The organism is Jannaschia pohangensis, from assembly GCF_900113875.1.
GTDB lineage: Bacteria > Pseudomonadota > Alphaproteobacteria > Rhodobacterales > Rhodobacteraceae > Jannaschia > Jannaschia pohangensis.
The window spans coordinates 550,680-775,690 of sequence record NZ_FORA01000002.1; the positions used below are offsets into that span (position 1 = coordinate 550,680).

At 65.0% G+C, this 225,011-nt stretch carries 232 protein-coding genes and 4 pseudogenes (2 of these 236 cut by a window edge); 126 read left to right on the forward strand and 110 right to left on the reverse strand.

The annotated features are described in order from the left end of the window. Positions 1-941: the 3' portion of an NAD(P)/FAD-dependent oxidoreductase gene (locus BM002_RS09760; protein ID WP_092779922.1), read on the forward strand. It extends 334 nt beyond the left edge of the window; only the last 941 of its 1,275 coding nucleotides appear in the window; its start codon lies off the left edge, out of view; it ends in the stop codon at positions 939-941. Positions 942-1,005: 64 nt separating this feature from the next. Here BM002_RS09760 and BM002_RS09765 read toward each other — a convergent pair whose 3' ends face one another. From BM002_RS09765 to thyX, 3 genes are all read right to left on the reverse strand, one after another. Continuing rightward, on the reverse strand, positions 1,006-1,170 hold the full coding sequence (locus BM002_RS09765) for a DUF1328 domain-containing protein (RefSeq protein WP_092779924.1): 165 nt from the start codon (positions 1,168-1,170) through the stop codon (positions 1,006-1,008). 310 nt (positions 1,171-1,480) lie between these two features. Further along, on the reverse strand, positions 1,481-2,647 hold the full coding sequence (locus tag BM002_RS09775; protein WP_245749226.1) for a DUF4062 domain-containing protein: 1,167 nt from the start codon (positions 2,645-2,647) through the stop codon (positions 1,481-1,483). A gap of 22 nt (positions 2,648-2,669) precedes the next feature. After that, positions 2,670-3,584, reverse strand: a complete 915-nt coding sequence (gene thyX / locus BM002_RS09780; RefSeq protein ID WP_092779930.1) for an FAD-dependent thymidylate synthase — start codon at positions 3,582-3,584, stop codon at positions 2,670-2,672. A 162-nt stretch (positions 3,585-3,746) separates the two neighbouring features. On the opposite strand from thyX, the gene BM002_RS09785 reads away from it, so the two are divergent. From BM002_RS09785 to BM002_RS19700, 3 genes are all read left to right on the forward strand, one after another. Further along, on the forward strand, positions 3,747-4,082 hold the full coding sequence (locus tag BM002_RS09785) for a hypothetical protein (protein ID WP_092779932.1): 336 nt from the start codon (positions 3,747-3,749) through the stop codon (positions 4,080-4,082). A 72-nt stretch (positions 4,083-4,154) separates the two neighbouring features. Then, complete coding sequence (locus BM002_RS09790; protein ID WP_092779934.1) at positions 4,155-4,589, forward strand: VOC family protein; 435 nt, start codon at positions 4,155-4,157, stop codon at positions 4,587-4,589. 89 nt (positions 4,590-4,678) lie between these two features. Further along, positions 4,679-5,206, forward strand: coding sequence for a Flp family type IVb pilin (locus BM002_RS19700; RefSeq protein ID WP_342707312.1), 528 nt, complete (start codon positions 4,679-4,681; stop codon positions 5,204-5,206). Positions 5,207-5,219: 13 nt separating this feature from the next. On the opposite strand, the gene BM002_RS09800 is transcribed toward BM002_RS19700, so the two are convergent. Next, complete coding sequence (locus BM002_RS09800; protein WP_092779935.1) at positions 5,220-5,573, reverse strand: Mth938-like domain-containing protein; 354 nt, start codon at positions 5,571-5,573, stop codon at positions 5,220-5,222. Between the two features lie 146 nt (positions 5,574-5,719). Between BM002_RS09800 and BM002_RS09805 the strand changes: the two genes are divergently transcribed. Further along, positions 5,720-5,902 carry a hypothetical protein gene (locus tag BM002_RS09805; RefSeq protein WP_092779937.1) on the forward strand — a complete coding sequence of 61 codons (183 nt, stop codon included), beginning with the start codon at positions 5,720-5,722 and terminating at the stop codon, positions 5,900-5,902. 1 nt (position 5,903) lies between these two features. Here BM002_RS09805 and BM002_RS09810 read toward each other — a convergent pair whose 3' ends face one another. From BM002_RS09810 to yajC, 4 genes are read right to left on the reverse strand one after another with little or no spacing between them, the layout of a single operon-like run. After that, positions 5,904-6,638: a sulfite exporter TauE/SafE family protein gene (locus BM002_RS09810; protein ID WP_092779939.1), complete on the reverse strand. Its 735-nt coding sequence runs from the start codon at positions 6,636-6,638 to the stop codon at positions 5,904-5,906. Next, positions 6,631-7,596: a protein translocase subunit SecF gene (gene secF / locus BM002_RS09815; RefSeq protein WP_092779941.1), complete on the reverse strand. Its 966-nt coding sequence runs from the start codon at positions 7,594-7,596 to the stop codon at positions 6,631-6,633. Before secF ends, BM002_RS09810 begins: the two co-directional genes overlap by 8 nt. A 1-nt stretch (position 7,597) precedes the next feature. After that, a complete protein-coding gene (secD, locus tag BM002_RS09820) occupies positions 7,598-9,250 on the reverse strand; it encodes a protein translocase subunit SecD (RefSeq protein ID WP_092779943.1) in 1,653 nt (550 codons plus the stop codon). 1 nt (position 9,251) lies between these two features. Further along, positions 9,252-9,572 carry a preprotein translocase subunit YajC gene (yajC, locus tag BM002_RS09825; protein WP_092779945.1) on the reverse strand — a complete coding sequence of 107 codons (321 nt, stop codon included), beginning with the start codon at positions 9,570-9,572 and terminating at the stop codon, positions 9,252-9,254. 160 nt (positions 9,573-9,732) lie between these two features. On the opposite strand from yajC, the gene serS reads away from it, so the two are divergent. Then, positions 9,733-11,025, forward strand: coding sequence for a serine--tRNA ligase (gene serS / locus BM002_RS09830; protein ID WP_092779947.1), 1,293 nt, complete (start codon positions 9,733-9,735; stop codon positions 11,023-11,025). Positions 11,026-11,032: 7 nt separating this feature from the next. On the opposite strand, the gene BM002_RS09835 is transcribed toward serS, so the two are convergent. Next, positions 11,033-11,728: an HAD family hydrolase gene (locus BM002_RS09835; RefSeq protein WP_092779949.1), complete on the reverse strand. Its 696-nt coding sequence runs from the start codon at positions 11,726-11,728 to the stop codon at positions 11,033-11,035. Between the two features lie 114 nt (positions 11,729-11,842). Between BM002_RS09835 and clpS the strand changes: the two genes are divergently transcribed. The 7 genes from clpS to BM002_RS09870 all read left to right on the forward strand — a co-directional run bounded on the left by clpS (position 11,843) and on the right by BM002_RS09870 (position 17,665). Further along, positions 11,843-12,166 carry an ATP-dependent Clp protease adapter ClpS gene (gene clpS, locus BM002_RS09840; RefSeq protein WP_092780581.1) on the forward strand — a complete coding sequence of 108 codons (324 nt, stop codon included), beginning with the start codon at positions 11,843-11,845 and terminating at the stop codon, positions 12,164-12,166. Between the two features lie 19 nt (positions 12,167-12,185). Beyond that, complete coding sequence (locus tag BM002_RS09845) at positions 12,186-13,193, forward strand: class I SAM-dependent methyltransferase (protein ID WP_092779951.1); 1,008 nt, start codon at positions 12,186-12,188, stop codon at positions 13,191-13,193. Beyond that, the gene (locus BM002_RS09850; RefSeq protein WP_092779953.1) at positions 13,190-14,005 is read left to right on the forward strand and encodes an SDR family NAD(P)-dependent oxidoreductase; all 816 of its coding nucleotides are present in this window, start codon (positions 13,190-13,192) and stop codon (positions 14,003-14,005) included. The genes BM002_RS09845 and BM002_RS09850 overlap by 4 nt, the downstream gene beginning before the upstream one ends. Positions 14,006-14,375: 370 nt before the next feature. Beyond that, complete coding sequence (locus BM002_RS09855; protein ID WP_092779955.1) at positions 14,376-15,986, forward strand: peptide chain release factor 3; 1,611 nt, start codon at positions 14,376-14,378, stop codon at positions 15,984-15,986. A 135-nt stretch (positions 15,987-16,121) separates the two neighbouring features. Beyond that, positions 16,122-16,499: a hypothetical protein gene (locus tag BM002_RS09860; protein ID WP_092779957.1), complete on the forward strand. Its 378-nt coding sequence runs from the start codon at positions 16,122-16,124 to the stop codon at positions 16,497-16,499. Further along, on the forward strand, positions 16,496-17,122 hold the full coding sequence (locus tag BM002_RS09865) for a hypothetical protein (protein WP_092779959.1): 627 nt from the start codon (positions 16,496-16,498) through the stop codon (positions 17,120-17,122). Before BM002_RS09860 ends, BM002_RS09865 begins: the two co-directional genes overlap by 4 nt. A 105-nt stretch (positions 17,123-17,227) precedes the next feature. Beyond that, positions 17,228-17,665: a hypothetical protein gene (locus tag BM002_RS09870; RefSeq protein WP_092779961.1), complete on the forward strand. Its 438-nt coding sequence runs from the start codon at positions 17,228-17,230 to the stop codon at positions 17,663-17,665. Positions 17,666-17,707: 42 nt separating this feature from the next. Here BM002_RS09870 and BM002_RS09875 read toward each other — a convergent pair whose 3' ends face one another. Next, positions 17,708-18,133, reverse strand: a complete 426-nt coding sequence (locus tag BM002_RS09875; protein WP_092779963.1) for an OsmC family protein — start codon at positions 18,131-18,133, stop codon at positions 17,708-17,710. Positions 18,134-18,370: 237 nt separating this feature from the next. Here BM002_RS09875 and BM002_RS09880 point away from each other — a divergent pair, with 237 nt between their 5' ends. The 3 genes from BM002_RS09880 to BM002_RS09890 are packed head-to-tail and all read left to right on the forward strand — an operon-like array spanning position 18,371 to position 21,898. Continuing rightward, a complete protein-coding gene (locus tag BM002_RS09880; RefSeq protein ID WP_092779965.1) occupies positions 18,371-19,861 on the forward strand; it encodes a DEAD/DEAH box helicase in 1,491 nt (496 codons plus the stop codon). Between the two features lie 36 nt (positions 19,862-19,897). Continuing rightward, the gene (pcaD, locus tag BM002_RS09885; RefSeq protein WP_245749195.1) at positions 19,898-20,662 is read left to right on the forward strand and encodes a 3-oxoadipate enol-lactonase; all 765 of its coding nucleotides are present in this window, start codon (positions 19,898-19,900) and stop codon (positions 20,660-20,662) included. A gap of 48 nt (positions 20,663-20,710) precedes the next feature. Then, positions 20,711-21,898, forward strand: coding sequence for a TCR/Tet family MFS transporter (locus tag BM002_RS09890; protein WP_092779969.1), 1,188 nt, complete (start codon positions 20,711-20,713; stop codon positions 21,896-21,898). Here the strand turns inward: BM002_RS09890 and BM002_RS09895 are convergent. From BM002_RS09895 to fabA, 7 genes are all read right to left on the reverse strand, one after another. Further along, complete coding sequence (locus BM002_RS09895) at positions 21,895-22,836, reverse strand: threonine ammonia-lyase (RefSeq protein ID WP_092779971.1); 942 nt, start codon at positions 22,834-22,836, stop codon at positions 21,895-21,897. The genes BM002_RS09890 and BM002_RS09895 overlap by 4 nt on opposite strands. Then, complete coding sequence (locus BM002_RS09900; protein ID WP_092779973.1) at positions 22,818-23,645, reverse strand: alpha/beta fold hydrolase; 828 nt, start codon at positions 23,643-23,645, stop codon at positions 22,818-22,820. The genes BM002_RS09895 and BM002_RS09900 overlap by 19 nt, the downstream gene beginning before the upstream one ends. Then, a complete protein-coding gene (locus BM002_RS09905; protein WP_092779975.1) occupies positions 23,645-24,334 on the reverse strand; it encodes a haloacid dehalogenase type II in 690 nt (229 codons plus the stop codon). Before BM002_RS09905 ends, BM002_RS09900 begins: the two co-directional genes overlap by 1 nt. Positions 24,335-24,381: 47 nt before the next feature. After that, positions 24,382-24,816 carry a hypothetical protein gene (locus BM002_RS19705; protein ID WP_342707313.1) on the reverse strand — a complete coding sequence of 145 codons (435 nt, stop codon included), beginning with the start codon at positions 24,814-24,816 and terminating at the stop codon, positions 24,382-24,384. A 158-nt stretch (positions 24,817-24,974) separates the two neighbouring features. Then, positions 24,975-25,757, reverse strand: a complete 783-nt coding sequence (locus tag BM002_RS09915; RefSeq protein ID WP_092779977.1) for an enoyl-ACP reductase FabI — start codon at positions 25,755-25,757, stop codon at positions 24,975-24,977. A 4-nt stretch (positions 25,758-25,761) separates the two neighbouring features. Next, the gene (fabB, locus tag BM002_RS09920; protein ID WP_092780584.1) at positions 25,762-26,991 is read right to left on the reverse strand and encodes a beta-ketoacyl-ACP synthase I; all 1,230 of its coding nucleotides are present in this window, start codon (positions 26,989-26,991) and stop codon (positions 25,762-25,764) included. A gap of 15 nt (positions 26,992-27,006) precedes the next feature. Next, positions 27,007-27,516 (reverse strand): bifunctional 3-hydroxydecanoyl-ACP dehydratase/trans-2-decenoyl-ACP isomerase, encoded by a 510-nt coding sequence (fabA, locus tag BM002_RS09925; protein ID WP_092779979.1) that lies wholly within the window; start codon positions 27,514-27,516, stop codon positions 27,007-27,009. A gap of 138 nt (positions 27,517-27,654) precedes the next feature. Between fabA and irrA the strand changes: the two genes are divergently transcribed. The 3 genes from irrA to BM002_RS09940 all read left to right on the forward strand — a co-directional run bounded on the left by irrA (position 27,655) and on the right by BM002_RS09940 (position 29,805). Continuing rightward, the gene (gene irrA, locus BM002_RS09930) at positions 27,655-28,080 is read left to right on the forward strand and encodes an iron response transcriptional regulator IrrA (RefSeq protein ID WP_092779981.1); all 426 of its coding nucleotides are present in this window, start codon (positions 27,655-27,657) and stop codon (positions 28,078-28,080) included. A 62-nt stretch (positions 28,081-28,142) separates the two neighbouring features. Continuing rightward, positions 28,143-28,895 carry an SDR family NAD(P)-dependent oxidoreductase gene (locus BM002_RS09935; protein WP_092779983.1) on the forward strand — a complete coding sequence of 251 codons (753 nt, stop codon included), beginning with the start codon at positions 28,143-28,145 and terminating at the stop codon, positions 28,893-28,895. A gap of 25 nt (positions 28,896-28,920) precedes the next feature. Then, positions 28,921-29,805, forward strand: a complete 885-nt coding sequence (locus BM002_RS09940; RefSeq protein WP_245749196.1) for an NAD(P)-dependent oxidoreductase — start codon at positions 28,921-28,923, stop codon at positions 29,803-29,805. 72 nt (positions 29,806-29,877) lie between these two features. Here the strand turns inward: BM002_RS09940 and BM002_RS09945 are convergent, their stop codons facing one another. The 5 genes from BM002_RS09945 to BM002_RS09965 all read right to left on the reverse strand — a co-directional run bounded on the left by BM002_RS09945 (position 29,878) and on the right by BM002_RS09965 (position 34,456). Continuing rightward, positions 29,878-31,908, reverse strand: coding sequence for a molybdopterin-binding protein (locus BM002_RS09945; protein ID WP_092779987.1), 2,031 nt, complete (start codon positions 31,906-31,908; stop codon positions 29,878-29,880). Further along, entirely contained in the window at positions 31,896-32,372 is a 477-nt protein-coding gene (gene mobB, locus BM002_RS09950; protein WP_092779989.1) for a molybdopterin-guanine dinucleotide biosynthesis protein B, read from the reverse strand. The genes BM002_RS09945 and mobB overlap by 13 nt, the downstream gene beginning before the upstream one ends. Continuing rightward, positions 32,369-32,968: a molybdenum cofactor guanylyltransferase MobA gene (gene mobA / locus BM002_RS09955; RefSeq protein ID WP_092779991.1), complete on the reverse strand. Its 600-nt coding sequence runs from the start codon at positions 32,966-32,968 to the stop codon at positions 32,369-32,371. Before mobA ends, mobB begins: the two co-directional genes overlap by 4 nt. After that, positions 32,965-33,567 (reverse strand): hypothetical protein, encoded by a 603-nt coding sequence (locus tag BM002_RS09960; RefSeq protein WP_092779993.1) that lies wholly within the window; start codon positions 33,565-33,567, stop codon positions 32,965-32,967. The genes mobA and BM002_RS09960 overlap by 4 nt, the downstream gene beginning before the upstream one ends. A 61-nt stretch (positions 33,568-33,628) precedes the next feature. Further along, positions 33,629-34,456: a formate dehydrogenase accessory sulfurtransferase FdhD gene (locus tag BM002_RS09965; RefSeq protein WP_245749197.1), complete on the reverse strand. Its 828-nt coding sequence runs from the start codon at positions 34,454-34,456 to the stop codon at positions 33,629-33,631. A gap of 61 nt (positions 34,457-34,517) precedes the next feature. Between BM002_RS09965 and BM002_RS09970 the strand changes: the two genes are divergently transcribed. Both BM002_RS09970 and BM002_RS09975 read left to right on the forward strand, forming a co-directional pair. Beyond that, the gene (locus BM002_RS09970) at positions 34,518-35,210 is read left to right on the forward strand and encodes an AzlC family ABC transporter permease (RefSeq protein ID WP_425431842.1); all 693 of its coding nucleotides are present in this window, start codon (positions 34,518-34,520) and stop codon (positions 35,208-35,210) included. After that, entirely contained in the window at positions 35,207-35,524 is a 318-nt protein-coding gene (locus BM002_RS09975; protein WP_092779995.1) for an AzlD domain-containing protein, read from the forward strand. Before BM002_RS09970 ends, BM002_RS09975 begins: the two co-directional genes overlap by 4 nt. Before the next feature lie 8 nt (positions 35,525-35,532). Here the strand turns inward: BM002_RS09975 and BM002_RS09980 are convergent, their stop codons facing one another. After that, complete coding sequence (locus tag BM002_RS09980; RefSeq protein WP_092779998.1) at positions 35,533-35,997, reverse strand: Lrp/AsnC family transcriptional regulator; 465 nt, start codon at positions 35,995-35,997, stop codon at positions 35,533-35,535. A gap of 133 nt (positions 35,998-36,130) precedes the next feature. Between BM002_RS09980 and ald the strand changes: the two genes are divergently transcribed. Continuing rightward, positions 36,131-37,246, forward strand: coding sequence for an alanine dehydrogenase (gene ald, locus BM002_RS09985; protein ID WP_092780000.1), 1,116 nt, complete (start codon positions 36,131-36,133; stop codon positions 37,244-37,246). A gap of 81 nt (positions 37,247-37,327) precedes the next feature. On the opposite strand, the gene mscL is transcribed toward ald, so the two are convergent. After that, entirely contained in the window at positions 37,328-37,765 is a 438-nt protein-coding gene (mscL, locus tag BM002_RS09990; RefSeq protein ID WP_092780002.1) for a large conductance mechanosensitive channel protein MscL, read from the reverse strand. A gap of 139 nt (positions 37,766-37,904) precedes the next feature. Here mscL and BM002_RS09995 point away from each other — a divergent pair, with 139 nt between their 5' ends. The 3 genes from BM002_RS09995 (at position 37,905) to BM002_RS10005 (ending at position 40,830) form a co-directional block, all read left to right on the forward strand. Further along, complete coding sequence (locus BM002_RS09995; protein ID WP_092780004.1) at positions 37,905-38,606, forward strand: glutathione S-transferase family protein; 702 nt, start codon at positions 37,905-37,907, stop codon at positions 38,604-38,606. A 222-nt stretch (positions 38,607-38,828) separates the two neighbouring features. Beyond that, on the forward strand, positions 38,829-39,110 hold the full coding sequence (locus BM002_RS10000; protein ID WP_139212328.1) for a hypothetical protein: 282 nt from the start codon (positions 38,829-38,831) through the stop codon (positions 39,108-39,110). Next, the gene (locus tag BM002_RS10005; RefSeq protein WP_175484861.1) at positions 39,103-40,830 is read left to right on the forward strand and encodes a methyl-accepting chemotaxis protein; all 1,728 of its coding nucleotides are present in this window, start codon (positions 39,103-39,105) and stop codon (positions 40,828-40,830) included. The genes BM002_RS10000 and BM002_RS10005 overlap by 8 nt, the downstream gene beginning before the upstream one ends. Before the next feature lie 95 nt (positions 40,831-40,925). On the opposite strand, the gene pnp is transcribed toward BM002_RS10005, so the two are convergent. After that, positions 40,926-43,064 (reverse strand): polyribonucleotide nucleotidyltransferase, encoded by a 2,139-nt coding sequence (gene pnp, locus BM002_RS10010; protein WP_092780010.1) that lies wholly within the window; start codon positions 43,062-43,064, stop codon positions 40,926-40,928. A 278-nt stretch (positions 43,065-43,342) separates the two neighbouring features. Between pnp and BM002_RS10015 the strand changes: the two genes are divergently transcribed. After that, positions 43,343-43,915, forward strand: a complete 573-nt coding sequence (locus tag BM002_RS10015; protein WP_139212329.1) for a hypothetical protein — start codon at positions 43,343-43,345, stop codon at positions 43,913-43,915. Between the two features lie 72 nt (positions 43,916-43,987). On the opposite strand, the gene rpsO is transcribed toward BM002_RS10015, so the two are convergent. Then, on the reverse strand, positions 43,988-44,257 hold the full coding sequence (rpsO, locus tag BM002_RS10020; protein WP_092780014.1) for a 30S ribosomal protein S15: 270 nt from the start codon (positions 44,255-44,257) through the stop codon (positions 43,988-43,990). Between the two features lie 248 nt (positions 44,258-44,505). Here rpsO and BM002_RS10025 point away from each other — a divergent pair, with 248 nt between their 5' ends. Next, positions 44,506-45,579, forward strand: a complete 1,074-nt coding sequence (locus BM002_RS10025) for a calcium-binding protein (protein WP_092780016.1) — start codon at positions 44,506-44,508, stop codon at positions 45,577-45,579. A gap of 289 nt (positions 45,580-45,868) precedes the next feature. Then, complete coding sequence (locus BM002_RS10030) at positions 45,869-47,188, forward strand: calcium-binding protein (RefSeq protein ID WP_175484862.1); 1,320 nt, start codon at positions 45,869-45,871, stop codon at positions 47,186-47,188. 66 nt (positions 47,189-47,254) lie between these two features. Here the strand turns inward: BM002_RS10030 and BM002_RS10035 are convergent, their stop codons facing one another. The 5 genes from BM002_RS10035 to rbfA form a co-directional block, all read right to left on the reverse strand. Then, positions 47,255-47,770, reverse strand: coding sequence for a DUF1643 domain-containing protein (locus BM002_RS10035; RefSeq protein WP_092780020.1), 516 nt, complete (start codon positions 47,768-47,770; stop codon positions 47,255-47,257). A 47-nt stretch (positions 47,771-47,817) separates the two neighbouring features. Beyond that, entirely contained in the window at positions 47,818-48,318 is a 501-nt protein-coding gene (locus BM002_RS10040; RefSeq protein ID WP_092780022.1) for a hypothetical protein, read from the reverse strand. Between the two features lie 184 nt (positions 48,319-48,502). Further along, entirely contained in the window at positions 48,503-49,402 is a 900-nt protein-coding gene (truB, locus tag BM002_RS10045) for a tRNA pseudouridine(55) synthase TruB (RefSeq protein ID WP_092780024.1), read from the reverse strand. Continuing rightward, positions 49,402-50,133, reverse strand: coding sequence for a phosphodiester glycosidase family protein (locus tag BM002_RS10050; RefSeq protein ID WP_092780026.1), 732 nt, complete (start codon positions 50,131-50,133; stop codon positions 49,402-49,404). The genes truB and BM002_RS10050 overlap by 1 nt, the downstream gene beginning before the upstream one ends. Continuing rightward, a complete protein-coding gene (rbfA, locus tag BM002_RS10055; protein WP_092780028.1) occupies positions 50,130-50,570 on the reverse strand; it encodes a 30S ribosome-binding factor RbfA in 441 nt (146 codons plus the stop codon). The genes BM002_RS10050 and rbfA overlap by 4 nt, the downstream gene beginning before the upstream one ends. A gap of 110 nt (positions 50,571-50,680) precedes the next feature. On the opposite strand from rbfA, the gene dapB reads away from it, so the two are divergent. From dapB to BM002_RS10070, 3 genes are read left to right on the forward strand one after another with little or no spacing between them, the layout of a single operon-like run. After that, entirely contained in the window at positions 50,681-51,490 is an 810-nt protein-coding gene (gene dapB, locus BM002_RS10060) for a 4-hydroxy-tetrahydrodipicolinate reductase (RefSeq protein ID WP_092780030.1), read from the forward strand. Between the two features lie 7 nt (positions 51,491-51,497). Continuing rightward, positions 51,498-51,890 (forward strand): dihydrodipicolinate reductase, encoded by a 393-nt coding sequence (locus BM002_RS10065; protein ID WP_245749198.1) that lies wholly within the window; start codon positions 51,498-51,500, stop codon positions 51,888-51,890. A 12-nt stretch (positions 51,891-51,902) separates the two neighbouring features. Then, positions 51,903-52,241 carry a dihydrodipicolinate reductase gene (locus BM002_RS10070; protein ID WP_245749199.1) on the forward strand — a complete coding sequence of 113 codons (339 nt, stop codon included), beginning with the start codon at positions 51,903-51,905 and terminating at the stop codon, positions 52,239-52,241. 7 nt (positions 52,242-52,248) lie between these two features. Here the strand turns inward: BM002_RS10070 and BM002_RS10075 are convergent, their stop codons facing one another. Continuing rightward, positions 52,249-52,551, reverse strand: a complete 303-nt coding sequence (locus tag BM002_RS10075) for a DUF1674 domain-containing protein (protein ID WP_245749200.1) — start codon at positions 52,549-52,551, stop codon at positions 52,249-52,251. A gap of 67 nt (positions 52,552-52,618) precedes the next feature. Here BM002_RS10075 and BM002_RS10080 point away from each other — a divergent pair, with 67 nt between their 5' ends. The 11 genes from BM002_RS10080 (at position 52,619) to BM002_RS10130 (ending at position 67,623) form a co-directional block, all read left to right on the forward strand. Beyond that, positions 52,619-53,911, forward strand: coding sequence for an RsmB/NOP family class I SAM-dependent RNA methyltransferase (locus BM002_RS10080; RefSeq protein WP_245749201.1), 1,293 nt, complete (start codon positions 52,619-52,621; stop codon positions 53,909-53,911). Positions 53,912-53,978: 67 nt separating this feature from the next. Then, positions 53,979-55,700, forward strand: coding sequence for a heparinase II/III family protein (locus BM002_RS10085; protein WP_092780038.1), 1,722 nt, complete (start codon positions 53,979-53,981; stop codon positions 55,698-55,700). Between the two features lie 19 nt (positions 55,701-55,719). Continuing rightward, positions 55,720-57,294, forward strand: a complete 1,575-nt coding sequence (purH, locus tag BM002_RS10090; protein WP_092780040.1) for a bifunctional phosphoribosylaminoimidazolecarboxamide formyltransferase/IMP cyclohydrolase — start codon at positions 55,720-55,722, stop codon at positions 57,292-57,294. Next, positions 57,294-57,779, forward strand: coding sequence for a signal peptidase II (gene lspA, locus BM002_RS10095; protein WP_092780042.1), 486 nt, complete (start codon positions 57,294-57,296; stop codon positions 57,777-57,779). Before purH ends, lspA begins: the two co-directional genes overlap by 1 nt. 58 nt (positions 57,780-57,837) lie before the next feature. Then, on the forward strand, positions 57,838-58,350 hold the full coding sequence (locus BM002_RS10100) for a DUF3035 domain-containing protein (RefSeq protein WP_092780044.1): 513 nt from the start codon (positions 57,838-57,840) through the stop codon (positions 58,348-58,350). Between the two features lie 244 nt (positions 58,351-58,594). Then, positions 58,595-59,902 carry a M16 family metallopeptidase gene (locus BM002_RS10105; protein ID WP_092780046.1) on the forward strand — a complete coding sequence of 436 codons (1,308 nt, stop codon included), beginning with the start codon at positions 58,595-58,597 and terminating at the stop codon, positions 59,900-59,902. Beyond that, the gene (locus BM002_RS10110; RefSeq protein ID WP_175484863.1) at positions 59,899-61,212 is read left to right on the forward strand and encodes a M16 family metallopeptidase; all 1,314 of its coding nucleotides are present in this window, start codon (positions 59,899-59,901) and stop codon (positions 61,210-61,212) included. Before BM002_RS10105 ends, BM002_RS10110 begins: the two co-directional genes overlap by 4 nt. A 72-nt stretch (positions 61,213-61,284) precedes the next feature. After that, a complete protein-coding gene (gene mutL, locus BM002_RS10115) occupies positions 61,285-63,063 on the forward strand; it encodes a DNA mismatch repair endonuclease MutL (protein ID WP_245749202.1) in 1,779 nt (592 codons plus the stop codon). After that, positions 63,060-64,088, forward strand: coding sequence for a DNA recombination protein RmuC (locus tag BM002_RS10120; protein WP_092780050.1), 1,029 nt, complete (start codon positions 63,060-63,062; stop codon positions 64,086-64,088). The genes mutL and BM002_RS10120 overlap by 4 nt, the downstream gene beginning before the upstream one ends. A 29-nt stretch (positions 64,089-64,117) precedes the next feature. Then, entirely contained in the window at positions 64,118-66,349 is a 2,232-nt protein-coding gene (gene rnr / locus BM002_RS10125) for a ribonuclease R (RefSeq protein WP_092780052.1), read from the forward strand. A gap of 41 nt (positions 66,350-66,390) precedes the next feature. Continuing rightward, positions 66,391-67,623, forward strand: coding sequence for a lytic murein transglycosylase (locus BM002_RS10130; RefSeq protein ID WP_092780054.1), 1,233 nt, complete (start codon positions 66,391-66,393; stop codon positions 67,621-67,623). Here the strand turns inward: BM002_RS10130 and BM002_RS10135 are convergent. From BM002_RS10135 to BM002_RS10150, 4 genes are all read right to left on the reverse strand, one after another. Then, on the reverse strand, positions 67,620-68,351 hold the full coding sequence (locus tag BM002_RS10135) for a methyl-accepting chemotaxis protein (RefSeq protein ID WP_092780056.1): 732 nt from the start codon (positions 68,349-68,351) through the stop codon (positions 67,620-67,622). The genes BM002_RS10130 and BM002_RS10135 overlap by 4 nt on opposite strands. 55 nt (positions 68,352-68,406) lie before the next feature. After that, positions 68,407-69,471, reverse strand: coding sequence for a phenylalanine--tRNA ligase subunit alpha (gene pheS / locus BM002_RS10140; RefSeq protein WP_092780058.1), 1,065 nt, complete (start codon positions 69,469-69,471; stop codon positions 68,407-68,409). 63 nt (positions 69,472-69,534) lie between these two features. Then, a complete protein-coding gene (locus BM002_RS10145) occupies positions 69,535-70,692 on the reverse strand; it encodes a sterol desaturase family protein (RefSeq protein ID WP_175484864.1) in 1,158 nt (385 codons plus the stop codon). 77 nt (positions 70,693-70,769) lie between these two features. Continuing rightward, complete coding sequence (locus tag BM002_RS10150; RefSeq protein WP_092780060.1) at positions 70,770-71,435, reverse strand: SGNH/GDSL hydrolase family protein; 666 nt, start codon at positions 71,433-71,435, stop codon at positions 70,770-70,772. A 63-nt stretch (positions 71,436-71,498) separates the two neighbouring features. Between BM002_RS10150 and BM002_RS10155 the strand changes: the two genes are divergently transcribed. Then, the gene (locus BM002_RS10155) at positions 71,499-72,167 is read left to right on the forward strand and encodes a class I SAM-dependent DNA methyltransferase (protein WP_245749203.1); all 669 of its coding nucleotides are present in this window, start codon (positions 71,499-71,501) and stop codon (positions 72,165-72,167) included. Positions 72,168-72,221: 54 nt separating this feature from the next. Here BM002_RS10155 and rplT read toward each other — a convergent pair whose 3' ends face one another. From rplT to pyk, 4 genes are all read right to left on the reverse strand, one after another. Next, entirely contained in the window at positions 72,222-72,581 is a 360-nt protein-coding gene (rplT, locus tag BM002_RS10160) for a 50S ribosomal protein L20 (protein WP_092780062.1), read from the reverse strand. 12 nt (positions 72,582-72,593) lie between these two features. Continuing rightward, positions 72,594-72,794, reverse strand: a complete 201-nt coding sequence (rpmI, locus tag BM002_RS10165) for a 50S ribosomal protein L35 (protein ID WP_092780064.1) — start codon at positions 72,792-72,794, stop codon at positions 72,594-72,596. A gap of 137 nt (positions 72,795-72,931) precedes the next feature. Continuing rightward, the gene (locus BM002_RS10170) at positions 72,932-73,243 is read right to left on the reverse strand and encodes a hypothetical protein (RefSeq protein WP_092780066.1); all 312 of its coding nucleotides are present in this window, start codon (positions 73,241-73,243) and stop codon (positions 72,932-72,934) included. Position 73,244: 1 nt separating this feature from the next. Further along, entirely contained in the window at positions 73,245-74,690 is a 1,446-nt protein-coding gene (gene pyk, locus BM002_RS10175) for a pyruvate kinase (protein ID WP_092780068.1), read from the reverse strand. A gap of 255 nt (positions 74,691-74,945) precedes the next feature. Between pyk and BM002_RS10180 the strand changes: the two genes are divergently transcribed. The 5 genes from BM002_RS10180 (at position 74,946) to ptsP (ending at position 79,836) form a co-directional block, all read left to right on the forward strand. Further along, a complete protein-coding gene (locus BM002_RS10180) occupies positions 74,946-75,263 on the forward strand; it encodes a DUF1244 domain-containing protein (RefSeq protein ID WP_092780605.1) in 318 nt (105 codons plus the stop codon). 82 nt (positions 75,264-75,345) lie between these two features. Further along, positions 75,346-75,678 carry a hypothetical protein gene (locus BM002_RS10185; protein ID WP_092780070.1) on the forward strand — a complete coding sequence of 111 codons (333 nt, stop codon included), beginning with the start codon at positions 75,346-75,348 and terminating at the stop codon, positions 75,676-75,678. Beyond that, positions 75,675-75,935 carry a hypothetical protein gene (locus tag BM002_RS10190; protein ID WP_092780072.1) on the forward strand — a complete coding sequence of 87 codons (261 nt, stop codon included), beginning with the start codon at positions 75,675-75,677 and terminating at the stop codon, positions 75,933-75,935. Before BM002_RS10185 ends, BM002_RS10190 begins: the two co-directional genes overlap by 4 nt. A gap of 81 nt (positions 75,936-76,016) precedes the next feature. Further along, entirely contained in the window at positions 76,017-77,255 is a 1,239-nt protein-coding gene (locus BM002_RS10195; protein ID WP_092780074.1) for an aspartate kinase, read from the forward strand. 349 nt (positions 77,256-77,604) lie between these two features. After that, entirely contained in the window at positions 77,605-79,836 is a 2,232-nt protein-coding gene (gene ptsP / locus BM002_RS10200) for a phosphoenolpyruvate--protein phosphotransferase (RefSeq protein ID WP_092780076.1), read from the forward strand. 1 nt (position 79,837) lies between these two features. On the opposite strand, the gene rsgA is transcribed toward ptsP, so the two are convergent. The 5 genes from rsgA to BM002_RS10225 all read right to left on the reverse strand — a co-directional run bounded on the left by rsgA (position 79,838) and on the right by BM002_RS10225 (position 84,653). After that, positions 79,838-80,866 carry a ribosome small subunit-dependent GTPase A gene (gene rsgA / locus BM002_RS10205; RefSeq protein WP_245749204.1) on the reverse strand — a complete coding sequence of 343 codons (1,029 nt, stop codon included), beginning with the start codon at positions 80,864-80,866 and terminating at the stop codon, positions 79,838-79,840. A gap of 144 nt (positions 80,867-81,010) precedes the next feature. Beyond that, entirely contained in the window at positions 81,011-81,778 is a 768-nt protein-coding gene (locus tag BM002_RS10210; protein WP_092780608.1) for a FadR/GntR family transcriptional regulator, read from the reverse strand. A gap of 97 nt (positions 81,779-81,875) precedes the next feature. Next, entirely contained in the window at positions 81,876-82,526 is a 651-nt protein-coding gene (locus BM002_RS10215; protein ID WP_092780080.1) for a YiaD family glycine zipper/OmpA-like lipoprotein, read from the reverse strand. Positions 82,527-82,697: 171 nt separating this feature from the next. Then, positions 82,698-83,561 carry a methylated-DNA--[protein]-cysteine S-methyltransferase gene (locus BM002_RS10220; RefSeq protein ID WP_092780082.1) on the reverse strand — a complete coding sequence of 288 codons (864 nt, stop codon included), beginning with the start codon at positions 83,559-83,561 and terminating at the stop codon, positions 82,698-82,700. Positions 83,562-83,585: 24 nt separating this feature from the next. Next, positions 83,586-84,653: a Hint domain-containing protein gene (locus BM002_RS10225; RefSeq protein WP_175484865.1), complete on the reverse strand. Its 1,068-nt coding sequence runs from the start codon at positions 84,651-84,653 to the stop codon at positions 83,586-83,588. A 99-nt stretch (positions 84,654-84,752) separates the two neighbouring features. On the opposite strand from BM002_RS10225, the gene nth reads away from it, so the two are divergent. The 3 genes from nth (at position 84,753) to denD (ending at position 87,539) form a co-directional block, all read left to right on the forward strand. After that, a complete protein-coding gene (nth, locus tag BM002_RS10230; protein WP_092780086.1) occupies positions 84,753-85,400 on the forward strand; it encodes an endonuclease III in 648 nt (215 codons plus the stop codon). 85 nt (positions 85,401-85,485) lie between these two features. Then, positions 85,486-86,472 (forward strand): adenosine kinase, encoded by a 987-nt coding sequence (locus tag BM002_RS10235; RefSeq protein WP_092780088.1) that lies wholly within the window; start codon positions 85,486-85,488, stop codon positions 86,470-86,472. Between the two features lie 83 nt (positions 86,473-86,555). Then, positions 86,556-87,539 carry a D-erythronate dehydrogenase gene (gene denD / locus BM002_RS10240; protein ID WP_092780089.1) on the forward strand — a complete coding sequence of 328 codons (984 nt, stop codon included), beginning with the start codon at positions 86,556-86,558 and terminating at the stop codon, positions 87,537-87,539. A gap of 76 nt (positions 87,540-87,615) precedes the next feature. On the opposite strand, the gene BM002_RS10245 is transcribed toward denD, so the two are convergent. Next, the gene (locus tag BM002_RS10245; RefSeq protein WP_092780090.1) at positions 87,616-87,810 is read right to left on the reverse strand and encodes a SlyX family protein; all 195 of its coding nucleotides are present in this window, start codon (positions 87,808-87,810) and stop codon (positions 87,616-87,618) included. An 80-nt stretch (positions 87,811-87,890) separates the two neighbouring features. On the opposite strand from BM002_RS10245, the gene hisS reads away from it, so the two are divergent. Genes hisS through hisG form a run of 3 tightly spaced genes read left to right on the forward strand, consistent with a single transcriptional unit; the run spans position 87,891 to position 91,278 of the window. Continuing rightward, positions 87,891-89,504: a histidine--tRNA ligase gene (hisS, locus tag BM002_RS10250; RefSeq protein WP_092780611.1), complete on the forward strand. Its 1,614-nt coding sequence runs from the start codon at positions 87,891-87,893 to the stop codon at positions 89,502-89,504. Continuing rightward, positions 89,501-90,592 (forward strand): ATP phosphoribosyltransferase regulatory subunit, encoded by a 1,092-nt coding sequence (locus tag BM002_RS10255; RefSeq protein WP_092780091.1) that lies wholly within the window; start codon positions 89,501-89,503, stop codon positions 90,590-90,592. Before hisS ends, BM002_RS10255 begins: the two co-directional genes overlap by 4 nt. Further along, a complete protein-coding gene (gene hisG / locus BM002_RS10260) occupies positions 90,589-91,278 on the forward strand; it encodes an ATP phosphoribosyltransferase (RefSeq protein ID WP_092780092.1) in 690 nt (229 codons plus the stop codon). The genes BM002_RS10255 and hisG overlap by 4 nt, the downstream gene beginning before the upstream one ends. A 16-nt stretch (positions 91,279-91,294) precedes the next feature. On the opposite strand, the gene BM002_RS10265 is transcribed toward hisG, so the two are convergent. From BM002_RS10265 to xdhA, 15 genes are all read right to left on the reverse strand, one after another. After that, complete coding sequence (locus tag BM002_RS10265) at positions 91,295-91,891, reverse strand: DUF938 domain-containing protein (RefSeq protein ID WP_092780094.1); 597 nt, start codon at positions 91,889-91,891, stop codon at positions 91,295-91,297. Between the two features lie 53 nt (positions 91,892-91,944). Beyond that, positions 91,945-93,012 (reverse strand): NAD(P)/FAD-dependent oxidoreductase, encoded by a 1,068-nt coding sequence (locus BM002_RS10270; protein WP_092780096.1) that lies wholly within the window; start codon positions 93,010-93,012, stop codon positions 91,945-91,947. A gap of 88 nt (positions 93,013-93,100) precedes the next feature. Further along, complete coding sequence (locus tag BM002_RS10275) at positions 93,101-94,033, reverse strand: aldo/keto reductase (RefSeq protein WP_092780098.1); 933 nt, start codon at positions 94,031-94,033, stop codon at positions 93,101-93,103. Between the two features lie 476 nt (positions 94,034-94,509). Further along, positions 94,510-95,136 carry a hypothetical protein gene (locus BM002_RS19060; RefSeq protein ID WP_139212330.1) on the reverse strand — a complete coding sequence of 209 codons (627 nt, stop codon included), beginning with the start codon at positions 95,134-95,136 and terminating at the stop codon, positions 94,510-94,512. A gap of 8 nt (positions 95,137-95,144) precedes the next feature. Further along, positions 95,145-95,459, reverse strand: coding sequence for a hypothetical protein (locus tag BM002_RS19065; protein ID WP_139212331.1), 315 nt, complete (start codon positions 95,457-95,459; stop codon positions 95,145-95,147). Then, positions 95,452-96,195 (reverse strand): TIGR04255 family protein, encoded by a 744-nt coding sequence (locus tag BM002_RS10280; protein WP_092780100.1) that lies wholly within the window; start codon positions 96,193-96,195, stop codon positions 95,452-95,454. Before BM002_RS10280 ends, BM002_RS19065 begins: the two co-directional genes overlap by 8 nt. A gap of 441 nt (positions 96,196-96,636) precedes the next feature. Further along, complete coding sequence (locus tag BM002_RS10285) at positions 96,637-97,746, reverse strand: BMP family ABC transporter substrate-binding protein (RefSeq protein WP_092780102.1); 1,110 nt, start codon at positions 97,744-97,746, stop codon at positions 96,637-96,639. A 31-nt stretch (positions 97,747-97,777) separates the two neighbouring features. Next, entirely contained in the window at positions 97,778-98,707 is a 930-nt protein-coding gene (locus tag BM002_RS10290) for an ABC transporter permease (protein WP_092780104.1), read from the reverse strand. A gap of 27 nt (positions 98,708-98,734) precedes the next feature. Continuing rightward, complete coding sequence (locus tag BM002_RS10295) at positions 98,735-99,097, reverse strand: hypothetical protein (protein WP_092780106.1); 363 nt, start codon at positions 99,095-99,097, stop codon at positions 98,735-98,737. Next, positions 99,094-99,450 carry a hypothetical protein gene (locus BM002_RS10300; RefSeq protein ID WP_092780108.1) on the reverse strand — a complete coding sequence of 119 codons (357 nt, stop codon included), beginning with the start codon at positions 99,448-99,450 and terminating at the stop codon, positions 99,094-99,096. Before BM002_RS10300 ends, BM002_RS10295 begins: the two co-directional genes overlap by 4 nt. After that, the gene (locus BM002_RS10305; protein ID WP_092780110.1) at positions 99,447-100,529 is read right to left on the reverse strand and encodes an ABC transporter permease; all 1,083 of its coding nucleotides are present in this window, start codon (positions 100,527-100,529) and stop codon (positions 99,447-99,449) included. Before BM002_RS10305 ends, BM002_RS10300 begins: the two co-directional genes overlap by 4 nt. Further along, positions 100,526-102,037 carry an ABC transporter ATP-binding protein gene (locus tag BM002_RS10310; protein WP_092780112.1) on the reverse strand — a complete coding sequence of 504 codons (1,512 nt, stop codon included), beginning with the start codon at positions 102,035-102,037 and terminating at the stop codon, positions 100,526-100,528. The genes BM002_RS10305 and BM002_RS10310 overlap by 4 nt, the downstream gene beginning before the upstream one ends. After that, on the reverse strand, positions 102,034-102,918 hold the full coding sequence (gene xdhC / locus BM002_RS10315; RefSeq protein ID WP_092780114.1) for a xanthine dehydrogenase accessory protein XdhC: 885 nt from the start codon (positions 102,916-102,918) through the stop codon (positions 102,034-102,036). The genes BM002_RS10310 and xdhC overlap by 4 nt, the downstream gene beginning before the upstream one ends. Continuing rightward, entirely contained in the window at positions 102,915-105,245 is a 2,331-nt protein-coding gene (xdhB, locus tag BM002_RS10320; RefSeq protein ID WP_092780116.1) for a xanthine dehydrogenase molybdopterin binding subunit, read from the reverse strand. Before xdhB ends, xdhC begins: the two co-directional genes overlap by 4 nt. Continuing rightward, complete coding sequence (gene xdhA / locus BM002_RS10325; RefSeq protein ID WP_092780117.1) at positions 105,242-106,603, reverse strand: xanthine dehydrogenase small subunit; 1,362 nt, start codon at positions 106,601-106,603, stop codon at positions 105,242-105,244. Before xdhA ends, xdhB begins: the two co-directional genes overlap by 4 nt. A 142-nt stretch (positions 106,604-106,745) precedes the next feature. On the opposite strand from xdhA, the gene BM002_RS19305 reads away from it, so the two are divergent. The 3 genes from BM002_RS19305 (at position 106,746) to BM002_RS10340 (ending at position 112,054) form a co-directional block, all read left to right on the forward strand. Then, positions 106,746-107,159 (forward strand): hypothetical protein, encoded by a 414-nt coding sequence (locus BM002_RS19305; RefSeq protein WP_092780119.1) that lies wholly within the window; start codon positions 106,746-106,748, stop codon positions 107,157-107,159. 41 nt (positions 107,160-107,200) lie between these two features. Continuing rightward, on the forward strand, positions 107,201-110,719 hold the full coding sequence (gene dnaE / locus BM002_RS10335) for a DNA polymerase III subunit alpha (RefSeq protein ID WP_092780121.1): 3,519 nt from the start codon (positions 107,201-107,203) through the stop codon (positions 110,717-110,719). A gap of 171 nt (positions 110,720-110,890) precedes the next feature. Then, entirely contained in the window at positions 110,891-112,054 is a 1,164-nt protein-coding gene (locus tag BM002_RS10340) for a hydantoinase/carbamoylase family amidase (protein ID WP_092780123.1), read from the forward strand. Here BM002_RS10340 and BM002_RS10345 read toward each other — a convergent pair. Then, on the reverse strand, positions 112,051-112,512 hold the full coding sequence (locus BM002_RS10345; RefSeq protein WP_092780125.1) for an Lrp/AsnC family transcriptional regulator: 462 nt from the start codon (positions 112,510-112,512) through the stop codon (positions 112,051-112,053). The genes BM002_RS10340 and BM002_RS10345 overlap by 4 nt on opposite strands. Before the next feature lie 104 nt (positions 112,513-112,616). On the opposite strand from BM002_RS10345, the gene BM002_RS10350 reads away from it, so the two are divergent. Both BM002_RS10350 and BM002_RS10355 read left to right on the forward strand, forming a co-directional pair. Beyond that, positions 112,617-112,835, forward strand: a complete 219-nt coding sequence (locus tag BM002_RS10350) for a DUF6356 family protein (RefSeq protein ID WP_092780127.1) — start codon at positions 112,617-112,619, stop codon at positions 112,833-112,835. 4 nt (positions 112,836-112,839) lie between these two features. Beyond that, positions 112,840-113,631: a class II glutamine amidotransferase gene (locus BM002_RS10355; RefSeq protein ID WP_092780128.1), complete on the forward strand. Its 792-nt coding sequence runs from the start codon at positions 112,840-112,842 to the stop codon at positions 113,629-113,631. Between the two features lie 4 nt (positions 113,632-113,635). Here BM002_RS10355 and BM002_RS10360 read toward each other — a convergent pair whose 3' ends face one another. Both BM002_RS10360 and BM002_RS10365 read right to left on the reverse strand, forming a co-directional pair. Beyond that, the gene (locus tag BM002_RS10360) at positions 113,636-114,355 is read right to left on the reverse strand and encodes a response regulator transcription factor (RefSeq protein WP_245749205.1); all 720 of its coding nucleotides are present in this window, start codon (positions 114,353-114,355) and stop codon (positions 113,636-113,638) included. Beyond that, positions 114,352-116,256, reverse strand: a complete 1,905-nt coding sequence (locus BM002_RS10365; protein ID WP_342707315.1) for a hybrid sensor histidine kinase/response regulator — start codon at positions 116,254-116,256, stop codon at positions 114,352-114,354. The genes BM002_RS10360 and BM002_RS10365 overlap by 4 nt, the downstream gene beginning before the upstream one ends. 146 nt (positions 116,257-116,402) lie before the next feature. Here BM002_RS10365 and BM002_RS10370 point away from each other — a divergent pair, with 146 nt between their 5' ends. The 23 genes from BM002_RS10370 (at position 116,403) to BM002_RS10475 (ending at position 135,131) form a co-directional block, all read left to right on the forward strand. Further along, positions 116,403-118,349 carry an AMP-binding protein gene (locus BM002_RS10370; protein WP_245749206.1) on the forward strand — a complete coding sequence of 649 codons (1,947 nt, stop codon included), beginning with the start codon at positions 116,403-116,405 and terminating at the stop codon, positions 118,347-118,349. Then, positions 118,346-118,651 (forward strand): hypothetical protein, encoded by a 306-nt coding sequence (locus BM002_RS19075; RefSeq protein WP_139212332.1) that lies wholly within the window; start codon positions 118,346-118,348, stop codon positions 118,649-118,651. Before BM002_RS10370 ends, BM002_RS19075 begins: the two co-directional genes overlap by 4 nt. Position 118,652: 1 nt before the next feature. Then, positions 118,653-119,294 (forward strand): hypothetical protein, encoded by a 642-nt coding sequence (locus BM002_RS19710; RefSeq protein ID WP_092780132.1) that lies wholly within the window; start codon positions 118,653-118,655, stop codon positions 119,292-119,294. A gap of 49 nt (positions 119,295-119,343) precedes the next feature. After that, on the forward strand, positions 119,344-119,598 hold the full coding sequence (locus BM002_RS10380) for a hypothetical protein (protein ID WP_092780134.1): 255 nt from the start codon (positions 119,344-119,346) through the stop codon (positions 119,596-119,598). Next, on the forward strand, positions 119,595-120,197 hold the full coding sequence (locus BM002_RS10385; protein WP_092780136.1) for a hypothetical protein: 603 nt from the start codon (positions 119,595-119,597) through the stop codon (positions 120,195-120,197). Before BM002_RS10380 ends, BM002_RS10385 begins: the two co-directional genes overlap by 4 nt. Next, positions 120,194-121,009, forward strand: a complete 816-nt coding sequence (locus BM002_RS10390; protein WP_092780138.1) for an ABC transporter ATP-binding protein — start codon at positions 120,194-120,196, stop codon at positions 121,007-121,009. The genes BM002_RS10385 and BM002_RS10390 overlap by 4 nt, the downstream gene beginning before the upstream one ends. A 211-nt stretch (positions 121,010-121,220) precedes the next feature. Next, positions 121,221-121,601: a hypothetical protein gene (locus tag BM002_RS10395; RefSeq protein ID WP_092780140.1), complete on the forward strand. Its 381-nt coding sequence runs from the start codon at positions 121,221-121,223 to the stop codon at positions 121,599-121,601. After that, positions 121,591-122,649 (forward strand): hypothetical protein, encoded by a 1,059-nt coding sequence (locus BM002_RS10400; protein ID WP_139212333.1) that lies wholly within the window; start codon positions 121,591-121,593, stop codon positions 122,647-122,649. Before BM002_RS10395 ends, BM002_RS10400 begins: the two co-directional genes overlap by 11 nt. Positions 122,650-122,654: 5 nt before the next feature. Beyond that, the gene (locus BM002_RS10405) at positions 122,655-123,233 is read left to right on the forward strand and encodes a hypothetical protein (protein WP_139212334.1); all 579 of its coding nucleotides are present in this window, start codon (positions 122,655-122,657) and stop codon (positions 123,231-123,233) included. A 3-nt stretch (positions 123,234-123,236) separates the two neighbouring features. Next, positions 123,237-124,226: a branched-chain amino acid ABC transporter permease gene (locus BM002_RS10410; protein ID WP_092780146.1), complete on the forward strand. Its 990-nt coding sequence runs from the start codon at positions 123,237-123,239 to the stop codon at positions 124,224-124,226. Between the two features lie 92 nt (positions 124,227-124,318). Next, a complete protein-coding gene (locus BM002_RS10415) occupies positions 124,319-124,627 on the forward strand; it encodes a hypothetical protein (protein ID WP_092780148.1) in 309 nt (102 codons plus the stop codon). Positions 124,628-124,724: 97 nt separating this feature from the next. Further along, positions 124,725-124,985: a hypothetical protein gene (locus BM002_RS10420; protein WP_092780150.1), complete on the forward strand. Its 261-nt coding sequence runs from the start codon at positions 124,725-124,727 to the stop codon at positions 124,983-124,985. A gap of 105 nt (positions 124,986-125,090) precedes the next feature. Further along, a complete protein-coding gene (locus tag BM002_RS10425) occupies positions 125,091-126,167 on the forward strand; it encodes a branched-chain amino acid ABC transporter permease (protein ID WP_092780152.1) in 1,077 nt (358 codons plus the stop codon). A 74-nt stretch (positions 126,168-126,241) separates the two neighbouring features. Then, on the forward strand, positions 126,242-127,519 hold the full coding sequence (locus BM002_RS10430; RefSeq protein ID WP_092780154.1) for an ABC transporter substrate-binding protein: 1,278 nt from the start codon (positions 126,242-126,244) through the stop codon (positions 127,517-127,519). Positions 127,520-127,582: 63 nt separating this feature from the next. Beyond that, on the forward strand, positions 127,583-128,842 hold the full coding sequence (locus BM002_RS10435; protein WP_092780156.1) for a patatin-like phospholipase family protein: 1,260 nt from the start codon (positions 127,583-127,585) through the stop codon (positions 128,840-128,842). Positions 128,843-128,851: 9 nt separating this feature from the next. Continuing rightward, complete coding sequence (locus BM002_RS10440) at positions 128,852-129,691, forward strand: ABC transporter ATP-binding protein (RefSeq protein WP_092780158.1); 840 nt, start codon at positions 128,852-128,854, stop codon at positions 129,689-129,691. Then, positions 129,688-130,149: a VOC family protein gene (locus BM002_RS10445; RefSeq protein WP_092780160.1), complete on the forward strand. Its 462-nt coding sequence runs from the start codon at positions 129,688-129,690 to the stop codon at positions 130,147-130,149. Before BM002_RS10440 ends, BM002_RS10445 begins: the two co-directional genes overlap by 4 nt. Next, positions 130,146-130,691: an RNA 2',3'-cyclic phosphodiesterase gene (gene thpR, locus BM002_RS10450; RefSeq protein ID WP_092780162.1), complete on the forward strand. Its 546-nt coding sequence runs from the start codon at positions 130,146-130,148 to the stop codon at positions 130,689-130,691. Before BM002_RS10445 ends, thpR begins: the two co-directional genes overlap by 4 nt. 12 nt (positions 130,692-130,703) lie before the next feature. After that, positions 130,704-131,891 (forward strand): phenylacetate--CoA ligase family protein, encoded by a 1,188-nt coding sequence (locus BM002_RS10455; protein WP_092780164.1) that lies wholly within the window; start codon positions 130,704-130,706, stop codon positions 131,889-131,891. 101 nt (positions 131,892-131,992) lie between these two features. Further along, positions 131,993-132,616 (forward strand): imm11 family protein, encoded by a 624-nt coding sequence (locus BM002_RS10460; protein ID WP_139212335.1) that lies wholly within the window; start codon positions 131,993-131,995, stop codon positions 132,614-132,616. Between the two features lie 99 nt (positions 132,617-132,715). Beyond that, complete coding sequence (locus BM002_RS10465) at positions 132,716-133,189, forward strand: ATP-dependent zinc protease family protein (RefSeq protein WP_092780168.1); 474 nt, start codon at positions 132,716-132,718, stop codon at positions 133,187-133,189. Next, positions 133,186-134,091 (forward strand): 30S ribosomal protein S6--L-glutamate ligase, encoded by a 906-nt coding sequence (rimK, locus tag BM002_RS10470; protein WP_092780170.1) that lies wholly within the window; start codon positions 133,186-133,188, stop codon positions 134,089-134,091. The genes BM002_RS10465 and rimK overlap by 4 nt, the downstream gene beginning before the upstream one ends. Further along, positions 134,091-135,131 (forward strand): succinylglutamate desuccinylase/aspartoacylase family protein, encoded by a 1,041-nt coding sequence (locus BM002_RS10475; protein WP_175484866.1) that lies wholly within the window; start codon positions 134,091-134,093, stop codon positions 135,129-135,131. The genes rimK and BM002_RS10475 overlap by 1 nt, the downstream gene beginning before the upstream one ends. 27 nt (positions 135,132-135,158) lie before the next feature. On the opposite strand, the gene BM002_RS10480 is transcribed toward BM002_RS10475, so the two are convergent. The 8 genes from BM002_RS10480 to BM002_RS10515 form a co-directional block, all read right to left on the reverse strand. After that, on the reverse strand, positions 135,159-135,770 hold the full coding sequence (locus BM002_RS10480) for a hypothetical protein (protein WP_092780174.1): 612 nt from the start codon (positions 135,768-135,770) through the stop codon (positions 135,159-135,161). A 520-nt stretch (positions 135,771-136,290) separates the two neighbouring features. Beyond that, positions 136,291-137,151: a DUF3800 domain-containing protein gene (locus tag BM002_RS10485; RefSeq protein ID WP_092780176.1), complete on the reverse strand. Its 861-nt coding sequence runs from the start codon at positions 137,149-137,151 to the stop codon at positions 136,291-136,293. A 212-nt stretch (positions 137,152-137,363) separates the two neighbouring features. Further along, on the reverse strand, positions 137,364-139,757 hold the full coding sequence (gene pheT, locus BM002_RS10490) for a phenylalanine--tRNA ligase subunit beta (protein WP_092780178.1): 2,394 nt from the start codon (positions 139,755-139,757) through the stop codon (positions 137,364-137,366). Continuing rightward, positions 139,754-140,215, reverse strand: a complete 462-nt coding sequence (locus tag BM002_RS10495) for a hypothetical protein (RefSeq protein WP_092780180.1) — start codon at positions 140,213-140,215, stop codon at positions 139,754-139,756. The genes pheT and BM002_RS10495 overlap by 4 nt, the downstream gene beginning before the upstream one ends. Before the next feature lie 30 nt (positions 140,216-140,245). Continuing rightward, a complete protein-coding gene (locus tag BM002_RS10500) occupies positions 140,246-140,749 on the reverse strand; it encodes a GNAT family N-acetyltransferase (RefSeq protein WP_175484867.1) in 504 nt (167 codons plus the stop codon). 79 nt (positions 140,750-140,828) lie between these two features. Next, positions 140,829-141,287: an MOSC domain-containing protein gene (locus BM002_RS10505; protein ID WP_092780617.1), complete on the reverse strand. Its 459-nt coding sequence runs from the start codon at positions 141,285-141,287 to the stop codon at positions 140,829-140,831. A 17-nt stretch (positions 141,288-141,304) separates the two neighbouring features. Next, positions 141,305-141,760, reverse strand: a complete 456-nt coding sequence (locus BM002_RS10510; protein ID WP_092780184.1) for a GAF domain-containing protein — start codon at positions 141,758-141,760, stop codon at positions 141,305-141,307. 37 nt (positions 141,761-141,797) lie between these two features. Beyond that, positions 141,798-142,976 carry a thiolase family protein gene (locus tag BM002_RS10515; RefSeq protein WP_092780186.1) on the reverse strand — a complete coding sequence of 393 codons (1,179 nt, stop codon included), beginning with the start codon at positions 142,974-142,976 and terminating at the stop codon, positions 141,798-141,800. Positions 142,977-143,066: 90 nt separating this feature from the next. Here BM002_RS10515 and BM002_RS10520 point away from each other — a divergent pair, with 90 nt between their 5' ends. From BM002_RS10520 to BM002_RS10530, 3 genes are all read left to right on the forward strand, one after another. Then, positions 143,067-143,390, forward strand: coding sequence for an STAS domain-containing protein (locus BM002_RS10520; RefSeq protein ID WP_092780188.1), 324 nt, complete (start codon positions 143,067-143,069; stop codon positions 143,388-143,390). Further along, positions 143,390-143,851 carry an ATP-binding protein gene (locus BM002_RS10525; RefSeq protein WP_092780190.1) on the forward strand — a complete coding sequence of 154 codons (462 nt, stop codon included), beginning with the start codon at positions 143,390-143,392 and terminating at the stop codon, positions 143,849-143,851. Before BM002_RS10520 ends, BM002_RS10525 begins: the two co-directional genes overlap by 1 nt. A gap of 386 nt (positions 143,852-144,237) precedes the next feature. Then, the gene (locus BM002_RS10530; protein WP_092780192.1) at positions 144,238-145,815 is read left to right on the forward strand and encodes a gamma-glutamyltransferase family protein; all 1,578 of its coding nucleotides are present in this window, start codon (positions 144,238-144,240) and stop codon (positions 145,813-145,815) included. Here BM002_RS10530 and bktB read toward each other — a convergent pair. The 4 genes from bktB to BM002_RS10550 all read right to left on the reverse strand — a co-directional run bounded on the left by bktB (position 145,812) and on the right by BM002_RS10550 (position 150,642). Beyond that, complete coding sequence (gene bktB, locus BM002_RS10535; protein WP_092780194.1) at positions 145,812-146,987, reverse strand: beta-ketothiolase BktB; 1,176 nt, start codon at positions 146,985-146,987, stop codon at positions 145,812-145,814. The genes BM002_RS10530 and bktB overlap by 4 nt on opposite strands. 112 nt (positions 146,988-147,099) lie before the next feature. Next, complete coding sequence (locus tag BM002_RS10540; protein ID WP_092780196.1) at positions 147,100-147,846, reverse strand: metallophosphoesterase family protein; 747 nt, start codon at positions 147,844-147,846, stop codon at positions 147,100-147,102. Positions 147,847-147,855: 9 nt separating this feature from the next. Next, positions 147,856-149,448, reverse strand: a complete 1,593-nt coding sequence (serA, locus tag BM002_RS10545) for a phosphoglycerate dehydrogenase (protein WP_092780198.1) — start codon at positions 149,446-149,448, stop codon at positions 147,856-147,858. A 66-nt stretch (positions 149,449-149,514) separates the two neighbouring features. Continuing rightward, the gene (locus tag BM002_RS10550) at positions 149,515-150,642 is read right to left on the reverse strand and encodes a phosphoserine transaminase (protein ID WP_092780200.1); all 1,128 of its coding nucleotides are present in this window, start codon (positions 150,640-150,642) and stop codon (positions 149,515-149,517) included. Between the two features lie 151 nt (positions 150,643-150,793). Between BM002_RS10550 and serB the strand changes: the two genes are divergently transcribed. After that, positions 150,794-151,672, forward strand: coding sequence for a phosphoserine phosphatase SerB (gene serB / locus BM002_RS10555; protein WP_092780620.1), 879 nt, complete (start codon positions 150,794-150,796; stop codon positions 151,670-151,672). Next, positions 151,665-152,423, forward strand: coding sequence for a TSUP family transporter (locus BM002_RS10560; RefSeq protein WP_092780202.1), 759 nt, complete (start codon positions 151,665-151,667; stop codon positions 152,421-152,423). Before serB ends, BM002_RS10560 begins: the two co-directional genes overlap by 8 nt. 128 nt (positions 152,424-152,551) lie before the next feature. Here BM002_RS10560 and rlmN read toward each other — a convergent pair whose 3' ends face one another. Both rlmN and BM002_RS10570 read right to left on the reverse strand, forming a co-directional pair. Continuing rightward, positions 152,552-153,727, reverse strand: a complete 1,176-nt coding sequence (rlmN, locus tag BM002_RS10565) for a dual-specificity RNA methyltransferase RlmN (RefSeq protein WP_092780204.1) — start codon at positions 153,725-153,727, stop codon at positions 152,552-152,554. Positions 153,728-153,802: 75 nt separating this feature from the next. Next, entirely contained in the window at positions 153,803-154,327 is a 525-nt protein-coding gene (locus BM002_RS10570; RefSeq protein WP_092780206.1) for an invasion associated locus B family protein, read from the reverse strand. Between the two features lie 172 nt (positions 154,328-154,499). Between BM002_RS10570 and BM002_RS10575 the strand changes: the two genes are divergently transcribed. Continuing rightward, positions 154,500-155,498, forward strand: a complete 999-nt coding sequence (locus BM002_RS10575; protein ID WP_092780208.1) for an asparaginase — start codon at positions 154,500-154,502, stop codon at positions 155,496-155,498. On the opposite strand, the gene BM002_RS10580 is transcribed toward BM002_RS10575, so the two are convergent. Continuing rightward, positions 155,493-157,583, reverse strand: a complete 2,091-nt coding sequence (locus tag BM002_RS10580; RefSeq protein ID WP_175484868.1) for an ATP-binding protein — start codon at positions 157,581-157,583, stop codon at positions 155,493-155,495. The genes BM002_RS10575 and BM002_RS10580 overlap by 6 nt on opposite strands. Before the next feature lie 97 nt (positions 157,584-157,680). Continuing rightward, a complete protein-coding gene (gene hspQ / locus BM002_RS10585; RefSeq protein WP_092780212.1) occupies positions 157,681-158,007 on the reverse strand; it encodes a heat shock protein HspQ in 327 nt (108 codons plus the stop codon). A gap of 84 nt (positions 158,008-158,091) precedes the next feature. Here hspQ and BM002_RS10590 point away from each other — a divergent pair, with 84 nt between their 5' ends. Further along, positions 158,092-158,973 (forward strand): AEC family transporter, encoded by an 882-nt coding sequence (locus BM002_RS10590; protein WP_092780214.1) that lies wholly within the window; start codon positions 158,092-158,094, stop codon positions 158,971-158,973. A 73-nt stretch (positions 158,974-159,046) separates the two neighbouring features. Further along, positions 159,047-159,634, forward strand: a complete 588-nt coding sequence (locus BM002_RS10595; RefSeq protein ID WP_092780216.1) for a transglycosylase SLT domain-containing protein — start codon at positions 159,047-159,049, stop codon at positions 159,632-159,634. Here the strand turns inward: BM002_RS10595 and BM002_RS10600 are convergent. Then, the gene (locus BM002_RS10600) at positions 159,619-159,921 is read right to left on the reverse strand and encodes a rod-binding protein (protein ID WP_092780218.1); all 303 of its coding nucleotides are present in this window, start codon (positions 159,919-159,921) and stop codon (positions 159,619-159,621) included. The genes BM002_RS10595 and BM002_RS10600 overlap by 16 nt on opposite strands. Positions 159,922-160,035: 114 nt before the next feature. Between BM002_RS10600 and BM002_RS10605 the strand changes: the two genes are divergently transcribed. Both BM002_RS10605 and BM002_RS10610 read left to right on the forward strand, forming a co-directional pair. After that, positions 160,036-161,889, forward strand: a complete 1,854-nt coding sequence (locus tag BM002_RS10605) for a flagellar hook-length control protein FliK (RefSeq protein WP_175484869.1) — start codon at positions 160,036-160,038, stop codon at positions 161,887-161,889. A gap of 9 nt (positions 161,890-161,898) precedes the next feature. Beyond that, positions 161,899-162,564 carry a flagellar hook capping FlgD N-terminal domain-containing protein gene (locus BM002_RS10610; protein ID WP_092780222.1) on the forward strand — a complete coding sequence of 222 codons (666 nt, stop codon included), beginning with the start codon at positions 161,899-161,901 and terminating at the stop codon, positions 162,562-162,564. A 12-nt stretch (positions 162,565-162,576) separates the two neighbouring features. Here the strand turns inward: BM002_RS10610 and ubiB are convergent, their stop codons facing one another. Together ubiB and ubiE are read right to left on the reverse strand one after the other, a co-directional pair. Beyond that, complete coding sequence (gene ubiB / locus BM002_RS10615) at positions 162,577-164,109, reverse strand: 2-polyprenylphenol 6-hydroxylase (RefSeq protein ID WP_092780224.1); 1,533 nt, start codon at positions 164,107-164,109, stop codon at positions 162,577-162,579. Positions 164,110-164,122: 13 nt separating this feature from the next. Next, positions 164,123-164,875: a bifunctional demethylmenaquinone methyltransferase/2-methoxy-6-polyprenyl-1,4-benzoquinol methylase UbiE gene (ubiE, locus tag BM002_RS10620; RefSeq protein WP_092780226.1), complete on the reverse strand. Its 753-nt coding sequence runs from the start codon at positions 164,873-164,875 to the stop codon at positions 164,123-164,125. Between the two features lie 68 nt (positions 164,876-164,943). On the opposite strand from ubiE, the gene mutM reads away from it, so the two are divergent. The 9 genes from mutM (at position 164,944) to gyrB (ending at position 174,728) form a co-directional block, all read left to right on the forward strand. Further along, complete coding sequence (mutM, locus tag BM002_RS10625; RefSeq protein WP_092780228.1) at positions 164,944-165,795, forward strand: bifunctional DNA-formamidopyrimidine glycosylase/DNA-(apurinic or apyrimidinic site) lyase; 852 nt, start codon at positions 164,944-164,946, stop codon at positions 165,793-165,795. 59 nt (positions 165,796-165,854) lie between these two features. After that, positions 165,855-166,631: an enoyl-CoA hydratase gene (locus BM002_RS10630; RefSeq protein ID WP_092780230.1), complete on the forward strand. Its 777-nt coding sequence runs from the start codon at positions 165,855-165,857 to the stop codon at positions 166,629-166,631. 180 nt (positions 166,632-166,811) lie between these two features. Then, positions 166,812-167,078 carry a 30S ribosomal protein S20 gene (gene rpsT / locus BM002_RS10635; RefSeq protein WP_092780232.1) on the forward strand — a complete coding sequence of 89 codons (267 nt, stop codon included), beginning with the start codon at positions 166,812-166,814 and terminating at the stop codon, positions 167,076-167,078. A 342-nt stretch (positions 167,079-167,420) separates the two neighbouring features. Further along, positions 167,421-167,747, forward strand: a complete 327-nt coding sequence (locus tag BM002_RS10640) for a rhodanese-like domain-containing protein (protein WP_245749209.1) — start codon at positions 167,421-167,423, stop codon at positions 167,745-167,747. 33 nt (positions 167,748-167,780) lie between these two features. Further along, on the forward strand, positions 167,781-169,118 hold the full coding sequence (gene dnaA, locus BM002_RS10645; RefSeq protein WP_092780236.1) for a chromosomal replication initiator protein DnaA: 1,338 nt from the start codon (positions 167,781-167,783) through the stop codon (positions 169,116-169,118). Between the two features lie 72 nt (positions 169,119-169,190). After that, on the forward strand, positions 169,191-170,309 hold the full coding sequence (gene dnaN / locus BM002_RS10650) for a DNA polymerase III subunit beta (protein WP_092780238.1): 1,119 nt from the start codon (positions 169,191-169,193) through the stop codon (positions 170,307-170,309). Next, a complete protein-coding gene (recF, locus tag BM002_RS10655) occupies positions 170,302-171,405 on the forward strand; it encodes a DNA replication/repair protein RecF (protein ID WP_092780240.1) in 1,104 nt (367 codons plus the stop codon). Before dnaN ends, recF begins: the two co-directional genes overlap by 8 nt. Before the next feature lie 28 nt (positions 171,406-171,433). Continuing rightward, positions 171,434-172,231 (forward strand): nucleotidyltransferase domain-containing protein, encoded by a 798-nt coding sequence (locus BM002_RS10660; protein ID WP_092780623.1) that lies wholly within the window; start codon positions 171,434-171,436, stop codon positions 172,229-172,231. An 82-nt stretch (positions 172,232-172,313) separates the two neighbouring features. After that, on the forward strand, positions 172,314-174,728 hold the full coding sequence (gene gyrB / locus BM002_RS10665; RefSeq protein WP_092780242.1) for a DNA topoisomerase (ATP-hydrolyzing) subunit B: 2,415 nt from the start codon (positions 172,314-172,316) through the stop codon (positions 174,726-174,728). A 401-nt stretch (positions 174,729-175,129) separates the two neighbouring features. Here gyrB and BM002_RS10670 read toward each other — a convergent pair whose 3' ends face one another. From BM002_RS10670 to BM002_RS10685, 4 genes are all read right to left on the reverse strand, one after another. Further along, positions 175,130-178,432 (reverse strand): error-prone DNA polymerase, encoded by a 3,303-nt coding sequence (locus BM002_RS10670; RefSeq protein WP_092780244.1) that lies wholly within the window; start codon positions 178,430-178,432, stop codon positions 175,130-175,132. Positions 178,433-178,521: 89 nt separating this feature from the next. Beyond that, positions 178,522-180,132 (reverse strand): Y-family DNA polymerase, encoded by a 1,611-nt coding sequence (locus BM002_RS10675; RefSeq protein ID WP_092780246.1) that lies wholly within the window; start codon positions 180,130-180,132, stop codon positions 178,522-178,524. Then, complete coding sequence (locus BM002_RS10680) at positions 180,020-180,694, reverse strand: ImuA family protein (protein WP_092780248.1); 675 nt, start codon at positions 180,692-180,694, stop codon at positions 180,020-180,022. The genes BM002_RS10675 and BM002_RS10680 overlap by 113 nt, the downstream gene beginning before the upstream one ends. A gap of 95 nt (positions 180,695-180,789) precedes the next feature. Next, positions 180,790-181,566 carry a zinc ABC transporter substrate-binding protein gene (locus tag BM002_RS10685; protein WP_281243823.1) on the reverse strand — a complete coding sequence of 259 codons (777 nt, stop codon included), beginning with the start codon at positions 181,564-181,566 and terminating at the stop codon, positions 180,790-180,792. Between BM002_RS10685 and znuC the strand changes: the two are divergent. The 10 genes and pseudogenes from znuC to BM002_RS10730 all read left to right on the forward strand — a co-directional run. Then, positions 181,557-181,801, forward strand: a pseudogene (znuC, locus tag BM002_RS19715) (zinc ABC transporter ATP-binding protein ZnuC); the annotation flags it as partial. The gene BM002_RS10685 and the pseudogene znuC overlap by 10 nt on opposite strands. A 40-nt stretch (positions 181,802-181,841) precedes the next feature. Then, positions 181,842-182,351 (forward strand): annotated as a pseudogene (locus BM002_RS19720) (iron chelate uptake ABC transporter family permease subunit); the annotation flags it as partial. A gap of 15 nt (positions 182,352-182,366) precedes the next feature. Continuing rightward, the gene (locus BM002_RS10695) at positions 182,367-183,284 is read left to right on the forward strand and encodes an aminotransferase class IV (protein WP_092780252.1); all 918 of its coding nucleotides are present in this window, start codon (positions 182,367-182,369) and stop codon (positions 183,282-183,284) included. Between the two features lie 146 nt (positions 183,285-183,430). Continuing rightward, the gene (locus BM002_RS10700) at positions 183,431-183,826 is read left to right on the forward strand and encodes a 6-pyruvoyl trahydropterin synthase family protein (RefSeq protein ID WP_092780254.1); all 396 of its coding nucleotides are present in this window, start codon (positions 183,431-183,433) and stop codon (positions 183,824-183,826) included. Between the two features lies 1 nt (position 183,827). Continuing rightward, entirely contained in the window at positions 183,828-184,601 is a 774-nt protein-coding gene (locus tag BM002_RS10705; RefSeq protein ID WP_092780256.1) for a class I SAM-dependent methyltransferase, read from the forward strand. 91 nt (positions 184,602-184,692) lie between these two features. Further along, positions 184,693-185,508 carry a RibD family protein gene (locus BM002_RS10710; RefSeq protein ID WP_092780258.1) on the forward strand — a complete coding sequence of 272 codons (816 nt, stop codon included), beginning with the start codon at positions 184,693-184,695 and terminating at the stop codon, positions 185,506-185,508. Positions 185,509-185,577: 69 nt separating this feature from the next. Further along, the gene (locus tag BM002_RS10715; protein ID WP_092780260.1) at positions 185,578-186,696 is read left to right on the forward strand and encodes a GTP cyclohydrolase II; all 1,119 of its coding nucleotides are present in this window, start codon (positions 185,578-185,580) and stop codon (positions 186,694-186,696) included. Further along, positions 186,693-187,658 (forward strand): zinc-dependent alcohol dehydrogenase, encoded by a 966-nt coding sequence (locus BM002_RS10720; RefSeq protein WP_092780262.1) that lies wholly within the window; start codon positions 186,693-186,695, stop codon positions 187,656-187,658. Before BM002_RS10715 ends, BM002_RS10720 begins: the two co-directional genes overlap by 4 nt. Positions 187,659-187,716: 58 nt before the next feature. After that, on the forward strand, positions 187,717-188,505 hold the full coding sequence (locus BM002_RS10725; protein WP_425431855.1) for an inositol monophosphatase family protein: 789 nt from the start codon (positions 187,717-187,719) through the stop codon (positions 188,503-188,505). Then, a complete protein-coding gene (locus BM002_RS10730) occupies positions 188,492-189,562 on the forward strand; it encodes a glycosyltransferase family 4 protein (RefSeq protein ID WP_092780266.1) in 1,071 nt (356 codons plus the stop codon). The genes BM002_RS10725 and BM002_RS10730 overlap by 14 nt, the downstream gene beginning before the upstream one ends. On the opposite strand, the gene BM002_RS10735 is transcribed toward BM002_RS10730, so the two are convergent. Genes BM002_RS10735 through BM002_RS10750 form a run of 4 tightly spaced genes read right to left on the reverse strand, consistent with a single transcriptional unit; the run spans position 189,503 to position 193,684 of the window. Beyond that, positions 189,503-190,480 (reverse strand): lysylphosphatidylglycerol synthase transmembrane domain-containing protein, encoded by a 978-nt coding sequence (locus BM002_RS10735; RefSeq protein ID WP_092780268.1) that lies wholly within the window; start codon positions 190,478-190,480, stop codon positions 189,503-189,505. The two genes, BM002_RS10730 and BM002_RS10735, sit on opposite strands and share 60 nt — an antisense overlap. Then, positions 190,477-192,108 carry a sulfatase-like hydrolase/transferase gene (locus tag BM002_RS10740; protein WP_092780270.1) on the reverse strand — a complete coding sequence of 544 codons (1,632 nt, stop codon included), beginning with the start codon at positions 192,106-192,108 and terminating at the stop codon, positions 190,477-190,479. Before BM002_RS10740 ends, BM002_RS10735 begins: the two co-directional genes overlap by 4 nt. Next, positions 192,105-192,863, reverse strand: coding sequence for a CDP-alcohol phosphatidyltransferase family protein (locus BM002_RS10745; RefSeq protein ID WP_245749212.1), 759 nt, complete (start codon positions 192,861-192,863; stop codon positions 192,105-192,107). The genes BM002_RS10740 and BM002_RS10745 overlap by 4 nt, the downstream gene beginning before the upstream one ends. Positions 192,864-192,922: 59 nt before the next feature. Then, the gene (locus tag BM002_RS10750) at positions 192,923-193,684 is read right to left on the reverse strand and encodes an endonuclease/exonuclease/phosphatase family protein (protein ID WP_092780272.1); all 762 of its coding nucleotides are present in this window, start codon (positions 193,682-193,684) and stop codon (positions 192,923-192,925) included. 142 nt (positions 193,685-193,826) lie between these two features. Here BM002_RS10750 and BM002_RS10755 point away from each other — a divergent pair, with 142 nt between their 5' ends. Further along, on the forward strand, positions 193,827-194,411 hold the full coding sequence (locus BM002_RS10755) for a YceI family protein (protein ID WP_245749213.1): 585 nt from the start codon (positions 193,827-193,829) through the stop codon (positions 194,409-194,411). Between the two features lie 317 nt (positions 194,412-194,728). Here BM002_RS10755 and BM002_RS19090 read toward each other — a convergent pair. Continuing rightward, a pseudogene (locus tag BM002_RS19090) lies at positions 194,729-194,851 on the reverse strand (IS5/IS1182 family transposase); the annotation flags it as partial. 785 nt (positions 194,852-195,636) lie between these two features. On the opposite strand from BM002_RS19090, the gene BM002_RS10760 reads away from it, so the two are divergent. From BM002_RS10760 to BM002_RS10790, 7 genes are all read left to right on the forward strand, one after another. Continuing rightward, the gene (locus BM002_RS10760; protein ID WP_092780277.1) at positions 195,637-196,299 is read left to right on the forward strand and encodes a TetR/AcrR family transcriptional regulator; all 663 of its coding nucleotides are present in this window, start codon (positions 195,637-195,639) and stop codon (positions 196,297-196,299) included. A 177-nt stretch (positions 196,300-196,476) separates the two neighbouring features. Further along, positions 196,477-197,328: an ABC transporter ATP-binding protein gene (locus BM002_RS10765; RefSeq protein WP_092780280.1), complete on the forward strand. Its 852-nt coding sequence runs from the start codon at positions 196,477-196,479 to the stop codon at positions 197,326-197,328. Positions 197,329-197,337: 9 nt separating this feature from the next. Next, positions 197,338-198,111 (forward strand): ABC transporter permease, encoded by a 774-nt coding sequence (locus BM002_RS10770; protein ID WP_092780283.1) that lies wholly within the window; start codon positions 197,338-197,340, stop codon positions 198,109-198,111. 37 nt (positions 198,112-198,148) lie between these two features. Continuing rightward, on the forward strand, positions 198,149-199,174 hold the full coding sequence (locus BM002_RS10775; RefSeq protein WP_092780286.1) for an ABC transporter substrate-binding protein: 1,026 nt from the start codon (positions 198,149-198,151) through the stop codon (positions 199,172-199,174). 87 nt (positions 199,175-199,261) lie between these two features. Next, positions 199,262-200,719, forward strand: coding sequence for an amidohydrolase family protein (locus BM002_RS10780; RefSeq protein WP_245749214.1), 1,458 nt, complete (start codon positions 199,262-199,264; stop codon positions 200,717-200,719). A gap of 18 nt (positions 200,720-200,737) precedes the next feature. After that, a complete protein-coding gene (locus tag BM002_RS10785; protein ID WP_092780292.1) occupies positions 200,738-201,163 on the forward strand; it encodes a nuclear transport factor 2-like protein in 426 nt (141 codons plus the stop codon). 2 nt (positions 201,164-201,165) lie between these two features. Next, positions 201,166-202,050: a polysaccharide deacetylase family protein gene (locus BM002_RS10790; RefSeq protein WP_092780295.1), complete on the forward strand. Its 885-nt coding sequence runs from the start codon at positions 201,166-201,168 to the stop codon at positions 202,048-202,050. An 8-nt stretch (positions 202,051-202,058) separates the two neighbouring features. Here BM002_RS10790 and BM002_RS10795 read toward each other — a convergent pair whose 3' ends face one another. From BM002_RS10795 to BM002_RS10815, 5 genes are all read right to left on the reverse strand, one after another. After that, the gene (locus tag BM002_RS10795; RefSeq protein ID WP_092780298.1) at positions 202,059-202,754 is read right to left on the reverse strand and encodes a GAD-like domain-containing protein; all 696 of its coding nucleotides are present in this window, start codon (positions 202,752-202,754) and stop codon (positions 202,059-202,061) included. Positions 202,755-202,980: 226 nt separating this feature from the next. Beyond that, a complete protein-coding gene (locus BM002_RS10800) occupies positions 202,981-203,676 on the reverse strand; it encodes a GAD-like domain-containing protein (RefSeq protein WP_092780301.1) in 696 nt (231 codons plus the stop codon). Then, on the reverse strand, positions 203,673-205,466 hold the full coding sequence (locus BM002_RS10805) for a polymorphic toxin type 15 domain-containing protein (protein ID WP_092780304.1): 1,794 nt from the start codon (positions 205,464-205,466) through the stop codon (positions 203,673-203,675). Before BM002_RS10805 ends, BM002_RS10800 begins: the two co-directional genes overlap by 4 nt. A 3-nt stretch (positions 205,467-205,469) precedes the next feature. Next, positions 205,470-206,459 (reverse strand): DUF4123 domain-containing protein, encoded by a 990-nt coding sequence (locus BM002_RS10810; protein ID WP_175484871.1) that lies wholly within the window; start codon positions 206,457-206,459, stop codon positions 205,470-205,472. A 75-nt stretch (positions 206,460-206,534) separates the two neighbouring features. Beyond that, on the reverse strand, positions 206,535-207,584 hold the full coding sequence (locus tag BM002_RS10815) for an ABC transporter ATP-binding protein (RefSeq protein ID WP_092780310.1): 1,050 nt from the start codon (positions 207,582-207,584) through the stop codon (positions 206,535-206,537). A gap of 271 nt (positions 207,585-207,855) precedes the next feature. On the opposite strand from BM002_RS10815, the gene BM002_RS10820 reads away from it, so the two are divergent. The 3 genes from BM002_RS10820 to BM002_RS10825 all read left to right on the forward strand — a co-directional run bounded on the left by BM002_RS10820 (position 207,856) and on the right by BM002_RS10825 (position 209,533). Beyond that, on the forward strand, positions 207,856-208,410 hold the full coding sequence (locus BM002_RS10820; RefSeq protein ID WP_092780313.1) for a phosphotransferase-like protein: 555 nt from the start codon (positions 207,856-207,858) through the stop codon (positions 208,408-208,410). 305 nt (positions 208,411-208,715) lie between these two features. After that, positions 208,716-208,904: a hypothetical protein gene (locus tag BM002_RS19095; RefSeq protein WP_139212337.1), complete on the forward strand. Its 189-nt coding sequence runs from the start codon at positions 208,716-208,718 to the stop codon at positions 208,902-208,904. Between the two features lie 86 nt (positions 208,905-208,990). Beyond that, positions 208,991-209,533 (forward strand): flavodoxin domain-containing protein, encoded by a 543-nt coding sequence (locus tag BM002_RS10825; protein ID WP_092780316.1) that lies wholly within the window; start codon positions 208,991-208,993, stop codon positions 209,531-209,533. Between the two features lie 142 nt (positions 209,534-209,675). On the opposite strand, the gene BM002_RS10830 is transcribed toward BM002_RS10825, so the two are convergent. The 9 genes and pseudogenes from BM002_RS10830 to BM002_RS10870 all read right to left on the reverse strand — a co-directional run bounded on the left by BM002_RS10830 (position 209,676) and on the right by BM002_RS10870 (position 216,601). Further along, positions 209,676-211,400 (reverse strand): ABC transporter substrate-binding protein, encoded by a 1,725-nt coding sequence (locus tag BM002_RS10830; RefSeq protein ID WP_092780319.1) that lies wholly within the window; start codon positions 211,398-211,400, stop codon positions 209,676-209,678. A gap of 73 nt (positions 211,401-211,473) precedes the next feature. Further along, a complete protein-coding gene (locus BM002_RS10835; protein ID WP_092780322.1) occupies positions 211,474-211,749 on the reverse strand; it encodes a DUF2160 domain-containing protein in 276 nt (91 codons plus the stop codon). 12 nt (positions 211,750-211,761) lie between these two features. Next, positions 211,762-212,121 carry a hypothetical protein gene (locus BM002_RS10840; RefSeq protein WP_092780325.1) on the reverse strand — a complete coding sequence of 120 codons (360 nt, stop codon included), beginning with the start codon at positions 212,119-212,121 and terminating at the stop codon, positions 211,762-211,764. Next, positions 212,121-212,354, reverse strand: a pseudogene (locus tag BM002_RS10845) (carbohydrate ABC transporter permease); the annotation flags it as partial. The gene BM002_RS10840 and the pseudogene BM002_RS10845, both read right to left, overlap by 1 nt. A gap of 40 nt (positions 212,355-212,394) precedes the next feature. Continuing rightward, on the reverse strand, positions 212,395-212,742 hold the full coding sequence (locus BM002_RS10850; protein WP_092780328.1) for a hypothetical protein: 348 nt from the start codon (positions 212,740-212,742) through the stop codon (positions 212,395-212,397). Continuing rightward, positions 212,742-213,563 (reverse strand): carbohydrate ABC transporter permease, encoded by an 822-nt coding sequence (locus BM002_RS10855; protein ID WP_092780331.1) that lies wholly within the window; start codon positions 213,561-213,563, stop codon positions 212,742-212,744. The genes BM002_RS10850 and BM002_RS10855 overlap by 1 nt, the downstream gene beginning before the upstream one ends. A gap of 3 nt (positions 213,564-213,566) precedes the next feature. Further along, the gene (locus tag BM002_RS10860) at positions 213,567-214,436 is read right to left on the reverse strand and encodes a carbohydrate ABC transporter permease (protein WP_092780334.1); all 870 of its coding nucleotides are present in this window, start codon (positions 214,434-214,436) and stop codon (positions 213,567-213,569) included. Next, complete coding sequence (locus tag BM002_RS10865) at positions 214,436-215,512, reverse strand: ABC transporter ATP-binding protein (protein ID WP_092780337.1); 1,077 nt, start codon at positions 215,510-215,512, stop codon at positions 214,436-214,438. The genes BM002_RS10860 and BM002_RS10865 overlap by 1 nt, the downstream gene beginning before the upstream one ends. Positions 215,513-215,524: 12 nt before the next feature. Further along, on the reverse strand, positions 215,525-216,601 hold the full coding sequence (locus BM002_RS10870; protein ID WP_425431856.1) for an ABC transporter ATP-binding protein: 1,077 nt from the start codon (positions 216,599-216,601) through the stop codon (positions 215,525-215,527). Positions 216,602-216,993: 392 nt separating this feature from the next. On the opposite strand from BM002_RS10870, the gene BM002_RS10875 reads away from it, so the two are divergent. Beyond that, entirely contained in the window at positions 216,994-217,788 is a 795-nt protein-coding gene (locus BM002_RS10875; protein ID WP_092780343.1) for a DeoR/GlpR family DNA-binding transcription regulator, read from the forward strand. 116 nt (positions 217,789-217,904) lie between these two features. Then, entirely contained in the window at positions 217,905-218,807 is a 903-nt protein-coding gene (locus BM002_RS10880; protein WP_092780346.1) for a sugar kinase, read from the forward strand. Here the strand turns inward: BM002_RS10880 and BM002_RS10885 are convergent. The 3 genes from BM002_RS10885 to BM002_RS10895 are packed head-to-tail and all read right to left on the reverse strand — an operon-like array spanning position 218,804 to position 221,097. After that, positions 218,804-219,814, reverse strand: coding sequence for a LacI family DNA-binding transcriptional regulator (locus BM002_RS10885; protein WP_245749215.1), 1,011 nt, complete (start codon positions 219,812-219,814; stop codon positions 218,804-218,806). The genes BM002_RS10880 and BM002_RS10885 overlap by 4 nt on opposite strands. 30 nt (positions 219,815-219,844) lie before the next feature. After that, a complete protein-coding gene (locus BM002_RS10890) occupies positions 219,845-220,333 on the reverse strand; it encodes a gluconokinase (RefSeq protein ID WP_245749216.1) in 489 nt (162 codons plus the stop codon). Then, complete coding sequence (locus tag BM002_RS10895) at positions 220,330-221,097, reverse strand: SDR family oxidoreductase (RefSeq protein ID WP_092780349.1); 768 nt, start codon at positions 221,095-221,097, stop codon at positions 220,330-220,332. The genes BM002_RS10890 and BM002_RS10895 overlap by 4 nt, the downstream gene beginning before the upstream one ends. Before the next feature lie 105 nt (positions 221,098-221,202). Between BM002_RS10895 and BM002_RS10900 the strand changes: the two genes are divergently transcribed. Then, complete coding sequence (locus tag BM002_RS10900) at positions 221,203-222,234, forward strand: L-idonate 5-dehydrogenase (protein ID WP_092780351.1); 1,032 nt, start codon at positions 221,203-221,205, stop codon at positions 222,232-222,234. On the opposite strand, the gene BM002_RS10905 is transcribed toward BM002_RS10900, so the two are convergent. After that, on the reverse strand, positions 222,231-222,644 hold the full coding sequence (locus BM002_RS10905) for a GlcG/HbpS family heme-binding protein (protein ID WP_092780354.1): 414 nt from the start codon (positions 222,642-222,644) through the stop codon (positions 222,231-222,233). The genes BM002_RS10900 and BM002_RS10905 overlap by 4 nt on opposite strands. A gap of 97 nt (positions 222,645-222,741) precedes the next feature. Between BM002_RS10905 and BM002_RS10910 the strand changes: the two genes are divergently transcribed. Beyond that, positions 222,742-225,011, forward strand: partial view of a 2Fe-2S iron-sulfur cluster-binding protein gene (locus tag BM002_RS10910; RefSeq protein WP_092780357.1) — the 5' portion only. The gene runs 937 nt beyond the window's last position; the window shows 2,270 of its 3,207 coding nt (coding positions 1-2,270); the start codon lies at positions 222,742-222,744; its stop codon lies off the right edge, out of view.

Below are 225,011 nucleotides of genomic sequence, written 5' to 3' on the forward strand. Positions count from 1 at the left end.
AGGCCAAGGCCGACGCCCGGGGCTTCATGGACGGGGCCGGGTATCGCCCCGGGATCATCTCTGCCTGCCTCACGGCCGAGGAATACGCGGGCGCGCAGGCCGAGGCCGCATGGATGTCCACCCATTATGGCACCGACACCGAACCTCTCGACGCCGACGCGATGCGGGGCGCGACCGGGTCCGCGATCTATGCGGGCGGCGTGCTCGACCGGTCGGCGGGGGCCTGCAATCCGCTGGCCTATACGCTCAACCTGATGCGGGCTTGCGTCGAGGCTGGCGTCACCATCCACGAGATGTCGGAGGTCCACCGCCTGACCGGCACCAAGGTCGCAACAGCGGCGGGCACGGTCAGCGCGCGGCACGTGGTGCAGGCGACGAACGGCTATTCCCCATGGCTCACCACCAAGACGGCGGCGCGCGTCCTGCCCATCAACAACTACATCGCCGTGACCGAGCCGCTGCCCGATTTCCCGCACCGCGCGGCCTTTGCAGTGGCCGACAGCCGCTTTGTCGTGAACTACTACTGGTGGACCGATGATGCCCGGCTGATCTTCGGCGGCGGCGAAAGCTATGGGCGGCGCTTCCCCTCGGACATCCGGGCCAAGGTCCGCGCCAATCTGGCCCGAGTCTATCCGGACCTGGCCGATGTCACCCTGTCCCACGCCTGGGGCGGGACGCTGGCCGTCACCGCAACCCGCCTGCCTTACGTCGCCGAAGTCGCGCCGGGGGTGTTTTCCGCCGGGGGGTATTCCGGCCATGGGCTGGCCCTCGCTGGCCTCTTCGGGAAGGTCTGCGCCGAGGCGACCCTGGGCGAGCGGTCCCGTTTCGACCTGCTCCGCACCCTGCCGGTGCCGTCCCTTCCGGGGGGCCGCTGGCTTGGCGGGCTGGCGACCAATGCGGGCATGGCCTTCGCGGCGCTGAGCGACCGTTTCAAGGGCTGACCCCTGACACGCAAACGGCCCGCACCGAGATCGGGGCGGGCCGTGCGTTGCGATATGTGGTCCGTCAGACCTTGCGCACGAGGCGCATCACAAGGCTGACGACGAACAGCACGATGAAGATGAAGAACAGGATCTGCGCGATCCCCGCCGACGCCCCGGCGATGCCGCCGAAGCCAAAAATACCGGCGATGAGTGCGATGATGAAAAATGCAATGGCCCAACCGAGCATGGTCTCTCTCCTATCATGGGGCGCCGATGTGTGGCGCGATCGGAGGGATAACTTTCGAGGTGGGGGATTGGTTCCGTTGGGGGGTATCGGGCATAGCGGCAGGAACAGGTCCGTTGGGCGGTATCTCATCGGGCGGTATCTATTGGAGATAACCTTTCCCGAGGCCGTCGCGGGGGATCGGTCGCGCTTCGCTCTGCTGCGGGCGCTGCCCGTGCCTGCGTTGCCGGGCGGCCGGTTGTTCGGACCATGGATGGCGCAGGTGGGGATGCTGGCCGGGGCGGTGCGAGATCGGGTTTGAAATTCGGAATACTCAGTCACTCTGAAGGTTTCTGAATTCATCAATTGATGATGAAACCGTTAAAATAGTCCGATCCATGAAAATAACAAAATCCTTCAGAATCGCAGAATATATCTGCCCGCCATACGTTAACCTTGGCAACTCGTCGGAAATTGTGAGAGCTTCAAGCATCTGGCCCTCAGCAAGATTGACAGCTTCTTTGACAGATACAAGAGCTCCAAGGAAACCATCCATAGCTGCCAAAACATCTGCCATTTCATCCGCCTTCAAGTTCTTGCTTGCACTCAAGATAAGCGCCGCTCGTTGAAAAAGAGAAAACGCTTCGGATACACTTTCCTCCATTTCACCTGAAATCTCTGGAAACTCGACGATCTGCCGTTCTAACATTTTAAGAAGAGCTTCAAAAGATTTTGCAACTTGAGTAGTGCTCTTATTTTTTCCAGAACTTACCCTCGAAGCTTCTCTATTGAATTTGATAATAGATTTTGAAAATACCTCGGTTAGTGAACTAAGTTTATTGAAGCCGGCAGTATGTCGATCAAATGATTTCACTGCTTGAATTATCAAATATTGTGCAGCTATTCCGTCGCTCCTTGCCATCAAGGAAGATAGGTTCGGTGAGTCTTGGGAGTCCTTGGTTAGCGCCGTCGGCTCGATTTCGGCGACCCCAATAGATGCGCTGTAGGCAGACGCAATCTGCTGTGAATCAGCCGAAAGAGCCATTCTCACAACTGACGAAAACGCTGTGAGGTCTTCGAACTCTCTGTAGAATATACCCCTCACCCCAATGGATCTCTTAAATTCGAGAACCTTCTCATATTGCTTAATGTCAATCGATCGAAGTTCTACGTTACCAACCGAAAAGTAGAACTGAACCTTCGGACCTTGGCCGTCTTCTCTCAATCGGATGGCATCTTCAAACTCTTCCTCTGTCCCGGAACCGTAAAGGCCGGTATCACTTCCGAAGTACTGCCCCATGACGCCAAGATAGATATCATAATCTCCAACCTGATCCGTAATAACTTGCTGTGAACGCTCGGCCATGCCTGGGTAAGTGTGGCTTTCCCACAAAATTGGCTCCAAACGAAAACCAGCCCTTACACCGATATCTCTACTTACTTCCGAACAGACTTGCTTAACAATGTCTCGTTCCGCACCAAGATTTCCGGGCGAAGACACAAAGACTCGAATGTTCAGAAATTCAGCTAGCAATTTTTACAACCCCCATAAACTCCCGCCATTCCCCCTTGCTCATGCCGGAGGTCTCCTGCGTGACATCCTCACCCGCGAGCATCCGACGCAAACACTCGATGCCCTTCCCGGACAGTTGCGCACCCCCAAGGCGGTAGTCTTCGAAGGCACCATACGACAGCGGCACCCAGTCCTTAACGATTTCGCAAATCTTCTCGGCGTAGACACGAATTTCCATCTGGGCGTGGGCGTCGGCGCGCAGGCGGAGGAAGTGAAACAGGTTGTGGAGGTCCACTTTCCAGTACCACTGGGTATAGATGTTCGCGGGCAGGTTCATGCGGGCGAGTTCGCGGGCAAGGCCCTGTTGCCCGTCCTGGCTGATCATCGCCTCATAGTGGTCATAGGCCGTGTCGCTGTCGGAGCGGAGCCAGTCGAGGACGCGCTGCGCCTCCTCGCCCTGCAACGCCTCGCCGCGGCCCTGGTTGTTGACGACCGATTGCGCGGCCAGATCTTCGGGCGCGGGGATGTAGAATTCCCGGTCCAGGATCGAATAGCGCGCGGAGTATTCGTTCACGTTGGCCGTCCGGTGGCGGATCCATTGACGCGCGACGAAGACGGGCAGTTTGACGTGCAGCTTGATCTCGCACATCTCGAACGGTGTCGAATGCCAATGCCGCATGAGATAGCGGATCAGCCCCTCGTCGTTGGACACCGCCTTGGTGCCCCGCCCATAGGACACGCGCGCCGCCTGGGTGATCGCGGAATCGTCGCCCATGTAGTCGATGACCCGGACAAATCCGTGATCCAGCACCGGATGCGCTGTGTAAAGATGCGCCTCCATTCCCGGAACGGTGGCGCGGCGCGTGGTATGCGTCTCGGCCCGCTGTTCGTCGATTTCGGCCTGCTGGTCTGCGGTTACGGGCATGCTCGGTCCTTCCCCCTGGCGATTCCCGCATAGATAGCTTGGCCGTCGCCTTCGGGGAACCTGTCGCGGCACACCGCGCGCCGCAGGGTAGGGTATTCCCTACTTACCTGACGCGGCGGAAAGGGCGAGTTTGGGACAGTTCCCATGTCCCGAGTGTGTCCCATGATTCAGAGCCTTCCCAACGTCGCCATCGTCGCGCTACTGCTTGTCACCGGGGGCGGATACGCCTTGGCCACCGTGGGCATGAAGATGGCAAGCGGGGCGATGTCGACCCCGGCGGTCGCCGCGATCCTGGCGGGCCTGATCGTCGCCGTCCTTGCAGAGCTGGTCCTGTTGCGGAACGCCGAATTGCCGGTGGTCTATCTGGCCATCGTGGTGTTCGAGACGCTGCTGGTCCTGGGCTATGCCGCGATCGTCGGGGGCGCGTTGACGCCGTTGCAGGTCATGGGCGCGGTCCTGGTGCTTGGCGGCTTTGCCCTGGTGACCGGCCAGAGCTGACGCCGGGCTGGACCCCGGGGCACCGGACGCTAGAATCAGATCACCTGCAATTGCCGCCCCCGGAGGACGCACATGCCCATCACCTATCTGCACACCATGGTCCGCGTGAAGGATCTGGACGCGTCAATCGCCTTCTACAAGCTTCTGGGTCTGGTCGAGCGTCGGCGCAGCGAAAACGAGAAAGGCCGCTTCACGCTGGTCTTTATGTGCCCGCCCGAACAGGCCAATGGCCATGCGGATGTGGAGCTGACGTACAACTGGGACGGCGACGACGGATTGCCATCGGACAGTCGTCATTTCGGCCATCTGGCCTATACTGTTGATGACATTTACGCCACGTGCCAGTCGCTGATGGATGCGGGCGTGACGATCAACCGGCCGCCGCGCGACGGGCACATGGCCTTCGTCCGCTCGCCCGACAACATCTCCATTGAACTTTTGCAGGCCGGCGGTGCCAAACCGGCCCAGGAACCCTGGGCCAGCATGGAGAATACAGGTCACTGGTGACCCGGTCCGCAACTTTTCCCGAAAGGGGCATAATTTTGCTCATTTCTGGCGGCATGAATGGGAAACCTGCCAAGCAATGAGTCTGCGTCATGAAGAAGTTTTCCATGCCCGCCACCGTGAGCCGTTTTGTCGCGTCGGAAGACGGCGCTGTGACAGTCGACTGGGTCGTACTCGCGGCCGCTTTGACAAGTCTCGGCGTCCTTGTCGCGCTTGCGGTATCTGACGGGGTCGAGAACCTTTCGGGTGACCTGAGCGACAGTTTGGCTGACCGCCAGATCGCTGTCGAATTCACGCGTTCGAACGGTGGCATCAGCGACGCGCAAATGGCAGCGCAAGGTTTTGCCGGGGGGGCCCTCGGCTTCAATGGAGACACGGGTTCCTTGAGCGACGCAGAACTGGATGCGCTCTCCGGCTGGGTAAACGATGTCCGCATCGGCGTCAGCGCTGCCTCGCCCAGTGAGCGGGAAGAGTTCGCGTCCCTGGACCGGGCAGTCAACGATGCCTACGTCGACCGCGCCCGTGTGCGTCCCACAGGAAACGACTATAATTCCAGTGATCTCGCGTCTGCAGGGGATAGACTTGATCTCGACGCCGCGAGGACAGCCGCGTCAGGGTGAGCCCGCGACGGCGTTATACCGGCAAGACGGCGGCGGCCACACGCCGACCTTCCCCGACTAGCACGTTATAGGTCCGGCAGGCTGCGGGCGTGTTCATCACCTCCAGCCCCATACCGGCCCCCTCGACTGCGTCCCGCAATGCGCCAGGCACATGCGCGATTTCGGCACCGGTGCCCACGAACACCACATCGACATCCCCAGACAGCGCGACCAGAGACGCGACGTCGTCATAGCCGCGCCAGGACGACAGGCCCTTGGGGTGCAGCAACGTCGCCCCCTCGACGATTTCACCGCCGATTCGAAAGAATCCCGGGCCGTAGCCATCAAATGGCCTTAGATCATCGAACGTCGTCTCTGTGAGTTTCATCTTTGTCCTCCAATGCTGCGGAATTAGCGTCTTTGGCGCTGATTTGTAGCCTGAAATACGACAAAATCGGGAATTTCCGACCAGATTTCGAACACATTCTTGCGGCAAAATCGCCTTAATAAAGCAACAAATGGTGGGCGTTTGTGATGTTGAAGAGTGATTTCCTCCAGTCGGAATCCGGTGCGATCACCGTGGACTGGGTTGTTCTGACGGCGGCGATTGTCGCCCTTGGTTTCGCAGTCAACGATACTGTTGCGGGCGGGGTGGAAAAACTGACGCGCGATGTGTCGACCTTCCTGGCCAATATCGAGATCTCGACCGAGTTCTGATCTACCAAAGCGGCACGGCGGCCACGGCCGCCGCCGCGATCAGGCTGTAAGCCGCGATACGGTACATCCGTTCGCGGTCAGGCCGGAACAGTTTGGCACCGACCATATTCGCCAAGAGATACGGGACGATCAACGCGATCCCGAGCCAGACCGGCTCGGCCGTCAGGCGCCCGCTTGCCCAGAGGGCTGCGCCGAAGATCACGTCCCACAACACCAGAAACAGCATGATGTTCGCACGGACTACGGCGGCAGGCAGCGGCGCGGCCATATAGGCCAGGATGACAGGCGGGCCCGGCAGCCCGGCGACACCGCCGAGGAAGCCCGCCATTCCGCCAATCGCCGCGACCCGTGGCGATGTCATCCGACCCGACCACCGCCAACCCGATGCCATCAGGATCACCGTAACAAGGCACAGTCCCGAAACCATCCAGCGAAACCCGGCATCCCCGAGGTGACCGAGCACGAAAAGCGCCGGGACCAGCGCCAGCGCCGCAGCCCCCGCCAAGAGACCCACTTCGCGCGGCCGCCCGTCACGCAGGGCACGGGGCACATTGGGCAGCGGGCCAACCAGATCCATCAGGGTCAAGGTGACCAGAACCCAGATCGGCGGCAACGACAGCGACGCCAGCGGAACATAGATCAGCGCCGTGCCAAAGCCGGAAAACCCCCGGACCAGACCTGCAACAATGGCCACGCAGGCGACCCAGATCAGGTCGCCCGCAGGCAGGTCAGGCATCTATGTCGGCGAATTGCGTGCCCGCGTCTGACGGTTTCTTCGGATCACGGTCCACACCCAGCATCAGGACGATATTCTTGGCCACATAGACCGACGAATAGGTGCCCACGATCACGCCCCAGAGAATGGCGAAGACGAACCCGCGGATCACGTCGCCCCCCAGAACCAGCAGGGCGATCAGCGCGATCAGCGTCGTGCCCGAAGTCATCAGGGTGCGGCTGAGTGTTTCGTTGACCGAGATGTTCATTACATCGATCAGCGGCGTCTTCTTGAACTTGATCAGGTTCTCGCGAAGCCGGTCGAAAATCACCACCGTATCGTTGATCGAATAGCCGATGATCGTCAGCAGGGCCGCAATCGTCGCCAATTCGAACCGGATCTGCAGCAGACTGAAAATGCCGATCGTCAGGATCACATCGTGGATCAGGGCGGCGATGGCGCCGACCGAGAACTGCCATTCGAAGCGCAGCCAGATGTAGAACAGGATCGCGATCAGCGATGCCGACACGGCCAGAAGGGCCGTGGTGATCAATTCGCCCGATACCTTGGGCCCGACGGATTCGATGGACGGGAAGGTGATCGACGGATCGAGGACCTGAAGCGCCGCCTCGACCGCCGTGATGGTTTCGGGGGTCACCGACTCTGCGCCGTCCTGGGCCTGGATCCGGATCTGTGCGACGTTTTCGTCTGGCCCGAAGGTCGGATCGAACACCTCGGTAATCGACACATCGCCCAGTCCAAGCGGGGTCAGCGCATCCCGGTAAGCGCCTACATCGACGGATTGGGTGCTCTCGGTTCGGATGGTGGTACCGCCGAGGAAGTCGATGCCGAAGTTCAGACCGACCGAAAGCCAAATGATGAGCGAGGCAATCACCGCGACGACAGAGGCACCGAAGGTATAGTGCCGCCACCGCATGAAATCCCAATTGGTCTGATCGGGGACGAGTCTCATGCGCATGTCAAACCTCGATCTTCTTGGGGCGGCGACGTTCGAACCAGAACACGATCAGCAACCGCGTCACGAAGATGGCGGTGAAGACCGATGTCAGGATCCCGATGCCAAGCGTCACGGCAAAGCCGCGCACCGGACCGGAGCCGAGGGTGAACAGGATCACCGCGACGATGAACGTCGTGATGTTGGCGTCGACGATGGCCGACAGGGCGCGTTCATAGCCTAGCGAGATGGCGCGCGCCGGGCCCTTGGCCGTGCGCAGTTCCTCGCGAATCCGCTCGAACACCAGCACGTTTGCGTCGACCGCCATGCCGATGGTCAGCACGATGCCCGCGATCCCCGGAAGCGTCAGCGTCCCGCCAATCAGCGACAGCACCCCGAACAGGAGCGCCACGTTGATGCCCAGGGCGATTGTCGCGAATGTCCCGAAAAGGCCATAGCTCAGGATCATGAAGACGACCACGGCGGCCATGGCGACGAGCGAGGCGATCTTGCCCGCGTCGATGCTGTCCTGCCCCAATTCGGGGCCGACGGTGCGTTCCTCGAGAAAGACCATTTCGGCCGGCAGGGCACCCGCGCGCAGCAGGATCGACAGCTGATTGGCTTCCTCGATGTTGAAGTTGCCGGTGATCTGACCCGATCCGCCGGTGATCGCCGACTGGATCCGCGGGGCGGTCACGACTTCCCCGTCCAAAACGATGGCAAAGAGCGCGCCGATGTTTTCGGAGGTGTAAATGCCGAACAGACGGGCACCAGCCGGGTTGAATCGGAAGGTGACGGCCGGTCGGCCGTTCTGGTCGAAGGCCGGCTGGCTATCGACAAGGTCGTCGCCGGTCACCACGGGCGTCCGCTCCAGGATATAGAAGAGCCCGTCTTCATCCATCGACGGATAAAGCAACTGATCGCTGTCGACCCGCTGCGTGCCGTCGAAGGTCTGGCCGTCGACAGCGTGAAACGTCAGCTTTGCCGTCGTTCCGATCAATTCCTTCAGTTCCTGAGCCGACCCGATGCCCGGCACCTGAATCAGGATGCGGTCCGATCCCTGACGCTGGATCGTCGGTTCGCGCGTACCCGCCTCGTCCACACGGCGGCGGATGATTTCAAGCGATTGGTCCATCGTCCGCTGATCGGTTGCGGCGCGTTCCGCTTCCGACAGGGTCACGGTCAGGATATCGCCTTCCCCCGTCACCTCGATGTCATTCTGACCGACACCCGACAGCGACACGATCGGCTGCGCCAGGGCGCGCACCGCGGCAAGGGCGCCGTCGTCAAGTTGAGGCCGCACCAGGACAACCAGTTGGTCATCACGACCGTCCTGACGCCGGACCTGATATCCGGCATCCCGCAACGCATCGCGCACCTCGGGCCAATATCCATCGATCCGGCTTGCATAGACGTCGCCCAGCTGAACTTCTGCCAGGAGATGCGCGCCGCCCCGAAGGTCCAACCCCAGATTGACGACCGACGATGGCAGGAAATCCGGCCAAGCCGCCAGATCCGCTTCCAGTTCGGGCGTCGAGAGGGCCCCGCGCTCCAGCGCCGTGACGGCGTCGTTATGACGCTCCGCCCTGGAATAAAAGGCATTGGGCAGGGCCAGAGCCAACCCGAGCACGCAAACGAGAAGGATCGTCAGTTGTTTCCAGAGCGGAATCTGCAGCATGTCAGGCGGCCGGATCGGTTTTCGACAGGACCTGAGCGATGGTCGCACGGATGATGCGGACCTTGACGCCATCGGCGATCTCGACCTCGATCTCGCCGTCTTCCTTGACCTTGGAAACCTTGCCGATCATCCCGCCCTGCGTGACGACCTGATCGCCGCGCCGAAGCGCCTCGACCATGGCCTTGTGTTCCTTCACCTTCTTCTGCTGCGGACGGATCAGCAGGAAATACATGATCGCGAAGATCAGGATCAGGGGAATGAAGCTGGTGAAAGTTCCGGCGGCGCCGCCGGCGGCCTGAGCATAGGCGGGGGTTGCAAACATGAGAAGTCCCTTGCGCGTCTTGAGGCGGCTCTTGCGCCCCGTCGGATATCGAGGCGAACCTATAGAGGGTCAGTTGGGGGGTGCAAGCGCGGCTGGCAACCTCTGGCCCCGTCGCCGTGTCTGTGGCATGTCGCCGGAACGCCACACCAAGAGGTTCGCCATGCACGACATCCGCACCATCCGCGACACCCCCGCCGCCTTTGACGCGGCGCTGTCCCGCCGGGGTCTGGCCCCGATGTCGTCCGATCTTCTGGCCCTGGACGAGGCGCGGCGGGCCTGCATCACCGCCGCCGAGGCCGCGCTGGCCGACCGCAATGCGGCCTCCAGGAACGTGGGCGCGGCCAAGGCCAAGGGCGACGATGCGGAATTCGAGCGCCTGCGCAATCTGGTTGCCGCCAAGAAAGACGAAATCGCCGCACTGGAGGAAGAGAGCCGCCAGAAGGACGCGGCCTTGCGCGACGCCTTGATGGCCATCCCGAACCTGCCGATGGATGACGTGCCGGAAGGCCGGGACGAGGCCGACAACGTCGAAATCCACCGGTGGGGCACGCCGCCCGCTCTCGACTTCACGCCGGTCGAACATTTCGACATCGCGGGCGTCAAACCCGGCATGGATTTCGAAACCGCCGCCAAGATTTCCGGTGCGCGATTCGTTCTGCTGCGCGGGGCTGTCGCCCGGATCCACCGCGCCCTGGCGCAGTTCATGCTCGACACCCACACCGAAGAGAACGGCCTGACCGAGGTCAACAGCCCCGTCATGGTCCGCGAGGACGCCATGCTCGGCACCGGGCAACTGCCCAAATTCGGTGAAGACAGCTATCTGACGCGCGAGGGGTATTGGCTGATCCCCACGTCCGAAGTCACCCTGACCAATACCGTGGCGGGCGACATGCTGGACGAGGCCGCGTTGCCGATCCGCCTGACCGCCCATTCCCTCTGCTTCCGGTCCGAGGCGGGATCGGCGGGGCGCGACACATCGGGCATGCTGCGCCAGCACCAGTTCGAGAAGGTCGAAATGGTGTCGATCACTCACCCCGATCACAGCCGCGCCGAGCTGGACCGGATGACCGCCTGCGCGCAGGGTATCCTCGAAAAACTGGGCCTGGCCTATCGCACGGTGGTTCTCTGCACCGGCGACATGGGGTTCGGCGCACGCCGGACGCATGACATCGAGGTCTGGCTGCCCGGTCAGGACAAATACCGGGAGATTTCCAGCTGCTCGGTCTGCGGCGATTTCCAGGCGCGGCGCATGAACGCGCGGTTCAAGCCCGAGGGCGGCGGCAAGCCGGACTTCGTTCACACCCTGAACGGATCGGGTCTGGCCGTTGGTCGTTGCCTGATTGCCGTGCTGGAAAACGGCCAGCAGGCCGATGGCTCTGTCGTCCTGCCTGCGGTCCTGGCACCCTGGCTTGGCGGCAAACTGACCCTCACGCCCGAGGGCAAACTGGTCTGACGCAGACCTAGCCGAGTTGCCGGATCAGCTCCGGCAATTCGGCCAGCGTCGTGATCCGACGGTAGCGTTCCGCCCCAACCGGTTCCGGGGCCGCCTCCAGCGCCCATTCGATCTCGGACGGGCAAAAGACGCCCCAGGCCCCCGCGTCGATTGCAGGCACCACATCCGACTTGAGAGAATTGCCCACCATCAGGGCCCGCGCGGCGCCATCCCCATGGGCGGCGAAGGCCCGGACATAGGTTTCTTGCGTCTTGTCGCTTACGATTTCGACCCCGTGGAACAGATCGCCCAGACCGCTCTCGGCCAGCTTTCGCTCCTGATCCAGAAGGTCGCCCTTGGTGATCAGGACCAGGGCATGACTATCCGCCAGCGCCCGCACGCAATCCTCGGCTCCCTCCATGAGGTCGACGGGATGACGCAGCATCTCCCGCCCTTCCTCGAGCAATTGGCCGATGACCGACGCGGGCACCCGGCCTTCCGTCACTTCGATGGCCGTCTCGACCATCGACAGGACGAACCCCTTGATCCCGAATCCATAGTGCCCGAGGTTGCGATGCTCGGCTGCCAGCAACCGATCCATCAGATGCGAAGGGTCGGCATGGTCGCGCAGCAGGTCGGCGAATTTCTCCTGCGTCAGGCGGAAAAACGTCTCGTTGTGCCAAAGCGTATCATCCGCATCGAAACCGATTGTCGTAACCGTCACTGTGCCATCCCTCTTTCCCTGAGACCGGGCATGCCCTATATGCTGCAACCCTGCCACCCCTGCCCCGTCGGAGGCGATATGCTTCGTGCCGTGACCCAGTTTCCCATCACCGCCATGGCCGACCTGCCCGGGGACGGCGACAGCGACATTTCCGTCGTCACCAAGACGCGACCCAAGACGGCGCGCCCGCCGCTCTACAAGGTGCTGCTGCTCAATGACGATTACACGCCGATGGAATTCGTCGTGATCGTGCTGGAAAAATTTTTCGGGATTACCCACGGCCAGGCGGTCGAGATCATGCTGACCGTCCATAAGAAGGGCCTCGCCGTCGTCGGCGTTTTCAGCCACGAAATCGCCGAGACCAAGGTCGCGCAGGTTATGGATTTCGCCCGTCGCCATCAGCATCCGCTGCAATGCACGATGGAGAAGGAGGAGTAATCCTCCGCCTGTCGGTCCCGTGAACGCCCGTCTGTCCCTCGCGCTTGCGGCGACTGCCGTGACCTTGCCCGAGGGTCATATCCTGCTTTTGCGACCTCCCGCCGATCTGGTTCTGGAAGGCCTGCCCCTTGATCGTTGCGTTGCCGTGCAGGGGTTTCGGCCCGACCATGACGCCCTGGCCGCCCGCGGTGTCGCCATGCCCGACGCCCCCGAAGGCCCGTTTGCAGCTGTCGTGGTTTTCGCGGCGCGGGCCAAGGCCCTGACACTGGACCTGATTGCGCAGGCCTGCGGGGCGGTTGCACCCGGGGCCCCGGTCATCGTTGACGGGTCCAAGGGCGACGGCATCGACTCGGTCCTCAAGCACTGCAAGGCATCCTTCGACGTGGAGGGCGTGTTCGCCAAGGCCCACGGCAAGGTGTTCAGTTTCACGGCCGATACCCCGCCTGCGGCTTGGTTGGCCGCGTCCAAGACCGTCGATGGTTTCGTGACCCGGCCCGGCGTCTTTTCGGCAGATGGGATCGATCCCGGATCGGCCCTGCTGGCGCGGCATCTTGGCGACCTGTCCGGCAAGGTCTGCGATCTGGGCGCCGGGTGGGGGTTTCTGGCGAAGGCGGCGCTGGCGGCGGGCAAGGTAACGGAGTGCACGCTGGTCGAGGCGGAGCGGGACGCGCTCGAGTGCGCGCGTGTCAACATCACCGACTCACGGGCGCGGTTTCACTGGGCGGACGCGACCCGCTTCGAAGGCGGACCGTTCGATGTGGTGATCTCGAACCCGCCGTTTCACGTCGCGCGCAAGGCCGACCCCGATATCGGGCGCGCGTTCCTTGAGGCCGCCGCCCGGTTGCTGTCGCCGCGCGGCAGATTCCTGATGGTCGCCAATCGCCATCTGCCCTATGAGGCGACGCTGGACGAGGTTTTCGGCCAGACGGTGGCCTTGACCGAGCAGGGCGGATACAAAATCATCGAAGCGCAAAAGCCCCGGAAAGTTCCGGTGCGCGCGACGGCCCCAAAGCGGAGACGGCCATGAGCTTCAGCGTCAAAGGCAAGACCGCGATCGTCACCGGAGCGGCCAACGGCGTCGGACTGGCGATTGCCCGTCATTTCGTCGAACAGGGTGCTAACGTCATGTTCGCCGATGTCGACGAAGACCGGCTCGAGGCCGAAGTCGGCGATGCACAGGCCGAAGACGGGGCCACGCTACGATATTTCGCAGGCGACCTGCGCGAACGTCTGACGGTCGCGAACCTTCTGTCGGCCACCATCGATGCCTTTGACCGGGTGGATATCCTGATCAACGCCTCTCGGCAGATCATGGTGACCGACCCGCTGGACCCCGAGGATCAGAGCGTCACGACATTGCTGGAACAGAACCTGATGACGCCCTTGCGCCTCAGCCAGGCGGTGGCGAAGCGCATGATCCATCAGGCGGAAGAGGCCGAGCAATCCACCGGCATCGTCGGCACCATCGTCAACATCGGCTCCATCGCCGGGCGACGGACGCAACCGGAATTGCTGGCCTATTCGGTGAGCGCGGCGGCCCTCGATCAGGCGACCCGAAGTCTGGCCGTCAGCCTTGCGGCAGAACGCATCCGCGTGAACGGCATCGCCGTCGGATCCGTCATGTCCGCCAATCTCAAAAGCCGACTGGTCGAGGCAGAAGATCTGCGCCAGGCAATCGTCGATGCGACCCCCATGCGCCGGATCGCGGCGCCATCAGAATTGGCTGAAACGGTGCAATACTTGGCCTCCGAGGCTTCGGGCTTCATGATTGGGCAGGTCTTGACCGTCGATGGCGGCCGGACGCTGATCGACCCGGTGGTCGAGCCGGCACACCACTAGCGATTGATCCGAAGAATTTCCGAACGGGGCGGCGGTGCGATCGGGCGGCGTGAATGACCCCTGTCCGCACTGGACCTCACAACCGGATGTGGTGTCCAGCGTCGCGACGAACCGGACTGCCTGCGGCCCGCGACACGAGCCGATATCGGGGCAGCCCTTTCAAGGTGATGCGAAACAACGTCCCGCAGACACCAGCCCAAGACCCGGCCAAAAAGCGCAAGACAGAATTCGATGATCCCTGCCGGGGTGCGAAAGGCATTCATGGTTGGCATCTCCGGACGACGTGTCACCAGAGCTAGCCCCAGAATCCGAACAATTGGTAAATGCGCGCGCGATTGCGGGCGGCCCCAGTCCCGCCTATATCGCGGCCATGCTGGACAACGCCCCCATCCTTCCGCCCGAAATCGGCCGCCGCCGGACCTTCGCTATCATCTCGCATCCCGATGCGGGCAAGACGACGCTGACCGAGAAGTTTCTGCTTTATGGCGGCGCCATCCAGATGGCCGGTCAGGTGCGCGCCAAGGGCGAGGCCCGGCGGACCCGGTCGGACTTCATGAAGATGGAGCAGGACCGCGGCATTTCGGTCAGCGCCTCAGCCATGTCGTTCGATTTCGTTCGGGGGACCGGCAACTTTCGTTTCAACCTTGTGGACACGCCCGGTCACTCGGATTTCTCCGAAGATACCTATCGCACGCTGACGGCGGTGGATGCCGCCGTGATGGTGATCGACGGCGCCAAGGGCGTGGAAAGCCAGACCCAGAAGCTGTTCGAGGTCTGCCGCATGCGCGACCTGCCGATCCTGACCTTCTGCAACAAGATGGACCGCGAAAGCCGCGACACATTCGAGATCATCGACGAGATTCAGGAAAACCTGGCCATCGACGTGACCCCTGCCAGCTGGCCCATAGGGGTCGGGCGCGATTTCATCGGCTGCTATGACGTGCTGCACGACCGGTTGGAACTGATGGACCGCGCCGACCGCAACAAGGTCGCCGCGACGGTCAAGATCAGCGGGCTGGACGATCCCAAGCTGGCCGAACACGTGCCCGCCGACCTGCTGGCCAAGCTGCGCGAAGATCTGGAAATGGCGCGCGAACTGCTGCCGCCGATGGACGCCGCGGCCTTTCTCGAAGGGTCGCTGACGCCGATCTGGTTCGGATCCGCGATCAACAGCTTCGGCGTGCAGGAGTTGATGACCGGCATCGCCGAATTCGGCCCGCCCCCGCAACCGCAGCGCGCCGAGCCGCGCCAGGTGTCGGCAGACGAGCAGAAGGTGACGGGATTCGTCTTCAAGGTGCAGGCCAACATGGACCCCAAGCACCGCGACCGGGTCGCCTTCGTGCGGCTGGCGTCGGGCCATTTTCAACGCGGCATGAAGATGACCCATGTCCGCTCCAAGAAACCCATGGCGATCACCAACCCCGTGCTGTTCCTCGCCGCCGACCGCGAGCTGGCCGAAGAGGCCTGGGCCGGCGACATCATCGGCATCCCGAACCATGGCCAGCTTCGCATCGGCGATGCGCTGACCGAAGGGGAAACGCTGCGCTTCACCGGCATCCCGTCCTTCGCGCCGGAATTGCTGCAAGGGGTGCGGGCGGGCGACCCGATGAAGGCCAAGCACCTGGAAAAGGCGTTGATGCAGTTTGCCGAGGAAGGCGCCGCCAAGGTCTTCAAGCCCGCCATAGGCTCGGGTTTCATCGTCGGCGTCGTCGGCGCGCTTCAGTTCGAGGTTCTCGCCAGCCGGATCGAGCTGGAATACGGCCTGCCCGTCCGCTTCGACAACTCGCAGTTCCAGTCCGCCCGCTGGATCAGCGGCCCGAAGGACGCGGTCGAGGACGTCATCAGGAAGAACACGCAGCACATCGCCCATGACAACGACGGCGACCCGGTCTTCCTGACCCGCCTGCAATGGGACATCGACCGCATCGTTCGCGATCATCCCGAGGTGACGCTGAGCGCGACGAAGGAGATGATGGTGTGATCCGGGGATTGGTTTTGGCCTGCTCGGGTATCGGGCTCGTCTGGTTAGGATGGGCAGCCCGTGGCTTCATCCAAACAGACCACTGTCTTGATGCAGGAGGCGCGGTCTCTCCGAGGGGCCTTTGTGAGTTTTCCGATGCCCCCTGATGTCATCCCCCGCGCTCTCGTCGCCGAAGCGCTCGGCCTGCCGGATGACACCGACGCCCTGCCCCCCGGCGACCTGCCTCTGGACCGGTTCGCGGCGCGCCTGATCGGCTATCTCTCGACGCCCGAGGCCGATGCGGAAACGCCCGACGCCTGGACCGGCGCGGTCATGGATCGACTGATTTCCGACGATCCGGAATTGGCGCTGAAGGCGCTTGTGGCCGGGGCGCGGCTGGACGGGGCGGAGGTGCTGTCGGACGCCCTGGCCGATCTGGGCCAGCGGGATGCCGCAACCCTGCGCGCCATTGAAAAACGCGCCGCGTCAGACCCGCGACTGACCGCGCTGATCGCGGCGACCGAGGACGAGTGACCCACCCCAACCGGGTCCAGCCGGATGGCGACTTTCTCGCAATGCAAAGCCGTGGCACCCTGATGGGCAACCGAGGGCTTCTGCATGATGACCAAGGCGTTGCGCTGCCAAAACGATGGGCGCATCAGGCCTGGGTGTGTTGCGTCCTGTCCTTCCGGGGCCGTCGGCGACAGCTTCGCCAGCCCCGTCGCTACACGGAGTTGTTCTTCCTTGACGAGGCGGTCGCCCTCTCTGCCGGGCATCGCCCCTGCGCGGAATGTCGGCGGGCCGACTACCACGCCTTCGCCACAGCCTGGGCACGCGCCTTCGGGACCTGGCCCGGGCCAAAGGCGGCGGACGCCCGGTTGCACGACGCACGGGCCGTTCCGGGTGCGCGGCTGTTGACGCGGCATGTGATGGACGCTGCGTCACTGGCAGAAGGCGCGATGTTCGAACTGGGCGGCGCGACTTATCTGCGATGGAACGAAAATGCGTATCGCTACACGCCGGACGGCTATGGCCCGGCCTGCCCCTTGCCCTTGGCTCAAGTGACGGCCCTCACCAACCCGATCACGCAATCCATCCTGAAGGCGGGATACAGTCCCTTGCTTCACCCGAGAATTTCCGGATCGTCGTCCCGCTGATCGGCCAAGAATTGCCAAACGGCGCAGATCAGGCGTGGCTGATTGTGTTTGCATGCAGGATGGATAGACCTCAGGTCCAAGACCAATCACACGACGGAGTCCGGAATGCAGTCCAAGGCCATCGCCCTTCTTCCTTTTGCTGTCCTCGCTGGCGGAGCAAATGCCGACGAAGCCGCCTGGGACGTGATCCGGAGCATCGACGTGCAGGAAAAGATGACCGAGACGTCCTATCGCGCCATCAAGACGTTCCCTGCGGCCATCGAAAACGGTGTGGAGCAATTCGACATCACCGGCTTCGTCATCCCGATGGACGGGTTCGAGCCGGGCGCAAAGGTGACAACGCTCATGCTGGTGTCCGACATGGTCACGTGTCCGTTCTGCGGCCTGCCCGATCATGCCGCGGCCCTCGAGGTGGCGCTTGCCACGCCGCTTGACTTGACCGAGGGAGAGCGGATCACCCTGCGGGGTGCCCTCGAATTGAACCACGATCCCGAGACGGCGCAGGCCGCGACCTTGACCGCCGCCAAACGCGTTCCGGGCTGATTGCCGGAACCGGGGCCGCCAAGGCCCCGGCCCATGGCTCGGTCACACGATGGTCGCATCCATCGTGATCTCGGCATTCAACAACTTCGAGATCGGACAATTCGCCTTCGCGGTCTCGCAGGCCTCCCTCACCTTGTCATCCTCCGCACCGGGCACCGCGACCCGAACCTTGAGGTGAGAGCCGGTGACAGTGAAACCGCCGTCCTTCTGCTCCAGCGTGACGGCGCACTCCGTGTCAATCGAGTCGGCCGTCATTCCGGCCTCTCCCAGCACCATCGACAACGCCATCGAAAAACACGAAGCGTGGGCGGCGGCGACGATCTCTTCGGGGTTGGTGCCGGGCTTGTCCTCGAACCGGGTGTTGAAACCATAGGGCTGCGCGTCGAAGGCACCGGATTCCATCGAAATGGTCCCCTTGCCCTCTTTCAGGCTGCCTTCCCAATGGGCACTTGCGCTTTTCACCGGCATATCGCTCTCCTTGCTTGTGATGTATCGTCGGACAACGCGGCGCCGACCGCTCCCGTTCCGCAAGACGCCGCCAAGTCGCCGCGTCACCACGGGAAGTTGACCCGAGGCCCCTTGTTTGTTACGCGGCGCTGGTCTGCCAAAGCGGCGACGGATGTTTTTCGAGGGACGCAAAGCCAAACCGCGTCCCATACCCCCGAGCGCAGGGCAATACGGCCCGAGGCTCCAACCAGGACGCACATGACCAGCTTTTCCGACCTGAACCTCGATCCGAAGGTTCTCAAGGCCATCGAGGCCACCGGCTACACGACCCCGACTCCGATCCAGGCGGGCGCAATTCCCCCCGCTCTCGAAGGCCGAGATGTCCTTGGCATCGCGCAGACGGGAACGGGCAAGACGGCCAGTTTCACGCTTCCCATGATCACCCGACTGGGCAAGGGCCGCGCGCGCGCCCGGATGCCCCGGTCGCTGGTGCTGGCGCCGACGCGCGAACTTGCCGCCCAGGTGGCCGAGAATTTCGACAATTACGCCAAGGGCAGCCGCCTCAAGAAGGCCCTGCTGATCGGGGGCGTGTCCTTCAAGGAGCAGGACATGCTGATCGACCGGGGCGTGGACGTGTTGATCGCGACGCCGGGTCGCCTGATCGACCATTTCGAGCGCGGCAAACTGCTGCTGACCGGGGTCGAGATCATGGTCGTCGACGAGGCCGACCGGATGCTCGACATGGGGTTCATCCCCGACATCGAACGCATCTTCGAGATGACGCCCTTCACGCGCCAGACCCTGTTCTTCAGCGCGACCATGGCGCCCGAGATCGAGCGGATCACCAACAAGTTCCTGTCGAACCCGGTCAAGATCGAGGTGGAGCGTCAGAATTCGACCTCCGAGACGATCACCCAGATCCTGGTCGAGCATACTCCCAAGGCCAAAAGCATGGCCGCCAAGGACAAGCGCGAGATCCTGCGCGCGATCATCGAGCGGGACTCGGCCAAGGCCGACGATCCGCTGCGCAACGCCATCATCTTCTGCAACCGCAAGGTCGAGGTCGATGTCGTCGCCAAGTCGCTCAAGAAACATGGCTACAACGCCGAACCGATCCATGGCGATCTGGAGCAGTCGCACCGGACCCGCACCCTTGACGGGTTCCGCGATGGCAGCCTGAAGTTCCTGGTTGCATCGGACGTGGCCGCACGCGGCCTCGACATTCCGAACGTGAGCCACGTGTTCAACTTCGACGTCCCCTCTCACGCCGAGGATTATGTCCACCGCATCGGTCGGACCGGTCGCGCGGGCAAGCTCGGCACGGCCTATACCCTCGCCACCCCGGCGGACGGAAAGTATCTGGATGCCATTCGCAGCCTCGTGAAGGCCGACATTCCCAAGGGCGAAAACCCCTGGACCCCGCCCGGCGGCGGCAATGCAGCGCCCGCCACGCGCGAGGAAGAGGACGACAAGCCACGACGCACGTCGTCCCGCACCCGGTCGCGCAGCAAGCCGAAGTCCGAGGATGCGCCACCCGTCGAAGCGCCCGCACAGGTCGCCGCCGTCGAGGTCCGCCACGAGCCTGCCCCGCAACCGCAGCAGCGCAACGATACGCAACAGAACCGCAATCGGTCGCGTGGTGGTCGGGGTCGCAATGATCGCGACAGCGGACCGCGTGTTGTGGGCCTTGGCGACCATGTCCCGACGTTCATCGAGCTGAGCTTTGACGAACGCCGCGACGAGGCCTGACACCCCTTGCACCTGACCGCCCGAGACGGATGTCGATTGCACGTTCGCGAAGACGGCGATCCTTCGGGGTTGCCGGTCGTCTTTGCCAACAGCCTTGGGTCGGACCTGCGCCTCTGGGATGGCGTCCTGCCGCATCTGCCCGATGGCCTTCGCCTGATCCGGTGGGACAAGCGCGGCCATGGCGCGTCCGACGTGCCGCCCGGACCCTATTCCATGGGCACGCTGGTCTCGGACGCCGAAACCATCCTCGATGATCTGGGGATCAAGGCCTGTATCTTCGTCGGCGTGTCCATCGGCGGGATGATCGCCCAGGGGCTTGCCGTCAAACGCCCCGATCTGATCGATCGACTGGTATTGTCGAATACGGCCGCGCGGATCGGCGCGCGCGCCATGTGGCAGGAGCGGATCGATGCCGTCCGCACCTCCGGCATGGCCAGCATCGCCGACGCCGTGCTCGCCCGCTGGTTCGGGCGCGATTTTCAGGCGACGGGCGACATGGCGCTGTGGCGAGGGCGTTTCTGCGAAGTCCCGCCCGAGGGGTATGCCGGATGCTGCGCTGCCATCGCCGGTGCCGACTTCTATACCCCGACCAGCAGCTTGCGCCTGCCCACGCTGGCGATCGCCGGGTCGGAAGACACGTCCACCCCGCCCGACCTGATGCGCGAGACGGCGGACCTGATCCCCGGCGCGGAATTCGCCCTGATGCGTCGCGCAGGGCACCTGCCTTGTGTGGAGCAGCCCCGGGAATTCGCCGCCCTTCTGACCCGTTTTGTTCAGGGCGGCCCCGATGCGGAAACGTAGTGTTTTCCTGCCTCGTCACGGCGCGCGCAGGGGACTTGGGTTTCGCCGATGACGCCCAGACTCCCCGTTCTCTTCATCCTGCTCACCATCGTAATCGAAGCGATGGGAATCGGCCTGATCCTTCCGGTGATGCCCGCCCTTCTGCAACAGGTTCAGGGCGCTGACCTGAGCCAAGCCGCGATCTGGGGCGGCGTGCTGGCGTCCAGCTATGCGATGATGCAGTTCCTCTTTTCCCCGACCATCGGCAACCTGAGCGACCGCTTCGGGCGCAGGCCGGTCCTGTTGCTGTCGATGGCCGTGATCTTCGTCGACTACATCGTGATGGCAATGGCGCAGACCCTCTGGCTCCTGCTGGTCGGGCGGATCATCGCGGGGATCGCGGCGGCCACCATGTCGACCGCGACCGCCTTCATGGCCGACATATCGCCGCCCGAAAAGAAGGCGGCGAACTTCGGCCTTGTCTCGGCGGCCTTCGGGCTCGGCTTTGTTCTGGGGCCGGCCATGGGCGGGCTGCTGGCGGAATGGGGGCCGCGCGCTCCCTTCTGGGCGGCGGCGATCCTTTCGGGCTTGAACCTCCTTTTCGGGCTGCTTGTCCTGCCAGAAACCCTGCGCAAGAAGCGGGCCTTCGACTTTGCCCGCGCCAACCCGCTTGGCGGGCTCAAGGCCGTGACGGCCCTGCCGGGGCTCGGGGCGATCCTGCTGGTCTGGTTCTTCTATCAGGTCGCGAATTGGGTCTATCCGGCGGTCTGGGCCTATTTCACCCAATCGGCCTTCGGGTGGGGGGAACGCATGGTCGGCGTTTCGCTGGCCGTCTACGGGATATCCATGATCGTGGTGCAGGGTGTCCTGATCCGCTGGATCATCCCCAAACTGGGCGAGCGGCGCACCTTGCAATGGTTCCTGCCCTACAACGTCGTCATCCTCGCCTGCGTGGCCTTCGTGCCCCATGGCTGGATGATGCTGGTGCTGACGCCGTTCTCGGCCGTCGGCGCCTTGGTCCAGCCGGCGATCCAGGGGCTGGCAAGCCGCGTTGCGGCCGACGATGCCCAGGGCGAATTGCAAGGCGTTCTCGCATCGATCACCGCCATTGCGGCCATCGTCTCGCCCTTGCTGATGACACGGCTCTTCAACATCGCCACGGACGGCGACGCGCATTTCCCGGGCGCGCCGTTTCTGGCGGCAAGCGTCCTGATGGTGGTGGCGTTCCTCGCGTTTCGACGACAGGCGCGCGCCTAGGCGACCGTTGCCAGCGCCCGTTCGAACATCGCGCGATCCACGTTGCCGCCCGACGCGACCGCACAGACATCGCCGTCATGATGGAACAGCGCCGCCGCAAGGGCGACAGCCCCGCCCGGCTCCAGAACGATCCGCAGATGCGCCCAGGCCAGCGCCATGGCGCGAAGGGCGTCGTCATCGCTGACCGCAAGGCCCGGGCCGCACAGACGTTGCAGGATCGGAAAGGTCACCTCTCCGGGCATCGGCGTGACCACGGCATCGCATATCGACCGCGCCTCGGGCGCATTGGCCAGCCGCGTTCCCGCCCGCAGGGACCGGGCGACATCGTCAAAGCCCAGGGGTTCGACCGGGTGAACCTGCGCACGCCCGTCAAGCGCCGTGGCGACCCCCGATGTCAGGCCCCCGCCGCCGCAACACACGAAGACCGTATCGATGTCGTCAGGCAGCTGGTCGCGCAGTTCGAGACCGACGGTTCCCTGCCCCGCGATCACCCGGGTGTCGTCATAGGGCCGGACAAGGTCCAGCCCGTGCTCGGCCATCAACTTCTCCCCGATGGCATCGCGGTCTTCGGTGAACCGGTCGTAGAACACGATCTTTGCGCCATAGCCTTGGGTGTTCGAGATCTTCACCGCCGGGGCGTCGAACGGCATGATGATCGTCGCGGGCAGTTCGTGCATCTGCGCGGCAAGGGCGACGCCCTGAGCGTGGTTGCCGGACGAGAACGCCACGACGCCGACGCTGTCGGTCAGTTGCGACAGGGTGTTGAACGCCCCGCGAAACTTGAAGCTGCCGGTCTTTTGCAGGCACTCCGCCTTGACGTAGATCCGCCGCCCGAACACGGCATCGAGCGTGGGCGCGTTCAGGAGCGGGGTCAGGACCGCATGGCCCTCAAGCCGCGCGGCGGCACCCCGGATTGCCGTCAGATCAACAGGGTCCATTCGTTCAATGCCTCCAGCGATTCAGGCTCGTCCAGGAACGGCACGTGACCGCGACGCGGCACCTCGGCCACGATCATGTCGGGCCGCCTGCGCACCATTTCGGCCAGCGTCGCGGCAGAGAGCAGGTCGGAGTTCACCCCCCGGATGCAGGCGATCGGCAGGCCGTCGAGCGCGTCGAACAGCGGCCAGAGATCCGGCATCGGTTGCGCCCCCGCCTCCAGCACGGCATCACGCAGCCTGGCGTCATAGGTGATGGTCAGCCCGCCTTCGGGCGTCTTGCGATACCGACGATGGGCTTCGTCGCGCCAACGGTCGGCGGGGACATCCTCGAATCCGGACATCAGGGTCGCAAGGTGCAGGGCGGCGGTCTCATGGTCCTGCGCCTCGGGCTCCTTGCCGATGTAGTCCTTGATGACCTCAAGCCCCTCGTCCATCAGCTCGGGCCCGATATCCACGAGGCAGAGGCCCGCCAGCCGGGGTTTCGCCATCAGCGCCAGCGACATCCCGATGAGACCGCCTCGCGATGTGCCCAGGATCGCCACGCGGTCCAGCCCCAGATGGTCGAGCAGTTCCAGCACGTCACGGGCTTCGGTCGGGATGGTATAGGTGCCCCAGTCGGGCGCGCGCTGTGACTGGCCGCGGCCGCGATAATCAAGGCGGATCACCCGATGCTCGCCCAACAGATAGGGCAGCACATAGTCAAAATCGGTCGAATTGCGGGTGAGGCCGGACAGACAGAGGATCGGCTCCCCCTCGCCCTGATCCTCGTACCAGAGTCGCAGATTGTCGGAAGTACGGAACTCGGGCATCAGAGCGACCCGACAAGCTCGGGGATCCCGGTCAGGTCGGGCAAGACATGGTGGGGTCGCGCGGGCAGGCGGTCCATCGGCAGGCCCAGGCGATTCACCCAGACGGTCGTGAAGCCGTAGCCCGCCGCCGCCGCCGCGTCCCAGCCGTTGGAACTGACGAACAGCACATCGCCCGCCTCGCAGCCGAAGGCACGCCCGACAAGGTCGTAAACCTTGGACGACGGCTTGAAGATCCCCACGCTTTCGACGCTCAGGACATGGTCGAGAAGGCGGCCCACCCCCGCGGACTGAACCGCGCCCTGAAGCATCTCGGGCGAGCCGTTCGACAGGATGCCGGTCGCGAGACCCACCTCGCGCAGGGTGCCGAGCATGTCGGGAACTTCCGGGTAGGCCGCCAGCTCCCAGTAAAGCTGCATCAGGCGGTCGCGCAGCGCCGCGTCCTCCTGAAGCCCGGAGGCCTCCAACGCCCAATCGAGACCGTCGCCGGTCACTTGCCAGAAATCGGCGTGATCGCCCGTGACGGCCCGCAGCCATGTGTATTGCAACTGCTTGTCACGCCAGTCGGCCGCAACCTTCTTCCAGTGATCCGCAAGGGACGGAAAGGCAGGTTCCTCGGCGGCGATACGCGCGGCTGATGTCACATCGAACAGCGTGCCATAGGCGTCGAAGATGCAGGTATCGATGGCCATGGCCGCCCCCGTTTCAGATCGGGGCGACAGTGACACGCGCGTCGATCTTAGCCAAGCCCACGCCGGGCCGCATCGCATTCGAGCAGGCCCTGGATCGTATGCTGGCGCGACCATCCGCCATTGTCGTCAAGCCCTTCGGCAGCGCGGGCCGTCTCTTCCATCAGGGTCTCATCGCTGAAGGCAGAGGCGACACTGGACAGCCAATGGTCGATATCCACAGCATCGCTGCCGCCTTGTGCCACGCGCTCCGCCTCTCGGGATCGAAGCCCCTCGATGCCATGGTCGCACAGGTCGGATTCAAAGCTCTGCTTGATGACTTGGCCCCGCAGGGCCGTCGCGGTGTCGACGGAGGCGTTTTCAATGCCACCGGACACGGTTTGAAGCACCGAAATACCGGTGCCGACGATCACTGCCGTCAGTACGACCCAATCAAGCGTAATGCCGCCCGTCTCGTCGTGAATGAAGTTCCCGATAAGGGACATGGCAAAATCGCCCTTCAAAAAATTGTCTTGGAGTCAGATATCGCATCGGCTCGTGGCAAGAATGGGGCCAATTTTCTTCAAAATGAGGAGATTAAGGCAAATTCTACCCCGATCTCGGCAACGATCCGCCGTTTCATGCGCGACTGTTTGCCGATTTCCTACAAATTGTCGGGATGGGGCATTCCCATGACGTGATAGCCCCCGTCGACGTGGATCACCTCGCCCGTCGTGCAGGCCCCCATGTCAGACGCCAGATAGACGGCCGTTCCACCCACTGCCTCAAGTGTCGCATTCGCCCGAAGTGGGGCGTTCGCCTCGGAGTGACGGAAGGTCTTGCGCGCCCCCCCGATGGCCGCACCGGCAAGCGTCTTCATCGGCCCCGGCGAAATGGCGTTCACACGGATACCGTCCGGGCCCAGATCGGCGGCCAGATAGCGCACCGACGCCTCGAGCGCGGCCTTGGCGACCCCCATCACATTGTAGAACGGCATGACCCGTTGCGACCCGTCGAACGTCAGCGTCAGGATCGTCCCGCCTTCGGTCATCAAGGGCGCGGCCCGGCGCGCCACCTCGATCAGGGAATAGCAGGAAATATCCAATGAATGCTTGAAGTTGGCCCGGCTCGTGTTGACGAACCGGCCCGTCAATTCCGACTTGTCCGAGAAGGCGATGGCATGGACGACGAAGTCGAGCCGACCCCAGTCGGCCAGCGTCTCGAAGGCAGCATCGAGGGACGAATCGTCGGTCACATCGACGTCGACCATCACCGATGAACCCAAGCTTTCGGCGAGCGGCAGGACGCGTTTCCCGAATGCCTCGCCCTGGTAGGTGAAGGCCATTTCGGCCCCCTGTTCGGCCATGGCCCTTGCGATCCCCCAGGCGATGGAGCGTTCGTTGGCCACACCCATGATCAGGCCGCGCTTCCCCTCCATCAGACCCATGACCTCAGTCCCTGTGCTTGGAGATGATGACGGTGCCGTTCGTCCCGCCGAACCCGAAGGAATTGGACAGGATGGAGTCGATCTCCACCCCCTCTTTCAGCTCCGTATTGATCTCGGCGGGGGCCAGTTCAGGGTCGAGGGTAGTGACGTTGATGGACGGGGCGATAAAGCCCTTGTTCATCATCAGCATCGAATAGATCGCTTCCTGAACGCCCGCCGCCCCAAGGCTGTGCCCGGTCATCGACTTGGTCGATCCCACCGGCGGGGTATTCCCCTCGCCGAAGATGTTGCGCAGGGCCACGATCTCCTTGATGTCGCCGACTGGCGTCGAGGTGCCGTGCGCATTCACATAACCGATCTTGCGGTCCTCGGGCAGCTGGCTGAGTGCCAGGCGCATCGCCCGTTCTCCGCCTTCGCCCGAGGGCGCCACCATGTCGGCCCCGTCGGAGGTCGCGCCGTATCCGGTCACTTCGCCGTAAATCTTGGCGCCGCGCGCGATTGCCCGCTCCCGCTCTTCCAGAACGACGACACCCGCGCCGCCCGCGATGACGAACCCGTCGCGGGTGGCATCATAGGGGCGCGACGCGGTCTCGGGCGCATCGTTGTACTTGGACGACATGGCGCCCATGGCATCGAAAAGGCACGACAGGGTCCAGTCGACCTCCTCGCCGCCGCCGGCAAAGACGATGTCCTGCTTGCCGAACTGGATCTGCTCGACCCCGTTGCCCATGCAGTGCAGCGACGTGGTGCAGGCCGAGGTGATGGAATAATTCACGCCCTTGATGCCGAACGGCGTCGCAAGACAGGCCGAGTTGGTGGACGACATGCACCGCGTCACCATGAAGGGGCCCATCCGCTTGGGGCTGCCCTTGTTGATGACCGTGTCGAAGGCCGTGAAGAAGTTGGAGGTCGATGGCCCGCCTGACCCCATCACCAGACCCGTGCGTTCGTTGGAGACGTCGGTCTGCTCCAGCCCGGAATCGGCAATCGCGCGCTCCATGGCGATATAGTTGTACGCCGCCCCCGGCCCCATGAAACGCAGCTGTCGCTTGTCGATATGATCTTCGAGGACGATGTCCGGCACGCCGTGAACCTGGCTGCGGAAGCCATGTTCGGCATAGCTTTCGGAGAAGGTGATCCCCGACTTGCCCGCCCGAAGCGAAGCCTCGACCTCATCGGGGGTATTTCCGATGGGCGAGACGATTCCGATCCCGGTGACGACGACACGACGCAACATTGGATTCCTCCCTCAGCTCTCGGAGAGAGCGACTTTCATGTCTTTGACGATATAGATGACTTCGCCGTCGGCCTCGACGATCCCGTCGGCCACGCCCATGGTCAGGCGACGGGTTTGCAGGGCCTTGGTGAAGTCCACCTTGTAGGTGAGTTTCTTGCGGTCTGGCCGGACCATCCCGGTCAGCTTCACCTCGCCCACGCCGAGCGCATAGCCCCGTCCGAGCCAGCCGCGCCAGCCCAGATTGAAACCCGTCAATTGCCACAACCCGTCGAGGCCGAGGCACCCGGGCATGATCGGGTTACCGGGGAAATGGCAGTCGAAGAACCAAAGGTCCGGCGTTATGTCGAATTCGGCCACCACATGGCCCTTGCCGTGCAGACCGCCGTCGCCCGAGATATCCGTGATCCGGTCCATCATCAGCATCGGGGGCGCGGGCAACTGGGCATTGCCCGGCCCGAACAGCTCTCCGCGGGCGCATGCAAGCAGCGCGTCACGATCGAATGTCGTCGGATACTGGCCCATCTTACCCCCTGCCAATCTTTCTGCCCCTCTATCACCGCATGTTTCAGCCTCGCAACCCTGCGTGCGCGCAAGGCCGCGTCATTCAAAGACGGTGAATCCGTTTGAAAACCGTCACCATCCGGCCCTATATGGTGACCAATGACCACGACAGACACAGCCCGCAGCCGGGGCGAGACCTGGCTGGCCCGTGCCGACCTGCGCCCAACACGGCAGCGGGTCCTGCTGGCGTCGTTGCTTGTGGGCGATGGCCGCGACCGGCATGTGACGGCGGAATGGCTCCACGACGCGGCCCGGCAATCGGGCGACAAGGTGTCGCTGGCGACCGTCTACAACACCTTGCGCGCCTTTTCCGAGGCGGGCCTGGTGCAGGAGATCACGGTCGACGGAACCGGATCCTATTTCGACACGAGGCTCGACGATCATCCGCACTTCTATTGGGAAGACGACGGGCGGCTGACCGATGCGGGCCACGAGGCGATGAAGATCGTCAACCTGCCCGACGTGCCCGACGGCATGGAAATCGCCAAGGTGGATGTCGTCATCCGGTTGCGTCCCAAAGCCTGACGCGCCTAGGGTGCGATCCCGCTATGCCTGACACATACCCCTGATACCGCACCGGAGTTCCCATGTCCGAATTCGCCTCCTATCCGTCGCTGCGCGGCAAGACCGTCATGATGACCGGCGGCGCATCGGGCATCGGCGCCGAGATCGTGAAGGCCTTCGCCGCTCAGGGGGCGAAGGTCGGCTTCCTCGACATCGACGCGGACGGGGCGGCGCGCATGGCCGAAGGCCTGGACGGCGTGACCTTCGAGGTTTGCGACCTGCGCGATATCGACGCACTGCGCGCCGCATTCGCGGCTCTGCGCGACCGGATCGGCGGGGCGGATGTTCTGGTGAACAATGCCGCCCGCGACGACCGCCACGACTGGCGCGCGGTGACGCCCGGCTATTGGGACGAGCGGCAGCACACCAATTTGCGGCACATGTTCTTTGCCATTCAGGCAGTGGCCCCCGACATGGCGACCAAGGGCGGCGGGTCGATCATCAACATGGGCTCCAATTCCTGGTGGGAGGCGGGCGGCGGCTTTCCGGCCTATGCCACCGCCAAGGCCGCCGTCCACGGCCTGACCCGGACCATGGCCCGCGAATTGGGCCGCGACCGTATCCGGGTCAACACCGTGGTGCCCGGCTGGATCATGACCGAGCGGCAGAAGGACCTCTGGGCCACGCCCGAGGCGCTGGAGGCGCATCGCAAGCGGCAGTGCCTGCCGGACCTGATCGACCCGGTCTATGTTGCGCGGATGGTTTTGTTCCTTGCGTCTGACGATGCCAAGATGTGCAGCGCGAACAACTACATGGTCGAGGCAGGCTCGATCTGAGCGGCATGGCCGAAGGGAGGACGACATGGAAAAGATCGGATTCGTGGGCGTGGGCCTGATGGGTCACGGGATGGCGGCCAGTCTATTGGGGGCGGGCCATCCACTGACCGTCATCGCGCACCGCAACCGCGCACCCATCGAGGACCTGGCGGCCAAAGGCGCGGCCGAAGCCGACGATCTGGCCGCCCTGGCGAAGGCATCGGACATCGTCCACATCTGCGCCCCCGGCTCGCCGCAGGTCGAGGGCATCGTCGAGGTCCTGCTGGCCAAGATGGCCAAGGGCGGGGTGATCGTCGATTGCTCCACCTCGAACCCGGTATCGACCAAGATACTGGCCGCCAAGGCCGAAGCAGCCGGATTGCACTGGCTTGATGCCCCGTTGGGCGGCACCCCGGCGCAGGCCGCGACCGGAGAGCTGGCGGCGATGGTCGGCGCCCATGAGGCGGTGTTCGACCGGGTCAAACCGGTGATCGCCACCTGGGCCAAGACCATCGTGCGGATCGGAGGCCCTGGCGCGGGGCACACGATGAAGCTGCTCAACAACTTCCTCGCCATGGGATACGGCGCGCTCTATGCCGAGGCGCTTACGCTGGCCGAGAAATCGGGCGTGGGCACCGAGATGTTCGACAGCGTGATCCGGGGAAGCCGGATGGACTGCGGCTTCTACCAGACCTTCATGGGCTATGCCGTGGATGGGAACCGCGAGGCGCACAAGTTCACCCTGACCAATGCGCTCAAGGACATGAGTTATCTGGCCGCAATGGCGGACGGGACCGGCGTTGCGAACCCGGTGCAGGGGGCGGTCAAGAATTCCTATGCGATGGCCGTGAACACGGGCGGGGACGGACCCGAGGATTACGTGCCGCACCTTGTGGATTTCGTCGCCAGGGCGAACGGCATCAAACGTTGAGAGGTCCGGGGGCCAGCCCCCGGATCCCCGGAGTATTCTGGAAGCAAAGAAAGACGCGTTCGCAGGGCGCAGTCAGCCGAGGCCGAGTTCCGAGAAGGGGATGTAGCGGACCGGCGAGCCCGGTGTGACTTTGGCGGCGGAGTCGGGCAATTCGACGAAGCCTTCGGCCCAGGACAAGCCCGAGACGCGGCCGGATCCTTCGGAGGGGAACACTTCGGCCCGCCCCTCGCGCAGGCGTGCACGCAGGATTTCGGTGCGGCCGGCTTTCTTTGACTTGGTGAAGGCGGCGGGCACGACCAGCCCCGTGGGACGCCGCCATCCCGCCCCGGCCATGGCGAGCAGGGCCGGGCGTGCAAACAGGGCGGCGCAGGTAAAGGCGGCGACGGGGTTGCCGGGCAATCCGAAGAGCGGCGTGCCGTTCCAGGTGCCCAGGGCCAGAGGACGGCCCGGTTTGATGGCAATGCGCCAATGCGCGAGGGTGCCGCGCGCGCGGATGAGACGGGAGAGGTGGTCTTCGTCGCCCGCACTGGCACCGCCCGATGTCAGGATCGCATCGACTTTCGCCGCGTCGAGCATGGTCGCCAGACGGGTCGCGTCATCGGGGGCAGTTCCCAGATCGACCGGCGTCAGCCCCCATCCCCGCATCATCGACAACAGCATCGGCCGGTTCACATCGGCGGTTCCGGTAGCACCGCCGGGGGCGGTCAATTCGTCGCCGGTGCTGAGCACCCCGACCCTGAGGTGGCGGCGGACGGGCAAGGTTCCGTGGCCTGCAGCGATGGCAAAGGCGATGTCCGTAGACCGCAGGATCGTGCCCGCCGACAGGACAGCTGCGCCGGGGGCCACGTCTTCGCCAGCGGGGCGGGTGTTGGCCCCGGCCTTCGGGATCGCCTTGAGGTGCAGCAGATCATCCTGCACATGCGCGTCCTCTTGGAGTGCGACGGTATCGACGCCGGGCGGCAGCGCAGCTCCGGTCAGGATGCGCAGGGCAGAGCCAGCGGCCACGGTACCATCGAAGGGATGGCCCGCGGCGGCGCGACCAGGTTGGACGGGGATGCCGCCGGGTCGCAGGGTCGACCGGGCGAACCCCCACCCGTCCACGGCGGCATTGGCGGCGGGTGGATTGGCGCGGAGCGCGGTCAGATCGGAGGCGAGGATTCGGCCCGTCGCATCGCCGATGGCGACATCTTCGGGCGTACAGACGCAGGTCGCGCCCTTGCGGAGCGTCTCCAGCGCCACATCGACCGGCGTCCAATCGGTTCCCGGCGGCAGGGCAAAGCAGTTGGACGGGGGCAACACGCCAAGGATCCAGCCTTCCTCGGTCGCCACCCGGTCCGCATCGTCCTGCACACCCGGCGCCGTGAACCAGTCGCGGCTGGCCCCCCGCAGGGCCCGCGCCGTTGCGATGACCTGACCCGCATCCTTTATCGGGTGATCGGCGGGGGGCTGGAGACTGGGGTAGACCTCGACCAGAAGACTGTCGCCTTCGGGCAGGCGAAAGCCGGTTTCCTGCGGCCAGACGCGCAGGGACGGGTGTCGCCTGCGAAGACCCGCAAGGGCGGCCTGGCCCACAAGGCTTTGTCCCCCGACGGATCCGGTGGTGAACAGCTTCAGCACGGACTGGGCGGAGGTGGCAAACCCATCGACCACGCGGTGATCGGGGATTCCGTGACCTTGGCGCAGGCTTCCCTTTTCGGGCAGGTCGGGATGGTCATGCGTCGCGGGCCGCCCCCAAAGGGGACCAACACCGGGGAAGGCGCGGTTGATCGCCTCGGCCACGGCGAAGCGGTTGTTGGCGTTGTCCGGCCCGTCCGTGATGCGCGCGGCGAGCCAGTCCCAGACGGCCAGGGCAGAGACCTCTCCGGTCAGGCGTTCGGCAAAGCCGACGGGGTACCCCATGGCGAAGTCGAAACCGAGGAGGGTGCGGTGGCCCTGCGAAAGCCATTCTTCGATCCAGGCCAAGGCCGTGGCACGGGTCGGAAAGTATTCGACCGCTTGGGTTCCGCGAAGGTCGGCACAGACCCAGATCGCGTCCTTGCGGGGGGTCTTGCCGGTCGGCTTGGCCGCCGATGACCAATCGGCCACGAGGATCAGATCGAACACAGGAAATCCGCAATCGCAGGAACGTCGTCAAGGTCGAGGACAGGCTGCGCCACCCCCGGATCGCCCTGTGCTGCCACCGCCAGGATCGAGGGATCGGCACGTGCCAGGGGCGGCTGACCGATGTCGGGCCGCCAGACCTCGATCCGCGGATGATCTCCGTGTTTCCAGCCTTCGGCCAGCACGACGTCGCAGGGGGCGAGGCGGGTCAGAAGCTGGTCGAGACTGGGCGGCGCCGAAAGCTCTTCGAGCAGGGCAAGGCGATGATCGGTGGCCAGCACGACCTGCGCGGCCCCCGCCATCCGGTGACGGTGGGTGTCGGTGCCCGGGGTGTCGAGGTCGAGCGCGTGATGCGTGCGCTTCAGCGTGCTGACCCGCAGACCGCGTGAGGCGAGTTCGGCGACAAGGGCCACTGTCAACGTCGTCTTGCCCGCGTTCTTGTGCCCGATGATGCCGCGCAGGATCATGTCATCACCTCTGCAGTTGCCAGATCTTCCGGCGTGTTGATGTTGAAGAACGGGTCCCAGGGCTCGGTCGGGAAGATCGCCAAAGCCGCCTCGTGCCGGTCGGTCCAATGCAGGATCTTGCGCGTCCCGCCCGCCAGCGCCTCTCGCAGATCCTTGCGCAGTGCAACGGGCCAGAGGCCGAAGGTCGGCTGCGGCCATGTCCTGTCGCCCTCCCGCGTGGCGGCGAGGGCAAGACCGGACGGCCCGGCGGCCTCCAGCAGACGCGGGACCAGATCGCGCGGCAGGAAGGGCGTGTCGGCCGCCGCCGTCACGATATGGGGAACCCCGAGGGTCGCGGCCCAGTCGAGGCCGACCAGAACTCCGGCCAAAGGCCCCGGATGGTCGGCCACGGTATCGGGCAGAACGGGAAGGCCTAGATCGGACCATCGGTCCGGATCGCCGTTGGCGTTGAGCGCCAGGCGGTCAACCTGCGGGGCGAAGGCATCGATGACATGGGCAATGACGCTGCGCCCGCCAAGCGGCAGACGCCCCTTGTCACCGCCGCCCATCCGCGTCGCCTTGCCGCCCGCAAGGATGAGGCCATGGGGCTGAATCATCGGAAACGAGCCGGGAGCAGCGTGACTTCTTCCACAATGCCCCGCGGGTTCACCAGCGCCCGCATCAGGATCGGACCCCGATGATTGTTGCGCGACTGACTGACCGGGCTGCGACCGATTTCCGGCAGCCCTGTGGCCAGACGAATGCCGGTCAGATCACCGCCGGCAACCACGCCCGCGCCGCCGATATAGGGGACAAGTCGCAAGCTGTCGTCGTCATCGAACCGCATGGCCTTCATCCACGCCGCCACAAGCCGCCAATCGCCGATCAAAAGCGCGATCGTGGACAGGCAGAACTCATGCTCGGCAAGCGAACGCGGACGCCAGAGCGCGTAGCTGCGCGGATCGGCACCCTGTTCATCGACGTTGAGATTGCAGGACACCAGAGGCTCGGTCGCGGGTACCCGCAGGCCTTCGGGAAACGGATCGGTCTGGGCGCGGCATCCAAGCTCGGGTAGGCATCCTTCGGGGAAACCGGGGTCCGACCCGGCACCAGAAACCGAGGATCGGAAACCGACCAGGTCCCGGGCCGTCAGCGAAAAGACCGCTACGTAACCGGCAAACAGGATGCATACGGCGATGATCGCCCGCAGGATCATCGGGGTGCCCCGATTTGCATGAAGGGCCGCGACTCGGGATCTTTCCGGTGACGATCATCAATCATGGCGCGTCCCACACCATCCGCTCCTCCCCGCTCAGACAGACGAAGCGGCTCCCCTTGAGGCGGCCGATGACGGTGAGGCCGACCTCGCGCGCGATTTCCACCCCCCACGCCGTGAAGCCGGAGCGCGAGACGAGGGATGGTATGCCCATCAGAGCGCATTTTATCACCATCTCGGAGGTCAAACGGCCCGTGGTATAAAGCGTCTTGTCGGAGGGATCGGTCTGCGTCACCCGCATCCAGCCCGCCAGCTTGTCGACGGCATTGTGGCGTCCCACGTCTTCGAAATAGGCAAGGGGATCGGGCCCCTGGCACAGGCAGGTGCCGTGGATCGCCCCCGCCTCGAGGTAAAGGCTCGGTGTGCGGTTGATGGCGACCGACATCGCCCGCAGGTCGGACACCCGCAGCGGCGTGGCGGGCAGGGTCAGCCCCGCGAGCCCCTCCATCATGTCGCCGAAAACCGTGCCCACGGCACAGCCGGATGTGCGCGTCGCGCGGGCCAGCTTCGCCTCGTGATCCGTCTCGATTTCCGTGCGGACGACCACGGTGTCGAGTTCCGCGTCATAATCGACGGCCGACACTCTGTCGGACGCGCGCAGCATCCCCTGATTGGTCAGAAACCCAAGGGCCAGCCATTCGGGATGATCGCCGATGGTCATGGCCGTCACGATCTCGCGCGCATTCAGATAGATTGTCAGCGGACGCTCCTCGACCACACGCAGGTCGATCGTCGCGCCGCTTTCGTCGACGCCCTGGACCGCGCGGGTCAGGCGGGGCGCGGTCGGGTCGGGCGCGACACGCAGGGTGGCGGGGATGACAGTGGACACTTGAGACCTTCGGAAACGGCGCTTAGGACAGAGTGTCCGCCACGAACACGGGATGCAAGCAGTGCCAAGCGTATTCCGCAGCCCGTTCCGAAAGGGATTGGCGGCAGGGTTTCCCTTCATCGTCATCATCGTGCCGTTCGGGGCGTTGTTCGGCGTGCTGGCCGCCGAAATCGGCTTGCCGATCGCGCAGATCATGGGGTTTTCCGTGCTGGTCATCGCAGGCGCGTCGCAGTTCACGGCGGTGCAGCTGATGGCCGACGGTGTTCCAGCTGTTGTTGTCGTGCTGTCCGCGCTCGCGGTGAACCTGCGGATGGTGATGTATTCGGCGGCCATGGTGCCGCATCTGGGGTCAGCGCCACTCTGGCAGCGGGCCATCGTGTCCTACCTGTTGGTCGATCAGACCTATGCGATTTCTGCCGAAGTCTTCGAGGAGGAACCCGCCTGGAGCGTTGCCGACAAGGTCGCGTTCTTCGCGGGAGTGGCGGTGCCGGTCTTTCCCGGATGGGTCGGCGCGACCTGGGCGGGGGCCGTACTGGGCGCGCAGGTCCCCGAGGGATGGCAGCTCGATTTCGCCATGCCGCTCGCCTTTCTGGCCCTCGTCGGCCCGATGCTGAAGACCCGCGCCCATGTCGCCGCGGCCTTCGTCTCGGTCGTGGCGGCGCTGCTGTTTGCCTGGGTGCCGTGGAACCTGGGCCTGATCATCGCGGCCTGCCTCGCCTTGTTGACCGGTGCCGAAGTGGAGCGACGGTCATGAGCACGGCAGGGGTCTGGGGCATCATCGCCGCCCTCGGGGTGCTGACCTATCTGACGCGCTTCGTGTTCATCGGAATCGTTGGCGACAGGCCCTTGCCGCCCTGGCTCCTGCGCCATCTGCGCTATACCGGCGTGGCGGTTCTGCCCGGGCTGGTCGCCCCCCTGGTGGTCTGGCCCGAGGCGACGGGCGGCACGCCCGACGCGGCGCGCCTGCTGGCCGCCGCCGTTGCCCTGGGCGTCGGTGCATGGCGGCGCGATGTCATCCTGGCCGTCGTCGCGGGCGGGCTTGTCATGGCGGGCTTTTCCCTGCTCTGACCCCTGCCTTAGACCGGCAACGCCGTGGTGTTGAACACCGTCTTGAGGGCGAAGGACGACTGCAACTTCGCCACCCCGGGCAGCCGCGCGAGGTGGCGGCGATGGATCGTCGCGAAATCTTCTGAATCGCGGGCGACGACCTTCAGGAGGTAGTCGTAAGACCCCGTCATCAAGTGACATTCCAGAACGTCCGGGATGCGCGCCACCGCCGCCTCGAACGCGTCGAGCACGTCGTCGGCCTGGGTCGACAGGCTGATCTCGACGAAGACCGTCGTGGGCCGCCCGACCGCACGCGCATTCAACAGGGCGACGGTGTTGCGGATCACGCCCGAAGCCTCCAGCCGCTGCAACCTGCGATGGCAGGCAGAGGGCGACAGGTTCAGCCGCTCGCTCAACTGTGCCGCCGTGAGTCGGGCATCGCGCTGCACCAGGCGCAGCAGCCGGGCATCCGTTTCGTCGATGAGGGCATCCATGAAAATTTTTCCCGGTATTCTTCGTATCGATGCAAATTTCTTGCGCACCATTTCGATTTCGCGCCCCTGATAGAGACGAAACCCCGCATCGTCACGCCTAAATTCCCCGCAATCACGCACAGGGAGTCTCAAAATGCTGATCGGTTGCCCCAAGGAAATCAAACCACAGGAATTTCGCGTCGGGATGACACCGATGGCCGCGCTCGAAGCCATCGCGCATGGCCATGATGTGGTAATCGAGACGAACGCCGGAACCGGCTCGGGCTTCGACGATGCCCAATACACCGCCGTCGGCGCGAAGATCGTCGATACCGCCGAGGAAGTCTTTGCGACCGCCGACATGATCGTGAAGGTCAAGGAGCCGCAGGCCGTCGAGCGGGCCCGCCTGCGCGAAGGGCAGTTGCTCTTCACCTATCTGCACCTGGCCCCCGATCCCGATCAGACCAAGGACCTGCTGGCCAGCGGCGCGACCTGCATCGCCTATGAAACCGTGACCGACCGGGCCGGCGGCCTGCCGCTTCTGGCGCCCATGTCCGAAGTCGCGGGCCGTCTTGCGCCGCAGGTCGGTGCCTGGACGCTGCAAAAGGCCAACGGCGGACGCGGCGTTCTGTTGGGCGGCGTTCCGGGCGTGGGCCCCGCACAGGTCGTCGTCATCGGCGGCGGTGTCGTCGGCACCCATGCGGCCAAGATCGCGGCGGGCATGGGCGCGGACGTCACGGTCCTTGACCGGTCCCTGCCCCGCCTGCGTTACCTTGACGATGCCTTCGGCGGCACCTTCCGCACCCGCTTCGCCAGCGCCGGCAACACCGCCGAGCTGGTGATGGCGGCCGACATGGTCATCGGCGCCGTGCTGATCCCGGGGGCCGCCGCCCCCAAGCTGGTCAAGCGCGCGGACCTCGGCCACATGAAGCCAGGGGCAGCAATCGTCGACGTCGCCATCGATCAGGGTGGATGTTTCGAGACATCGAAGGCCACGACCCACGAAGACCCGATCTATGAGGTCGACGGGATCATGCATTATTGCGTGGCCAACATGCCGGGCGCCGTGGCCCGCACCTCGACTCTCGCCTTGGGCAACGCGACTTTGCCGTTCCTGCTGTCGCTGGCCGACAAGGGTTGGAAACGGGCCTGCGCCGAGGACGTTCACCTCAAGAACGGTCTGAACGTCCATGCCGGTCAGATCACCTATGCCGCCGTCGGCGAAGCGCTCGGGATGAGTTCGGTCAGCGCGGACAGCGTTCTGGCCTGAGTTCGGATCAAACGCCCGCCAACTGGCCATGAAAAAGGGCCCGCCGACATCGGCGGGCCCTTAGGCATTTCAGGTAGTAGATCAGGCCGCGCCGCGCTTCAGGCTGTCGCGGATCTCCAGAAGCACATCGAGCTCCGACGGACCCGTTTCGACTTCCGGGGCCACATCGTCGGGCTTGACCGCTGCGGACTTCAGTTTGTTGACCATCCTGACCAGCATGAAAACCACGAAGGCGATGATCAGGAAGTTGATGCAGGCCGTAACGAAGGCTCCGTAGGCAAAGATTGCCGCGCCGCTTTCGCGGGCCGCATCGAGACCGACACCGTCAGCCACTTCGCCGGACAGGACGAGATACATGCTGGTGAAGTCGACGCCGCCCAGGATCAGGCCGATGATCGGATTGATCAGGTCGCCGACCAGGCTTGAAACGATCGCGGTAAACGCTGCGCCGATGATGATGCCGACCGCCAGGTCCATAACGTTGCCCTTGGCGATAAAATCCTTGAATTCGTTGATCATGTTGGTCCCTCAGTCATTCTGATCCCCCGTAGGCCCGGTTGGACATACGCGCACACGTTCTGTCAGATTGTGCACGAATGTCACCCGTTTTGTTTCGCAAATGCTCCTGTAGGCTGGAGTTGCAACCAAAGGAGGCCCCATGGCCGATTTCTCCGCCTTTCCGATCACGCAACGCTGGACCCCGCGCGACCCGAGTGTCTTGCAATTGTTCAGCTTTCCGACCCCGAACGGCGTGAAAGTTGCCATCGCGCTCGAGGAATTGGGCCTCCCCTACGAGGCGCACCGCGTCACGCTGTCCGATGCGGACGTCAGGTCGCCCGAATTCCTGTCGCTCAGCCCCAACAACAAGATTCCCGCGATCATCGACCCCGATGGCCCGGACGGCGAACCCATCGGCCTGTTCGAAAGCGGCGCTATCCTTCTGTATCTGGGCGGCAAGACAGGCCGTCTGATGGGTGCCGATTCGGCGTCTTCGGCGAAGGTCACGCAATGGCTGATGTGGCAGATGGGCGGGTTGGGACCGATGCTGGGTCAACTTGGGTATTTCGCCAAGTTCGCGGGGGCACAGATCGAAGACCCCCGCCCGCGCCAGCGCTACACCGACGAAGCGCGGCGTCTGCTGAGCGTCCTGTCTGGCGCGCTCGGAGACCGGGAATGGCTCGTCGATGACTTCTCTATCGCCGACATCGCCATCGCCCCATGGCTTAATGCGTTGAATTTCTACGGGACCAAGGACGCCGTCGGTTGGTCGGACTTCGACAACCTGGACAGCTATCTGAACCGGTTCATGGCGCGCGATGCGGTGAAGGTCGGGATGGTGACGCCCCCGCGCGAAGGCTAGCCCGATGCCACCGCCAGAACCGCGGAAACGAAAAATACCAGTGCTGCGGACATGCAGGCGATTTCGATACGAACCATCATTCGGCCAGTGTCGCCAAGAAGGTTTAACCGTCGGTTAACAAGCGACGCTGAACGCCGGATTTTGGGCGTTCAGTGTTTGGAAAGATTCGGCTGCTAGCCAGCTGCAATGAAATCGAACCATCCCCGCTTTGCCCGTGCCGTCATGCTGGCCATCCCCGTCATCTGGGGTGTGTCCGCCGTCGCGGCGCTGCCCCGGGCGAATGCGGGTAACCCTGTCCTGGTGATCGCCTGGCCGGTCGGCGCTTCCGCCGACAGTCTGATCCTTCGCGCCGGCGGCTATGGCATTGGCCTTGATGCCCCTCCGCTGGGAAAACTTGGTCACTCTCAAGACGCTGATTTCATCGACCGTCTCCGCGCACTGAAGCCGCTTCTCCTGCTCGATGCCAACCGTCTTCCCAGCTTTCTATGTGGTGCAAATGTCTGATTCTGAAACTCACGCTCATTCCGTAGTTGTCGCCGGTCAGCTGCTGGTTGCATCCATTGCGGCATCGCCTGTGATCGCGGGCGCCGCCTGGATCGCGGGTGCCAACATCTTGTGGTGCCTTGGGCTGTCTCTGGGTCTGACGGGCATCGGATGGCTCGTCCGCCATCTGGACAGCAGATTTGCACCCGAGATCGGCGCCCTCACCATCGTGGGTCAGGTCATGGTCTTGACGCTGAGCCTGGCGGGCCATCCTTGGCAGCTTGAAAGCCACATGTTCTATTTTGTGGCGTTCGGCGCCGTGGCGACCATGTCGAATGTGCGGCCGCTTCTGCTCGCCGCAGGCGCGGTCACAGCGCAACATGTCGTCATGGCTCTTGTCGTCCCGGGTCTATTGTTCGGAAACACAACGCTCATTCTGGGCCTCGAGCGCGTGGCGGTCCACGCCGCAGCAGTGGTCATGATGGTCGGCTACCTTGGGCATTCGATCAAATCGCGCAACAGGCTCGCGCGGGCAACGCGGTTGGGTCAACAGGAAGCCTTGGCCGCCGCCGCCCGCGCTCAGGACTCCGAACAGCAGGCCGAGGCAGCGCGCCTGGCAGCCGAAGCCGCGCGTGAAACAGCGGAAGCCGCGCGCATGGAAACGGAAGCGGCCCTCGCAGAAAACGCCGCCGAGCGGGAACGCGCCGACGCAGCCAGGGCCGCAGCCGCGGACGTTCGCAGGCATGAGGAATCGCGCCGTGTCGCCGAGCAGGAAACCCAGGCTGCCGTGATCGCGAACCTCCGCGCCGCGCTGGCGGACCTGGCCGAAGGCAACCTCGAAGCCCGGATCACGGACGATCTGCCGGAGGGCTACGAAGACCTTGCCGCCTCGTTCGACAGGGCAGTCACGTCGCTTCAATCGGCGATCCGCACCATCCGTGATACCTCCGACATCATAAAGGGCGACACGGCGGAAATCGCATCCGCCTCGCAGGATCTTTCGCATAGAACCGAGGCACAGGCGGTCACGCTCGAGGAAATCACGCGCTCCACGGAACAGCTCACCGCCTTGATAGGCGCGACCGCGGACGACGCCATCTCTGCCGAGACGGTCATGGTCACGACCGGGTCCGAAGCGGAAGGCGGCGCACGGATCATGGGCCAGGCCATCTCGGCGATGGCCGAGATCGAAGCCTCGTCCAACGAAGTCCGCAAGATCACGTCGATGATCGAGGATATCGCCTTCCAGACCAACCTGCTGGCCTTGAACGCAGGCGTCGAGGCGGCACGTGCGGGGGATGCAGGCCGTGGATTTGCGGTCGTCGCCTCCGAGGTGCGGGCCCTGGCACTCAGGTCCTCCGAAGCCGCGAACAGGATCAACGCCCTGATTGCCGAGTCGGGGGAACAGATCGAGCGCGGTGTCGCGCTGGTTCACGAAACCGGCGGAGCGCTCCAGAAGATCATCGAATCCGTCGGGCAGGTCACGATCCGCATCAGCAAGATCGCCGTGACCTCTGACGAGCAAGCGAAAGGCGTCGGCGGGATAAACGGGGCGCTTCGCGAACTCGACACCGTTTCGCAAAAGAACACCGCGATGTTCGAAGAGACGACCGCCGCATGCGAGACGCTGCGACAGACGGCTCAGACGCTCGCCGCGTCCGTCGAAACCTTCACTGTCGGACGCGCGGACATGGGGCGTGCCGCGCCGCGGGTCATCGGCCCAAGATCGAACGCCGCCTGAAAAATCTGAGACCTCGCGACGGTCACGCGATCCAGGTCGGAACGAAAAAGGGCCCCGCACAACGGGGCCCTTCAAACCGAAATCAATGCGTCGGATCACTCCTCGGCGGCGTCTTCACCAACCAATTCGGTGCCCGATTCCTGATCGACCATCTTCATGGCCAGGCGCACCTTGCCACGATCATCGAAGCCCAGGAGCTTGACCCAGACTTCCTGACCTTCCTTGAGCACATCGGACGGATGGTTCAGGCGGCGATTTTCGATCTGGGACACGTGGACCAGACCATCGCGCTTGCCGAAGAAGTTCACGAAGGCGCCAAAATCGACGATCTTCACGACCTTGCCCTTGTAGACCTTGCCCTCTTCCGGCTCTGCCACGATCGAATGGATCATGTCATAGGCCTTCTGGATGGCTTCGGCATTGGCCGACGCGATCTTGATGATACCGTCGTCGTTGATGTCGACCTTGGCACCCGACGTCTCCACGATCTCGCGGATCACCTTGCCGCCAGACCCGATGACTTCCCGGATCTTGTCGGTCGGGATCTGCATCGTTTCGATCCGCGGGGCATGGGCCGAGAACTCGGTCCGGCCCGCAGTCAACGCCTTGGCCATCTCGCCCAGGATATGCACGCGTCCGGCCTTGGCTTGCTCCAGTGCCTTTTCCATGATCTCGGGCGTGATGCCCGCTACCTTGATGTCCATCTGGAGCGACGTGATACCCGCCTCGGTCCCGGCCACCTTGAAGTCCATGTCGCCGAGATGATCTTCGTCGCCCAGGATATCCGTCAGGACGGCGTAGTCACCGTTGTCTTCCAGGATCAGGCCCATGGCCACACCCGCGACCGGCGCCTTGAGCGGAACACCCGCGTCCATCATCGACAGCGAACCGCCACAGACCGACGCCATGGACGACGAACCGTTCGACTCAGTGATCTCGGAGACGAGGCGGATGGTGTAGGGGAAGTCCGTCGCCGACGGCAGAACCGCCTGCAACGCCCGCCACGCCAGCTTGCCGTGGCCGATCTCGCGACGACCCGGAGGTCCGAAACGACCGACTTCGCCGACCGAATAGGGCGGGAAGTTGTAGTGCAGCAAGAAGTTGGAACGGAAGTTGCCATGCAATGCATCGATGATCTGCTCATCGTCGCCCGTCCCGAGCGTGGTGACGACCAGGCCCTGGGTTTCGCCACGGGTGAACAGCGCCGACCCGTGGGTCCGGGGCAGCAGGCCCACTTCGGAGACGATCGGCCGCACGGTGTCGAGCGCACGCCCGTCGATCCGCTTGCCGTTCTTGACCACGTCACCGCGCAGAACCGAAGATTCCAGCTTCTTCAGGGCGGTGCCGAGGTTTGCATCCTCCAGCTGCTCTTCGCTCAGCTTGGATTTGATCGCATCCTTGGCGGCGGACACCGCTGAGGTCCGCTCCTGCTTGTCGGTGATCGCATAGGCCGAGCGCATCAGGTCTTCGCCAGCGGCTTTCACGGCGGCGAACAGCTCCGAATAATCGGGGGCCTGGAAATCCATCGGCTCCTTGGCGGCGTCTTCGGCCAGGGCGATGATCAGGTCGAGGACCGGCTGCATCTGCTCGTGGCCGAACTTGACGGCGCCCAGCATCTCGGCTTCCGACAGCTCGTAGGCTTCGGATTCGACCATCATCACGGCGTCCTTCGTGCCGGCGACGACCAGATCGAGGCGCTGCTCGGGGTTGGACTTCAGGCCCTGCATGTCGTCGACTGACGGGTTCAGGATGTAGTCGCCATCCACGAAGCCGACGCGCGCACCGGCGATCGGACCCATGAAGGGTGCGCCCGAAATCGTCAGCGCGGCCGAAGCGGCGATCATGGCGACGATATCCGGATCGTTTTCCAGATCGTGGGACAGCACGGTGCAGATGACGAGGACTTCGTTCTTGAAGCCGTCAACGAACAGCGGGCGGATCGGGCGGTCGATGAGGCGCGAGGTCAGCGTCTCTTTCTCGGTCGGGCGGGCTTCGCGCTTGAAGAAACCGCCCGGGACCTTGCCCGCAGCATAGTATTTTTCATTGTAGTGTACGGTCAGGGGGAAGAAATCCTGACCTGGCTTCGGCGCCTTGGCATAGGTGACGGCGGCCATGACGCTGGTTTCGCCATAGGTGGCGATGACGCAGCCGTCGGCCTGACGGGCAATCTTGCCGGTCTCGAGGGAGAGGGTGTCATGGCCCCACTCCATCTCTTTTTTAACGATGTTGAACATGTCGTATCCTGTCTGACGCCCGCTGGCCCCTGCCAGTGCGTCGTTGAATGGCGGCCCCATTGCCGCCGACCCCTGTTCCTTTGCACGACGCCGGGGTCGGTGCGTCACGTCTCAGATGTGGGGCCTCTAGCGGGTTTTTCGCACGATGAAAAGGTGGCGCGCGCGGCACCGCCCCGCAATCTCCGCGATCCCGGCGCAGGACGGCCATCGAATCGGCACGGACCTGTCGCAGGGTCCTCGGGCCATTAACCAGAATAGCCGCAGGCAGGCCCGAAATGATGCAGTTTTCCCAAGTGAAACGCGATCCGGCCAAAGCTGCCGGAACTCCGGTCACGGCCATGGTCAACGTCAAGGTGCAGGACTTCATGCGCCAGGACTATTTCGACGAACCCTTGAAACGGTTCATGGCCGAAGTTGGCGCAGGCCAAGTGCTCAGATGTCGATCGGTCGAGGGAACGGCCCAGGACGGCGTCGCCTATTGCGAATTCGAGTTTCTCGTGATCGCCACCCTCGAGGGCACGCTCGACTCCCTCGTGAGCGAGCTTCAGAAGATGGGCGCGCCCAAGGGATCGCTGTTGATCGATCCGACAGGTCGGCGTCGCGACCGGACGTTTGGCAAAGCCGAGGGTCTGGCGCTTTACCTTCCCGACAACACGCCGATCCACGACCTGATCGAGCGTCTGGAACTGACCCTCGCCGACAGCGGCACCGATGGCGCGTTGTTCGACCATTGGGACGGCCCGGCCGGTCAGGCGGTCTATTTCTATGGCCGCTCCTATGACCAGATGGCGGCGTCCATGGCGTCCGTCCTGCGCGATGGGCCCCCATACAAGATGAGCCGTATCGCTTGAAACGACGATCTCCTGAACGAACAAGGCCGCGTCCTGGAACGCGGCCTTTTCATCTTCAGTTCCGGACTGTGATCAGCGACGGATGCCCAGGCGCTTGATCAGGTCCTGATAGCGGGCCTCGTCCTTGGCGCGGGCGTAATCCAGAAGCTTGCGGCGCTGTGCGACCATCATCAGAAGGCCACGACGGGAGTGGTTATCCTTCTTGTGGGTCTTGAAGTGCTCTGTCAGCGTGGCAATCCGCGAGGTCAGGATCGCAACCTGAACTTCGGGCGAACCGGTGTCGCCTTCCTTGGTCGCGAATTCCTTGATGAGGCGGTTCTTTTCTTCGACGGTAATCGACATCGGGGTCTCCTGTCTGGTTGAGGGATGGCACAAGCCGGGATGTCGTCCAGCAGGGCCCTTGGAGTAGACGCGCCGCCTACACCGGATTGATCGACGATGGAACCCCTTCTGTCGGATCGGCTGCACCGAGCGGCGCGTTAACCCATTTACGAAGTCTCGCTGTGGGAATCATGCCGTTTCTGATAGGAATCATGGCAATGTTCACTCCTCGTTCCACCCTTCGGCGCACGTTCTGAAAAGGTCCAGCCATGCTCATGATCGCAGGTCTGATTGGTCTTTTCGTGTCCGGCGTCATGGTTGCCTTTCCGCTGACGTCCACCGATGCGGACGCCGACGATTCGGATACATCCCCGGAGGTCGAGGTCGAAGGCAGCCCGGCCGCCGAGGGATCATCGTCGCCACTCGAGGAGGCGCTGGACCTTAGCAACCAGGGGGTCGATTCGGCACCCGATGACGATGGCGCGATGTTCGACGACATCATGCCCGAGGGCGGCCCGGACGACGTGATGGACGGCACAGAGGTGACGGACGCCCCGGCCCGCGATGCAATCGGCGGGGACCATGTCACCGACGCGATCCAGGGATCCTGGACACCGCCCGTCACGGAGACGGGCGATGCGCAGCTCGGGTCCGGAACTGACGACCGGATCCAGGGTGGCGCTTCGGATGACCTCCTGTTCGGCGATGACGGCGCGGACACCTTGTCGGGCCGCGGCGGCCGCGATTTCCTGAGTGGCGGGCCGGGCAACGACAGCCTTCTGGGCGGTGCTGGCGACGATGAATTGCACGGCGATGTCGGCGACGACACTCTGGAAGGCGGCGATGGCGACGACCTTTTGTCCGGCTACGACGGCAACGACCTTCTTGTCGGGGGGGATGGCGATGACCGACTGTTTGGCGGCGAAGGGCAAGACACTCTGGTTGGCGGGGCGGGCAACGACATCCTGGATGGCACCGTCCTGCGTGACGACAACGGGACCGACAGGGATGGGGCGGATCGACTTGTCGGCGGCACCGGCAACGACACTTTGGCAGGCGGCTTCGGGGACACGCTTGTCGGCGGGATCGGCAACGACGTCTACCTTTTCCGCGCGCCTTCGGCAGCAGCCCTCGAGGCGGACAGCGCCCTTCCGATGGTCGAGGATTTCGACCTCTACGAGGATCAGATCGAAATCACCTATTCAGGTGAAACCGTCCCGACCGTAACCTTCGCCGCAGAACCGGGGGCGACAATCGTTCTTGTCGACGGTACGGCAATCGCCCGGGTTGCCGACGTCGCATCGCTTTCGGCGGACCACATCGCATTGGTCCGCGCCGACTGAACCCTGACCCCACGACAGACAGATCCGTCCCCGGCTTGGCATCGGGCAATACTGCCCTGACTCCCCACTTGGGCAAAGCCAGTGGCGCGCGGTCCAGCAACCGTTAACCATGAACGCGAAACAATCGGGTCAAATCTGGATAACTGTCACGCAAGCCATTCCGTTTTCGTTTTTTTCTTGGCATCGCTGCGGCTTTCCCGCGTCATTTTGCTGGCGATTCCGGTCAACACATCGATACTGGACACGACGACAGGGGGGATTCTGTCTGGTTTCTTTTGCGGAGAATGAAATGACTGGTCTGCTGGCAATTGCGGGAGCGCTTCTTCTTGGGAGCCTGGTTTTTCTATTGGACGATGGCGACGACCCGGCGCCGACCGGTGTCGATGAAGACGGCACCGACGGTGACGACATCCTCGAGGGAACGCCCCGGGCCGACATCCTCGATGGACTTGACGGAAACGACGCGATCCGCAGCCTCGGGGGCGACGATAATGTCTCCGGTGGTGCTGGCAACGACCTGATCAACGGCGGCGGCGGCAATGACGTCATCGATGCTGGCGACGGTGATGACACCGTCTTTGGCAATGTCGGCGACGACGACATCTTTGGCGGGCTCGGGAACGACTTCCTTGGGGCCAATGAAGGGGCGGATACGGTCGACGGCGGCGAGGGCGACGACACCGTGATCGGCAATGGCGGCAACGACCTTCTCGACGGCGGCGATGGCAACGATTCCATTCGCGGTGACGACGGCGACGACACGATGATCGGCGGCCTCGGCAACGACAGCCTGTTCGGCGGGTTCGGCGACGACCTGATCGAAGGCGGCGACGGGGATGACGAAGCCGGTGGCGGCGCAGGCGACGATACGGTTGACGGCGGCCTTGGCAACGACGTGGTCGCCGGTGCCGTGGGGGCCGATAGCCTGAGCGGCGGCGACGGGGACGACACGGTCGTCGGTGGCTTCGGTGCCGATACGATGTCGGGTGGCGAAGGCAACGATCGACTGAACGGCGAAGAGCAGGACGACGTCATCGATGGGGGCAACGGCGACGACTTCCTGAACGGCCAGCGCGGCAACGACGATCTGACCGGTGGTGCCGGATCCGATACACTGCTCGGCGGCATCGGCGCGGATACCTTGCACGGCGCCTCGACCGAAGCCGGAGACCAGGATTCGCTCAATGGCGGATCTGGCGACGACCTGATTATGTTCGGCGACGGCGATACCGTCACCGGCGGCACGGGCGCGGACGAGTTCGCCATCGTGGTGAGCGAGACGGGCGACGGACCGGCCACGGTGACCGATTTCGATCCGGCAGAAGACACGCTGTCGGTGACCTTCGACAATGGTGGGGACGACATGGCGGCCGCTCCGGTCGTCACCGTGACCGACCTGCCCGATGGCACCGGGGCCGAGATCGCCGTGGGCGGAACAGTCGTCGCCGTTGTGACAGGGGCCCAGGGGCTCGACCCGGCACTGATCTCGGTCACCGGGACAGACTTCTCGGCGGAGCCGGTGGAACCGGCGGCCGAGGACCCCGTGGAAGAGCCAGTCGCGGAAGTGCCTGTCGTCGAAGCGCCGACGGGCCCTGCTGCGCTGTTCTGACCGACGGACCAACCGACCAAGACGGCGGCTTCCACTTCGGAGCCGCCGTTTTTTATTGCGCGGGTCTCAGCCTGCCTGCCAGGGCATGGGCTGCACGGCGTAGCCGATATAGAGCGGATGCTTCGGGTGACCGTCCTTGGACAGGCCGAGCGTCATCAGCGACAACCCCTTGGCGCGCAGCATCGCTTCGACCCGCACCCCGCGCGACAGATGCGCCCCATGGGTCCCCCAAGCGCAGATGACCCGGTCCGCCCAAAGCGCCGCCTCGACGATGGCCGTGTCGTTGGCCACCCCGCCAACCGGATCCTCGCAGGACCGCATGTCGCGCGGATCGGTGGCGCGAAAGGCGAAGATGTTGGTCACACGGAACGCCCCGTACCCAAGGGCCCGCGCCCGCCGTTCGCATCGCTCGACGGTCGGATCATTGGCCAGTTCCGTCGCCGTAGAAGGGTTGAGCATCACGAAGTTGATCCGCCCCCCGGTAGTGTCCCAGGTGCGGATCAGGTCGTAGCGATAGCGCTCGTCATCGGAATAGATCGCGACCGATGGCGCATCGCCCTTGGTGAAGCTGCGGGTAATCATGCCCCGCGATGTGCCAGTCCCCAGGCGGGGATGGCAAGGGTCAGGCGTCAGGCCAAAGTCGGCTGCGCCGCCAGGGCGACGCGGGGCAGACGCACCTCGATCACCGCGGCGGCCACAAGGGCAAAGACGATATGCCCCCAGAGCGCGACCCAGGTGATCCCGCTGAAGCCGAGGAAGGCGGGATTTCCGGCAACGAGATGCGCCATCACGTAGAGGGCGAAAACCCAGAGCGCCACACCATAGACAGTCGCCACGACCGACCAATGCAACCAGGGCGTGATCCGGGCCGCCACCGGACGCGCGATCAGGAAATAACCCAGGGGATAGGCCAGAAGACCGGTCAGCGTATGGAGCGTATGGGCGGCACCTGCGGGCACGTCCCCGAACACGGTGGCAAGGGTCTGTTGTGCAAGGCCAACGGGGGCGAGCTTGGCGAAGCCTGCAAGGGGGGAGAGGCCCTGACCGAAGAGGTCGAAGGCGATGGTGGCGAAGGCGCCGGCAATCAGGATGGTCCAGGCCGTCTGCGCGCGGGAAGCAAGGTCAGTCATTGTGCGAAATCCTATGGAATTGAGGGAGCAGATAGGCGCTCCGTGTTGCCATCAGACTATCCAATCGGAGGTTGCCGCGGCAGGCCCCTCACGCAGAGGTCAACGGACAAAGGCCCGACCCGGGATTTCGTGATCGACTGAAACAATTGGACTGATAGACGCGGACCGAGCCGTCCCGGATGTTTCAGATCTGGAAGACTTTGGTCGGATGCAGCGCGCCAGCCCGATAGACGCCGACCGCAATCGCCTGCCCGCCGTGCGAGGCCCAACAGACGTCACCATAGCTTGCCCCGGTCAGAACCTCGCCCGGGTTGCCATGCTGCAACCGACTGGCGGCGGCGGCGGTGACCGCGACTTCGGGGATGTCAACGAGGCCCAGTTCCAGAGGCCTCAGATGGGTCAGAAGGTCGGGCGTGCGGGCCAAGGCCTCGATCTGATCCATCGACAACCCGTCTTCGGCGCGAAACGGACCCGACCAGACACGGCGCAGCCAGGCGACATGCCCAAGACAGCCAAGCGCCTGCCCCAGATCGCGGGCAATGGACCGCACGTAGCCGCCCTTGCCACAGACCATCTCGAGCTCCGCGCCATCGGGATCCTGCGTTACGACCTCAAGCCGCTCGACAAAGAGCGGACGCGCGGCCAGGTCCATCTCGATCCCCTCGCGCGCCAGGTCATAGGCGCGCTCCCCCTCGACCTTGACGGCCGAGACCTGTGGCGGAATCTGCTGAATGTCGCCACGGAAGGCGGTCAGGGCCGCCTCGACCTCTGCCGGATCGGGACGTTGCTCGGACGTGGCGATGACCTCGCCCGAAGCGTCGTCTGTCGCCGTGGCCGCCCCCCAGGTGACGCGAAACCGATAGCATTTGAGCGCATCGGTCACGAAGGGCACGGTCTTGGTCGCCTCGCCCAGGGCAATGGCCAGAACGCCCGTCGCATCGGGGTCGAGTGTCCCCGCATGCCCGGCCTTCTGCGCCTCGAGTGCCCACCGAACCTTGCCCACGACCGAGGTGGAGGTGATGCCCGCCGGCTTGTCCACGATCAGCCAGCCGTGGACCGGGTTGCCTTTCTTGCGCCGTCCCATCAGCCCGCCTCGCGCGCGGTCACGGAGAGGATCGGCCCCATGGGAAACCCGCCGTCGGACCGGCCCATGACTGGCGCATGAAGCCGCGACACCGACCCGTCGAGGAACAGCGCATCGGACACGCCCAACACGTCGCGATAGAGCGTCGCCATTTCGTGGAACGTCACCGGCTCGTCGGAAATCACGAAATAGACCGTGTCACTTCCGGGGCTGACGCCGACCCCATTGCGAAATTTGCGCGACGTGCTGTCGGGCAGGAAACGCGGGTGCAATTGTCCGCCGATGACCAGCATCGGACCCGATTGCGTGGCGGAAATGCAGGGGCGGGGATTGTCGGCGAAGGTCCGCGATTCGACGACCTGGGCCCGGTCCGCCTCGACGCAGAACACGCCATTGGGCAGCAGGCCGAAGTTTCCCGGCCCCTCGCGCGTGACGAGGCCGGTCGATTGCACCCCACCTTCGATGTAAAGACCGACGGGGGCGCGATCCGGGTGATACATCCCGGCATTCATCGCAAACAGGATCGGGCGGTCCGTCGATGTCTGAAGTGCGTCAAAGGAACCGAGAGGCGCGCCGGAGGCATCCGCCAGCCGCGTCTCGATGACATGTTGATCCACCTGCGCGGTGCAGACGGTGAAATCGCGGTCCCGGTGTTCGACCGGTCGGCACTCCTGTGCCGACGCCACAGCACCGCACACCGCCAGAAGACAGGCCAACACCACAGCCTTCATGCGTCGCGATCCTCGCCATCCGGGGTCTCGTCGTCGCGGTCGGGTGCGTTGATGTCTCGCTGAACACGCTCGTCCGCGAACATGCGGCGCGTGTCCTCCAGTCGGTCGAACGTCTCGTCCACGCGGAAGCGCAGGTCGGGCGAATGCTTCATCGTCACCTCCCTCGAGATGGCGCGGCGCAATTCGCCCCGGTTGCGCTTGAGTGCCTCGATGGCGGCCTGCGGATCCTTGCCCCCGAGCGGCATGACCCAGACCGTCGCGATCTTCAGGTCGGCGGTCACGGTCACTTCGCCCACGGTGATGAGCATCGACAACAGCTCTTCATCGTGGATTTCGCCGCGCATCAGAACGTCCGACAAGGTTCGGCGCAGCAATTCACCCACCCGCAACTGCCGCTGCGATGGTCCCTTGCCGCTCTCGAAACGGGATTTTGCCATTCTATGCCCTCCTGGAAGGCAGGCAGATATTTGCACCCGGCCCCGGGCGCAAGCGTTGCATGGCGGCGGCCCTTGGACCAAGAGGAAGAGCGACAGATGGGGGAAAGACGATGGACAGACCGGGGATCGTGGTCATGGGCGGCTCCGGCCGCATGGGTCGGATGCTGTGCGAGGTGATCGCGGCATCGGACGCTGCCCGGCTGGTCGGCGTGACCGAAGCACCGGGCCATCCTTGGGCCGGGCACGACCTGGGCGAAATGCTTGGCGGGGCGACCAACGGCGTGCCCGTGACGGATGATCCGATTTCCGTGGTCGCGAATGCCCAGGCGGTCATCGACTTCACCACGCCCGCCGCGACGCTGGCCATGTCGGACATCCTGAAGGGGTCGGCGGCGGCCCATGTCATCGGCACGACCGGCCTGAGCGTCGACGATATCGCCAGGCTGGACAGGGCTGCGAGCCGCACGACCATCGTGCGGGCCGGGAACATGTCCCTTGGCGTCAACCTGCTGACCCAGTTGGTCCGTCAGGTCGCCGCCGCCCTCGACGAGGATTACGACATCGAAGTGATCGAGGGGCACCACCGTCACAAGGTCGACGCGCCTTCGGGCACCGCCCTCATGTTGGGCGAGGCGGCGGCAGCGGGTCGCGGCGTCGCGCTGGACGCGGTCGCAGACCGGGGACGGGACGGCATGACCGGGGCCCGGACGCGCGGCGCCATCGGGTTTCACGCGATCCGGGGGGGCGACATCATCGGTGAACATGATGTTCTGTTCGCCGCCGACGGGGAACGGATCACCCTGCGGCACGTGGCCTCCGACCGGTCCGTCTTTGCGCGCGGGGCCCTCAAGGCCGCGCTTTGGGCCCAGGGCAAGAACCCTGGCGCCTACGATATGCTGGATGTCTTAGGCCTGCGTTAAGGCACCTGTGCCAGATACGGATGATCCGATCCTGTCGGCTCTGCGTATAGGTGTCATGCGTCTGTTCATTCTGTGCCTTCTTCTCGCCCTGCCTCTGCCCGCCGCCGCGTTCGAGGCGGTGACCAGCCGTGACGCGTTCGTGTCGCTGGTCGCGGGCAAACGTCTGACGGGCGACGGTGTCTCGCTTCAGGTTCAACCTGATGGCGCGATCACCGGGCGCGGGTTCGGCCTGCGCGTCACCGGCACCTGGCGTTGGCAGGACGGTTTCTTTTGCCGCACGCTCGATACGGCGCTTCGGGACTTTCCGCTGAACTGTCAGCGGGTTTCGGTTCAGGGCACGACAATCCGGTTCCATGCGGACCGGGGAACGGGCGATATCGCGGACCTTCGAATAAGGTAGCCTTTGATGCGAATGATTGCCGTTTTTCTGACCTTCCTGCTTCCAACGCAGGCCCTTGCGTTCGAACCCATCACGAACCGCGACGCCTTCGTCAATCTGCTCTCGGACCGGGCATTGACGCGAACCGGCATCACTCTGGACGTGACCCCCGATGGCATGATCCGCGGCCGGGCCTTCGGCGTCCGGGTCAGCGGGGAGTGGCAATGGCGGGATGGGTATTTCTGCCGCACGCTTTTTCACGGTCCGCGCGACCTGGGGGCGAATTGCCAGCTGGTTCAGGTGAACGGAAATACGCTTCGCTTCACGCTGGACAAGGGTGCGGGCGACTACGCCGATCTGAGCCTGCGATAGGCGCGCCTCAGAAGTCGATCGCCAGACCCTTCAATTCCCAATCGCCATAGCGCACGGGCTCCGGTCCTTTGCGTCCGCCCAACTCGGGTGGCAGGTTCAGATCGGCCGTCCGACGGGCCTCTGCCTCTTCCAGGGCGCGGCGCGCGGCGGGCGGCAGGGCGGCACGGCGGGCCGCCTCGGCTTCGGCCGACAGGGGGGTCAGATCGACACCACGATCCCGCGGTGTCGTCGGGCAGGCGGGCGCATCGGGCGCGGCCTGCGGCAGGTCCGTCGGGTCGACCGTCATGCGGTTCAGGGTCGGGTCTGTCATGGTCCGCTCCTTGCCTGGGCTCCGGTTTGGATATACGGCGCGAAACCTGTTCTGCAAGGATGCCACGATGACACAGCCTACACCGCACGGCGACATGCCCGAGAGCCTTGCGGCGCGCACCGGCGCGATCCGGCTGCTGGCACATGTGCTGCGCGATGGTCGGATGTTATCGGACGGGGCCAGCGGCCTCGATGGCCCCGCCGCCGCGCGCGCCCTACGTCTGGCGGGCCTGACGCTGCGCCACATGGGGCAGGCCGATGCGATGCTGAAAACGCGGATGCAGCGCCAGCCGGCCGCCAAGATCCGCGACATCCTGCGCCTTGCCCTGACCGAACTCTGCGCCGAAGGGTCGGCCGCCCACGGGGTCGTCAACGATGCGGTCGCCATGGCCCGCATGTCCCCCAAGACCACGAAACAGGCCGGTCTGGTCAACGCCGTCCTGCGCGGCCTGACGGCGGACATGCCAGCGACACTTGCGGAGTGGGAGGCCCTTCCCGCCCCCACCCTGCCGATCTGGCTGCGCAAACCCCTCGCCGCGTCTTGGGGGCGCGACCGGCTGGAGGCGATCGAGGCCGCGCATCTGCGCGGCGCGCCGCTGGACCTGACGCCAAAACCGGGCGTATCGGTGCCGGGGGCGGTGGAACTGCCGACCGGGTCCCTGCGTCTCGAAGGCGGACAGGTGTCGATCCTGCCCGGCTTTGCCGAAGGCGATTGGTGGGTGCAGGATGCCGCCGCCGCGATCCCCGTCCGGCTTCTGGGGGATTTGACCGGCCTGCGCGTTCTGGACCTTTGTGCTGCACCGGGCGGCAAGACGCTGCAACTTGCATCGGGCGGGGCCCATGTCACGGCGCTCGACATTTCCGGCAAGCGATTGCGCCGGGTGAGCCAGAACCTCGACCGCACCGGCTTGACCGCCGAAATCGTCGAAGCCGACGCTCTGGAGTGGACGCCAGAAGAGCCGTTCGACGTCGTCCTCCTCGACGCGCCCTGCACGGCGACGGGCACGATCCGGCGACATCCCGACCTGCCCCACCTGCGCGAGGCCCGCGACATCGAGACGCTGACCAAGCTGCAATACCAGCTGATCGACCGGGCGCTGACGTTTCTCAATCCCGGCGGCCGACTGGTCTTCTGCACCTGTTCCCTGCTTGCGGTCGAGGGCGAGCATCAGGTCTCTGCCGCGCTGAAGCGGCATCCGTCGCTCAGCGCGATACCCCTTGATCCGGCGTCTTTTGGCCTGCCCGAGGCGGCGGCGTCGCCGCATGGTCTGCGGCTTTTGCCCGACCTCTGGGCCGACCGGGGCGGGCTCGACGGGTTCTACATGGCGGTGCTTCGCACGGCCGGGGCCACCCCTGCGTGACATGGACGCCGGGCCCGCGTAACCTGCGCGGCAATGGGCCGGAGCAGGCCCGCAAGGAACTGGGGCGATGACGGGGCAAGGCTTCCGCGACAGATGGCGCACACGCCTGCGCGTGCTGCGGGCAACGCCGGGTGGCGGTGCCCGGACACTTGCCTGGCAACCCGAACCCCGGGGCACCGGATCGGCGCGGCGCGGCCAGCAGATCCTGTCCGGCCTCTGGCATTTTGCGGGTCAGCTGATCGAGGCGCCAAACGAAAGCCCCTGGACCATCGCCGCCCCCTCGGCTCCGTTCGAGATGCAGCTTCATGGCCACGGTTGGCTGGACGACATCATGGCGGCCGGCACCCGCGCCGGTCGGAACGCCGCGCAGGAATGGGTCCTGTCCTGGGCGCGCCGATATGGTAAGGGCACGGGCCCCGGGTGGGACGCCGCCCTGACCGGACGCCGTCTTCTGCGCCAGATCAGCCATGCGCCGACGTTGCTTCAGGGGCTGTCGGCGCGCGATCAGAAACTCTATTTCAACCTTCTCTATACGCAGGCGCGATACCTGCGGCGTCACTGGTCCGACGCGCCTGGTGGTCTGTCCCGGATCGAAGCCTTGGCGGGCCTTCTCTATGCCGGCGTCTCGCTCGAGGGGCTGGAGGCGCTGGCGGGCGATGCGGCCCAGGGTCTGTCCCGGGCCATGCGCAGCGACATCGGCGACGACGGCGGCATCCCGTCGCGCAACCCCGAGGCCCTGCTCGAGGTCGCGATGCTTCTGGGGTGGGCGATGGAGGCGCTAGCGGTGCGGGGCGATGTGCCGGACGCGCTGCGGGCCGCGCAGAATCGCATGATCCCCACCCTGCGCGCGTTGCGCCACGCCGATGGCGGCCTTGCGCGGTTCCACGGCGGCGGCCGGGGTCGCCCCGGACGGTTGGACCGCGTGCTGGTCACGTCGGGCATCCGCGCGCGCAACGACAGCGGCCTCGCCATGGGGTTCGCGCCCATTGCACACGGGCGGACGACGCTGATCATCGATGCCAGCGCGCCGCCGACCGGCAAGGCCAGCGGGTCGGCCCATGCCTCTACCCTGGCCTTCGAGATGACGAGCGGGAACTGCCCTGTCATCGTAAACTGCGGACCCGGCGGCGCCTTCGGGGCCGATTGGCACCGGGCGGGTCGGGCGACAGCCTCGCATTCGACGGTCGAGATCGAGGGCTATTCTTCCTCCCGGATCGGGCCGCTGGTGCCATTGGGAACGCGGCGGGTCGCGCCGCTGATCCAGACCCCGAAGAAGGTGCAATGGCAGCGCAGCGCATCCCGGCGCGCGTCAACGGTCGTGCTCAGCCATGATGGATACATCGAAAGCCACGGCCTGACCCACCTGCGGCGGCTGGTCCTGTCGACGGACGGGCGCCTGCTGGAGGGTGAAGACAGCCTGCGCGCGGTCAGCGCCACCGACAAGGAACGGTTCGAGGATGCCCAGACCGCGGCCAAGCTTCAGGGCATTCCCTTTCACTGTCGGTTTCACCTGCATCCCGACACATTGGCCGAGATCGACATGGGCGGGCGGGCTGTATCCCTGACCCTGCCGTCGGGCGAGGTCTGGGTTTTCCGCCCCGGACGGGATGTCGAGATGGCCATCGCCCCCTCTGTCCATCTGGAGCCGGGTCGCCTTAATCCGCGTCCGGCGCAACAGGTGGTTTTATCCGACCGCGTTGTGTCCTATGCGGCGACCATCGACTGGACCCTGACCCGCGCGCAGGAGGCGACGGAATTGCCGCCCTCGCCCGCCGAAGGGGTTCTTTGAACCGCAAGAGAGATCGCCCATGACCGCCGTGCCGCTCAAACGCGCCCTGATTTCCGTCTCTGACAAGGGGGGGCTGATCGAACTGGGTCAGGCCCTTGCCGCGCGGGGCGTGGAGCTTTTGTCGACCGGCGGGTCGGCCAAGGCGCTGCGCGACGCCGGGCTGACCGTCAAGGACGTGGCCGAGGTGACGGGCTTTCCCGAAATGATGGACGGCCGGGTCAAGACCCTGCACCCCAAGGTGCACGGCGGATTGCTGGCCCTGCGCGACAATCCCGACCATGCCGCCGCGATGGACGTGCACGGGATCGGCGGGATCGACCTGCTGGTTGTGAACCTCTACCCCTTTGAGGCGACGGTGGCCTCGGGCGCGGACGAGGCGACCTGCATCGAGAATATCGATATCGGCGGGCCCGCGATGATCCGGGCCGGGGCCAAGAACCAGGGCTTTACCTGCGTGGTGACCGACCCCGAGGATTACGCCGCCCTGATGGCCGAACTCGACGCCAATGACGGGGCGACCACCCTGCCGTTCCGGCAACGCCAGTCGGCCATCGCCTATGGCCGCACCGCCGCCTATGACGCCGCCGTCGCCACCTGGATGGCCCGCTTCGAGGAAACGCCGCGCCGCGTTGCCGCTGCCGGGCGGCTGGCCCAACCGATGCGCTATGGCGAGAACCCGCATCAGGCCGCCGCCTTGTATGTCGACGGCTCGAACCGGCCTGGCGTTGCCACCGCGACGCAACATCAGGGCAAGGACCTCAGTTACAACAACATCAACGACACCGACGCCGCCGTCGAACTGGTGGCGGAATTCACCGCCGACCCGGCCGTCGCGATCATCAAGCACGCCAATCCCTGCGGCGTGGCGACGGGCGCGACCCTGGCCGAAGCCTATCAGCGCGCCTTCGATTGCGACCGCACCTCGGCCTTTGGCGGGATCGTCGCATTAAACGGCACGCTGGACGCGGACACCGCACGGCTCATCACCGGCATCTTCACCGAAGTCGTCATCGCCCCCGCCGCCACCGACGAGGCGCGCGAGATCTTTGCCGCCAAGAAGAACCTCCGCCTTCTGACCACCGGCACCCTGCCCGACCCGCGTCAGCCGCGCCGGATGATGAAGCAGGTCGCGGGCGGCTGGCTGGCGCAGGATCACGACACCGGCTTCGTCGCCGACGCCGATTTCCGCGTCGTCACCAAGCTGGCCCCGACCGACGCACAGCTGCGCGACCTGCGCCTGGCCTGGACGGTGGCCAAGCACGTGAAGTCCAACGCCATCATCTATGTCAAGGACGGGGCGACTGTCGGCATCGGCGCGGGCCAGATGAGCCGTGTCGACAGCTCCCGGATCGCGGCGCGCAAGGCGCTCGACGTGGCCGAAGTTCTGGGCCTGCCGCAATCGGCGGCGGTCGGGTCGGTCGTGGCCTCCGACGCATTCTTCCCCTTTGCCGACGGCTTGCTGGCCGCCGCCGAAGCGGGTGCTACGGCGGTGATCCAGCCGGGCGGCTCCATGCGCGACGACGAGGTGATCGCCGCCGCCGACGACGCCGGGCTGGCCATGGTGTTTACCGGCATGCGGCACTTCCGTCACTGATGCGCGCGCTCGTCCTCTCTGCGCTGGCGGCGTTCGGCATCGATCAGGCCTCCAAGGTCGCGGTGGTGCACATGCTCGATCTGAAGACGATCGGGACAATCGACGTTCTGCCCCCCTTCCTCGTGTTTCGCATGGGCTGGAACCGGGGCATCAACTTCGGCCTTTTTGCCGAGGCGCATGATGCGGGCCGGTGGATCATGATCGCGCTGGCCGTCGTGATCCCGGCGCTTCTGATCTGGTGGGCGCGCGGATTTTCGCGCCCGCTTGCCCGTGTGGCCGCCGGTCTGGTGGTCGGCGGGGCCTTGGCGAACGGGCTGGACAGGGTTCTTTACGGGGCGGTCGCGGACTTCCTCAACATGTCGTGCTGCGGCTTTCAGAACCCCTATGCGTTCAACCTCGCCGATGTGTTCATTTTCGCCGGAGCCATCGGCCTGGTGTTTCTGGCGGATGACACGCACGGCAAAGACCGGGCAAAGACCCCGTGACGCGGGCGCAACCTTGGGCTAGAACCGGGCAAAAGCCAGCAGGGCGAGGGCAGGTCGCATGATCGGACGGATGACAATTGCAGCGGTTCTGATGCTGTCGCTCGGTGCGTGCGAGCGGGCCAATCCGACCCTGTTCAACATTCGCAAGGCCGACCGGACGCCCGACGAATTCTCGATCCTGCCGACCAAGCCGCTGGAAACACCCCCGGATCTGACCGCCTTGCCACCGCCGACCCCGGGCGGCGCCAACCGCACTGATCGCGCGCCGCAGGCCGATGCGATCGCGGCACTTGGTGGCAATCCGGATCGCGGCGTCGGGGCCGATGGTCCACTTGTCGCGGCCGTGTCGCGCTACGGCGTCCAGCAGGGTATCCGCGGCCAGCTGGCCGCCGAAGACCTGGAGTTCCGCCGCAAGAACGACGGTCGTCTGCTGGAGCGGGTGTTCAACGTGAACGTCTACTTCAAGGCCTATCGCCGCCAGTCGCTGGACCAATACGCCGAACTCTACCGTCTGCGCCGGGCCGGCATCCGCACCGTCGCAGCACCGCCGAACCCGGAATCGACACGCTGATGAACCGGCGGACGATCGCGTGGTGCGACCCGCCCTTTCCGCTTGCGACACGACCGACGAAAACGCCGTCGTGCGCGACCCATCCGTCGCCGGGTGACTGCCGCGCATCCGACTACACGCCCATGTGACGATGGGCACATTTGAAATTTCGGTCCGACTTCGTATCTGAGGGGGACGTCATCCATGGAGGAAGCCCTTGCGTAACGTCCTGAAAGCCGCGTGCCTTGCCCTGACCATCCCGGCGATGTCGCCGGCCGTCGCGGACGACTCCGTGACGACCTTCACGCTCGACAACGGGTTGGAGGCCATCGTGATCGAAGATCGCCGCGCCCCCGTCGTGGTCCACATGCTCTGGTATGATGTCGGCGCCGCGGACGAGCCCTTGGGCAAATCTGGCATCGCCCATTTCCTCGAACACCTGCTGTTCAAGGGCACCGACGACATGGAGGCGGGCGAGTTCAGCCGCACGGTCGAGGCGCAGGGCGGCACCGACAACGCCTTCACCAGCCAGGATTACACCGGTTATTTTCAGCGCGTCGCGTCGGACCGCCTGGGCCTGATGATGAAGATGGAAGCCGACCGGATGCGCGACATCATCCTGACCGAGGACGAGGTCGCCACCGAACGGCAGGTCATCCTGGAAGAACGCGCGCAACGCACCGACAGCAGTCCGAACGCCCTCTTTGGCGAGATGCGGACGGCGGCCCAGTACCTGAACCATCCCTACGGCATCCCGATCATCGGATGGCGTCACGAGATGGAGGGGCTGACGCGGGAAGACGCACTGGCCTTCTATCGCACGTATTATGCGCCCAACAACGCCACGCTGATCGTCGCGGGCGATGTCACCCCGGAAGAGGTGCGCGCCTTGGCGGAAGAGCACTACGGCCCCCTTGAGCCGACAATCGACCTGCCGGAACGGACCCGCCCGAGCGAGCCGCCGCAGATCAGCGCGCGACACCTCGAAATGGCCGACGAACGTGTATCCAACCCTTACGTCCTGCGCACCTATCTGGCCCCGGAACGCGATGCCGGTGATCAGGCCGAGGCCGCGGCCCTGACCATCCTGGCCGAGGTTCTGGGCGGATCCTCCGCGACGTCCCTGATGGGCCGCGTGCTGGAACAGGAAGAGAGCGTCGCGCTCTACACCTCCGCATTCTACGACGGGGTTCAGCTGGATGACACGACCTTTGGGCTTCTGGTCATGCCGACGCCCGGACGTTCGCTCGAGGAGGCGGAGGCGGACATCGACCGCATGATCGACTCAATCCTCGAAAACGGGATCGATGCCGCTCAGCTGGACCGCATCAAGACGCAGGTCAGAGCCGCGGAAATCTATGGCCGCGACAGCCTGCAGGGCCGCGCCCGCACCTATGGCGTGGCGGTCACGTCGGGCCTCACGGTTCAGGACGTCGCCGACTGGCCCCGCGCCCTCGAGGCGGTGACCGAAGACGACATCCTCGCCGCCGCCCGTCGGTTGTTCGATCCGGCGCGCTCCGTGACCGGGTACCTGTCCAAACCTGCCCCAGCCACTTCGGAGGCCGACCAATGATCCGCCTGATCCTTGCCCTTTTCGCGCTCATGATGCCCCTCAAGGCCATGGCCGCGGTCGACATCCAGGTCGTCACCTCGCCCGGTGGCATCACCGCCTGGCTGGTCGAGGAGCGTTCGATTCCCTTCGTCGCGATGGATATCCGGTTCAACGGGGGTGCAAACGAAGATGCACCGGAAAAGCGCGGTGCGACCTATCTGATGATGGGCCTGCTGGAAGAAGGTGCCGGTGAGCGCAACAACCAGGAATACGCCGAGGCCGCCGAAGCGCTGGCCACCGTGATCGAATTCGACGCCAACAGCGACACGGTTTCGGTCAGCCTTCAATTCCTGACGGAAAACAGGGATGCCAGCGTCAACCTGCTGCGCGATGCCCTGCTGGATCCGACGTTCGATCCCGTGGCGGTCGAACGGGTGCGCGAACAGGTTCTGGCCGGTCTTGCCGCCGACGCGCGCGACCCCGAAGAGATCGCGGGCAAGACGCTGGCCGGTCTGGCCTTTCCGGGCCACCCCTATGGCACACCGATCGAAGGTTCGCCCGAGACCGTTGCCGCGCTGTCCATTGACGACCTGCGCCAGGCACATGCTCGCGCCCTGACCCGTGACCGCGTCGTTGTCGGCGTGACCGGCGACATCAGCGCCGAAGAGCTTGGCCCGCTCCTGGACCACCTTCTTGGCGACCTGCCGACCTTTGACGGCGTTCCCGTCGGTCGCGCGGACTACCGTCTTGGTGGCGGCATCACCGTGGTCGATTTCCCGTCGCCGCAGTCGGTCGTCCTGTTCGGACATGAGGGCATCGCCTTCGATGATCCGGACTATTTCCCGGCCGCCCTTCTGAACCAAGTGCTCGGCGGCGGTGGCTTTGCCTCGCGGCTCATGACCGAGGTGCGCGAAAAGCGCGGGCTGACCTATGGCATCGGCACTTACCTGGCGTCCAACGATCTGGCCGAGCAGTTTCTGGGCCAATTCTCCTCGTCCAACGACAAGACCGCCGAAGCCATCGCCCTCGTACGCGAGGAATGGGCCCGGATGGCCGCCGAAGGGATGACCGAGGCGGAGTTGGACACCGCCAAGACCTATATGACCGGTGCCTATCCCTTGCGGTTCGACGGCAACAGCCGGATCGCGTCGATCTTGGCGGGCATGCAGACCCTGGGCCTATCGCCCGACTATATCGCCACCCGCAACGACCGGGTCGATGCAGTGACCCTCGACGACATCAAACGTGTCGCGGCCCGCCTGCTGCGGTCCGACGACCTGCATTTCGTCGTGGTCGGGCAGCCCAACGACCTTGAAAGCGGCAGCTTCTGATCGACGGCTGACTCTGGCAGAATCGGCGGCGCCCATGCTAGGTTTCGTGGCATGGGCGCAAACGACCGCAATATGATCCTTCCCCGCATCCGTCAACTGGACGAGGGGGCCGTCAATCGCATCGCCGCGGGCGAGGTGGTCGAGCGCCCCGCGTCGGCGGTCAAGGAACTGGTCGAGAACGCGCTCGATGCCCGCGCGACCCGCGTCACCGTCGACATCGCCGACGGCGGGCGCACCCTGATCCGGGTCACCGACGACGGCCACGGGATCGATCCCGACGACCTTCCCATGGCGTTGTCCCGCCATGCGACCAGCAAGATCGACGGCAGCGACCTTCTCAACATCCATTCCTTTGGTTTCCGGGGCGAGGCCCTGCCGTCCCTCGGGGCGGTCGGCCGCCTGACCATCACGTCGCGCGCCCAGGGCAGCGACGGGGCCGCCACCATCCACGTCTCCGGCGGGCGAATCGATGCTCCACGGCCCGCCGCCCTGCGCCAGGGCACCGTCGTCGAATTGCGCGACCTGTTCCATGCCACGCCCGCCCGGCTGAAATTCCTGAAATCCGAACGCTCCGAGACGATGGCGGTCACCGACGTGATCCGCCGTCTCGCCATGGCGGAACCGGGCGTCGCCTTCGCCCTGCGCGACATCAGCGACGGCGGTGAACGGATCCTGTTCCGCGCCGATGCCGCCGCCGACATGACCGGACGGATGGCCGCGATCCTGGGACGGGCGTTTACCGACAACGCGATGTCCATCGATGCGGAACGCGACGGCTTCCGTTTGACCGGGCTGGCGGGCCTGCCGACCTATTCCAAGGGCAATTCGGTCAGCCAGTATCTCTTCGTCAATGGCCGCCCGGTCCGGGACAAGATGCTGACCGGCGCCCTGCGCGGGGCCTATGTCGACGTGCTGGCGCGCGACCGACATGCCGTCGCCGCTCTTTTCGTGACCTGTGATCCCGAACTGGTCGACTGCAATGTCCACCCCGCCAAGACCGAGGTGCGGTTTCGCGACGCTGGCATCGTACGGGGCCTGATCGTCTCGGGCCTGCGCCATGCCTTGGCGGGCGCGGGCCACCGCAGTGCGACGACCACCGCCGAAGCCACCTTGGGTGCGATGCGCCCCGGACGCCCCACAGCCCCCGTCTATCAGATGGACAGGCCCAGTCAGCAGGCGCGCGCCGCATCCTATTCGGCCCAGATGCCCGGCTTCTCCGAAGCGCCGTCGGCCCGGATGGAAGACTCGGTCGCGCCCGACGATGCCGCCACGTCGGCCCCGCTCGGGGCCGCGCGCGCGCAGTTGCACGAAAACTGGATCATCGCGCAGACCGAAACCGGGATCGTGATCGTCGATCAGCACGCCGCCCACGAACGCCTGGTCTATGAGCAGCTGAAGGCCCAGATGCGCGACCGGGGTGTTGTCGCCCAGGCCCTCCTGATCCCCGATGTGGTCGAGGTCGGGCCTATGGCCGATCTGCTGCTCTCGCTGGACCTGTCCCGCCTTGGCCTGTCGCTGGAACCCTTCGGCCCCGGCACGGTCGCGGTCCGCGAGACGCCGGCGATCCTGGGCAACGTATCGGCCGAGGTATTGATCCGCGATATCCTCGACGAACTGGAGGAGAGCGATGGTGCGGACCCGCTGTCGCTGCAATCCCGGCTCGACGCGATCCTGAGCCGGATGGCCTGTCACGGGTCGGTCCGGTCGGGTCGCCGCATGTCCGCGCCCGAAATGAACGCCCTGCTGCGCGAGATGGAGACGACGCCGAACTCCGGCCAGTGCAACCACGGGCGACCGACCTATGTCGAACTGAGGCTTTCCGATATCGAACGGTTGTTCGGTCGCACATGACGCTGAACCTGGCCGATCCGACCACCTTGGCCGCCCTGTTCGGCGGGATTGTCCTGCTGATCCTGCTAGCGGTTCTGTGGTCCGTGACGTCCCGCCTGCGCGATCTGACCCATGCGCAGGCGCAGTTGACGGGCGGGCTTGCCGGCCTGACCCAGGCGCACCACCGGGCCGAGACACAGGTCGGCGCGGCCCTGGGCGAAAGTGCCGCCCGCACGGCTCAGACCCTGGGCGCGTTGCAGGAGCGGCTGGCCGTCATCGACGCCGCCCAACAGAAGATCGAGGCGCTTTCGGGCGATGTCCTCGGCCTGCAGGACATCCTGTCGAACAAGCAGACGCGCGGCGCCTTCGGGGAAATCCAGCTCCGCGACCTGGTGACCAAGGCGCTGCCGCCCGATGGGTTCACCTGGCAGGCCCAGTTGTCGAACGGGCGGCGGGCCGATTGCCTGATCCACATGCCCGACCCGCCCGGACCGCTGGTCATCGACGCCAAGTTCCCGCTCGAGGCCTATGAGGCGCTGATCTCCGACCCCAAGGATGCGCGCGCCGTCACCGCCTTCCGCGCGTCCGTGCGCACCCACATCCGCGCCATCGCCGACCGCTACATCCTGCCCGGTGAAACGGCGGAGGGAGCCTGCCTGTTCCTGCCGTCCGAGGCGATCTATGCCGAACTTCACGCCAACCATGCCGAAGTCGTGCGCGAGGGGTTCGCCCTGCGGGTCTGGATCGTCTCGCCCACGACCTGCATGGCGACGCTCAACACGTTGCGCGCGATCCTCAAAGACCACCGGATGCGCGAACAGGCAGGCGAGATCCGCCAGGCCCTCGCCGCGCTGCACCGCGATGTCGAGCTGATCGGCGAGCGGGCGGCTAAGCTGTCGACCCATTTCGATCAGGCCCGCCGCGACGTGGAGGGGCTGACCGTCGCCGCCGAACGGGCGGGCAAGCGTGCCGACAAGCTGGAGGCCTTCGACTTCGCCAAGGAGCCCGAGCGCCCACGCCTCGCCCCGGTGATCCGCCGTGGCTAAGCCCGATCGACCATGCTAGGCGCAGCGCCATGAGCCAGCTTCCCACCAAGGCCGATATCCTTCAGTGGATTTCCGACAATCCGGCCCTCACCTCCAAACGCGACATCGCCAAGGCCTTCGGCATCAAGGGCGCGGCCCGGATCGACCTGAAGCGCATCCTGCGAGAGCTGGAGGCCGAGGGCCATCTGACCAAGCGCAAACGTTCTTACGACGATCCGGAGCGATTGCCGCCGGTCGCCGTCGTGCGCGTCGTCGGCACGGACGCCGATGGCGACCTGTTTCTGGGCCCCCACGACTGGACGGGAGACGGGCCCGAGCCGCGTATCCTCTTCGTGCCCAAAGACGGCGATCCGGCCCTGGCCCCGGGCGACCGCGTGCTGGCCCGCCTGACCGAGATCAAGGACGCCGATCACAGCCATGAAGGCCGCCTGATCCGCAGGCTGTCGACCGGGCCGCAGCAGATCCTCGGCGTGTTCCGCGCAACCTCCGAAGGCGGGCGCATTCAGCCTATCGACAAGGGCAACGACAAGGATTGGATCGTCCCCGCCGGTGCGACGGACGGGGCCCGCGACGGCGAATTGGTCGAAGCCGAGCAAGCGGGGCCGAAGGCGCGCATGGGTCTGCCCCGGGCCAAGATCACGAAACGACTGGGCGATCCGGGGGCGGCCAAAGCGGTCAGCCTGATTGCGATCCACCAGCACGGGTTGCGCGACAGCTTCCCCGCCGACGCCCTGGCCGAGGCCGAAGCGGCCACGCCTGCGCCCCTTGGCGACCGCACCGACCTGCGCGATCTGCCGCTGATCACCATCGACCCGGCCGATGCGCGCGACCGCGACGACGCCTGCTTTGCGCAACCCGACGACGATCCGGCGAACCCCGGCGGCCATATCATCTGGGTCGCCATCGCGGATGTCGCGCATTACGTGACACCCGGCAGCGCGCTGGACGTCGAGGCTCGGGCGCGCGGCAATTCGACCTATTTCCCGGATCGCGTCGTGCCGATGTTGCCCGACGCCCTGTCCGGTGACCTCTGTTCGCTGCACGAACATGTGGAACGCGCCTGTCTTGCCGTTCGCATCGTCATCAACGCGGCGGGAGAGAAGATCAGTCACCGCCATCTGCGCGGGCTGATGACATCGCGCGCCAGCCTGCACTACGACGAGGTACAGGACGCCATCGACGGCACCGCCAACGACAAGACCGCGCCCTTGCTCGACGGCGTTTTGCGCCCGCTTTACGCGGCCTACGAGGCCCTGAAACTGGCGCGGGACCGGCGGCAGCCGCTGGATCTGGACCTGCCGGAACGCAAGATCGTGCTGGATGACGACGGCACCGTCACATCCGTCGCCTTCCGCGACCGACGCGATGCGCACCGGCTTATCGAGGAGTTCATGATCCTCGCCAATGTCGCCGCAGCAGAGGAACTGGAGCGTTTGCGCACCCCGCTCCTCTACCGCGTCCACGAGGAGCCGGAGGCCGACCGGATCGACGCCCTGCGCGAGACGGCGCAGGCCAGCGGTTTCGCTCTGGCCAAGGGGCAGGTCATGCGGACGGCCACCCTGAACAAGCTGCTCCATGATGCCGCCGGGACGGAGCTATCGGAACTGATCTCGATGTCGACGCTCCGGGCCATGACGCAGGCCTATTATGGCGCGCAGAACATGGGGCATTTCGGATTGGCCCTGCGCAGCTATGCGCATTTCACCTCGCCCATCCGGCGCTATGCCGACCTGATCGTGCACCGCGCGCTGATCACCGCGCATGGGTGGGGTGACGACGGGTTGAGCGCCTGGGATATCGAGAACCTGGACGCGACCGCCAAGGCCATCAGCGAGGCGGAACGCCGGTCGATGATCGCAGAGCGCGACACCAACGACCGGTATCTTGCGGCCTTTCTGGCGGACAAGGTCGGCGCCGATTTCGCGGGTCGCATTTCAGGCGTGCAGGCCTTCGGCGTGTTTGTGAAACTGGACGAGACGGGGGCCGATGGCTTGATCCCGGTGCGCTCGCTCGGGGCGGAATACTTTCGCTTTGACCGCGACGATCAGGTTCTGACGGGCACCGACAGCGGGATGGTCATCGGTCTGGGGCAACGGGTCACGGTGCGGCTGGCCGAAGCGATTCCGGTGACCGGCGGCCTGGTGTTGGAGCTTTTGTCGCTCGAGGGAGAGCCGATGCGTCCGCGCGGGCGGCCCAAGTCCGGCAAGCGCGGTGGTCCCCCCAAGCGCAAGTTCAAGAAGGCCCCGAGACGGCGCAAGTGATCGGGTCTGGTCACCGCGCTCGGGTCGGCTAGGATCGGATCATGAACCGTTTCCTGATTTGCGTTGCCCTTCTCTGCTCGACCTGTCCGGCCCAGGCGCAGGACCGCCCCGCCCCGCGACCGGAATTGGTCGAGGTGGGGGTCGACGGATTCCCCGCTTGGCTGGATGCGTTCCGGGCGCGCGCGCGCGGTGCGGGCATCGAGGACGCGGTACTCGACCGTGCCTTCGCCGATATCTCCTACCTTCCCGACGTGATCCGGCTGGACCGGCGGCAGTCGGAGTTCACCAAGACGATCTGGGAATACCTGGCCACGGCGGTCAGCGACGAACGGATTCGCAGCGGGCGCAAATCCATCGAGACGCACCGCGCCGCCCTCACCGCGATCGAGGCGGAATTCGGCGTCGAGATGGAAATCGTGACCGCGATCTGGGGGCTCGAGAGCAGCTACGGCGCGGTCCGGGGCGATGTTTCGACCCTGTCGGCCCTCGCGACGCTCGCATCCGATTCGCGGCGGGGCGACTTTTTCGAGGCGCAACTTCTGGACGCCCTGCGCATTCTGCAAACGGGTGAAGCATCCGTGGCGGCCATGCGTGGCAGTTGGGCGGGCGCCATGGGGCACACGCAATTCATGCCGACGTCTTACCAGGAGCATGCTGTCGATTTCACCGGGGACGGGCGGCGCGACATCTGGGGTCGTGATCCCATAGACGCCCTCGCCTCGACCGCCGCCTATCTGAAAGCGTTTGGCTGGACGAAGGGGCAGCCTTGGGGGGCCGAAGTTGTCCTGCCCGCGGGGTTCGATTTTCGTCTGACCGGAGAGCGTGTGGTCAAGTCGCCGGATGAGTGGACAGCACTTGGTGTCCGGACGGTTTCGGGCGACCCGGTCCCGCAGGGCGGCCCCGCCTCGATCCGCGTTCCGGCGGGGCACAACGGCGCGGCCTTCGTCACCTTCGGCAATTTCATGGTGATCGAACGCTACAACACCGCCGACGCCTATGTGATCGCCGTCGGCCACCTGGCTGACCGCCTGGCCGGAGGCCCCGCGATTGCGGCCGGATGGCCCGACGCGGACCGGGCGCTGAGCTATGACGAACGGATCGACCTTCAGATCCTGCTGCGCGACCTCGGGTTCGATCCGCTCAAGATCGATGCCAAGATCGGGCCGGACACGCTCGACGCGATCCAACGTTGGCAAGCCGCCAACAGCTTGCCCGCCGATGGCTATGTCAATGTTGACCTTCTGCAGATGCTGCGCGAGCAGTCGTCCAACTAGCGGCGGATATTGCCTGCCCTGCGATTGGCCGCCCCTTGATCGTTCCGGTCTTCGGCCATGCGGCGTTTCATGCGGTCCAAAACATCCGAAGACTGTCGGGCAAGGCTGCGAACCTCTTCCGCGATCACCTGAAAGGCGCGCCCGGATTCGCCGCCCGCACGGGCCGCTTCGACCGAAGCATTGATCGAGATCAGACCGATCATCCGGCCGATCCGCACCATTTCGGTGAGCATTCCATCGACCATCGCCGCCTTTTCGCCCATCTGCATCATGCGCGAATTGGCGTCTTCGTCCGCATATTTGGTCAGAACATCGATGATGAAGTAGATGGCGGGCAAGACGGCCGTTCGCGCATGGTGACAAAGGTCCAGCGCCTTGGCGCGCGTCAACTCTTGCGGGGTTGAGGGCAGGGCCTTGAGATCGTCGACGAAGCCGGTCACGACCCGTCTTTGGACCGCAATTTCATCAATTGACCCAAGAAATGGCGCGACCTTGATCTTCTCGGCGATGGCGGCGGCATAGGATTTCTGAAACTCGTGCAGTTCTTTCCAAAGGGCGTCACGTTCGGCCTCGGTCTCTGCCGTTGCGCAGGAAACTGCCAGAATCCCGATGGTGAGGGCATGGCTACGGCACGGTCCCAGAAGGGCGACAAGCGCCGGCACTTTCTCGGCGATCATGGAATGCGTGGGCGCGGCCGCCACCCCGGCGGTTGGGGTCATCATGTTCATCGGGGCGATCCTTTCGTTTCACCGCCCCGATACCATCCGATCTCTTGCGATTCCCTTAACCCGCGTGGCGCGCCGGGGCCTGCAATGCAGAAAAGCCGTAGTGGCGAAGCCAGCGCAAATCGCTGTCGAAAAAGGCCCGTAGATCGGGAATGCCGTATTTCAGCATCGCGATCCGGTCGATGCCCATCCCGAAGGCGAACCCCTGCCACTCTGCGGGGTCGATGCCGCCAGCAGCCAGAACCTTGGGGTGCATCATGCCGGACCCCAGGATCTCCATCCAGTCGTCGCCTTCACCGAGTTTCAGCGTCCCGCCCTCCCAACTGCACCGGATGTCGACCTCGGCCGAGGGTTCGGTGAAAGGAAAATGCGAGGCCCGGAAGCGCAGTTCGATCGCATCGACCTCGAAGAAGGCACGGCAGAATTCCTCGAGGCACCATTTCAGGTTGGCCATGGAAATGTCGCGGTCAATGGCCATCCCCTCGACCTGGTGGAACATCGGCGTATGCGTCTGGTCATAGTCGGCGCGATACACCCGACCCGGCGAGATGGTGCGGATCGGGGCGCCCTGCGCTTCCATCGACCGTATCTGAACGGGGCTGGTGTGGGTCCGCAGCACATGGGGCGGCCGGTTGTCACCATCGGCGCGCGCCATGTAGAAGGTGTCCATCTCGGCCCGTGCCGGGTGATGGCCGGGAATGTTGAGCGCGTCGAAATTGTACCAGTCGGTCTCGATCTGCGGTCCTTCGGCGACGGCAAACCCCATGTCGGCAAAGATCGCCGTAACTTCTTCGGTGACCTGACTGACGGGATGGATGCTGCCTTGGCGACGCGCCCGCACGGGCAGGGTCACGTCCAGCCATTCGGCGCGCAGACGTTCGTCCAGCGCCGCATCCTCGAGCCCGGCCTTGCGGGCGGCAAGGGCGGAATTGATCTCGTCCTTGAGGGCGTTCAGGGCGGGGCCGACCTGCTGACGCTCCTCGGGAGACATCTTGCCAAGCTCGCGCATTTTCAGCGCGATCTCACCCTTCTTGCCGACGGCAGCCAGGCGAACGTCTTCGAGGGCGCTCTCATCGGCGGCGGCGAGGATCTGACCCAGGTATTTCTCGCGCAGATCGTTCATCGTGCACCTCTTTTCTGCTTGGCGCAGGCCATACGACTTGCGCGCGGCGAAGGGAAGGTGCGGTTACTCGCCCGGGACGTTGCCCGGACCTTTCCGCCAGCGTTTGGCCAGCGGATAGAGGAACTGCCGCCAATAGCCGCGCGGGACGGTATCGCCGACAACGCCGTAAGCCTCGGGCCAGGCGTCCTTGGGCAGATGGTGCGTGCCGAAAAGCCAGTCATAAATCGGGAAATGCGAGGCATAGTTGATGTCGATCGCATCCCGGTCGCTGCCATGGTGCCAGTGATGAAAGCGCGGCGTCACGAAGAAGCGTTCCAGACCCCGGAAGTTCCAGCCAATATTGGAATGGATGAAACTGGAGTAGAAATAGACCACCAACAGATAGCCCTGAATCGCTTCGGGCCGGAAGCCAAGCGTCAGCATCGGCAAGGCGCTGAAACTGCGCAGGATCATGATCTCGGCGAAATGCATCCGCGCCCCGGCAAGCCAATCCATCTTCTTGGTCGAATGGTGGATCGCGTGGAAGTTCCACAGGAACGGGAAGGTATGAAAGGCCCGGTGGACCCAATATTGCACGAAATCCGTCGCCAGCATGATGAAGGCGACCTGAACCCAGAACGGCAGGTCGGTGATATAGCTGCGGATATCGTCCAGGGCGAAGCTGGCGTTCACGTAGTTGGCCGGGGTCAGGGTGACGAAATTGAAGATCTGCACCAGCATCGAGCTGACGAGATAATAGAACATGTCTTCCTGCCATTCGGCGCGCAGGACGGTCTGATCGCCCCGCGCCGGGAACATGCGCTCCAGCGGGATGAAAAGGAAACCGATGACCAGAACGTTCACGATGAAATAGTCGAGACCGAAATAGAGGCTGATCGCGGGGCCACCCTGCGGTGTATGCGTCGCCATGAGCGAGGCAAGGACCGAGACCCCGAGGGCGGTCCACCCGAGCGTCTTCTGGCGACTGAGGATCAGCGACACGAGGGCGAGCGCATAGCCCGCCAAGAGGACACCACGCAGGACCACCAGCGTCAGCCCGCCTTCGTGCAGCATGGCGAGTTCCGGATAGGACAGGGTTTCGGGATACCAGCGGACAAGCACCAGCAGCAGGCCGGCAAGGGCGGCGACGAGGGCAAGCGATCCGGACAACCACCCGCTTCCCAGGGGTCTCTGGTCGCGGGGCATTTCCAGCTGTGCTTTCAGGGCCTTAAGGATCGCCATGGCCTGTCTCCGTATCAACGGCGCCAGACAGTCACATCCTTACGGCGAAAAGAAGGAAAACAACGAGATGGACGTGCTTATTCCGCCGCCTGAATCGCCCGTGCCACGGCGCGGCCGATCAGGGCAGAGGCGCGCGGGCTCGGGTGGATCAGGTCGCGCGCATAAAGCGAGCGGTCCGAGGCGTCGATCACATCGCCCGCGTCGAGAAAGACAAGCCCCGGATCGCGCGCCGCCAGCTCTGCGAAGCGTCTGTTCATGATGTCGAACTCGGGTTGGCAGGGCGTGAACCCGGTCGCCGCCGCTTCAGCCCCATCATAGTAGCCGACGAAAAGCACCTTCGCGCCGCTGGCCCGGATCGTCGCGATCAGGTTCGGGATGTCGCCCGTCAACCGCGGCCCGATCAGGCCATCGCGCGTCGCGGCCGCAGCGGGTGTGGCGCAGGTCGGGCGGATATCGTTGCCGCCCCCGGTCAGGATGACCCAGTCCCAATCGCCGCCCCGCCACTGTCGGGTGATGTCAAAGCCGAGGGCCGCCGCCGCCCCGTTCGGGTTCGTCACATGCGCCGCCGATTGCGCGCCATCCACCACGGGGCGGTTCAGCGTCTGGCCGACGACCTCGGGAATGCCCTGGTTGCCGTTCCAGGCCATGATGCTGTCCCCGATGGCCAGGATGGCGCGGTCCGACGGCGGGGTCGCCGCGACGCAGGCGGTCAGGATCAGGGGCAGAAGGGTAAGAAGGCGCATGGGAACTCCGGTGACGTGGGTCTTCCGGTCAACTTGCGCCGAACCGAATGGGTTTCAACCGGGATGCGGGTCGACGCCGCGTCCCTTGAGCTTGGCTGCGTTGCCGGTATCCTCTGCGGCATGGCTACTGCCGATCAGCAGATCATAGGGCTCTATCGCCGCCACGCAGAGGCCTGGGCCAGGCGTCGCACGCGGCTCGGGGCGGAAAAGCTGTGGCTCGACAGGTTTCTGGGACATCTGCCGCAATCGCCCTCGATCCTCGATCTTGGCTGTGGCTCCGGCGATCCGGTCGCGCGCTATTTTCTGGCCTGTGGCGCAACCGTGACGGGGGTCGATACCTCGCCCGAACTGCTCGCCATCGCGGCACAGACCGTGGCGGACGCGGAGTGGCACATCGCGGACATGCGCACCCTGGACCTCGGGACGCGATTTGACGGCATTCTGGCGTGGAACAGCTTCTTCCACCTCACCCCCGAGGATCAGCGCCGGATGTTTCCCATCTTTCGACGACATGCGGCGACCGGCGCGGTCCTGATGTTCACCAGCGGAACGGGTCACGGAGAGGTCATCGGGCAGTTTGAGGGTGAACCGCTCTATCACGGCAGCCTCGATCCCGCCGAATACCGCGCGTTGCTCGACCGGAACGGGTTCGATGTGATGCGCCATGTCGTCGAAGACCCGGTCTGCAATCAGCAGACCATCTGGCTTGCCCGCCTGCGAAACGCGGGCTGAAACGAAAAAGGGCCGCCCCAGCGGACGGCCCCTTCGAAAGTCGTGATGCGTCGCTTACGCGGCAGCCTTGGCCTGATCCACGATGGCCGCAAAGGCCTCGGGCTCATGCACGGCCAGATCGGCCAGAACCTTGCGGTCGACCTCGATCCCGGCCTTCGACAGCGCGTTGATGAAACGCGAATAGGTCATGTCGGCATCGTGGGCGCGGACGGCGGCGTTGATCCGCTGGATCCACAGGGCGCGGAAGTTGCGCTTGCGATTCTTGCGGTCGCGGGTGGCGTATTGGTTCGCCTTGTCGACGGCCTGTGCGGCGACCTTGAAGGTCGTGGAGCGACGGCCATAATAGCCTTTCGCAGCAGTCAGGACCTTCTTGTGACGGGCGTGGGTGACCTTACCGGAGGTTACGCGGCTCATGCTATCTCCTCCTTATCGATCGTAGGGCATGAAGCCCTTGATGATCTTGGCATCAGGGGCGGACAGGGTCGTGGTGCCACGGGCATCACGGATGAACTTGCGGGTACGTTTGATCATGCCATGGCGCTTGCCGGCCTGACCGGCGAGCACTTTGCCCCCGGCCGTGATCTTGAAGCGCTTCTTGGCGCTCGACTTGGTCTTCATCTTGGGCATTTCATGTCTCCTTCTTCATCGCACGACTCGGCATCCCAATCGCCGGACGTGCGGGTATTCGAGCGCGCCGTGTAGCGGGGATGCGCCGGGCTGGCAAGGGGCGGATCGACGGGGCGGCAACGGCATAGGCCGCCGCCTCAGCGCAGGACCCGCGCGACCATCTCGACGAAGGCTTCGGGCACCGACAGCCAGTCAAAGGCCTCGCGGTTCACTTCCCAGATCCAGAAGAACAGAACCAATCCCAGGATCAGCGACCCGAGCGAGATGACCGAAAACCGCCGTTCCGCCCATCCCGAGAACAGCCCCGTGACGCCAAGACCGCTCACCACGGTGGCCACGACCGTCAGGACGGCTGCGTCGCCCGGATCGGGAAGCCCAAGGTCCGGCACGGGCGGCAGGCCCGCCCACCAGTCCGAGAGGTCAGACAGGACGGCGGCGAGCCAGTCCATCTCAGTCGGCGTCGGCGCCGAAGATCAGCCGCTCGTCACATGGGGCGACGCGCAGGATGTTCGTGGACCCGGGCTGATTGAAGGGGATGCCCGCCATGACGACAACCTGATCGTCGGCTTCGGCGAACCCATTCGCCTTGGCCGCCCGAACGGCGGATACAACGGCCAGCTTGAACCGCTCGACCGGTTGGGTCAGCACGCAATGGCACCCCCAGCTCAGAACCATGCGGCGCGCCGTGACCGTGACGGGGGTCAGGGCGATGATCGGGACGCGCGGGCGCTCGCGGCTGACCTTGTAGGCCGTGGACCCCGAATGCGAGAACACGCAGATCGCCTTGATGTCCGTCGTCTCGGCGATTTCGCGGGCGGCGGCGACGATGCCATCGGCGGTCGACGACCGGTTCGCGGTGCGGCTGGCCTCGATGATGTCGCGGTAGGTGCTGTCGGATTCCACTTCCATGGCGACGTTGTTCATCGTCTGGACGGCCTGAATCGGATAGCTGCCCGCTGCCGATTCCGCCGACAGCATGATCGCGTCTGTGCCTTCGTAGATGGCGGTCGCCACGTCCGACACCTCGGCCCGGGTGGGCATCGGGCTGTCAATCATCGACTCGAGCATCTGTGTCGCCACGATCACCGGCTTGGCGGCAGCGCGACACTTGCGCACCAGCCGCTTCTGGATCGGCGGCACCGCGTGGACCGGGCATTCGACGCCCAGGTCGCCCCGCGCGACCATGATGCCGTCCGACACGGCGAGAATTTCCTCGAAGGCTTCGACGGCGGCCGGCTTTTCGATCTTGGAGAGGATGGCGGCACGACCCTTGGCCAGGCCCCGCGCTTCCTCCACGTCGGCGGCGCGCTGCACGAAGGACAGGGCAAGCCAGTCGACGCCCAGTTCGCAGACGAATTCCAGATCCTTGCGGTCCTTGTCCGACAGGGCCGCCAGCGGCAGCACCACATCGGGGACGTTCACGCCCTTGCGGTTCGAAATCGTGCCGCCCGTCACCACCGTGCAATTGGCGAAGTCGGGGCCGCAATCCTCGACCTTCAGCCGCAATTTGCCGTCGTTGACCAGCAGGGTGGAGCCGGGCTTCAGCGCCTCGAAGATCTCGGTGTGGGGCAGTTGCACGCGGGTCGCATCGCCGGGTGTCTCGTCCAGATCGAAGCGGAAGGGCTGCCCCTCCTCGATCTCGGCGGACTCGCCCGCAAAGACACCGCAGCGCAACTTCGGCCCCTGAAGGTCGGCCAGAATGCAGATTGGGCGACCCGTGTCGCGTTCGATGTCGCGGATGATGTTGTGGCGGCCACGGATATCTTCATGGTCGCCATGGCTCATGTTGAGGCGGAACACATCGGCCCCCGCCTCGAACAGCGCGCGGATCGTGTCGTAATCGTTGGACGCGGGTCCGAGGGTTGCGACGATCTTGACGTTGCGATGGCGTCTCATGCGGGTGCGCTCCTTAGCTCGGATATGTTAGCGCTCGCACACTTGCCCGTTCGGGTCGGGTTCTGCAACAGCGCCGTTGCCTTGCGGGGACGCTAGCCGACGCTTTCGCAGGGGCCAAGAGCGGATCAATTCGGAATGCCGCATCCGAAGGCCAGACTTATCGCGGTTTGCCTTGATCCCGGGCGGCAGCGGGGCCATCTCGGGTGGTGTCAGGCGCTGCGGCCCATGCGCACCCGACCCGAAAGGATGATTCCGATGGATGACGACACCCGCACCAAGATCGAAGCCGCGGCCTTCCGGCGGCTACGCCAGCACCTTCTGGAAGATCGCCCGGACGCGCAGAACATCGACCTGATGAACCTGGCGGGCTTCTGTCGCAACTGCCTGTCGCGCTGGTACGGCGAGGCGGCGGCAGAGCAGGGCATCGACATGACCAAGGACGAGGCCCGGACGGTGTTCTACGGCATGCCCTTCGACGACTGGAAGGCCCAGCACCAAACCGAAGCGACGCCGGACCAGCAGGCGGCCTTCACCGAAAGCTTTGCACGGAACGTGGGAAAGGCTGACGGCTGACAGCAGTCACGCAGCTGTCACAGGTTATGATTTGGCCCTCTGCGGTCGCCGCATTATCTATCGGGTAAAGGAGGACCTCGTCATGAATGTCCGAACGATCCAGACCCTGACCGCCGCGGCCCTTGTCGCGCTCGCCATCACCCCGACGACGCTCTCGGCGCAAGGTGTGTTCATCGACGCCCCGACAAGCGCCACCTCGACCGCCGGCCTGAGCGGCCTGCGACGCGAGATCGCCCGCGAATTGCCGCGCTACGGCTATCGAGACGTGGACGTGCGGTCCCTGTCGAGCGGGCAGGTCGCGCATATCTACAACCTGCTTCATGCCGGCCGCTCGGGGAACGATACCCGCAACCTGATCGGCGGTGTCCTGCGACGCGGCCTTCTGCAACGCGGCATCGACCGCTTCACCCGATGAAAGGGGCGCTGACCGCACTCCTGGTGGCCGTCACGCTCGGTGGCGCGCCCGCTGCGGCGGCCCCGAATGCGCAACTGGTCGCATCGGTGCAACATCGGCTGAACGTCTTCGGCTTCGACCACGTCGACGCTGCGACCTTGACCACCCGTCAGATCGCGGCGCTGCACATGCAACTGCAGGGACGGGCCGGGTCGCTTTACGGCGCGAACTACATCCGCACGCGGCAACGCATTCAGGTGATCCTGGGTTGGGACTGACCCCGTCCGACGGGCAGCGGCACCTTGCCCTTGTCCGTCCCCTCCCCTAACAGGCGCGCGACTGACCTCAAGGAGTCGCCCATGTCGCGTCTCGTCATGAAATTCGGCGGAACCTCCGTCGCCAACCTCGACCGTATCCGCCGCGTCGCCAAACGCGTGGGCGTCGAGGTCGCGCGCGGTCACGAGGTGATCGTCATCGTCTCGGCCATGTCGGGCAAGACGAACGAGTTGGTCGGTTGGGTGACCGATGCCGCCGGTCCGTTCTATGACGCCCGCGAATACGATGCCGTCGTCTCCTCGGGCGAGAATGTGACGGCCGGACTTCTTGCGCTCGTGCTTCAGGAAAACGGGATCGACGCGCGCAGCTGGCAGGGCTGGCAGGTGCCGGTCATGACCACCTCGGCCCATTCGAGCGCCCGGATCGAGGATATCCCGACCGACAATTTCGATGCGCGCTTTGCCGAAGGCATGAAAGTCGCCGTCGTCGCGGGTTTTCAGGGCATCAGCCCAGAAGGCCGGATCACCACCCTGGGGCGCGGCGGGTCTGACACAACGGCCGTGGCCTTTGCCGCCGCTTTCGGGGCCGAGCGCTGCGACATCTACACAGACGTCGATGGCGTCTATACGACCGACCCCAGAATCACATCGAAGGCCCGCAAACTGGACCGCATCGCCTTCGAGGAGATGCTGGAACTGGCGTCGCTTGGCGCCAAAGTGCTCCAGACGCGGTCGGTCGAACTGGCCATGCGTTACAAGGTGCGCCTGCGGGTGCTGTCGAGCTTTGAGGAAATGGGCGACAATGCGGGAACGCTCGTCTGCGCCGAGGAGGATATCATGGAATCGAATGTCGTCGCAGGGGTCGCCTTCAGCCGGGACGAAGCCAAGATGACGTTGGTGTCGGTCGCCGACCGGCCCGGCGTCAGCGCCGCGATCTTCGGCCCCCTGTCCGAGGCCGCCGTCAACGTTGACATGATCGTCCAGAACATCGCCGAGGACGGCCGCACCGACATGACCTTCTCGCTTCCGGTGGATCAGGTGGCCCGCGCCCAGAAAGCCATGGAAGAAGCCAAGGCCGCCGGTGTCATCAACTTCCACGATCTGATCGCCGATACCGGGGTCTCCAAGGTTTCGGTGGTCGGCATCGGGATGCGGTCGCACACGGGTGTCGCCGCGCGGATGTTCAAGGCGCTGTCGGATGAGGGCATCAACATCCGCGTCATCACCACCTCCGAGATCAAGATTTCCGTCCTGATCGACCGCAAGTACATGGAACTGGCGGTTCAGGCGCTGCACGACGCCTTCGGTCTGGAAAGCGCCTGACCGGCGAACGTTCCGGCGCATTTTCGGAAAACCGCCATCGGATAACAACCGGCCGTTATGGTGTTGTTAAGACCTGCGGGGACAGTCTCGGGACATGCGATATGTTCCTCCTCTCCCCCTGTTCTGGCTGCTTGCCTGCGTCGGCCTCGCCCTCATGATGCCGGCCCTGATGACAGACCCAACACCGATGGTTGCTGCACACTAGGCGGCCGACCCCGGTATCTGCCCATTCCTTCGGCAGTCGCCTGCCGAGGGACCTGCCCTTGCGCGATTGACGCCACGGCCTCTCCCCTTCTGCTGATCCCTGCCCTATAGGTGTGCCGAGTGAGGGTAGGGGGCCGAGCGACAGATGGCAGCGCCGAAGGACAGTGACAGCCGCAGGCTTTTGCGGCGGCTTCAGGCCGTCATGGCAGAGGCGGCCGAAGGCCAGGAGCGTCTGGACAGGATCGTGAACCTGGTCGCGGAGTCCATGGCGACCGAGGTCTGCTCGATCTATCTGCACCGCGACGCCGAGACCTTGGAGCTTTGCGCGACCCAAGGCCTCAACCCGGCTTCGGTCCATGTGACCCGGCTTCGGGTCGGCGAGGGTCTGGTCGGGCGCGTGGCCCGCAGGGGGGCGCCGCTCAACACCGCCGACGCCCCGTCGACGACCGGGTTCCGCTACATGCCCGAGACCGGGGAAGAAGTGTATTCGTCGTTCCTCGGGGTGCCGGTCCAGCGTCTGGGCGAACGCCTTGGCGTTCTGGTGGTCCAGTCCAAGACCGCCCGCGAATTCTCCGAAGACGAGGTCTATGCCCTCGAAGTCGTCGCCATGGTGCTGGCCGAAATGACCGAGCTTGGTGCCTTCACCGGCGAGGGCGAGGCGCTCAAGCCGCGCCACAAGCAACAGGTGTTGATGCGCGGCGTGACCGGGCAGGAAGGTGCCGCTGAGGGTCTGGTCCATCTGCACGATCCGCGCGTCGTCATCACGAACCCCGTGTCCGACGACCCCGAGGGCGAATTGGTCCGCCTGCGCGAAGCCGTCGATAAGTTGCGCCTTTCGGTGGACCGGATGCTGACTGCCGCCTCGGGCGACCGCGAACAGACCGAGGTGATCGAAGCCTTCCGCATGTTCGCCTATTCGCGCAGTTGGCTGCGGCGGATGGAAGACGATATCGACGCGGGCCTGACCGCCGAGGCCGCCGTCGAAAAGGAACAGACCGCCGCCCGCGCCCGGATGAGCAAGGCTGACCCCTATCTGCGCGACCGGCTGGCGGATCTGGATGATCTGTCCAACCGCCTGCTCCGGATGCTGACCGGTCAGGGCCGCGACAGCGCGAACATGCCGGACGGGGCCGTCCTTGTGGCGCGCAACATCGGGCCGGGCGAGTTGCTGGAGTATGGACGCCGTCTCAAGGGCGTGGTCCTCGAAGAGGGGTCGGTCGGCAGTCACGCCGCGATCGTCGCACGTGCCTGGGCGATCCCGTTGGTCATTCAGGCCCAGGGCATTACGACCGAGGCGCTGTCGGGCGACACGATCCTGGTCGACGGTGATCAGGGCGTCGTCCACCTGCGCCCCGACGAGATGGTGCGCAACGCCTTCCGCGAAAAGCTGGCCATGGCGGCCCAGGCGCAGCAACGCTATGCCTCGATCCGCGAGACACCCTGCGTCACCCTGGATGGCACGCGGGTCGAGCTGATGATGAACGCGGGCCTGATGGCGGATCTGCCGTCGCTGGTTTCCTCCGGGGCCGAGGGCGTCGGCCTGTTCCGCACCGAATTGCAATTCCTGACCCGCAACAAGGTGCCGAAGCGCGGCGAATTGGCCAGTCTTTACGCGCGTGTCCTCGACGCGGCGGGTGACAAGCCGGTGGTGTTCCGGACGCTCGACATCGGGTCCGACAAGGTGCTGCCCTACATGAAAGCCACGGAAGAGCCGAACCCGGCGCTCGGCTGGCGCGCGATCCGCGTCGGCCTGGACAAGACCGGCGTGATGCGGATGCAGTTGCAGGCCCTGCTGCGCGCGACGAACGGTCGGCCCCTCCACGTCATGTTCCCCTTCATCGCCCAGATGGAGGAATTCCTGGAGGCCCGCGCACATGTAACAAAGGAGTTGCATCGCGAGCAAAGCCTGGGCCACAGCCTGCCCAGTTCGCTCCGGATCGGCGCCATGCTGGAAACGCCGTCGATGGCCTTCGCACCCCGGCGGTTCTTCGAAGAGGCGGATTTCATCTCGATCGGGGGTAACGACCTCAAGCAGTTCTTCTTTGCCGCCGACCGCGAGAACGAACGTGTGCGCCGCCGCTATGACACGCTGAACGTCAGTTATCTGTCCCTGATCGAGAAGATCGTGGATCGCTGCGCCGAAACCGGGACCCAATTGTCGTTCTGCGGCGAAGACGCGGGCCGCCCCGTCGAAGCGCTTTGTTTCGCTGCCATGGGGCTGCGGTGCCTGTCCATGCGCCCGGCGTCCATCGGGCCGGTCAAGCACATCCTGCTGCGCGCCAACCTGCCCGAGGTGCGCGAGGTCATCGCCGTCGCGCGGGAGTCCGGCGAGCAATCGGTCCGCCCTGCCGTGATGGACTACCTGCGGTCGCGCTGAGCTATTTGCGGCTCTTCTTCTGTATGCCCTTGATGGTCTTGCCCAGGGCCTTGTCGCGGCTTTTGCGTTCGGCCAGCGTCGCGGAATTGTGGGCATCCTCTGCGACCAGTTTCTGCCAGCGTTCCAGTCGCGCAGGATCAAGGTCGCCCGCTGCAATCCCGGCCTTGAGGGCGCAGCCCGGCTCGACCGTATGGCTGCAATCCGAGAACCGGCATCCCCCGGCCAGATCGGCCAGATCCGAAAAGACATCGGCAATGCCGTCTGCGGCATCCGTCATCTGCAGTTCGCGCATTCCGGGCGTGTCGAGAACGGCAAAGCCGCCCGACACCAGATGCAATTCGCGGCGGGTCGTCGTGTGCCGCCCCTTGTCGTCCCCTGTCCGCACGCCCTGAGTCTCGGCGGTCAGGGTGCCGGAGAGCGCGTTGACGAGCGTGGATTTCCCGACGCCGGACGACCCGAGGAAAGCGATCGTCCGCCCCGGCTTGCACCAGCCTGCCAATTGGGCGGCGACCTCCGCGGATTTTGCGTTGACCGCCAGAACCGGCACCATGTCCGAAATGGCGGCGGCCTCGGCCACGAATGTCGCCACATCCTCTGACAGGTCCGGCTTGGTCAGAAGAATCACGGGGTCGACCTCCGCTTCGAAGGCAAGGGCCAGATATCGCTCCAACCGCGCGACATTGAAATCCTGATTGCAGGAGGTAACGACGAAGGCCGTATCGATGTTTGCCGCGATCAATTGCACCTGCCTGTCGTGGCCGGCGGCACGGCGTTTGATCAGGCTCTTGCGGTCCAGCACCTCGGCCACGGCGGCCCGGTCCTCCTCCAGCAAGACCCAGTCACCAACCGCCAGATCCGAGACCAGCGGCAGGACCATATCGATCCCGTCACCCAGAAGATGGACGGTCGTGCGGTTGACCCGCGTCACCCGTGCGGGCGGCGTCCGGGTCAGGGCATCCGCATCGATCTGTTGCGCAAAGAAAGACTGCCAGCCCAACCGCGTCAGCATCGGAAGGGCGGGCGCGTCCATCGCAGTAGAAGGCGGAAGGAACGTGGAATAGTCCCGCACCATGGCAAAAGGCCCCGTATCGCCGCCGGATCGACGGCCCCTATCTGTTCGCAGATCGGCACGCCCATGGGAATGCCCTTTGCGATGGAGCGGCACACCGGCGGGTCAGACCTCTCCGACGCGCTCCAGCCGCAGCCTGGCGACATCTTCGTGGGCATCGGCATCGCGCTGTTCGCGCAGGCAGACCCGGACGAAGGACAGATGCGCCTCGACCGCTGCCTTGGCCCCGTCGGGATCGCGCGACTGGATGGCGGTATTGATGGCGCGGTGCTGCTCCAGCAGGGTGTCGCGCGTGGTGCGCTGCTTGAACATGATGGAGCGGTTGTAGAACACGCCCTCGCGCAGCAGGTCCATCATCGACCGCATCATGTGCAGCATGACGACATTGTGCGAGGCTTCGACGATGGCCATGTGGAACTCCGCGTCGAAACCGGCCTCTTCGGTGGGGTCGCGCTTGTCATGGGCCGCTTCCATCTTGCGGAAGATGGTGTCGATGATGGCGAGATCCGTGTCGGACCCCTTGGTGGCCGCACGCGACGCCGCAATGCTCTCCATGTCCTGGCGAAAGGCGATATAGTCCAGAAGAGCGTCTTCATGGGTGGCGAAGAGGCGGGTCAAAGCGGGCGAAAAGGCGTTGCCCAGAACATTCGCCACAAAGATGCCCGCACCGGCCCGGGTCGACAGAAGGCCCCTGTCGGTTAGCTCGGCAACCGCTTCGCGCAACGACGGGCGGGAGACGCCCAGACGTTCGGACAACTCCCGCTCGGCCGGAAGCCGGTCACCGGGGCGCAGCACGCCGCGCAGGATCAGATGCTCGATCTGACGGATCACCGCTTGGGCAAGCTTTGCGGATTCGACTTTCTGGAATGGCATGGGATCCCCGGCGCAATTGGTCAAAACATATGACCACATCGTCCGGAAAGGAACCGGAAATCGGCCCCCGCCCCGAAAGGCGAGGGCCGTGAACCGCCTAGCGGTTCGGCGTGATGATGATCTCGACGCGGCGGTTCTGCTGACGGCCTTCGGCGGTCTGGTTGGTCGCGATCGGCTGGCTTTCGCCCCGGCCGATGGGAACCACGCGGCTGCCCGAGACACCGGCCTCCAGCAGGACGCCGGCCACGGCACGGGCGCGCCGCTCGCTCAGATCCTGGTTGTAGGCGGCGGAGCCATCGCTGTCGGTATGGCCAAGCACCTGAACGGTGGTGTTGGGATACTGTTGCAGGTTCCGCGCCAGCGCCCGAATGTCGCCCTGAAGGTCGGGGCGCAGGTTGGCGCTGTCGGTGGCGAACAGGATGTCCTGGGGCATCGTCACAATGAGCTGGTCACCGGTATTGCGGATGGTGATCCGGTCATCGCCCAACTCCCGGCGCAGATCCGCAGCCTGACGGTCCAGCGACTGACCGATGCCGGCCCCCACCAGTCCACCGACGACGGCGCCCGCCGCGATCTCATCGGCACGGCTTCCGTCACCCAGTATCGCGCCTGCGGCGGCACCTACACCGGCACCGATCAAGGCGCCGTTGCGCGTGCGGTTCGGCTCACCGGGAGGGGAGGTGACGCAACCCGCAAGAAGAACGGCAGCGCCGAGGCTCAGGATGATGGGTTTGTTGAAAAGGGTCATGTCGATCTTTCCGAATTCTGCAGTTGTATATGGGCGACAACGCATGTGCGGCCCGCGCGTTCCACTTCTTGTCGCACCGGGGCGTCCGATGCGCGAAGCTCCGCTGCAGATGGTGCGAAGGACCGCCGATAGGCAATAACAATTCCGCGTGACGTGCCTGGACGGCGGATTTTACGCCTCTGCGCGACTGCTTTCCCAGGCCAGCATGGCCCGTTTGACCGGCAAACCCCAGTGATATCCCCCGAGACCGCCCGATTTGCGCAGGGCCCGATGGCAGGGGATCAGCCAGCTGACGGGATTGCGGCCCACGGCGGTGCCGACGGCGCGCACGGCCCTGGGGCTACCGACGGCGCCCGCGATCTGGGAGTAGGTCGTGACATGGCCCGATGGAATCCGCATCAGCGCCTCCCAGACCTTGATCTGGAAGGGCGCGCCGATCAGGTGCAGACGCGCCTCGCCACGCAGGTTCCCCAGGGCCACGGCATGGTCGGCAATCGCCCCGGCATCGGCCACGAAGTTTGCGGCGGGCCACCGGGCCGTCATGTCGGCCAGGGCGGCATCCCGCCCCGTCTCGGCCGCGAAGGCCAGCCCGCAGATTCCGCGATCCGTGGTCATCACCAGCATCTCGCCGAAGGGTCCGTCCAGCCAGCCGTGCCGGATGGTCAGCCCCGCCCCGCCCCGGGCATAGTCACCCGGCGACATCGCCTCCCACCGCAGGAACAGGTCATGCAGACGCCCGGTCCCCGACAGCCCGGTGCTCAGCGCCGTCTCGAGCAGGGTGAAGCGTTCCGACAACAGCACCTTGGCATGTCCAAGCGTCAGGTATTGCTGAAACCGCTTGGGGCTGACCCCGGCCCAAGCGCTGAAGACCCGCTGAAAATGGGCGGGCGACAGGTTCATTTGAGCGGCCAGTTCTTCGAGCGATGGCGGCGCATCGGCCCGCGCATCGATCACGTCGATCGCCCGCCGCATGAGGGCGTAGTGATACGCCTGATCGGCGGCATCGGGGGCGGGGCTCAGGTCGGTGGCGGGCATGGGTCTTCCCTCGTCTGGGTGCCCCTATCCTATGACCCGACCGATGCCGCGACGACCCGCTTCTTGCGGGAAAAGCCGATGACCGGTTTCGGAGCGGATCAAGGCCTGTGCCTCTGCGGCGCGCAGACAGCGCCGCGCGGCCCTGCGGTGGCCGGCAGAAAGGTCGCAGCACAGATCGCCGGGCACCGACAGACCGGCCAGAGCCGCCGAATTGTCCCCCAGGAAAAGGCTTTCGGTCCAGATGCCATTCGCCCGGACCACGCAATGCCGATCAAGAAGCAGATGATGGAAACGGCCGGTTCGGGGCAGATGCAGCAACGTGACACCCGGCAAGCCAAGCAGATGACGGGCGGCGGCAAAGACCTCGGATACGCCGAACATCATTTCGCCCAGACCACTGCGCAGCAGAAGGCGATGATGCGGAGACACGACAAGCGCAGCCCCTTGGGGCTGACCCGGAAGGGCCCCGGCAGCGATGCGAAATGCAGGGGCGTTTGGCGCCCCCACCCCGCCGACCCACCGAACGGGCAACGGCCCGCCGTCCAGGGTCACCACCTGATCCCCGGGGCGTAGCCACTCCACCGGAACTGCGCCCCCCGCCGTCTCGATCCGGGTGCCCGGGGCGAAGCAGGCAACGCTTTGCGCTTCGTATTCGGCATAGGTCATCCGCGTATCGGCGCCATCCCTGCTCAGCAGGGAATTGTCGATATCGTCGCCGCCGATGAAGGTATAGGTCACCCCCGGCTGGAGCGGTTGCGACGGCGAATAGCCGATGTGCTGTCCCCTGATCTCGATTCGGTCGATATAGATGGTCGTCCCGTCCGGGGCGCGCAGGATGGCATATTCCTCGCCATAGATCTTGCCGGACGCCACGAGCGTGCCATCGGGGCGCGTTGCGGTGCCCGTCTGATTGGCATCCTCCCCCACTTCGTTGTTCTTCTCGTCCCCGTCAAGAAAGGCGTCGTCGTCGGTGATCTCCAGCAACACCCGGTCGTCGCGGAAATTGTAGTTCGGATCGAAGGTGAATGTTCCGTTCGATGCGTTATACGGCAGGGCCGCCGCATCATAGATGTAGAACTGGCTGGTCGGCATTGGGCACATCCCTCGGATTCGGACCTGCCTGCCAGAACTTCCTTATGATCGGGTGAACATTGGCTGGACGGCGGGGCGCAGCGCGTCCAGAACCCCCCCATGGCCAAACAGCTCCCCTACCCCGTCATGCGCGAGATCTTCGCCCGCTTTCAGGCCGCCGAGGCCGAACCCAAGGGCGAGCTGGAGCATGTGAACGCCTTCACGCTGGTCGTAGCCGTCGCGCTGTCGGCGCAGGCGACGGATGCCGGGGTCAACAAGGCGACCCGCGGCCTGTTCGCGGTGGCGGACACGCCGGAAAAAATGCTGGCCCTCGGGCTTGAGGGTGTGACCGAACACATCAAGACCATCGGGCTGTTCCGACAGAAGGCCAAGAACGTCATCAAGCTGAGCCAGATGATCGTGGACGACTATGGCGGCGAGGTCCCCTCTTCGCGCGCCGCGCTGCAACGGTTGCCGGGTGTGGGGCGCAAGACCGCCAATGTGGTGCTCAACATGTGGTTCGGTCATCCGGCGCAGGCGGTGGACACGCATATCTTCCGCATCGGGAACCGCACCGGCATCGCGCCGGGCAAGGATGTCGACGCCGTTGAGCGGGCCATCGAAGACAATGTCCCCGCCGAATTTCAGCACCACGCTCACCACTGGCTGATCCTGCATGGACGCTATATCTGCGTGGCCCGCAAACCCAAATGCGGTGCCTGCCTGATCCGCGACCTCTGTCCCTTCGAGGACAAGACCGTGGCGTGATCACGGCCCCGCATCGCAACGGCCCCCGTCGCCGGACAAGACCCTGAACCGCCCGACCGGCGACCGAAACACGAAGGACCCTCCCATGACCAAATCCTATGACGTGATCGGCATCGGCAATGCCGTTGTGGATGTCATCTCCCATGCGGACGACAGCTTTCTCGACCAGATGGGCATCGAGAAGGGCATCATGCAGTTGATCGAGCGGGAGCGGGGCGAGCTGCTCTATGCCGCCATGAAGGACCGCGTGCAGGCCCCGGGCGGATCGGTCGCCAATTCGCTGGCGGGGATCGGGGCGCTCGGCCTTTCCACGGCCTTCATCGGCAAGGTCAAGAACGATGCCCTGGGCCGGTTCTATGCCGATGCGCTGCGCGATTCGGGGACGGATTTTCCGAACGACCCGATGGCGGTGGAATTGCCGACCACGCGTTCGATGATCTTCGTCACCCCCGATGGCGAGCGGTCGATGAACACCTATCTGGGCGCCGGGGCCGATATCTCGTCACGCGATGTGCCCGACATCTTCGGCGGCGGGGGGCTGTTGTTCCTCGAAGGGTATCTTTTCGACAAGGATGACGGGAAGACCGCCTTTGTCGAAGCCGCCGCCAAGATGAAAGCGACGGGCGGGCGCAGTGCCATCACCATCTCCGACCCGTTCTGCGCCGAACGTCACCGGGCCGATTTCCAGCGCCTCATCGCCAAGGACATGGATATCGCCATCGGCAATGCCGTGGAATGGATGACCCTCTACGAGACCGACGATCTGGAGGCGGCACTCGACCGTGCGGCGGCGGTTTGCGACGTGGTGGCCTGCACGCGGTCCGGCCAGGATGTCTGGGTCCGGGCGGGCGGCCGCAAGGTCAGCGCGCCGGTCGTCCCCGCCACCGTCGTCGACGCGACCGGGGCCGGGGACCAGTTCGCCGCCGGGTTCCTCTATGGGCTCGCCTCGGGGCGCGACCTGGAAGTGGCGGCGCGCATGGGCGTCGCCTGCGCCCGCGAAGTCATCGGCCACATCGGGCCGCGTCCGCAGATCGACATGGCGGATGTCTTCCTTGCCGAAGGGCTGATCTGAGCGGGATGATGTCGGGCCTGCGCGAAGGGCTGGCCTGACGGGTGCCCTTGGCCTAGCCTTGGCCCGGAATCGGGGGGCATCGAATGCATATTCTCATCACGGGCGCGGCCGGCATGATCGGCCGCAAGCTGACGACGGCGCTGGTCCAGGCCGGGCAGTTGCGGGGCAAGCCCATCGACAACATGACGCTGGTCGATGTCGTCCCGCCGGTGCTGCCCGACGGGATCGCGGGCGCCGCTCTCGCCGCCGATCTGTCCGATCCGGCCGCCGCCCCCGCGCTGATCCAGACCCGGCCAGATGTCATCTTTCACCTCGCGGCCATCGTGTCGGGCGAGGCCGAGGCGGATTTCGCCAAGGGCTATGCCGTGAACCTGTATGGAACGCTTGGGCTTTGCGATGCGATCGCGGCCGAGACGGACTATTGCCCCCGCTTCGTCTTCACCTCGTCCATCGCGGTCTTCGGCGCGCCCCTGCCCGATGTCATCCCCGACGATCAGCCGACCCTGCCGCTGACCAGCTATGGCACCCAGAAGGCCATGGGCGAGCTTCTGGTCAACGACCTGTCGCGGCGCGGGCTTATGGACGGGGTTTCCCTGCGGCTGCCGACGATCTGCGTGCGCCCGGGCAAGCCGAATGCCGCCGCCTCGGGGTTCTATTCGTCGATCCTGCGCGAACCGCTGGTCGGGCAGGAGGCGGTCCTGCCGGTGCCCGAAACGACGCGCCACTGGTTCGCGAGTCCCCGGGCCGCCGTCGGGTTCCTGCTCCATGCCGCCGAGATCGACCTGAAACCGCTCGGGCAGAACCGCGCGCTTTCCCTGCCGGGGGTGGATGCGACCGTCGCCGACGAGATCGCCGCGCTGGAGGCCATCGCGGGACCCAAGGCCACCGCCCTGATCCGGCGCGCCCCCGATGCCACCATCGCCCGGATCGTCGGCGGCTGGCCCCAGGCCTTCGACCCGGCCCGCGCCCGCGCCCTGGGGTTCGAAGCGGAACCCGACATGGAAGCGATCCTTCGGGCGCATATCGAGGACGAGCTGGACGGTCGGATCCCGGTGGCCGAAGACTAGCGCGGCCTGCCCCGTCCGGATCGCCTCCGGCGGGAGTATTTGCAAAGCAGAGAAGGGGCGCGGATTTTTCGGGGCCCTACCAGTGCGGGGGGCGTTGGTCGGCCAGAGGGACGCTGTTTTCCTGTGCGAGTTCAGCCTCGGCAGAGCGTTCCATCAGCAGGCGCACCCGGCGTTCCAGCGTTGCGATCTCGCCCGATTGTCTTGCGACGACGTCGGACAGATCCTCGACCGCGCGGGTCAGATGGGCGATGCGTTCTTCGATGTCTTGCATGACGGCTCCGCAGGTTGCGCGCGATTGGCGCGGGACGTATGGACGCTGGCGACAAAACACCGCCACAGACGGGGGCCACCATGGCCAAGAAGGAAAAGATCCGCCGCCCGAAAGCCGAGGCGCCCAAGGGGTTCCGCGACTATTTCGGCGCTGAGGTGACCGAGCGCAAGGCAATGCTGGATGCGATTGCCAAAGTGTATCACCTTTACGGGTTCGAGGCGCTGGAATCCTCGGCCGTCGAGACGGTCGAGGCGCTTGGCAAGTTCCTTCCCGATGTGGACCGCCCGAACGAGGGGGTGTTCGCCTGGCAGGAAGACGAAGACGCCGAATGGATGGCGCTGCGCTACGACCTGACCGCACCGCTCGCCCGCGTCTACGCACAGCACCGCAACGACCTGCCCACGCCCTATCGCCGCTATGCCATGGGCCCCGTCTGGCGCAACGAGAAGCCGGGGCCGGGGCGGTTCCGGCAGTTCTACCAATGCGACGCGGATACGGTCGGGACGGCATCGGTGGCGGCGGACGCGGAGATTTGTGCGATGTTGGCCGATACGCTGGAGGCCGTGGGGATCGCGCGCGGGGATTATGTGATCCGGGTGAACAACCGGAAGGTGCTCAACGGGGTGCTGGAGGTGGCGGGCTTGTCGGGTGACGACAAGGAACGCGAGCGCGGGATCGTGCTGCGGGCGATTGATAAGTTGGATCGGTTGGGCGTCGAGGGAGTTCGGGCGCTGCTGGGGGCCGGGCGTAAGGATGAGAGTGGGGATTTTGCGGATGGAGCTGGCCTAAAGGACGAGCAAATATCTGTTATCATGACGTTCGTCCAAGCAAACGAGACAGCCACGAGAATTCTGGAGAAGGCCGCTACCGACGAGATCAGTTTGGGCTTCGGCGGCAGCAATCAGATCCGAGCAATGTATGCTGCCGATCCGCAGACCCAGCGACCAGCAGGCGGTGATAGCGTTTCGTCAGGATACAGGTCGACTGTTACTCTAGGCCACCTAGGAGAAATCGTCGGAACTTCCATCATCGGCCTCGAAGGCGTTTCCGAACTTAAGCAAATTGCAAATTTGCTCGAAGCCCAAGGCTACGGCCCCGACCGCATCGTCATCGACCCTTCGGTCGTGCGCGGTCTCGGCTACTACACCGGCCCGGTCTACGAGGCGGAGCTGACCTTCGACGTCCAGAACGACAAGGGTCAGACCGTTCAGTTCGGTTCGGTCGCGGGGGGCGGTCGCTATGACGACCTCGTCACCCGCTTCACCGGTCAGGCAGTGCCCGCGACGGGTGTTTCCATCGGGGTCGACCGTCTTCTGGCCGCGCTGACCGCAAAGGGGCGCATCGACCGCACGCCGCGCGGCCCCGTCATCGTGACCGTCATGGACCGGGACCGGATGGCCGACTACCAGTCCATCTGTGCCGATCTGCGCAAGGCGGGCATCCGGGCGGAAGTCTACCTGGGCAACCCCAAGAACTTCGGCAACCAGTTGAAATACGCGGACAAGCGCGGCTCTCCGGCAGCGATCATCCAGGGCACGGATGAGGCGGCCCGCGGCGTCGTACAGGTCAAGGACCTGATCCTGGGAGCCAAACTGGCGCAGGAGGCGAGCCTCGAAGAGTGGAAGGAAAACCCCTCCCAATCCGAAGTGGCCTTGTCCGACCTCGTGCCGTTCCTCCAGAAGCTGCTGGCATGATCACCGCCGAGGACCGCGCCCGCGCGGCCGACCTTCTGGCGGCCTTCGTCGCGGCGGGGGCCACGCGGGTCGAGACGGAATTGCTGCAACCGGCAGGCACCCTGCTGGACCTCTACGGCGAGGATATCCGCGCCCGAGCCTTCACCACTCAAGACCCGCTGGCGGGCGAAGCCATGCTGCGGCCCGATTTCACCGTGCCCGTGGTGCAAGCGCATATGTCGGGCGGGGCGGACCCGGCGCGCTATTGCTACATGGGCGAGGTGTTCCGCCGACAGGAAATCGACGAAGGTCGGCCCCGCGAATACCTGCAGGTGGGCTATGAGGTCTTCGACCGCGCCGACCCCGCCGCGACCGATGCGGAGGTTTTCGACCTTTTGCACCGCGCCCTTGCCCCCTGGGACCCGATCCCGGCGCTTGGCGACCTCGGCCTGCTCATCGCGGCGGTCGACGGGCTGACCACATCCGACAAGCGGCGCGCGGCCCTGCGGCGGCACATCTGGCGGCCTGTCCGGTTTCGGCGGCTGATGGAGCGCTTTGCCGGACAAACCACGACCCCGGCGAAACGCGCGGCCCTGCTGGCGCGACTGGCGACCGAGGATGCGGCGGCGTTGATCGACGCGGCGGGACCGGCCGTGGGCCTGCGCGACGGCGAGGAGATCGCAGCGCGGCTGGCGGCGCTGGCCGAGGACGTGACCACCCCGCCCCTGTCGCGGACCGAGGCCGAAGTCATCGACGCGTTACTGGGGATGGAGACGCCGCTGTCGCACGCCCTGTCCCCGATCCGCGATCTGGCGGTCGACCTGCCCGGCCTCGACGTCGCGGCGGACCGCTTGGAGGCGCGGGCCGAAGCGCTGGACCGACGCGGCCATGCGCCCCACACACTGCCATTCGCCCCGGCACGGGGCCGATCGGCGATGGAATACTACGACGGCTTTACCTTCACCCTGTCGGCCCGGGGTCGCCCCGACCTCCCCGCGCTGGCCACGGGCGGGCGCTATGACGCGCTGACGGCGGTTCTGGGCCAGGGTCGGTCGATCCCCGCCGTGGGGGGCGTGATCCGCCCCGGCCTTCTGGGAGGGCTGACATGATCCGCCTCGGGGTGCCGTCCAAGGGGCGGCTGATGGAGAAGACCTTCGAATGGTTCGGCAAGCGCGGCGTCACCCTGTCGCGCACCGGGTCAGACAGGGAATATGCGGGCCATGTAGAGGGGGCGGACATCGCCCTTGTCCTGCTGTCGGCCGGAGAAATCCCCCGCGAACTGGCCTTGGGGCACATCCATCTGGGCGTCACCGGCAGTGACCTCGTGCGTGAAAAGCTGACCCGGTGGGCCACGCGGGTCGAGACGGTGACGCAGATGGGGTTCGGGCACGCGGACCTGATCCTGGCGGTGCCGAAGGTCTGGATCGACGTCGATACGCTGGATGATCTGGACGCGGTCGCGGCGCAGTTTCGGGCCAACCACGGGCACCGCCTGCGGATCGCCACGAAATATCACCGGTTGGTGCGGGAATTCCTGCGCGAACACGGAGTTGCCGATTACCGCATCGTCGACAGCCAGGGGGCGACCGAAGGCACGGTCCTGAACCACACCGCCGAGATGATCGCCGATATCACGTCGACGGGGGAAACCCTGCGCGCCAACCATCTGAAGGTGCTGGATGACGGTCTGATCCACGCAAGTCAGGCGACCTTGTTCCGATCCCGCGCGGCCAGCTGGAGCAAGTCGCAGACCGAAACCTTCGACGCCCTGGCTGACCGGCTGCGTAACGGATGACGTTCCGGATGGACGCCTAGAGACCGGCGACCCGGGGGGCGCGGGCCAGGATCATCAGGTTGTTGGCGGGCATCGCCACCACCTCGACCGTCAGGCCGAGGATGGTGAGGACGGTCGTCACCTGTTCGATGTCCTTGTAGCCGATTGCCGGGTCGCGGGCCCGCAGATCGCGGTCGAACTCCTGGTCCCCCGCGCTGGTCGCCTGGCCATCGCGCAAAAATGGACCATAGATCGCCAGCAAGCCACCGGGTGCGAGCGCCCGCTGCGCCTCGTCCAGCAGCACGGCGAGTTCCGCGTCCGAAATCAGGTGCAGCAGGTTGACCACCAGAACCATGTCCGACGCGGCCTCGATCGCCCAACCGGGCTGGAGCGCGTCGATGTCGCCCGCGGGCGAAACATTGGGCAGGCCCTTGCAATGCACATCGATCGAGATGCGCCGCACGGGGTCGGGTTCGGTCGGATGAAACCTCAGGTCGGGCCGATGTGCGGCCAGGGCCGCGATATGCTGGCCCGTGCCCGACGCCAGCTCCAGCACATCGCCGGCACGCGGCAGGCGTGGCAAAAGTACATCCAGGATCGCCTGCTGATTGCGCAGTGCAGCCGGGGCGTTCATCGCACCTTCCTCACCCGCGGGAACTGCCGACCCCGGGGGGTTCTCCCGCCGCGTCACCGGAAGCGTCCCGGATCAAGGGCTGCGACACTGGCCGCATCGATGTCGGGCGTTCGGCCCGCGACACGGTCTGCCAGCAATTGCGCCGCCGCCGGGGCCGACTGAAAGCCGTAGCCTCCCTGCCCGGCGCACCACCAGAAGCCGTCAGTCTCGGACGGGCCGATGGCCAGGCAGCGGTCGGGGGCAAAAGTGCGCAGCCCAGCCCAGGTGCTGAGCGGTCGGGTCACCTCGGGGGTGACGGCGGCCTGATAGCGGGCCAGACCCTCGGCCAGAACCATATCGTCAGCGAAGGTGTCCATCGGAACTATCGGTACCTCCTCGGCCGGGGATACGATCAGCGCACCGGCATCCGGCTTGGCATACCACGTCTCTCCCGGTCCCATGAGGACGGGCCAGCCGGACACATCGTGGCCATCCGGGGCCGCAATCCGCGCCATGGACCGGCGCAGCGGGATCAGGCCCAAGGTCTGCACACCGGCCAGCGCGGCGACTTCGTCGGCCCATGGGCCGGCGGCCACGATAACCTGCCTCACGACGACGGCGCGGTCCCCCGCGACGGCGCGCCATCCGCCCGGCACGCGGTCCAGCCGGTCGAGCCGTCGGTCGGTCTCGGTCTTGCCCCCCGCCGCGCGAATCCGGCGCAGGCCAGCCTGGAGGAGGGCGTCGGTGTCGATATCCTGTGCCCCGTCATCATGGGCCGCACGTGTCACGTCGGGCGACAGGATCGGAACGCGGTCGCGCGCCGCTTCCATCGCGATTTCCTGCAAGCCGAAGGTGGCCAGGTCCGCCTCGAAGGCGTCGGCCTCGGACGCCCCGCCCACCAGCATGAACCCACGGGGCGACAGCCAGCCCCCGGCATCATGGGTGGCGCGGGACGCCCGGTTCAGGGCGATGACAGGCGCGGGGCCGTAGTTTTCCTCGAACAGGGCCGCGGACCGGCCGGACGCGTGATAGCCAAACGCGCTCTCGGCCTCCCACAGGAGAACCGAGCCCAGGTCAGACAGAGCAGCACCGGCGGTGATGCCGGCGACACCGCCGCCGATGATGAGAAAATCATGTTCCACGAACAGAACCTTGTCACAGGCAGGATGGTCCGAACAAGCGACCCCGCGGAAACGAACGGTTTTCGGGACTCTGCGCTGTCGACGGACGTCAGACCTCTTCCAGACGGTCGGTAGCCGGGGCTGGCGTCGGGCTCAAGGCCGTCAGCGCCGCCCTGAGATCCGGCGACAGCGTTAGGGTCGCCGCCGCAAGCGACGGGGCCAGTTGTTCGGTGTTGCGCGCGCTGATGATGGGGGCGGTGACGGCGGGATTGGACGCAACCCAGGCCACGGCTAGCGTCGCGGGCGGCACGCCTTCGGCATCGGCCAGCGCGACAAGGCCGCGCGCGGTCTCGTGCATCCAGTCGGGGGCGTAGCGCGCGGCATAGCGCTTGTCGGTGGTCAGACGGCCTTCGTCGCCCCGGGCGTATTTGCCGGACAGCAGACCGCCGCCCAGAGGGGAATAGGGCGCGACCGCGATACCCTCGCTTGCCGCCATCGGCAGGATCTCGACCTCGGCCTGTCGCTTGACGAGGTTGTACATCGGCTGGATCATGTCGATCCGGGTGTCGAAACCGGCCGCGACGGCCTGTGCCTTGGTGACCTGCCAAGCGGCGAAATTCGACACGGCGACGTGGCGGATAGCCCCGTCGGCCTGAAGCCTGGCCAAGGTCTCGAAGCTTTCCTCCAGCGGTGTCTTGTCGTCCCAACGGTGCAGGTAGAGGATGTCGATGACATCCATGCCCAGACGGCGACGGCTATCATCCAGACTTGTCAGGATATTCTGCCGCCCGGCTCCGCCCTGATAGGCGGCCTTGGTGGCGATGATCAGGTTGTCGCGCTCGGCCCGGGCGAAGCCGCCCAGAAGGGTCTCGGAGGCGCCGTCGGTATAGACATGGGCAGTGTCGAAGAAGGTGACCCCGGCGGCGCGGCAGGCGTCGTACATGGCCTGACTGGCGGCGGCATCGGCGGTGCCGCCGAACTGCATGCAGCCGAAACAGAGGGCGGAAAGTGGGGTGCCGTCGATGGCTGTGATTTGGGTCATGACGCGATCCTGACCGATTTCGGCGGGCTCGGGAAGGGCGGTGGCGGGGCGGGGCGGAGGCCCGGGACGGCCAAAGGTTAACGCGGCGGGGCATGGGTTCGGGAAATGTAGCGGAATGCGGAACTTACACGATTCGACGCCATACATACGGCCGCCCCGAAAGGGGGCACCCCCCGTACACCCTCTGTACACCCCCCGTACAGACCGGGCCTTTCGGAGGTCGGTCGTTAAGGTGTGTTTCCATGGCTTACGGGAGGGGGAGCAGGGAGGGTGTCAAGGGGGAGGGACTTGGTAGTCGGGTTGGTGGCCGGAGTGTCGGATGTTGGGCGGTTCCCGAATGAGTTCTTGGGAAAAGGAATAGCCGTGGTCGGAGCAAGGACGGCCCAAAGGTGCCGTATCTTTACCATGCCTTCCGCTGCAGCGTCGGTAGCCGATGCTGACATCCGAAGATCGTTCGTTTCACTGCTGCTCAGGCGCTAGCTATGCGGCTTCGTTCCCGGTCTCCGATCAACGTTTTCATGCAAGCGACAGAAGTGAACGGAGAGCTTAAAGGCAAATAGGTAAAATCCTGCCATGCTCAGCGTGAATAGTTTGTCCGACTTGGAAAAAGCTGCGATCGGCATGGAATGCAGGTCGTCCAAAAGGGCAACATAGTCAGAGTCGAGTAGGCCATCTGCAGGCAAATAGAACATGCTCGTTACAGACTGGCTTTTTATTGCAGACACTCGCGCTTTAACCGATTGTTCTGGAAGGCCCCTCGCAATCATGCGTGCCTGAATGGCAGATAGTCGAACTATTGGAGCAAAAACTAGCTTCGGCGCTATCGCCCGTTCATTGTCAGCGGAGATGTCGCAGGAGTTTGATAGCACAATACCTCTTACAGACCGCTTTTCGCCGACATCAAAAGAAAACAGTTGAAAGTCCTGCCAACCATCCCCTTGTAAGACTGAATTTGCATCGGGGTCCCGCGCTGAAGACACATAATATCCTGTTGTCACACCTCTTGAGAGCGCGTCGAGGTTCTCGACCAGCTCTTTTTGCTCTGGCTCAGAAGTCAGGTAAAATGGTATCTGGTTTTTTAGTTGTTCAGCGTCGAAAGTCATTCGGTCTGTCAAGCTTCGTAGAGGCCGTCCAAGTCGTCAAAGATAGCTGCTTCATATTCAGCTCCAAGTCGCTCCTGCCTTTCACTGACCGAAGCATAGATAGCCGCAACATCCCTAGCAAAATCGATGTGCGACGGCTGTTTAGACTTAGTCATAACCTGCTCAGAAAATTGGCTATAGCTTGGTGCAATCTGTACGACTGTGTAGCTGGGAGTTTCGCGTTCCGGCCATGCTGGTTGCCCCGCAGCCATTGCAGCGCCTACCGCGAAAGCTATTGCCCCTGTCGCTGTCTGAGACGTCTGTTCGTTTGGAATGCTATTCATACGTTGGTCCCATCCCAGAAATTGTTTCTTCGGTAAGGCAGGCAAAAAACTTCTCTTTATTTGCTTGCCGGAGGCTTTCAAGCCCCGGTTCAAGCTCGATAGAAAGTGTCTTTAGATCGGGAAAATTTACATTTCTTATGGAATCAATATCGACCAGCACTCCGGACACGGACCGTCCGTCTATTTTTCCGTGAGCACCCGTCGAAACAGACAAAATGTGAACAACATCTTCTTCGCGCCGGTGAACTTGGAGGGTGACATGCTCGCTGCTCACCTCCACATCGCCAAGCTTGATATCCATGGATATTTTTCGGATCTGATCTTGGAATGTTGGAGCTTGTATCAAATTAACATACTTCACTGAGTAACGCTCTATGGCCCCAATTAAGTCCAACTTCCCAAGGCGCGCAATAGTTTCAAGGATAAACCGTCTGAACCTTGGCCACTTCGGATATGGCAGCTTACAACTAACAATTACATTTCGGTCACCAATTAGGATAAAGAAATCGTCGACCTCAACGCGTTGTATCGGTGCGAACTGAAGATTGGGATCTTCTTTTCTCATCGGAAATGGGATTTCCGCCGCCGGAAGTCGGGATACTGTAGTTCCGCCACCAATGTCATGTAGTAGAAAACCGGGAAGAATATCGGCCAGTGGCAGCGAGCCTGACAGCCGAACTTCGAAAACTGCGTCGACCAAAGGCTCGTGCTCTAGTGTTTTTGGAAGGTTGGCCATGGTTTCTCCCTGCGACCAAAGGCATAAACTGCGTTAGATCGCTTAACAAGGCGCTTCTAGCCTCTTACCACTAGTTTTATGCTATCAATCTGAACCAACCACAACCTGTAGCATCTGAGTGTTATGCTTGCGACGCGCAAATAGACAAGCGTTCGGCAGGCTGCCGGAACTAAGCTTCGGAAAGCCTGGCCATGGTCGCTAGTGTGAGCTCTGAAGACGCACCGAGCGTTTTGAGGCACGCGCAGCAGAAAGAAGCTTTCTCAAATTGTGCACTGATCATGGGCGAGGAAGAAATCCGGGGTGAGGGTCCGCTTCCGCTGCATGGCCCAGTTCGCGCTCCAACGCGGCGAATTCACACTTTCCGCCCCTGACCACCCCCGAACACGAGAAGGGGCGCGGCCTTCACAGCCGCGCCCCCGTTTGCTCTCCATGAAAACCCGATCAGTTCGGGATTTCGCCCGTCAGGCCCTCGACGTAGAAATCCATGCCCAGGAGGGTGCCGTCGTCGGCGACTTCGCCGTCGGCCAGCCAGGGCGTGCCGTCCTGTTTGTTGATCGGCCCGGTGAAGGGGTGGTAGTCGCCCGCGGTGATCGCGGCGATCATCTCCTCGGCGGCGGCCTTCGCCTCGGCGGGGACGGCCTCGGTGATCTCGCCGATGACGACCTCACCCTCGGGCATCCCGCCCCAGCTTGCCTGCTGCTCCCACGTGCCGTCCAACACCGCGCCCACGCGTTCGATGTAGTAGGGCGACCAGTCGTCGATGATCGAGGCGATGCGCGGACCGGGCGTGCCGTCGTCGTTGCGCGCGAACTGGATCATGTCCGAGGCCTGACCGAAGGTGAACACGCGGCCCCCGTTGGCGTTGGCTTCCTGGGCCGCGGCCTGGGGCGCGGTGGAGTCGGTGTGTTGCAGGATGACGTCGACGCCCTGGTCGATCATGGCGCGGGCGGCGTCGGCCTCTTTCGCGGGGTCAAACCAGGTGTAGGCCCAGGTCACGACCATCTCCACGTCCGGGTTGACCTTGCGGGCGTGCAGGAAGGAGGAGTTGATACCCTGGATGACCTCGGGGATCGGGAAGGAGGCGATGTAGCCGATCTTGTTGGTCTCGGTCATGTAGCCGGCCAGCGTGCCGGTGACGGCGCGGCCCTCGTAGAAGCGGGCGTCATAGGTCGAGACGTTCGGATGCTCGCGCTTGTAGCCGGTGGCATGTTCGAACTTGATGTCCGGGAACTTGGCGGCGACGGCGTTGGTGGCGTCCATGTAGCCGAAGGACGTGGTGAAGATGATGTCCGCCCCGCCAAGCGCCATCTGGGTGATCGCGCGTTCGGCGTCGGCGCCTTCGGGGACCAGCTCCTGATAGACGGTCTCGACCCGGTCGCCGAATTCGGCCTCGACCGCGAGGCGGCCCTGGTCGTGCTGATAGGTCCAGCCGCCGTCGCCGATCGGCCCGACGTAGATGAAGCCGACCTTCACCGGCTCGTGCCCGTCGGCATACGCCGCCGAAGCCAGGCCGAGCGACAGTGCACCCGCCATCAGTTGCATGAATTTCATGGTAGTCTCCCCAGGTTGATACCCGCCCCCGTCAAGCAGAAGCGTGGAATGGTTTGCCGAGATCGGCGGGGGCGGCCCCCGCCCGTCCGGCGCGGCGTGAAATAAGCACGAGGACGAGGATGGTGACAAGGTAGGGCGCGGCACTCAGCAGCTCCACCGGGACCTTTGCACCCGCTGTCTGAAGGTTCAGCTGCAACACGGTGATACCGCCGAAAAGATAGGCACCGACCAGAACGCGGCCGGCCCGCCAGCTGGCGAAGACGACGATGGCGAGGGCGATCCACCCCGCCCCGGCCGTCATCCCTTCGGTCCATTGCGGCACGCGCACAAGGGACAGATAGGCCCCACCCAGACCGGCACAGGCCCCGCCGAAGGCAATGGCCGCCAGCCGCACCCGGCGCACGTGATAGCCGAGGGCATGGGCCGCCTCGTGGCTTTCGCCCACGGCCCGCAGGATCAGGCCTGCCCGGCTGAACTTGAGGAAGGCCCAGACGGCGACGACCAGCGCCAGCGACAGGTAGACGATGGGATCATGGCCGAAGACGACGCGCCCCACGAAGGGCAGGTCGCTGAGCGGCCCGAGGTCGATGCGCCCGAGCGTCTGCGCCTTGACCCCGACATAGCCCTGCCCGAGCAGCGCCGAGAGGCCGAGGCCGAACAACGTCAGCGCCAGCCCGGTCGCCACCTGATTGGAAAGGAGGACCTGCGTCAGCACCCCGAACAGCAACGCCAGAACCGCACCGCCGAGGGCAGCGGCCAGAAAGCCGAGCCAGGGGGAGCCGGTCTCGACCCCGATGATGAAGCCGCAGATGGCGCCCATAATCATCATCCCCTCGACTCCGAGGTTCAGGACACCGGCCTTCTCGACCACCATCTCGCCGATGGCGGCCAGCAGGATGGGCGTCGCCGCGACCATCAGGGACGCGATGAGGAGGGTTGGGGAAATCGCGCTCAGGTCCATGCAGGGCCCCTGTGGTATCGGCAGACGTCAGACAAAGAACCACCCCCAGGTGATGAACGCCGAAGCGAAGGCCCCGAGGGTCAGACCGAATGCCAGCGCCATGACGAAGCGCGGCACGACCGGGCGACGTCGACCGTGGGCGCGGTTCAGGGTGTAAAGGCCGAGGGCCGTGAGGACGGCAGCGATGGAGGGCATCCAGCCCCACCCCATCAGAAAGGCGGCAATGGTCACCCCGGTGAACCCGGCCATGCCGCCCATCACCATGCCCGCGCAGGTCAGGATCGCCATGGGGAGCGAGGCCGGTCGCTCCTCGCTCGTCAGCAAGGCCGAGGGCTCGCGATACCGGGGCTTGAACCCCGGGAAAGACCCGGTGCCCGACCGATTGTTCATGTCATCAGCCACAAGAGCACCCCCGGGAAGGTCTGGATCAGAACGACGGTCAGGAAGGCACTGACCGCGCCCATCCGGGTCGCCCAGGCGACCACGGGCGCGTCACGGTCGAGGGTCGCCTCGGGGATCGCGCCATAGGTCAGCCACCGGCGCAGGACGCGGAACCCCCGCGCCACCGCCTGCGACATCGGGTCCGGGAAGAGGCCCAGCCAGACCGCCCAGAGCCCGCCCAGCCAGAGGTCGAGCGGGGCCACAAGGAAGGCCATGGTCAGATAGCCGATCAGAAAGCCGAGCGTCGCCCAGGCCGTTAGTTCCAGCCGGGGGAGGTTGATGGGGGGCGACCAATTGCTCATGCCGCGACCCCCCGTCCCATCCGCACACGGAAGTTGGTCAGGACGTCGATGGCCAACAGGAAGAACAGCAGCATCCCCTGAAACGCGCTGATCGCGGCGGCAGGCAGGCCGAGGTTTCCCGCCGCGTTGTCCCCGCCCACGTAGGTGAGCGCCATGAGAAGGCCCGCCGCCACGATGCCCAGGGGGTTCAGGCGGCCCAGAAAGGCGACGATGATCGCGGTGAAACCATAGCCCGAGGCGAAGTCGATGCTGATCTGGCCCGCCGGGCCAGTGACCTCGAAAAGCCCCGCCATGCCGGCCAGAACCCCGGCGAGGCCCAGACAGACCACCACCAGACGCCCGGGCACGACACCGGCAAAGCGGGCGGCACGCGGGGCCGACCCGGCCAGACGGATCTGGAAGCCCATCAGGTGCCGGGTCAGCATGACCTGCGCGAAGATGACCGCGACGACCGCGGCCACAACACCCCAATGGATGCCCGTATCGGCCCAGATTTCGAGGTTGGCGGAGGCCTCCCACCGGCTCAGGTTGCGCGAGCCGGGAAAGCCCGAGCTTTCGGGATTTCGCAGCCAGCCGACGGCGGCAGAGGCCAGAAGGTTCTCGGCCACATAGACCAGCATCAGCGAGACGAGGATTTCATTGGTCCCGAACCGCACCTTCAGAAGGGCCGGGATCATCGCCCAGAGGAACCCGCCAAGCGCGCCCGCGACGATCATCAGCGGAAAGATCAGCCGGGTCTCGGCGGGATAGAAGGCCAGACCCGCCGCCGCACCGCAAAGCGCGCCGACGATATACTGGCCCTCGGCCCCGATGTTCCAAATGCCCGCCCGGAACCCCATGGCCAGACCCACGGCAATCAGGATGAGCGGCCCCGCCTTGATCAGCAGCTGGCCCCGGAAATACCACGCAAACTCGCCAAAGATCGGGTCCCAGAAGATTGTGCGCAGCGCCTCGAACGGGTCCTTGCCCAGGGCCGCGAACATCAGCCCGCCCGCCACCATGGTCAGCACGACCGCCACCAGCGGCGAAATCCCCGACCAGAGGCGCGACGGTGTGGGGCGACGCTCCAACCGGATCACGACGCCGCCTCCAGATCATGCGCTCCGCCCAGCATCAGGCCGATCCGCTCCATCGTGAGGGTCGCCGTGGGCACAGGCTCGCCCAGACGCCCTTCGTTCAGCGCAGCAAAACGGTCGGAGATTTCCAGCAATTCATCGAGGTCCTGGCTGATGACGATGACACCCGCCCCGCCCGCCGCCAGATCGAGCAGCGCCTGGCGGATGGCGGCGGCGGCGGCGGCATCGACGCCCCAGGTGGGTTGGTTCACCACCAGAACGCGCGGGTCCTGAAGCACCTCGCGCCCGATGACGAATTTCTGCAGGTTGCCACCCGACAGGCTCCGCGCGGCCACGTGGGGGCCGGGGGTGCGCACATCGAAGCGGGCGATGATGTCCTCGGCGAACCCACGCGCGGCGGACCAGTCGAGGAAACCGGCCCTCAGCATCCCCTTGCGGTCGGCCCCGGTCATGGCGGCGTTTTCCGTTAGGCTCATATCGGGGGCGGCGGAATGGCCCAGACGTTCCTCGGGCGCGCAGAGCAGACCAGCCCGCCTGCGCTCCGTCGGCCGCAGCCGCGAGACATCCCGCCCCTCCAGCGTGACCGCACCGGGCGTCGACAGCCGCTCGCCCGACAGGGCCGAGAGCAATTCGTCCTGCCCGTTGCCCGCGACACCGCCGATACCCAGAACCTCCCCCGCCCGAAGGGTCAGCGAGACCTGGCGGAGCGGCGTACCGAACTGCGACATCGGCGGCAGCGACAGGTCCGCGACCTGAAGAACGGGCGCACCGGGCGCACCGCCCCTGGACGTGGGCGCCTTGAAGGCCGCGCCGACCATCTGTTCAGCCATATCGGCCGCCGAAGTCGTGCGCGGATCGCAGGCCCCCACCACCTTGCCGCCGCGCAGGATGGTGGCCGCATCGCACAGCGCGCGGATCTCCTCCAGCTTGTGGGAAATATAGAGGATCGACGTGCCCTCGGACGCCAGCTTGCGCAGCGTCGCAAAAAGGATGGCGACCTCCTGCGGCGTCAGGACCGACGTGGGTTCGTCCATGATCAGGAGTTTGGGATCCTGCAACAGGCAGCGCACGATCTCGACCCGCTGACGCTCGCCCGCCGACAGATCGCCCACCAGCCGTTCGGGGTCGAGCGGCAGGCCATAGGCCTGCGACACCTCGCGGATGCGGCGCGACAGATCGCGCTGGCCCGGCGGGTTTTCCATGCCCAGGCCGACATTCTCGGCCACGCTCAGCGCTTCGAACAGGCTGAAATGCTGGAACACCATGGCGACGCCCGCCGTCCGCGCGGCGCGGGGGTCCTCTGGGGCAAAGGGCGCACCGCTCAGGCGCATCGTCCCCGCATCGGGTTTGACCAGACCATAGATCGTCTTGACCAGCGTCGACTTGCCGGCGCCGTTTTCCCCCAACAACGCGTGAATCCCGCCGCGCGCCACCGTGAACGACACATCGTCGTTGGCCACGACGCCGGGATAGGCCTTGGTCAGCCCCGAAAGGTCCAGCAGGTCGGTCAGGTCGTGTCCTTCATCGGCAGATCCCCCGGGGGCGTGCGCGAAAGTAGTCTCGCCGCAACGCCAATCGCAATGGCCTGGGGATGTTTTCCAAGGGACGGATCGCCGATGGGGCAGGTTATGCGGTCGATTTCAGCATCCGAATGGCCCAATGCGCCAAGGCGGGATCGAAAGCGCGCCCATTTGCTGGCCGACCCGATCAACCCGCAGAACGTGAAGCCCCGGACAAGCGCCGCGTGGCAAAGCGCCAGGTCGACTTCATGGGAATAGGTCAGGATCAGGTGCTCTGCGGTGCCGGGCGCATGCGCCATGGCCCGGCCGGGATCGACGGCGACCAGACGCTCTGCGCCCTGCGGGATCGCCGGGAAGCGCGCCGCATCCGTATCGACCCAGATGACGTCGAACTGCGGCAGCGGGGCCAATGTGCCGACCAGGGCCGCGCCCACGTGCCCCGCGCCCCAGACCCACACGGGGCGGGCAGGCGACGTGGCCACCTCCTGCAACCAGCCATCGGCAAAGGCGAACCCCCGCATCTCCGGAGCCCCCGCCTGCCCCTCGACTCGGCGCAGCCACGGCAGAGGGGGGACGACCTCCAGCCGCTCGGTCACCAGCGTCACCGACCCGCCGCAGCATTGGCCAAGCGCGGGGCCAAGCGGTATCCGGTCGACCCGCGGGCCGCCTCCGGCCAGAACCTCCCGCGCCCGCGCCAGCGCCTGCCACTCGAGCGCGCCGCCGCCGATGGTGCCCTGAAATCCATCCGCCCAGACCAGCATCGACGTGCCCGCCCCGCGCGGCACCGACCCCTTGGCCTGCGCCACCAGAACCCGCGCCACCGGACCATGGACGGCCAGAACCGCACCGATCTCGGCCGGGTTCAGGGTCATCGGACGGCCTGAACCGCCTGCAGGATACGCTCGGGCGTGGCCGGGGCGTCGAGCGCGGGATAGCCTGCGCCACAGGCGGCAACCGCATGGGACAGGGCCAGAAAGACGCTGTTGCCATGCATGAACGGCGGCTCTCCCACCGCCTTGGAGCGATAGATCGTCTCCTCCCGGTTGGCACCCTGCCATAGGGCGACATTGAACACGGGCGGCACGTCGGATGCGCAGGGGATCTTGTAGGTCGAGGGGGCGTGGGTGCGCAGGCGGCCCTTGCCATCCCAGACCAACTCCTCGGTCGTCAACCACCCGGCCCCCTGCACGAAGCCCCCCTCGACCTGCCCGATGTCCAGCGCGGGGTTCAGGGACGCCCCCGCGTCGTGCAGAATGTCGGTCCGCAGGATGCGGTTCTCGCCGGTCAGTGTGTCGATGACGACCTCCGAACAGGCAACCCCATAGGCGAAATAGTAGAACGGCCGCCCCTGCCCTGCCTCGCGATCCCAGCTGATCTCGGGCGTGGCATAGAACCCGGTGGACGACAGGGAAACGCGCGCGGCATAGGCCATGGCCGCCGCCTCGGCAAAGCCGTAGGACGCGCCTCCGACCTTCACCCGGTCATCGGCAAAGACCACCGAAGCCGCGTCGGCCTGATGCGTTTCGGCCAGATGGTCGGCGATGCGATCCCGGATCGTGTCGCAGGCCGCCTTGACCGCCATCCCGTTGAGATCGGCCCCGGACGAGGCCGCCGTGGCCGAGGTGTTGGGCACCTTGCCGGTGTCCGTCGCCGTCACCTTCACCCGCGCGATATCGCAGCCGAACCGGTCGGCAGCCACCTGCACCACCTTGGAATGCAGCCCCTGCCCCATCTCGGTGCCGCCGTGGTTCAGATGGATAGACCCGTCCGCATAGACATGGACCAGCGCCCCCGCCTGATTGAGGTGGGTCAGCGTGAACGAAATGCCAAACTTGACCGGCGTCACCGCGATCCCGCGTTTGAGGATCGGGTTCGCGGCATTCCACTCTGCGACCCGCGCCTTGCGCGCCGCATAATCGCAGCTCTCGACCAGGTGCGCGGTCATCGCCTCAAGACAGAAATCCGTGACGGCCTGGCCATAATGTGTGCGACCATTCTTCTCTGCTTTGGAAATACTCCGGGGGGTCCGGGGGGCTGGCCCCCCGGCCTCTCCACCGGCATCGCCATAGTAATTCAGCCGCCGCACCTCGAGCGGATCCCGCCCCACCACATGGGCCAGGTGATCCATCACCCGCTCGACGCCCAACAGGCCCTGGGGCCCGCCGAAGCCGCGAAAGGCCGTCGCCGATTGGGTGTTGGTCCGCAGCCGCCAGGACGTGATCTCCATCGCCGGGATATCATAGGCATTGTCGGCATGGAGCATGGCTCGGTCGGCCACCGGCAGCGACAGGTCCTGCGCCCAGCCACATCGCGTCCAGTGACGAAACCGGATGCCCAGAACGCGGCCCTCGTCGTCGTGACCGACCTCATAGGCGACGCGGAAATCGTGCCGCTTGCCGGTGATCGTGAAATCGTCGTCCCGGTCGTAGCGCATCCGGCAGGGTCGCCCGGTCCGACGCGCCGCCATGGCGCAGGCGATGGCCAGCGCATTGCCCTGACTCTCCTTGCCACCAAAGCCGCCCCCCATGCGCCGCACCTCGGCGCGCACGGCATGCATGGGCACGCCCAGTGCATCGGCCACCTTGTGCTGGATCTCGGTCGGATGCTGGGTCGAGGTCAGGACATGCATCTCGCTCCCCTCTCCCGGCAGGGCCAGCGCGGCCTGACCTTCCAGATAGAAATGCTCCTGCCCGCCAATCTCGATCTGACCCGTCAGGACATGGGGCGCCTTGGCCAAGGCATCCTCCACATCCCCGTCCGACCAGACGCGCGGCCCGCCATCGAACCAGCTTTCGGCGGCAAGGGCGTCCTCGATCGACAGGATGGGCGTGTCCTCCGCGATCCCGATCTTGCCGAGAGCAGCGGCGCGGCGCGCGTTCAGATGTGTGTCGGCGAGGACCAGAAAGACCGGCTGCCCGACATAGTGGATGCGCCCCGTCGCAAGCAACGGCTCATCGTGGTTCGAGGGCGAGCAATCGGGCATGCTCTCGAAATCGTCGGCCGTCAGAACGGCCAGGACACCCGGCGCGCCGCGCACGGCGGAAAGATCCAGTCCGGTGATTTCGCCGCTGGCCACATCCGACAGTCCGAACGCCAGATGCAGGCAGCCTGCGGGGGCCGGAACGTCGTCGGTATAGCGCGCGGTTCCGGTGACATGCAGGTGGGCGGATTCGTGCGGCAGGGGTTTGGCCACGCTCATGGCTGCACCTCCAGGATCGACGGGGTGTCCGAGGCAAGGCGCAGCAGCATCCCCCGGGCTGCGCGCATCCGGTAGTCGGCCGAGGCCCGCATGTCGCTGAGCGGGGAAAAATCCTTGCTCAAGGATTTTGCCGCCGCCTCCAGCGTCGCATTGTCGAAGGCGCGTCCGGTCAGGGCGGCCTCGGTCGCACGCGCCCGTTTCGGCGTGCCCGCCATGCCCCCGAAGGCCACGCGGGCCGAGACGACGGTGCCGTCCTCGACGATCACATTGAACGCGCCACAGACCGCCGAGATATCCTGATCGAACCGTTTGGACAGCTTGTGACACCGCAGTGTGTCGGGCTGGCGCGGGATGCTGATCCGCTCGACGAATTCCCCGGGCGCACGGTCCTGCTTGCCGTAGTCGAGAAAGAAGTTCTCCAGCGGCATCGACCGCCGCGCGTCGCCCCGGCGCAGATGCAGCGTGGCCCCGAGGGCAATCAGCGGCGGCGGGCTGTCCCCGATGGGCGAGCCATTTGCGATATTGCCGCCAATGGTCGCGGCGTTGCGGACCTGCACGCTGCCGTAGCGGCGCAGAAGCTCTGCGAACCCGGCGAAATGGGGCGCGATGGCGTGGCGCAGGGTCTCCATGTCCGTCATCGCGCCGATGTCCAGCGCCGTGTCGGTCACGGTCACCCCGCGCAGGTCATCGCACCCCACGAGGAAGGCCATGGTGCCAAGCGGTCGGAATTGCTTGGTGACCCAGAGGCCGACATCGGTGGCCCCCGCGACCAGCGTCGCGTCGGGGTGGTCCAGATACCAATCCGCCAATTCGTCGGCATTGCACGGATGGAACTGTGCGGACTGGCGGACGGACGGGCCCGCGACCGGCGCCTCCCGCATCAGGTCCGGCACCGGCGCGGCCTCGCAGGCCTTCGCGGCGCGCAGGATGGGGGCATAGCCGGTGCAGCGGCACAGGTTGCCCGCGATCTGGTCGAGGTGGTCGGTGGCACCGTTCGCATGGGCGGCGGCCATGGTCGTGACGAACCCCGGCGTGCAGAACCCGCATTGCGATCCGTGATGGTCGATCATCGCCGTCTGGACCGGATGCAGGGTGCCGTCGGCGGCGGTCAGCCCCTCGACCGTGCGCACCGCCCGCCCTGCCAGTTGCGACAGGAACAGGATGCAGGCGTTGAGCGCGCGGGGCGACCCGTCCGCCCCGGTCACGATGACCGAACAGGCACCACAATCACCTTCGTTGCAGCCCTCCTTGGTTCCGGTCAGGCCCCGATCCTCGCGCAGCCAGTCAAGCAGGGTTGCGGTCGGATCATCGGTCGTGGCGGTCACGTCTTCGCCATTCAGGCGGAAGGAAATCTCCATGTCGTCTTTCGCCGCGATACCAGATGCCGGGACCTGCCCCCTCGATGCGGCGTAGAGGAGACGGCTGAATGAAACCCGGCCACACGCGAATTTGCAAGGCCGGGCGCTTGATCGCGACGTGGGGTCGCGCAACAGTCCGCGAATGTCCCTTTCCGATTTCCTTCATGACGTATCCGAACACCTCCGGATCTATCTGCTTGCCGGGACATTGGTGGCCGTCGGTGTGGACGTGGCGGGGAACGTCTCGGGATCGATGCGCGGCGCGCCCGGGACCGCCATGGCGGACATGGGAATGTCGCTGGCTCCGCAGGACAGCAGCCTCTCGGTTCTTCTGGCGATACAGGCCATCGGCGCGATGATCGCGCTGGTCGGGGGCGTTCTCTATCTTGCGAACATGTGGTCCGGCTTCCTGGCCCTGCGCGCGTTCCGGTTTCGCTTCAAGGAGCGTGGACCCCTTCTCAAGGCCTGCGGCTGGAGCGCCGCTTTCGCCTATATCCTGATCTCTGCCGTGATCGGCCTCGCGGTGAATGCCGTCTATCTTGCCTTGGTGGGCTGAGAGCCCTTCCGGCGGCGGGCGACGCGGGCTAGAACCGGGTCATGCCTGATCCGAAATTCATCCACCTGCGTCTTCACACCGAGTATTCGCTGCTGGAAGGCGCGGTGCGCCTGAAGTCGCTGCCCGACCTGGTGGCCCGCGCCGACATGCCCGCCGTGGCCGTGACCGACACCAACAACATGTTCGCCGCACTCGAGGCGGCCTCCGGTCTGGCGGGGCGCGGCATCCAGCCGATCATGGGCTGTCAGATCGACGTGATGCACGACCCGGTGGATGTCGGCGAAAAGCCCCGCAAACCGGCACCCGTCGTCCTGCTGGCGCAGTCCGAGACGGGATACGAGGCGCTGATGCAGCTCAATTCCTGCCTCTACCTCAAGCGGCCAGACCTTCTGCCGCAGGTGACTTTCGAGGAGTTGGCGGAGCATTCGGAGGGGCTGATCTGTCTGACCGGCGGGCCGGACGGTGCCATCGGTCGTCTGGTGGCCGACGGTCAGGAGGCCAAGGCCGAGGCCAACCTTGGCCGCCTGCACGGCATTTTCGGCGACCGACTCTATATCGAATTGCAACGCCACGGCGCGCCCGAACCGACCGAGCGGTTCCACGTCGAACAGGCCTATGCGCGGGGCATTCCACTGGTCGCGACCAACGACGTCTATTTCCCCGACGCCAAGATGTACGAGGCGCATGACGCCTTTCTGTGCATCGGCGAAGGCGCCTATGTCGACCAGCAGGCCCCGCGTCGCAAGGTCACCCCGCGCCACCATTTCGCCAGTCAGGCCGAGATGGCGACGCTCTTCGCGGACCTGCCCGAAGCGTTGGAGAACACGATCGAGATCGCCCGCCGTTGCGCCTTCAAGGCCTATGGACGCGACCCGATCCTGCCGAAGTTCGCCGACGACGAGGTGACCGAACTGCGCCGCCAGTCCGAAGCCGGGCTCAAGGCGCGGCTGGCCGTCATTCCGCATGCGGCCGCGGTCGAGGAGTACGAGAAACGGCTCGACTTCGAATTGGGCGTGATCGAGGGGATGGGCTTTCCGGGCTACTTCCTGATCGTGGCCGACTTCATCAAATGGGCCAAGGATCAGGGGATTCCCGTGGGCCCGGGCCGGGGGTCGGGCGCGGGATCGCTCGTCGCCTATGCCCTGACGATCACCGACCTCGACCCGCTGCGCTATGGCCTGCTGTTCGAGCGGTTCCTGAACCCCGAACGTGTGTCGATGCCGGACTTCGACATCGACTTCTGCATGGATCGCCGGGAAGAGGTGATCCAATACGTCCAGGAGAAATACGGTCGCGACCGCGTGGGCCAGATCATCACCTTCGGCGCGCTTCTGTCGAAGGCGGCGGTGCGCGACGTGGGCCGGGTTCTGGGCATGTCGTATTTCCAGTGCGACCAGCTGTCGAAGATGATTCCGGTCGAGGGGGTCAAACCCGTCTCGATCACCAAGGCCCTGGCCGACGAGCCGCGCCTGCGCGAAGCCGCGCGCGAATCCGAGCAGGACAGGAGGGAGGGGCGCACGAACCCCGTGAAGCGCCTGCTGGACTACGCCGAAAAGCTGGAGGGGCTCTTGCGCAATGCCTCGACCCACGCGGCAGGTGTCGTGATCGGGGACCGGCCACTGGACCACCTTGTGCCGCTCTACAAGGACCCGCGCTCGGACATGCCCGCCACCCAGTTCAACATGAAGTGGGTCGAGAAGGCCGGTCTGGTCAAATTCGACTTCCTGGGCCTCAAGACCCTGACGCAGGTGCAGAACGCGGTCGAGTTGATCCGGGCACAGGGCAGGGACATCCACGTGGCCGCCGACGGGCGGCAGCTCTATGACCCCGCACCGGGAACCGAGAACGACATCAACGCCATCCCGCTGGAGGATGAGGCGAGCTATGCCCTCTATTCCGCCGCGCGCACCGTTGCCGTGTTCCAGGTCGAATCCACGGGCATGATGGACGCGCTGCGCCGCATGAAACCGACCTGCATCGAGGATATCGTGGCCCTTGTGGCGCTCTATCGGCCCGGCCCGATGGAGAACATCCCGAAGTATTGCGAGGTCAAGAACGGGCTGAGCACGCGCGACACGCTGCACCCCTCGATCGACCACATCCTGGACGAGACCCAGGGCATCATCGTCTATCAGGAACAGGTGATGCAGATCGCGCAGGAGATGGCGGGCTATTCGCTCGGCGGCGCCGATCTTCTGCGCCGCGCCATGGGCAAGAAGATCCAGGCCGAGATGGACGCGCAACGCCCTCTGTTTCTTGACGGCGCGGCAAAGAACGGCGTCGACAAGACCAAGGCGATGGAGGTCTGGAACCTTCTCGACAAGTTCGCCAACTACGGCTTCAACAAGTCCCACGCCGCCGCCTATGCCGTCGTCAGCTATCAGACGGCTTGGCTCAAGGCGAACCATCCGGTCGAATTCATGGCCGGGATCATGAATTCCGACATCCACCTGACCGACAAGCTGGCCGTCTATGCCGAAGAGGTCCGCAAGGCGACCGACCGGGGCGGCCTTGGCCTGACCATCGTGCCGCCTTGCGTGAACCGCTCGGGCGCGCGGTTCAGCGTGGCCGACGGCAAGCTGGTCTACGGCCTGGGCGCGCTCAAGAACGTGGGCGTGGACGCCATGGGCCTGGTGGTCGAGGGTCGCGGCGACCGGCCCTTTGCGACGCTCTATGATTTCGCGCGGCGGGTCGACCTGAAACGGGTGGGCAAGCGCCCGCTGGAAATGCTGGCCCGCGCCGGCGCCTTCGACGAGCTGGACGGCAACCGCGCCCGTGTGCTCGAGGCGCTGGACGGTCTGGTCGGCTATTCCGCCGCCATTCACGATCAGCGCGCGTCCAATCAGGTGTCGCTGTTCGGCGAGGCGGGGGACGACCTGCCCGAACCGCGCCTGCCGTTCCGCGATGACTGGCTTCCGGCGGAACGTCTGGGCGAGGAGTTCAAGGCCATCGGGTTCTATCTGTCGGGCCACCCGCTCGACGACTACATGATCGCGCTGAAACGGCAGGGGGTGAAGACCCTGGCCGAGGTGCAGGCGATGACGGCCAATGGCCCGATGGTCGCCAAGCTGGCCGGGATCGTGTCGGCCCGGCAGGAGCGTAAATCGGCGCGCGGCAACCGCTTTGCCTTCGTGCAGGCCAGCGACCCCTCGGGCGCCTATGAGGCGATGGTCTTTTCGGACACGCTGGATGCCAGTCGGACCCATCTGGAACCCGGCTGCCGCGTCATCCTGCAGATCGAGGCGAGCCAGGAGTCCGATCAGTTGAAGTTGCTCGCCCGCGCCGTGACGCCCATGGACGATGCCGTCGATGCCGCGCCCCAGGTCGGTTTGCGGATCTTCCTCGACGACGCGGGCGCGGTCCCGTCGCTGCAAGGATTGCTGGAGCGGCTGTCCGGCGAGTCCGGGGCGCGTGGACGCGGGCCGATCCACCTCTGTCTTCTGGGCGAGGACCTGCCGGGCGAAGTGGAACTGCGGCTGCCCGATCCCTATCCCGTCAATCCGCAGGTCAAGGGCGCGCTGCGGTCCCTGCCGGGCGTCGCCATGGTCGAGGATGTCTGACAGAGGGTCGGACGACCTGCTGGTGGCGGTCGACGGCTCTGCGTCGCCCCGTGCGTCTGGCCGGATCATGCCTTTGCAGGACCCGGACCATTTCCATTGGGCTGAGGCATTCGCAAGTTGGCAGGACCCGAGGCCGTTCTGGACGGCGTCACTTTCCCCTGGGGTCGGCGAATGATCGACTCGGACCGCTTCCTTGATGACCTTCGGACCCTGCGCGCCATCGGCGGGCGGGGAACCGGCGTGGTGCGTCGCGCCTTCGATGCGCAGGACGTACGCGCGCGCCACTGGCTGGCCACGCAATTCGCCGAAGCCGGGCTGGAGGCGCGGATCGATCCGGCGGGGAACGTCTGGGGTCTGCGCGGCCCGCTCCTGATCGGATCGCACACCGACACCCAGCCCGAGGGCGGGTGGCTCGACGGCGCGCTCGGCGTGATCGCGGGGCTTGCGGTCGCGCGGCACAATCCCGGCGTCTCGGTAGTGAGTTTCCAGGACGAAGAAGGGCGGTTCGGCGCCACGACAGGATCGGAAATCTGGACGGGGGCGCTGACGCTGGAAGATGCGGACCGGCTTGCCGATCTGGAGGGTGTCACCTTCGGCGCGGCGCGGCAGGCCCTGCCCGCCACCGGCGATTTCCCCAGACCCGACCGGTTCACCGCCTACCTCGAGCCGCATATCGAACAGGGCCCCGTCCTTGACGCCGAAGCGCTGGCGGCGGGGGTGGTCACCGCCATCGTCGGCCTGCGCCAGATCACGGTCGAGTTGACGGGCCAGCAGAACCATGCAGGCACTACACCGATGCCCCTGCGCGTCGATGCGCTGCGCGGCCTGTCGGACGTCGATCATCTGTTGCGCGACCGCCTTCGCAATGTCGTGACGCCCCAATCCGTCTGGACCATCGGCCACGTCAGCCTGCACCCCAACGCGCCCTCGGCCATCCCGGGGCGCGTGCGGTTCACGGTGCAATGGCGCGATGCGGAAACGGCGCGGCTGGACCGGATGGAGGGTGTCATCCGCGATGCCCTGGTCCAGGTGGCGGACGCCAGCGGTCTGGGTCTGGCGGTCAGCGACACCTCTGTGCTGCCCCCGGTCGCGATGGACGAAACCCTGCGCGCCGCCTTGCAGGACTCGGCCCGCAAACACGCGCCCGATGCCTGGCGCGACATGCCATCCGGCGCGCTCCACGATGCGACGAACGTCAGCCGCGTCCTGCCGGTCGCCATGCTCTTTGCGCCGTCCATCGGCGGGATCAGCCACGATTTCGCCGAAGACACCGCCGAGGCGGACCTGGTGACCTGTCTGAACATCCTGGCCGGGGCGGCGGACAGCCTGACCTAGATCGGCAGAGCGGTGGTGTCCTTGATGTCTTCCATGACGAAACTGGCCGAAATATCGGTCACCTGCACCCGCGCGATCAGCGCCTTGTAGAACCGGTCGTAATCGGCCACGTCGCGCACCCGGACGCGCAGCACATAGTCCAGCTCTCCGGTCATGCGGTGCGCGCCCTGGATTTCCGGCATGGCCACGACGGCGGCCTGAAACCGGTCCAGCCACCCGGTCTCATGGGCGCCCGCATGGATCAGCACCAGAACCGACAACCCGAGGTTCAGCTTGGCCGCATCCAGATGCGCGACCCGCTCGCGGATGATGCCCGCGTCCTCCATTCGCCGGATCCGCCGCCAGCAGGCATTGCGCGACAGCGAGACCCGGTCGGACAGCGCATCCAGGCTCAGACTGCAGTCTTTCTGAAGGACTCGCAGGATACGGAGGTCTGTTTCGTCTGTTTCACTCGTCATACTTGGGATATTATCCCAACCTTGACCCGCAACACAATCGAAATTGAGATGATTGCCCGCGCCGCCAGCACCATGATGACGGACAAGCAGAACCGGAGGTGACCATGACCCAGATCGCACAATTCATTCGTGGCTTTCACGATCACCCGGCTTCGGTCGACGAGACCTATTTCGGGCACATGCGCTTTGCCTTCGGGTTCGCAGGCCTTCTGTTTGCTGCGGGCCTTGCCGCGCTGATCCACGCGCTGATCCCGCCGCTGTTCGAGACGACGGCCAGCCGCCTGATCCGCAAGATGCACGCCCGGATCGAAGCCCGGCACTGACCCCATGTGTCGACTGCTTGGATATGCCGGGCCCGCCATCGCGTTGGAGCGGATCATCACCCGGCCCAGCCATTCCCTTTTGAAGCAGTCGCAACATGCCCACGAGGCGAAACTGGCCGTCAACGGCGACGGGTTCGGCATGGCCTGGTACACGGGCCAGGACGCTGAGCCGGGCCTTTACCGCGATGTCCTCCCCGCGTGGTCCGATGGCAACCTGCCGTCGCTCTGCAGGGTGATCCGCGCGCCGCTGTTTCTGGCGCATGTGCGGGCGGGGACGACGGGCGGAACCAGCCGGTCGAACTGCCACCCCTTCGTGTCAGGCCGCTGGAGCTTTGCCCACAATGGCCAGATCGCAGGCTTTTCGGAGCTGCGCCGCGCCCTCGAGGCCGACCTGCCCGACCATCTCTATGCCCTGCGGCAAGGCACGACGGACAGCGAGATCCTGTTCCTGACGATGCTGGACGAAGGGTTGGACGACGATCCGATCGGGGCTGTGGCACGCGCCATCGCCCGGATCGAGCGCATGCAGGGCGGCGGCGCGCCCAACCGGATCACCTGTGTCCTGGCCGATGGCAGCCGGATCATCGGGGTGCGGCATTCGGGCGACGGCCATGCCCCGACGCTCTATGTCTCCGCCGGGGTTCTGGATCACGGCGGGCGGGCACTCGCGTCGGAGCCACTGGACGGTTGCGCGGCCAACTGGACGGCCCTTCCCGAAGGCGGTGTCGTGATTCTGTCGGCCGACGCCATGGAAATCTCGTCGCTTCCCGGACTGGCCGACCGGGCCGCCGCCTGAGCCGTCAAAGCCAGGTCACCTCGCCCAGAAAGATATACCCGGCCCCGTAGATCGTCTTGATGAGGGCGGGGGCCTTGGGATCCTCGCCTAGTTTCGCCCGCAGGCGCGAGATGCGGACATCCATTGCACGGTCGAAACTGTCCGATGCGCTGCCGCCCAGGGCCTCCTGCATCTCGGCCCGGGTCAGAAGGCGTCTGGGACGTTCCAGAAACAGCCGCAGGATCTCTGCCTCGGCCTGGCTGAAGGTCGCGTCGCCCCCCGGAACACGGTCAGCGGGACCAGACAACGTGAAGCGGTCGAAATCGGCGGTATAGGGTCCGAAGGTGGCGACGCGACCCTGTGCGGCGACCGGCGCCTTGCGCAGACGGGCGCGGATGCGGGCGACGATCTCGGCGGGCTCGAAGGGTTTGACCACGTAATCGTCGGCCCCGAGTTCCAGCCCGGTCACCCGGTCCTGCACCTGACCCCGCCCCGAGATGATGATGATCGCCGCCCCCCCTTCGAGCGCCAGACGCGAAACGACGGCCAGCCCGTCCCGGTCGGGCAGGCCCAGATCGACAAGGCAGACATCCGGCCCCTGACCGGGTGGGGCGGCGCGCAACGCCGCCTCGAAGGCATCGGCGCGGGCATAGGTCGCCACGTTCATCCCCGCCGCCGTCAAGGCCTCCGACAGCAGGCTGCGGATCGCCGGGTCGTCATCCAGAAGGGCGATGCGCGGCGTCACGACAAAGCCGCCGACAGCTTGCCCACCGAAAACGGCTTGCGCAGGACGGGCCAGCGTCCCGCCGCCTCGCGGTAGAGAGGCGCATCCCCCGGCAGAGACGTCATCAGCGCCACCGGCAGGCCCCGGGCCTCGGCCAGGGCGGCAAGGTCGAGGCCGGTCTCGCTCGACTTCAGCATGATATCCGACAGCAGAAGGCCGATGCCGTCGATGTCCAGAAGGTCGCGCGCCTCGTCGACCGTGGCGGCTTCGAGCACCGAATGACCGGCGGCAACCAGACGGTCGCGCACGGCTTCGCGGATATGGGCGGCGTCTTCCACCAGCAGGACAAGCGTCGGCGGCAGGCCCGGGGGCGGCTGGCGCAGCGGCAGACGCAGGGTGACACGCGCCCCGCCCGTGGGCACATTGGACAGCCGGGTCGTACCTCCGCCCAGTTTCACCACATCATAGACCATCGACAGGCCGAGACCCGTTCCGTCCTCGCCCTTTTCGGTAAAGAACGGCTCCGCCCCCTTGGTCAGCGCTTCGGCGCTGAAGCCCGGGCCGGTGTCGGTGACCGTCAGTTCCACCCAGGTGTCGCGCAGGGCGCGGGCGGCAATGGTAACCGTGCCCGGCCCGGCACCGATGGCGTCACGGGCATTCAACACGAGATTCAGAAGGGCATCGCGCAGCGCGTCGGGATCGAGCAGGACCGGCTGCTCCAACCCCTCGACGCCCCAGTCCAGCGTCAGATCGGCGGACAGGGATGCGCCAGCCAGCACCGCCACTTCGGCCAGGAACCTGCGCAGATCAGTTGCCCGGGGGCGCAGGTCGCGCGGCCCCGACAGGCCCGCGATCTGTTCGATCAGGGTGCCGCCCCGTGTGGCCGCGACGCCGATGGCGGCGATGGCCTCGGCGGCGTCGGGCGGCAGGTCCATACCGGACAGCTTGTCCTTCAGGCCCAGGATCACGGTCAGCAGATTCGCGAAGTCATGGGCCATGCCCGACGTGAGCTGTGCGGCGACCTGACGCCCGGCGGCCTGCGACAGGGCGGCGCGGGCCTGAGCCTCTTCGGTGATGTCAACGGAGAGGGCATAGGCCCCGATCACAACACCATCTTCGAGGTCGGGGGTGAAACTGACCCGAATGCGGCGGCTGGAGGCTTCGTGCGAAATCTCGAAGACCGACGCCTCGCCGTCGAGCGCACGGGTCAGATGCGGCGCGGTCAGGGCATAGGTCTGGGGGCCAAGCGCCTCGGCCATGGTCAGGCCGACGATGTCGGTCGGCGTGCCCGGCATCACCGCCCCAAGCCGTCGGTTCGAAAAGGTGTAACGCCGGTCGCGGTCCAGCCGTGCGATATGGGCGGGCAGCATCTCTGTGGTCAGCTGGATACGCGCCGCCATTTCAGTCGCCTCGCGGCGCGCCTCGGTCAGGGCGGCATTGGCGGCGGCCAGCTGGCGGTTGGCCTGCCCCACTTCCTCGGCCCGGGCGAGCAATTGATCCGACAGGGTTTCGGACCGGGCCCGCAGCAGCCGTTCCTGCGCCTTGATCGCGGTGATGTCGGTATAGACGGTGACCCAGCCCCCCTGCGGCAGGGGCGCGCCCTCGACCGAGATGACCTGACCATTGGGGCGTGTGCGTTCCAGGTAGTGCGGCTCGAACGCGCGGGCCTGGGCCAGACGTTCGGCCAGCATGGCGTCGATATCGTCGACGGGGCCGTATTCGCCGCGTTCCAGAAGGTGTCGGATGGTATCGCCAAAATCGGACCCGGGCTCGGTCAGCGCCTCGGGCAGGTCGAACATGGTGGCGAACATCCGGTTGCAGACCGCAAGGCGCAAATCGGCGTCATAGATCGACAGACCCTGACCGATCAGGTTCAGGCCGGCCTGAGTCAGCCGCGTCGTCATTGCCTTGCGATCGCTCATCATCCCCCCGTGGCGCGAAGGCTATCACGGCGGCGGGTGGCGGCAAGTTGATACAATTCGTTGCAATTCAGCAAAACCGGTGAAGGAATCGCGTCCCAAGGTGACGGGGCCGCGTCGGGGAGGATGCGGCACAGGGGGGATCAGACATGGCCGACCTTCGGACGATTCCGGATTTCATGGATCGCAACGCCACCAGCTTTGCGCAGGCCCCTGCCTACCGCGAAAAGGAATTCGGCATCTGGCAGGAGTGGACCTGGGCCGAGGCCCGGGCCGAGATCGAGGAGATCGCCCGGGGCCTGATCGTGCAGGGCTTGGAGATCGGGGAACATGTGGGCGTCATCGGACGCAACCGCCCGCAACTTTATATGGCCATGGTCGCCGCCCAATGCGCCGGTGGCATTCCCGTCCCGCTCTATCAGGATGCCGTGGGCGAGGAGCTGGCCTATGTCCTGGGCCACTGCGCCGCCCGCTTCGTCATCGCCGCCGATCAGGAGCAGGTCGACAAGGTGATCGAGGTGAAGGACCGGATCGAGGGTCTGCGCCACATCGTCTATCTGGATGGTCGGGGCCTGCGGAAATACGACCATTCCGCCATGTCATCGATGGAGGCCTTGCGCGAAAAGGGCCGCGCCGCCGACCGGGCCGAGATGGACCGCCGCCGTGCCCAGCAGACGGGCGCCACCACTTGCGTCATGCTCTATACCTCCGGCACGACAGGGCGGCCCAAGGGCGTGGTGCTCAGCCATGACAACATCGTGGAGACGTCGAAGAACTCCAGCGGCTTCGACGGGCTGCGGCAGGGGGACGAGGTTCTGGCCTATCTGCCGATGGCCTGGGTCGGGGATTTCATCTTCTCCATCGGGCAGGCCATGGTCACCGGCTTCTGTGTGAATTGCCCTGAAAGCGCCGACACCGTCATGCACGACCTGCGCGAGATCGGGCCGACCTATTACTTCGCCCCGCCCCGCGTATTCGAGACACAGCTGACCAACGTCATGATCCGGATGGAGGACGCGAGCCGCTTCAAGAAGTGGCTTTTTGATCGCGCCATGGCCCACGCCAAGACCATCGGGCCGAAACTGCTCGACGGGGAAGAGGTCGGTTTCATGGACCGGCTGAAATACAAACTGGGCGAAATCTTCGTCTTCGGGCCGCTCAAGAACACACTGGGGCTGAGCCGGGTGCGCGTCGGCTATACCGCCGGAGAGGCCATCGGGCCGGAACTTTTCGATTTCTACCGCTCCATCGGCATCAACCTGAAGCAGCTTTACGGCCAGACCGAAGCCTCGGTCTTCATCACCCAGCAGAAGGACAACGAGGTCCGCTCCGACACCGTGGGCACGCCGACCCCGGGGGTGGAGCTTCGGATCGCGGAGAACGGCGAGGTGTTCTATCGCTCGCCCGGGACCTTCGTCGAATACTACAACAATCCCGAAAGCACCGCCTCGACCAAGGACCCGGAAGGCTGGGTCGCCACCGGCGACGCGGGCTTCATCGAGGAAGGCACCGGCCACCTGCGGATCATCGACCGCGCCAAGGATGTGGGCAAGATGGCGTCGGGCGCTCTGTTCGCGCCCAAGTTCGTGGAGAACAAGCTGAAGTTCTATCCCGACATCTATGAGGCTGTGGTCTTCGGCAATGGGCGCGACCGCTGCGTGGCCTTCGTCAACATCGACCTGACCGCCGTGGGCAACTGGGCGGAGCGCAACAACATCGCCTATGCCTCCTATCAGGAGCTGGCCCAGCATCCCCGCGTGCTGGAAACCATCACCAATCATGTCGAGACGGTCAACAAATCGGTGGCCGAGGACGAAATGCTGTCCGGCTGCCAGATCCACCGCTTCCTTGTCCTGCACAAGCAGCTGGACGCCGACGACGAGGAAATGACCCGCACCCAAAAGGTCAAGCGCCGCACCATCGAAGAGAAATACGCCGACCTGATCGAGGGCCTCTATAGCGGCGTGGACGAGGTCTATACCGAAACCGAAGTCACCTATGAGGACGGCCGCAAGGGCAAGATCAAGGCGACGGTAAAGATGTGCGATGCCAAGGTCGTGCCGGTGACGGCCAAGGTGCTGGAGGCGGCGGAGTGATCACAACAAACCATAAATTTCTGGCAGGCTTTGCTTGTGCGTGCGGCCTCGCTTGCGGCTTGCTTGGCGGCAATATCGACGGCGGAACATTGGCCCTATTTGCGATGGTTGCGGCATGGCCTGCCGCAGCCTTTGGATACTACCTAGGAAAATCCCGAGAAATTGAGAACGATCACAACCGATATGAAGGAGCGTTTGGAGCGATCGGCGGCGGCTTTGCTTCAACTCTGTTTTCTACTTTTCCGTTCGTTCTCGGTCTCGGTGCCGGATGGTTTATCGCACCAGTTCTAGGGAGCGCGTAGAATGAACGCCCAACCCGACACCTTCACCACCGCAGACGGGCGGACGATTGGGGGCACCGTCATGGACCTGCGCAACATTACGCTGCGGTTTGGCGGGGTGAACCCCGCCCTCCGGCGTTTGATCGGCTGCGTTGTCTTCTGCCTGCTTGGCGCCCCGGCTTTGGCCGAGACGCTCAGCGACGACATGACCTTTGCGATGAACCATTGTCTGGGGCCGATCGCCTATGGGATCGACGCCGAAACGGACGCGCTGGAGCCGACCACGGCGGAAGCCCTGGGGCGCACGCCGGAGCCGAGCCCGGCCTTTTCCGACCCCGCGTTTCATCTGGGCCCCGAGGGGCAGGTGCTTGCGCGGATGCAGGCCGGGGAGCAGCGTTTTTGCCAGGTCTCGTTGACCGAAGGGTCGCTGGACGTGGATCGCGCGATGGTTTTCGTCGCCGCGGACATTCTGAACCTTGCGCTGAGCGGAAGTTGTGCGCGCCGCGCCGAGACCGAGCCGACCCTGGTCCATCTTGCCAGCTGGGATCGCAATGCGCGCGGCTTTTACACAAGCGTCACCCTGAGCGAGAGCCGCGAAACGGGGCATCTCAACCTGATCGCGGGGGAATGGCCGACGTCCCGTTTGGACAAGCGGTGCGAATGATGGTCCGGCTGACCCCGAAACCCCCTGTGACTTTGCGGAGGAGACCGGCATGAGCGTGCTGACCTTTGCCCTGATCATGACGGCCATCGGGCTGCCACTGGCCTTTGCGGCACGGCGGGTAGCGTCGGACAAGCTGGCAAATGCGATGATCTATGCCGCCGGGATCGGCATGGGGATGTCTTGGAAGCTGTTGGTCTTCCGCGATGGCGGGATCATCAGAACCTTCGTTTTCATCCTTGTGGGCATGGGCGTGGCCCTCGTGCTGGGCGGGGGACTCGCACCCATGAAAAGAGGTCGGGAATGACAGGTCTCCAGCACATCATGCGCCTCCGGGGCCGATGCGTGACGCTCTGCGCGGCGATCGTCCTGGCCGCAGGTACGGCAGAGGCCGAACATGCGGAAACCGTCGCCAAGATCGCGATGGACCGCTGCATCGCCACAATGAGCGCGGGCTCGCCCCCGGACGTGAGCGGGCTGCGCCCCCTCGACAATGTGGCAGGGTCTGCGTTCAGCGATGCGGCCATGACTCCTGATGATGAGATCGCCGTTGACCCGCGGGTGTTGCGGGGCCTGCGCGATTGTCAGGTTGCGTCGGACACACGGCGCGTGAAACTCGGTCCCGACGCCATCGCCGCCGCCAAAGCGACCTTTTCCGAGCTGGCCGACAGGCTCGTGGCCGACGGCGGTTTTGTCGAACAATCCATCACGGGACCGACCGAAGGTATGGTCGGATCGTTCTTCGTCGAAGAGGGTGACTTCGTGCGCCGTCTCGCCTCGACTGCTCCGGTTCGCGAGGGCCTCTACATTGAAGTGAGCCTGATGACCGGGGCCTATCACGGCGAAGTCGCCATTGTGGTGTCCGAGCATTTCGGCCCCCCGCCCGAGGAGGTATCCCTGCGATGAATGCCCAACCCCAGACAGTGACGGCGGACGGTCGCACGATTGGCGACGTGGTCATGGATATGCGCAACATCACGCTGCGGTTTGGCGGGGTGGAGGCGATCAAGGATATTTCCTTCGACATCCGCGAGGGGGAGATCCGGGCGATCATCGGGCCGAACGGGGCGGGCAAGTCGTCGATGCTCAACGTCATCAGCGGCTTCTACGTCCCGCAGGAGGGGGAGGTCTGGTTTCGCGGCAAACCGCGCCCGCCGATGAAGCCCTACGAGGTCGCCCAGCAGGGGATCGCGCGGACGTTCCAGAACATCGCCCTGTTCGAGGGGATGTCGGTCCTCGACAACGTGATGTGCGGGCGGCTTGGGCACATGAAGACCAACATGCTGACGCAGGCGCTGTGGTGGGGAAAGGCCGCTCGGGAGGAAGAGGAGAACCGCGAAGCCGTCGAACGGGTCATCGATTTCCTTGAAATTCAAGCCATTAGAAAGACACCGGTCGGTCGCCTGCCCTACGGCCTCAAGAAGCGGGTGGAGCTGGCGCGGGCCCTTGCGGCAGAGCCGAAGCTTCTGCTGCTGGACGAGCCGATGGCCGGCATGAACGTCGAGGAAAAGGAGGACATGTCGCGTTTCATCCTCGATGTGAACGACGAATTCGGCACGACGATCGCGTTGATCGAACACGACATGGGCGTGGTCATGGACCTGTCGGACCGGGTCGTGGTGATGGATTACGGCAAGAAGATCGGGGACGGCACGCCCCATGAGGTGCGCAACAATCAGGCAGTGATCGACGCCTATCTGGGGGTTGCCCATGACTGACGGGCGCTTCGGGATATGCGGCCCGGAAGCCACAGGCGGGGGGCGCATTTCGTACACCCCCGGTACACCCCCCGTACACCCCCCGTGCAGACGGGTTGACGGGCGGGGGCGCTCTGGTTTCTGGTGCGCGGTCGCCGCCGGTCTGACCCTTGGCGGCCCGGCGCTGGCTGATCCCGCATGGGACGCTTTCGAGGCGCGGTGCCTGACGCCGATGGCGGATTTCGAACTGGCCGCGCCGACGGACCTGCCGCTGCTTCGGTCGCTCAAGAATGACGGGAACGGCTATTCGGTCTTCGACGGGGGCGGGTTCGAGGTGCGGGTTTCGGACCGGTTGGACGCCGAGGGGCGCGGCCTTTTTGGCGCGGCCATGTGTTCGGTGGTGACCGCAGGCGAGGGCGCCGAGACGGCGAATGCCTTCCTCATGTGGTCGTCCCGCCCCGAAGCCTTCGAGATGTGGGAAGAGGTCGCGGGCGACGGCACGGCGCTGGTCCTGCGGTCGACCACATGGCGGGAGCCGAAGATGGAGGTCTCGCTCACCATGGGACCGGAGTCCGTCCGGCTGAAGGCAGAGGAGACCGACCTTGAGAGTTGAGCAGACATTGCGACGCGCATCTAGCCGCCGCGCGTTCGGCGGTCTGGTCCTTGGCCTGATGGTCGGCGCCGGGACGATGGCGTCGGCACAGGGTGATCCGCGACAGGGCGTCGTTCAGGCCGTCCAGGACTGTGCCGCATTCGTGGCGGCGAAATCGACCGAGATCTTCCCCGAGCCCGGGTTCGAGATGGCAGGCGATATCCTGTTCGAGACGACGCAGGACAGGCCGGCCTCGGGCCTTGCGCTGAAATTCACGCATTTCATTCCGGCCACGCCCGAAGGTTCCGGTTCGGCAGCGCCGCCGCATCTGTGGCAATGCAATGTCACCGGCAGCCGCCTTTCCAGACCGATCTGGTTGGCGGCGGATATACGCGGGCTGTTCTCGGACGCGACTGCAATTCTCCCGACGCTGGAGGTCCGGAAGGCGGAAGACGAAAACTGGCAGTATGAGGATTGCGCCGACCCCGCCGCCCCGGTGGATTACGCGTTCGGGCTGTCCAAGGTGGGCCACCTGTACGTGCAGGTGACCGCGCCGACGCTTGACGCATTTTCCTGCCGCGACCTGATCGAGGTGGACCGGCTGTTCTATGCCTGTGTCTATGCCTTTGCCAAAGAGCCGTGGGAGAAGATCCGCGAGGCAAGCGGCGAGGCGTCGGTCCCCGGGCAGTTCACCCTGCATCACGATGAAACGCTTGACGATCTGGTGGGTTTCGCGCCCGGCACGGACGGTACCCGGCGGGGCACGGTCGAGACGGAAGTCGGCCCCGTGGAGGTCGCGCTGACCGGGGTGGCTCCGACCACCGAATGCCGCGTCGAGGGGACGGCCAGCGAGGAGGTGCTGAACGACTGGCTCGTCTCTGCGTCGATCTTCTATGACGGCGGTTTCTTCCGCTTCGATGGCGGCCGGGGGGTCTATACCTGCGCCCCGAGTTTCCCGAGCGTCGCGATGTTCCTCGAGGAGAGGCCGCTGGACGGCGGGGCCGTGGCCTTCGCGCTGACCATGGACACCGGGGATTATCCCACGCTGCGCGAGATGTGTGCGGGATGAGGATTATGTGCCCCACCCTGCCCCTATGGGCCGCTGCGGTTGCTGTCGGCCTTGTGTCGACTGCGTCGATGGCCACGGGCGAGCCGACGCGAGCGGAGGTGATCGCGGACATGTCCCGTGGCGTGGACATGTGCCTGGACGCCCTGCGGACGGGGGATACGCGGGTGATCGAGGCACTGCAGACCGTTTATGGCACGTCTGTGGCCGTCGGCACACCCACGAAAGCACTTCCGAAGTGGAGCGCGCGGCTCCGACTGGAAACGCTGGAAGAAGGCACGCCTGACGTCCGCGGATGCCATGTCGGCACGACGGACGAATGGCAGGAGAGCCTTGTTCGACCGGACATCATGACCTGGGCCGAAAGCAAGATGACCGACGTCACGGCGGACACTGCTGTCACGCGTTTTCCCGTTCCCGTCCGACTCGGCGGTCCGGCACGTGTCTGGTGCGAGCAAAGTGTCGGCCTTTTCGCGAGCATCGGCCACGGACTGACGGGTCAGGGAGTGGACATTGCCATATCAAGGATCGACCCCGAAACGCCCCCTTCGCCGAACACGCCCCCCAACCCCTGCAACCCGGAGTAGACCATGCCAGATCAAGTGCTGTTCGGATTAGAAGTGGCCCTGAACGGGTTGATGGCGGGAGTGATGTATTCGCTGGTCGCCCTCGGGTTCGTGCTGATCTTCAAGGCGTCGGGCATCTTCAACTATGCCCAGGGGGTCATGGCGCTCTTCGCGGCGATGACATTGGTGGGGATCCAGAACGGCCAGGTGCCGTTCAGCCACCTGATCAACGCGACCTTCGGGACCGATATCCATTATTTCGGATGGCAGGCGCCGGCCCTTCTGGCGATCCTGCTGACGGTGGTGGTGATGGCGGTGTTCGCCTGGCTGGTGAACCGGCTGGTGTTCCGCCACCTCGTCAATCAGGAGCCGATCATCCTGTTCATGGCGACCATCGGTCTGGCGTATTTCCTGGAGGGGGTCGCGGACCTGATGTGGGGGTCCGAGATCAAGAAGCTGGACGTCGGCCTGCCGCAAGGCATCAACGAATGGATCGACGGGGCGACGTTCGAGATCTTCGGCTATGGCTTCTTCATCGACAATCTGGACCTTGTGGCGACGGTGATCGCGGCCCTGCTGGTCGGCGGGCTGGTGGTGTTTTCGCAATACACCAAGCAGGGCCGGGCCTTGCGCGCGGTGGCCGACGACCATCAGGCGGCCTTGTCGGTGGGCATCTCGCTCAACTTCATCTGGGTGCTGGTCTGGTCCATCGCGGGGTTCGTCGCCCTGGTCGCGGGGATCATGTGGGGCGCCAAGTCGGGGGTGCAGTTCTCGCTGTCGCTGATCGCGCTGAAGGCCCTGCCGGTGCTGATGCTGGGCGGGTTCACGTCGATCCCGGGGGCCATTGTCGGCGGGTTGATCATCGGGGTGGGCGAGAAGCTGTTCGAGTTCCTGATCGGCGCGCCCTACCTTGGGGGGGCCACCGAGAACTGGTTCGCCTATGTGCTGGCGCTCGCCTTCCTTGTGGTGCGTCCGCAGGGTTTGTTCGGGGAGAAGATCATTGAGCGGGTTTGAGATGGCGCCCCGGAATTGTCCCCGGTCTGTCCCGCTTTGGGCCGATTGCGCGGACAGTCTTCAGGTTCGAACGGATCTGGAGACGCGTGCGGATGGGCAAGGTATTTGGATACTTCTTCATGGTGTGCGCCGGGCTATGCCTTCTGGCTCTGGTATCCGATCTGATCTGGATGCGGCGGACTGGCTTCATGTTTGTTCCATTCGGGCAAGAACTGACCTTGTGGTTCATTGGGGGGTATGTCGGCGCGTTCGTCTCACTGATGTTCAGCGCGTGGATCGCTTTCGTCCTGCAAGAGATACGCGAGGGTCAGCAGGACATTCTCGACCGGCTGGCGGGACGGGGTACCGGGCCGTTGACGCTCAAATCCGAACCCCGGTTGCAGCGCTCGCGCGCGGCCTGAGGCTAGCCCGACCGCCTGCGGCGTGCCACGGGAGGAATCCCGTGAGCTGCCCGTCAGACCTCTTCGATCAGGGTGCGGGACGCAGGGGGCCGATGACATGACATCCAGATTGCTCCCGATCCTTCGGCCTTTGCCCGCTATTCTCTTTGCCTACGGCATCGTCATGACCTTCATGGGAGTCCTGGAGGCCAAAGCGGTCGCAACACCGACCAGTGTCTATGGCACATCCCTCAGTGTGGAGCGGGTGTTGTACCTGACGGCGCTTTCGCGGTCCCTGGATCCGATCATGCACGTCACGGCGTTGGCGGCCATCGTGATGGCGGTCCTGCGATACCTTGATGCCGGGAAGGACGCATGATGGCCTTTTCCGGTTCTGGACAGCTCAGCGAAAAAAAGCGACTGCAAGATCTGGTGGTGCGGGCATTGCCCTGCCTGCCCGGACGTCGACAGGAGGGATGCGATAATGCTCTATCGTGAAGCCGGAGACTTCAAGACTTCTTATGCCGAGGACAACCAGACCTTTCCGATCAAGTTCGACCGGGTGGGGTATTACGTCGTGCTGGCGGTGGCGGTGCTGGTGGTTCCGTTCTTCATCAACGACTACTGGGCCAGCGCCTTCCTGATCCCCTTCCTGATCTATGCCATCGCGGCCATCGGGTTGAACATCCTGACGGGATATTGCGGGCAGGTGAGCCTGGGGACGGGCGGGTTCATGGCCGTGGGGGCCTATGCCTCCTACAAGCTGATGACGGCGTTTCCCTGGATGGACATGGTGACGGTCACCCTGTTGTCGGGCCTTGTCACGGCGGCGGTGGGTGTCGTGTTCGGCCTGCCCAGTTTGCGGATCAAGGGGTTCTATCTGGCGGTGGCGACACTGGCGGCGCAGTTCTTCCTTGTCTGGCTCTTCAACAAGGTGGGGTGGTTCTACAACTACTCGGCCTCGGGGCAGATCAACGCGCCCGAGCGGGAGTTCTTCGGCCTGATCCTGACCGGCCCGAACGCGGCGGCGGCGACGCAGTACCTGTTCTGCCTGGCCTTCGTACTGGTGCTGGCCTGGGTCGCGCGGAACCTGACCCGGGGCACGGTGGGGCGCAAGTGGATGGCGATCCGCGACATGGACATCGCCGCCGAGATCATCGGGGTGAATCCCTTGCGCGCGAAGCTGTCGGCCTTTGCGGTGTCGTCGTTCTTCGTGGGCATATCGGGCGCGCTGTTCTTCACGATCTACCTGGGCGCGGTCGAAGTGGGCGAGGCCTTCGGCATCCAGAAGTCGTTCCTCGTGCTGTTCATGATCATCATCGGGGGCCTCGGCTCTATCTTCGGGTCCTTCGCGGGGGCGGCGTTCCTGGTGCTGTTGCCGGTGGTGCTCAAGCTGGTGGGCGTGGATCTGCTGGGCTGGCCCACGGACATCGTGGCGCATCTTCAACTGGTCATCGTGGGCGGGCTGATCGTGTTCTTCCTGATCGTGGAGCCGCACGGGCTGGCGCAGCTGTGGCGGGTGACCAAGGAGAAACTGAGATTGTGGCCCTTCCCGCACTGAGGCGGGGCGGACCATGGAAGGCGGCGGGGGCCAATCCCGTCACATGTATCGGACACCTTAGGGAGGAAAGACCGATGAAACTTGGAACTTTGACAATCGCGGCGATCATGGCCGCAAGCCCGGTGATGGCGGACCTCGTGTTTCCGTCGCTGAGCTATCGCACCGGGCCCTATGCCGCGGGCGGCATCCCCTTTGCCGACGGCTATGCCGACTATTTCACCCTGCTCAACCAACGCGACGGCGGCATCGGCGGCGTCATGACCCGCGTTCTGGAGTGCGAAACCGGCTACAACACCGAAAAGGGTGTGGAATGCTATGAAAGCACCAAGGGCGAAGGTTCGCTGGTCTATCAGCCGCTGTCGACCGGCATCACCTATCAGCTGATCCCCAAGACCGCAGCCGATGGCATCCCCATGCACACCATGGGCTATGGTCGCACCTCTGCCGCCAATGGCGCGATCTTCAACAACATCTTCAACTATCCCGCGAACTACTGGGACGGGGCGTCGATCGCCGTGAACTACCTGCTGTCGGAAAATGGCGGCAGCCTCGAAGGCAAGAAGATCGCGCTGATCTATCACAACTCGGCCTATGGCAAGGAGCCGATCCGCACGCTGGAAGAGCTGTCGGCCATCCACGGGTTCGAGCTGACGCAGCTGGCCGTGGATCACCCGGGTCAGGAGCAGAAGTCCCAGTGGTTGCAGATCCGGCGCGAGCGTCCCGACTATGTCGTGATGTGGGGCTGGGGCGTGATGAACCAGGTCGCCGTTCAGGAAGCCGCCAACATCCGTTTCCCGATGGAGAATTTCATCGGCAACTGGTGGGCCGGGTCCGAGAATGACGTGCTGCCCGTGGGCGAGGCCGCCAACGGCTACAAGGCGCTGGCCATGCACAACGTGGGCGACGACTTCCCGGTGTTCGCCGACATCCAGACCCATGTGGTCGATGCCGGGATGGCTGCGGGCAACGGCGACCAGATCGGCACGGTGCTCTATAACCGTGGCCTCTATGCCGCGATGCTGGCCGCCGAAGCCGCCAAGAAGGCGCAGGAAATCCACGGCGTCGCGGATATCACTCCGCAGATGATGCGCGACGGGATGGAAGCGCTGGTCGTGGACGAGGCCCTGATGGAAAGCCTCGGCATGCCCAACTTCGGCCCCGAGTTCACCGTGTCCTGCGAGAACCACGGCGGGTCGGGCCAGGGCAAGGTGCAGCAGTGGAACGCGTCCACCGGCGAATGGGAGATCCTCACCGACTGGATTTCCAGCGACCGCGCGGTCATCGACCCGCTGATCGCGGAGGACTCGGCCGCCTATGCCGCCGAGAACAACGTCGAGCCGTCCTGCGGCTGACGTGCGACAAAAGGCGCGCCCCGACCCCGGGGCGCGCCACCCCGCGCCCCATTCGGAAAGATAATGACGCTCGCATCCCTTCACTCGGCCTTGATGTCGCTGGTGCTTTGCACCGGGGTGTCGGCCTGTGCGGTGGCGCGACCGCCCGACAATTCCTGCCCCGCCCTGCCCATCGGCGGATTGCAGACCACCGCCGCCACGCAGTCGGCCCCGCCCGACGCGGTCGAGGCGATGATCGACGCCATCGCGCCCGCAGCGTCACCCCGCGCGCCCGCAGACCTCGAAGCGCAGACGGTGGAGATGGCCGAGACGGCGATGATGGCGCAGGCACGCGGCCAGTCGCGGGCCCGGCCCATCACGGTGCGCATCATCACCCTGTCCGCAGGCGGGCAATGGGGCGCATTCGGCGCGGGCCTGATGGCGGGCTGGTCGCAGAACCCGGCGACGCCGCGCCCGGTCTTCGATGTGGTCACCGGGGTCAGCGCCGGGGCGATCATCGCCGTGCCCCTGTTCGCCGGGCCGGAGTTCGACGGCGTCCTGCACTTCTATCGCGGGGTCGATGCCGACAGCGTGTCGACCCGCAGATCGTTGCCAGCCCTGCTGCGCGCGCCGTCGATCAACGATCCGGCCCCGCTGGAGGCGTTCTTCCGACGGTCGGTCACGCCCGACATGGTCCGCGCGATTGCGCGCCGCCACAGCGAAGGCGACCAGCTTCTGATTTCGGCCACCAACCTCGACACGACAGCCGGAGAGATTTTCGACCTGGGCGCCGTGGCCGAGATGGCCGATGCCGCGCAGGCCGCCGATTGCATCGTCGAGGCGATGCTTGCCTCGGCGGCGATCCCGGGCCTGTTGCCGCCGCGCGTCATCAACGGGACGCTCTATGCCGACGGGGGCCTGCGCGATCAGGTGTTCTTTCGCGCCATCGACACCGCCCGCACCCGGGTCGCGCGCGACCTGGGCCGACCCGTCCGGGTCGAGGCCTATCTGGTGGTCAACGGCGCGCTGACCCCGCCGACCCGCCCGGTCGAAGACCGTCTGCTGAGCTATTTCGGCCGGTCGGTCGAGGCGCTGGCCGACGAGGTTCAGCGCGACAGCATCACCGACGCGGTGAATTTCGCCCAAGGGCGCGAGGGCTGGACAATCCGCGGGATGGTTCCGGTCGTCGACCTGTCGGGCTGCGGGTTCGACGACGCCCCCACATCGACCTTCGATCCCTGCCTGACGCGGACCGTCTTTGACGCCGGCGTCGCAGCGGGACGCGCCACCCCCATCGACTGGATGACGGCCGCCGAATTGCGCGCCATCGCCGACGAATTGTAAGGACACCCCATGCTCGACACCCAGAAGACGCCAGAGACCGTCACGCAGGATGCGCTGCTGGAGGTCAACAACATCGAAGTGATCTACAACCACGTCATCCTGGTCCTGAAGGGTGTCAGCCTGACCGTGCCCAAGGGCGGGATCACCGCCCTTCTGGGTGGTAACGGGGCGGGCAAGACGACGACGCTGAAGGCGATTTCCAACCTGCTGAAGTCGGAACGGGGCGACGTCACCAAGGGGTCGATCACCTATCGCGGCGACCGCATTCAGGACCTGTCTCCCGCAGACCTCGTGTCGCGCGGCGTCATCCAGGTGATGGAGGGGCGCCATTGCTTCGAGCATCTGACCATCGAGGAGAACCTGCTGACCGGGGCCTATACCCGCCGCGATGGCAGCAAGGCCACGGCGGACGACCTCGAGATGGTCTACGAGTATTTCCCGCGCCTGCGCGAACGGCGGAAGTCGCAGGCCGGTTATACCTCGGGCGGGGAGCAGCAGATGTGCGCCATCGGGCGCGCGATGATGGCGCGGCCCGAGATGATCCTGCTCGATGAGCCGTCGATGGGCCTGGCCCCGCAGCTGGTCGAGCAGATCTTCGGCATCGTCAAACGCCTGAACGAGGAGCAGGGCGTGACCTTCCTTCTGGCCGAGCAGAACACCAATGTGGCGCTGCGGTTCGCCCATTACGGCTACATCCTGGAGAGCGGGCGCGTGGTGATGGACGGCCCGGCGGCGGACCTGCGCGAGAACCCGGACGTCAAGGAATTCTACCTCGGCGTCAGCGACGAGGGCCGCAAATCGTTCCGCGATGTGCGGTCCTATCGGCGGCGCAAGCGGTGGCTGTCGTGAGCGGCGTCGCCACCTGTCTGTGGTTCGCCGACAATAACGGTCACGAGGCGGCGGCCTTCTGGTGCGACCTGCTGCCGGACAGCCGGATCACGATGGTGATGCCGGGCCCCGATAGCGCGCCCATCGCGGTGGCCTTCGAATTGATGGGCACGCGGTATCAGGCGCTGAACGGGGGGCCCCGCAACCGTCTGGGCGAAGAAACCTCCATCGTTATCGAAACCGACACCCAGGCCGAGACCGACCGCCTCTGGTCGGCGCTGTCGGAGGGGGGTGAGCCGCTTCAATGCGGATGGCTGCGCGACCGCTTCGGTGTGCATTGGCAGATCGCGCCGAAAGGTCTGTGGGAGATGAACAGCGATCCCGACAGGGCCGCAGCGAAACGGTCGTTCGACGCGATGCTGACGATGGACAAGATCGACATCGCAGCGATCCGTGCCGCCTTCGAGGGGCGGGCATGAGGGCCTTTCTCGGCCTTGCGGTGCGGCCCGAATGGATCGGGCCGCTGGTGTCCGCCCAGGGTCGTCTGCGCGGCGGCAACCGGGTCGGGGCCGAAGACCTGCATGTGACGCTGGCGTTTCTGGACGACCAGCCCGAGGCGAAGCTGGAAGCCCTGCACGAGGCTTTGGACACGCGGCGGCTTGGGTCGGCAGAGGTGCAGGCGCTGGCCTATGCGGTGCTCGGGTCGAGCCGGGCGCGGGCCGTTGTGCTCGACCTGGTGGCGAATGCCGGGCTGGCGGCGCTGCGCGACACGGTGCGCACCGCCGCGCGAAGCGCCGGGATCGACTTGCCGCGCGAACGGTTCCGGCCCCATGTCACGCTGGTGCGCTTTGCCGCCACCGCCCCTGCCGATGCCGACCGCCTGCAAGGGGCGCTGACCCGCTTGGGTGCCCCGGACCTGCCGACGCGGCGGGCGACGGGCCTGACGCTCTGGTCTTCGGTGCTGACGCCGGACGGACCGATCTATGACACCCTTTCCACCTATCCGCTGCGCGCCGCCTGACGAGGATTTGCCATGACCCACTTCGACGACCTCGAGACCCGCAGCGCCGATGCCCGCGCCGCCGCCCAGTTGACCGCCCTGCGCGCCCAGCTGGACCGCGTGGCCAAGACGCCCGACAACTGCCTGCCACCCGAGGGCATCCGCGACCTGGCGGACCTGGCGCGGCTGCCGGTGCTGCGCAAATCGGAGCTGACGAAATGGCAGGCCGAGACGCCGCCCTTCGGCGGGATGCACGTCGGGACCATCACCCATGTGTTCCAGTCGCCCGGACCGATCTATGAGCCCGGCGGGACGAGCCATGATTGGTGGCGGATGGGGCGCTTTGTCCATGCCTGCGGGATCGGGCGGAATGACATCGTGCAGAACTGCTTCGGCTATCACCTGACGCCTGCCGGCATGATCTTCGAGAACGGCGCGCGGGCCGTGGGCGCGCGCATCCTGCCTGCTGGCACCGGGCAGACCGAATTGCAGGTGCGCGCCGCCCGCGACATCGGCACGACCGCCTATGCGGGGACGCCCGACTACCTGAAGGTCATCCTCGATCAGGCGGATGCCATGGGCGTCGCCCTGAAGATCACCAAGGCGGCCGTCAGCGGCGGCGCGCTCTTCCCCAGTCTGCGGGCGGAATATGCGGACCGGGGGATCACCTGCCTGCAGGCCTATGCGACCGCCGATCTGGGCAACGTGGCCTATGAAAGCCCGGCGATGGAGGGGATGATCGTCGACGAGGGCGTCATCGTCGAGATCGTGCGCCCCGGCACCGGCGACCCGGTGGCAGAGGGCGAGGTCGGTGAAGTCGTGGTGACGACGCTGAACCCCGATTACCCGCTGATCCGCTTTGCGACCGGCGATCTGTCGGCGGTGATGGCGGGGCAATCCCCCTGCGGGCGGACCAACCTGCGCATCAAGGGCTGGATGGGGCGGGCCGACCAGACGGCCAAGATCAAGGGCATGTTCGTGCGCCCCGAACAGGTCGCCGATTTCGTCGCCCGCCACCCCGAAGTGACGGCGGCCCGCGTCATCGTCACCCGCGACGGCGAGATGGACGCCATGGCCGTTCAGGTGCAGGCCCAAGGCGGCGACGAGGCCGCATGGGCCGCAAGCGTGGCGCAGGTGCTCAAGCTGAGAGGCGCAGTGGAGCGTGTGGATGCCCTGCCCAACGACGGCAAGGTGATCGATGATCAGCGGGTTTATGAGTGAGGGAACGGTCTTGGGGCCAAGGTGAGCGATTCTGCGGGCGGGCGCACGGGCCGATCCTGCGGATGGTGATCGAGAGCCTGGCGCGGATGGGGGGCTAACAGATGGCTTGGTTCGTGAGGGGGACGGTGAATCCACCGTACTACGTCCATGTGATTGATGACGAAAAAATGTCGCCGACTTTTGATCGTTTGGGTCTGGATGCAGGTCGACCCATCGACCCGGAGAGCGCAGGTCCCAAAAAGATCAGATTGTGCCGCTCCGGAGCGACTGAAAAGCGACGCAAGCTGATCCCGGCCATCATGGAGCGAGCAAACCTTTTTTACGTCTCCGAAACGTTCCGGCAGCTTGTCGAGGCGTTCGAGCCGGGGCGGCATCAGTTCTTTTCCTATGCGCTGCGCAACGGGAAAAAGGGTCCACCCGCCGAGGAGCCCTATTACATCCTCAACATCACCAACCGGGCGAACTCGATGAATCTGAGCGAATGGCAAAAGGAACAGGTCTATCTTCCACCAGCCAAATATTCGCAGGAACCACAGATTGTTCCTATCCGGATCCCCTATAATCAGGATGATCACTTCAGTCTCCGCCGTGACGAGGTCGCTGGGTTTCATCTATGGCGGGAAGCAACAATTTTTCCGGGTTTCTTCGTCTCGGAAGAATTCCTCGCCCGCTTCGACGCGCTTCGGCTGAAACAACTTGACCGTGTCCACGTTCTCGAGACCTGAGTCCCTCGGTCCAGGACCGGTGTCGGGGCGGTGCCGCTTTCCTTCCCCGGAGTCCACAGGCTAGATGGCGCGCACCCGTTTCAAACGAAAGCTGCCGAATTGCCCAAACCCAAGGAATTGATCGTCATCGGCTGGAAGGAGCGGGTGAGCTTGCCCGACATCGGTCTTTCGGACATCATGGCGAAGGTGGATACGGGGGCGCGGACCTCGGCGCTGCATGCCGACCGGATCGCGACCTTCGAGCGGGACGGCAAGCTCTGGGTCCGATTTCATGTCCAGCATAGGGGAACGCCCGGCCGCGTCATGACGGAATGTCCCGTCCACGAAATCCGGAGCATCAAGAACACCAGCGGTGTTCCCGAGGATCGCATCGTGATCCGCACCGATCTGGTGATCGCGGGGCACCGCTGGCGGATCGACGTATCGCTGGCCGACCGCGCGAACATGCGCAATCCGATGATCGTGGGCCGCAACGCCCTGAGTTCACACAACGTCGCGGTTCATACCCGGCGCACGAAACTGAAACACGTCACGACGACAGTGCCGCATCGGCGCAGGAAGGACGACCCATGAAGATCGCAATGATGGCCCGCAACCCGAGCCTCTATTCCCACCAGCGCCTGAAGGAGGCCGCCGAGGCGCGCGGACACACGCTCGACATCATCAACACCCTGCGCTGCTACATGAACATCGCGAGCCGTCGGCCCGAGATGTATTACAACGGCGAAAAGCTGGAGGGCTATGACGCGGTCATTCCGCGCATCGGGGCGTCGGTGACGTTCTACGGTCTGGCCGTGCTGCGCCAGTTCGAGATGATGGGGGTCTATCCGCTGAACGAAAGCGTCGCCATCGGGCGGTCGCGCGACAAGTTGCGCTCGATGCAGCTGCTGGCACGGGACGGCATCGGCTTGCCGGTCACGACCTTCGCCCATGATCCCAAGCAGACCGAGGAGGTTCTGGCTTTGGCCGGGGGTGCGCCACTGGTCATCAAGCTGCTGGAGGGGACCCAAGGCCTCGGCGTGGTGCTGGCCGATACCGACCGGTCGGCCAAGTCGGTGATCGAGGCGTTCCGCGCCACCAACACCAACATCCTGATCCAGGAGTTCATCAAGGAAGCGGGCGGCACCGACATCCGCGCCCTCGTCGTTGGCGGCAAGGTGGTCGCCGCGATGAAACGCACGGGGGCCGAAGGCGAATTCCGGTCGAACCTGCACCGTGGCGGATCGGCGCAGGTCATCAAGCTGACCCCGGAGGAGCGGTCGACCGCGATCCGCTCGGCCAAGGCCATGGGTCTGGAGGTCTGCGGCGTCGACATGCTGCGCGCCAACCACGGGGCGGTGGTGATGGAGGTCAACTCCTCGCCCGGTCTGGAAGGCGTGGAGAAGGCCACGGGCATCGACATCGCGGGCAAGATCATCGAGCACCTGGAAAAGGTCGCCAAGCCCGGTGCGACCAAGACCAAAGGCAAGGGCTGATGCCACGCGCGCCGTTCCGGATCGGGGGGCAGATCGTCTCGGCCGGGACGCGCGCGACCATCGAACTGCCGGTCAGTCACCTTTCGGATCACACGCCGGTGTCGATGTCGGTGCATGTGATCCATGGGCGCAACGACGGGCCGACCATCTTCGTCAGTGCGGGCATCCATGGCGACGAGGTCATCGGCGTGGAGATCGTGCGCCGCCTTCTGCGCGCGGCCCCGTTGCGAACGGTCCGGGGGACGTTGATCGTGATCCCGATCGTCAATGCCTTCGGCTTCATGAACCATTCGCGCTACCTGCCCGACCGGCGCGACCTGAACCGGTCGTTTCCGGGGTCGAAGGGCGGGTCGCTGGCGTCGCGGCTGGCCAACATGTTCCTGCAGGAAATCGTGATGCGTTGCGATCTGGGGATCGACCTGCATTCGGCGGCCATCCATCGCACGAACCTGCCGCAGATCCGGATTTCGCCCGACAACCCCGAGACGCTGGATCTGGCCAAGGTGTTCGGGGCGCCGGTCATCCTGACGTCGCCGTTGCGGGACGGATCCCTGCGCGGGGCGGCCAAGGCGGCGGGGCGCGATGTCCTGCTTTACGAGGCGGGCGAAGGGTTGCGGTTCGACGAATATTCGGTGCGCACGGGCGTGGCGGGTATCCTGCGGGTGCTGCGCTACAAGGGGATGCTGGCTGGGCGCGGAATCGCGGCGGCAACGGCGCAACCCCAGATCTGTGCCTCATCCAAATGGCTGCGCGCGCCCGTGGGCGGCCTGTTGCGGACCTATCGCAGCAACGGCGACGTGGTGGCGGCGGGCACGGTCCTGGCGGCCGTCTCAGACCCGTTCGGGCGCGAGGAGCGCGAGATCGCTGCCCCCTTCGACGGCATCGTCGTGGGCCGCGCGGTGATGCCCGTGGTGAACGAGGGCGACGCCGTGTTCCACCTGGGGCGTGTCGCCTCGGTCGTGCGGGCCGAGACAACCGTGGATGACCTGAGCGCGCAGATCGCGGACGACCCGCTGTTCGACGAGGACGAGATCATCTGAGCCGGGCGTCCCCGCCCGGGGCGCGGGTTATTCCGACTCGGTCAGCCGACAGGTCAGGCGCAGGCGCGGGACATAGGTGGTCGCCGGGATCGGGCCGTTGGAACACTGCCCGCTGACGCGGATCTGGGCGCTGCCCGGCAGGGGCATCGACGGGCCGAACGCGCGGGTGAAGACGGTGTCGCAGCCGGGTTCGCCGATGGGGATTTCGCCGCAGGTCGCGGTCGCCTGCTGTGCCACGTCCTGGCAGATCGCGTCGAGCGCATCGGGATCGAAGCTGTCGTAGTTGATCGAGCCAGAGATCGTGTTGCGGGTGCCGCCGAGGGTCTGGTTCTGGGTGCCGCTGGGGCCCTCGATCCGGAGCGACTCGATCCCCGAGGCACAGGAGGCCGCCGCGAACCATTCGATCCGGCGCGCTTCGGTATAGGCGGGGCCGTTCGGGCTCCAGCGTTCCCATTCCACGGCTTGCGGCTCCGCGCCGGTGGCCGGGTTGACGGGACGCATGAGCAGTTCGATGGCGTGATCGCGCTGCGGCTGGCGCAGGATGACATAGTCGCGGGATTCGCCCGTGAAGATCGGCCCTTGTGCCAGGGCCGGGCCCGTTCCGGCACAGATGGCAATGAGGCACAGCAGATGTCGCATTGGAAAACTCCCTGTGAAAATGACGCATGTCTAATGGGGTCGTCGGGCCGGAGCCGTCTGAGCCTGCGTCACCCTACCACAGAGGCGCATCGGGCGGAGGTCAGGGAATCCTTACTTCGCTTTGCAAGTCCTTGCGATTGCTTGGTATAATTGCCACGAACGCAAATCCGCAGGCTGTAGGTGACTACCGTGCGTGAGGCTTGCGATGTGACTATTGAAGCGCGGCAGTGGCAGGGCATCCATTGGCGCTGAGGGAGGCAGCACCCATAGGGCTGCGCGGCAGTATTAGCCGTCCGCTACAACACCAGAATCGCAAACAGCGTTGACGACCTGAAGCGCAGCAAAAGCGCCCTTTGGCAGTTGTTTTGCAAGCGTCTCACCCACCAAAGGCCTGAACAAAAAGCACAATAAATAGCTTGTTCAGCGGCCCCTTGCACACTATGTTGTGCTTGGGCCCCTCCTTAGCCGAACGTCCAAGTTCCACTTGGATTTTTGATGTAGGCTCTGGTCGGGCCCATCCTCAATTTTCTTTGTTGCCACGCTTAGCAAGCGTAAGATCGACGTCATGGTCACTTGGTTTAAACAACCAATGACGGTATGGATCAGACCATCGATCTTGGGGGCCATTAGGAGATCCAGTATTCGTGCCGACGTTGAACAGCCGGGGAGTAATTGCTTGGATTTCAGCGTTAATATGGCGATACAGTTTCTCCTTTGCAATCGTCCGTTTTCCTCTGCGCTTAGCACCATCAGGCTTCGCGTACAGCTTTCCGTTCAGCTGGGCACACATCGCGCCAAGAATGATATCAAGTCCTTGAAGGATTGCATGCTGGGATGAATCAATGTCAGTAATATGCCGCCTTGGAATATTTAAGTTAGAGCCCCGCATATCATAGGAGTTTGGAATGTTGCTTACTCTCGTTTTGAAGGCGTCGATTTTAGCTTGGCTCTCCGGAAGCTGATCTGGGAAAATGTGAAAGTAAACCCGATCTAAGCTGTTAGGGTTTGAGTACTTTATTCCAAACGCATGCTTGTAGAATTGATAGTATAACCGAAGATACTGCTCATCCATCTGCTCCCGGCTTAGACCTTTAGGAACATGCATATTTTGTGTAAACATCACTCTGATTCGAAGACGTGACGTGGCAACAAAGGTGAAATAGTAGGTGATGAACTCTTTGTACTTTTCCAAATAGTTCTTTGTCACCTTCTCCCACTTAATCTCACGATTGAGATTCAACTCAATCTTTTTGGCAGCAAGAAGCGCTTCGATATCCTCTCGATCTTCAGCCTTCATCAAGACGCCACCAAAGAAGTTCGAAAAGTACTTCCCCTTCCGATCAGATTCATCACTATATATTATGTAATGACGCTTAGCCATGAGACATCAAATGACTGATGTTTATAAGAGTCAACTGAAATGCCTCAAAGAAGCCGCCCACAAACTCGATGATTGAGCAGCGCTGTCAGGCGGTCGCTCAGAAGCGCGGGCCTTGGGGATGTCAGATGCACAATCGCCCACTCTCGGGCTCACCACACCCCCGGGGCCGGGCCCGGGGGTGTGGAGGGAAGGTCGGCAACCTTGCGGAGGTGTCAGCCGCGCAGGGTGCCGCCGGTGGCCTTGGTGACCTTGTCGACGATACTGGCGGAGACGGCCTCGATCTCCTTGTCGGTCAGGGTGGTGTCGGTGGGTTGCAGGCGGACGGTGACGGCCAGCGATTTCCGGCCTTCGCCCAGTGACCCGCCGATGAATTCGTCGAAGACGCGCACGTCGGCGATAAGGGCCTTGTCGGCCCCCTGCGCCGCGTTCACCAGCGTCTGCGCCTCGACCCCTGCATCGACGACGAAGGCGAAGTCGCGCTCGACCGCTTGCAGGTCCGACAGGGTCAGGGCCCCGCGCGACGCACCGGCGGATTTCGGGAACGGCATCTCGGCGGGCCAGATCGTGAAGCCCACGGCGGGGCCCTTGACGTCGAGCGCGCGGAGAACCCTCGGGTGGATTTCCCCGAAGACGGCCAGCACCTTTTTCGGCCCGAGGCAGATCTTGCCCGATCGGCCCGGATGCCACCAGTCGTCCACCCCGCGCAGGATCTGCGCACGGGCGGGCGCGCCGATGGCGGCCAGCACCGCCTCGGCGTCGGCCTTGGCGTCGAAGACATCGACCGCGCGGCGCGCGCCGTGCACGTCCTTCGGGCCGGTGTGCCCGACGAGCAGGCCGGAGAGCAGGAAGTGCTGCTCCCCCGGTTCACCGCCCGAGAAGGCGTGGCCCGCCTCGAAGAGGGCAAAGTCGGTCTGGCCCCGCGCCTGATTGCGGGCCGCCGCCTGAAGCAGGCCCGGGAGAAGTGCCGGGCGCATGTGGCTCAGGTCGCTGCTGATCGGGTTTTCGAGGCGGGTGGCGTCGGTGCCACCCCCGAACAGCGCCGCAGCCGCCTGGTTAACGAAGGAATAGGTGACGCATTCGTTGTAGCCGAGCGCCGCCGTGGTGCGGCGCGCGATCCTCTCGCGCTGCTGCATCGGGGTCAGGACCGGGCGCAGGACACCGGCGGGCCGCACCATGGGCCGCCCCTCCAGCTTGGTGAGGGAGGCGATGCGGGCAACCTCCTCGACCAGGTCGGCCTCGCCCTGAACGTCGGGCCGCCAACTGGGAACATGGGCCATGTCGCCGTCGAGCGTGAAGCCAAGCGCGGTCAGCGTCGCGCGCTGCGTGTCGGCGGGAATGGACATGCCGACGAGGCTTTCGACGCGGGCGGTATCGAGGCGATAGGCACGGGACACATCGGGCACCTGCCCCGCGACGACCATATGCGACACCTCGCCCCCTGCGTGATCCAGGATCATCCGGCAGGCGTGGTCCAGACCGTCGGGCGTGAAGGCGGGGTCGACGCCCCGTTCGAAACGGTAGCGGGCGTCGGAATTGATCTTGAGCGCGCGGCCCGTCAGGGCGATCTGGACGTTGTCCCAGAAGGCGGATTCCACCAGCACATTGGTCGTCGCCTCGGTCACGCCCGAATGCGCCCCGCCCATGATGCCCGCGATGCTTTCGGGACCGTTGGCGTCGCTGATGACCATCGCCCCGGCGGGCAGTGTATAGTCCTTGTCGTCGAGCGCGGTCATGGTCTCGCCGCCCATGGCGCGGTGAATGCGCAGGTTTCCGGCCACGACATCGGCGTCGAAGACGTGCAGCGGGCGGTTCATATCATAGGTGAACCAGTTGGTCACATCGACGAGGAAGCTGATCGGACGCAGGCCGATGGCGCGCAGCTGATCCTGCAACCAGTCGGGGGACGGGCCGTTCCTGACGCCCCGGATCATGCGCAGGGCAAAGACCGGGCAGCCGTCGGCGGTGTCATCGTCGATGGTGACGGACACCGGGCAATCGAAGGTGCCGTCGATGGCGGGGGTCGGCACGTCGCGCAACACGCCCAGACCGCGCGCCGCAAGATCGCGGGCGATGCCGCGCACGCCCAGCGCATCGGGACGGTTGGGGGTGATCGCGATCTCGATCACCGGGTCGACCTTGGCCGGGTCATGTTCGGCCAGCCAGTCGGTGAAGCGCTGCCCCACCTCGCCCGAGGGAAGCTCGATGATGCCATCATGTTCGTCGCTGAGTTCCAGTTCCCGTTCCGAGGCCATCATGCCGAACGACTCGATCCCCCGGATCTTGCCCACGCCGATGGTCGTGTCGATGCCGGGGACATAGACGCCCGGCTTGGCCACGACGACAGTGATCCCCGCGCGCGCGTTCGGCGCCCCGCAGATGATCTGCTGCACACCCTCGTCCGTCTCGACCTGACAGACGCGCAGGCGGTCGGCGTCGGGGTGCTTTTCGGCGCTGACGACCTTGCCGATGGTGAAGTCATGCAGGCGGGCGGCGCGGTCCTCGATGCTTTCGACCTCAAGCCCCAGATCGGTCAGCGTCTCGGCGATTTCGGCCACGCTCGCAGAGGTGTCGAGGTGATGCTTGAGCCAGGAGAGGGTGAATTTCATTGTTTGTCACTTTCAATTTCTGGCGCATTGACACGGGTCTTGCCATTATATGCGAATACGGACCAAGCGAGTACGTCACGCCTCATTTCGAGGATTATGTCATTATAAGCACGAGCGACCTCTAGGTAGAGAGGATCCAGCGCCGGACTATCAGGACCTAAGGCTTCATCAGCCTTTTGGAACTTCTCCAAGTAAGCCTGAACGGCAAAAGCTACGGAAGGAGCACAATAGATCTGCAATTTCGGCATCGCGCGATCTATCGCGGCCTTTCGCGTCATTTCAACTTCAGGGGTCCAGTGCTCGTAGACGGTTTGAGCAGTCGGAAAGCTGTCCAGAAACGAAGCGTATACCTTTCGTTTTTCCGCTAAGATAGTTTCAGACTGAGCAAAAATTCGTCCGAAGAGGAAGGACAGAATTGAAATCAGTATCGCGCCAACTGACACCAATGCACTTATCATGATCTTTTCACCTCTTATCCGATCGCCCGACTATCCCATCCCGGCGGCGGTTTGAAGGTCGAAGCCGATGCGGCGGGCCTTGACCGGGTGTCCGACCAGGAAATCGTCGACCGGACCCTGATCGAGGCCGCCCTGCGCCAGATAGAAGGCCAGCGCGCGCGGGTTCGATTCGAGCACGGTCAGATAGGCCGCACCGTGCCCGGCTTGGCGCAGGGCAACGCGGATCGCCCGCAGCAGATGTGCGCCCGTCCCCTGCCCGCGCAGCTCCGGGCGGACGTGCAGGTTGTCGATCAACGGCGGCTCCCGGTCGGTCAGGGCACAGACAAAGCCCGTCATCCGACCCCCATCCTCGGCCACCAACGTCAGTTCCGGGGCCGCGAAACGCCGCGCCGCCCATTTCGCCTCCATCGCGCCGGGCAAGATGTCGCGCAGATACTCCGGCGGCAGTTCGGCCCCATAGCTGTCCTGCCACGAGGCCAGATGCAGCGCGCAGATCTCGGCCCGGTCGGCGAGGGTCGCGAGGCGGATGGTCATGCGCAATGTCCTCTCATCCAGACGTCGCGTTGACCGGATGGATCGACACACGCCCGTGTGCCGCTCCATCGGGCGCCACTCATTCCTCGACCTCGGCCATGGGCAAGACCGCATCGCCCAGGCCGATCTGCCCGGCCGTCACGACGCTGGCGCACCAACCGCCGTGGTGGCGCACGGCGGAGTAGCCGCCGCGCCCCAGTGTCTCTTCCATCCGGCTGCACGGGGCGCAGGGCCCGGTGATATGCAATGTGACCGCACCGATCGCCACGTCTCGCCCGCGCAATGCGGCCAGGTTGATGCCGGACACGAGGATGTTTCGGCGCAGCGCCTCGGGCGTCACCACACCATCACAGAGCGCGGCGATCACCGGCAGATGCTCGGTCTGGATCAACGTGACCGCCCGCTTGCCCGGCCGCCCGTGGTCGCCCGCCAATCCCGCGTCGGTCACCGCCACACGGTCCAGCGGCACCAGAGTCGCCCGCCGCGCGCCCCGCACCCCGATCCAGTCGACGCGACCGGGCCGGGCATGGGTCGCCATCAGGTCGCGCAGATAGCTCAACGACGGAAGACCGAGGCCAGCATGGCGGACAAGCCTTCTGCATCCGCCGGGGTGAAGGCGGCCGGTCGGTCGCTGTCGATATCGAATACGGCGATCAGCGCGCCGTCTTGCCCGAACACCGGCAACACGATCTCGGACCGGGTGGATGACGCGCAGGCGATATGCCCCGGGAAGGCGTCGACATCGGGCACAAGCTGCACCTGCCGTGTCGTGGCGCATGCCCCGCAGACGCCCCGCGAAAACGGGATCACCAGGCATCCGTGTCCGCCCTGATACGGCCCGATCTTGAGCATGTTCGGCCCGGTCACGCGATAGAAGCCGGTCCAGTCGAAGCGGTCGTCCGCATGATGGACCTCGCAGGTAACGGTCGCCATCAGGGCCACGACATCGTCTTCGCCCTCGGTCAGGCTGGCGATTGTCTTGGACAGGGCGTCATAGTTGATCTGTTGCATCCGGGGATCTTGCTCCGTCACGAAAAAGGGGCGGTGGTCAGGGCCGCTCGATGGCGATGGCCGTGCCCTCGCCCCCGCCGATGCAGATCGCGGCGATCCCCCGCTTGAGGCCCCGCGCCTCCAGCGCGTGCAGCAGCGTCACCATGATCCGCGCGCCGGACGCCCCGATCGGGTGGCCCAGGGCACAGGCCCCGCCGTTCACGTTCACCACCTCCGGGGACAGGCCCATTTCGTGCATGAAGGCCATGGGCACGACGGCGAAAGCCTCGTTCACCTCCCACAGATCGACATCTGCGGTGGTCCAACCGAGCCGGTCCATCAGCTTTCGGGCCGCCGGAACGGGGGCGGTCGTGAAGAGCCCCGGCTCCTGTGCATGGGACGCATGGCCCCGGATCACGGCGCGTGTCGTCAGATCGTTGGTCGCCGCATATCGACCGGACACCAACACCAGCGCCGCGGCCCCGTCCGAGATGGAGGACGAATTCGCCGCCGTCACCGTGCCGTCCTTGCGGAAGGCAGGCTTGAGTTGCGGGATCTTGTCGGGCCGCGCCGTCCCGGGTTGCTCGTCCCGGGTGACCTCGGTCGTGCCCTTGCGCGTGGTGATCGCATAGGTCGCGACCTCACCGTCGAAGCCGCCGCCGGAAATCGCCGCCTGCGCCCGGCTCAGCGACCGCAGGGCATAGTCATCCTGCGCCTCGCGGGTGAATTGATAGGCCTCGGCGCAATCTTCGGCGAAGGTGCCCATCAGGCGACCCTTGTCATAGGCGTCCTCCAACCCGTCGAGGAACATGTGATCGACCGTCACCCCGTGCCCCAGACGTGCTCCGCCGCGCATCGCGGGCAGCAGATAGGGGGCGTTGGTCATGCTCTCCATGCCGCCCGCCACCATCACGTCCGTCTGGCCCAGGGCGATCTGGTCGTGGGCGATCATGGCCGCTTTCATCCCCGATCCGCACATCTTGTTGAGCGTCGTGGCCGGCACCTCTTTGGGGAGGCCCGCGTGAAAGCCGGCTTGCCGGGCCGGGGCCTGGCCCTGTCCCGCAGGCAGGACGCAGCCCATCAGGACTTCGTTCACGCTTTCGGGCGGCAGACCCGCATCCCGCAGGGCAGCGGCGATGGCGGCACCCCCGAGTTCGGACGCCGTGGCGCCGGACAATGCCCCCTGAAATCCGCCCATCGGCGTCCGCTTCGCACCCGCAATGACCACGTTTTCCATCCGGCCCCCGATAAGGTTTTGGTAACTTCTGGGGTCTACCTTGCCAGTGCGTGGTGCAAGTTGCCAGCCGCCTGTCCAACGGGGGAACCCATGAATATCCAGAGCAATGCGCAGGGCAATATCCTTGTCCTGACGATCAACGAACCCCGGATCGACGCGGCGGGCGCGGTCGCGTTCAAGGACCGGATCCGAAGTCTTGTCCAGGACTTCGACGGGCGAGTCGTCCTCGATATGGACCGCGTCGAATTCCTTGATTCGAGTGGCCTCGGGGCGCTGGTCGCGGTTATGAAACTTCTGGGCGGCGGACGACGACTGGAACTGGCCAATTGCGGGACGATCGTGCGCAAGGTTCTGGCGCTGACGCGGATGGATAGCGTCTTCGTGCTGCACGAATCGCTACAGGACGCGGCGTGATGTATTGTTTCGGAACCGTGGACCATGGCGCCAATGGGGTCAGCCGCGAGTTTCCGGGCACCGAAGCCTCGGTAAGCGAGGCCTTGGCGGATCTGCGGCATCTGCTGATCGAGCGCGGCTACTGCGAGGAGGTCTGCGCCAATGCCCTCATCGTCTTGGGCGAAGTTCTCAACAACATTGTGGAGCACGCTCTGCCGGAAATCCCGGACGCCGTCATTTCGCTGAACGTGATGGAAGCGGGTCGACGGCTCATGCTGGAAACCTGTGACTCGGGGCGTCCCTTGCCGCCAAACCTGATGCAGGCCCCCAATCAACCCGTCATTTCAGACAGGATCGACGATATGGCGGAAGGAGGTTTCGGCTGGTTCATCATCCACAGCTTGGTCGAAGACATGGTTTACGAACGCGAAGACGGACAGAATCGCCTGAGCTTCTCTGTCATGTCGGACGCGACCGTCTGAGAGGCCGGACCTGAATTCCGGCAAAAGTCCGGCGCTGCTGCGGATCACGATCCCCGGATATACAACAATCACACAGGCAAATATCCGCGACCATTTCAGTTTGCGAAACAATCACATCGAAGCACCCAAATTGCCGCGCCCAGCACGACGATTTGCCTTTCGGACGCCGCATTCACGGCCCCAAACCGCCACGCCTTCGCGACAATATCGCCATGTAGCTGCATATGGCTTCCCTCGGCGTCAAGGTGACGGCCCCCAAGCTAGGTCGCCTTGGCGTCGAGGTCAGTTTCCCGAAATCGCAATGTCCTTCACGTCGATCATTGGCTTTCCGTGACGCGCATCCTAGCGTTCATCCAGAAAGACGATGCACCCGCAGAAAGGTCGACATGCGCGATTTCCATCTTCCCGGAAGATCCCCCGTTCTTGCCGCAAACGGCATGTGTGCAACCTCCCACCCGCTGGCCGCCAAGGTCGCCATCGACACGCTGGCGCGCGGCGGAAACGCCGTCGATGCCGCCATCGCGGGCGCGGTCCTGCTGGGCCTGTGCGAACCGCAGATGACCGGTCTGGGCGGGGACTGCTTTGTGCTCCTGAAGCCCGCTGGCTCCGAAGACGTGCTCGCGCTCAATGGATCGGGCCGCGCTCCGGCGGGGGCATCGGCCCAGAAGCTGCGTGCACAGGGACTGTCCGCGATCCCGCTGACCTCGCCCCATGCGGTCACGATCCCGGGGGCGGTCGATGCCTTCTGCACCCTGTCCGAGTCGCACGGCAAACTGGGGCTGGCCGATACGCTTGGCCCCGTGATCCCCTATTTCGACGCGGGCGTTCCGGTGGCGCCGCGCGTGGCCTTCGACTGGGCGCAGGCGGTCGACACGTTGCAGGGATCGGCGCGCGACACCTATCTGATGGCGGGACAGGCCCCGCAGGTCGGCGCCAACTTCGCCCTGCCCGGCCAGGCCGAAGTGCTGCGCCGCCTGGCCAAGGACGGACGCGCGGCCTTCTACGAGGGCGAAATCGCGGAGGACATGGCCACATCGCTGCAGGCGCTCGGCGGTGTCCACGAGGTCGGCGATTTCGCCGACACGGCCTGCGAGTGGACGACGCCCATCAGCGGCACCTACAAGGAAACCGAACTGGTCGAGCATCCGCCCAACGGCCAGGGCGCGACCGCGATCCTGATGGCGAATATCCTGAAGCATTTCGACATCGCCGCCATGGACCCCTTCGGCGCGAAACGCGCCCATATCGAGGCGGAAGCCGCGAAACTGGCCTATGACACCCGCAACCGGTTCCTGGCCGATCCCGATGCGATGTCGCGTCTCGACCACATGCTGTCGGCCGAGACCGCCGCCGCGCTGGCCGCGCTCATCAACCCCAAGCGCGCCATGGCCGCCGCCGCCCCGCTGAGCGAGGCGGTGCATCGCGACACGATCTATATCACGGTGGTCGACCGCGACCGGATGGCCGTGTCCCTGATCTATTCGATCTTCCACAGCTTCGGGTCCGGCATCGCGTCCGACAAGTTCGGTATCCTGATGCAGAACCGTGGTGCGGGCTTCACGCTGGAGCGGTGGCACGCGAACGAGATGGGTCCGGGCAAGCGGCCGATGCACACGATCATCCCCGGCATGTTGCGCGAGAACGGGCGCGTCAACATGGCCTTCGGTGTCATGGGTGGCGCGTATCAGCCCAATGGTCATGCCCGTTTCCTGACCAATCTGAAGGACTTCGGGATGGACATTCAGACCGCCATCGACGGCCCGCGCAGCTTTACCGATCAGGGCGTGATGAACGTCGAGACGGGCTATGCCGACAGTGTCCGGGCCGAACTTTATGCCATGGGGCACGACGTACAGACGCCGAAGACCGCAATCGGCGGGGCGCAGGCTATTCGCATCGACGAGAGCGGCTACCTCGAGGGCGCGTCCGATCCGCGCAAGGACGGTTGCGCCCTCGGCTACTAGACCCGCTCGATGGCCAGGGCGATGCCCTGGCCGCCGCCGATGCACATGGTGATCAGCGCCCGGCGCCCGCCAATGCGCTCCAATTCGTACAAGGCCTTGACGGTGATGATCGCCCCGGTGGCCCCGACCGGATGCCCGAGGGCGATTGCGCCACCATTCGGATTGACCTGCGCCGGATCGAAGCCGAGTTCGCGGCTTACCGCCACGGCCTGAGAGGCGAAGGCTTCGTTCGATTCGATCACGTCGAAGTCGCCGACGGTAAGCCCGGTGCGCGCCAGCAGGTTCTGTACCGCCGGGACCGGGCCGATGCCCATCACCTCGGGACGCACGCCGGCATGGCCATAGCCCAGGATGCGCGCACGGGGTTTCAGCCCCGCAGCCTCCGCAGCTTCGGCCCGGGCCAGCACCAGAGCGGCAGCCCCATCGTTGATACCCGACGCATTGCCCGCCGTGACCGTGCCATCCGACCGGAAGACCGGGCGCAGGCCGGCAAGCGCGGCCTCGTCGGTCATGCGGGGGTGCTCGTCGGTGGCGAACTCCACGTCCTGACGTTTGACCTGGACGGTGACGGGCACGATTTCCGCAGCGAAATGCCCTGCGGCAATGGCGGCGGCGGCGCGGGTCTGGGACGTGAGTGCAAACGCATCCTGATCGGCGCGGCTGACCCCATGTTCGGCCGCGACATTCTCGGCCGTGACGCCCATGTGGCCGGTCCCGAATGGGCAATTGAGAGCGCCGAGCATCATGTCGAGCGCCCGGGCATCGCCCATCTTGGCCCCCCAACGCGCATCCGGCAGGATGAAGGGCGAGCGTGACATGCATTCGGCCCCGCCGACGAGGGCGAAATCGGCGTCGCCCAATTGCAGGGCCTGGCTCCCCGACACGATCGCCTGCACCCCCGATCCGCAGAGACGGTTGACGTTCATCGCAGGCACCGCGTCGGGGACCCCGGCCTGCATCGCCGCGACGCGCGACAGATACATGTCGCGGGGTTCGGTGTTGATGACATGGCCGAAGACGGCGGTTCCGATCTGTCCGGGGTCGACACCGGCGCGGGCCAGGGCGGCCTTCGCCGCGACCGTGGCGAGGTCGATGGGCGCGGTTGCGGCAAGGCTGCCCCCGAAGGTTCCGATGGCGGTGCGCGCACCGGACAGGATGACGATGTCGGTCATGGGATCAGCCCTTTCGCGGGGGCGAGAGGACGGGCCGGGGGCCAGCCCCCGGACCCCCGGAGTATTTGTGAAGCAGAGAAGGGGGGCGTGGAAAGCCCGACGTTGCGGCGGATCAGGAGGAGATCGGAACGCGCCCCGCCCCGGTCACCGCCCAGGCCCGCGTCCCGTCGACAAGGGCGGCGGTGGCGGGATGGCCGTAGCCGGCCCCGGTATCGAGGTTGAGGCGGTTGCCGTAGTGTGTCGGGGTGTCGACGGGTGTGTGGCCGTGAACGACAAGGCGCAGGTGGTCGCGTCGGTCGGTCAGGAACGGCTCCCGAATCCAGATCAGATCGTCCTCAACCTGCATGCCGAGGGGCAGGCCCGGGCGGATGCCCGCGTGGACGAAGACCTGCGCGTCGGTGATGTGGATCCGGGGCAGGTTTTCAAGGAAGGACAGGTGTGTTTCGGGCACGGCTTCGAGGGCGGCGGCCCGCAGCTCCTTGCGGGCGGCATCGCCGCGTTCGTTTGCCATGTCCGCCGTATGGGGTGTGCTCACGCCGTAGGACGCGAGGGTCGTCGGGCCGCCCAAGGCCGGATGCAGCCAGGACTTGCCCGATTTGATCGCGGGATCGTGGATATCGCCGCTGCGCAGGAACCGCAGGAACATCCGGTCGTGGTTGCCCAGAAGGACCGTCCAGTTGCGCCCTTGGTCCACCCCCGCGATGAGCCTGTCGAGAACGCCCCGCGCGTCCGGACCCCGGTCGACGTAGTCGCCCAGAAAGACGATGGGTGCATCCGCCCCGCCATCGGCCTCGACCAGGGCGAGGGTCCGGTCGAATTGATCCGCGTAGCCGTGCAGATCGCCGATGGCATAGGGCATGGCGCGACCTCAGACGTTGAAGCGCAGGGGTGCGATGTTCTGGAACAGTCCCGTGGCACGCAGCTTGTCGAGAACCGCCGCCGGGGGTTGGTCGTCGAGATAGAGGATCGCGATGGCGTCCTTGCCACGGTCCGACCGGCCCAAGGTGAAGTTCGCGATGTTCACCCCGTTTTCGCCCATGGTGTTCCCCAGCGCGCCGATGATGCCGGGCACGTCTTCGTTGGTGGTATAGAGCATGTGCGCGCCCACCTCGGCATCGATGTTGATGCCCTTGATCTGGATGAAACGCGGCTTGCCGTCAGAGAAGGCCGTTCCGGCCACCGAGCGTTCGCGCTTGTCCGTCCGCACGACCAGCTTGATGTAGCCGTCGAAGGCGCCAGTCTTGTCCTGACGGGTGGTCGAGATCTCGACCCCGCGTTCACGGGCGACGACGGGGGCCGACACCATGTTCACGTCGGGATTGGTCGCCTTCATGACGCCCGCGATGGCCGAACAATTCAGCGCCTCGAGGTTCATGGATGCGACCGAGCCGTTGTAGATGATCTCGATCGACTTGAGCGGCTCGTCGGTCATCTGGCCGACGAAGGCACCCAGGTGTTCGGCGACCTTGACCCAGGGGCCCATCACCTTGGCCTCTTCGGCGGTGACCGACGGCATGTTGAGCGCATTGGAGACGGCCCCCGTCAGCAGGTAATCCGACATCTGCTCGGCCACCTGAAGGGCCACGTTTTCCTGCGCCTCGGTCGTGGCGGCGCCCAGGTGCGGGGTCACCACCACGTTGGGCAGGTTGAACAGCGGGCTGTCGGTCGCAGGCTCCACTGCGAAGACGTCGAAGGCGGCCCCGGCGACGTGCCCGGATTTCAGCGCCTCGGCGAGGGCGGCTTCGTCCACGAGGCCGCCGCGCGCGCAGTTCACGATGCGCACGCCCTTTTTCGTCTTGGCGATGTTTTCCGCCGACAGGATGTTCCTCGTCTGATCGGTTAGCGGGACATGCAGCGTGATGACATCGGCCCGCGACAGCAGCGCGTTCAATTCGACCTTTTCCACGCCGATCTTGGTGGCGCGTTCTTCGGAGAGGAAGGGATCATAGGCGATGACCTTCATCCCCAGGCCCACGGCCTTCTGGCAGACGATGCCGCCGATGTTGCCCGCACCGATGACGCCCAGCGTCTTGCCGGTCAGCTCGACCCCCATGAAGCGCGACTTTTCCCATTTGCCGGCGTGGGTGGAGGCGTTCGCCTCGGGGATCTGGCGGGCGACGGCGAACATCATCGCGATGGCGTGTTCGGCAGTCGTGATCATGTTGCCGTAGGGCGTGTTCATCACGATCACGCCGCGGCGGCTGGCGGCGTCCTTGTCGATGTTGTCGGTGCCGATGCCGGCCCGGCCCACGACCTTTAGGTTGGGGCCGGCGTCGAGGATCTTTTCGGTGACCTTGGTGGCGGAGCGGATGGCGAGGCCGTCGTAGTCCTTGATGACGGCAAGCAGGGCATCCTTGTCCTTGCCCAGGGAGGGGTCGAAGGTCACGTCGATACCGCGGTCGCGGAAAATCTGGACAGCCGCGTCGGAGAGGCTGTCGGAAATGAGTACTTTGGGGGCCATTCTATCGGTCCTTTGATCGGGGGCGGAGGTCCGCCGGAATGTGGATGGTGTGGGGTGCGGCAGGGGTCAGCCCGCCGCGAGCTCCGCGTGATAGGCCCAGTCGATCCAGGGCAGCAGCGCCTCGATGTCCGAGGTCTCGACCGTGGAGCCGCACCAGATGCGCAGCCCCTCGGGCGCGTCGCGGTAGGCCCCGACGTCGAGGGCCACGCCCGCGGACTCGAGGCGTTTGGCGACCCGCTTGGCCAGACCGTCGGGCGCGCCGACGAACTTGAGACAGACGGACGTCGTCGACCGGGTCGCCGGATCCGCCGCCAGATTGTCGATCCAGTCGCGGGTTTCGCAGAACGTCCAGATCGCGCTGGCATTCGCCGTGGCCCGCTCCACCAGTCCGGACAGGCCCAGACCCTCGGCCCAGTCGAGCGCGACGAGGTAATCCTCCACGCAGAGCATCGAGGGCGTGTTGATCGTGGCGCCGGTGAAGATGTCCTCGATCAGCTTGCCGCCCTTGGTCAGGCGGAAGATCTTGGGCAGGGGCCAGGCCGGGGTGTAGGATTCGAGCCGTTCGACCGCGCGCGGCGACAGGACCAAAACGCCATGCGCCCCCTCGCCGCCCAGAACCTTCTGCCAGCTGAAGGTCGTCACATCGAGCTTGTCCCAGGGCAGGTCCATCGCAAAGGCCGCCGACGTGGCATCGCAGAGCGTTAGGCCGGTGCGGTCGTCGGCGATCCAGTCGGCATTCGGGACGCGCACGCCGGAAGTGGTGCCGTTCCAGGTGAAACAGATGTCACGCGCAGGGTCGATGGTCAGGTCGGGCAGCAGGCCATAGTCGGCAGTGCGCACATCGGCGTCGAGCTTGAGCTGCTTGACGACGTCGGTGACCCAGCCCGAGCCGAAGCTTTCCCAGGCGAGCATTGTGACGGGACGCGCGCCCAGCATCGACCACATCGCCATTTCATAGGCGCCGGTGTCGGAGGCCGGGACGATGCCAACGCGGTATCCTTCGGGGAGATCGAGCAGCGCATGGGTGCGGTCGATCGCGTCGCGCAGCTTGGCCTTGCCCACGGCGGCGCGGTGGCTGCGGCCCAAGGGTGCATCGGAGAGGGAGGAAAGGGTCCAGCCGGGGTGTTTGGCACAGGGGCCGGAGGAGAAACGCGGATTGCCCGGGCGTTTGGCCGGAGTCGTCGAGTCAGTCATGACTATCCTTGCAGATAAATGCCCTTCGTTGGGGAAGGGTGTCCCGCGGCCGTCGCTATTCCCATCCAAGGGGTCGCGCAAGGGCCATTTTCCGGCTAAGGCGCGGCAAATGGCGGGTTCGTTGCCCGACGACGACCATCATAGGAAACCCATGTTCACCACCGTCCTGACCTGCGCCCCCGATGCTCCGAAACTGGAGATCCCGCTGATCGAAGCGCTTCGCAACGGATGGGGCGGCGGCGAGGCGCGCTGGCTGGCCCGTGGCGTCGCGGCGGAATTCGACATGCCCGCGCGGCCCGATACCTTTGCGACGGTGCAGACCGACATGGATGCCATGGGCATCGACGTGAACATCGTGGCCAGCGGGAATCGCCGCAAGCGCCTGCTTCTGGCCGATATGGACAGCACGATGATCCAGCAAGAGTGCATCGACGAGCTGGCCGCCGAGGCTGGGGTGGGCGAAAGGGTTGCGGGCATCACCGCACGCGCCATGAACGGCGAGATCGATTTCGAGGGCGCCTTGCGCGAACGGGTGGGCCTGCTGGCGGGTCTGGATGCCGCCGTCATCGACCGGGTCCTGGCCGAGCGCATCACCCTGATGCCCGGCGGCCCGGCCCTGCTGGCCACGATGAAGCGTCACGGAGCCAAGGCCGCGCTGGTGTCGGGCGGGTTCACGGCCTTTACCTCGGCCATCGCGGCGCGGCTTGGGTTCGACTGGAACCGGGCGAACACGCTGCTGATCGCGGACGGCAAACTGACCGGCGCGCCGGGCACGCCGATCCTGGGCAAGCAGGCCAAGGTCGACGCGCTGGAGGATTTCACCGCCGAGATGGGGATTACAGACGCAGACGTGATTGCCGTGGGCGACGGGGCCAACGACCTCGGGATGCTGACGCGCGCGGGAATGGGTGTGGCGCTGCACGCGAAACCCGCCGTTCAGGCCGAGGCCGGGCTGCGGGTCAACCACGGCGACCTGACCGCGCTCCTCTATCTGCAGGGCTATCACCGGGACGACTTCGCGGATGCCTGACATCGCGGGGGACCTGTTGGTCCTGTTGATGATCGCCGCGCTCTGCGCCGGTTTCATCGACAGCATCGCGGGCGGCGGCGGCCTGATCACCGTACCGTCCCTCGTTCTGGCGGGGGCGGACCCGGTGACGGCGCTGGCCACGAACAAGGTGCAGGGCATCTTTGGCCCGCTGTCGGCGGCCACGGCCTATGCGCGACGGGGTCTTGTCGATCTGCGGGGGCAATGGCCCATGGCGCTCGCGTCCTTCGCGGCGTCGATCGGCGGGGCGCTCTGCGTCACCCTTCTGCCGGTCGACACGTTGCGCCTGGGCCTGCCGGTCCTGCTGATCGGGATCGCGCTCTACTTTGCGTTCAAGCCCGGGCTCGACGATCTGGACCGCGCGCGGCGGATGTCGCCCCTTCTGTTCGGCGCGACATTGGTGCCGTTCGTGGGGTTCTATGACGGGTTGCTGGGACCGGGTGCGGGCAGTTTCTATATGCTGGGGTTCATCCTGCTGGCGGGTCAGGGTGTGCTGAAGGCGACTGCCCATTCCAAATTGCTCAACGCCGCGTCAAACCTGGGCGGATTGCTGACCTTTGCCATCATCGCGGAGCCGTGGTGGATCGTCGGCCTGGCCATGGGCGCCTCGCAGATCGTGGGGGCGCAACTGGGCGCGTGGCTGGCAGCGGGGCGGGGGGCACGGTTGATCAAACCGCTTCTGGTCGTCGTGACAACGGCCATGGCGCTGCGGTTGATGTGGGATTGGCTCTGAGCGTCACGCGGGCGTCATGCGACGGGGCTATGCCCGCCTCGTGACGTGCCAACCCGGAGCAGACCCATGGCCGAAATCGACGCCTTCCACTTTGTCCTCGACGTGATCCTGCCGCGCTGGCGGAAGCGCTACAGCCCCGCTTCGGCGGCGATCTGGGCGCGGGATTTGCGCTGCCGCTCGGTTGCGGATTTCAACTGACCGCAGGCGGCCATGATATCCTCGCCACGCGGGGTGCGAATGGGCGAGGCGTAGCCCGCCTCCATCAGGATCGTCGCAAAGGCCCGGATGCGGTTGTTGGACGACCGCGTATAGGGCGCGCCGGGCCATTCGTTGAACGGGATCAGGTTCACCTTGGCCGGGATGCCGTGGAGAAGGTTCACCAGCCGATGCGCATCCTCGTCGCTGTCGTTCACGCCATTGAGCATCACGTATTCGAAGGTAATCCGCTCCGAGTTGGAAACCTTGGGATAGTCGCGCAGCGCGTCCAGCAGCACCTCGATGTTCCAGCGCTTGTTGATCGGGACCAGAACATCGCGCACGGCATCGGTGGTCGCATGGAAGGACACCGCCAGAAGGCAGCCGATTTCCTGTGCGGTGCGCGCGATCTCGGGGACGACGCCGCTGGTCGACAGGGTGATGCGCCGACGGCCCAGGGCGATGCCTTCGCCGTCCATGGCGATCTTCATCGCGTCGCGCACGTTCTCGAAATTATAGAGCGGCTCGCCCATGCCCATCAGCACGATGTTGGAGACCAGCCGCCCCTGCGGATCGTTCGGCGCGCCCTTTTCGGGCCATTCGCCCAGATCGTCGCGGGCCAGCATGATCTGGCCGACGATCTCTCCGGCGGTGAGGTTGCGCACCAGTTTCTGGGTCCCCGTGTGACAGAACGAACAGGTCAGGGTGCAGCCGACCTGGCTCGAGACACAAAGCGTGCCGCGATTTTCCTCGGGGATATAGACGACCTCGACCTCGTGACCGCCCGCAATCCGTACCAGATATTTGCGGGTGCCATCCTCGGACAGCTGCCGCGTGACCACCTCGGGCAGGTCGATGGTGAAATGCTGGGCCAGCGTCGTGCGGAACTCCTTGGCCAGATTGGTCATCTGAGCGAAGTCGCGCACGCCCCAATGATAGAGCCATTGCCAGACCTGCCCCGTCCGCATCTTGGCCTGTTTTTCGGGAACGCCGACGGCCAGAAGCGCGTCGCGCAACCCATCGCGGGTCAGGCCGACCAGGTTCACGCGGTCCCCCTCGGGCAACTTGCGCGGGATCGTGTGGACGTCCTGCGTGATGGGCGCTTTCATGGCGGATCTCCGGGGTGGAACGGCAACGGGCGCCTCATATGGAGACGCCCGCGCGAAATTACCAATGCGAACCTGTCAGCCGCAGCGTTGCTCGGCGTCGGTGACGGCGGCGGTGAAGCCCAGAAGGCTGAAAGTGTCTTCGGTGCGGGTGCCGCGACCCGACTGACCCGACACGGTGGCCTGCGAGCCGCGCTTCATGGCGTCGATGATCCGCTGATCGTCGGTGGGCGACGCGGCCCAGGCCAGTTCGCCGTCGGTGAACATCTCGAAGGTCGACGACCCGATGGTGATCGTCACCGTGGACCCGCTGGCATAGGGATAGCCGCCGGTCGCAGACACCTCGCCCTTCTTGTCGGCGCCGGGCCAATAGCTGACGAACAGGCGGATATCGCCGCGCCGCGCCTCGACCTCTGCCCCGTCACGGGTGTTCCGGATGGATTTCGGAGCAGACACGATCCAGCACTGCGTGGGGTTGTCTTCCACGAAGACGGACCAGTCTGTTTCGGTGCTCACGCGGTTCTGACTGTCCTGTGCGGTCGCCGGAAACGCCACCGCTGCGGCGACGATCAGGGATGTTGCGAAAGACCGAATATTAACCATGCAATTCATTTTTCACTGCCTCTGTCACTCGTTCTGGGTGGCCCCGGCTGCCCGGTTCATCCGGACTTGAGATGCCCGAGGCGTGTGGTTCCCAATGCTGCGGGGTAATGATAGCGCAGCATTGGTCCTGTGGGAAAGCCCGGACTGACATTTTTCCGTCGGGGAGGCGAGGATGAGCCAACTGAGCAGCGCAGCGGTCGATCTGGTCGAGGTGATCCGGGGCGATACGGTCGAGTCCGTTCATCGCGGCCATGCCGTCATTTGTGACGGCGCGGGGCAGATCATCGAAGCCTGGGGCGACCCCGCGACGATGATCTATCCCCGGTCCTCCTGCAAGATGATCCAGGCCCTGCCGCTTCTGGAATCGGGGGCCGGGCGCGCGCTGTCGACGGCGCAGCTGGCGCTGGCCTGTGCCTCGCATCAGGGGGCGGCGATCCATAGCGAAGCGGTCGCGCATTGGTTGGCGGACATGGGTCTGGGCGAGGCGGATCTGCGGTGCGGGACGCATATGCCCTATGCCGAGGAGGCCCGTGATGACCTGGTCCGCGCAGGCAAGGAACCCTGCCAGCTGCACAACAACTGCTCGGGCAAGCACGCGGGCTTTCTCATGCTGTCGCAGCACCTTGGCGCGGGCCCCGAGTATGTCGAGGTCGACCACCCGGTCCAGCGCGCCATCCGGACCGCCTTCGAGGAGGCAACGGAAATGGACAGCCCCGGCTATGGCATCGACGGATGTTCGGCGCCGAATTTCCTGACGCGGCTCGACGCGCTCGCGGGGGCCGTCGGGCGGTTTGCCCGCGCCCGCGAGGGTCAGGGCACGCGGCAGGACGCGATGGCCCGCCTGACCCACGCGATGGGAGCCTTCCCCGAGATGGTGGCCGGCGAAGGTCGCGCCTGCACCGACCTGATGCGGGCCATGAAGGGCAAGGGCGCCGTCAAGACAGGGGCCGAGGCCGTCTTTGTGGCGATCCTGCCGGAGCTTGACCGCGGGATCGCCCTCAAGATCGTCGATGGGACAACGCGCGCCTCTGAGGCGGTGATTGCCGCCCTCCTGAGCCGGATCGGCGCGCTTGATGCAAAAGACCCGGTTGTGGAGCGGCTGACCATGGGTCCGATCCGCAATCGGCGGGACATGGTCACGGGGCGTTACAACGTCGTCCTCGGGTCATGACAGGCCACGCGGCATCAGCCGTTCCAGTTCCGCAAGGAGCAGGTCTTTCTTGAGCGGCTTCGTCAGGTAGGCGTCGAACCTGGCCTCTTTCAACCGCGCCTCCATGTCGTCGCCCACATGGGCGGTCACCGCGATGATGGGGATCGGCGACAGACCGAGAGACGTGACATGGGCGCGAATCGCTGCGGCGGCTTCGAACCCGTCCATCACCGGCATGGAAATATCGAGAACGACCACGGACGGCAGGGATGCCTTGACCGCCGCCAAGGCCGCGGCGCCATCGGCTACCAATTCAATCGGGCAGGCCTGATCTTTCAGCATCCGTTCAAGCAGCAGCCTGTTGGTCGCGTTGTCGTCGGCCAGCAGGATCCGACCATCCCCTGCCGGGGCGACCATATCTGCGTCTGACGTCGGGGATGCCTCGCGTTTCGCCAAAAGCGCCGCCACCACATCCGCCCCCGCGACCGGAACCGGCAGGATCGAGTCGGCCCGCTTGGCCAATTCTTCGATGGCTTCGTTGCGACGCCCGAAGAGCAGGAGCTGTGCGTCCGGGGCCAGTTGATCGAGGATCTTCTGTTGTTCGCGAACGTCCAGAACAAGGGGAACAATCGCGACCCGAACAGAGGCATTGATATCCTGCGTAACCTCGACGCCCGCGCCGACGAGCCGCTCTGCCGCAAGCTTTCCGCGAATGCCCGTATTCTTCGGGATCGCGATCCGGGTCGGCAGCGGCGGCAACGCCTCGGGTGCGGCACCCGGCTCCAGCGGGAGCGTCAGCGTGAAAACCGACCCTTTGCCAAGTTCGGACGCAAGGCCGAGCGTTCCGCCCATCTTTTCTGCCAAACCACGGGAAATGGTCAGGCCCAGTCCCGTCCCTTCGCGCACGGGTCGGCTGGGATCGTCGACCTGCCCGAAGGCGTCGAAAACCACCGCCTGCTTGTCTTTCGCGATACCGGGCCCGGTATCCTCGACCGTCAGGACGACCTGGAACGGGTCGCCGGGGTGCAGGGACGCGCGCAGAACGACATGGCCTTCGGACGTGAATTTCAGCGCGTTGCCCAGAAGGTTCATCACGACCTGGCGCAGCCGCCCGCCGTCGCCGAAGAACCGTGTCTGCGCGCCGAGCGGATAGAAGAGGCCGACATTCACATTCTCGGCCGCGTTCACCGCAGCCAGCCGGATGCAATCGATCAGCACGGCTTCGAGGTCGATATCCTCGGACCTCAACTCAACCTTCCCGGCCTCCAGCTTGGAGACATCGAGCGTGTCATTGACGATTACCAGAAGCGCTTCGGCCGAATCGTGGATGGTTTGCGCATAGAGTTTCGCTTCGGCGTCGGTGCTTTCGTCGATCAGCATCTGGGACATGCCCAGGACCCCGTTCATCGGGGTCCGGATTTCATGGCTCATGCGCGCGAGGAAGTCGGCCTTTGCCCGTGCAAGGCTTTCCGCGGCATCGCGAGCGGCCGCCAGCGACTGCTCCCGTTCCTGGTGTTCGGTCATGTCGATGGCAAGGGAGACAACATCCCCATCCGGGGCCCGGCGGTCCTGAAACCGGACGACGCGGCCATCGTAGTGGTGAAGGACAAGCGTCTCGATTGTCGGCGCATCCCACCGCGCCACCTGTTCCCGGGCCCATTCTTCGGGGCTGAGGTCGCCGATGTCGAAGGCCCCCTCCTCTGCCGCAAGGCCGAAAATCTCGGTCGCGTGGGCTCCTGGCGCGATTTCCGACGCGGCGTCGAACAAATCGAGCCAGACGTGGTTCGCCGCGATCAGGACACCCGAGCGGTCGAACAAGGCAAAGCCGTCCCGCATCGTCTCGAGCGCGTGCCACAGGCGGCGGCGCGCGCGATCCGCCTTTTCCGCCGCATTCCGGCTTCGCTCCAGCATGGCATGCTGTCGTTCGCTGAGCTTCAGGTTGTGATCGCGCTGCGCAAGATAGCCGCGTGACAGACGGTCGGCGTTCGAAACCAGAGCCGAATGCGCACGCGCCAACTCCCGACGCGTGTGTTCCAACGTTCGTTCCGCCGCCAGACGTCGTCGGCGCTCCTCAAGATAGAGGCTATCTGGAACGGCTCCGTCCATGGGTCTCCGTGGTCCCGGCATGCCGAAACCGGCAGCCCCCGGAGGTGGTCGCAGACGAAGGTGAATATCGGCTTAAAGGTTCAGAACCGGACGCGCTTTAGTTGAGATCGAAATGCAGCGGGTACTGCCGCCCGTCAAAAGCCCCGAACAGGTCGCCGATATCCGGATGCGTCACCGGCTGGCCGCTGCGGTCCGGCACAAGGTTCTGCTCGGAGACATAGGCAATGTAGTAGGACTCATCGTTCTCGGCCAGAAGGTGGTAAAATGGCTGGTCCTTGCGCGGGCGGCTTTCACGCGGAATCGCGTCGTACCATTCCTCGGTGTTCGAAAAAACGGCGTCCACATCGAAGATCACACCGCGGAACGGATGCTTCTTGTGGCGCACGATTTCGCCGAGCGCATATTTCGCTTCATTCTTAAGCATAAGTTGCCCTTTCCCGATCCAATTCCTATCGCGGAGGGCGGGGTCTTGTAAATCGAGGCTGCGCCGAATCAATGGAAACATACTGTGACTCTAGCCTTGACAGTCCTCGAGATCGTGACGCCGGTGTTCGCCCTGGCGGCCATCGGATTCACCTGGGTCAGGCTCGGGTACGACTACGACACGGCCTTTGTGACACGCCTTGCGATGACACTCGCCGTGCCCTGTCTGGTCTTTGTCGCGCTGGCCCGGGGCACCATCGACGCAGGCGACGCCGGGACCCTGACCGTGGCGACCCTTGCCGTCTATGCCGCGATGTTCATCGCGTTTCGGTTGATCTGCGCGGTGATGCGGCTGGACGTGCGCACCTATCTTGCCCCGCTGGTCTTCGGGAATACCGGCAACCTGGGGTTGCCGCTCGCCCTGTTTGCGTTCGGCGATCTGGGGTTGGGCTATGCGGTGGTCGTCTTCGCGGTGACGGCAATCCTGCAATTCACGGTCGGGATATGGCTGGTGTCCGGCGGGGGAAACCCCCTGCGGGCCCTCAAGGAGCCGATGGTACTTGCGACCCTGCTGGGGGCGGTTTTCCTTTGGAAGGGGTGGGCGGTGCCTGCTGTCGCGCTCAATTCGCTGAACCTTGTTGGTCAGATGGGGATCCCGCTTATGCTGGTCACACTTGGCGTCGCGGTTGCCCGAATCAAACCGTCGGGCATGGGCCATGTGGCCGGACTCTCGGTGCTCAAAGCCATCGTCTGCACCGGGCTGGCACTCGGGATCGGGCTGGCCTTCGGGTTGGAGGGTGTCACGCTCGGGGTACTGACGGTGCAACTGGCCACCCCTGTCGCCGTCAGCTCCTATCTGCTGGCGTTGAAATACGGGGCGGATGCACCGCCCGTCGCGGGTCTTGTCGTCGTGTCGACCGTGATGTCCGTCGGATTTCTGCCGATCGTTCTGGCCTTCTTTGTCTGATGTGATTGGCAGGGGGGCATCGAATCGGCTACAGTGCGGAAAATCGGTAAGAACAATAAACCGGGCAGTGAGTATGATACGTTATTTGCAGATTGGGTGTCTGCTGGTGCTGACCGCATGCGGCGGTGGCGGCAGCGGAGGAGACGGTCGCGCGCCGCGCGAGCTCGACAATGCCTGTTCCATCCTGGCGCAGCGCCCCGACTACCTGCGCGCGTTCCGGACGGCAGAGCGCAAGTGGGGCGTCCCCGTTCATGTTCAGATGGCGACGATCTATCAGGAATCGAAGTTCATCTCGGACGCGCGCACGCCGCTTCGCTATTCGCTCGGCGTGATTCCCGTCGGCCGTCAGAGCAGCGCCTTCGGCTATTCTCAGGCGCTCGATGCGACCTGGAAGGAATATCAGCAGGCCGAGGGCGGTCGCCGCACCCGGCGCGACGATATCCGCGATGCCACCGATTTCATGGGCTGGTATATGGCGGAAACCAACCGCAGCCTCGGCATCTCGCTATCGGACGTGCGCAACCAGTACCTTGCCTATCACGACGGGCGCACCGGGTATCGGCGCGGAACCTACCGTGGCAAACCCTGGCTCGTGCGGATCGCGGGCGAGTTGGAGGCCCGGGCCGAAGTCTACCGCGTGCAGCTTCAGAGTTGTTCCTGACCGATAGGCGTGGCGGCCTGGCGGTCGGCAAGCGAGCGATAGATGGCCTCGGCCAAACCTGTCTGACCGCTGGCGGCGACGGCCTCGGCCTGCGACTGCCTGAGGAAACTGTCGAATTGCGTCTCGCCTCCGCCCCCGGGTGACGGCGTGCCGGTGCCCGAGACGCGCAGAAGTTCGGCAAAGAGAAACGCCTCCAGCTGTTGGGCCTGGTCGCGCAGCACGCGATCACGCGCATCAGGCGAGGGCGTCAGTTGCCAGGGAGCCGGGGCGAGCGGTGTCGCGATCATCGTCTGTCATCCTTTCAAGTCAGGTCGCGCCATCAAAAGCACACAGGAGTAAAGGATTTCGTAATGCCCGCGCCCTAGACAGACCGGATCGAGATGATTCTATCCGGAGGGGCCATGCTGTCCGACTTCCTGACTGCCATCGCATCGCAACAGGGGCCGAACCCGACCCAACCGGGCGAGGCGCGCAATGCCTTGCCGGATGATCCGCAAGGCTTCGAGAGCCTGCTCGAGGCCCCGACCACCCCGCAAACCCGGACACCGGCGCCGCGCGATCCCGTTCCGTCTGGGCAAGACGCCCTGATCGTCGCGCTTCGCACCCCAAGACCGGGTCCCGTGGCAGAGCCAGAAGTCGAAGTCCCCGCGTGGCTGGCCGAGGCTTTGGCGCGCGCCCCTGTATCGACACCAGAATCTGTTCCGCAGCCCGATCCGATCTCCATTGAAGCGCTCCTTGGCGGTCGCCGAACTGCGGTGCCCGATGTAACCCCGAACCTGGCCGCGCCGACCGCAGGCTCCGTGGCGGCGCTTCTGACGGGACAGACCGTCCCCCCGACCGATCCGACCACGATCCGGCCCGTTCTGCCCGTCCTGCCGGGCACCGGGACCGGGTCTGTTCGGCCTGCCCAACCGGCCAGTCCGCAGCCCCCCGTGGATGTGCCCGGGATCGCGACCTTGATAGCCGCACCGAACCCGTCCTCAGGCGGGCAGGACGTGGTCCAGGATACTGCAAGCGACCCGATGTGGCGGGCGTTTCAGACCAATCAACAACCTGAATCCCGACCCATTCGATCGGTCGACTTGCAACCCGGTCGTCACCCGAAACAAGCAGCCGAGTTTGGCACGCCGACGCTGCCGGGACAGCCCGTGGATCGCACGGGATTTCCCTCCCCTGAACTCTCCGGTGGTTCCGCGGTCGGCTTACCCGGGAAAACGAACACAGGGGAACTGCGACCGGAAATCGGGGAAGCCTTCGTCGCAAAGCCTGTGCAAACCAAACTGTCGGAGGGACCGACCTCCGACCCCTTCCGCGCGGTCGCGACCGCCGCCAGCGGATTCGAGACGATCGCCCCGACCTTGGCTGCGGCGGCACCACCCGCCCGTCGGCCGATATCCGAAGCGATATCCGACACGCCAACCAGAAGCCGCAAGGTTTCGATGGGCGACGCAGCGTCGGTTACCGAAGGTCGGATGCCTTCGGCCACAGCATTGCCGCTCGTCCGGGACACGGTCAGCCAGTCGGACGATGTCGGCCAGCGCGTGGCGAGCACGCCCCCGCCGATTTCCGACCCGGATCGCACGACTTCTGTCGTGGGCGATGACCGGTCAGGCAAGACGTCGGCCATTGTCCAAGGCACCGCACAGGCAGACAGCGCTTCAAAACCTGCTCCTTCGGGAGACGTCGCGGCGGATATTCGCGCCGTCGATACGACCGTTGCCGTCCTGTCCGACCGGGCGCCGACTCAGGCCATCCCCATGCAGACCGATGGCACGCGTGCCGGATCGGCGGTCCCCCTCGCCCTCCCCGAATTGCGCGACGGCGTGGCCGCGCGGCTGGCACCGATGGCCGAAACGCTTCAGGTCACCACACAGCGCAGCGATGCGGGCACCATGTCCACGGAGGTCGAACTCGCACCGGCCGATCTAGGACGTCTGAAACTGACGTTGCAGACCGGGGATCGTGGATTGAACCTCGTGGTCACGGTCGAACGCCCCGAGTCGCTTGAAATGGTGCGCAGGCACCTGGACGGGCTGCACCGATCCTTCATCGCGGATGGCGTCACGCTCACGTCGATCGACATCCAGACCGGCGCACGCGGCAACAGTCACGACGGCGGGCAGTCCGCGTTTCGCCATCCCGAAAGACATGCGCCGCAGTCCGAACAATCCGACACCTCGACAAACGAGAGGGCCGAGGCCGATGCGACGCCGCAACGATCCATCGCGCCAGGGCGCCTCGACATCAGTCTCTAGGAGGGACGCATGGACATCTCGACGACTTCTTTCACAAGCCCGGCTTCGGCCAGTGCCGCCAGCACCAACAGCGCCGGTACGAATATCGCATCGGATTTCGACACCTTCCTGAGGTTGCTGACCGCCCAGATCCGCAACCAGGACCCGTTGGAGCCCGCCGATTCAACCGAATACACGGCCCAACTCGCCACCTTCTCGAATGTCGAACAGGCGGTGAAGACAAATGACCTGCTGGCGCAGATGATCACCCGGCTCGATACGCAACAGGTCACCGGGGCCTCCGACTGGATCGGAATGGAGGTCCGGCACACCGGTCCGGTCGGCCATACCGGCGGATCGACCGTACTCTATACGCAGATCAATCCAGTTGCCGACCGCGCGGAGCTTGCGATCCTCGACGAGAACGGGGCCGAGATCGGGCGCTATCCCATCGACCCGGACGCGCCGTCCCTCTCCTGGCCCGCTGACGGTCAGGGGGGCTCGGTCCCCAACGGCCTGTATCAGCTTTATATCGACAGCTGGGCGGGGGACCGGAAACTCGATCCCACCGTTCTGGCGCATTATGCGCCCGTCAATGAGGTCTTGCTGGGCCGGTCCGGCACAGAGCTGATCATCGGCGGTGGCGTCCGTCTGCCCATCGATCAGCTGGAATCGATCCGTCGGCCGCCCGCCTGACGCCTGCCCGCGCTACAGAACCTGAAGCAAGGCTGCCACGCCGGAGGCCACCACCACACCGGCACCGAACCAGAGCCAGGGCCGACCGGCAGCGCGACGCCGGGCCACTTCCGCCACTTTGGGATCAGGCCGGCGCAAGGCGTCTTCGACCGCACGGGGCAGATGCGGACCGAACCTCGACAACACCCTCAGCGTCTTGCCCAGATCGCGCACCAGAGCCCGCGGGCCAAGGTTCTCGCGGATATAGCGTTCCACCTCGGGCCCGGCTGCGGTCCAGAGGTTCATGTGCGGATTGAGCGTGCGGGCAACACCTTCGACGACCACCATCGTACGCTGCAACAGGATCAGTTCGGTCCGCGTCTCCATCCCGAACCGTTCCGTCACTTCGAAAAGATAGGCCAGCAAACGCCCCATGGAGATGCGCGAGGCATCCATCCCGAAGATCGGTTCGCCGACCGACCGCAGGGCCTGCGCAAAGAGGTCGATATCCCGATCTGCCGGCACATAGCCCGCCTCGAAGTGGACTTCGGCGACACGTCGGTAATCCTTGCGGATGAAACCCATCAGAATCTCGGCATAGACGCGGCGCGTGTATTCATCGAGCCGCCCCATGATCCCGAAATCCAGCGCGACGATATCGCCGTTCGGGGCCACCTTGAGATTGCCTTGATGCATGTCGGCATGGAAATATCCGTCGCGCAGCGCGTGCCGCAGGAACATGGCGATCACCCGTTCCGACAGGGCCGCGCGATCGTGGCCCGCCGCATCGATCGCGGCGAGGTCGGCCATCTGAACGCCTTCTTCCCAGTCGAGCGTCATGACCGCCCGACCGGACAGGCTCCATTCGACGCCGGGCACGCGGAAGCCTTCGTCGCGGGCCGTGTTGGCGGCGAATTCGCCGGCGGCGGCAGCCTCGGTTCGCAGGTCCAGCTCCTGCTGCACAGTCTCGTCGAAATGGGCGATGACATCCATGGGTCGCAACCGTCGGGCCGACGACGACAGCATCTCGATGACGCGTGCGCCCAGATAGAACGCATCGATGTCGCGCCGGAAAGCCCGCGCGATTCCGGGGCGCAGCACCTTGACCGCGACCTTCCGCCCGTCACCGACCAGTCTTGCCTGATGGACCTGCGCGATGGAGGCGGCGGCGACGGGGTCGGAAAACTCCGAAAAGATCGACGACAACGGCACTTCGAGATCCGCTTCGATCATGGCCTTGGCCTGATCGGTCGGGAACGGAGGAAGCTTGTCCTGCAGGACGCGCAACTGCAGCGCCAGTTCATCGCCCACGAAGTCGGGCCGCGTCGACAGGATCTGGCCCAGCTTGATGTAGCTCGGTCCAAGGGCGGTAATGGCGCGGGTAACGGGCGGCAGAGCCGGATCGCCCGCGAAACCCAGCCACTTGAACGGCCAGCCCAGAACGCGGGCCGCGATCCGCAACTCGCGCGGGGCGTTCAGCTGATCGAGGACGACATCCATTGCCCCGGTCTTCTCGAAGGTCCCGGCCGTCCGGATCAGACGCCAGAGGTTGTGCGGCCCCCTCATCGACGGATGACCATCAGAGTTTCCAGCCGGAATGCAGCGCCGCGATCCCGAACGACAGGTTGCGATATTTCACATTGCCGAACCCCGCATCGACGATCATCCCGGCGAAACGGTCCTGATCGGGAAACTGGCGGATCGACTCGACAAGATACTGATAGCTGTCGCGATCCCCGGCAATCGCCTGGCCCATGCGCGGGATCACGTTGAAGGAATAGAGGTCATAGGCCTTCTGCATCAGTGGGTTGGGCAATTGGCTGAACTCCAGCACCATCAGGCGGCCACCCGGGCGCAACACGCGAAAGGCCTCGCGCAGGGCGTCTCCGATGCGGGTCACGTTCCGGATGCCGAAGCTGATGGTATAGACGTCGAAGGTCGCATCCTCGAACGGCAGGGCCATGGCATCGCCCGCAACCCAATCGAGACGGTCCGAAAAACCCTCGGCCTCGGCCCGGCCGCGCCCGGCGACCAGCATGCCTTCGGTCATGTCGCAGACGACGGCACTGGCCTCCGGGGCGCGGGTCAGGAAGCGAAAAGCGATGTCACCGGTGCCGCCCGCCACGTCCAGCAAGCGTTGGCCGGCCCGCGGGGCCAGCCAATCGAGCATCGCATCCTTCCAGATCCGATGCACCCCCATCGACATGGCGTCGTTCATCACGTCGTATTTGGAGGCCACCGACGAAAACACCCCGTGGACCATTCCGGCCTTCTGGTCTTCGTCCACGGTCTGGAAACCGAAATGCGTCGTGCTCTTGCCGTCTTGCGTCATCGGACAATCATCCTCATCTGTCGGACTGACTTATAGGGCGCGGGGCCGCGCCTGCAACGTGAGGTCCCATGCCAGAGCTGCCGGAAGTTGAGACGGTTCGTCGCGGGCTGACCCCCGCGCTGGAAGGCGCGCGCCTGATCCGGGTCGATGTGAACCGCGCCGATCTGCGCTGGCCCTTTCCCGAACGGATGGCCGAACGGATGACCGGGGCCCGGATCACCGGGCTTGGGCGGCGGTCGAAATACCTGCTGCTGCATCTGGACCGGGGCGAGACGCTGATCGTGCATCTGGGGATGTCGGGACGGATGGTGGTCGATGACGCGCAACCCGGGCTGTTCCATTATCCCCATGGTTGGCTGCCGCAGCATGACCATGTCCTGTTCCACACCGACCGGGGCGCGCGGGTCGTGTTCAACGATGCGCGCCGGTTCGGAGCGATGGACCTGCATCCGACCGAGTCGCTGGAGCAGCATTGGCTGATCGAGAAGCTGGGGCCGGAGCCCTTGGGCAATGCGTTCAACGAGGCGCATCTGATCGCAGCGTTCCGGGGTCGCAACACGCCCGTGAAATCCGCGCTTCTGGATCAGCGGATCGTGGCGGGTCTAGGCAACATCTATGTGTCCGAAGCGCTTCACCGCGCGGGAATCGCCCCCACACGCAAGGCAGGACGAATCGCCGCGGGACGGGTCGCGGCCCTGGTTCCGATCATTCGCGAGGTGCTGGCCGAGGCGATCGCGGCAGGCGGATCATCGCTTCAGGACCACCGGCAGGCCGATGGAAACCTTGGGTATTTTCAACACAGTTTCCGGGTCTACGACCGCGAGGGGCACCCCTGCGCCGGTGATGGCTGCGACGGATCCATTCGCCGGATCGTGCAATCGGGCCGCTCGACCTTCTATTGCGCGACCTGCCAGAGATGACTTGAAACCCCCCGCCAACCGGGGCAGGCCTGACATCTGGACAACCTGCGAGGCAGACCATGGGTTACGAGACACTGAAGGTCGAGATCAGCAATCATGTGGCCCTGATCCGTCTGGATCGGCCCGAAGCGCTCAACGCGCTGAACTCGATGCTGCTGTCTGAACTGACAAAGGCGCTTGTGGCCGCGCAGGACGACAAGACGGTGCGCTGCATCGTGCTGACCGGATCGGAAAAGGCCTTTGCGGCGGGCGCCGACATCACCGAAATGGCTCAGAAGTCCTTTGTCGACGTGTTCATGGGTGATCTGTTCGGGACCGAGGTCGATCGCTTCATGCGCATCCGCAAGCCGATCATCGCAGCCGTTTCCGGCTATGCCCTGGGCGGCGGGTGCGAGTTGGCGATGATGTGCGATTTCATCATCGCGGCGGATACCGCCAAGTTCGGCCAGCCGGAAATCAACCTTGGCGTCGTGGCGGGCATGGGCGGGACCCAGCGCCTGACGCGTGCCGTGGGCAAGGCCAAATCGATGGACATGCATCTGACGGGGCGCTTCATGGACGCCGCCGAAGCCGAGCGGTCCGGTCTCGTCAGCCGCGTGGTTCCGGCCAAGAAACTGGTCGAGGAGGCCTTGGCCGCCGCGGCCAAGATCGCCGAGAAATCCATGGTGACGGTTACCGCCGTCAAGGAAGCCGTCAACCAGAGCCAGGAGATGGGGCTGCGCGAAGGGCTGCTGTTCGAAAAACGTCTGTTTCATTCGCTGTTCGCCTCCGAAGACCGGGCCGAGGGGATGAAGGCCTTCGTCGAAAAGCGTGAACCACAGTTTCGCGACAAGTGACCACGCGGCCCCGGGAACGGGCCTGCTTGACCTGACGCCCCCCCTCGTCTAAGCGACGCCGATCATGCGTGTGAGGCCCGCTTTGGCCGGAGTGACCTGTCGGACCCTGTGCCGGCAATTTTGGTCGGCGATACCCTTCGCGCGCATTCAATTTCAAATGCCCGAGAAAGGGACCCGACCATGGCCAACTCTCCCCAGTCCAAGAAACGCGCCCGCCAGAACGAGCGTCGCTTTGCCGTGAACAAGGCACGCCGCTCGCGGATTCGCACCTACCTGCGCAAGGTCGAAGAGGCGATCGCCTCGGGCGACCAGGCCGCCGCCGCCGCTGCGCTGAAGGCCGCCCAGCCCGAGATCATGCGCGGCGTGACCAAGGGCGTTTTCCACAAGAACACCGCATCGCGGAAAGTGTCGCGCCTGTCGTCGCGCGTGAAGGCCTTGAACGCCTGACACGCCGATTCTCGGGTCGCTGCAAAATTGCACGGCCACAGGTCAAGAGATTCGAGAGCCCGCCCTTGGCGGGCTTTTTTTATCGCCACCGATCAGAGACTTGAGACTGGTATGGCAGATTCTTTTCGCCCCTCGCCCGAGTCAAGAACGAAGAGTCGTTGAGGCGCCGACACCCCACAGGTATCTGATTGAGCGAGCGAGTCAGATCGCTAGGGGACATTGATGAGTACGTCTGCGGAAGCTTTGGTTTCCGAGGTAACACCTCGGGAGTCATGGGAGATTTTATCGACCGATCCAGCCGCAGTGCTCGTCGACGTTCGGACCCGCCCTGAATGGGGATTCGTGGGGGGGCCGGACCTGTCGGAATTGGAAAAGGACGTCATCCGGTTGGAATGGATGTCCTGGCCCGAGATGACCCCGAACCCGGCATTCGCCCGGGCGCTTTTGGACCAGATGCCGGGGCTGCCATCCCGCATCTTGTTCATCTGCCGCTCTGGCGCACGGTCGATGCAGGCGGCGCATGCCGTAGCCGAAACCCTCACTGCCGAGGGTCAGGCCATAGAGTGCATCAACGTGGCCGAAGGGTTCGAAGGCGATCTGAACCAGCTCGCACACCGGGGGGGCCTGAACGGATGGAAGGCCCGGGGACTGTCATGGCGGCAGTCCTAAGCGAAACAGGATAAGCGGGTAGGGCCGAAAGAAATGACGAATGACGCATGGAACCTCGCCAAGGGCGGGATCCGAAAGGACGTTGGCACGCACAACTTCACGACGTGGATCGAGCCTCTCTCGTTCTCGTCGCTGGAAGATGGGACGCTGCGACTGTCTTCCCCGACGGATTTCATCGGCAAATGGGTCATGCAGAATTTCCAGGACGTCATCTTGCGGCATGTGGCAGACGTTGGGGCAGATGCCGGGCGCCTTGTCTGCGGGGCCGCCATCCGCGCGGTGCCCACCCCGGCCAAGACACCTGACGAAACCACCCCCCGCCGCAACGTCCGCCAGGAAAACACCCTCGACAAGCGCTTCACCTTCGACAGCTTCATCGTCGGCAAGTCGAACGAGCTGGCCCATGCTGCCGCCCGCCGCGTGGCCGCCGGTGGATCGGTCAGCTTCAACCCGCTGTTCCTTCACAGCCGCGTCGGCCTGGGCAAGACCCACCTGATGCAGGCCATCGCCTGGGAATTGCAGGAGCAGCACCCCGAAAAGCGCGTGATGTATCTGTCGGCGGAACAGTTCATGTATCGTTTCGTCCAGAGCCTGCGCGAAAAGAACACGATGGATTTCAAGCATCTGTTCCGCACCGTCGACGTCCTTCTGGTGGACGACGTCCAGTTCATCGCGGGCAAGGACAGCACGCAGGAAGAGTTCTTTCACACGTTCAACGCTCTGGTCGATCAGGGTAAGCAGGTCGTCATTTCGGCCGACCGCTCCCCCGCCGATATCTCCGATCTGGAAGAGCGGATCACCTCGCGGCTGCAACAGGGTCTTGTCGTTGATCTGCACCCCGCCGACTACGAATTGCGCCTTGGTGTGCTGCAACACCGGGTCGACAGCTTTGCCGCACAGCATCCCGAGTTTTCCCTCGCCGACGGGGTTCTGGAGTTTCTGGCCAGCCGGATCACCGCGTCGATCCGTGTTCTCGAAGGCGCGGTCATGCGGCTCTTTGCCTATGCCGATCTGGTCAAGCAGGAAGTCACCCTGGAACAGGCGCAGGACGTTCTGGGCGACCTGCTGCGCGCGTCGGATCGCAAGCTGACCATCGACGAGATCATGAAGACCACTTGCGAGCATTATTCCCTGCGGATGTCCGACATGACCTCTGCCCGTCGGTCGCGCATGGTGGCCCGCCCACGCCAGATGGCGATGTACCTCGCCAAGAAGCTGACACCGCGCAGCTATCCGGAAATCGGCCGCAAGTTCGGGGGGCGCGACCACACCACGGTTCTCTATGCCGTGCGCAAGATCGAAGAGCTGATCGCCGCCGAACCGCAGATCGCCGAAGACGCATTGTTGTTGCAGCGCAAGCTGGAAGGCTGACACGCGCCACGGCGCTTGCAACGGCGCGGGGCGCGGCTATGCTGCCCATCCGGTAAGGCGAGGGGATACCAGATGAAGTTCTCGATCGAGCGCGCCGCGCTTTTGGACGCGGTCAGCCAGGCGCAGGCCGTTGTCGAGCGTCGCAACACCATCCCGATTCTCGCCAATGTGCTGATGGAGGCCGACGGAGACTCGGTCAGCTTCAAGGCCACCGATCTGGATATCGAGGTCATCGACAAGGCCCATGCCCAGGTCGAGCGCCCGGGCGGCACCACGGTGTCGGCCGTCCTGTTCCACGAAATCGTGCGCAAACTTCCCGACGGCGCGCTGGTCCAGATCACCGAAGATCAGGCGCAGGGGCGTCTTGAGGTCACGGCGGGCCGGTCGCATTTCTCGCTCGCCACGCTGGCGCGCGAAGATTTCCCGGTCATGGCGTCCTCGGATTATACCGCGAATTTCTCCTGCGAGGCCAAGGTGCTGCGGCGGCTGCTCGACAAGACGCGCTTCGCCATCTCGACCGAAGAGACGCGCTATTACCTCAACGGGGTCTACATGCATGTGGCCGAAGGCGCCGAGGGTCAGAGCCTGCGCGCCGTCGCGACCGACGGTCACCGCCTGGCCCGGGTCGATGCAAAACTGCCCGAAGGCGCCGCCGACATGCCGGGCGTGATCGTCCCCCGCAAGACCGTGGACCAGGTGCGCAAACTGCTGTCCGATGATGATGCCCAGATCGCCGTGTCGGTGTCCGAGACCAAGATCCGCTTCGCGACACCCGAAATCACGCTGACCTCCAAGGTCATCGACGGCACCTTCCCCGACTATGCCCGCGTCATTCCGACCGGCAACACGCGCGAGTTGAAGGTGGATGCCGCCGACTTCGCCAAGGCCGTCGACCGGGTCGCCACGGTGTCATCCGAACGGTCGCGCGCCGTCAAACTGTCGCTGGATGAAGATCGCCTGACCCTGTCGGTCAACGCGCCCGACTCCGGCGCCGCCGAGGAAGAGCTGGCCGTAGCCTATGCCGACGAAAAGCTCGAAATCGGGTTCAACGCGAAATACCTTCAGGAAATCGCCGCCCAGGTGGACCGGGAAAACGCCGTCTTCCTGTTCAACAACGCGGGCGACCCGACCCTGATGCGCGAAGGCGACGACCTGTCGGCAATCTACGTCGTCATGCCCATGCGTGTCTGAAGCGTCCGACACGTCCGCACGGGTCACCGCGCTCGCCCTGTCGCATTTCCGCTCGCATCGTCGCACAAGATTGGCGTTCGACGGGCGGCCCGTGGCGATCCACGGGGCCAACGGGGCGGGCAAGACCAATCTGCTGGAAGCGATTTCCCTGCTGTCTCCGGGGCGCGGCATGCGCACGGCAGCGGCAGAGGAAATCATCCGCAAACCCGAGGCGATTGGCTGGCGCATCCTGGCGACGCTCAGCGGCCACGAAATCGAGTTACGGGCCGAACCGGGTACCAGCCGCAAGACCACGATCGACGGCAAACCTGCGCCGCAGATCGCCCTGGGCCGGATCGCGCGAGTGCTGTGGCTTGTTCCGTCGATGGATCGTCTCTGGCTGGAAGGGGCCGAGGGGCGGCGCCGGTTCCTGGATCGCATGACGCTCAGCTTTCACCCCGACCATGCCGAGGGTGTGCTGGCCTATGACAAGGCCATTCGGGACCGGAACCGCCTCTTGAAGGATGGGGTCCGGGATCCGATCTGGTACGACGCGCTTGAGGCGCAGATGGCGCGGCACGGTGCCGGCATTCACGCCCGGCGGGTGTCTGCTCTGGCGACGCTTGCGGCCGCGCAAGAAAGTGATGGCCCCTTCCCCGCTGCCGATCTGGCCCTGTCCGATGCCGACGGCCCCGCAACCGAAGCGGCACTGGCGGACGCCTTCGCGGAAAGCCGCTCGCGGGACATGGCCGCCGGGCGCACGCTGGTCGGGCCGCACCGCACCGATTTGGCAGGGCGGTACAGCGCCAAGGACATGGAGGCGCGGCTCTGCTCCACCGGCGAGCAGAAGGCGCTGCTGATTTCGCTGATCCTTGCGAATGCCCGCGCGCTCAAGCACGACTCCGGATTCGCGCCGATCCTGCTGCTGGACGAAGTCGCCGCCCATCTGGACGCCACCCGGCGCGCCGCACTCTATGACGAGTTGCTGGCGCTTGGCGCGCAGGCCTTCCTGACCGGCACCGGTCCGGAATTGTTCGCCGAACTTGGCAACCGCGCGCACCATCTGCGCGTGATCGACCGGGGCGGTGAAAGCCTGGCCGAGGAGGTCGCGCCATGACCCGCAAGCCGTGCAAACGACCGAAGACATGACCGCCGTTTCCCCCGAAATGCACCGCCGGATCGACGCGGAACTGACCCGGATCGAGACAGAGGAGGATGTGCGCATCCTCTTTGCCATCGAAAGCGGCAGCCGGGCCTGGGGCTTTCATTCGCCCGACAGCGACTATGACGTGCGCTTCGTCTATGTGCGCCCCCTGGCGTGGCATTTGCGGCTGGAGCCGGGGCGCGACGTCATCGAACGCCCGCTGGATGATGAACTCGACATCTCGGGATGGGATCTGCGCAAGGCCTTGAACCTGATGCTTTCGGGCAATGCGGTTCTGGGCGAATGGATCAGGTCGCCCATCCGCTATCGCCGGGCCGAGGCCATGGACGGGTTGGAAACCCTGGCCGCCAGCACCCTGCGCCGACGTCCGGCGACCTGGCACTACGTCAACCTGCTGCAACGGCAAATGGACCGGGTGCGTATGGCCGACGGAAGCGTTCGACTGAAATCCCTGCTCTATTCCGTTCGTCCGGCGCTTTGCCTGCGGTGGATCGCCCGCCATGACCGGGCCTTCCCGCCAATGGATATGGCGCGCCTGATGGCCGAAGCCGCACCCGATGCGGCGACCGCCGCTGCCATCGACGACCTGATCGCCCTGAAGCTGACGCAACCCGAAGGCGGACGTGTCGAGAGCTTCGATCCGCTGCTCTGCCAGTTCATCGACACCGAAAGAACCGCCGCCCGGGCGTGGCTGGCGCGCCAGGATGAACCCCCTTCCGAGGCAGACGATCACGCCGCCTGCGAGGCGTTCCACATCGCGCAGGTGACAGCCATCTGAAACCACAAAATATGGGGTGATTCCCGTGACAACCCCGCGGAAAATCCGTATATGTTGGGCAACAAGACGGGAAGAAAACGACATGTCCGAGCAAGAGCCAAAGCCGAACGAATACGGCGCGGATTCCATCAAGGTCCTCAAGGGGTTGGAGGCGGTTCGCAAACGTCCCGGCATGTACATCGGCGATACCGATGACGGGTCGGGTTTGCACCACATGGTCTATGAAGTCGTCGACAACGGCATCGACGAGGCCTTGGCCGGTCACGCAACGCAGGTCAGCGTCAAGATCCATGCCGACAGTAGCGTGTCCGTCCGCGACAACGGGCGCGGTATTCCCGTCGGTATCCACGAGGAAGAGGGCGTGTCCGCCGCCGAGGTCATCATGACCCAGCTGCACGCGGGCGGCAAATTCGACCAGAATTCCTACAAGGTGTCGGGCGGCCTGCACGGCGTGGGCGTGTCGGTGGTGAATGCCCTGTCCGACTGGCTGGAGCTGCGCATCTGGCGGGATGGCCATGAACATGTGGCCCGGTTCGAAGGTGGCTTCACCAAGGAGCATCTGTCGGTCGTCGGACCCTCGACCGAGACGGGGACCGAAGTGCGTTTCATGGCGTCGACCCAGACGTTCTCCAACCTCGACTACGTGTTCAAGACGCTGGAAAACCGCTTGCGGGAACTGGCCTTCCTGAATTCCGGCGTGAAGATCGTGCTGGAAGACGAGCGCCCCGCTGAAGCGTTGCGGACCGAGCTGTTCTATGAAGGCGGCGTGCGGGAATTCGTGAAGTATCTCGACCGCTCCAAATCGGCGGTCATGCCCGACCCCATCTATATGGAAGGCGAGCGGGACGGTATCGGCGTCGAAGTCGCCATGTGGTGGAACGACAGCTATAACGAGATGGTCCTGCCCTTCACCAACAACATCCCGCAGCGCGATGGCGGCACGCACCTTGCGGGCCTGCGCGGGGCGCTGACGCGGACGATCAACCTCTATGCCCAGACCAGTGGCATCGCGAAGAAGGAAAAGGTCAGCTTCACCGGCGACGATGCCCGCGAAGGCCTGACCTGTGTCCTGTCGGTCAAGGTGCCCGATCCGAAATTCTCCAGCCAGACCAAGGACAAACTGGTATCGTCCGAGGTGCGCCCGGCGGTCGAGAACCTGGTCAACGAAAAGCTGGCCGAATGGTTCGAGGAAAATCCCCAGATCGCCAAGCAGGTGGTCGGCAAGATCGTCGAGGCCGCGCTGGCCCGCGAAGCCGCCCGCAAGGCGCGGGAGCTGACGCGGCGCAAGAACCCGATGGACATGAATTTCCTCAGCTCCAAGCTTAAGGACTGCTCCAACAAGGATCCCTCCAAAACCGAGATCTTTCTGGTCGAGGGGGATTCTGCCGGGGGCTCCGCCCAGACCGGGCGTGACCGTCAGACTCAGGCGATCCTGCCGCTCAAGGGCAAGATCCTGAACGTGGAGCGGGCACGGTTCGACCGTATGCTGGGGTCTCAGGAAATCGGCAACATGGTGATGGCCCTCGGCACCGGCATCGGGCGGGACGAGTTCAACCTCGACAAGCTGCGCTACCACAAGATCGTCATCATGACCGACGCCGACGTGGACGGGTCGCACATCCGCACGCTGCTGCTGACGTTCTTCTATCGGCACATGCCGCAACTGATCGAATACGGGCATCTCTATATCGCGCAGCCGCCGCTCTATAAGGTCGCGCGCGGCAAGTCCGAGGTCTACATCAAGGATCAGGAGTCGATGGAGGACTACCTGGTCGCTCAAGGGGTCGAAGGTGCCGTGCTGCGCCTGCCCTCGGGCGAAGAGATCGCGGGCGCCGATCTGGACCGGGTGGTGCAGGCCGCCCGGCAGTTCCGTCGCATCCTCGATGCCTTCCCGACCCATTATCCCCGCCGCATTCTGGAGCAGGCCGCCCTGGCCGGCGCCTTCGAAGCGGGTCAGGCCGATGCCGATCTTCAGGGGGTTGCCGATTCCGTCGCCGCGCGTCTGGACCAGGTCGCGGTGGAATACGAACGCGGCTGGCAGGGCCGGATCACGCAGGATCACGGCATCAAGCTGGCCCGCGTTCTGCGCGGCGTCGAAGAGGTGCGGACGCTGGACGGCGCGGTGCTGCGATCCGGCGAGGCACGCAAGCTGGCGCAGGTGTCGGCCGAGACGCGGGACGTCTATCGCGACCCCGCCCGGCTGATGCGGAAGGATCGAGAGAATGTCATCCACGGCCCCTCCGACCTTCTGGACGCCATTCTGGCCGAGGGTGAAAAGGGTCTGACGTTGCAGCGCTACAAGGGTCTGGGCGAGATGAACCCCGATCAGCTGTGGGAAACGACGCTGGATCCCGAGGCGCGGACCCTTTTGCAGGTCAAGGTCGAGGACGTGGCCGAAGCCGACGACGTCTTTACCAAACTGATGGGAGATGTGGTGGAGCCGCGGCGCGAGTTCATTCAGGAGAATGCGCTGAGCGTCGAGAACCTGGATTTCTGAGGCGCGACCTTCCGCCGACCCCTGAAACACAAGGGCCGCCCAATGGGGCGGCCCTTTCGATTATGCCCGGTCGAACCGTGCGAGAACTCGGGAAACGGGATGGTCAGGCGCGAAGGCCAGCAACGAAAAACGGATGATCCCCAAAATCGTCCCGACGCACAGAGCGGCAAAAAATGATTCGAACAAAGTCATGTCTCATCTCCTTCTTTAATACGCCATATTTGCCCTGACTTCTGGGCAGAAATGTGGCGGGATTGTCGGTCAATCTGAGACAATCCGAGACTTATCAAGGAATTACGCGGCTCAAAACCGGGTTTTGCGCCTGTCGATCCCCATCCGCGCGTCATGGGCCCGGAATCCGGGCCTCAATTGAGTCGCAAATTGGGCCCGATTCCCCATCCTCAGTGAAAATCGCGGGATTTCGGAATGACGCGGACGTCCCGGGGATGGCGCGCGGTGTGGTCGGGGATCGGCCGCACGACCTCGTCCGCGCGGGCCAGGGCGGGGGACAGCTGATCTTCGGACAGGCGCAGAAGGGCATCGTTGCGATCCACGATCTCGTGGGCCACGACGTGGATGACGGCGTCGTCGAACTGCACGTGCCCATGCACCGCCATCAGGCGCGATCCCATGATCTGTTTGCGGAACCGGGCGAAGAGATCGGGCCAGATCACCACGTTGATCACCCCGGTCTCGTCCTCCAGCGTGGTGAAACAGACGCCCTTGGCACTGCCGGGTTTCTGCCGGATCAGGACAAGCCCCGCGACCGAGACCTTCTGGTTGAACCGCAGCGACCGCAGATCGGCGGCGGCGGTATAGCCGCCCTTGTTCATCGCGCGGCGCATGAAGGACATGGGATGCGCCTTCAGCGACAGGCGGGCGGTCTGGTAGTCGGTGACCACATGTTCGGCCAGGGGCATCGCGGGCAGCAGGTGTTCCGGCTCGGGTCCGACGTCCGGAGTGTCGTCATGGGTGAACAGCGGCAGGTCCGGCCCCGACCGGATCGCCTTGGCATCCCAGAGCGCCTGCCGCCGATCCTGCCCGCAGGACCGGAAGGCATCGGCGGAGGCCAGCATCTCCACCGCCCGCTTTGAGATGCGGGTCCGGCGGCGCAGATCCTCGACATTGGCAAAGGGCGTCCTGCGGGCGGCGATGATGCGCGCCGCATCCTCCTGCTTGAAGCCCGACAACTGGCGCAGCCCGAGACGCAGGGCGTGCCTGCCGACCCCGACCGGCTCCAACGTGTTGTCCCATTCGCTGAAGTTCACGTCGATCGCACGCACCTCCACCCCGGACCGGCGGGCCATGTCCACGATCTGCGCGGGGGCATAGAACCCCATGGGCTGCGAATTGAGCAGGGCGCAGGCGAAGACGTCCGGGTGGTGGCATTTCAGATAGCTCGACACATAGACCAGATGGGCGAAACTGGCGGCGTGGCTTTCGGGAAAGCCGTATTCGCCGAACCCCTCGATCTGGCTGAAACAGCGGGTCGCGAACTCCGGATCATAGCCCCGCGCGACCATCCGTTCGACCATGCGTGCCTTCAGATCGCTGACCTTGCCCTTGGCGCGGAAGGTGGCCATCGCCTTGCGCAGCTGGTTGGCCTCGGCTCCGGTGAACTCGGCGGCGACGATGGCAAGTTTCATCGCCTGCTCCTGAAAGATCGGCACGCCCAGCGTCCGCTCCAGAATGCGCTTCAACTCGTCCGGGTCGTGTTCGGGGCCTGGGGTGGGATATTCCACCACCTCCCGCCCGCGCCTGCGCTTGAGATAGGGGTGGACCATGTCGCCCTGGATCGGGCCGGGCCGGACGATGGCGACCTGAATGACGAGGTCATAGAAACGCTCCGGCCTGAGCTTGGGCAGCATGGCCATCTGCGCCCGGCTTTCCACCTGAAACACGCCCAGCGAGTCGCCCCGCTGCAACATCTCATAGGTGGGCCTGTCGCCTTCCTTGACCGTGGCAAGGGTCATGTCCTGTCGGTAATGCGCCCGCAGCAGGTCGAAACACTTGCGGATGCAGGTCAGCATGCCGAGCGCCAGCACATCCATCTTGAAGATGCCCAAAACCTCGATGTCGTCCTTGTCCCATTCGATGAAGCTGCGGTCCGGCATGGCGCCGTTGCCGATGGGCACCGTCTCGACAAGGGGGAATTCGGTCAGGACGAACCCGCCCACATGCTGACCCAGGTGGCGCGGCATCCCGATCAGCATGTCGGCCAGCCTGATCGCCTGCCGCACCACGGGGTCGCGCAGATTGACGCCCGATTCCTCCAGATGCATGTCCTTGGCGGAGCGGCCCCAGGACCCCCAGACCGTCTTGGCCATTGCGGCGGTCACATCCTCGGACAGACCCAGAACCTTGCCGACCTCGCGGATCGCCATGCGCGGACGATAGTGGATCACCGTCGCGCAAAGCCCGGCATGGGCGCGGCCATAGCGGTTGTAGATGTGCTGGATCACCTCTTCGCGGCGCTCATGCTCGAAATCGACGTCGATGTCGGGCGGCTCGTTGCGCTCGTCGCTCAGGAAGCGTTCGAACAGGAGGTCATGCTGCGCCGGATCGACCGAGGTGATGCCGAGGCAGAAACAGACCGCCGAATTGGCCGCCGACCCCCGGCCCTGACACAGGATGCCCGCGCCGCGCCCGAAGGCAACGATCTCATGGATGGTGATGAAGTAGCGCGCCAACTCCTTGCGGGCGATGAAGGGCAGTTCCATCTCGATCGCCCCGCGCACCCGGTCGGGCACCCCGTCCGGATAACGCCGCCGCGCGCCCTCTTCGGTCAGGATGCGCAGGTGTTCGTCGGGGGTGCGTCCCTCGGGGACGTCATCCTCGGGGTATTCGTATTTCAATTCGGTCAGCGCGAAGGTGATCTGGTCGGCGATCGCGCGGCTTTCGGCAATCGCATGGGGCCAGCGGGCGAACAGGCGGACCATCTCGGCGGGGGATTTGAGGTGGCGTTCGGCGTTGGCGTGCAGGCGATACCCGGCCTCGGCGATCTTCACCTTTTCGCGGATGCAGGTCAGCACGTCCTGGAGGGGACGGCGATCAGGGGCATGGTAGTGCACGTCATTGGTCGCCAGCAGGCGCAACCCCTGCGCGCGTGCCAGACGGTCCAGCCGCTCGATCCGGGCGTGGTCATCCCCACGGTAAAGGTGGCTGGCGGCGATATGGGAGAGCGACGGCAGACGCCTGAGCAGTTGCGGCAGGCGGGTCTCGAAGGCGTCCAGATCCTCACCGGGAAGGGCGATGAGGATCACGCCTTCCTGCCGGTCGGCCAGATCGTTCAGGCTCAGATCGCAGCGCCCCTTTTCCTGCCATTCGCCATCCAACCCCTGCATCCGGCCCTTGGAAATCAGCGCCGTCAGCCGCCCGTAGGCCGCCCGGTCGCGCGGATAGGCCAGGAAGGACTGGCCATCGACCAGCACGATGCGCGTTCCGATCAGGGGGCGAAGCCTGGCGGTGGTGGATTCCGCATGCAGGCGGACGACACCGGCCATCGAATTGCGGTCCGCCACGCCAAGCGCATGATACCCGAGACGGTGAGCGGTGGCGACTAGGTCGACCGGTTCGGACGCGCCGTGCAGGAAGGAGAAACAGGTGGTCAGGCCCAGTTCGATGAAGGGGGCGGGCGGATTGGGGGTGAATCCTTCCGTGGTGTCCAATCGGCGCCGGTCGGGTGTCAGGGGTTGGTCAGGCATGGCAGCGTGGCGTCAGGTCGGAGAGGCTGGGGCGCTGCCCCAGACCCCGGAGTATTTCCGAAGCAGAGAAGGGAAAACAGCCCCGTCCATCAGGCGAACATACCATGGAGGAACCAGTCGGGATCGCCGCCGCGCCCGTCTTCGGCCAGACCTTCGCGGAAGAGCCAGTAACGGGCGCCTTCCTCTACCTCGACCTTGTAGTAATCGCGCAGGCGGGTTCCGGGCCGAACGCGCCACCATTCGGGGGCGATGCGTTCGGGCCCCTGGTGGCGTTTGATCAGATAGGGCTTTCGGCGCCATTTGAAGCGCACGGGCGGGCCTTCGGGAACGGCATAGAGCACTTCGATGGGTTCGGGCGTGCGCAGCAGACGGACGGGACGGTCGCGGCGCGGGGCGACCATGCCCCCACCACCCAGCCCGCCGGGGGCCAGAAGATCGGCGCGCCGCCCCGCAAGGCGATCCATCGCCGGGGTCCAGTTTTCCGCCCGCTCGGGCAGATGGCTGTCGCGCGGATCAGGCAGGCAGACCGCATCGGGCCCAAGCCGGGCAGAGAGCCGGTCGACGAGGGTTGCGACGGCGACATCCGTCTCGACATCGCCGTCCAGGCGGACCTGCGCGGCGGCAAGCGGTTCGGGACGAAGGGCCGACAGGCTGAGGGTGTCGAAGCCGAACCCGGCGTCCAGATGTTCGAAGTGCCGCCCCAGAAGCCGTTGCAGATGGGCGGGGTCGCGATTGGACTGGGCGCAGCCGACCTCGACCCGGGTCGCGTGCCCGTCCATGCGGAACAGATCGAGCCGCAGCCCGCGCAATCCCTGACCCTCTGCGGCAAGGTCGGCGCAAAGGCGGCCCAGAAGCGCGGGCAGCAGGGGTTGCGGGTCCATCACCGGTTCGGCCAGACGCTGCACCACGCAGAACCGGCGGGCCGGCGCCGGGCTGACCACGGGTTCAGGCAGGGTGCCCAGCATCTGATCCAGCCGCCGCAGCGGGGTCATCAGGGTCTTGCCATCGCGCCCGAAACGCCGCTCCAGCGTGGCGCGCGGGATCAGCATCAGATCGGCGATCCGCTTGAGCCCCAGACGGCGCAACACCAGAAGCGTCGCCCCGTCCAGACGCAGCGCCGCGATCGGCAGCATCGCAAGCCGTGCCTTGAGCGCCTGGGGGCCGCAGACCTCTCGCGGGCCACCATATCGCGCCAGAGCCCAGGCCGCGCCATGGGTGGGGGCGACGGCCAGCCGCACAGGCTGACCCAAGGCGGCCAGCCGCGCCTCCATATCGGCCAGCATCGCGGCCTCGCCCCCCCAGAGATGATCCGAACCGGTCGTGTCGAGCACCAGGCCATCGGCCCCGTCCCCCGCCGACCAGGGGCACCAGCGGCGCATCCAATGGGTCAGCCGTCCAAGGGCCTGCGCATCCCCGGCCAGATCGGCGGGAACGACCTGCAGGTCGGGACAGAGGGCACGGGCATCCACCACGCGGGTTCCCTGAACGATCCCCTCGGCCTGCGCGGCGTCGTTGATGCCGTGGATCACCGGACCATGCGGGCCATCGATCGCCAGAACCAGCGGGGACATCAGATCGGGGCCTGTCTCAGCCTCCTCCCACGGCGCGGGATCCGGAGCCGGGCGCATCGCCTGCACCCGCTCCCACCGGGCGATCGGAAACCGCGGAAACCAGAGAGAGACGATGCGCCGACCGGTCATGGCTGGCCACCCATTTGCCCGGCGACGAGCTGCGCGACCGGAACAATTCGGCCCACCAGCAGGCCTGCCCCGGGGCGCGCGCATCCCAGAGGTTGGGGCGCGACGGCGCCGAAGCCACCCGCCAGCGATCGGGGGCGACCGACAGATCGGCGGCCCCGTCCAACCGCATGAGCCAGAGCGGAACCCCGGTGCGCCGCGCCCGCAGGGCAAGACGCTTGGTCGCAGTGAAGTCGAGCGCCCGGGGATTTCCCCAGACCTCGCCCACGACGGCGGACAGCGCTGTGCATTCCAGTCCCTCCTCCATCGCCCAGAGCGCATCGACCGCATTGCGCGCGGTGATGCGCAGAACAGGCATCCTCAGACCCAACGACTCGATCCCGTGCAGGCAGGGCAGCCCGTTTTCCTGTGCCGAACGCATGTCCTGCACCCAGAGAACCGGCTTGCCCCCCGCCCCTTGCCGCCCCAGCACCGCATCGAGCTGGGCCAGAAGCAGACCTGTCCCGGCCCCGTCCCGTGCAGTCGAGAAAGCTTCGGTGAAGACAGGATGCGGGGTCGGCGACATGGGGCAGGACCACCGGGAATCGATCAGTGTTCCTGTTATGTTCTAGTTTTGAGTCGAATTTGTCGAGTCCCCTTTCGCGCCATCTGGCGCAAAGATCAGGGCGTCAGACAGTCCGCGAGGGAATTGCCCAGGTTTTCCAACAACATCGGATAAAGGGTCGGACCCGAGGCCAGGGATGACCCAAGCGGATCCAGCACGCCGGAGCGGGCGGGCGTTCCGTCGACCAGGGTTTCGACCAGCGCCGTGTCGAACTGCGGCTCGGAAAAGACCCAGACCGCCTCGGAGGAGACGACCCTGTCGCGCAACTCCGACAAGCGGGCGGCAGAAGGGCGCACAGCGTCGCTCAGTGAAATCGCGCCCAGTCCGGGCAGGTCGAAGGCCGCTTGAAAATGGCCATAGGCGTCATGGAAAACGATGTGTCCTCGACCCTGGACCGGCGCGAGACGGGCCTCGAGCTGCTGAACCAGAAAATCGATTTCGGCTTCGGCCGCATGGGCATTCGCATCGTAGATGACGGCATTGTCCGGGTCGACCTGCGACAGGGTTTCGGCAATCGCCGCAAGCCAGAGCTTGCCGTTTTCAAGGTCGAGCCAGCCGTGCGGATCGCCCTTGCCATACCCATGATCGTGGTCATGGTCGTCGCCGTCGTCATCGTCCCCAGATACGACAGGGAAATTCGTGCCCTCGATATCCAGCAGCTCGACGGTCACCGCATCCTCGGCCAGGTTTTCCACGGCGGTCTTCAACCAGGAGGTGAGCCCCTCGCCGACCCCGGTCCGGCGGCTGGTTCTGGAAATCCTGCTGGCGCGACACAGGGCGCTCGGGAAAATCGACGTTGCTGCGCGCGCTTCTGGGGGCGATCCGGACGGCAACGGGCTCTGCCGGCCTGAAGGTGAGCCACGAATTGCATATGGTGATGGCCGCGTCGGATCGGGTGATCTGCCTCAACGGACATGTCTGCTGCGAGGGGCACCCGGAACATGTGACCTCTGCCCCCGAATACCGGGCCTTGATCGGAACGGGCACCCAAGGGCCCTCGCGCTCTATCGTCACGAACACAGTCACGATCATCACGACCATTACCACGACGCAAAGACCGGCGCGTGACCATCCTCGACAATTCCTGATCCGGGCGGCGCTTGCCGGTCTTGGGGTGGCCCTTGTGGCCCTGTCCTTCCTTCCGGGCGTGCGCGTCGACCTGACCAGCTATCTGTTCGGCGATATCCGTGCGGTCGGCCGCATCGACTTCCTGGTGATCTGGGGCGGCGCCGCCATCGTGCTCGCCCTGCTGGCCTGGCGGTGGTCTCGTTTGCTGACGGCCACGCTTGGCCCCGACGTCGCCCATGCGGCGGGTATCGATCCGCGGCGCAAAAAACTGGTCCTGACCATCGCCCTGGCACTTGTGGTCGCGGTCGCGATCAAGGTCGTCGGTGCCCTTCTGATCGGCGCCTTGCTCCTGATCCCGGCGGCAACGGCCCGGCACCTGTCACCGACACCCGAGGCAATGGCCTGTCTGGCCGCGACCATCGGCGCGGCGGCGGCCCTTGGCGGCATCTGGATGTCCTGTCCCTTCGACACCCCCACCGGTCCCAGCATTGTTTGCATTGCGGCCCTTCTGTTTGCCGGGTCACTTGTGATTGGATCGCGGCACCGCTGAACACCCGAGGGACCCATGGCACAGACGACCCACGACGCGACCGAAGATACGCGCAATCGCGACATCAAGATCTATGTGAACGGCGAACTGCTGCACCGGGACGACGCCAAGGTCTCGGTCTATGACAGCGGCTTCCTGCTGGGTGACGGCATGTGGGAGGGGATGCGGCTCTATGACGGAGTCTGGGCATTCTTCGACGAGCACATGGACCGGTTCTTCGAATCCTGCAAAGCCGTGTCTCTGGATATCGGCATGGACCGGGCCGGGATACTGGATGCGCTGAACCGGACGGCGGCGGCAAACGGGATGGTGACGGATGTGCATTGCCGCCTGATGCTGACACGCGGCGTCAAGGTGAAGCCGTTCCAGCACCCCTCGCTCAGCCGGTCCGGCCCCACGTTCGTCATCATCATGGAGCATTCAAAGCCCGTCGACGCGCTGCAATCGCGGGGCATCCGCCTTGCGACGGTGCCGCAGGTCCGCGGCCTGCCCATGAGCCAGGACGCGAAATACAACAGCCATTCCAAGCTCAATTGCGTCATCGCCTGCCTTCAGGCCGAGCAGGCCGGGGCGGACGAGGCCCTGATGCTCGACCCGCATGGCTTCGTGAACACGACCAACGCCTGCAATTTCTTCATCGTCCGCAAGGGCGAGGTTTGGACCTCGACCGGCGACTATTGCATGAACGGCGTCACCCGGCAGAAGGTCATCGACCTGTGCCACGCCAATGACATCGTCGTCCGGGAACGCAATTTCTCGCTCTTTGACACCTATGGAGCGGACGAAGCCTTCCTGACCGGCACATTTGGGGCCCAGACCCCCGTGGCGGAGATCGACGGCAAGCCCATCGGAACCGGCGACCGCCCTGTCACCGCCCTCTTGCGGGAGAGGTATCGCGCGCTTGTCGCGGATCATGTGCGACAGCGTCAGTGAAATACTGCCCTGCGGGGGAACGAACCTTTTGTGTTCTGAGATTACGCCATGCGGGCAGCGGGTGACCGCCCGCCAGCAACAGGACCCTTGAACCGAGGCCGCCAAGCATCAAATCACGAGGTCACTGCAGTTCGAATGGATATCAAATGTTTGCTGTTGAAGTACGTGACCACGTCATGATCGCACATTCCCTGCCCTCGCCGGTGTTCGGTCCGGCGCAGGGAATGCACGGGGCCACCTTCGTTGTCGATGCGGCCTTCTACACCGAGGATCTGGATGAAAACGGGCTGGTCGTGGACATGGGCCTCGCCACGAATGCGCTGGCCGAAGCCCTTGAACCGCTCCGATATTCCAACCTGGACGATGTGCCCGCCTTCGCAGGCAAGATCACCACGACCGAATTCCTGTGTCACCACATCTGGTCCCTGCTGCGCGATGCCGCCAAGACAACCGGTCTGGGCGACGGCGGTCGGCTGCGCCGCATCCGGGTCATGCTCCACGAAAGCCATGTGGCGCGCGGCTGGTACGAAGCAGACATCTGACGTGGCCTTCACAGCCGATTGGTTGGCCTTGCGGGAGCCCGCAGACCTCGCCGCGCGGGACAGCACCCTTCTGACCCGCGCGGCCGAATGCGTCGCCTCAGGCAAAGTCGTTCTGGATCTGGGAAGCGGCACGGGGTCCACCCTGCGCGCGTTCGAGGCGCATGGGTTCACAGGCCTGTCGTGGCGTCTGTTCGATAACGACCCAGGCCTTCTTGACGTGGCGGGCAAGCGGCATCCGGGCGCCGAACGGGTAACCGGGGATCTGGGCGATCTGGGTGCGCTCCCCCTGGGTGGCGTGGGCCTCGTCACGGCGTCGGCCTTGCTCGACCTGATGCCGCTGGATTGGGTCACCGACCTGGCGGCACGGCTCGATACCGCCGGCATCCCCTTCTACGCCGCGCTGAACTATGACGGCATCATGCATTGGGAGCCGGTGCTTCCGACCGACACGGATGTCACGACCCATTTCAATATGCACCAACGCGGCGACAAGGGCATCGGGGCGGCGCTCGGTCCCTCGTCAGGCGAAACATGCCGAAGGGTGTTTGGGGAACGCGGCTTTGACGTGACGACCGCCGACAGCCCATGGATCATCGACCCGGATCGGGCTCCCCTTCACGAGGCGCTGCTGCAAGGGATCGCCGGTGCCGCCGACGAGGCGGGTTGTGCGGTTGCCACGGACTGGTGCGCCGCCCGCATTGGCGCACTGCACGACAGTCGGGGGGTGATCGGGCACACCGACCTTCTGGCGATCCCGCGCGGAACCTCCGCATGACATTGCGAGTTTGCGATCTAGGTACACGGATAGTCAGCTGCGTGCGAAGCGTCACACAGCTTATGCGAAATGGCCCCCGTGGGAGAATGCAATGCAGCTTGTCGATGTGACGCCACGCGTGTGGAGCAGGCTCCTTGCCGCAGGTGCGGGCAAGGCCTGCCTGTGCTGTGGCGACTGGACGGCAGGCGAGCGTCAGTCTCTGGCACTCTACGGACCGCTGGCCCAGCCTTCGGGTGGCACAATGGTTGTGGGGCAGATCGGTCAGTCGCTGGACGGGCGGATCGCCACGCAATCGGGCGACGCCCAGGATGTTTCGGGCCCGGACGGCCTTGCGCATCTGCACCGGTTGCGGGCGCTGTGCGACGCCGTTGTCATAGGGGTCAACACCGCGCTCCACGATAACCCACGTCTGACCGTGCGACTGGCCGACGGACAAAATCCGGCCCGCGTGGTGATCGACCCCAAGGGTCGCCTGCCCTGGGACACGGGCCTGCTGCACGACGAAACCGCCCGATGCATTGTCATCCAGACCGTGGACGTGCCCCGTCCGGACGGGGTCGAGGTGATCCGCCTGCCCCAGACGGACTGGCTTTCGCCGCAGGACATCGTCGCCGCGCTCAGGGAGCAGGGGTTCAATCGGCTCTTGATCGAAGGCGGTGGCGTGACCATCGCGCGCTTTCTCGAGGCTGACATGCTGAACCGCCTGCACGTGGCCATCGCGCCGCTGCTGATCGGTGCGGGTCCCCAGGGCCTGACCACCAGTCCCGTGGCAACCCTGGCGCAGGCGCGCAGGCCCAGTACACAGGCCTATGGTCTCGGCTCGGATGTGGTGTTCGATTGCAGTCTCAGTCCCGGAGCCGCCCGGTCTCCGGTCTGCAACGCGGCGCTCGAAACAGCCGGCGAATAGCGCCACCAGGGCTTGCCGCCTTCCGGCGGTGCCTCCCCCGAGATGATGACCCTTGCGAGGACTTCAAACATGCCATCACCCGCCAACGCCCTCGCGCCCACGCCCGCAGAGCGGCTGACCCGCATCCGCAGCGATCTGCGTATGGGCCTTCCGTGCCTGATCACACGGGGTACGCACCGGGCGATCCTCGTAGCCGTCGAGACCGTGTCACCGGAACGCTACGCCGGTCTGCATGCCCTGTGCGGCGCGCCAGAACTTGTCCTTGCGTCGAACCGGGCACGCGCCATCATGTCCGCCGCAGCCTCTGCCGATCTTGCGCATGAGCCGGTTCGCATCCGCCCGCCCGACGGCGCGGACATCGACTGGTTCCGCACGCTGAGCGATACGGCTTTCGACCAACAGGCCAACGCCCGGGGGCCGCTTCATGTGTTGCGCGACGGCGATCACGCTTTGGCGTCCTTTGCGCTGACGCTGGTGAAATCTGCAGAACTTCTGCCCTCGGCAGTCCTTTTCGCGGTTGCAGACGAGACCGTGCTGCCGGCCGAGCTTTCGCTGGCCTGCCTCGATGTGGCGGAAGGTGCCGCACTCGTCGCGGCACAGCCGACGCTTCATCCGGTCGCCGCCTCCGCCTTCCCGCTTCAGGCCGCAGACCGGGGGAGCCTTCACGTCTTTCGCGATCCGACCGGCAGATACGAGCACTACGCGCTGGAAATCGGCGACCCGGACCGCAGCCAGCCTGTCCTGTCCCGATTGCATTCCGCCTGCTTTACCGGAGACGTGCTGGGCAGCCTCAAATGCGACTGCGGCCCGCAGCTTCAGGCCGCACTGGCGCAGATGGGGTCGGAGGGCGCAGGCGTGCTGCTCTATCTCAACCAGGAGGGTCGCGGGATCGGGTTGGCCAACAAGATGCGCGTCTACGATCTGCAATTGCAGGGCTTTGACACGGTCGAGGCGAACCATCGGCTTGGTTTCGAGGATGACGAACGCGATTTCCGCGTCGCCGCCGAGATGTTGCGCAGGCTCGGCTTCAGCGCCGCGCGCCTGCTGACCAACAACCCGAAAAAGACCGAAGTGTTTGAGATGCAGGGCATCGCAATCACCGAGCAGTTGCCGCTTCGCGTCGGAAGAAACATTCACAACAGCGGCTACCTCTCCGTCAAGGCGCTTAAATCCGGACATGCGCTTTGACAGGGGAAACACGCGCCGCGCAGGCGCTCTGGATCGCCGCGCCGAAGCAGGCAGAATTGCGCGACGTCCAGTTTGACGTGCCGGACGGCCACGTCGTGATCGACACAATGTTCACCGGCATCAGTCGCGGCACGGAGCGCCTGGTATTCGAGGGTCGGGTCCCCGAAAGCGAGAACCAGACCATGCGCGCACCGTTTCAGGAGGGCGAATTTCCCGGCCCGGTGAAATACGGATACGCCGGCGTCGGGCGGATTGCGCAGAGCGATGACATCGTCTTTGCGCTCTTTCCGCATCAGACAGCTTTCGCCATTCCGCCCGAAGCCGCCGTCCCCGTCCCGCCGACTGTTCCGGCCGAACGTGCGGTGCTGGCGGCGAACATGGAAACGGCGCTCAACATCCTGTGGGATGCGGGCGTCCAGCCCGGTGACCGGGTGGCCATCGTCGGCTCCGGCGTCGTCGGGGCTCTGGTCGGCTACCTCTCTGCGCGGATCCCGGGAACCGAGGTGTGCCTGATCGACATAGTCCCGGGTCGCGCCGCGCTCGCCGATGCGCTCGGCTGCGACTTCGCAGAACCGCAGGCGGCCGGCGGCGATGCCGACGTGGTGATCCATGCCTCGGCCACAGCCGCGGGACTGGCTACCGCAATCTCTCTGGCTGGTCTCGAGGCCGCAATCGTCGAAGCGAGCTGGTACGGCACCGGCACCGTCGATGCACCTCTCGGCGGGCGTTTTCACCAGCGCCGCCTGCGCCTCGTCGGCTCGCAGGTCGGGCGCATCCCGCCCAGCCACGCCGCACGCTGGACCTATCGTCGCCGTCTGCAAAAGGCGCTCGACCTGTTGGCCGATCCGGCGCTCGATGTTCTGATTTCGGGCGAAACGCAGTTCACCGACCTCGTGCGTCGCTATGAAGGGATCCTGGCGGACCCGGCTACCTTGTGCCACCGCGTCCGGTTCGGGGGGTGACGTGACCCAGACCGTCGACGCCGTTCTCCCGGACACCGTCTCCGACAGGCTTCGCGTCATGGTCGACGCCGCGCATCGCGCGGGCGCCCTCCTGCTGGGTGCCGCGCAAGGCCGCCATACCCTGCGCATCGATGAAAAGACCGCAGGCGATTTCGTGTCCGACGCCGACCGCGCGGCCGAGGCGCTGATCGCCGATGATCTGGGCAACGCCTTTCCCGAATACGGCTGGCTGGGCGAGGAAAGCGGCCTGCGCCCTGCCAGTGCCGGGAACACCCTGACCTGGGTCGTCGACCCGCTCGACGGGACGACAAATTTTCTGAAGGGCCTGCCGCATTGGGCCGTGTCCATCGCCCTGTGCGATGGCGAAGACATCCTGTGTGCCGTGGTCCATGATCCGGCCAAGACCGAAACCTTCGTCGCCGAAAAGGGCCGTGGCGCATATCTCAACGGCAGGCCCATCGCCGTCTCGGAGGGTATTTCGCTTCAGGCAGCGCTCTTTGCCACCGGGGTGCCCGCGGGCGGGCGCGTCACCTATCTGAACGATTGCCTGGGCGATCTGGAACGCCTCATGCCGAAGACCGCCGGCATACGCCGTTGGGGGGCCGCCGCGCTCGACCTTGCCTATGTCGCTGCCGGTCGGATCGACGGATATTGGGAACGCAATCTCGGCCCCTGGGACGTGGCGGCCGGGATCCTGCTGGTCACCGAGGCTGGCGGCACCGTCAGCCGCTTGTGGCCCGGGCGAAGCGTCCTGTCCTGCGGATCGTTCATCGCAGCCAATGCAGCTCTCGGACCAGAGCTTGCTGCAATGATCGGCACGCGCGAGGAACACCATGACCGGGACTAGCACCGTCGCCTTCGCCGTACCCGGCGACATTCACGCGCTGACCGGCGGCTACATCTACGACTTCAAGCTGATGACTGCGCTTGCTGCCACCGGCCTTGACGTGCGGCACCTGGAATGGGGCGACAGCTTTCCCCATCCGACGCCGATGGATGCGGAACAGGCCATGGACCAGCTCCGAACGCTCGGGCCCGATCAGGCCGCGCTGATCGACGGTCTGGCCTACGGCGCGCTGGACACTGCTGAACTGAGCACCGTCACTGCAAGGCTGTTCGCGCTCGTCCACCATCCGCTGGCGCTTGAACCCGGTCTGGAGCCCGAAGTGGCCGACCGCATGGCCGCGCGGGAACGGGCCAACCTCGGCCTTGCGCGCCATATTTTCGTGACCAGCCCGCACACCGGCGACATGCTGCGTCGACATTACGGCGTCGCACCGGACCGGGTGACCGTGGTGAAGCCCGGATTCGGCCCGCCCAACGATACGCTAACCCAAAAGGCCGATCCCCCGCTCATCCTGTCGGTCGGACTGCTCGCCCGGCGCAAGGGTCACGATATCCTGCTCCGTGCGCTTGCCCGGATCGCCGACCTCGACTGGCAGGCAGATATCGTCGGGCGCGACCACGAGGCCGGGATGACGGCCACTCTCACCGCTCTGATCAGTGATCTGGGTCTGTCCAAGCGGGTCCGCCTGTCGGGAGAGGTCAGCGATCAGGCGCTTCATGAACGCTATGGCCGCGCCACCGTCTTCGCGCTCGCCACCCGGTACGAGGGTTATGGGATCGTCTTCGGAGAGGCGATGGGTCACGGTCTGCCGATCGTGACGACCCGTGCCGGGGCCGTTCCGGAAACTGTCGGCAGCGGGCCGGGCCTGCTGGTCGACCCCGACGATGCCGAAGCCTTTGCCGGTGCCCTGCGCCGGATGCTGACGGAGCCCGAGATGCGCAGCAAGTGTGCCCGCGCCAGTCTGCGCGCCGCGTCGGGCCTGACCAGCTGGGCCGAGTCAGCCGCCCTTGTGCGCGACACCATCATCCATATCGACGATCTGGCCCGCGGTCGCTGACGCCGCGGATTTCCTTGACCCCGACCGGGCGCGGAGCGGGACCAGAACCCCCGGAAGACAGGCAATCATCAGCGCAAGGCCATAGGCGGCCCCCGCCGCCACGCCCGCACTGGCCGATGCCCCGATAATCGGAAAGAGCGCGGCGGCAGCGCCTTCGCGCAGGCCCCAGCCACCCACCGACACCGGGATCATCATCGCCGTCAGGATCAGGGGGACGAGGATCAGCGCGGCCTCGCCTGCCATCGCTGTCCCCGTCGCCCGCGCGCAGGCCCAGAAGGCCACGATCATGAGCACCGCGATCGCCAGTGAAAGCGCGAGTTGCCACAGCACCACCGCAGGCGCCAGAAATGCCGCCTCGAGCGATGCCCGGAACTGCGCCACCGGACCGAGCCGTCGAAGGATCGGCCCGACGACGACCGCGATCAACACAAGGACGAGGCCGACCCAGAGCGCGCCTTGGACCAGCCAAGCGGGCCAATCGACACCCCCGGGCACAAGCGCCCAGGCAACCCCGAACGTCCCGATGGCCAGGACCCCGACCTGTCCGGCCAAACGCTCGATCATCACCGCATGGGCTGCACGGGTCAGATCGACCCCGCCGCGCGGCGTGCGCCATGCGCGCCCCGCATCGCCCAGCATGCCGCCCGGCAGACACAGGTTGACCAGTTGCGACAGATAGTATTCCCGCACCGCCCAACCAAACCCGAATGTCGCGCCGAGGCGCTGCGCCGTGAGCCTCCATCGCCACGCCATCAGAACCGTCACCAGCGTGAAGCACCCCACCGCCAGAGCCAACCAGCGCAGGTCCATCCCGCGCAAGCGTGCGTAGGCCTCGGGCGCGTCGACGATCCACGCCAGCCCCGCCAGTATGGCGAGCGACACGACAAGTCGCAGCGCATATCCGGCGTACCGCTTCACATCGCTTCTCGATCCGCCGCAGCCGTCGTGAAGGCGCGGATAAAGCGGTCGCGAAAGACCTCCATCGGCCAGACCGGCGTGTCCGCGCCGGGGACGAGCCCGTCGCGCCAGTTCCAATCCGATGCAAGCGCCACCAGATCCGGGGGCCCGATCAGATGCACGGCAACGTCGCGGCTGTCGATCCCGGCGACAAAGCCCGCCGGCTGGTGATCGCCCAGAATGATGAACAGCGGCTGATCCGCGCGCCGCGCGGCATAGGACATCGCCGCCTGCAGGGTGTAGTCGATGGCCTGGCGATATTGGTCGCGAACCCGATCACGGTCGCGCCAGACCACCGACGGCGGGTCACCCGACGTCGCCCATCGGTCGAATGCCGTCCCGTCGCCCACATCTTCCCAGTCGATCATTTCAGGCACCGGCACCCATGGGGCGTGGGATGAAATCAATGCGATCTGCAGGAAATCCGGGCGCGGATCAGGTGGCAGAAGCGCGTCGAAGGCCGACAGGGTGTATTGATCCGGCATCGTGATCCAGTTGAAAGGCGCGCCTGCGTAGTTCAGATCCGCCGCCGCCAGGATCGTGTCGAACCCCATGGTCAACCCTTCGGGCCAGGCCAGCGTAATCGCCGGCATCACCGCGGCCGTCCGAAACCCCGAGGTCTGGGCCAGATGAAACAGACTTTGCCGCCCCGATGCGAGCATCGCGCCATAGCGACCCTGATCCGAGGTCCGCAGACCCGACGCCAAGGTGCCATGCGCCAGCCAGCTTTGCCCCCCTGCGGTCGGCGAGTTCAGCCAACCGCTCTGCATCGCGTAACCCGCGTCGCTCAGGGCGACTTCGGCGTTGCGCAGGGTCGGCACATGGGTTTCGGAATAGAGCAGGTTGTCGAAGCTGGATCGTCCATAGCTTTCGATGAAGATCACGATGACATCTCGTCCGTCCACAGCATCGAACAGGCCGGTTCTGTCGGCGTAGGGATCCTGCGCCGCCGCCAGGCGAAATGCCCGCAGATCGCGCAAGACCGTGACGCTACGCTCCAGTTGCGCGCGCACCGTGCGAATGTTGGAGACCGCGCCCGGCGGATCGACCGCACCTTGCCAAAGTCGCAACGTCGGCCCGAAATCCGCCGTCATCAGGGCCAGGGCAGCGACCAGGCCGCCGCCCATCCAGGGCCGAAAGTGCGGTGCAAGATCGATCCGCAGCAGGCACATCAGCGCCCGATACAGGATCAGGCCAATGGCTGCGAAGGCGATGACGCTTGCGATCACGGCCACCACGGTCAGGGGCATCCCGATACTTCCCGACAGGACGTTCAGGCCCGCCTCGATCAGAAACATGTCGACAACAGGACTGAACCGCCGGTTGAGCGACGACAGCATCGCGATATCCGCCCCTTTCAACAGCAGCAGTACCAGGATCACCCCGGTCAGGATTCCGGCAATCGCCGACCGCCCGCGCCACTGCGGCGGCCAGAGGACGAGCGCCAGGATCAGGACGGGCCATTCCAGCGGAACCTGCGCGAAGAGGTCGCCCAGACCGCCCGGTTTGTCGGGCAACGCCAGCAGCAGGTACAAGACCCCCGCCGCCAACGCAGGTCGCGCCCATTGTCGCAAATCGGGTCGGATCATCGACGGGCCGCCAGATAGAGAACATCGCGTCCGAAAGACCACGTCAGCAGGCCCGCCGCGCCCAGAGAGATCACCTTGGCCAACAGCGGCGGCAGGCCCGGCAGAACCAGCACGCACAGCGCGCCGATCTGCAGCACGCAGACGACCTTGCGACCAAACCTTTCCGGAAGCGGGGCACGCAGCCAGGTCAACCAGATGCCGGCAAGCAGAAAGGCATAGCGGCTGAACCCGAGGATCAGGACCTCGATGCCGACACGCCCGGCCATCAGCAGGATCAGCGACAACATGCAGGCCAGCGCCGCGTCCACTTCCATGTCGAAACGTGCGCCGAACGCCGTCGACAGACCATTGCGACGGGCCAGCCATCCGTCCAACCCGTCCAGCGACAACGCCAGAACCGCAATGCCGAACACCGCATAGCCCATCTGCGTCAGCATCCCGGCCCGCAACAAAGCGACAGACAACACGCAGAGCAGGGCGAGGCGCAGAAACGTGATCGAATTGGGGGCCCCGAATGTGCGGTGCGGATATCCCAGCGGCCCCATTGCCCAGAGGGCGACAGCGCCGCTCAGCCCGAACAGGCCGGTTGCCAGAGCGGCGGCGAGTGACCCGCTCAGCGGGTCAAACGGACCGCTCAGGACGAAGACGAGACATCCGAGGATCAACCACAACACGCCGCCCTGCACTTGCGCACGGCTCACCGAAGGGCGCGGCATGCCCTGGGCTTTTGGGAGCGGGAGAATGTCGTTGGTCATGGAACGAACCTAGGCGGCGCATGATGATGTCAAGCGTCACCGGTGACACAACAGCGTGTCTACGTCGACCCGCACGTAGTGGCGCTGATCCGGGCGCTTACCGGCCGATGATCCGAGGCCGCGCGGATGGTCGCGCTGTCGAGCGCCCGCAGATCCGTAGGGTCCGGTCCTTCGTCCACCAGGATACGATCCAGCGGCAGCATGGGCCGCCCGACGGGAAAGCTGGCGACCACCCCGCCCCGGAGCTTCGAGCCAAAGAAACGCGGTGACAATGCCAGCCCGCCCCAGGGACGCCATTCGTTGAGATCCCCCAGCAGTACCGTGCGCATCCGGGCATGGCGTGCGATGTGCTGGCCCAGTGTCCGCATCTGCACAACGCGCAACCACTGCGCCAGGGAAAGATGGGTGGCGATGATCCGCAAGTCCCTGCCGTCGCGACGTGTCTCGGCCACGACTGCGCCGCGCGGATAGTGGCCCGGCAGGTCGACAAGGCTCAGACGTGTAATCTCGAAACTCGGATGAACGAACAGAAGGCTTCCCAGGAAGCCGTGACTCCTGGGCCCCCACCGCGCGTCCTGGGGGCCATGGATCCATCGCAAGCCGGTCGTGGCCTCGATCCTCTCCAGATCGAGAAATCCGCCATAGGGCGGGTCCTCGTCATCCGCTTCCTGCAGGGCCAGGATATCCGGCTCGGTGGCGGCAATGTCCTGTGCGATCACATCCGCGATCCGCCTTGGATCGACCGGACCACGAGCGCCCCGCCCACGGTGAATATTCCAGCTCACGCAGCCGTAGCTGCGCGCGGTGTCGGCTCTTGTCATGGGTGTCCTGAACTCTCGGGCGACCCCGCCACCATCTGCGAGCCGCTCCAGACTGACAAGGCAGGCGCGACAACTTGCCCTCGGGTGGGTTCAGCTTAGTTTCATCGCTATCGCCTTCCGAACCAACCGAAAGGAATTCCCCGTGTCCCGTGTCCTTCCCTGTGCTGCCCTCTGTGCCTTGATCGGGTTCCCCGCCGTCGCCGAACCTCATCGGTACGAGCTTGATCCCGCCCACACCACGGTCGCCTTCACCGTTCAACACCTGGGCTTTGCCGACACTCTTGGCCTGTTCGGAGAAGTGTCAGGCAGTTTCGTCTATGACATGGAAACGCAGGAGCTGTCGGATGTCTCGGTCACCGTCACCTCCGCCAGCCTGAACACCCTGAACGAGGCACGTGACCAGCATGTCAGGAGCGGCGATTTCCTGGCCGTCGATGCGCACCCCCAGATCACGTTCACCGCACAGAGCGGCGAGGCCATCGACGACACATCCGGCACCGTGACGGGCGATCTGACGATCCTCGGCGAAACGCGTCCATTGACGCTGGACGTTTCGCTGGTCGGTGAGGGTGAGTATCCGTTCGGGCACAAGCGCTTCGTCCTCGGCCTATCCGCCCGTGGCAGCCTCATGCGCAGTGACTTCGGCATGACCTACGGCGTCGACAATGGCCTTGTCGGAGACGAGGTGGAACTGCTGATCGAAGCCGAGGCAATGCGGATGGAGTGACCAACTCCGCCGCCCGCCAGTGGAGGTATGTGTCTGGCGTTGCAGAAGAACACGGTGCCCAGCTTCTTGCGCATGCCAGACTATTCCACGCTGTGTCTCAGACAGTTGAGGCTGGCCATTCGATCCCCGTCCAGCCGTGTCAAAGGCCGACTGAACGTTTTGATTCCCTTTCGGGGGTTCTGGGACAAGCGCTGCGGCGATACCTTGATGGCAGCGTGCGATATCTGTGAGGTCATTTCCATGGCGTCGTCCAAGGTTCCGGAGTTTCTGCTTGAAGTGATCCCGCATGCGGTCAGCCGAGGGCCACGCTTGCCTTATGGCGAGGCTTCCCAGGTCATCTCGGGGTCAAACCAAATCGTCAGCGAGCCTCGGCGCTTGAGCGCTTCAGTGTAGGCCGGCCAGGTCCTGGTCTTGTAGGTCGGGGAAGTTGGCCTGCTCATGCATCAGAATTACCATGCTCGATCAACGAGATGGAACCCCGACGGGATTTGTGCAACAGAGCCCCTCTGTATCGAACTCAAGCTCAGGCACTTGCAGTGTGACAATGGATGGCTCGCCCACATCCTCTGGAAGCGAGCGACGTTGCGGGCACGCGCTATGGGCATTTATTTGCACCAGTCGTTCAGCGCCATGCACACCCAATCAGAGCCCTCAGCCAGGACGTCATGCCCAACCCGGCGCTTTCCATCGGTCCGATCGGATCGCACCAAGCCAGCCCGGGCAGCGCCAGAAGGTCAGGAGGTCGAAGTCACAAGCTTTGGCGTCCGCATCAGCTTGCGAGGCCGATACCTTCGCGGCGAAGCCATCGTCTGTGCGTCTGCGCCTTGGGAGCCGTCGAGATGCAGATTCTCCCCGTTGGTGGATCGATTGCGGGTGGCCTTGCGGTCGATCGTCGAGTGGTGCGACCGAATTCCCGCGCGATCCTCGCAAAGGCTCCACGCGCAGGCGTCCTCCGCTTGATCCGCCGTCGATCATCGATCCCAGCCTGCACATGCGCCATCGTGATTTTTAACTTGGTCAGAAGGATAGAGGATATGTCGCAAGCCCGCATGGCTGGGCCCGCCGCTACAGCGGGACTCCCGGAACCCCGATATGTAAATGACGTGCTGACCGAGGCGACGGCGGCTGCTGATGGGTTGCCAAGCGGGGTCGGGCTGCCATTCTGGGGATGATCGGAGAGCCGTCCAGAGCGACCCGCGAGCCAGAACAGAACAAAAGGCCCGGCATGGCGCAGTCGAACGATCTTTCCGAAACCCCGAACATCCGGTCGCGGGACGCGGCCCGCACGCAAGCGCTCATCCTGAAGGTGGCGGTGCAGGAGTTCGCGGAACACGGGTTTCACGGCGCGCGGGTCGGCCATATCGCGCAAGGCGCGAAGTGCAATGCGCGGATGCTCTACCACTATTTCGGCAGCAAGGAGCAGCTCTATGTCGCGGCCCTCGACAGCGTCTATGCGTCGATCCGCAATCAGGAGGCGCGGCTGAATCTGACCGATGGCGACCCGCTGGACGCGGCCCGGCAACTGGTGGAATTCACCTTCGATTACTTTGCCCGAAACGCGACTTTCGTACGGATGATCCGGAACGAGAACCTTCTGAACGGCAAATACATCCGGCAGTCGAGCAAGATCCCCGACATGTCGCGCCCGCTGATCGCGTCCATCGACCGGATGATCGACCGGGGTCTGGAGAGCGGGGCGTATCGGCGGCGGCCTGACGCGGTGCATCTCTACCTGACCATCGTGGCCCTGTCGGCGCATCACCTCAACAACGCCGCGACCCTCGGCACGGTGGTGGGTCAGGACCTGACCGATCCGGCCTGGCAGGCGGCGCGGCGGGCCCATGCGGTCGATGTGGTGCTGAGCTATCTGGGCGCCCGGCCCACCTGACCCGCCGGGAAGCGCCGAATCAAGGAATCCGCGGCAGGGCGAGACGCACCGTCGTACCGATGAAAAAACGTGCAATGAGCCGCCAGGGCCGCCCGTTGTTTGCGCTTTGAAATTAATTCAACAAATATTTACTTAAGGCGGTTCCGTCTTGCCCCCGGCCCTCGCGTAGTTGGGCGCATGAACAGTCACGCGCACGCCATCGCCCCGCATCAAACCGTTTCGCCCACGGGTCCGGTTCACCGTCGCCCGGCGGTCGAGCTTCAGGACGCATCCGTCGTCTTCGGCAGTGGGGACAACATCGTCACGGCCCTGTCGCCGACCTCGCTCAAGCTTGAGTCCGGGGACTTCGTGGCGTTGGTCGGGCCCTCGGGCTGCGGCAAGTCGACGATCCTGCGGCTGGTAAGCAACCTCATCAAGCAGTCGTCGGGCCTGGTGCTGGTCGGCGGCAAGGAAGCGGCAGCCAAGGAATTGCGTATCGGCATGGCGTTCCAGAACCCGACCATGCTGCCCTGGCTCACCATCGAGCAAAACGTGATGATGCCGCTCAAGATCGTGGCCCCGTTCAAGCAGACCTATCTGCGCGACCGCAAAGGCGCGTTCCGGGACCGGGTCCATGCCCTTCTGGAACAGGTGGGCCTGAAGGATTTTGCGGGCCACTATCCGTGGCAGCTGTCAGGCGGGATGCTCCAGCGGTCCAACATGTGCCGCGCCCTGATCCACGAGCCGGACCTTCTGTTGCTGGACGAACCCTTCGGCGCGCTGGATCAGTTCACCCGCGAGGAGCTGTGGCAGATCCTTCAGGATCTCTATCTCGACCGCAAGCCGACCGTGCTGCTGGTGACCCATGACCTGCGCGAGGCGGGGTTCCTCTCCCGCCGCATCTGCGTGATGAGCGCGCGGCCCGGCCGCATCATCTCGGACGAGGCCGTGAACATCCCGCAGCCGCGCGACATCGGCATGATCTACAGCCCCGAATTCGTCGAAATGACCCAGGGCCTGCGCGAGCTGATCGCCCAGGTCCGCAAGTAGGACGCCCCGATGACCGAAAAGAACCGCATCCGCCTGCTGTCGTTTTCCCTGATCTTCGGATTCTTCCTGATGTGGGAGGTTCTGTGCCTGCTGCTCAACGTGTCCGACCTGGTGTTGCCGCGCCCGTCCGAGATCATCGTGACGTTGTGGGTCAAGTTCCCCGTGCTCTGGCCGCATATCCTCCAGACGCTCTATTCCACGCTGACGGGCTTTGTTCTGGGCGTGATGATCGGCGTGACGCTCGGGGTGATCGTGGGCACCTCCAAGGTGGCCTATGCGGTGGCCTATCCGCTTCTGGTCGGGTTCTCGTCCATCCCCAAGGTCGCCGTCGTGCCGATTTTCGTTCTGTGGTTCGGGTCGGGCACCACGCCCGCGATCCTGACGGCGATGGTGATCTGCGTCTTCCCGATCGTGGTGAACATCGCCACCGGCCTTGCCACCACCGAACCCGATCTGGAGGATGTGCTGAAGACCCTGGGCGCGTCCAAGAAGGAAATCCTCTGGAACGTCGGCCTGCCCCGCACAATGCCCTATTTCTTCGCCTCGCTGAAGGTCGCGATCACCCTGTCCTTCGTGGGGGCCGTCCTGTCGGAAACCGTCGCGTCCAACCGGGGTATCGGCAATGTGATGATGACGGCCTCGTCCAACTTCCAGGTGTCGCTTGTCTTCGCGGGCCTGATCGTCCTCGCCTTGCTCGGGGTCGCGCTCTACGCCTTTTTCTCGCTGCTCGAACGGCGCGTGACCGGGTGGGCCACGCGCGGCAACGACATCGCCGTCACCTGATCCTCTCCCCCCAATCCTCAGCACAAGGAAGACCGTCATGAAGCACATTCTTTTCGGGGCCGCGTTCGCGCTCGTTGCGGGTCTCGGCCCGGCCATGGCCCAGATGACCGACATCCGGTTCACGCTCGGCTGGAAGACCCAAGGCAGCGATGCACCCTTCCTGATGGCGCTGAGCCGGGGCTATTTCGCGGACGAGGGTCTGAACGTCACCATCGACCAGGGCGAAGGATCGGCGGCGACCGTCACCCGGATCATGGGCGGGGCCTATGACGCGGGCTTCGGCGACATCAACGCCATCATCCAGAACGCCGCCGCCCGCCCGGGCGAAGCGCCGGTCATGGTCTATCAGCTCTGGAACCGACCGCCGTTCGCCATCGTGACGCCCAAGACCTCGGGCATCGAGACGCCCGCAGATTTCGAGGGCAAGAAACTGGGCGGTGCCCAGGGCACTCCGACGACGCGCCTGTTCCCGGTCTTCGCCAACCTCAATGATGTGGATATCGACAAGGTCGCCCAAGAGAACATGGCCCCCAACCTGCAGGAGCCGATGCTGATCCGCGGCGACATCGACGGAGCCTTCGTCTTCACCATCACCAGCTGGTTCAACCTGATCGCAAACCGCCAGGATCCCGCCGCCGACTTCAACTGGTTCCAGTTCGAGGACTACGGAATGGATCTCTATTCCAATGGCCTGATGGTGTCGCGCGAACTTCTGACCGACAACCCCGAAGCGGTGGCGGGCTTGGTGCGCGCCGTCAACAAGGCAACGCTGGAGATCATGGCCGATCAGGATATCGCGGTCGAGGCGATCATGGCCTTCGACAACTTGGTCGACCCAGAGCTGGAGCGCGCGCGGCTGGTCTTTGCGCTGACCAACCTGATGAACGCGCCCGAAACCGCCGAGATCGGCATGGGCGACCTGGTGGACGAGCGTCTGACGCGGTCCATCGGTATCGTGGCCGAAGGCTACGGGCTGGAGCGACTGCCGGAGGCCTCCGAGATTTTCGACCGGTCCTTCCTGCCCCCGGTCGAGGATCGCGCCTTCGCCGTGACGATCAACTGATCCCCCCGATATCGCGCGCCCCGGCCCTGTTCCGGGGCGCGCCCCTTTCCCGTTTCAGGACCGGCCGGACCCATGCCATCGCGTGACATGCTTTTCGAAGGCGGGCGTGTTCTGGTCGACAATGACCGGTTCGAGGCGGTGTCCATTCTGGTGCGCGACGGTCTTGTCGCGGCGCTGCTGCCGCAGGGCGACGGTCCCGACGATGCGGAGCGGGTCGATGTGGCCGACCGGCTGATCGTGCCCGGGCTGGTCAACGGTCACACCCATTCCCACGGCGCACTCGGGCGGGGTGGCGTGTCGGACGATTTCACGCTCGAGGCCTTCCTGTCCGGCGCAGCCTGGCTCAATACGCAGCGCAGTGTCGACGATCTGCGCCTTGCCGCCGAACTTTCGGCGGTCGAGCTGATCCGCAAGGGCTGCACCGCCTGTTTCGATCTGTTCGTGGAGCTGCCCGGCCCCACGGTCGCGGGCACCCATGCGGTTGCGCGGGCCTATCACAACGCCGGGATGCGCGCCGTGGTGGCTCCGATGATCGCGGATAAGACCCTATATCAGGCGCTTCCGGGTCTTCTGGACGCTTTCAAGCCACCGCTGCGCGATGCCGTCGCGGCCCTTTCCCTGCCCGCATGGCGCGACATCATGGCGGTCTGCGAAGAGGCCTTCGGCAGTTGGCCCGTGCCCCGCGACCGGGTGCGCCCCGGCCTTGGGCCGACCATTCCGCTGCATTGCTCGGATGACTTCCTGCGGGCCTGCGGGGCGCTGTCGGCCACGGACGGCTTGCCGCTTCAGACCCATCTGGCGGAAACCCGCATGCAGCAGGTCATGGCCGCGCGGAAATACGGCACCACCCTGACCGGCCATCTGGATCGTCTGGGCGTTTTGTCCGGGCGCTTCAGCGGCGCGCATGGCGTCTGGCTGTCGGGGGCCGAGGGCGACCTGCTGGCGCAGCACGGCGCCGGCATTTCGCACAACCCGCTCAGCAATCTGCGTCTCGGGTCGGGCATCGCGCCGGTGCGCAGGCTGGCCGATGCGGGTGTGCGACTGGGCGTCGGCACCGATGCCAGCAACACCTCCGACGGGCAGAACATGTTCGAGGCGATGCGCCTTGCCGCCACCCTCAGCCGCGCGCAGACCGCCGATCCGGCGGATTGGGTGACGGTGACCGAAGCCTTCCGCATGGCGACCGAGGGCAGCGCCGCCCTTCTGGGTCTTGACCGCGTGGGCCGCATCGCGCCCGGTTGGGCCGCCGATCTTCTGTTTCTGGACGCGGGCTATTGTCACTACACCCCGCTGCGCAACCCGCTGGATCAGATCGTCCTGGCCGAAACCGGCGCCGCCCTCCGCGAGGTGATGATCGCCGGACGCCTTGTCCTGGCGGGCGACCGCATCCTGACGCTGGACGAGGCCGAGCTGAGCCGCCGCGCCCGCGACGCCGCCGCCCGCATAGATGCAGCCTCCCTGGACGTGCGCGTGATGAACGAAGCCGCGTCCCATGTCGTCCGGAGCTTTTGCCGCGCCCAATGCGCGGCCCACCCCGCCCCATAGCAGACCGAGGAAGACCAAATGGACCAGTCCCCCGACCCCGTCACCCGCGCGAAATCCATCGTGGAGGCCTATCTGGAACGCTCCATGGTCCCTGACCCGGAAGGCGCGTCGAAATACGTCAGCGACGATTTCCAACTGGTCTTCACCGGCGGGCGGCGGTTTTCCGGCCCTGCCGAAAGTTCCGCCTTCAACGCCAAGCGCTATGCCTGGGTCAAGAAGCGGTTCCTGCGCACCGACGCGGCTCTCGACCCCGAAACCGGGGATGTCCACGTCTACAACACGGGCTATCTCTACGGCGAATGGAAGGACGGCACGGCCTTCGAGACCAATCGCTACATGGACAAATTCGTCGTCCGGGGAGGCAAGATCGTGGGAACGGACGTCTGGAACGACAGCGCCGAGATCCTGCTCCACAAGGCGGGCCTGGCCGAGGCGGAACTTTGAGCATGGTCGCGGATCACGGACGCTATGCCTATTCGGCGATCACGGATCGGGCGGATTACCACTGGCCCGGCGGCAAGCGACTGGCCGTCTACGTGGGTCTGAACCTGGAGCATTTCGCCTTTGGCGAAGGGCTTGGCGCGGAACTCGCCCCCGGGGGTCCGCAACCGGATGTCCTCAACTATGCCTGGCGCGACTATGGCAACCGGGTCGGTGCCTGGCGGATGCGCGACATGTTCGATGCCCTCGACATGCCGGTCAGCGTTCTGGCCAACAGCGCGATGTACGACTACGCCCCCGACCTCATGGCGGCCTTCCGGGCGCGGGGCGACGAGGTGGTGGGCCACGGGCGCACAAATTCGGAACGCCAGAGCACCCTTCCGGTGGATGAGGAGGCGCGGCTGATCGCCGAGGCGACGGAGGTTCTGACCGAAGCCGAAGGTGTGGCGCCCAGGGGTTGGCTGTCGCCCTGGATCGCCGAAAGCCGGGTGACGCCCGACCTGCTCGCCGCCGCGGGCTATGGCTATACGCTCAACTGGTGCATGGACGATCAGCCGATCTGGATGGAGACCTCGGCCGGTCGCCTTCTGTCGATCCCCTATCCGCAGGAGGTGAACGACATCCCCTCCATCGTCGCCCGCAAGGACGGGGCGGTCGCCTTCGCGGACATGATCATCGACAACTTCGACGAGATGCTGGACCAGTCGGTCGGCCAACCGCTGGTCATGGGCATCGCCCTGCATCCCTATCTGGTCGGACAACCCTACCGCTTGCGCCACCTGCGCCGCGCCCTGACCCACATCGCCGCGCACCGCGACGACATCTGGCTGACCCGAAGTGGCGACATCCACGACTACTGCCGCACAAAGATCCCGGATCTGATCGCCTGACCCGCCGGTCAGTCGTCGAGGGCCTTCTTCACCGTCTCCACGGCGGCCTTGCCATAGGCGCGGGTCACGAGGTCGTCGAAGCCGATCACCGGTCGTTCGCTCAGACCGGCCAGCATCATCAGGTGCTCGGGGGCCGACACGATCTGGAGGTTGTCCGCATCGATCTGGCCTCCGATCGGGATAGCAGGGACAAGGCCGTACATCTGGTCGAGTCCAAGCGGGCCAAGGCGCGCGAGAGCGGAGGCAAAGAGCTTTCCGGCAAAGCTGTCCGGCTTCAGCGGGGTCCGGAAGAACGTCCCTTCCGCCATGACCTCACCCTTGCCGGTGGCGATGTCCGTTTCGTTGTTGCTGCGGTTCAGGATCATGCCGTCCTGCAACGGGGTGATCGTGAAATGCCGGCCGACCTTTTCGCCCCAGAGGTGCACTTCGCCGAAGGCTGTCATTGTGACGGCGTGAAACCTGTCCAGCGCCTCAAGGTCGGTATCCTTGATCCATGCTGCGACCACCGACGCATAGGTTTCGGGGTTCACGATCTGAAAGAAGCCCTTCTGGAACACCGAGAATCCCAGTTGATGCCAATACTCCGGCATCACCTTGGGCAAATGCGGCGCAAGGCGGTCGATGACGGCGGACGGGGCCGACACATGTACGGTCGGCTGGCCATAGGTCTCGACAAAATAATCCATGTCGCGCGCTGTGCTCATCGCCGTACCCGTCCTCTGCAAGGTTCCAGTCTCGTGTTCATCTGGCTGTTGCGCCCGATCTCCGGATTCGCGGCGACCTCGCGCGCGGCGGCATCAAGCTGTGCGATCCGGCTGTGCGGGCTTCGGTAGTCGCCCCAGTTCCCACCGATCGACGAGTTTTCGAGACGGGAAAGACCCGGGGCAAGATCGTCATCGAAGGGTTCCGATCCCGCCTGCCGTCAATGCGTCAGCCGTCGAGCGCCTTCTTCACCGTCTCCACGGCGGCCTTGCCATAGGCGCGGGTCACCAGGTCGTCGAAGCCGATCACTGGACGTTCGCTCAGACCGGCCAGCATCATCAGGTGCTCGGGGGCCGACACGATCTGAAGGTTGTCCGCATCGATCTGGCCGCCGATCGGAAGGGCGGGAACGAAACCGTACATCTGATCGGGTCCAAGCGGGCCAAGACGCTTGACCGCCGAGGCGAAGAGACGCTCCGACAGGCTCTCGGGTTTGCGCCGGATCCGGAAGAACGTCATCTCGGCAAAGACCTCGCCCTTGCCGCTTGCGATGTCCTTTTCGTTGTTGTCGCGATTGACGACCAGCCCGTCCTGCATCGGTGAAATGGTGAAATGGCGCCCGAGTTTCTCGCCCCAGAGGTACAATTCCCCGAAGGCGGTCATGGTGACGGCGTGAAAGGTGTCGAGCTCGGCCAGCTCCGTGTCCTTGATCCAGGCGACGACGGCGGAGGCATAGGTTTCGGGGTTCACGATCTGGAAGAAGCCGTTCTGGAAGACCGAAAATCCCAGTTGATGCCAATACTCGGGCATCACCTTGGGCAGATGCGGCGCAAGGCGGGCCACGACCTCGGGCGGGGCGGGCACATGCACACTCGGCTCTCCGTAGCGTTTGACGAAATCGGGGATGTTCTTTGCGACGCTCATGGCCGTACCCGCCCTGTGCAAGGTTGCAGTCTGGTGTTCATGCGTCCGTTCCGGCCAATGTCGGGATTGGCCGCCGCTTCCCGCGCGGCCCGGTCGAGTTGGGCGATGCGGCTGTTGGGGCTTTCGTGATTGCCCCACCCCCCGCCGATGGATGAATTGACGCCGGCATCGCCGACCCGTCTGATCCGGTCAAGACCGCCGGCAATCATGTCGGGGTCGTGCAGAGCGGCGAGGTTGGACATGACGTCACCCGCGCGCCGGATCGCCTCGGCTTCGGCGGCCAGCGGATCCATCCCACCCCGGATAAGCGAGTTCTCGATGGATTCACTGATTTGTCCAGACAGGGCCTCGCGGGCCGCTTCCTGTGCCGCGCCATTGCTTATCCCGCTTCGACCCAAGGTGTTATAGGCCTGCCGCGCGTCGAGGTATTCCCCCACCGTCAGATCGTTCAGGCCGGCCTGCTGATCGCGCAACTGGCGGGCGTATTCGCTCATGATCTCCCGCTGTCGGGCTGGGTCATTCGGGGCGCGGTCCTGCGCATATCCGACGGCGTCGAAACATCGCGGCTCCACCACGTCCATGCGGCGCGCCTGTCGGACGATCGGAATCTCGGCATCGGTACGGCCGGCCGCCCGCTCCCGACGGCCCCGGAACAAGGCCCTGACCAGGTCGACGATCTTGTCGACCAGGCCGCGCAGGAAGGTGAACATCGACACAAGGGCACGGCCCGCCGGGCCGACCGCCCGAAGGCGCCGCGCAACGCTCATCGCAAAGGTCGTCAGCCGGACCATAAGAGCGGCCCCGGCGGTCCCCCCGGTAAAGGCCGCCACCACGAGGAACAGAATGGCGATGATCGCCTCGGGGATCAGGAAGCCGCTGGCCGTGCCCACGATATCCGCCCAGAAGGTCGGCGGAATCAGCATCAGAAGGCCGACGGTCGTCGCCCCCAGAACGCGCATCACCTGTGTCCGGGTGGCGACCTCGATCATCGCACCGGCCCATTCCGCACTGTTGTCCACGAGGTCGATCAGAAGTTGGCCGATTTCCTCCAGCCCCGGAATATTGGCCAGCGCATCGCGCAGCAACTCGATCCCCCGCTCGAAGGCATCGACGGCGCCTTCGGCCAGCGACTGGAGCAGGCCGACGATCTGGGCGCGGTTGTTGTCCCACAGGGCCCGCGCCCCTTCGGACATGCTGTCCCAGGCATCGCCGAGCATGTCCGGCAGGTTCATGATCCAGTCGCCCACGGCGGCCCAGAAATCCCCCTCGCCTTCCCACCAAGCTGTCAGACCGCTCTTCACACCCTCGAAGAAGGTGCCCACCACACCCCACCAGCCGGAGTCTTCCCATTCATCGATCCAAGGCTGGATCTGGGTCGTCATCGTGGCGGCGAACCCGCGCAGATCCGCGATGATCTGCGCCTCTAGGTCGGCGATCTGCTGCTCTGCCGACTCCTCGACCACCGTCTCGACCAGAAGGCCGCCGCGTTGCGCATCCTCGGCCTCGACGCGACCCAGATAGTCGCGCAATTCCTGGGTCAGAAGATCGCCGTCCTGCTGAGCGAAGTTCAGGCGTCCTTGGGTGTGGATATCGCCATCGAACACGATCCCGTTGGCATCCTGCACCCGCAGGGGCATCAGGGTCAGCGGGCTGTTCCAATGGTCGCGGTAATACCCCCGAACGATGACGGGACCACGGCAGACCGTGCAAATGCGGCTGTCTGGTGTGGTTTCGGCAAAGGCGCTGCGTTCGGACCGCAGGGATGCCTCTCCCGGTTGCAAGGCTGCCATGACTCAGGCCTCCAATGTGAACGTATCAAACCATTTTCTAAATGCGCGAAACCGCTCGTCCTCCGGAGCATCGGAGCGACAGATCTTCTGTAATTTCCCGGTCGTATCATATTCTTCGAAGCCCAGTCCATAAAGCACCGTCCAGACAGCGAAGAAATGCAGATGCGCGTGCCTGGTAAAGCCGAAGGCGCCGAAGCGTTGCAGGGCTGCGGTGACGAGCCGTTCGATCTCCTCCGGTTTTCGCCCCGCCAGTTCCGTGCGGAAATCCTCGGTGATGCGGTTCGCGATGCGTTGCCTCCGCTCGGCCTCGCGGGCGCGGGAAATCGGGTCGAAATCGGCGAGGTTCAGGTACATGGGCGCCACCGGGACCGCGACACAGGCCGGGATATCGGGGCGAAACTGCACGACATCGTCGCCGGTCCGGACAAGATAGGTTAGTGGCACATCATCGTCGGTCATCATCATCCGCCGTGCCCGCCCGGCATCGTGATCGATGATGCGCAGGAAATCGGGCAGGATGCGCGGATCCCAGAATCGAAAGAACAGCCGACGCCCGTCATCCCGCACGGGAAGCTTGGTGAACCGCCGCAGATGCCGCCGCACCTCGCCCATGGTCGCGTCCGTCTGGATCAGAACACTGTTGTCCGCGGCCCAGTGGCGGGCAAAGAAGTCGCGGTGAAAGGCCAGATCGCCCTCCGGATCCGGGATGGAGAGATCGGCGATCCAGGGGGCGGCATCCCCGTAGTCTTCGGCCGCATCGCCACCGAACAGGCAACGCGCCGGGTGATCGATGCTGTCGAGATCGAAGATCCCCGCCACCTCGGCCCGCAAGGTCGCATCCACCAGGAGGAAGACATTCCGCGGGGCCTCGGGCCCATAGAGCGTCTGGACGGCGCCGGGCGGTGCGTCGGACAGACGCTCGCAGATCTGCGCGGCCGATCCGGTCAGAGGCAGGACGTTCGGGACGCGCGCTTCGAATATCAGCGATGGCATCGACTGTCTCCGCATGGGGGCGCGGCAACCCTGTCATGCGATACTCCGGATGAAAAGTCCGACCGCTCGACCCTGTCAGCCGTCGATCCGTTCCCCGGTCGTCGCATCGAACAGGTGGACGTGATCCGACGGAACCGCGACAGACACCATGTCGCCGATGGCCGCGCGATAGGTCTTGTCGGCCTTCACCGACACCAGCGCCCCGCCGATCCGCACTGCGATCATGGTCGCATCGCCGAGCAGTTCCATCGTGTAGATCGGCGCGTTGATCTGCCCGCCGCCCTCCACAACCGACGCATCCTCGGCCCGGAACCCCAGGGTCACCGGCCCGTCGGGGGCGCCAACCCCGTCGATGGCCACGCGATCGGCGGTGAAGGTGCCGCCGGTCACCTGCCCCGACATCAGGTTCATGGCGGGCGAGCCGATGAAACTGGCCACGAAGGCATTGGCCGGGCGGTCATAGATTTCCGTGGGCGATCCGACCTGCTGGACCACGCCCTTCTTCATCACCACAACGCGGTCGGCCAGGGTCATCGCCTCGATCTGATCGTGCGTGACATAGATCGTCGTCACCTTCAGTTCGTGCGACAGATTCTTGATCTGCGCCCGCGTGCTGACCCTCAGCTTGGCGTCAAGGTTGGACAGGGGTTCGTCCATCAGGAACACGTTGGGTTCGCGCACGATGGCCCGGGCGAGAGCCACGCGCTGCCGTTGACCCCCCGACAATTCGGCAGGCTTGCGGTGCAGGAAATCGTCCAGCTCGACCATGGCGCTGGCCCGGCGGACCCGTTCGTCGTGGGTGGCGGGGTCGATGCGACGTACCCGCAGCGGAAAGCGGATGTTCTCGTAGACGTTCATGTTCGGGTAGAGCGCATAGCTCTGGAACACCATGGCGACATCGCGGTCCTTGGGGTCGAGGTCGTTGACCCGCTTGCCGTCGATCAGGATCTCGCCCTCGGTCGCATCCTCCAGCCCTGCGACCATCCGCATGGTCGTCGTCTTGCCGCATCCCGAAGGCCCGAGCAGGACGAGGAATTCCCGATCCCGAATGGTCAGGTCGAACTTGTCGACGCCAACGAAACTGCCCCATCGCTTGGTCAGGTTGCGCAGCTGAATTTCCGCCATGTCAGGCCCCCTCCGAGTCGGCGCAGGTCATGCCATGACTGTAGGGAGCGTCGTCCCCTTTGGGCAAGGCAATCTTGCATAGGTATGCAAGGCGGCGGGTCTGGTGCGTGGCTTGCTGGCGGGGTCGTTATCTCGCAATGAAAGCGAAGGCTTTCGCCGCCGAAGTACAGCGGGGTACGGCAATGTCCGATTTGCGGGACCAAGCGGCCGTTCCAATTCGTTTATCGACCGCATATATCCAATGCCGCACCCATCAATTTCGGTAGCCTATATGACCGGTCATGTCATTATCCTTCACGGCCCGTCGAGTAGCGGGAAGTCCACAACAGCGACCGCGATTCAAGATTTGGCCGAACTCCCGTTCTGGCACATATCCATCGATCATCTTCGCGATGGCGGAGTTTTGCCGAGTGAGCGAATAGCTCGAAAGGAATTTCTTTGGTCTGACTTACGCAAGCCGTTCTTCGACGGTTTTCACGGATCACTCGCCGCTTATGCCGGGGCAGGGAACAACCTGATCATAGAGCATATTTTCGATACGCCTGAATTTGTAACGCAGCTCAAGGCCTTGCTGGCTCCGTTCGACGTCTTCTTTGTGGGATTGCATTGCGAAGTAGAGGAATTGCGGCGGCGTGAGAGAGTTCGCGGTGACCGTCCGATTGGCAGCGCCGAACTGGACAATCGGACTGTCCATTCGGGCCGCGTTTACGACATTGAGTTGGATGGCCAGAAAAATGCAATGGAGAACGCGCGGCTTGTCCTGGACTGTTGGCGCTCGGGCCTAAGAAAGTCAGAGTTTGCCAGAAGCACCGGGTCTTCAACGTAGGTATAGGCTCCTAACCGACATCCTCCAATAAAACCGATCCAAACCACCCCACCACACGAAAACGGGGCGACCATCACGGCCGCCCCGAGATCATCTAAAGACCGGGACGAGACGGGCCCCGGCCCGGCCCGGTCACTTCGCCCAGGACTGGATCAGTTCGTCATAGGCGGCGGTGATCGGCTCTTCGTCCACGTTCTCCAGCTTGGGATAGGGTCCCGCTTATGGTCGCCACCGGCATCGGTTCCGAACATCTGCTGCGGAATCTCGAAAAACGTGGTATGGTTCGCCCCTGAAGGGAGATCACCATGAGCAAGCACATCCTGGACCGAGTCCGTGCCGCCAATGCCTCCGCACGGTCAGCGCAATATGCTCGGATCGAAGTTACCGAGCGTCCGCATCCGCAGTCGAAAAAACTCCAACGTCAGTCCCGGTCAACGTTCTCGACCGCACGTGTCAAACGCTTCCTTGATATCGAGCGCAGTTCGCAGAACTGACTCTCTGTCGGCGGTTCCCCGCTTCGGCGTCCTGCATTCCGGCGGGAGATCGATGGCCCTGACGACAGTCCAGAGAGGTGTGTTGGATGGACATCCTTATCGTTTTCAGCACGGTCGAGGGTCAGACCCGCAAGATCGCGGACTTCATCGGGCAGCGGTGTCGCAGCGCTGGCCACGCCGTTCATATGTTCAACACCGATGAAAAACGGGGGGCCGCATCCTTTGACGGCGTGGATGCCGTCATCCTGGCGGCCCCTGTCCATGAACGCCGCCATCCAGAAGCGTTCGAGACCTTCGTCGCGGCCAGCCGGGGCGAATTGAAAACCCGCCGAACGCTCCTGATCTCTGTCAGCCTGAAGGCGTCCTTTTCCGAAGGTCTGGAAGAGGCGCAGGACTACCTGGCTGAAATGGAGATGCGGACAGGGTTCGAGCCAGACGCCGAACTTCTGGCTGCCGGTGCCGTCCGCACAAGCAGCTATGGCTATTTCGAAACCCAGGTCGTGCGGAGCGTCGTTTTGAACGGACGGGACATCGACCTGATCGATGGCGTGCGGGAGTTCACGGATTGGGACGCGCTGAGCGCGGCGGTCGATGCTTTCCTGCAGGCGACCATGCCGCATTACGCCTGACCGACGCCAATCCGGGTCCGACCCTCAAACCATCCGGCTACCGAATGAAAACAGGGCGACCGCGATGGCCGCCCCGAGGTGGGTCCGGTCGGACCTTGGGAGAGTGATGGGCCGGGACCACGAAGGCCCCGGCCCGGTCCGGTCACTCGGTCCAGGACTTGATGAGCTCGTCATAAGAGACGGTCATGGGTTCCTCGTCCTCGTTCTCCAGCTTGGGATAGGGTGCACCGGGCTGGTCGAACCAGTATTGCGGATCCTGCTCCTCGTTCAGGACCGGGCCCAGGTCACCCTGCACGCCGGCACGTTCCAGACGCTCCAGCACCCGCTCCTGATCGGCACACAGACTGTCGAGCGCTTCCTGCGGGGTCTTGGCCCCCGACATGGCGTCGCCGATGTTCTGCCACCACAGCTGCGCCAGCTTGGGATAGTCCGGCACATTGGTGCCCGTGGGCGACCAGGCCACGCGTGCAGGCGAGCGATAGAATTCCACCAGTCCGCCCAAACGGGGCGCACGCTCGGTGAAATGCTCGGAGTCGATAGTGGACTCGCGGATGAAGGTCAGACCGACGTCGGACTTCTTGAGGTCCACGGTCTTCGACACCACGAACTGCGCATAGAGCCATGCGGCCTGTGCCCGGTCCACGGGAGTCGATTCCATCAGCGTCCAAGACCCGGCATCCTGATAGCCGATCTTCTGGCCTTCCTTCCAATAGACACCATGCGGCGAGGGGGCCATGCGCCACTTGGGCGTGCCGTCCTCGTTCATCACCGGAAGACCCGGCTTGACGGTGTCCGCGGTAAAGGCGGTGTACCAGAACATCTGCTGGGCGATGTTGCCCTGCGCCGGGATCGGACCGGCCTCGCCGAAGGTCATGCCGGCGGCGGCGGGCGGCGAGAACTTCTCCAGCCATTCGATCGCCTTGGTCACGGCATAGACGGCAGCGGGCGAGTTCGTCGCACCGCCCCGGGCCACGCAGGAACCGACGGGCTGCGAATTCTCGTTCACCCGGATGCCCCATTCGTCGACGGGCAGGCCGTTCGGCTCGCCCACGTCGCCCATGCCGGCCATCGACATCCACGCGTCGGTGTACCGCCAGCCAAGCGACGGGTCCTTCTTGCCATAGTCCATGTTGCCATAGACCTCGCCCTCGACCCCCAGATGGGACAGGTCGCGGCCGGTGAAGAACTCGGCGATGTCCTCATAGGCGGACCAGTTCACCGGCACGCCAAGGTCATAGCCATAGGCTTCCTTGAAGTCGGCCTTGTTCTTCTCGTCGTTGAACCAGTCATAGCGGAACCAGTAGAGGTTGGCGAACTGCTGGGTCGGCAGCTGATAGAGCTTGCCGTCCGGCCCGGTGGTAAAGGACGTGCCGATGAAATCCTCCACGTCCAGCGTGGGCAGCGTCACCGACGCCCCCTCGCCCGCCATCCAGTCGGTCAGGTTGCGCACCTGCTGATAGCGCCAGTGGGTGCCGATCAGGTCGGAGTCGTTGACATAGGCGTCATAGATGTTCTCGCCCGACTGCATCTGGGTCTGCAGCTTCTCGACCACATCGCCCTCGCCGATCAGGTCATGGGTGACCTTGATACCGGTGATCGCGGTGAAGGCCGGGGCCAGGACCTGACTTTCGTATTCATGGGTCGCGATGGTCTCGGAGACGACCTTGATCTCCATCCCCTGATAGGGGGCGGCGGCATCCACGAAGAATTGCATCTCCGCTTCCTGCTCCTCGCGCGACAGGACCGACAGATCGCCGATCTCTGCGTCGAGGAACGCGCGCGCCGCTTCCATGTCGGCAAAGGCGGGACCGGCCAGCAGGCCGAGCACCCCGGCCAGCGCCGTTGAGGTCTTGAGTGGTAGTTTCATCTTGGTCCTCCCTGAGACGTTGATTTTACCTGCGACGGGCCCGGGTCACCCCGACCCCGCCAACTCCCCTGCCCTAGACCCAGCGGAACACCGCTGCGGCGTAGACAAGACAGACGACAAGCGCGAACGGCTGGTTCGCGCCGACGATCCCGAGCCAGGCCATATTGATGAAGGCCGACCCCAGAAGCGTGATGAACAGACGATCGCCCCGCGTCGTCTCGATCCCCAGGATACCACGACGCGGCGTCTCCGGGTATTTGATGGCAAGCACGGTGAACGTCGCCAGCGTGATCGCGATGAAGGCGAAAAAGGCCGCCGTGGGCCCGGTCCAGGCCATCCAGTCAAGCATGGTATCCCTCCTTCAGCATTGGCAGCCCGACATCTCCGGGGCGGCAGTCTCGCAGATCGGTTCCTGACGCGGAAAGGCGATTTCCCCCGTCTCGAACCGCGCGCGGAACCCCCCGTTCGAGAAACACCAGCTGCCTTTGCCCAGATGCGTATTCGTCGCGTCGCAACTGCGCCCAAGGTAGAGCTTCTCGATGCCCGTCTTGACGTCGCTCTGCGCGCCCGCCTCGATGTAGCGCGCGACCGGATAGTCCGAGGTCAGGACGAAACCGTCGCCGTTGCAGGTCATCGACCATGAATGATTGTCGGCGACATAGGCCGGGGCCATGCCGGCCCAGACAATTGCCACGATCGCAGTCGACAGCCAGACCCGCATCACACCCTCCCCAGGGCAAAGCCCTTGGCGATGTAGTTGCGCACGAAATAGATGACCAAGGCCCCGGGAACGACGGTCAGCACGCCGGCGGCGGCCAGCACGCCCCAGTCGATACCCGATGCGCCCTGTGTCCGCGTCATGATCGCGGCGATCGGCTTGGCGTCCACCGTGGTCAGCGTCCGCGACAGCAGTAGCTCCACCCAGGAGAACATGAAGCAGAAGAACGCCGCGAAGGCGAGAAAGGCCGCCGTGGGCCCGGTCCAGGCCACCCAGTCAAGCATCGGTGGGCTCCCTGAATGGCAGTCCGCTTGAGATGTAATGAAGGAGTGCCGCAAAGTCCTTCATATTGCATATAATGCGTTCGTCCGCGTCACTGTTTTCGCACATCATCACGTCACGAACATTATCGTACAGGTCATCCAAGCCCGACCATTCTGGTTCTTGGGTTGGATCGGAATAAATCCGTTCGGGATTTGCGACGCTCCAATAGTAACTTTGCTTCAATGGGATGCGATAGTGACCGTCCCGTTCAAGAATATCGAAGAACATGTTTGCCCAACGGCGCAAATCCTTCAATTCGATGGTGTTCGGAATATCCTGCAGCGGAAGCAAATCGCCCATCACACCCTCCCCAGGGCGAAGCCCTTGGCGATGTAGTTGCGCACGAAATAGATGACCAAGGCCCCCGGCACGACGGTCAGCACGCCGGCGGCGGCCAGCACGCCCCAGTCGATGCCCGACGCGCCCTGTGTCCGCGTCATGATCGCGGCGATCGGCTTGGCGTCCACGGTGGTCAGCGTCCGCGACAGCAAAAGCTCCACCCAGGAGAACATGAAGCAGAAGAACGCCGCCACGCCGATCCCGGACGAGATCAGCGGCATGAAGATCTTCACGAAGAACCGCCCGAAGGAATAGCCGTCGATATAGGCCGTCTCGTCGATCTCCTTGGGGACGCCCCGCATGAACCCCTCCAGGATCCAGACCGCCAGCGGCACGTTGAACAGGCAATGCGCTAGCGCCACCGCGATATGCGTGTCGAACAGGCCGACCGACGAATAGAACTGAAAGAACGGCAGCGCGAAGACGGCCGGAGGGGCCATCCGCTGGCTCAGCAGCCAGAAGAACAGGTGCTTGTCACCCATGAAGTTGTAGCGGCTGAAGGCATAGGCGGCAGGCAGCGCGACGGCGAGGCTGATGACCGTGTTCATCACCACGTAGATCAGCGAATTCACATAGCCCATGTACCACGACGCATCTGTCAGGATCGTGCGGTAATTGTCGAGCGTCGGCCGGTCGGGCCAGAGCGTGAAACTGTTCAGGATCTCGGTATTCGTCTTCAGGCTCATGTTCAGAAGCCAGTAGAGCGGCAACATCAGGAACAGCAGGTAAAGCCCGATCACCAGGGTGCTGCCGTTCAGGGGGGATCTGCGGGGTGCGGCCATCGCTCAACCCTCCCGTTTCTCAAGCGTCGTCATGACGGTGTAGAAGACATAGGCCATCGTCAGGATGACAAGGTTGTACATCAGCGAGAAGGCGGCCGCGGGACCAAGGTCGAACTGCCCCAGGGCCATCTTCACGAGGTCAATGGACAGCAATGTCGTCGCGTTGCCGGGGCCACCGCCGGTGACGACGAACGGCTCGGTATAGATCATGAAACTGTCCATGAAGCGCAGCAGGATCGCGATCATCAGGACGCCCATCATCTTGGGCAATTCGATGTAGCGGAACACGGCCCAGCGGCTTGCCTGATCGATCTTGGCGGCCTGGTAATAAGCGTCGGGAATGGATTTCAGCCCCGCAAAGGCCAGTAGCGCCACCAGCGACGTCCAGTGCCAGACATCCATCACGATGATCGTGGCCCAGGCGGCGAACACGTCCTGCGTGTAGTTGTAGGAAATCCCCAGGGCATCCAGCGTATAGCCCAGCAATCCGATGTCGACGCGCCCGAAGATCTGCCAGATGGTGCCGACCACGTTCCACGGGATCAGCAGCGGCAGCGACATCACCACAAGGCAGAAGCTGGACCAGAAGCCCGATTTCGGCATGTTGAGCGCGACGAAAACCCCCAGCGGAATCTCGATCAGCAGGATGATCCCGGAGAACAGCAACTGGCGGCCCAGGGCATCCCACATCCGTTCGCTGCGCAGCATCTCCTCGAACCATTCAAGGCCGGCCCAGAAGAACTCGTTCTGCCCGAAGGTGTCCTGCACCGAATAATTCACCACCGTCATCAGCGGGATCACCGCCGAAAACGCCACCAGCAAAAGCACCGGCAGGACCAGGAACCAGGCCTTCTGATTGGTTGTCTTGTTCATCAGGCAGCCTCTCCGGTCTGGCGCCAGTCGTCTACATAGACACCGACCTTGGCGGGCGCGAAGGTGACATTGGTCATGTCGGCCCCGATCTCGACCCCCTCGCCCACCACGATGTTGAGGTCGGCGCCGAACAGGCTGGCGCGCACGATCTTGTGGCGGCCCACATCCTCCACCCGGCGGATCGTTACCGGCAGGCCGGCCCCGGCAGTCAGGGTGACGAACTCGGGCCGCACCCCGATCTCGACCTTGCCCGACGGCGTCCCGAACCCCCGTGTCAGAGACACATCGTGACCCTGTACAACGGCGCGCGTGCCCTGCACCTCCGCCGGAATGACGTTCATGCCGGGCGAGCCGATGAAATAGCCGACGAAGGTATGGGCCGGGGTTTCGAACAGATCCTCCGGCGTGCCGATCTGGACGACGCGCCCGTCGTACATCACCACAACCTTGTCCGCGAAGGTCAGCGCCTCGGTCTGGTCGTGGGTGACATAGATCATCGTATGCCCGAACTCGTGGTGCAGGGATTTCAGCTGTGTCCGGAGCTCCCACTTCATGTGCGGGTCGATCACCGTCAGGGGTTCGTCGAACAGAAGCGCATTCACATCCTCGCGCACCATCCCGCGTCCCAGGCTGATCTTCTGCTTGGCATCCGCCGTCAGGCCCCGCGCCCGCTTGGACAGCTGGTCCTCCATCCCGATCATCCGCGCGATGGCCTGCACCCGCTCGGCCACATAGGCGGCGCTTTCACCCCGGTTGCGCAGCGGAAAGGCCAGGTTATCGCGCACCGTCATCGTGTCGTAGACCACGGGAAACTGGAACACCTGCGCGATGTTGCGATCCGCGGTGGTGGCCGCCGTCACATCCTTGTCGTCGAACAGGATGCGCCCCTGACTGGGGTGCAGCAGTCCCGAAATGATGTTGAGCAGGGTCGATTTCCCGCACCCAGACGATCCGAGCAGGGCATAGGCCTCGCCATCGGCCCAGACGTGGTCCAGCTGCTTTAGCGCGAAATCGTCCTCCGACGCGGGCTTGGCCAGGTAGGAATGCGCCAGATTGTCGAGCGTGATCTTCGCCATCCCCGCCCCTCCTCAGGCCGCAGCCGCATAGGCCGCGGGCGCGACCAGTTCACCGCTTTCGCGGAACACATAGACGTGGCGCGGGTCCAGATGGACGGCCAGCTGTGCGCCCAACTCCAAGTCATGCACCCCGTGGATCAGCCCGACCCACCGTTCGCCGTGATGGTCCAGATGCACGAAGGTCTCAGACCCCGTCAGCTCGGTCACCACCAGTTTCGCGTCGAAGGTGATGGCCCCCGGCCCGATCGGCGTGATTTCCAGATGGTTGGGCCGGAACCCGGCCAGATACGGGCCGTCGCCAAGCCCGGCCATCGCCCCCGTGGCGGCGACCCCCTGCCCCTCTCCGAAGGTCAGCCGGTCACCCGCCTTGGTCACCGTCAGGAAATTCATCGGCGGATCGCTGAACACCCGGGCGGTCGTCGCATCGACCGGCGTGCGATAGACCGACGGCGTCGGCCCGAACTGCGTCAGCCGCCCCTCCCATAGGGTCGCGGTATTGCCGCCCAGAAGCAGCGCCTCTTCGGGTTCGGTTGTGGCATAGACGAAGATCGACCCTGCCTCCTCGAAGATCTTGGGGATCTCGACCCGCAATTCCTCGCGCAGCTTGTAGTCGAGGTTGGCCAAAGGCTCGTCCAGCAGGACAAGCCCCGCATCCTTGACCAAGGCCCGCGCCAGGGCGCAGCGCTGCTGCTGTCCGCCCGACAATTCCAGCGGCTTGCGATCCAGAAGCGGCCCAAGCTGCATCAGGTCTGCGGCCTTGCGCACGGCGGCGTCGATCTCGTCGCGCGACTTGCCCATCAGCCGCAAGGGCGAGGCGATATTCTCATAGACGGTCATCGACGGGTAATTGATGAACTGCTGATAGACCATGGCGACCTGCCGGTCCTGCACGCGCACGCCGGTGACGTCGCGGCCTTCCCAGATGATCTTGCCGGAACTGGGGGCATCCAGCCCCGCCATCAGCCGCATCAGCGACGTCTTGCCCGAGGATGTCGGCCCCAGAAGGACGTTCATCGTCCCCTTCTCCAGCACGAGGTCGAGCGGGTGGATATGCACCTGCCCTCCCACGACCTTCGATACGGCTTTCATCTCAAGCGTCACGGATATCCCCCCTGTCGACTGCCCCCGGTCCCCCGTGGCGCAGCGCGATCGACCGACACCGACTCACCCCCCTCGACGTTGGGTCAGAAGCGCCGATCTGGCAACAATTAGACGGGCTCCCCCTCCGCGACGAACCCGATGCGCCATAGAAGACAAAGAACCAACACAAAGTGAAGACCAAATCTTTCGTTTTTGTTCGTATCTTGGAAATATTTGTTTTTTCGATGTTCTCTGGCCCCCTTTGCCCAAGATTCCCGCGTCCGTCGCCGCTTTTTTGGCCGGAATGGCGCGGCATGGGGCCTGCGCCCTTGCCTGAGGGACGAAATCGCCGCAATACGAAAACGGCTCCGTTCGGACCTTTCCGGGCGACTGGGGGGACAATGGGACAGACGCTGCGCAAGCCCGAAATCATCAACATGGCCCGTCGCGAGGGCAAGGTGACCGTCGACGGGCTGGTCGATCACTTCGGCGTCACACCCCAGACGATCCGCCGCGACCTGACCGAGCTGGCCGAGGACGGCAAGCTGGAGCGGGTCCACGGCGGGGCGATCCTGCCCTCGGGAACGGTCAACATCGGCTACAACGAACGCCGCCAGATCAACCTGACCGCCAAGGTCGACATCGCCCGGCAATGCGCGCGCTATATCCCGCACGGCTCCTCGCTCCTGCTCAACATCGGCACCACGACCGAAGCGGTCGCCACCGAGTTGCTGAACCATCAGGGCCTTCTGGTCGTCACCAACAACATCAACATCGCCGTCACCCTGTCTGGCAATCCGGACGCCAATGTCATCGTCACCGGCGGCAGCCTGCGGCGCTCCGACGGCGGGCTGGTCGGCTCTCTCGCCACCCAGACGATCGAACAGTTCAAGTTCGACTATGCCATCATCGGTTGCTCCGCGCTCAGCGACGACGGCGACATCCTCGACTTCGACATTCAGGAGGTCGGCGTCACCAAGTCGATCATCCAGCAAAGCCGCGAAGTGTTCCTCGTGGCCGACGGTTCCAAGTTCGACCGCAGCGCACCGGTCCGCGTCGGATCGTTGGCGGACGTCGACATGTTCTTCACCGACCTGCCGCTCTCCCCCGCCAGCGCCGCTCTGTGCGACCAGAGTGGCACGCGGGTGCGCTATGCGGGTCAGGATTATTCCAAGCTGGACGATCTCGACCCCTGATCCGACGCGAACCCGGTCGGCCCGCTTGCGGGGCGGGACGGTCGCGTGATCGGGGGGCTGACGATCCGCAATCCGTTCTGATAGAAGCAACTGGTATACCAGATAAGGGCCTCCAGATGCGCACCCCCAGACTTGTCTCCATCGGCGAATGCATGGTCGAATTGTCGGCCACCGGGACGCCCGGCACCTATGTGCGGGGCTTTGCCGGCGACACGTTCAACACCGCCTGGTATCTGGCGCGGCTGCGGCCCGATTGGGCGGTTGACTACCTGACCGACGTGGGAGACGACGCCATTTCCGACGAGATGCTGGCGATGTTCCGCGACGCGGGCATCGGCACCGGAACGGTGCGGCGGCACGGGGACGCGACGCTCGGCCTCTACATGATTTCGCTGACCGACGGGGAACGCAGCTTTGCCTATTGGCGCGGCCAAGCGGCGGCACGGCGATTGGCGGATGATCCCGCGCGGCTGGCCCGCGCCCTCGACGGGGCCGATCTGGTCTATGTCTCTGGCATCACCCTTGGCATCCTGACACCCGAAGCGCGGGGACGCCTGCTCGATGCAGTGCGGACCGCGCGGCAGGCGGGGGCGCAGGTGGCCTTCGACCCGAATCTGCGGCCGAGGCTCTGGCCCGACACCGACACCATGTGCGCCGCCGTGATGGAGGCCGCAGCGGTCGCCGACATCGTCCTGCCCTCGCACGAGGACGAGGCCGCGTTCTTCGGCGATGCCGATCCGGCGGCGACGCTGGCGCGCTATCGCGGGGTAGGCGCGCGCGAAGTCGTGGTCAAGAACGGCGCGGACATGCTCCTGTTCTGTGACGGCCCGTCCAGCGCCACCCACACCCCCGACCCGGTCGGAGAGGTCGTCGACAGCACCGCCGCCGGCGACAGTTTCAACGCCGCCTATTTTGCCGAACGCCTGGCCGGGGCCGATATGGACCGCGCCGTCGCCGTCGCCTGCGCCCTGTCGGCCCGGGTCATCGGCGGGCGCGGGGCGCTTGTCGCGCTGGACTAGGCGTTTCGCGTCGTCCCGCCGGGGATCAGCCGCGGGTCGATGGCGATGCGCCGGGGCGCACCGGGCGCGTCGAGCACCCCCAGGATCACCTCCGCAGCCCGCGCTCCGATCCTGCGGGACTGGGGGTCGATGGTCGTTAGCGTCGGATGGCAGACCCCCGCGATCTCATAGGCACCGAACCCAGCGATGGCGATGTCGCCCGGCACGTCCAGACCGCGCCGCTGACATTCCGCAAGGGCCCCGAAGGCCGACAGGTCGGACACGCAGATCACCGCCTCGGTCTCGGGCAGTCCGTCAAGCAACCGGGCCATCGCATCGGCCCCGTGCTGCATCGAAATCGGCGGATCGCCCGCCCCGACCAGACGGTCGACCGGCAGTCCGTGGGACGCCATGGCCGCGAGGAAGCCGCGCCGTCGATCGGCCCCCCGGGTATCTCCGTCGCGGTCGCCGCCAATGAACGCGATGCGCCGATATCCGACCCCCACCAGGTGATCGACCATCACCTGCGTCGTCGCCGCATTGGAAAAGCCGACCACATGGTCGATGGGATCATCGGGCAGGTCCCAGGTCTCGACCACGGGGATTCCGGCGGCGCGCAGCAGGCGAATGGTGCGGTCGGAATGGCGTCCGCCGGTGACCACGATGGCCTCGGGCCTGCGGCGCAGCATCTGCTCGACCAGCCGTTCCTCGGCCGCGATGTCATAGCCGGTATAGCCCAGAAGAACCTGAAGCCCGCTTTCCGCCAGCCCGTCCGACAGGCCGCCCACCGTCTCGGCGAAATTCGCATTGTTGAGCGACGGGATGATGACGGCGACGAAGTCGGTCCGCTGCGACCGCAGGCTGGCGGCGGTGCTGTCGAAGACATAGCCCAGATCGTCCGCCGCCTTCATGATCCGCGCGCGGGTGTTCGACTTGACCGAGCTGTCGGCCCTGAACGCCCGGCTGACGGTCATCACCGACACGCCGGCGGCGCGGGCCACGTCCTTCATGCGGATGGAGCGTTGCATCGGATCAGACCGCGAATTGCGGGGCGGGCATCATGCCCTCCGACTGCCGAGGAAGATCTCGACGATGGCGTCCGGTGTAAGTTCGATGTCGGCGACAAGGCTGTCCTCGTCCGCCTCGGGTTCCTCCAGCGTGGCAAGCTGACTGTCGAGCAGGGCCGGGGGCATGAAATGACCAGGGCGGGAGTTGACCCGCTCCCACAGGGTTTCGCGTTTGCCCCGCAGATAGAGGACCGTCACCGGATGCCCGGCGGCGGCCCGGATGCGGTCGCGATAGACCCGTTTCAGCGCGGAACAGGCGATGACGGTCCCGGGAATGGTCAGCCGTTCCCCGACCTTGTCGAGCCAGGGCGCGCGGTCGTCATCGTCCAGCGGTCGGCCCGAGGCCATCTTGTCCACGTTCGCCTTCGGATGCAGCGCGTCGCCGTCGATGAAGGCAAGGCCTGCAGCCCGGGCGAACATCTCGCCGATCAGGCTCTTGCCGCAGCCCGAGACGCCCATGACGACATAGCGCGCACTCACAACGACGCCGTGATCCCGCCGTCGACATAGACGACCGTGCCGTTCACGAAGCTGGAGGCCGCCGACGACAGGAAGATGCAGGCGCCCACCAGCTCCTCCACATTGCCCCACCGACCGGCGGGCGTCCGGTTCGACAGCCATTCCGTGAACTTCGGATCCTCGACCAGCGCCTTGTTGAGCGGCGTGTCGAAATAACCGGGCGCCAGCCCGTTGCACTGCAATCCATGCTTGGCCCAGTCGGTCGCCATGCCCTTGGTCAGGTTCGCCACCGCGCCCTTGGTCGCCGTGTAGGGGGCGATGCCGGGCCGCGCCAGCGCGCTCTGCACCGAGCAGATGTTGACGATCTTGCCCGCGCCGCGCCCGATCATGTGTCGCGCGACGGCTTGGCCCACATGGAAAACCGTGGCGATGTTGGTCTGGAGCAGCCGCTCGAACGCATCGGCGGGGAAATCCTCCAGCGGGGTGCGGTGCTGCATCCCGGCGTTGTTCACCAGAATGTCGATGGCGCCGTGGTCGGCCTCGAATCCGTCGACAGCCTTGCGCACGCCGTCATGGTCGGTCGCATCGAAGGCGAGCGTCTCGACCGTCGCCCCCTCCCCGCGCAGTGTGTCGGCGGCGGCGGCCAGCTTGGCCGCGTCCCGCCCGTTCAGCACAACCGACGCGCCGGCGGCGGCCAGACCCCGGGCCAGGGCGAACCCGATCCCCTGGGACGAGCCGGTGATGAGGGCACGCTTGCCCGTCAGGTCGAATAACGTGATGCTCATGGTCTGCCTTTTCTTTTCCCGACGGTCGATATACCGTTGATGATATCGATAACAATCGCTGTCAAGGTCGGCGCGGCCGACCCCGTTTCGTCAGGTATGAGCCCAATGAAAGCCATCGTCATCCATGCCGCCCGCGACCTGCGGATCGAGGATCAGCCCGAGGAAACCCCCGGCCCCGGACAGGTGCAGATCGCGCTGGCGGCGGGCGGCGTCTGCGGGTCCGATCTGCATTACTACAATCACGGCGGCTTCGGGACGGTCCGGCTGAAACAGCCGATGATCCTGGGTCATGAGGTGTCGGGCCATATCACCGCCCTGGGCGACGGCGTGACGGGCCTGCGCGTCGGGCAATTGGTCGCCGTGTCGCCGTCGCGGCCCTGTCACGATTGCGACTATTGCCACCGGGCGCATTACAATCATTGCCTCAACATGCGGTTCTATGGCTCGGCCATGCCGTTTCCCCATATTCAGGGGGCCTTCCGCGAAGTCCTGGTGGCCAACGCCAGCCAATGCGCCCCCGCCGACGGTTTGACCGCGGGAGAGGCCGCAATGGCCGAACCGCTGGCCGTCTGCCTGCATGCCGCGCGTCAGGCCGACCCGCTATTGGGCAAGGCGGTTCTGGTGACTGGGTGCGGCCCCATCGGCATATTGTGCATCCTGGCCGCGCGGCGCGCCGGGGCGGATCTGATCGTGGCGACGGACCTGTCGGATTTCACCCTGTCGATGGCCCGCACCGCCGGGGCGGATGTGACGATCAATACCGGGACGAACCCGGACGGACTTCGGCCCTATACCGCCGAAAAGGGTCGGTTCGAGACGCTGTTCGAATGCTCCGGCGCGGCCCCGGCCCTGACGGCGGCGATCCCCGCGATGCGGCCCGGCGGCACCATCGTGCAACTGGGTCTGGGCGGTGACATGACCCTGCCGGTTCAGGCGATGACGGCGCGCGAACTCAGCCTGCGCGGATCGTTCCGCTTTCACGAGGAATTCCACACCGGCGTCAGCCTGATGCAAAAGGGCCTGATCGACGTGAAACCCTATATCACCCAGACATTCCCCCTGGCCGAGGCCGTCACCGCCTTCGAGACGGCGGGCGACCGCACACGGGCGATGAAGGCCCAGATCGCCTTCGGCTAGGCCCCGATGGCGGAGAGGGCAGCGCGGGCGACGGCGATGTCCTGCTCGCCATTGCCGGACCCCACGCCGATGCCGCCGACCAGATGCCCGTCGACCACGATGGGCAAACCTCCGGGCAGGCCGGTCACCGCGCCCTCGGTCGCCAGCCCGATCAGGGGGCGCACCGCGTCGGGGATATTCGTCGTCTCGTCGCCAATCGACGCCGCCGTCTGCGCCTTGGCCCGCGCGCTGCGCAGGCTCAGGGGTTTCGACCCCGTCATCCGTAATTCGGCAAGGGTCACGCAGCTGGCGTCGACGATGACGATGCACTGCGGCTGGCCGATCCGTTCGGCTTCGGCCACGGCGGCCTGCAACATGGCAAGGGCGGCGTGATGGGTCAGGATGCGGGCGGTGCGGGTGAAGTCGGTCATCCCCGGACCCTAGGCATCGGGCCATTGGTCGGCAAGCGTCCCTCGACCCCGGCGGCGCGGACCGATAGCGTGGCGTGACCCTGTTGAAGAGCGGCCCATGACCCTGCGTTTCTTTTCCGACAAGAACCGGCCCGTGCATCTGGGACACTACCCCTGCGAACGGTTGGCGCGGGGCGCGATGCCCGACCTCGCACAGCTGCCCGCGATGCGGCCCCTGAGCTTCGCCCGGCCCGAAGACCCCCGCTCGATCGTCAATGCCATGCGCGAGCATCAGGCCATGCTGGACGCGATCCGCGACGGGCTGGTCAATCGCGCCGTGGCCGATGCGCCGACCGACCCCGACGAACGCGCCGCACACCTCAAGGCCTTCGCACATTTCGCCGATGCCGCCGTGGTGGGCATCTGTCGCCTGCCCGACGCGGCGCTGTTGCCCGAACCCTTCGCCAATCCGGATGTGACCCGGCTGGCCCACGACCTGCGCACGCGGCAGACCAAGACGCTCGCCTCGGGCATCGACATGATCATGGCGGACCTGAAGGAGTCTGCCGAGGCACCGCCGACGACCATCGACGGGCATACCCATGCCCTTGTCCTCCTCTATGAGAATCCCCGCGATCCCGAGGACGGCGAGGTCGGGACCGACTGGATCCGCGACGCACAGGCGCATCGCGCGGGTCTGCTCGCCGCCGAGACGGCGGTGGTACTGGCCAATTACCTGCGAGTTCTGGGCCACGACGCGCGGGGCCATACCGTCAGCAGTTCGGACGTCGACCTGGGACGACTGGCAGTGGCCGCGGGGCTGGCAACGCTGGAGGACGGCCAACTGACCCATCCCTATGTCGGCACGCGCTTCGGGTTGGCCGCGGTGACGACGACCTTCGCCATGACCTGTGACGCGCCCCTGCGGCCCCTGTCGCAGCAACCGAAAACGGCCTTTGGCCTCGGTTGGAAACTGGGCACCGCCTCGGCCAAGACGGCGGGCAATGCGGTGCCGTTCAAGGGGCGGAAGTTCCGCGACGGGGCGCATCCTTTCGAGACCCTGAAACGGGTGAAAACGCCCACCACCTATATCGACGAACCCCGCGTTGCCCGTGTGCCCAAACGCGCCGACATGTTCGCCCGGGCGCAGTTCGGGGACATGGGCAAGACGATGCAGGACGCGGCCAAGGGCGGGCACTATGTGCGCAAGGCCGCCCCGTCGATGGCGCAGCGCCGCGCGCTCGGGGCGTTCGTGCTGTTGCAGGACGGAGAGGTCGCGCCCGACCGCGTCACGCTCGACCCGCAGGAGGCCGCCGATCTGGTCAAGGCGACGTCCTATTGGCTGGGTGTCGATGCCGTCGGAATCTCGCGCTGCCCCGATTGGGCCTGGTACAGCCACGACGCGCGCGGCGACGCCATCGACCCGCCCCACGATCAGGCGATCAGCATGATCATCGACCAGGGTTACGAGACGATGGAGGGGTCGTCGGGCGACGACTGGATCGCCGTGGCGCAATCGATGCGCGCCTATCTGCGCTTTTCGCTTCTGGGCGGGGTCATCGCGCGCCAGATCCGCAACCTGGGCTATTCGGCCAAGGCACACACCGTCATGGACGGCGAGGTGTTGCAGCCGCCGCTCCTTTTGCTGTCGGGTCTGGGCGAGGTGAGCCGGATCGGCGAGGTCATCCTGAACCCCTTCCTGGGTCCCCGGCTCAAATCGGGGGCGGTGACCACCGACCTGCCGATGGCCCATGACGACCCCATCGACTTCGGCCTTCAGGCCTTTTGCGAAAGCTGCAACAAATGCGCGCGCGAATGTCCGTCGGGGGCGATCACCGCCGGGCCCAAGCTGATGTTCAACGGCTATGAAATCTGGAAATCCGACAGCCAGAAATGCGCCACCTACCGCGTGACCACGCCGGGCGGGGCGATGTGCGGGCGCTGCATGAAGACCTGTCCCTGGAACCTCGAGGGGTTGTTCGCGGAACGCCCCTTCCGGTGGGCGGCGATGAACGTGCCGCGTCTTGCCCCGGTTCTGGCGCGGTTGGACGACGCGGTCGGCAACGGCGGCCTGAACCCGGTCAAGAAGTGGTGGTGGGACCTGGAGATACAGGAGGACGGCGGCTATCGCCCCACGTCGCGCCCCGTGAATGCCCGCGCCCTGCAAACCGACCTGAACCTTCGCTACGAGGATCAGACGCTCGCCGTCTATCCCGCGCCACTTGCCCCGCATCCCTACCCCTATCCCTTCCCCATGGACCGCGAGGCGGGGATCTCCGCCTATCAGGCGATGGTCACGGCGACGGAATACAAGGCCCTGCTGGAGCGGGACGAGACCGGGCATCTGCACATCTACACCGCCGCCGGCGAAAGCCCCGTCATCCAGGT

Coding starts and splice junctions, on each gene's coding strand:
- BM002_RS09765 (WP_092779924.1), bottom strand. CDS start 1,170: ATGCTCGGTTGGGCCATTGCATTTTTCATCATCGCACTCATCGCCGGT.
- thyX (WP_092779930.1), bottom strand. CDS start 3,584: ATGCCCGTAACCGCAGACCAGCAGGCCGAAATCGACGAACAGCGGGCC.
- BM002_RS09785 (WP_092779932.1), top strand. CDS start 3,747: ATGATTCAGAGCCTTCCCAACGTCGCCATCGTCGCGCTACTGCTTGTC.
- BM002_RS09790 (WP_092779934.1), top strand. CDS start 4,155: ATGCCCATCACCTATCTGCACACCATGGTCCGCGTGAAGGATCTGGAC.
- BM002_RS19700 (WP_342707312.1), top strand. CDS start 4,679: ATGAAGAAGTTTTCCATGCCCGCCACCGTGAGCCGTTTTGTCGCGTCG.
- BM002_RS09800 (WP_092779935.1), bottom strand. CDS start 5,573: ATGAAACTCACAGAGACGACGTTCGATGATCTAAGGCCATTTGATGGC.
- BM002_RS09805 (WP_092779937.1), top strand. CDS start 5,720: ATGTTGAAGAGTGATTTCCTCCAGTCGGAATCCGGTGCGATCACCGTG.
- BM002_RS09810 (WP_092779939.1), bottom strand. CDS start 6,638: ATGCCTGACCTGCCTGCGGGCGACCTGATCTGGGTCGCCTGCGTGGCC.
- secF (WP_092779941.1), bottom strand. CDS start 7,596: ATGCGCATGAGACTCGTCCCCGATCAGACCAATTGGGATTTCATGCGG.
- secD (WP_092779943.1), bottom strand. CDS start 9,250: ATGCTGCAGATTCCGCTCTGGAAACAACTGACGATCCTTCTCGTTTGC.
- yajC (WP_092779945.1), bottom strand. CDS start 9,572: ATGTTTGCAACCCCCGCCTATGCTCAGGCCGCCGGCGGCGCCGCCGGA.
- serS (WP_092779947.1), top strand. CDS start 9,733: ATGCACGACATCCGCACCATCCGCGACACCCCCGCCGCCTTTGACGCG.
- clpS (WP_092780581.1), top strand. CDS start 11,843: ATGGCCGACCTGCCCGGGGACGGCGACAGCGACATTTCCGTCGTCACC.
- BM002_RS09850 (WP_092779953.1), top strand. CDS start 13,190: ATGAGCTTCAGCGTCAAAGGCAAGACCGCGATCGTCACCGGAGCGGCC.
- BM002_RS09855 (WP_092779955.1), top strand. CDS start 14,376: ATGCTGGACAACGCCCCCATCCTTCCGCCCGAAATCGGCCGCCGCCGG.
- BM002_RS09860 (WP_092779957.1), top strand. CDS start 16,122: ATGCCCCCTGATGTCATCCCCCGCGCTCTCGTCGCCGAAGCGCTCGGC.
- BM002_RS09870 (WP_092779961.1), top strand. CDS start 17,228: ATGCAGTCCAAGGCCATCGCCCTTCTTCCTTTTGCTGTCCTCGCTGGC.
- BM002_RS09875 (WP_092779963.1), bottom strand. CDS start 18,133: ATGCCGGTGAAAAGCGCAAGTGCCCATTGGGAAGGCAGCCTGAAAGAG.
- BM002_RS09880 (WP_092779965.1), top strand. CDS start 18,371: ATGACCAGCTTTTCCGACCTGAACCTCGATCCGAAGGTTCTCAAGGCC.
- BM002_RS09890 (WP_092779969.1), top strand. CDS start 20,711: ATGACGCCCAGACTCCCCGTTCTCTTCATCCTGCTCACCATCGTAATC.
- BM002_RS09895 (WP_092779971.1), bottom strand. CDS start 22,836: ATGGACCCTGTTGATCTGACGGCAATCCGGGGTGCCGCCGCGCGGCTT.
- BM002_RS09900 (WP_092779973.1), bottom strand. CDS start 23,645: ATGCCCGAGTTCCGTACTTCCGACAATCTGCGACTCTGGTACGAGGAT.
- BM002_RS09905 (WP_092779975.1), bottom strand. CDS start 24,334: ATGGCCATCGATACCTGCATCTTCGACGCCTATGGCACGCTGTTCGAT.
- BM002_RS19705 (WP_342707313.1), bottom strand. CDS start 24,816: ATGTCCCTTATCGGGAACTTCATTCACGACGAGACGGGCGGCATTACG.
- BM002_RS09915 (WP_092779977.1), bottom strand. CDS start 25,757: ATGGGTCTGATGGAGGGGAAGCGCGGCCTGATCATGGGTGTGGCCAAC.
- fabA (WP_092779979.1), bottom strand. CDS start 27,516: ATGGGCCAGTATCCGACGACATTCGATCGTGACGCGCTGCTTGCATGC.
- irrA (WP_092779981.1), top strand. CDS start 27,655: ATGACCACGACAGACACAGCCCGCAGCCGGGGCGAGACCTGGCTGGCC.
- BM002_RS09935 (WP_092779983.1), top strand. CDS start 28,143: ATGTCCGAATTCGCCTCCTATCCGTCGCTGCGCGGCAAGACCGTCATG.
- BM002_RS09940 (WP_245749196.1), top strand. CDS start 28,921: ATGGAAAAGATCGGATTCGTGGGCGTGGGCCTGATGGGTCACGGGATG.
- mobB (WP_092779989.1), bottom strand. CDS start 32,372: ATGATCCTGCGCGGCATCATCGGGCACAAGAACGCGGGCAAGACGACG.
- mobA (WP_092779991.1), bottom strand. CDS start 32,968: ATGATTCAGCCCCATGGCCTCATCCTTGCGGGCGGCAAGGCGACGCGG.
- BM002_RS09960 (WP_092779993.1), bottom strand. CDS start 33,567: ATGATCCTGCGGGCGATCATCGCCGTATGCATCCTGTTTGCCGGTTAC.
- BM002_RS09975 (WP_092779995.1), top strand. CDS start 35,207: ATGAGCACGGCAGGGGTCTGGGGCATCATCGCCGCCCTCGGGGTGCTG.
- BM002_RS09980 (WP_092779998.1), bottom strand. CDS start 35,997: ATGGATGCCCTCATCGACGAAACGGATGCCCGGCTGCTGCGCCTGGTG.
- ald (WP_092780000.1), top strand. CDS start 36,131: ATGCTGATCGGTTGCCCCAAGGAAATCAAACCACAGGAATTTCGCGTC.
- mscL (WP_092780002.1), bottom strand. CDS start 37,765: ATGATCAACGAATTCAAGGATTTTATCGCCAAGGGCAACGTTATGGAC.
- BM002_RS09995 (WP_092780004.1), top strand. CDS start 37,905: ATGGCCGATTTCTCCGCCTTTCCGATCACGCAACGCTGGACCCCGCGC.
- BM002_RS10000 (WP_139212328.1), top strand. CDS start 38,829: ATGCTGGCCATCCCCGTCATCTGGGGTGTGTCCGCCGTCGCGGCGCTG.
- BM002_RS10005 (WP_175484861.1), top strand. CDS start 39,103: ATGTCTGATTCTGAAACTCACGCTCATTCCGTAGTTGTCGCCGGTCAG.
- pnp (WP_092780010.1), bottom strand. CDS start 43,064: ATGTTCAACATCGTTAAAAAAGAGATGGAGTGGGGCCATGACACCCTC.
- BM002_RS10015 (WP_139212329.1), top strand. CDS start 43,343: ATGCAGTTTTCCCAAGTGAAACGCGATCCGGCCAAAGCTGCCGGAACT.
- rpsO (WP_092780014.1), bottom strand. CDS start 44,257: ATGTCGATTACCGTCGAAGAAAAGAACCGCCTCATCAAGGAATTCGCG.
- BM002_RS10025 (WP_092780016.1), top strand. CDS start 44,506: ATGCTCATGATCGCAGGTCTGATTGGTCTTTTCGTGTCCGGCGTCATG.
- BM002_RS10030 (WP_175484862.1), top strand. CDS start 45,869: ATGACTGGTCTGCTGGCAATTGCGGGAGCGCTTCTTCTTGGGAGCCTG.
- BM002_RS10035 (WP_092780020.1), bottom strand. CDS start 47,770: ATGATTACCCGCAGCTTCACCAAGGGCGATGCGCCATCGGTCGCGATC.
- BM002_RS10040 (WP_092780022.1), bottom strand. CDS start 48,318: ATGACTGACCTTGCTTCCCGCGCGCAGACGGCCTGGACCATCCTGATT.
- truB (WP_092780024.1), bottom strand. CDS start 49,402: ATGGGACGGCGCAAGAAAGGCAACCCGGTCCACGGCTGGCTGATCGTG.
- BM002_RS10050 (WP_092780026.1), bottom strand. CDS start 50,133: ATGAAGGCTGTGGTGTTGGCCTGTCTTCTGGCGGTGTGCGGTGCTGTG.
- rbfA (WP_092780028.1), bottom strand. CDS start 50,570: ATGGCAAAATCCCGTTTCGAGAGCGGCAAGGGACCATCGCAGCGGCAG.
- dapB (WP_092780030.1), top strand. CDS start 50,681: ATGGACAGACCGGGGATCGTGGTCATGGGCGGCTCCGGCCGCATGGGT.
- BM002_RS10070 (WP_245749199.1), top strand. CDS start 51,903: ATGATTGCCGTTTTTCTGACCTTCCTGCTTCCAACGCAGGCCCTTGCG.
- BM002_RS10075 (WP_245749200.1), bottom strand. CDS start 52,551: ATGACAGACCCGACCCTGAACCGCATGACGGTCGACCCGACGGACCTG.
- BM002_RS10080 (WP_245749201.1), top strand. CDS start 52,619: ATGACACAGCCTACACCGCACGGCGACATGCCCGAGAGCCTTGCGGCG.
- BM002_RS10085 (WP_092780038.1), top strand. CDS start 53,979: ATGACGGGGCAAGGCTTCCGCGACAGATGGCGCACACGCCTGCGCGTG.
- purH (WP_092780040.1), top strand. CDS start 55,720: ATGACCGCCGTGCCGCTCAAACGCGCCCTGATTTCCGTCTCTGACAAG.
- lspA (WP_092780042.1), top strand. CDS start 57,294: ATGCGCGCGCTCGTCCTCTCTGCGCTGGCGGCGTTCGGCATCGATCAG.
- BM002_RS10100 (WP_092780044.1), top strand. CDS start 57,838: ATGATCGGACGGATGACAATTGCAGCGGTTCTGATGCTGTCGCTCGGT.
- BM002_RS10105 (WP_092780046.1), top strand. CDS start 58,595: ATGTCGCCGGCCGTCGCGGACGACTCCGTGACGACCTTCACGCTCGAC.
- BM002_RS10110 (WP_175484863.1), top strand. CDS start 59,899: ATGATCCGCCTGATCCTTGCCCTTTTCGCGCTCATGATGCCCCTCAAG.
- mutL (WP_245749202.1), top strand. CDS start 61,285: ATGATCCTTCCCCGCATCCGTCAACTGGACGAGGGGGCCGTCAATCGC.
- BM002_RS10120 (WP_092780050.1), top strand. CDS start 63,060: ATGACGCTGAACCTGGCCGATCCGACCACCTTGGCCGCCCTGTTCGGC.
- rnr (WP_092780052.1), top strand. CDS start 64,118: ATGAGCCAGCTTCCCACCAAGGCCGATATCCTTCAGTGGATTTCCGAC.
- BM002_RS10130 (WP_092780054.1), top strand. CDS start 66,391: ATGAACCGTTTCCTGATTTGCGTTGCCCTTCTCTGCTCGACCTGTCCG.
- BM002_RS10135 (WP_092780056.1), bottom strand. CDS start 68,351: ATGAACATGATGACCCCAACCGCCGGGGTGGCGGCCGCGCCCACGCAT.
- pheS (WP_092780058.1), bottom strand. CDS start 69,471: ATGAACGATCTGCGCGAGAAATACCTGGGTCAGATCCTCGCCGCCGCC.
- BM002_RS10145 (WP_175484864.1), bottom strand. CDS start 70,692: ATGGCGATCCTTAAGGCCCTGAAAGCACAGCTGGAAATGCCCCGCGAC.
- BM002_RS10150 (WP_092780060.1), bottom strand. CDS start 71,435: ATGCGCCTTCTTACCCTTCTGCCCCTGATCCTGACCGCCTGCGTCGCG.
- BM002_RS10155 (WP_245749203.1), top strand. CDS start 71,499: ATGCGGGTCGACGCCGCGTCCCTTGAGCTTGGCTGCGTTGCCGGTATC.
- rplT (WP_092780062.1), bottom strand. CDS start 72,581: ATGAGCCGCGTAACCTCCGGTAAGGTCACCCACGCCCGTCACAAGAAG.
- rpmI (WP_092780064.1), bottom strand. CDS start 72,794: ATGCCCAAGATGAAGACCAAGTCGAGCGCCAAGAAGCGCTTCAAGATC.
- BM002_RS10170 (WP_092780066.1), bottom strand. CDS start 73,243: ATGGACTGGCTCGCCGCCGTCCTGTCTGACCTCTCGGACTGGTGGGCG.
- pyk (WP_092780068.1), bottom strand. CDS start 74,690: ATGAGACGCCATCGCAACGTCAAGATCGTCGCAACCCTCGGACCCGCG.
- BM002_RS10180 (WP_092780605.1), top strand. CDS start 74,946: ATGGATGACGACACCCGCACCAAGATCGAAGCCGCGGCCTTCCGGCGG.
- BM002_RS10185 (WP_092780070.1), top strand. CDS start 75,346: ATGAATGTCCGAACGATCCAGACCCTGACCGCCGCGGCCCTTGTCGCG.
- BM002_RS10190 (WP_092780072.1), top strand. CDS start 75,675: ATGAAAGGGGCGCTGACCGCACTCCTGGTGGCCGTCACGCTCGGTGGC.
- BM002_RS10195 (WP_092780074.1), top strand. CDS start 76,017: ATGTCGCGTCTCGTCATGAAATTCGGCGGAACCTCCGTCGCCAACCTC.
- ptsP (WP_092780076.1), top strand. CDS start 77,605: ATGGCAGCGCCGAAGGACAGTGACAGCCGCAGGCTTTTGCGGCGGCTT.
- rsgA (WP_245749204.1), bottom strand. CDS start 80,866: ATGGACGCGCCCGCCCTTCCGATGCTGACGCGGTTGGGCTGGCAGTCT.
- BM002_RS10210 (WP_092780608.1), bottom strand. CDS start 81,778: ATGCCATTCCAGAAAGTCGAATCCGCAAAGCTTGCCCAAGCGGTGATC.
- BM002_RS10215 (WP_092780080.1), bottom strand. CDS start 82,526: ATGACCCTTTTCAACAAACCCATCATCCTGAGCCTCGGCGCTGCCGTT.
- BM002_RS10220 (WP_092780082.1), bottom strand. CDS start 83,561: ATGCCCGCCACCGACCTGAGCCCCGCCCCCGATGCCGCCGATCAGGCG.
- BM002_RS10225 (WP_175484865.1), bottom strand. CDS start 84,653: ATGCCGACCAGCCAGTTCTACATCTATGATGCGGCGGCCCTGCCGTAT.
- nth (WP_092780086.1), top strand. CDS start 84,753: ATGGCCAAACAGCTCCCCTACCCCGTCATGCGCGAGATCTTCGCCCGC.
- BM002_RS10235 (WP_092780088.1), top strand. CDS start 85,486: ATGACCAAATCCTATGACGTGATCGGCATCGGCAATGCCGTTGTGGAT.
- denD (WP_092780089.1), top strand. CDS start 86,556: ATGCATATTCTCATCACGGGCGCGGCCGGCATGATCGGCCGCAAGCTG.
- BM002_RS10245 (WP_092780090.1), bottom strand. CDS start 87,810: ATGCAAGACATCGAAGAACGCATCGCCCATCTGACCCGCGCGGTCGAG.
- hisS (WP_092780611.1), top strand. CDS start 87,891: ATGGCCAAGAAGGAAAAGATCCGCCGCCCGAAAGCCGAGGCGCCCAAG.
- BM002_RS10255 (WP_092780091.1), top strand. CDS start 89,501: ATGATCACCGCCGAGGACCGCGCCCGCGCGGCCGACCTTCTGGCGGCC.
- hisG (WP_092780092.1), top strand. CDS start 90,589: ATGATCCGCCTCGGGGTGCCGTCCAAGGGGCGGCTGATGGAGAAGACC.
- BM002_RS10265 (WP_092780094.1), bottom strand. CDS start 91,891: ATGAACGCCCCGGCTGCACTGCGCAATCAGCAGGCGATCCTGGATGTA.
- BM002_RS10275 (WP_092780098.1), bottom strand. CDS start 94,033: ATGACCCAAATCACAGCCATCGACGGCACCCCACTTTCCGCCCTCTGT.
- BM002_RS19060 (WP_139212330.1), bottom strand. CDS start 95,136: ATGACTTTCGACGCTGAACAACTAAAAAACCAGATACCATTTTACCTG.
- BM002_RS19065 (WP_139212331.1), bottom strand. CDS start 95,459: ATGAATAGCATTCCAAACGAACAGACGTCTCAGACAGCGACAGGGGCA.
- BM002_RS10280 (WP_092780100.1), bottom strand. CDS start 96,195: ATGGCCAACCTTCCAAAAACACTAGAGCACGAGCCTTTGGTCGACGCA.
- BM002_RS10285 (WP_092780102.1), bottom strand. CDS start 97,746: ATGAAATTCATGCAACTGATGGCGGGTGCACTGTCGCTCGGCCTGGCT.
- BM002_RS10290 (WP_092780104.1), bottom strand. CDS start 98,707: ATGGACCTGAGCGCGATTTCCCCAACCCTCCTCATCGCGTCCCTGATG.
- BM002_RS10295 (WP_092780106.1), bottom strand. CDS start 99,097: ATGAACAATCGGTCGGGCACCGGGTCTTTCCCGGGGTTCAAGCCCCGG.
- BM002_RS10300 (WP_092780108.1), bottom strand. CDS start 99,450: ATGAGCAATTGGTCGCCCCCCATCAACCTCCCCCGGCTGGAACTAACG.
- xdhC (WP_092780114.1), bottom strand. CDS start 102,918: ATGACCCTGAACCCGGCCGAGATCGGTGCGGTTCTGGCCGTCCATGGT.
- xdhB (WP_092780116.1), bottom strand. CDS start 105,245: ATGAGCGTGGCCAAACCCCTGCCGCACGAATCCGCCCACCTGCATGTC.
- xdhA (WP_092780117.1), bottom strand. CDS start 106,603: ATGGAGATTTCCTTCCGCCTGAATGGCGAAGACGTGACCGCCACGACC.
- BM002_RS19305 (WP_092780119.1), top strand. CDS start 106,746: ATGTCCCTTTCCGATTTCCTTCATGACGTATCCGAACACCTCCGGATC.
- dnaE (WP_092780121.1), top strand. CDS start 107,201: ATGCCTGATCCGAAATTCATCCACCTGCGTCTTCACACCGAGTATTCG.
- BM002_RS10340 (WP_092780123.1), top strand. CDS start 110,891: ATGATCGACTCGGACCGCTTCCTTGATGACCTTCGGACCCTGCGCGCC.
- BM002_RS10345 (WP_092780125.1), bottom strand. CDS start 112,512: ATGACGAGTGAAACAGACGAAACAGACCTCCGTATCCTGCGAGTCCTT.
- BM002_RS10350 (WP_092780127.1), top strand. CDS start 112,617: ATGACCCAGATCGCACAATTCATTCGTGGCTTTCACGATCACCCGGCT.
- BM002_RS10355 (WP_092780128.1), top strand. CDS start 112,840: ATGTGTCGACTGCTTGGATATGCCGGGCCCGCCATCGCGTTGGAGCGG.
- BM002_RS10365 (WP_342707315.1), bottom strand. CDS start 116,256: ATGAGCGATCGCAAGGCAATGACGACGCGGCTGACTCAGGCCGGCCTG.
- BM002_RS10370 (WP_245749206.1), top strand. CDS start 116,403: ATGGCCGACCTTCGGACGATTCCGGATTTCATGGATCGCAACGCCACC.
- BM002_RS19710 (WP_092780132.1), top strand. CDS start 118,653: ATGAACGCCCAACCCGACACCTTCACCACCGCAGACGGGCGGACGATT.
- BM002_RS10380 (WP_092780134.1), top strand. CDS start 119,344: ATGAGCGTGCTGACCTTTGCCCTGATCATGACGGCCATCGGGCTGCCA.
- BM002_RS10385 (WP_092780136.1), top strand. CDS start 119,595: ATGACAGGTCTCCAGCACATCATGCGCCTCCGGGGCCGATGCGTGACG.
- BM002_RS10390 (WP_092780138.1), top strand. CDS start 120,194: ATGAATGCCCAACCCCAGACAGTGACGGCGGACGGTCGCACGATTGGC.
- BM002_RS10395 (WP_092780140.1), top strand. CDS start 121,221: ATGGCGGATTTCGAACTGGCCGCGCCGACGGACCTGCCGCTGCTTCGG.
- BM002_RS10405 (WP_139212334.1), top strand. CDS start 122,655: ATGTGCCCCACCCTGCCCCTATGGGCCGCTGCGGTTGCTGTCGGCCTT.
- BM002_RS10410 (WP_092780146.1), top strand. CDS start 123,237: ATGCCAGATCAAGTGCTGTTCGGATTAGAAGTGGCCCTGAACGGGTTG.
- BM002_RS10415 (WP_092780148.1), top strand. CDS start 124,319: ATGGGCAAGGTATTTGGATACTTCTTCATGGTGTGCGCCGGGCTATGC.
- BM002_RS10420 (WP_092780150.1), top strand. CDS start 124,725: ATGACATCCAGATTGCTCCCGATCCTTCGGCCTTTGCCCGCTATTCTC.
- BM002_RS10425 (WP_092780152.1), top strand. CDS start 125,091: ATGCTCTATCGTGAAGCCGGAGACTTCAAGACTTCTTATGCCGAGGAC.
- BM002_RS10430 (WP_092780154.1), top strand. CDS start 126,242: ATGAAACTTGGAACTTTGACAATCGCGGCGATCATGGCCGCAAGCCCG.
- BM002_RS10435 (WP_092780156.1), top strand. CDS start 127,583: ATGACGCTCGCATCCCTTCACTCGGCCTTGATGTCGCTGGTGCTTTGC.
- BM002_RS10440 (WP_092780158.1), top strand. CDS start 128,852: ATGCTCGACACCCAGAAGACGCCAGAGACCGTCACGCAGGATGCGCTG.
- thpR (WP_092780162.1), top strand. CDS start 130,146: ATGAGGGCCTTTCTCGGCCTTGCGGTGCGGCCCGAATGGATCGGGCCG.
- BM002_RS10455 (WP_092780164.1), top strand. CDS start 130,704: ATGACCCACTTCGACGACCTCGAGACCCGCAGCGCCGATGCCCGCGCC.
- BM002_RS10460 (WP_139212335.1), top strand. CDS start 131,993: ATGGCTTGGTTCGTGAGGGGGACGGTGAATCCACCGTACTACGTCCAT.
- rimK (WP_092780170.1), top strand. CDS start 133,186: ATGAAGATCGCAATGATGGCCCGCAACCCGAGCCTCTATTCCCACCAG.
- BM002_RS10475 (WP_175484866.1), top strand. CDS start 134,091: ATGCCACGCGCGCCGTTCCGGATCGGGGGGCAGATCGTCTCGGCCGGG.
- BM002_RS10480 (WP_092780174.1), bottom strand. CDS start 135,770: ATGCGACATCTGCTGTGCCTCATTGCCATCTGTGCCGGAACGGGCCCG.
- BM002_RS10485 (WP_092780176.1), bottom strand. CDS start 137,151: ATGGCTAAGCGTCATTACATAATATATAGTGATGAATCTGATCGGAAG.
- pheT (WP_092780178.1), bottom strand. CDS start 139,757: ATGAAATTCACCCTCTCCTGGCTCAAGCATCACCTCGACACCTCTGCG.
- BM002_RS10495 (WP_092780180.1), bottom strand. CDS start 140,215: ATGATAAGTGCATTGGTGTCAGTTGGCGCGATACTGATTTCAATTCTG.
- BM002_RS10500 (WP_175484867.1), bottom strand. CDS start 140,749: ATGACCATCCGCCTCGCGACCCTCGCCGACCGGGCCGAGATCTGCGCG.
- BM002_RS10505 (WP_092780617.1), bottom strand. CDS start 141,287: ATGGCGACCCATGCCCGGCCCGGTCGCGTCGACTGGATCGGGGTGCGG.
- BM002_RS10510 (WP_092780184.1), bottom strand. CDS start 141,760: ATGCAACAGATCAACTATGACGCCCTGTCCAAGACAATCGCCAGCCTG.
- BM002_RS10515 (WP_092780186.1), bottom strand. CDS start 142,976: ATGGAAAACGTGGTCATTGCGGGTGCGAAGCGGACGCCGATGGGCGGA.
- BM002_RS10520 (WP_092780188.1), top strand. CDS start 143,067: ATGAATATCCAGAGCAATGCGCAGGGCAATATCCTTGTCCTGACGATC.
- BM002_RS10525 (WP_092780190.1), top strand. CDS start 143,390: ATGTATTGTTTCGGAACCGTGGACCATGGCGCCAATGGGGTCAGCCGC.
- BM002_RS10530 (WP_092780192.1), top strand. CDS start 144,238: ATGCGCGATTTCCATCTTCCCGGAAGATCCCCCGTTCTTGCCGCAAAC.
- bktB (WP_092780194.1), bottom strand. CDS start 146,987: ATGACCGACATCGTCATCCTGTCCGGTGCGCGCACCGCCATCGGAACC.
- BM002_RS10540 (WP_092780196.1), bottom strand. CDS start 147,846: ATGCCCTATGCCATCGGCGATCTGCACGGCTACGCGGATCAATTCGAC.
- serA (WP_092780198.1), bottom strand. CDS start 149,448: ATGGCCCCCAAAGTACTCATTTCCGACAGCCTCTCCGACGCGGCTGTC.
- BM002_RS10550 (WP_092780200.1), bottom strand. CDS start 150,642: ATGACTGACTCGACGACTCCGGCCAAACGCCCGGGCAATCCGCGTTTC.
- serB (WP_092780620.1), top strand. CDS start 150,794: ATGTTCACCACCGTCCTGACCTGCGCCCCCGATGCTCCGAAACTGGAG.
- BM002_RS10560 (WP_092780202.1), top strand. CDS start 151,665: ATGCCTGACATCGCGGGGGACCTGTTGGTCCTGTTGATGATCGCCGCG.
- rlmN (WP_092780204.1), bottom strand. CDS start 153,727: ATGAAAGCGCCCATCACGCAGGACGTCCACACGATCCCGCGCAAGTTG.
- BM002_RS10570 (WP_092780206.1), bottom strand. CDS start 154,327: ATGGTTAATATTCGGTCTTTCGCAACATCCCTGATCGTCGCCGCAGCG.
- BM002_RS10575 (WP_092780208.1), top strand. CDS start 154,500: ATGAGCCAACTGAGCAGCGCAGCGGTCGATCTGGTCGAGGTGATCCGG.
- BM002_RS10580 (WP_175484868.1), bottom strand. CDS start 157,583: ATGGACGGAGCCGTTCCAGATAGCCTCTATCTTGAGGAGCGCCGACGA.
- hspQ (WP_092780212.1), bottom strand. CDS start 158,007: ATGCTTAAGAATGAAGCGAAATATGCGCTCGGCGAAATCGTGCGCCAC.
- BM002_RS10595 (WP_092780216.1), top strand. CDS start 159,047: ATGATACGTTATTTGCAGATTGGGTGTCTGCTGGTGCTGACCGCATGC.
- BM002_RS10600 (WP_092780218.1), bottom strand. CDS start 159,921: ATGATCGCGACACCGCTCGCCCCGGCTCCCTGGCAACTGACGCCCTCG.
- BM002_RS10605 (WP_175484869.1), top strand. CDS start 160,036: ATGCTGTCCGACTTCCTGACTGCCATCGCATCGCAACAGGGGCCGAAC.
- BM002_RS10610 (WP_092780222.1), top strand. CDS start 161,899: ATGGACATCTCGACGACTTCTTTCACAAGCCCGGCTTCGGCCAGTGCC.
- ubiB (WP_092780224.1), bottom strand. CDS start 164,109: ATGAGGGGGCCGCACAACCTCTGGCGTCTGATCCGGACGGCCGGGACC.
- ubiE (WP_092780226.1), bottom strand. CDS start 164,875: ATGACGCAAGACGGCAAGAGCACGACGCATTTCGGTTTCCAGACCGTG.
- mutM (WP_092780228.1), top strand. CDS start 164,944: ATGCCAGAGCTGCCGGAAGTTGAGACGGTTCGTCGCGGGCTGACCCCC.
- BM002_RS10630 (WP_092780230.1), top strand. CDS start 165,855: ATGGGTTACGAGACACTGAAGGTCGAGATCAGCAATCATGTGGCCCTG.
- rpsT (WP_092780232.1), top strand. CDS start 166,812: ATGGCCAACTCTCCCCAGTCCAAGAAACGCGCCCGCCAGAACGAGCGT.
- dnaA (WP_092780236.1), top strand. CDS start 167,781: ATGACGAATGACGCATGGAACCTCGCCAAGGGCGGGATCCGAAAGGAC.
- dnaN (WP_092780238.1), top strand. CDS start 169,191: ATGAAGTTCTCGATCGAGCGCGCCGCGCTTTTGGACGCGGTCAGCCAG.
- BM002_RS10660 (WP_092780623.1), top strand. CDS start 171,434: ATGACCGCCGTTTCCCCCGAAATGCACCGCCGGATCGACGCGGAACTG.
- gyrB (WP_092780242.1), top strand. CDS start 172,314: ATGTCCGAGCAAGAGCCAAAGCCGAACGAATACGGCGCGGATTCCATC.
- BM002_RS10670 (WP_092780244.1), bottom strand. CDS start 178,432: ATGCCTGACCAACCCCTGACACCCGACCGGCGCCGATTGGACACCACG.
- BM002_RS10675 (WP_092780246.1), bottom strand. CDS start 180,132: ATGACCGGTCGGCGCATCGTCTCTCTCTGGTTTCCGCGGTTTCCGATC.
- BM002_RS10680 (WP_092780248.1), bottom strand. CDS start 180,694: ATGTCGCCGACCCCGCATCCTGTCTTCACCGAAGCTTTCTCGACTGCA.
- BM002_RS10695 (WP_092780252.1), top strand. CDS start 182,367: ATGGCACAGACGACCCACGACGCGACCGAAGATACGCGCAATCGCGAC.
- BM002_RS10700 (WP_092780254.1), top strand. CDS start 183,431: ATGTTTGCTGTTGAAGTACGTGACCACGTCATGATCGCACATTCCCTG.
- BM002_RS10710 (WP_092780258.1), top strand. CDS start 184,693: ATGCAGCTTGTCGATGTGACGCCACGCGTGTGGAGCAGGCTCCTTGCC.
- BM002_RS10715 (WP_092780260.1), top strand. CDS start 185,578: ATGCCATCACCCGCCAACGCCCTCGCGCCCACGCCCGCAGAGCGGCTG.
- BM002_RS10725 (WP_425431855.1), top strand. CDS start 187,717: ATGGTCGACGCCGCGCATCGCGCGGGCGCCCTCCTGCTGGGTGCCGCG.
- BM002_RS10730 (WP_092780266.1), top strand. CDS start 188,492: ATGACCGGGACTAGCACCGTCGCCTTCGCCGTACCCGGCGACATTCAC.
- BM002_RS10740 (WP_092780270.1), bottom strand. CDS start 192,108: ATGATCCGACCCGATTTGCGACAATGGGCGCGACCTGCGTTGGCGGCG.
- BM002_RS10745 (WP_245749212.1), bottom strand. CDS start 192,863: ATGACCAACGACATTCTCCCGCTCCCAAAAGCCCAGGGCATGCCGCGC.
- BM002_RS10750 (WP_092780272.1), bottom strand. CDS start 193,684: ATGACAAGAGCCGACACCGCGCGCAGCTACGGCTGCGTGAGCTGGAAT.
- BM002_RS10760 (WP_092780277.1), top strand. CDS start 195,637: ATGGCGCAGTCGAACGATCTTTCCGAAACCCCGAACATCCGGTCGCGG.
- BM002_RS10765 (WP_092780280.1), top strand. CDS start 196,477: ATGAACAGTCACGCGCACGCCATCGCCCCGCATCAAACCGTTTCGCCC.
- BM002_RS10770 (WP_092780283.1), top strand. CDS start 197,338: ATGACCGAAAAGAACCGCATCCGCCTGCTGTCGTTTTCCCTGATCTTC.
- BM002_RS10775 (WP_092780286.1), top strand. CDS start 198,149: ATGAAGCACATTCTTTTCGGGGCCGCGTTCGCGCTCGTTGCGGGTCTC.
- BM002_RS10780 (WP_245749214.1), top strand. CDS start 199,262: ATGCTTTTCGAAGGCGGGCGTGTTCTGGTCGACAATGACCGGTTCGAG.
- BM002_RS10785 (WP_092780292.1), top strand. CDS start 200,738: ATGGACCAGTCCCCCGACCCCGTCACCCGCGCGAAATCCATCGTGGAG.
- BM002_RS10790 (WP_092780295.1), top strand. CDS start 201,166: ATGGTCGCGGATCACGGACGCTATGCCTATTCGGCGATCACGGATCGG.
- BM002_RS10795 (WP_092780298.1), bottom strand. CDS start 202,754: ATGAGCACAGCGCGCGACATGGATTATTTTGTCGAGACCTATGGCCAG.
- BM002_RS10800 (WP_092780301.1), bottom strand. CDS start 203,676: ATGAGCGTCGCAAAGAACATCCCCGATTTCGTCAAACGCTACGGAGAG.
- BM002_RS10805 (WP_092780304.1), bottom strand. CDS start 205,466: ATGGCAGCCTTGCAACCGGGAGAGGCATCCCTGCGGTCCGAACGCAGC.
- BM002_RS10810 (WP_175484871.1), bottom strand. CDS start 206,459: ATGCCATCGCTGATATTCGAAGCGCGCGTCCCGAACGTCCTGCCTCTG.
- BM002_RS10815 (WP_092780310.1), bottom strand. CDS start 207,584: ATGGCGGAAATTCAGCTGCGCAACCTGACCAAGCGATGGGGCAGTTTC.
- BM002_RS10820 (WP_092780313.1), top strand. CDS start 207,856: ATGACCGGTCATGTCATTATCCTTCACGGCCCGTCGAGTAGCGGGAAG.
- BM002_RS19095 (WP_139212337.1), top strand. CDS start 208,716: ATGAGCAAGCACATCCTGGACCGAGTCCGTGCCGCCAATGCCTCCGCA.
- BM002_RS10825 (WP_092780316.1), top strand. CDS start 208,991: ATGGACATCCTTATCGTTTTCAGCACGGTCGAGGGTCAGACCCGCAAG.
- BM002_RS10830 (WP_092780319.1), bottom strand. CDS start 211,400: ATGAAACTACCACTCAAGACCTCAACGGCGCTGGCCGGGGTGCTCGGC.
- BM002_RS10835 (WP_092780322.1), bottom strand. CDS start 211,749: ATGCTTGACTGGATGGCCTGGACCGGGCCCACGGCGGCCTTTTTCGCC.
- BM002_RS10840 (WP_092780325.1), bottom strand. CDS start 212,121: ATGCGGGTCTGGCTGTCGACTGCGATCGTGGCAATTGTCTGGGCCGGC.
- BM002_RS10850 (WP_092780328.1), bottom strand. CDS start 212,742: ATGGGCGATTTGCTTCCGCTGCAGGATATTCCGAACACCATCGAATTG.
- BM002_RS10855 (WP_092780331.1), bottom strand. CDS start 213,563: ATGGCCGCACCCCGCAGATCCCCCCTGAACGGCAGCACCCTGGTGATC.
- BM002_RS10860 (WP_092780334.1), bottom strand. CDS start 214,436: ATGAACAAGACAACCAATCAGAAGGCCTGGTTCCTGGTCCTGCCGGTG.
- BM002_RS10865 (WP_092780337.1), bottom strand. CDS start 215,512: ATGGCGAAGATCACGCTCGACAATCTGGCGCATTCCTACCTGGCCAAG.
- BM002_RS10870 (WP_425431856.1), bottom strand. CDS start 216,601: ATGAAAGCCGTATCGAAGGTCGTGGGAGGGCAGGTGCATATCCACCCG.
- BM002_RS10875 (WP_092780343.1), top strand. CDS start 216,994: ATGGGACAGACGCTGCGCAAGCCCGAAATCATCAACATGGCCCGTCGC.
- BM002_RS10880 (WP_092780346.1), top strand. CDS start 217,905: ATGCGCACCCCCAGACTTGTCTCCATCGGCGAATGCATGGTCGAATTG.
- BM002_RS10885 (WP_245749215.1), bottom strand. CDS start 219,814: ATGCAACGCTCCATCCGCATGAAGGACGTGGCCCGCGCCGCCGGCGTG.
- BM002_RS10895 (WP_092780349.1), bottom strand. CDS start 221,097: ATGAGCATCACGTTATTCGACCTGACGGGCAAGCGTGCCCTCATCACC.
- BM002_RS10900 (WP_092780351.1), top strand. CDS start 221,203: ATGAAAGCCATCGTCATCCATGCCGCCCGCGACCTGCGGATCGAGGAT.
- BM002_RS10905 (WP_092780354.1), bottom strand. CDS start 222,644: ATGACCGACTTCACCCGCACCGCCCGCATCCTGACCCATCACGCCGCC.